The sequence below is a fragment of the Streptomyces ficellus genome, assembly GCF_009739905.1.
GTDB lineage: Bacteria > Actinomycetota > Actinomycetes > Streptomycetales > Streptomycetaceae > Streptomyces > Streptomyces ficellus_A.
In genome coordinates this window covers 4,545,132-4,771,567 of sequence record NZ_CP034279.1, presented here as the reverse complement: position 1 = coordinate 4,771,567, position 226,436 = coordinate 4,545,132, and the positions used below count along the sequence as shown (strand labels likewise).

The window sequence follows — 226,436 nt, the reverse complement described above, 5'->3', positions numbered from 1 at the left end:
CGTCGATCCTGGAGTCGCTGCCCGCCGGGACCAGGGCGCGGGTGTGGCTCGACGTCCCGTACGCGGCCGACCGCCTGGAGCTGAGGACCGAGGCGGACGCGACCGTCACCTGGCTGGTCCGGGAGGAGGGCGCCCCCGCCGCGGTGGACGCGGTGCGCGCCGCCGGGCTGACGGGCACGGCGCCCTACGCCTGGATCGCCGGCGAGTCCGGCTCGGTCAAGGCGCTGCGCCGCCACCTGGTGAACGAGCGCGGGATCGACCGCCGCCGGGTCACCTTCGTCGGCTACTGGCGCAAGGGCCTGAGCGAGGACGCCCTGCGGGAGGCCCCCGACACGGCCGCGGACGAGGCGTAGACCGGGACGCGGGCCGGGCGCCGGCCCGTCGCGGGCCGGGCCCTGGGCCGGGCGTACGGGGCTCCGGCGGGCGCAGGAACCACCCGCCGGCGGAGCCCCGCCCCAGCCGGCCCCCAACCGGTCCCAACCGGCCACCCCGCGCACCACATGCACCGCGCACCGCGCGCCGCGCATGCACCGGGCGCACCGCGGTCACGGCGCCGGCTCCCAACGGGCCCTCGGGAGCCCCAAGTTCCTTTCCGGCCACAACTTAGGTTAGGCTAACCTCACTCACGGCGTCGCCCTCGCCCCACTCCCCTGTCCCCAGAGGGCCGACCAAGTCCCCGTACCCGGGAGGACCCCGCATGCGCTCGCACCTGCTCAATGACGTAACCGCCGAGCAGTACCGGCGTTCCGTCACCGAAGGAGTCGAGCGGGTGGCGAACCGGCTCGCCTCCACCCGACAGCCGTTCACCGGCGTCACTCCCGACGAACTGGCCCCGCTCGTCTCGGCGGTGGACCTCGACAAGCCGCTCGGCGACGCGTCCGCCGCCCTCGATGAGCTGGAGCAGGTCTACCTGCGCGACGCCGTGTACTTCCACCACCCCCGCTACCTGGGCCACCTCAACTGCCCGGTCGTCATCCCGGCCGTCCTCGGCGAGGCGGTCCTCTCGGCCGTCAACTCCTCGCTCGACACGTGGGACCAGAGCGCGGGCGGCACGCTCATCGAGCGCAAGCTGATCGACTGGACCACCGGCCGCATCGGCCTCGGCCCGGCCGCCGACGGGGTGTTCACCAGCGGGGGCACGCAGTCCAACCTCCAGGCGCTGCTCCTCGCCCGCGAGGAGGCCAAGACGGACGACCTGGCGAAGCTGCGCATCTTCTCCTCCGAGTGCAGCCACTTCAGCGTCCAGAAGTCGGCCAAACTCCTGGGCCTGCCCCCGCAGTCCGTCATCTCGGTGCCCACCGACCGCGACAAGCGCATGCAGTCCGTCGCCCTCGCGGCCGAGCTGGAGCTGTGCGCCGCCCAGGGCCTGACGCCCATGGCGATCGTCGCCACCGCCGGCACGACCGACTTCGGCTCCATCGACCCGCTCCCGGAGATCGCCGAGCTCGCCGCCCAGTACGGCGCCTGGATGCACGTCGACGCCGCGTACGGCTGCGGCCTGCTCGCCTCGCCCACCCGACGCCACCTCCTCGACGGCATCGAGCGCGCCGACTCGGTCACGGTCGACTACCACAAGTCGTTCTTCCAGCCGGTCAGTTCCTCCGCCGTCCTGGTCCGGGACGGGGCGACCCTGCGCCACGCCACTTACCACGCCGACTACCTCAACCCCCGGCGCACGGTGGAGGAGCGGATCCCCAACCAGGTCGACAAGTCGCTCCAGACCACCCGCCGCTTCGACGCGCTCAAGCTGTGGATGACGCTGCGCGTCATGGGCGCTGACGGGGTCGGGCAGCTCTTCGACGAGGTGTGCGACCTCGCCTCGGCCGGCTGGGACGCCCTCGCCGCCGACCCGCGCTACGACATCGTCGTCCAGCCGTCCCTGTCGACCCTGGTCTTCCGCTACATCCCGGCCGCCGTCACCTCGCCCGCCGAGATCGACCGCGCCAACCTCTACGCTCGCAAGGCCCTGTTCGCCTCGGGCGAGGCCGTCGTCGCCGGTACGAAGGTCGACGGCCGCCAGTACCTCAAGTTCACCCTGCTCAACCCCGAGACGACCGTGCACGACATCACCGCCGTCCTCGACCTGATCGCCGGCCACGCCGAGCAGTACCTTGGAGAGAACCTTGTCCACGCCTCGTGACATCCACGATTTCATCGGTATCGGACTGGGTCCGTTCAACCTCGGCCTGGCCTGCCTCACCGAGCCCATCGACGAGCTGACGGGCGTCTTCCTGGAGTCCAAGCCGCACTTCGAGTGGCACGCCGGGATGTTCCTGGAGGGCGCGCACCTCCAGACGCCGTTCATGTCGGACCTCGTCACCCTCGCCGACCCGACGTCGCCGTACTCCTTCCTCCAGTACCTCAAGGAGAACGGCCGGCTCTACTCGTTCTACATCCGCGAGAACTTCTACCCGCTGCGGACCGAGTACAACGACTACTGCCGCTGGGCCGCCGGCAAGCTGACCAGCATCCGCTTCTCCACCACGGTCGAGACGGTCGAGTACGACGACGCGGACGAGCTGTACACGGTCCGCACCACCACCGGAGAAACGTTCCGCTCCCGTCGCCTCGTGCTGGGCACCGGCACCCCGCCGTACATCCCGGAGGCCTGCCAGGGCCTGGAGGGCGACTTCATCCACAACTCGCGCTACCTGCCGAACAAGGAAGCGCTCCAGAAGAAGAAGACGATCACGCTGGTCGGCAGCGGCCAGAGCGCGGCGGAGATCTACTACGACCTGCTGAGCGAGATCGACGTCCACGGCTACCGGCTGAACTGGGTCACCCGCTCCCCCCGGTTCTTCCCGCTGGAGTACACCAAGCTCACGCTGGAGATGACCTCGCCGGAGTACGTGGACTACTTCCACGCCCTGCCCGAGGCCACCCGCTACCGCCTGGAGACGCAGCAGAAGGGCCTGTTCAAGGGCATCGACGGCGAGCTGATCGACGCGATCTTCGACCTGCTGTACCAGAAGAACCTCGGCGGCCCGGTCCCCACCCGGCTGCTCACCAACGTCTCGCTCGGCAGCGCGTCGTACGAGAACGGCACGTACACGCTCGGGCTGCGCCAGGAGGAGCAGGGCAAGGACTTCGAGATCGAGACCGACGGCCTGATCCTCGCCACCGGCTACAAGTACGTCACGCCCGCGTTCCTGAACCCCGTGAAGGACCGCATCCGCTGGGACGGCCAGGGCCGCTTCGACGTGGCCCGCAACTACTCCATCGACACCACCGGCAACGGCATCTTCCTCCAGAACGCCGGGGTGCACACCCACTCGATCACCAGCCCCGACCTGGGCATGGGCGCCTATCGCAACGCGTACATCATCGGCGAGCTGCTGGGCTCCGAGTACTACCCCGTCGAGAAGTCGATCGCTTTCCAGGAGTTCGCGGTATGAGCACCACCCTGTCCCTCGGGACCTTCACCTTCCGCCCCCTCGACCCCCTCAGTGACGGCGAGCTGGTCCACGGGTGGGTGACCCACCCCAAGGCCGGGTTCTGGATGATGCAGAACCACTCCGTCGCGGACGTCGAGCGCGAGTACATGGCCATCGCCGCCAACGAGCACCACGACGCCTTCATCGGCATGCGCGACGGCGAGCCCGCGTTCCTCATGGAGCGGTACGACCCGTCGAAGGTCGAGCTGGTCGGGCTGTACGAGGCCAGGCCCGGCGACGTCGGCATGCACTTCCTGGTCGCCCCGACCGACACGCCCGTCCACGGCTTCACCCGCGCCGTGATCACCGCCGTGATGGAGGAGCTGTTCCGCGACCCGGCGACCGAGCGGGTCGTCGTCGAGCCCGACGTGCGCAACGCCGCCGTCCACGCGCTGAACGAGGCCGTCGGTTTCGAGATAGTCGAGAAGATAGCCAAGCCGGAGAAGGACGCCTACCTGAGCGTCTGCACCCGTGAGCAGTTCCGCGCGGCGATCGGGGCCGCCCGATGAGCCCCGCGAGCGCCGCCAACCCTGTGGACCCCGCGAACCCCGTCGCCCACCTCACACCCGAGCGCTGGGCGCACGCCAACCGCCTGCTCGTCCGCAAGGCCCTGGCCGAGTTCACCCACGAGCGGCTGCTCACCCCCGAGCCCCTCGGCGACAACCGCTACCGGGTGCTCAGCGACGACGGCACGACCGAGTACCGCTTCACCGCCGACCGGTACGCCCTCGACCACTGGCAGGTCGACGCCGACTCCATCAGCCGCCACCAGGGTGACCAGGAACTGCCGCTGGACGCCCTGCGGTTCGTCATCGAGCTGCGCGGCTCCCTCGGCCTGAGCGACGAGATCCTCCCGGTCTACCTGGAGGAGATCTCCTCCACCCTCTCCGGTACGGCGTACAAGTCGGCCAAGCCGCAGGTCCCCGCCGCCGAGCTGGCGAAGGCGGACTTCCAGGCCGTCGAGACGGGCATGACCGAGGGCCACCCGTGTTTCGTCGCCAACAACGGGCGCCTCGGTTTCGGCATCGACGAGTACCACGCCTACGCGCCGGAGGCGGCGAACCCCGTCCAGCTGATCTGGCTGGCCGCCCACCGCGACCGCACCACGTTCACCGCCGGTGCGGGCATCGACTACGAGGCGTTCGTCCGCGCCGAGCTGGGTGACGCCACCGTCGACGGCTTCGCCCGCACGCTCGCCGACCGGGGCCTGGACCTCGCGGACTATCTGCTCGTGCCGGTCCACCCCTGGCAGTGGTGGAACAAGCTGTCGGTCACCTTCGCCGCCGAGATCGCCCAGCAGCGCCTGGTCCTCCTCGGCGAGGGCGACGACCGCTATCTGGCGCAGCAGTCGATCCGCACGTTCTTCAACACGAACGACCCGGCCAAGCACTACGTCAAGACGGCCATCTCGGTCCTCAACATGGGCTTCATGCGCGGCCTTTCCGCCGCGTACATGGAGGCCACCCCGGCCATCAACGACTGGCTGGCGAACCTGATCGCCGGCGACGACGTCCTGAAGGCCGCCCGCTTCTCGATCATCCGCGAGCGCGCGGCGGTCGGCTACCGGCACCTGGAGTACGAGGCCGCCACCGACCGGTACTCCCCGTACCGCAAGATGCTGGCCGCGCTGTGGCGCGAGAGCCCGGTGCCGACGGTCGAGGAGGGGCAGCGCCTGGCCACCATGGCGTCGCTGCTGCACACCGACCACGAGGGCGCGTCGTTCGCGGGCGCGCTGATCGCCGAGTCGGGACTCGCGCCCACCGAGTGGCTGCGCCGCTACCTGGACGCGTACCTGCTGCCGATCCTGCACACCTTCTACGCCTACGACCTGGTGTGGATGCCGCACGGCGAGAACGTGATCCTGGTGATCGAGGACGGTGCCGTCCAGCGCGCGATCTTCAAGGACATCGCCGAGGAGATCGCGGTGATGGACCCGGACGCGGTGCTGCCGCCCGCGGTGGAGCGCATCCGGGTCGACGTTCCCGAGGACACCAAGCTGCTGTCGGTGTTCACGGACGTCTTCGACTGCTTCTTCCGTTTCCTGGGCGCGACGCTCGCCGCCGAGGGCGTGCTCGCCGAGGACGACTTCTGGCGGACGGTCGCCGCGTGCGTCACGGCGTACCAGGAGTCCAAGCCGGAGCTGGCGGACAAGTTCAAGCAGTACGACATGTTCGCGGACGAGTTCGCGCTGTCGTGCCTGAACCGGCTCCAGCTGCGCAACAACAAGCAGATGGTCGACCTGTCCGACCCGTCCGGCGCGCTGCAGTTCGTCGGCACGCTGGTCAACCCCATCGCGCGCTTCGCGTGATCCCGGGCCGGCCGGGGCGCTGAGCGGAGTACGGTCCTCCGCCCGGCGCCCCGGCTTTTCCGTTTCCGGCCCGTTCCCCTACTCCGTGCGCCAGGGCACCTGCGGCGAGCGGTAGAAGCCGACGCCGAGTGCCTCCAGGCGCGGCCCCTGGCCCGCGAGCCGCTCCTTGTACGTCTCCCAGTCGTGGGTGGCGGCCGGGGACCAGCCGAGTTCGGCCGCGCCGAGGAGCCGCGGGAACGCCATCGTGTCGATGTGCGCGCTCGTGACGACGGTCTCGGTCCACAGCGGCGCCTCGACGCCCTTGACGGCGCTCGCCGGGACGCCCGGGAAGTACGCGCCCGGGTCCCAGTCGTAGGACCGGCGGACGTCGACGTACCCGGCCCAGGACAGGCCGAGCGGGGTGCTCTTGTCGTACTTCATGTCGAGGTAGAGCCGGTCGGCGGGCGACAGGACCAGCCCGGTGCCGTTGCGGGCCGCGTTCGCCACCCGCTCCTTCTCCGCGCCGCTGGTGCGGTCCAGGCCCCAGTACTGCGCGAGGGCACCCTTCGCGGGCTTCGCGCCGGTGAGCTGGTGCCATCCGATGACGGTCTTGCCGTACTTCGCCACGGTGGCCTGCGCCCGGTCCATGAAGGCGACGTAGTCCTCGTGGCTGGTGGAGTGCGCCTCGTCGCCACCGATGTGGAGGTACCGGCCGGGGGTGAGGGCGGCCAGTTCGCGGACGACGTCGTCGACGAAGTCGTAGGTGACGTCCTTGTTCACGCACAGGCTGCTGAAGCCGACCTCGGTGCCCGTGTAGAGGGGCGGGGCGACGCCGTCGCAGTTGAGTTCCGCGTACGAGGCGAGGGCGGCGTTGGTGTGGCCGGGCATGTCGATCTCGGGCACGACCTCCAGGTGGCGGGAGGCGGCATAGGCGACGAGGTCCCGGTACTGGGCCTTGGTGTAGTACCCGCCGGGCCCGCCGCCGACCTGGGTGGAGCCGCCGTGGACGGCCAGGCGCGGCCAGGAGTCGATCGCGAGGCGCCAGCCCTGGTCGTCGCTCAGGTGCAGGTGCAGCGTGTTGACCTTGTAGAGCGCGAGCTGGTCGATGTAGCGCTTGACCTGCGGCACGGTGAAGAAGTGCCGGGAGACGTCGAGCATCGCGCCCCGGTAGGCGTAGCGGGGCGTGTCGGTGATCGCGCCGCCCGCGACCTTCCAGGGGCCGGGCTGCCGGGTGTCCCTCTCCACGGAGGCCGGGAGCTGCTGGCGCAGCGTCTGCACGCCGTGGAACAGCCCGGCCGGTTTCCGGGCGGTGATGGTGACGCCCCGGCGCCCGGACTCCAGCCGGTAGCCCTCGTCGCCGAGGGCCGTCTCCCGGCCGTTCAGCCGCAGCCGGATGCCGCCGGGGCCGCGGTCGTCGTCCACGACGGGCAGCGCGTATCCGGTCGACGGCCGCAGCACGTCCGCGAGGTACGCCCCGACGCGGCGGGCCTCGCGCGCGTCGTCGTCCACGTGGATGCGGGTGCGGGTGCCGAGCGTGTAGGGGCCGCCGCCGGGGCGTACGGAGGCGGGGGCGGGCACGATGTCGCCGAGCGGCCGGACTGCGGGCGCGGGCGCGCTCTCCGCGGGCGTGCCGCGCGCGGGGGCGGCTCCGGCCGCGCCGGTTCCGGCGGCCCCGGCGGCCACGACGAGCAGCAGCGAACCGAGAAGACGGAAGCGGCGGAGGCGGGGGAACGTTCTGCGCTGTCTCACAAGGCGGTCCCTTCGACGGGCGTCGCGACTGTGGGCGGGTGCGAGCGAACGGTCACCATGCGTACCGCGCGCCCCGGGGCCGGTCAAGGTGTAGACCATTTCCGGGCGACTCGATCACCGGGCGCCCGGCCCGCAGTGCCAGAATCCTCGGCATGACGGAAATCATCCAGAAGGACGGGACCTGGAGTTTCGACGGGGACGTCATACGCATCGTGCCGGGCGGAGACAAGAGCGTGGGGCTGCTGCGCCAGACGCTCGGCGAGATCGCCGTCCCCCTGAGGGCACTGGCGGGCATCTCCTTCGAGGCGGGGAAGAAGACCGGGCGGCTGAGGCTGCGGCTGCGGGACGGCGCGGATCCGCTGCTCCAGCTCACCGGGGGAAAGCCGGCCGACGGCTCGGACCCGTACGTCCTGGTCGTGGCGAACGACCGCAGCGGGGTCGCGGAGTACTTCGTGGACGAGGTGCGCCGCGCCATGCTGCTGGAGCAGGTCGAGACCGGGCCGGTGGACGCGTACCTGCTGCCCGGGCCCTCGCTGCCGATCACCGTGGGCGCGGGGGACGCCACGGTCACGTTCGACGGGGAGCGGATCCGCCTGGAGTGGAACTGGAAGACCGAGGAGTCGAAGGCGTCCGGGGGCGCCCGCACCCTCGCGCTGACCGGGGTGCGGGCGGTGGAGTGGCTGCCGGCCGCCGGGCTGGAGAACGGCTACCTGCGGTTCCGGGTGGACGGGGCGGGTCAGTCGGCCGCTCCCCCGGCGCCCAAGTACGATCCGCACGCCGTGGAGCTGTGGGGCTTCCGCAAGGACCCGCTGATGGCGCTGCTGGGCGCCGCCGTGGTGGCCCGGCTGCCGCACCCGAACGCGGCGCCGCCGGACGCCGCCCCGCCCGCCCTGGAGGCGGCCGCGCCCGCCGCCGTTCCCGCCGCCGTTCCCGCCGCTCCCGACCACGACGTCCTGCTGCGGCGGCTGCGGGAGCTGGGCGAGCTGCACCGGGCGGGGGTGCTCACGGACGAGGAGTTCACGCTCGCGAAACAGGCCGTTCTCAAGCAACTCTGACCAAAACGGACTCACTCCTGCCCGGAATCGGGCAGGATTGTTGCCATCCGCATGCCCGTCCTTCAATATCGACGGGTGCTCGAACACCGCTCGTCGCACGACGACCTCATCGACCACCTGGTCCGCAGCACCGCGCTCCAGCGCGGTGAGGCCGCCCGGGTGGTCCTCGACGTGCTGGCGTACTTCGACGAGACGACGGAGGAGTTCGTCCGCCGCCGCCACCGGGAGCTGCAGTCTGGTGGCGAGGTGAACGCCACGATCTTCGAGCGCATCGCGGCCGAACTGCCGCACCGCGCCGTGGCGCCGCCGGAGCTCTCGCTCCGGCAGCTGCGCCGCATGGTCTACGGCTGAACGCCACCGGGCCGGGCACACACCCGCAACACTTTCGGAGGGGCAACACTTTATGTGCGGAATCGTCGGTTACATCGGCAAGCGTGACGTGGCTCCGCTGCTGCTGGAGGGTCTGGCGCGGCTGGAGTACCGGGGGTACGACTCGGCGGGCATGGTGATCACCAGCCCCAAGTCGTCCGGCCTGAAGATGGTCAAGGCCAAGGGTCGCGTCCGTGACCTGGAGGCCCGCGTCCCCAAGCGCTTCACCGGCACCACCGGCATCGCCCACACCCGCTGGGCCACCCACGGCGCCCCGAGCGACGTGAACTCCCACCCGCACATGGACCCGGAGAACAAGGTCGCCGTCGTCCACAACGGCATCGTCGACAACGCCGCCGAGCTGCGCGCCAAGCTCGAGGCGGAGGGCGTGGTCTTCGCCTCCGAGACCGACACCGAGGTCCTCACCCACCTGATCGCCCGCTCCGCGGCCGAGACGCTGGAGGAGAAGGTCCGCGAGGCGCTCAAGGTCGTCGAGGGCACCTACGGCATCGCCGTCATGCACGCCGACTTCAACGACCGCATCGTCGTCGCCCGCAACGGCTCGCCGGTCGTCCTCGGCATCGGCGAGAAGGAGATGCTCGTCGCCTCCGACGTCGCCGCGCTGATCGCCCACACCCGCCAGATCGTCACCCTCGACGACGGCGAGATGGCCACCCTCAAGGCCGACGACTTCCGCACGTACACCACCTCGGGCACGCTGACCACCGCCACGCCCGAGACCGTGGAGTGGGAGGCCGCCTCGTACGACATGGGCGGTCACGACACGTACATGCACAAGGAGATCTCGGAGCAGGCCGACGCGGTGGACCGCGTCCTGCGCGGCCGCATCGACGAGAAGTTCTCCACCGTCCACCTGGGCGGCCTCAACCTGGACGCCCGCGAGGCCCGTGGCATCCGCCGCGTGAAGATCCTCGGCTGCGGCACCTCGTACCACGCCGGCATGATCGGCGCCTCGCTGATCGAGGGCCTCGCCCGCATCCCGGCCGACTCCGAGCCGGCCTCCGAGTTCCGCTACCGCAACCCGGTCGTGGACCCCGACACCCTGTACATCGCCGTCTCCCAGTCCGGTGAGACGTACGACGTGCTGGCCGCCGTCCAGGAGCTCAAGCGCAAGGGCGCCCGCGTCCTCGGCGTCGTCAACGTGGTGGGCTCCGCGATCGCCCGCGAGGCCGACGGCGGCGTGTACGTGCACGCCGGCCCCGAGGTCTGCGTCGTGTCGACCAAGTGCTTCACCAACACGGTCGTCGCCTTCGCGCTGCTCGCCCTGCACCTGGGCCGCATCCGCGACCTGTCCGTCGCCGACGGCAAGCGGATCATCGAGGGCCTGCGCAAGCTGCCCGGGCAGATCCAGGAGATCCTCGCCGCCGAGGAGGACATCAAGAAGCTCGCCGCCGAGTACGCGGACGCCAAGTCGATGATGTTCATCGGCCGTGTCCGGGGCTACCCGGTCGCCCTGGAGGCCTCCCTGAAGCTCAAGGAGATCTCCTACATCCACGCCGAGGCGTACCCGGCCTCCGAGCTGAAGCACGGCCCGCTGGCGCTCATCGAGCCCGCGATGCCGACCGTCGCGATCGTCCCGAACGACTCCCTGCTGGAGAAGAACCGGGCCGCGATGGAGGAGATCAAGGCCCGCAGCGGCAGGATCCTCGCGGTCGCGCACCAGGAGCAGGAGAAGGCCGACCACACGATCCTGGTCCCGAAGAACGAGGACGAGCTGGACCCGATCCTCATGGGCATCCCGCTCCAGCTCCTCGCCTACCACACGGCCCTCGCGCTGGGCCGGGACATCGACAAGCCGCGCAACCTGGCGAAGTCCGTCACGGTGGAGTAGGACCCGGACGAGCTGGTCCCGGACGGAGCGGTCCCGGACGAGCAGGTCCCGGACGCGGGCGACCCCCGGCGCGTGCCACCAACGCGCCGGGGGTCGCCCTTTCCGTACGGCCGGTGCCGCCCTCAGGGCGTGCCCTCCGCCCTGGCACCGGCCCCGTGGCCGCTTCAGCCGGTGGCCGTCACACCCCGGCCGGCGGCGCGCCCCTTGAAGGCGGGCCAGGCGGCGAGCGACGCGGTCGCCCCGTACCAGGCCGCGAGACCGGCCACCGCCGCGGCCCAGCCGCCGATCCGCCCGAGGACGGAGGCGTCCGCGAAGGCGCCGATGCCGGAGAGCAGCAGGGAGAGGGTCAGCAGGCCGTACACGCCCTGGCCGAGCAGTCCGGTGCCCGAGGCGGCCGCGGTGAGGCTGAGCGCCAGCATCGCCCACAGGACCATGAAGAGCCCGGCGGCCTCGGTGGAGACCCCGGAGCCCACGCCCGTGCCCCAGGCGAACCAGAAGGCGCCGAGACCGGCGAAGGCGGTGCCGGTCCGCCCGTCGCCCGCGCGCAGTTCGAGGAGTCCGGCGACGAACAGGGCGACCCCGCCGACCCAGGTCGCGAGGGCCGCGGCGTCGGAGGCCGCGACGTTGTCGATCACACCAGTGCTGCCGATGCCGAACGCGAGCAGCGTCAGGCCGAGTGCGAGGTGGCCGAGAGTGGAGGTGGTGCTCCCCGCAGAGACGTCGTTGTCCACGGCGGGCTCCCTTCATGCTCATGTGCAGTTGTGCTGCTTCCCAGCCATCTGGATATACCCTTCACAAGCGCACGAACCACCTCTTGGTGCGGCTGAATTTCGCCCGGCGCAAGGGGAATTGACGCCGTATCACCGGCGGAGCACGGCGTGGTTACGGGATGACGACGACGGGCCGCTGCGCGCGCCGCGCCAGCCGTCCGGCCACCGAGCCGAAGATGCGGCCGACGATGCCGTGCGTGGAGCCGACGACGATGGCGTCGGCCGAGTACTCGCGGCCGACCTCCTCCAGCTCGTGGCAGATGTCACCGCCGCGCTCGACCAGGATCCACGGCACCTCGGAGAGGTAGTCCGCGCAGGCCAGCTCCAGGCCCAGCACCTCGGTGCGGTGGTCCGGCACGTCGACGAAGACGGGCGGCTCGCAGCCGGCCCAGACGGTGGTGGGCAGCCGGTTCGCCACGTGCACGATGATCAGGCCGGAGCCGGACCGCCGGGCCATGCCGATGGCGTACGCCAGCGCCCGCTCGCTGGAGGTCGAGCCGTCGAAGCCGACGACCACCCCGTGCTGGAAGGCGGGATCGCAGTGGTGGCGCGTCTGGTCCGCCGCGAGGGGGTCGACCGGGGAGTCGGCGACCTGCCTGCGGTCCGCGGGTTCAGGGATTTCGTGACCGGCCATCGGTGTCTCGGCGAAGAGGGTCCTCTTGAGAAGGAGCAGGGATCCAACGCTTGGCGGAGGAGCTGTGTCCGGGAATCATCTTCCCAACCCCATACCCCCAAGGGTACGGCGGCACTCCTCCGCTGCCCAGTGCCCGCCACCCTGCCGCGGCGGTCACACGGCGTTCCAGGGAGCATGCACGAGCCCGTGCCGTATGGCAATGCCGGATGCCCCTTACAGGCGTCTGCGCCCGTCTCGTCCCCCGGCCCGCGCGCCGGGGGTCATGGGTGGGAGCCCGCGGCAACCTTCCTCCAGCCGTGCCGAAGGGGTCGCCAAGGACGGGCCGTGTGTGGTGCCCTATTAATAAGGAGAAACCATGCCGACCGGCCGGTACTCCCTCCGGCCGCGACGGGCAGTGACCGGGGCGGCCGGCCGTCGTTGGCCAACGGTCCGACCGGTCATACCGCGGCCCGCGGCGAGCACCACGCGGTCCGCGGTCCGCAGCCCCCAGGGAGTTCCCGTGCCCGCACACCAGTCCGCCCCCGCCCCGTCGTCCGCGTCCGAGTCGGCGAGCGACGTGGTCCGCTGGGCCGCCTTCAGCTGCGCGCTGGTCCCCGTGGTCCTGCTGGTGTACGGCACGTCCTTCGGCGGCGCGGCGGGCACCGCGGTGGGGCTGGCCGCCGTGACGGCCGCGTGCCGGGTGCTGCTGCGCCGCTCCGAGCGGGTGGCCCTGGAGCGGGTGGCCTGCGGGCGGGCGACGACCGGGCGGGCGACGGCCGGGCGGGCGGCCCCGGCGGGCGTGGCGCCGCGCGGCGGCCGGCACTCGCGGCCGGGCGCCGGGACGCACCGCGGAAGCCGTCACACGGCGGGGTGCGCGTCCGGAGACTGACCCGTTCGCACATCCGCACCCATATGTTTTCAGCCAACTTCGGCCGAGTGGCGATTCCTTGCCAGAATGGCCTGCCAACCCCCTTGTCACCAGGCGAGAAAGGGCTGCGAGGGGCTTTTGCACCCTACGTGGTTGGGCCATGCGCGTGATGCGCACTTCCCTGCGGGCCCCGCGAGTGGAACGCTTCGTGATCGAATGCTTCGCGCCAAGTTGCCTTGTCGACATAGTGCCGGATGCGGAACTTGTCACTCCGGCACAACGGGACGCAGTAGATTCGATCATGACTATCGAAGACTGGGGACTCGTGCAAAACCGAGGGGAAACGTGCAGGAGCGACAGGACCTAGGAGACGCGAACACCGAGGGGGGCTTAGCGTCATGAGCCAGGACTCCGCCGCACCGGAGACCGGACGCAAACTGTCCGGACGGCGCCGCCGTGAGGTCGTCGCAGTGCTGCTGTTCAGCGGCGGCCCCATCTTCGAGAGTTCTATTCCGCTTTCGGTGTTCGGGATTGACCGCCAGGACGCCGGAGTACCGCGCTACAGGCTGCTCGTCTGCGCGGGTGAGGACGGACCGCTGCGGACCACCGGCGGACTCGAACTCACCGCGCCGTACGGGCTGGAGGCCATCAGCAGGGCCGGCACCGTCGTCGTACCGGCCTGGCGGTCGATCACCTCGCCGCCACCGGCCGAGGCGCTCGACGCGCTGCGCCGCGCACACGAGGAGGGCGCCCGCATCGTCGGCCTGTGCACCGGCGCGTTCGTGCTCGCCGCCGCCGGATTACTGGACGGGCGGCCCGCCACCACGCACTGGATGTACGCGCCGACGCTCGCCAAGCGCTACCCGTCGGTCCACGTGGACCCGCGGGAGCTGTTCGTCGACGACGGCGACGTCCTCACCTCCGCGGGGACGGCGGCCGGAATCGACCTCTGTCTGCACATCGTGCGCACGGACCACGGCACCGAGGCGGCCGGGGCGCTCGCCCGCCGGCTCGTGGTGCCGCCCCGGCGCAGTGGCGGGCAGGAGCGCTACCTCGACCGGTCGCTGCCGGAGGAGATCGGCGCCGACCCGCTCGCCGAGGTCGTCGCCTGGGCGCTGGAGCACCTCCACGAGCAGTTCGACGTGGAGACGCTGGCGGCCCGCGCGTACATGAGCAGGCGGACCTTCGACCGCCGCTTCCGGTCACTGACGGGCTCCGCCCCGCTCCAGTGGCTGATCACGCAGCGGGTGCTCCAGGCGCAGCGGCTGCTGGAGACGTCCGACTACTCGGTCGACGAGGTGGCCGGCCGCTGCGGGTTCCGCTCGCCGGTCGCGCTGCGCGGGCACTTCCGCCGCCAGCTGGGCTCCTCGCCGGCCGCGTACCGGGCCGCCTACCGGGCCAGGCGCCCGCAGGGTGACCCGGCCGGTCCGTCGGGCCCGGGCGGGCCGGCGGCCGTGGTGGACCCGGTGCTGCCGTCGCAGCTGACGTCGGCCGCGCGGCGGGCCGCCGCCGCGTCCGCCCCGGTGGGCCCGACGGCCACCGCCGCCGGGTTGGAGCACGGCAAGCCGCACGCGGACGCCTTCAGCGGCCGGGCGGCCCTGCCGGGCCAGCGCAGCGCGCCGTAGGCGCACACGGTCGACCCCGGAGGGGCGGCCGCTCGGGAGGTACGAGACGCACCTCCCGAGCGGCCGCCCCTCTAAGGTAGGACGCATGAACGATCGCATGGTGTGGATCGACTGCGAGATGACCGGGCTCTCGCTGACGGACGACGCACTCATCGAGGTGGCCGCGCTGGTCACCGACTCGGAACTGAACGTACTCGGTCAAGGCGTGGACATCGTGATCCGCCCGCCGGACGGGGCGCTGGAGACGATGCCGGACGTGGTGCGCCAGATGCACACCTCCTCCGGCCTCCTCGACGAGCTCGCCGGCGGCACCACGCTCGCCGACGCCGAGGAGCAGGTCCTCGCGTACGTGCGTGAACACGTCAAGGAGCCGGGCAAGGCCCCGCTGTGCGGGAACTCGGTCTCCACCGACCGCGGCTTCCTGCTGCGTGACATGCCGACGCTGGAGGACTACCTCCACTACCGGATCGTCGATGTCTCCTCGGTCAAGGAGCTGGCTCGCCGCTGGTACCCGAGGGCGTACTTCAACAGTCCGGAGAAGGCCGGCAACCACCGGGCGCTCGCCGACATCCGCGAGTCCATCGCCGAACTGCGCTACTACCGCGAGGCGGTCTTCGTCCCGCAGCCCGGCCCCGACTCCGACACCGCCAGGCGCATCGCCGCGCGCCACGTCCTGCCCGGGTAACGGCCCCGCGCACCGGGCCGCGGCCGGGCCGCGACCCGGCCGCCCGAAAGGCGGGAGCGAGCACCCTCTCGGACCCTGTACACTTTTTCTCGGCCGGTCGGGAAAAAGACCGGTCGTGGTGGGTATAGCTCAGCTGGTAGAGCACCTGGTTGTGGTCCAGGATGTCGCGGGTTCGAGTCCCGTTACTCACCCTGAATGATCAAGGGCTGACCTGTGAAAACGGGTCGGCCCTTGATCGTTTCGTGGCGTCGCTGCCGGGCGGCACGCCGTACGACGATCAGCCTCGCGCCTCTCCGAGGGCAGCCCGGAGCCAGTCCAGCCCGTTCTGCCCCACCAACTCGTCGGCCAGGCGCCTGGCCGACTCGGTGACGAGGCGGCCTCGGCTGTTGTCGATCCACCGCTGGGCATTGCCGTAGCCCTGCTCCTTGTACTCGATGCCCTGGAGCAGGCACTCCAGCTTGTCGGCGTCGCGGGCGCATACCGCCTCGGGGGATTCCTTCGCCTCGTACTCGGCGACGAGGTCCCGCACCGCCGACGCCAGAAGCTCCGGCATGCCGGCGGTCTGGTCCTTCGTGACCGCCTGGGGGTCGGCCGCGGGGCCGTACTTCTTCCCCAGATGGTTCACATCCCCCGTACGGGTTTCCTGGGAGTCGTGCCACACCGCCATGAGGGCCGCCTTGGCCGGGTCGGCGCCTTCGAGCTTCGCGATGATCGAGGCAATCAGCGACGTGCGCCAAGCGTGCTCCGCCACACTCTCGGGGTCACGCACGCCCGCCATCCACCAGCCGGTTCGGCGCGTGTGCTTGAGCGTCCCCGCCTCGTACAGGAAGCGCGCCACCGCGGACAGGTCTTCAGCCACCGTCCGTCTCCTCTCACGCCTCGGCGAGGCGGATCGCGTACCGGATGCCTTCGAGCTCCCGGCGAGATCGCGGCGAGAGCTCTCGGCCATCCAACAGCATCGGCAGACAGGAACGCAGGGCCATGGCAGGTGCCGACTTCCCGCCCAACAGGTGGGGACGGGCTGTCAGCAGCGCCCACATGGTGTGGACGTTCAGATCGAAGAAGCCGTGCTCGGGCGTCAGACCGCGCACCAGGTGGCGCAGGAGCCGATTGCCACTCCAAGGACCCGGCGGCGGCTTGGCGATGAAGTCGTCGCTCAGTTCCATGTGGGGAGTCTCGCCGACCCAGTACGCCCAGTAGTTCAGGTTGGCCACCTCGCTGACGTCGTCGTCGAGCAGGGAGCCGATGAAGTGCCCCATGCGGTCGCGGTCTCCCTGGCGTGCGGCCACAGCCGCGACTGAGCGGTTGTTCAGCCAGCCGGTCAGCCAGTCGCCGGGCCGTTCGCTTCGCTGCTGGTGCCCCAACCAGCCGGAGGTGTCGGTCGCCGTGTCGTAGCCGGCCAGGTACAGGGCCTGGCGCCGCAGCAGGAAGCGCTCCGGGCCACGGGAGCACTCGGCGGTGCGCCGCATCTGTTCGAAGAACCGGCGGCGATCGGTGACGGGCATCTGCGGGGCGCTCGGGACGGGTCCTCGTCGCGGTCGGGGTGGTGCGGGCAGGTCGCGGAGGAGTGTCGGGGCGACTCCGTTGAGCGGCCAGGTGAGCACCTCGACCAGCTCTCGTTGCATGACCCACGCCCCGAGTGGGCTGTCCTCGAGCGCCAGGTCCTCGTCGAGCACGCGGGACAGGAGGACGTCGGCTTCCAGGGCCCGTTCGAGGATGAGCAGCAGGGGTGGCGCGGCGCCGAGCCGTAACAAGCGGTGCCGCTGAACGTGCATCTGGCCGGTAGGCACAGCCGTGAGAGAACGCCGGCCGGACTCCCACCCGGCGATGGTGTCGACGGAGACTCGCAGCTGCTCGGCAAGGGAGTCCTGCGTGTGGCCCATCTGCTCTCGGATCAACCGGAACGTGAACCCCGAGACCGGACCGCCGCGGCCACGGGTGGCGGTCCCCTGACTGGTGGTCGGGGTCATTCGCTGACTACCGAGCATGGCGCTCCCCTTTGCCCGTGACGGCACACGCGAACCGGTACCCGCGGTCGGTTCAGCCCGGCGCCGTCGCTCTCTACCGTCATAACAGTGACGAGCAGCAACTCAGCGTAGTGGAAGGAGCTTCGACGTGGACGTCGCCGCAGGACACGCGGGAGCAGCGGCGGAGCCGAAGCCACGGGGTCTGAACCTGTGCTGGTCGCCTCTCCCCTCGCAGCCGACCCGCTGCTGCACCCTCGCACCGGAACACCCGGACGACCACTTCCACGAGTATTCCGGTGCCGGGTGGCCCCGGAAGGCCAACAACGTCCGCCTCACCACCCGTCCACAACCACCCACCCAGGAGGTACAGATGAGCGACACCGTGAACGACGGCGGTAAGCACGGCGGCGAGCCGTCCGACAAGCCGTGGACCCCGCCGCCCGCCCCGCCGTCCCCCGACGGCTCCGGCCCGCAGAAGTGCACCGACACCGAGGGGAGCTGAGGTGACCCCAAGCCGCCCCGGCGGGCACGCCGGGCTCGTGGAAAACCTCTACGAGTACGGCCTGCTCGACGAGACATGGCGCGCCGTCTGGCACGCCGTCCCCCGTGAACCCTTCATCCCCCGGACGGCATGGCGGCAGGGACCGGCCAGGTGCGAGCCGCTCACCAACGAGGCGGACCGGCTCGCCCTCATCCACGCCGATGAACCGGTCGTCATCCAGGTCGACGACGGCGAACCCGGAGGCCCCGGCGTCGCCACGTCGTCCAACAGCCAGCCCAGCATGGTCGCCCGGATGCTGCGCCTGCTGCTCGTCGACGGCGGACACCGCGTGCTGGAGATCGGTACCGCGTCCGGGTACGTCGCCGCGCTGCTCTCCCGCCGGCTCGGCGACTCGGCGGTGTACAGCGTGGAGATCGACCCGGGCCTGGCCCATCACGCGGCCGCCACCCTTCGGGCCGCCGGGTACACGCCGAACCTCGCCTGCGCGGACGGTGCGTGGGGGTGGCCCGACGAGGCCCCGTTCGACCGTATCGTCGCCACGTGCGCGTTGCGTACGGTGCCGCACCAGCTGGTGCGGCAACTCGAACCGGGAGGCGTCCTGGTGGCGCCGGTGGCCCGTGCGTTCTGGAGCGGTGCCCTGGTACAGCTCACCGCCGACGGCACGGGCCAGGCTTCAGGCCGGTTCCAGGGTGGCGCGGCGTACATGCCAATGCGTGCGCACCGCCCGGCGCCGCCTCCGCCGGTCGACCAGACGTCCCGCCGGTCGGTCAGGGCCCGGGTCGACCCGCGCGAGCTGCTGACGCTCGGCTTCGCGCTCTACGCCGGCGCGCGTCTGCCGGGCGTGCGCATGGTCCACGCCGACCGGGCGGACGGCGCGCAGGTGTGGCTCCAGGACGAGGACGGGTCTGCTGCGACGGCCGTTTCAGGTGAGGACGCGTACGAGTACGGTGCCCGCGGCCTGTGGGACGAGGTGCAGCGGGTACGTGACGAATACGTCGCCCTCGGCGCACCCGGAGCGCGGGACTTCGGGCTGACGGTCAGCGACCGGGGCCAACAGGTCTGGCTCCACGACCCCGAGCGGGTCATCGAGCCGGCGCCGCTGTCCGAACCCGTCCGCTGATCCGGGAGCGGCTCTCCGTCGGGTCCGGCGGCCTCACGTCGAGGCGCGGACCACCAGCTCCGTCGGCAGGACGGTCCGGCAGGGGGCCGGGGACGTGCCGGTGATCTCCTGGAGCAGGGCGCGGGCCATGCGGCGGCCCATCTCCTCGATCGGCTGGCGCACGCTGGTGAGCGGCGGGTCCATGAGGCGGGCCACCGGCGAGTCGTCGACGCCGATGAGCGCCACGTCGTCCGGGACGCGCCGCCCCGATTCGCGCAGGACGCCGAGGGCGCCCGCCGCCATGACGTCCGAGGCGGCGAACACGCCGTCCACGTCGGGGCAGCGCTCCAGCAGGGCGCGCATGGCGTGGCGGCCGCCCTCCTCGGTGAAGTCCGCGAGGGCGACCAGCCGGTCGTCGGCGGGGAGATCGGCCGCGTCGACGCCCCGGCGGTAGCCGTCGAGGCGGCAGCGTGCCGCGTACATGTCCAGCGGGCCGGTGATGGTCGCGATCCGGCGGCGGCCCCGCCCGGCGAGGTGGCCGACGGCGGCGCGGCCCGCGCCGACGTTGTCGGAGTCGACGTACGCCACGCGCTCACCGGCGGAGCGGCGGCCGTTGAGGACGGCGGGCAGGCCCAGCTCGCGCGCCAGGTCCGGCAGCGGGTCGTCGGCGTGGACGGAGACGAACAGCACGCCGTCCACCCGCTGGGCGGACAGGTATTGGGCGAACCGCTGCCGTTCCCTGCCGGACCGGATGAGGGTGAGGAGCAACTGCGTGTCCGCGTCGGCCAGTTCCGTGCTGACGCCCCGGATGATGTCGAGGAAGTACGGCTCGGCGAACAGGCGGGCCTCGGTCTCCGGGACCACCAGGGCGACGGCGTCCGTGCGGGCACCCGCCAGCGCCCGGGCGGCGCGGTCGGGGACGTACCCCAGTTCGGCGATGGCCCGGCCGACCGCCTCCTTCGCCCGGTCACTGACCCGCGGGGAGCCGTTGATCACCCGTGACACCGTGCCGCGCCCCACGCCCGCCCGGGCCGCGACCTCCTCCAGCGTGGGCCTGCCGGTCCGCCGTCCGCTCACCGCCGTCGGTCTCCCCTCGCACGCCGGAGCCCCGCAGGGGGCCATGACTGCCGTCAACCTAGAGGGTGGCCCCGCGCGGGGGCCAGGGGCGACGACGACGTCCTCAGGTCAGCGCCCCGGTGACCACCTCCGCCGCCCGCGCGATCAGCGCGTTGTCGTAACCGGCGTCCTCCGTGCCCCGGTTCGACATGATCGCCATGACGATCGGCGCGGCGCCGGGCCGCCACACCACGGCGATGTCGTTGCGGACGCCGTAGACGCCGCCTCCGCCGGTCTTGTCGCCGACCACCCAGCCCTTGGGCACGCCGGCCCTGATCAGCTCGTCCCCGGTGGTGTTGGTGCGCAGCCAGCGGGTGAGCTGGGCGCGTTCGTCCTTGCCGAGGGCGTCGCCGAGGACGAACGCCCGCAGGTCGCCCGCCCATGCGCGGGGAGTCGTGGTGTCCGACTCGGCGCCCGGCGACCACTGGTTCAGCTCCGGCTCGCGGCGCTCCACGCGGGTGACGGTGTCGCCCGTCGCGCGGAGGGCGGCCGCGAGGCCCGGCGGCCCGCCGATCGCGTCGAACAGGAGGTTGGCCGCGGTGTTGTCGCTGTGGCGCACGGCGGCGTCGCACAGGGCGCGCAGGGTCATCCCGGTGCGGACGTGCTTCTCCGTGACGGGAGAGTGCTCGACCAGGTCGTCCTCGGCGTACGTGATCACCTCGTCCATGCCGCCCGGGGAGTGCTCGCGCAGGACGGCGGCCGCGGCGAAGGCCTTGAAGGTGGAGGCGTAGGCGAAGCGCTCGTCGGCACGGTGGGCGACCTCCCGGCCGGTGCCGGTGTCGACGGCGTACACGCCCAGACGCGCGCCGTACTCGCGCTCCAGCTTCTCCAGGGCGGCGGTGTACGGCCGTACGGCCGGGGCCGCCCGCGTCGCCGTCGCGGACGGAGCCGGGGCGGCCGCGGTGCCGCCGGGACCGCCGGGGCCGCACGCGACGAGCGGAAGGGCGGCGAGCGGGAGGGCGACGAGCCCGGTGAGCCCGCGGAGAACGGCACGGCGTGCACGGGTGTACTGCATGGTGAACCTCCAGACAGCCCTGTGGTGGGGGCGCAGAGGGGATGGGTGGCGCTCCCGGCCGTGGCCCGGTGTCCCGGCCGTGGCCCGGTGTCCCGGCCGTGGCCCGGGAGCGGGCTCATCCTCGTCGCCGGCGGCCCTGCGATCCAATGCGCCCACGGGCCGCTCCATGCCGGTTCGGCATGGATGCCGCATAGACTCGGCGCCGTGGATCTGGTGGGAGCGTGCAGGGCGTTCGTCAGTGTGACCGAGCGCGGCAGCTTCACGGTCGGAGCGGCCGCGGCCCGGATGTCGCAGTCGGTGGCCAGCCGGCGCGTCGCGGCTCTGGAGGAGCACTTCGGCGAGCGCCTGTTCGAGCGGACGTCCCGCCGGGTCGCCCTCAGCCCGTTCGGCAGGGACCTGCTCCCGGCCGCGCGGAGGCTGGTGCGGGCGGCCGACGTGCTGCTGCACGAGGCGGAGACGGCCAGGCTCAGGCCGTGGCGCCTCGCGGTGCCCGGCACCTGCTCCACCGCCGCTCTCGCCCGCCTGGTCGCCGAGGCGCGGGGGCACGACATGGTCCTTGACCTCCGGCTCGCCCCGCCGGCCGAGCGGCTGGAGCTGCTGCACGGGGAGCACGTCCGCGCGGCGCTGGTCGCCGTGCCCGCCGACGAGGCGATGTGGTCCGTGCCGCTCGGGCTCGCCGGTGCCGCGGCGGCCGCCGGGACCCGGCGGGTCTTCCTGGAGACGCTGCGGGCGGGCCGGGGACACCCCGGCCCCGCGCGCCGGGTGTGGATCCAGCCGGAGGACGACGTGCCGCACATCCGCGACCCGCTCACCCGGCTGCGTGACGCGCTCGGCCTGCTCCCGGCGCAGCTCGCCGTCGCCACCGACCTGACGACCGCCGCGGCCGACGTCCTCAGCACCTCCGACCTGCTGCTGTGCTCCGCAGCGCAGGCCGGGGAACTGGCCCTCGACTGGCGGCCCATCGGCGAGATCGCCCTCAGCCGCGGGTACGCGCTCGCCGCGGCGGGCGACGGCGATCCACGGCTCGTGCGGGAGCGGCTGGGCGGGGCCATCGCCCGCTGCCTCGGCCCGGACGGCCGCACCGGCGCCGCCGACGGGGCGGAGGGGGCGTGAACACCGAGGCGTTGCTCAGCGACATCCGCCGGGAGCTGCTCGACGGCGGACTGCGCGGCTGCCTGCTCGTACGCGACCTGCACACCGGGGAGGAGCTGGGGATCGAGCCGGACACCCAGCTGCCCGCCGCGTCCCTGGTCAAGATCCCGCTCGCGCTGGCGACGGCGGAACGCATCCGGCGCGGCGAACTCGACGGGGCGACGGCGATCGACGTACAGCCCGGACGGATCACCACGCCGGGCCCCACCGGACTGAGCCGGTTCCGGCACCCCGCCCGGGTCGCCGTCGACGACCTGCTCTACCTGAGCACCAGCGTCAGTGACGGGACCGCCGCCGACGCGCTGTTCGGACTGACCCCTCCCGCCCGGGTGTCCGGCCTCCTCCAGGAGCTGGGGCTGACCGGCATCACCGTGCGGCACGGGATGCGCGAGCTCACCGAGACGCCGGCGGAACGGCTCGGCGCCGACCAGGCGCACCTGGCGCACGCGCTCGCCATCGAGGCGGGCACCAGCGGCCGCGGGCACCGGGTGCCTCAGCTCGACACCACCCGCGCCAGTACCGGCAGCGCACGCGCCTGGACCGGTCTGCTCCAGGCCCTGTGGACGCCGTCCGCGATCCACCCGGACGTGGCCGCGCGGGTGCGCGACCTGATGGGCCACCACCTGCTCCGCCAGCGCCTCGCCCCCGACTTCCAGTCCGACGCCACCCGTTGGGCGTCCAAGACCGGCACCCTGCTCAACCTCCGCCATGAGATCGGTGTCGTCGAGCACGCCGACGGCCAGACGTTCGCCGTCGCCGTCCTCACGGAGTCACTCGTTCCGGCCAGTTCCCAGCCCGGCGCCGACATCCTCATGGCCCGGGCCGCCCGCAGGCTGCGCGACCACCTCCGGCAGCTCTGACGCGCGGGGCGTCCTCGGCACGTCGCGACGCCGGTTGCGTACAGAATCGCCTCATGAATCGCCTCATGCGTGGTTTTGCCCGCCGGTTCCCGAGACGGGCCCTGCCGCTCGCGGCCGCCGTGGTGCTCGGCGCCGTACCGGCGGCCGGCTGCGGCCGGAGCGGTGACGACCCGGCCGGCCGGACCGTCCTGACGGTGGGTCTCTTCGGATCGTTCGGGTACGAGGAGGCCGGCCTGTACGACGCGTACATGAGGCTCCACCAGGACGTCGTCATCACCCAGACGTCCATCCAGCGCAACGAGAACTACTACCCGCAGCTCCTCACCCACCTCGTCAGTGACAGCGGCCTCGCCGACGTCCAGGCCGTCGAGGCCATCAATATCGCGGAGGTGACCGCCACCCAGGCGGACCGGCTCGTGGACCTGGGCCGGGCGCCCGGGGTGCGCCGGGCGGACTTCCTGCCGTGGAAGTGGGCGCAGGCCACGACACGCGACGGCCGCACGGTCGGCCTCGGCACCGACATCGGGCCGCAGGCCGTCTGCTACCGCAAGGACCTGTTCGCCCGGGCCGGGCTGCCCACCGGCCGGGACGCGGTGGGCCGGCTGTGGGCGGGCGACTGGCGCGCGTACCTGGAGACGGGCAGGCGGTACCGCGACCGGGCACCGGCGGGCACGTCCTTCACCGACTCGGCGTCCGGGGTGCTGTCGGCCGTCACGGGCAGCAGCGCGCGGCGGTTCTACGACGAGGACGGCACCGTCGTGTACAAGACCAGCCCTGCCGTGCGCGAGGCGTGGGACATCGCCGCCGCGTTCGCCACCGAGGGCCTGACGGCGAGGCTCCAGCAGTTCACGCCCGCCTGGGACCAGGCCTTCGCGAACGGCACCTTCGCCACCGTCTCCTGCCCGGCCTGGATGCTCGGTTACATCGAGGACAAGGCGGGCCCGGCGGGTGAGGACCTGTGGGACGTGGCCGCCGCGCCCCGGCCGGCGAACTGGGGCGGCTCCTTCCTCGTCGTACCGAAGTCCGGGAAGCGCCGGGCACAGGCGGTGAGGCTGGCGGCCTGGCTGACGGCGCCCGCGCAGCAGGCGACGCTGTTCCGGCGGCGCGGCAGCTTCCCGAGCGCGTCCGCCGCCCACGCCCTCCCGGCGGTCGCCGGCGCCCGGCACCCCTACTTCGGTGACGCCCCGACCGGCCGGATCTACACCCGTGCCGCCCGGGGCGTGCCGGTGACGGTCCTCGGCCCGAAGGACCTGGTCATCGCGCAGAACCTGGCCGACATCGGCATGCTCCAGGTCGACCAGAAGGGCCGGCGGCCCGAGGACGGCTGGGACGCGGCGGTCAGGACCATCGACAACGCACTGGACCTGTGAGCCATGACCGGCGACACCACTACGACACCCCTGCCGGACGACACCCCCGCACGCGCGCGTGCCACCGCCCCCGCTCCCCCTCCCGCCCCGGCCTCCCCGCCCGTCCCCCGCGCGGGCGGCGCCCCCGGGCGACGGCGGACGCGACGGCGGACGCGACGGGGCGCGCGAGGGGGCGCTCGATGGGGGCCGTACGCCCACATCGCCCCGTTCTTCGTCCTGTTCGGCGCGTTCGGGCTCTTCCCGCTCCTCTTCACCGGCTGGGCGTCCCTGCACCGGGTGGAGCTGACGGCGCCCACCGACATGGAGTGGGTGGGGCTGCGGAACTACGCGCGGCTGCTGACCGACGAGTTCTTCCTGAACGCGCTCCGGAACACGGTGACCATCGGGATCCTCTCCACCGTGCCCCAGTTGCTGATGGCGCTGGGGATCGCGCACCTGCTCCACCACCGGCTGCGCGGCTCGACGTTCTTCCGGGTCGTCGTCCTCACCCCGTACGCCACGTCGGTGGCCGCCGCGACCCTGGTGTTCGTCCTGCTCTTCGGGCGGGACTTCGGCTTCGTCAACTGGGTGCTGGGCGTCGTGGGCGCCGGGCCGGTCGACTGGCAGAACGGCCGGTGGACCTCGCGGATCGCCGTGTCCACGATCGTCGTCTGGCGGTGGACGGGCTACAACGCGCTGATCTACCTGGCCGCCCTCCAGGCGGTGCCGGACGAGCTGTACGAGTCGGCGGCGCTGGACGGCGCCTCGCGGTGGCGGCAGTTCGTCCACGTCACCGTGCCCTCGCTGCGGCCGACGATCCTGTTCACCGTCGTCGTGTCCACCATCGGCGCCACCCAGTTGTTCGGTGAGCCGCTGCTGTTCAACGGCAGCGCGGGCGCCACGGGCGGCTCGGAGCACCAGTTCCAGACCTTGGGGCTGTACCTGTACGAGCAGGGCTGGGTGGACCTGCACCTGGGCCGCGCCTCGGCGATCGCGTGGGCGATGTTCCTGATTTTGCTGCTCCTCGGGGCGGCCGTCGCCTTGGTGGGCGCGTACCGGAGGAGGCGGACGCCGTGAGGGCACGCGCGGGCTGGATGACGTACGCGGTGCTGGTCGTCGTCACCGTACTGTCGCTGTTCCCGCTCGTCTGGACGGCGATCGCCGCGTCCGGCACGGGCGGCCGGCTGGCGCGGACGCCACCACCGGTGTGGTTCGGCGGCGACCTGGTGGAGAACGTCCGCGTCGCCTGGACCGACGCCCACATGGGTGTGGCGCTGCTCAACACGTTCGTCGTGGCGAGCACGGTCGCGGCGGGCACGGTGCTGTTCTCCACGCTCGCCGGTTTCGCGTTCGCCAAGCTGCGCTTCCGGTTCCGGAACGCGCTCCTGCTGCTGGTGATCGGCACGATGACGGTGCCCCCGCAGCTGAGCGTGGTGCCGCTGTTCATGCTGGTCGCCGAACTGTCGTGGGTCGACCGGCTCCAGTCGGTGGTCCTGCCGGCGCTGGTGAGCGGCTTCGGGGTGTTCTTCATGCGCCAGTACCTGGTGCGGGCGCTGCCCACGGAGCTGATCGAGGCGGCCCGGGCGGACGGCGCGGGCGGCCTGCGGGTGGTGTGGCACGTCGTGTTCCCGGCCGCCCGGCCCGCGATGGCGGTCCTGGCGATGCTGACGTTCGTCATGGCCTGGAACGACTTCTTCTGGCCCGTCATCGCCCTGACCCAGAGCAACCCGACGGTCCAGGTGGCGCTCACCGGCCTCGGGCGCGGCTACGTCCCGGACCAGGCGGTCATCATGGCGGGCGCCCTGCTGGGGACCCTGCCGCTGCTGCTGGTCTTCGTGGTCTTCGGCCGGCAGATCGTGGGCGGCATCATGCAGGGCGCCGTGAAGGGATGAGCCGGAAGGGGCGGGCGTGCCGGAAGGGTGCGCTCCGGCCGGGTGGGGGGCGGGCCCGGCCGGAGCGCTGGGGGGGTGGGTCGGGCGGCTACTGGTAGGCGGCGAACGCCTTGGTGAAGGCCAGCGGCTGCTGGAGGATCGAGCTGCACGTGGCGTCCGCGTGGTTCACGGCGCCGGCCGCGCACTGCTTGTCGCGGGTGGAGGACCACATCGACAGCCAGGCCAGGCCCTTGGACGTGGCGAAGTCGACGAGCTGGGTGGCATCGTCGACCTTGAAGATCTCGGTGGTGACGTCGTTGACGCCGATCATTGGGGTGACGGCGACGGTCTTCCAGGCCGCCGCGTCCGACAGTCCCAGTACGCCCTTGATCTGGGCCTGGGTGGCGGTCGCGGCCTGGATGGCGTACTCGCCCATGTCACCGCTGTACGCGGGGCCGTAGTCCATCGCCATGATGTTGACGGCGCCGATCTTCACGCCGTTCTTCCCGGCGTCGGCGAGCAGGTCCACGCCCGGCTGGGTCAGCCCCTCGGGCATGACGGGCAGGGTGAAGGAGACGTCCAGGCCCGGGTGGGACTTCTGGAGCTGCGCGACGGCCTGGGCGCGGCGGGTGTTGGCGGCGGTGTCGGGGAGGGCCGCGCCCTCCACGTCGAAGTCGACCTTGGTGAGCTTGTACTGGTCGACGACCTTGCCGTACGCCGCCGCGAGGTCGCCGGCGGTGGCGCAGTTGAGGGCCAGCTCGCGGCCGGCGGCGCCGCCGAACGACACGCGGACGTCGCCGCCCCTGGCGCGCAGGGCGCCTATCTGCGCGGCGACCTTGTCGTCCGCGAGGCCGGTGACGCCGCCCCAGAGCGGGGCGCAGGAGCCGCCGGAGGTGATGAAGGCGAGGTTGAACTCCTTCACCCCGGTCTTGGTGGCGGTGTCGAGCAGGTCGTACGCCGGGTACAGCGAGGTGTCGACGTAGGGGGCGAACTTCGCGCCGGTGGCCGTGGGGCCGCCGGGGGTCGCGGTGGGCGCGGGGCCGGTGGGGGCCGGCTTGGTGGGCGCGGGCTTGGTGGGCGCGGGCGCGGACGGGGTGGGTGTGGGCTGCTCGGTGGGACGGCCGCTGGGCTGCGGCGTGGTGCCGCCGTCGGCGGAGCAGGCGGCCGCGTCGATCAGGCACCCGGCCGGGTCGCCGGCCTCGCCGGTGGCGCTGGTGACGAAGCCGACCGTGACGGAGGCGCCGGGGGCGAGCTGCTTGTTCCAGCTCGTGGGCTTCACGGTGACGTGCTGCCCCTTCACCGTGTGGTCGCCGTTCCACAGGGAGCCGATCCGGGTGCCGGCGGGCAGGTCGAACTCGAGCGTCCAGTCCGACCGCGCCTGGTCCGTCTCGTTGGTGATGACGTACTGACCGGTGTACCCGCCGTCCCAGGAGCTGGTCCTGGTGTACGCGGCGCCGACGGCGGCGGCCTGGGCGGTACCGGTGAACGCGAACGCGGCACCGCCGGCCACCGCGGCCGCCACGACCGCGCCGATCGCCTTGCTCCTGGCGCTCGCCCTGCGACGGTGCGCGGCCCTGCCGCCCGCGCTTCCCGTGTTGCCCGTGTTGCCGGTGCTGCCCATCGCGTGCCTGCCTCTGTGTTACTGGGGGGGGTTGGTGGTGCGGGCAGCACGCTAGCGAGCCAGAAACGGACAAATGTTCTCTACGGGACGGGTGTTGAGGAACTTAGGCTCCGCTTAAGGAAGCCATGGGAGCGGATTAATGCTGGGCGCGGCGGCGTCGGCTCACGCCGCGCCTCCGCCGCCGCCCCTCGACCCGGTGGGCGCGCCCGTCCAGCCCGATCCAGACGCGGACCTCCGTGCCGCCGAGGACGGAACGCCCGATGCGGACGTCGCCGCCGGTGGACTCGGCGACCCGCCGGACGATGTCCAGTCCGAGCCCGGTCGAGCCGTCCCGCGCCCCGCTGTTGCCGCGTACGAGGGCGGCCTCCGGGTCCTCGATGCCGGGTCCCGCGTCCGAGACGAGGACGATGACGGCGTCGTCGCCGTTGTGGACGTCGACCGAGAAGGCGGTGCCCTCCGGGGTGTGCCGAAAGACGTTGCCGAGCAGCGCGTCCAGGGAGGCGACCAGCTCCGGGCGGGCCACCGGGATGCGCACCGGCCGGTCGACGCCCGCGAGGCGCACCTTGCGGCCCTCGTCCTCGGCGAGCGCGGACCAGAAGGCCATGCGTTCCCGGACGACTTCGGAGGCGTCGCACCCGGCGCCGGGCCCGGCGGCCTGGGTCTGCGGCTTGGCCTCCCTGGCGGTGCGGATGATGGTGTCGACCTCCCGCTCCAGCTGCTCGACCGCCGCCCGGGTCTGCTCGGCGGCGGGCCCTTCGCCGAGCGAGGCGGCGTTCAGGCGCAGCACCGTCAGGGGGGTGCGCAGCCGGTGGGAGAGGTCCGCGGCCAGCTCGCGCTCGTTGGCGAGGAGCTGGACGACCTGGTCGGCCATCGAGTTGAACGCGACGGCGGCGGACTTCAGTTCGGTGGGCCCCTCCTCGGGCACCCGGGCGCCGAGCCTGCCCTCGCCCAGGTCGTGGGCGGCGTGCGCGAGCCGCTGGGCGGGCTGCACCAGGCGGACGCCGAGCCGGTCGGCGACGGCGACCGAGCCGACGACCAGGGCGAGGCCCACACCGGCGAGGACCAGCCAGGCGGTGGCGATGCCGTTGGTGACCTCGCCCTCGGGGACGTACACCTCGACGATGGCGATCTGACCGGTACTGATGGCGGTCGGCTGGAGGAGGGCGTAGCCGCCGGGGACCTCGGCGGTGGAGGCGCGCGGGGTGCGGCGCACGGTGTCCAGGTCGTCCTCGGTGGCCCGGCCGGCGCCGATCTCCATGGCCCGGGCGCCCGGTTCGCCGGACGCGGGCATGTGCACGGCCAGCCGCCCCGCGGCGCCCGCCTGGGTGGAGGCGACGGCCCGGTCGAGCTGGCCCCGGTCGGTGGTGATGGACAGGGAGGTGCCGATGGCCGCGGCCTGCCGTTCGGCGTTGGTGAACGCCCGGTCGCGGGCCATCTCCTTGATGACGAGCCCGAGCGGCACGGCGAACGCCAGCACGACCATCACCGTGACGGCCAGCGCCACCTTGACGAGCGCCCACCTCACCGCGCCCGGCCCTCCGTCCGTGTCCCGCTGCCCGGGCCGGCGGCGGTCACTGGGGCGGCTCCAGCTTGACGCCGACGCCCCGGAGGGTGTGCAGGTAGCGGGGTTTGGCGGCCGTCTCGCCCAGCTTCCTCCGCAGCCACGACAGGTGGACGTCGATGGTCTGGTCGTCGCCGTACGACTGCTGCCACACCTCGGCCAGCAGTTCCTTGCGCGGGACGACCACTCCCGGGCGGCCGGCGAGGAACGCCAGCAGGTCGAACTCCCGGCGCGTCAGGTCCAGTCGCACTCCGTCCAGTTCGGCCTGGCGCCGCAGCGGGTCGACGGTGAGCCCGCCGACCTGGAGGAGGCTGCTGGGCGGGGCCTCGCCGGCGGCCGCGCGGGCGCGGCGCAGCACGGCGGCCATCCGGGCGGACAGGTGCTCGACGGAGAACGGCTTGGTGAGGTAGTCGTCGGCGCCGTCGTTGAGGAGCCGGACGATCTCGGCCTCGTCGTCCCGCGCCGTGGCGATGATCACGGGTACGTCGGTGATGCCGCGCAGCATCTTCAGCGCCTCGGAGCCGTCCAGATCAGGCAGTCCGAGGTCCAGGATGACGACGTCGAACCGGAAATGGGCGACCTCGCGCAGCGCCTCCAGTGCCGTTCCGACGCTCCGTACGGTGTGGGAGGCCTCGGTCAGGTGCCGGATGAGGGCGGAGCGCACGAACTGGTCGTCCTCGACCACGAGCACACTTGCCATGGGCGGCACCGTACGCCATAAGGCGGAATGAGGGGGACCGGTGTTGACCTCTGGGGCGGGTGGTGCAGGATGGCCCGGATGCGTAGAGGACTCGTACACGCCATGGCGTGGTCGCTCGCCACGGGCGCGGCGGTCACCCTCTCGTGGTGGGGCGTGCACACGGTGATGGCCGGGACGGCGTACGACCCGCCGCGCGCCCTGCCGATCACCGCGGACCGCCCGGCGGCGGCGAGCGCGACACCCCGGGCCTCGTCCACGCACCGCCCGGAGCGCTCCCCCGCGCCGAGTCCCTCACCGTCCCGGGCCTCCTCCTCACCCCCGGCCGCGAGCCGCAAGCCGCCCGCCGACCCGCCGCGCACTCCCCCGTCGCCGCCCGCGAGCACACCGCCCGCGAGCGGCGGTGAGGTGAAGAGCTACACGGTCGACGGCGGCCGGGTGGCGTTCGACGTCGGGGCGTCGTCGGCGGAGCTGGTCTCGGCGACCCCGGCGCCCGGCTGGCAGATGCAGGTGTGGAAGCAGCCGACGTACATCCGTGTCACGTTCAGCCGCGAGGGCGAGGAGAACGACGTGTTCTGCACCTGGCACGACCACCCGCCGATGGTGCAGCTCGACGAACGCCGGACGTGACGCGCGTCCGGCCCCGGCCCGCGGGTCCGGTCATTCGAACACGGAGGCGGGCGGCAGGGGTGAGTCCTTGGCGCGCGCGTCGGCGACGGCGGCCGCCCCGCCGGTGAAGTCGGTCAGCCCCCTGCCGTGCTCCACCCGCCCCGGGTGCGGGTCGGTCGCGACCCGGCGGGTCAGCTCGGCGACCGGGAGCGGTACGCCGGAGGCGAGGAGGACCGCGTTGCCGAAGCGGCGTCCGCGCAGCACGGCCGGGTCGGCGGCCAGCGCGAGTTCGGGGAAGACGGCGGCGGCGGTGGCGATCTGTCCGCGCAGGTGGGCCAGGGGCGGGCCGTCGGCGAGGTTGGCGGCGTAGTGCCCGCCGGGGGCGAGGACGCGCCGCACCTCGGTGAGGAACTCCGTGCTGGTGAGGTGGGCGGGGGTGCGGGCGCCGCTGAAGACGTCGGCGACGACCAGGTCGGCCCAGCCGTCCGGCACCTTGCCGAGTCCGGCGCGGGCGTCCGCGGTGCGCACCCGTATGCGGGCCGCCGGGTCGAGCGGCAGCGCGCGGCGCACCAGCTCGACGAGGGGCGCGTCGACCTCGACGACCTGCTGGGTGGAGCGGGGCCGGGTGGCGGCGACGTACCGGGCGAGGGTGAGGGCGCCGCCGCCGAGGTGCACCGCCTTCAGGGGCCGCCCCGGCGGTGCGACGAGGTCGATGACATGGCCGAGCCGCCGCTGGTACGCGAAGCCGAGCCGGGCCGGGTCGTCGAGGTCCACGTGCGACTGGGGCGCCCCGTCGATGAGCAGCGTCCAGGCCCGTGGGTGCTCCGGGTCGGGTATCAGCTCGGCGACCCCGCCGGCCACGGACTCGGTCACCGCCTCGGCCGCCGGACCCCGTGCACGCCGTTTGTTCCTCGCCATCCGCCCATTATCGGCCGTGGTGCGGGGCGGGGGCGTCCGGCGGGGGTCACCGGCAGTTGTCGGCGGCCTCGATCAGGCGGGCGGCCTCGCCGAGCGCCTCGCGCAGGACGACGGGGTCGGTGACCGGGTTGGCGTCGGCCGGGGGCAGCAGCCAGCCGGCCGCGGGGTTCTCCGGCTGCGCGCCGGGAAGGAGCGGGATCCGCAGGCCGCGCCCGGAGGTCTGGGTGCAGGCGCTGCCCGGCATGTCCCAGCCGTCCGCGGTGCCCGGCGGCACGAGGAAGCCGAGGGTGTCGCACGAACCGTCGTGCAGTACGGGCCCGACGGCGGGGGCGCCGCCGCGCCGCAGGATGTCGACCGCCTCGAGGCCCTGCCGGGCCGGCACGGTCACCAGGTCGCACGGCTCGCCCTCTCCGGGCGGGACGCTCGCGTCCGGTACGGGCCAGTGCTGCGCGGTGGCCCCAGACGCACCACCGGACTGCGGATTCACCTGCATGCCGACCTCCAACAAGGGATCCCCTCCTCGCTCGAGTCCCCGTGCGGAGACACATGGCGTCTCTCCACATGGTTCAACGCCGCCACGCGTCAACGGCTACGGCGGCACGCCGCCGCAAAGGATGGCATTTCATGGCGGATCGTGGGTGAGATATCCGATTTGTAGCCAAACCCTGTGTGTCCAGTCCGTCACAGCAGGTACGTTCTTGCTCCGCCGGAACGACGGCGGAGCGGGACGCGGGAGAGGGCTCGGCCATGGCGACGTCACGGACGGTTCCCAATCTCGCCTTCCGCCACCTGCGCGGGCAGCGCTCCCCCGGCGAGTTCGCGGCGGCGGTGCGCCGGGCGGCCCGGGAGATCGGCGAACAGGTCGCCTGCGACGCCCGCTACATCGGGCGCGTGGAGTCGGGCGAGATCCGCTGCCCCAACTACGCGTACGAGCGGGTGTTCCTGCACATGTTCCCCGGGCTGTCCCTGACGGATCTGGGGTTCGCCGCCCGGGAGCAGGTGCGCGGCCGGGCGGCGCGTGCCGCGGCGGCCGGCGCGCCGGCGCCACTGATCACCACCCGGAACGATGAGGAGAGCGACGTGCTGCGTCGCGCATTCATGACGAGCGGCACCGCCACCCTGGCGGCCGCCTCGCTCGGTCTCGGCGGCGTCGTCCCCGCGCCCCGCGCCGGCGGCAGGTTCGGCGAGACCGAGGTGGCCGCCGTGGAGGAGGCGGTACGCCGCATCCGGCTGCTCGACGACCGGCACGGCGCGGACCGGCTGTACCGGATGGCCGCCGAACCGCTGCGCGGTGCGTACGCGCTGCTCGACGCCGGGACGGCGGCCCGCCGGTCCACGGCCGACCGGATGCACGCGGGCGCCGGCGAACTGGCGCTCTCGGTGGGCTGGCTGGCGCACGACTCGGGCAGCCCGGACGACGCCCGCTCGCTCTACGCGGAAGCCCTGGCCACCGCGCGCGTGGCGGGCGACGCCGCCCTGGAGGCGCACGCGTTCTCCAACACGTCGTTCCTGGCCAGGGACGCGGGCCGGTACCGCGAGGCGGTACGGGCGGCGCAGGCCGGGCAGAGCGCGGGACGGCACCTGCGCTCGCCCCGGCTGCTGGCGCTGCTGGCGCTGCGGGAGGCGGGCGGCCGGGCGGGCCTCGGCGACCGGGTGGCGTGCGAGGAGGCCCTGGGGCGGGCGCACACGCTGTTCGGGCGCGGAAGGAGCGACGCCGACCCGGAGTGGATGTCGTTCTTCGGCGAGCCCGAGCTGGAGGCGCTGGAGGCCCAGTGCTGGTCCGCCCTGGGCGACTGGCCGCGCGCCACCCGCCACGCCCGCCGCGCGGTCGCCCTCCAGGACCCGCACTTCACCCGCAACCTGGCGCTGTACCGCGCCCAGCTGGCGGCCGACCTGGCCCGCGGCGGCTCCCCGGAGGAGGCGGCGGCCACCGGGGAGCAGGTGCTGGACCTGCTGGAGGACGTCCACTCCAGCCGCGTCCGCGCGATGCTCACCGACACGGCCCGCCTGCTCGTCCCGTACGCCGACGGCGCGACGGTGTCGGCCTTCCTGGAGCGGAGCGCCGCCCTGGCGCCGGCCTGAGAACCTCATGGGCGCCGGGCCGGGCTACCCCTCCAGGTGCCCCGTGTCGTTCCAGCGCTCCAGCGCGGGGGCGCCGTAGGCCCAGCCGAGGGCGGAGAGGCTCGTGGGGTCGAGGCGGATGCGGGCCGCGAACGAGACGGGCTCGCCCAGCCAGCGGGCGGCGATGGAGCGCAGGATGTGGCCGTGCGCGAAGACCAGGACGTCCCGGTCGGCGGAGCGCGCCCAGGCGACGACCTGGTCCGCGCGGTCCGAGAGCTGGGCCAGGGTCTCGCCGTCGGGCACGCCGTCGCGCCAGATGAACCAGTCCGGCCGGCTCGCCTTGATCTCGGGCGGCGTCATGCCCTCGTACGCGCCGTAGTCCCACTCCATCAGCGCGTCCCAGCGCTCCGCGCGGTCGCCGAAGCCGGCGAGTTCGCAGGTCTTACGCGCGCGGGAGAGCGGGCTCGTGCGGATCTCGACGCCGTCCAGACCGTCCCAGGGCCCGCGGTGGAGCCGCTCGCCGAGCAGCTTCGCGCCCCGGCGGCCCTCCTCGAGCAGCGGTATGTCCGTCCGGCCGGTGTGCCTGCCCAGCAGCGACCATTCGGTCTGGCCGTGCCGGGCGAGCAGGATCCGCGGTGCCATGAGGGGCTCTCCTGAGGTCTCGCCTTGGGTGTCCTCCCATCATCGCCCAAGGGCGCGCGGGGCGACCAAGCGGGCGGTCCCGGCCCCGGTTGTCAGTGGCGGATGCGAGACTTCCGCGGGTGAGCGATTCCCTGGGCAGCGGACCCGTCCCGCGTCCGCAGACGACACTGCGACAGCAGCTCGCCGAGCTGCGCGGCCCGGCCGCCGCGCCGCATCCGCTGGATGCCCGTGCGCTGGCGGCGCTGGCCGCCAATCCGGGCTGCCGGCGCCGGGCGCTGCTGGACGGCGCCGGGGTCGACAAGGCGGCGCTGGCGTCCGCGCTCGGCTCGCCCTCGGGGTTCGGCCAGTCGCAGTTCGCGTTCATGCGGGGCAACGCGTTCGAGGCGAAGGTGAAGGCCGACGGCGGGCTGGAGCTGATGCGGCTGCTGGGCGTGGCCAAGCCGGACGGGGTGCGGGTGCCGGACCTGGCGGCGGCCGGGCCGCAGGGCCGCGCGGCGCGCACGGCGCTGGAGCTGCGCGAGGCGACCGCCGCCGGGGCGTGGTCGCTGCTCGACCACCCGATGCTGGCCCTGGACGTGGCCGGTTCGCCCGCCTACCTGGAGCCGGACGCGGTGGTGGTGGCGCCGGACGGGCGGTGGACGGTCGTCGAGATCAAGTCGTTCCCGATGATCGACGGGTCGGCGGACGCGGCGAAGGTCGGCGCGGCGGCCCGGCAGGCGGCGGTGTACGTGCTGGCGCTGGAGCGGGTGGCGGCGGTGACCGGGGGCGCGTCGGTGGGGCATTCGGTGTTGCTGGTGTGCCCGAAGGACTTCTCCAACCAGCCCACCGGTTCGGTCGTCGACGTCCGCAAGCAGTTGTCCGTGACCCGGCGCCAGCTGGCCCGGCTCACCCGGATCGAGGACATCGCGGCGGGGTTGCCCGAGGGGGTGTCCTTCGACGTGGAGGCGTGTTCCCCGGAGCGGCTCGCCGCCTCGGTGGAGGCGGTTCCGCACGCGTACGCGCCGGAGTGCCTGTCCGCGTGCGAGCTGGCGTTCCACTGCCGCGGCCGGGCCCGGGAGGCGGGCGCGGTGGAGGCGCTGGGCCGTTCGGTGCGCGGCGAGCTGGGCGGGCTGACGACGGTCGGCGCGGTGCTCGCGGCGGCGCGGGGCGAGTCGGGGGACCCGGACGATCCGGCGGTGGCCGCGCTGCGGCGGGCGGCGGAGCTGCGGGCGGAGTCGCTGGAGGCGGTGGGCGCATGTCGCTGATCTCCACGCTCGCCCGGCTGGAGGCCGTGGAGTCGGGGCGCGCCCAGCCGCTGGCCACGGTGCGGCACCGGCACGTGTCGGACCGGCCGCTCGTCCTCGTACCGCTGACGACCGCCGGTGAGGCGGGCGCGCCGCTGGGGGCGCTGGTCGGGACGGACCCGGAGGAGCCGCGGCTGCTGGTGGTGCCGCAGCCGCGCGACCGGGACATGCGGTTCGCGTTCCTGGCCGACCTGGCGGAGGCGGTCCTGCCGCACCTCGAGGGGTACGCCGACGACGTCGAGGCCGCCGAGCGCAGCGAGACCGATCCGGAGACCGGGAAGAAGGTCAAGGTCGAGGTGGAGCTGTGCGCGGACGCGCCGCAGCTGGTCGTGCCGAGCCGCGCGGGCGTCGAGTACGTCCGGCTGCTGGGCCGCTCCACGCGGTTCCGGCGCACCGCCGAACAGGACCCGGAGACGCCGTTCCCGGCGCCGCCGCGCGTCCCGCTGCTGGGGCGGTGGCTGACGCACTACGGGGAGCGGGCCCGGGTGCCCGGGTCGTCGCTGCTGCTGGCGGCGACGGACCTGCTGAACCGGCACTGGGCGACGGGCCAGTCGTCGCTGGAGGACCAGCACCTGGGGGCGCTGCTCGCCTGGATCGACGCGCCGGAGGGCGGGTCGGGGGCGGAGGCGGCGCTGCGGGCCGAGCTGGCCCGGGACCGGGACGGTCAGCTGCTGTGCCCGCCCGCCGGGCCGGCGACCGACCCGGCGTTCGACAACCGGCTGCTGGCGCCCGCGATCGAGCGGTACGACCGGGCGCGGCAGGCCCTGGCGTCGGCCGAGGACGGGGAGGCCGCCGACGAGCGGCTGGGCGAGCTGCACCGGGCGGAGCGGGAGGTGCGGCGGCTGGTCCTCACCCAGCTGCGGCCCACCTGGCAGGCCGTGTGGCGGGCGCTCGACCTGGTGCGCGGGCTTCCGGCGGGCGCGCGGGTGGCGGACCGGTGGACCCGGGACCGCTGGTCGTTCACCGGTCACCGCGACCGGGTCCGGGCGGGCGAGCCGCCGCAGCCCCGCCGGGACGACGCCGTGACGGCGGCGAACAAGCTGGCCGCGCGGGAGAGCGCCCAGACGCAGGCGGAGGCGCAGGAGGCGCTGGACGACCCCCTGGTGATGGCGGGACGGCGGCTGACGGGTGAGGCGTTCGTGGCCGAGGTGGTCGACGTGACGATGGCCTGGTCGGAGTCGAAGCGGCCGTCGCCCCGGCCCCTGCTGACGGTGCGCACGGACGACCGGCCGCATCTGGGCGAGTCCGTGAAGGTGTACCGGTCGCTGGACGGCAAGCCGCAGACGGCACAGTTCGTGCGGTACGAGGAGGACGGGTCGGCCGTACTGCGTCTGCTGGACCGGATGGGCCGCGGCAAGGAGCCGGCCGCGGGGTCGGTGCCGGAGAAGGGCGACCGGCTGGTGTGGACGCTGTTCGAGCACGACCAGCGGGTGGGCCCCAAGCTGCCGGACCCGGAGGAGACGCCGTGGACGCACGGTGGCCCGCCGCGCGCCGACGCCGCCGAGAGCCCCGACCCCGTGACCCCGGAGGACCTGCTGTGACGTCCACCGCCTTCGACCCGTCCGCCGAGGCCGCCGGGGCGACCCGCCGCATCCTCGACGACACGCTGCACGGCGACGCGCGGGGCGTCGTGGTGGACTCGCCGCCCGGCGCGGGCAAGTCCACGCTGGTGGTGCGCGCCGCGCTGGAGCTCGCGGCGGCCGGCCGGCCCCTGATGGTCGTCGCGCAGACCAACGCCCAGGTCGACGACCTGGTCCTGCGCCTCGCCGAGAAGGAGCCCGACCTGCCGGTGGGCCGGCTGCACAGCAACGACGCCGACCCGTACGACAAGGCGCTCGACGACCTCGCGGGCGTACGGAAGTCGGCCAGGGCGGCGGACCTCGCGGGGCTGGACGTGGTGATCTCCACGGCCGCGAAGTGGGCGCATGTGAAGGGCGTCGAGCCGTGGGGGCACGCCATCGTCGACGAGGCGTACCAGATGCGGTCGGACGCGCTGCTGGCGGTGGCGGGGCTGTTCGAGCGGGCGCTGTTCGTGGGTGACCCGGGGCAGCTGGACCCGTTCTCGGTGGTCGGCGCGGACCAGTGGGCCGGGTTGTCGTACGACCCGTCGGCGAGCGCGGTGTCGACGCTGCTGGCGCACAACCCGGACCTGCCGCAGCACCGGCTGCCGGTCTCGTGGCGGCTCCCGGCGTCGGCGGCGCCCCTCGTCTCGGACGCCTTCTACCCGTACACGCCGTTCCGCAGCGGGACCGGCCCGGGTGACCGGCGGCTGTCCTTCGGGGTGCCGTCGGACGGTTCGGGCCCGGACCGGGTGCTGGACGAGGCGGCCGCGTCGGGCTGGGGCCTGCTGGAGCTGCCGGCCCGGCACACACCGCGCACGGACCCGGAGGCGGTACGGGCGGTGGCGCTGGTCGTGCGGCGGCTGCTGGACCGCGGCGGGGCGGCCGTCTCGGAGCGGTCGGCGGACCCGGTGCCGCTCACCCCGGACCGGATCGCGGTCGGCACCGCCCACCGCGACCAGGCGGCGGCGGTGCGGGCCGCGCTCGCGGAGCTGGGCGTCGCGGGCGTCACGGTCGACACGGCGAACCGCCTCCAGGGGCGGGAGTACGACGTGACGGTCGTCCTCCACCCCCTGTCGGGCCGCCCCGACGCGACGGCCTTCCACCTGGAGACGGGCCGCCTCTGCGTCCTGGCCTCCCGCCACCGCCACGCCTGCGTCGTCGTCTGCCGCGCGGGCGTCGCCGACCTCCTGGACGAACACCCCTCCACGGAACCGGTCCAGCTCGGCGTCACGGTGAAGTTCCCGGACGGCTGGGAAGCCAACCACGCGGTCCTGTCGCACCTGTCGGAACACCGGGTGAGGTGGTCGCCGTAGGGCGTACTTGCGCCGGGCGGGAGAATGGAAGGTGGTCCATCACGACGGGGGCGTCCCCGCGGGTGGGGGAAGCGCGTCGTGCGAAGAGGAGACGTTCATGGCGGAGACCGAGCGGAGCGAGCAGCGGCGGCTCAGGCCGGCGCCCCTGCTCTTCGAGCCTGCGGAGGCCGCCTCCGACCCCGAGCACTTCTTCGACCTGGAGTCGATGGAGGACCCCCGGGAGCTGCTCGCCCGGTCCACCGAGCTGGCGCTGGCGTTCCGCGCGGCGACCGACCGGGCGGTGGAGTTCCAGGCGGTGGCGGCCGCGCAGCTCGCCGATCCGCGGCGGTTCGACCGGCTGACGGCGGCGGACGTGGCCGAGCGCGCCGAGTGGACCGAGGACTACGCCAAGAAGATGATCGAGTTCGGTCGTGACCTGCTCCGCGGCGGCGGCCGCCCTGGCGAGGACTAGCCAACCCACGTACCCGGTAGTTCCCGGCCAGCCGGGTGGCATATGACGGGGGCGGGCGCAAGATACTCCTTGCCGCCCCACCCTGTCCCGGTTTTTCTCAACTCCCCGAAACCGCCCCGTCACCGCCGGTACATCTGGTTGCCATGAGCGCATGGCTGCGAAACGAATCGCCCCTCGATCACGCCACCGAGGTCACGGCGGCCGGAGCCGACTGGCTGACGTCGGCGGCGGCCTACCCGCGTTCCACCCTCGCCCTGTGGGAGGCGCGCCCGACCGCGCCGGCGGTGCTGCCGTGCGGCGCGGCCTTCGACGTGGTGAGCGTGGAGTCGGTCTTCGGGCGCCGCATGCTCGACCGGCTGTGGGGCGAGGGCCCCGGTTCGGGCCCGGTCGCCGTCCACCGGGGGCGGATGCTGCTGTTCACCGCGCCGGGCACGGCCCACCGGCTGCCGTCGCTGCTCCGCTGGGAGGAGTGGGGCGGCGCTGTGCCGCCGCTGCTCTGCCACGGCACCGGGGACGCGGTGACCGTCCCGCCGCTGGTTCCCGGGGGCACGGAGGGCACGGGCGTACCGCGCTGGCTGGTGGCGCCGGACACCCGGCATCCGTGGCTGCCGGGGCCGGAGGTCGTCCTGTGGGCGTGTGTGCGGGCGGCACGGGCGGGGGCGGCCGCGGGGGTGCGGGTTTCGATTTTTCCTCCCGCCGATCAGGGTGCTAAGGTCTACGACGTCAGCAGGCGCCGCTAGCTCAGTTGGTTAGAGCAGCTGACTCTTAATCAGCGGGTCCGGGGTTCGAGTCCCTGGCGGCGCACAGACGGGAAAAGCCCCTCGCGAGAGCGAGGGGCTTTTTCGTTGCCGCAGGGCCCGGACCGGGGAGCCGTCACGGCACCGAGACCCGTACGGTCCAGGTGCCCGTCGGCGTCCGGTCGGCGACCTCGACGCGGGCGTCCTCCCCCGGCACCGTGAAGGTCTCCCCCACGCGCAGGGGGGCGTCGGCCAGCGGCGGGTAGACGGACCGGTCGAAGCAGGCGTCGGTGGACGGGTGGGTGTCGATGACCTCCACGGGGCCGGCGCCGGACACGGCGTCCGTGCGCACCCGGTAGATCAGCACGCCCTCGGTGCAGGTGCCCCGGTCGTTGCCGGTCGCCCCGCGCGCCTCGATCGCCAGGGCGGTGTTGCTGCCGGTCCGGACGACGGCCAGGCGGGTGCCGACCGAGGCACCCCGCTCGGGCGCGGCGGCGAGGGGTTCCAGCGTGAACCGGCTGCTGCCCGGTTCACCCACGCAGTGGACCTGGCGCCGGTCGAGCCAGCCCAGCTTCCACTTGTGCCAGCCGAAGAGTTCCGGGGCCAGGGCGAACTGGCTGCCCATCACGTCCCAGTCACCCACATGGGTGTCCCAGTCGCCCTTGCCGTCCATCGGCCGGTGGTAGAGGTCCGGCAGGTCGAACACGTGGCCGGTCTCGTGGGCGAGGACGTTGCGGTCCGGCGGGTGCCGTTCGAAGACGGTGACCACGCGCTTGATCGGGGTGCCGTCGGCGTGGAGCGGGGTGTTGAAGTTGACGACCTTGGTGGCGTCGGAGTCGACACCGGGCGCGTCCGGGTCGGCCACCAGGTAGACGATGTCGTACCGCGAGAAGTCGACCACCGGGTCCGCGGCGGCGAGCGCGTCCTTGAGGTAGGCGGCGCGCCGCTCCGGCTCCCAGTCGCGCCGTATGGCGTACGCGGTGGAGGGGTGCGGCATCCGGATCCAGTCGCGGCGCGGGTGGGGCCGCAGGCTGAACTTGCCGTAGGAGGCCCGCTGGAAGAAGTGGCTGGTGGCGGGGAAGTAGTCGGCGGCGAGGGCATCGGGGGCGGTCAGCGGCCGGGAGTCCGGGAACGACAGGAACACCATCAGGGCGTCGAGCCGCCGGGTGGGCTTGGGGTAGGCGCCGTTCCAGGTGTCGAGGCCGAGTGAGTGATGCGCGTCGGTGCGCGGGAGGGCGCATGGGCCCGCCGCGGGCGCGGCGCTCGCGGGACCGGCGACGAGTCCGGTGGCGGCGAGCGCGACGAGGGCGAAGAGGCCCGCGGCGGTGGTGCGCAGGCGCCGGCGTTCCACTCCGTCGGGTGTCTGCTGACCCTCCACGTCGACCTCCGGTGCGGCATACGGGACGTCCCACCACCCTGTGCTGATTTGTGGCGTTACGCCCTGTTCCGCTGCCCCACTCGGGTGAGCGGCCGACGCGCCGCACCGGTCCGGGAAGTTCACCGACAGTCACAACCGGTCACGGCAGAACGGCGCCGCGCCACACCCGTGCAGAAACGATCGGCCGCATGAGCGGGGCGAGTTCCTCACAACAACCCCACCCGTCTCACGCGGTGGCGGCGCTGGAACGGCCGCCGCGAGAGCCTCTATGATCGGCACACTTTCCAGGCCGACCCATCCCGACCACATCTGTGCGTCACAACTGCCTTGCGGGAGCGAGCCGTGAACGGAACCTCCGAAGGACCGGGAGCTGCGGCAGTCTCACCGACCGGAACCGCCCCGCGGCCGGTCACAGAGAGTGATGAAACTGTCGAGGAACCGCGCCCCTGGGCCGCCGTCGCTCGCGTCCCGGCGAAGACGCCCGACGGGCCCGCCGCGGACGACTACCGTGCCGCCTTCAACGCCGCCCACATCGCCATGGCGGTCGTGGACCCCGAGGGGCACGTGGTGACCGCGAACGAGGCCCTGGCCACCCTCCTCGGCACGGACACCGCGTCCCTGCGCGAGCAGGCCGCCGCCGACCTCGTGGACCTCGCGTCCGACAGCCGCACCTGGCACGCGTACCACGAGGTGCTGCGCGGCCGCCGCTCCAGATTCCGGTGCACGCGCCGCCTGAAACATCCCGACGGGCGCTCCCTGTGGGCCGAGGTGACCGTCGCGCCGGTCACGGCCGGCCGGGGCGTACTGCTGTCGATCGCGGACATCAGCGACCGTCGCCAGCTCCAGGCCCGGCTGCGGCACCTCCAGATGCACGACCCGGTGACCCGGCTGCCCAACCGCACCCTGTTCTTCGAGCGCCTGACCTCCGCGCTGGAGAACTCCTCGTACGACGACGGCGGCACCGGCCGCATCGGCCTGTGCTACCTGGACCTCGACGGCTTCAAGGCGGTCAACGACACCCTCGGGCACCGCGTCGGCGACCGGCTGCTGGCCGCGGTGGCCGCCCGGCTCACCGAGTGCGCCGACGGCGACGGCCACACCCGCGGCGGCGGGCACCTCGTGGCCCGGCTCGGCGGCGACGAGTTCGCGATCCTCGTCGAGGACTCCACCGGCACCGAACAGCTCGCCGACCTCGCCCGCTCCGTACTGGCTTCCGTTCAGCGGCCGTTCGACCTCGCCGGACAGCGGCTGTCGGTCTCGGCCTCCATCGGGGTCGTCGAACGGACCGCCGCCGGCACCACCGTCAACGGGCTGATGCAGGCCGCCGACACCACGCTGTACTGGGCCAAGGCCGACGGCAAGGCGCGCTGGACGCTCTTCGACCCCGAGCGCAACGCCCACCGGATGACCCGGCAGGCGCTCTCCTCCACCCTCCGCCCGGCGATCGAGCGGGGCGAGTTCGCCCTGGAGTACCAGCCACTGGTGGGGATGTCGGACGGCACCGTGCGGGGCGTGGAGGCGCTGGTCCGCTGGAACCACCCGCAGTTCGGCTGCCTGGCGCCGAATCGGTTCATCGGAATTGCTGAAGAGGACGGGTCGATCGTCCAGCTCGGCCGCTGGGTGCTGCGCACCGCGTGCCTCCAGGCCCGGCGGTGGGAGCTCGACCACCCCGGCGAGCGCCCGCTGTTCGTGAGCGTGAACGTCGCCGTACGCCAGGTGTGGGACTCCGACCTGGTCGCGGACGTGGCCGAGATCCTCGCCGAGACCGGGCTCGCCCCGCACCTGCTCCAGCTGGAGCTGACCGAGTCGGCGGTGATGGGCTCGGCCGGACGCCCGCTCCAGGCCCTCCAGGCGCTCAGCGACATGGGCGTACGGATCGCCATCGACGACTTCGGCACCGGCTACTCCAACCTCGCCTACCTCAGCCGCCTCCCCGTGTCGGTCCTGAAACTGGACGGGTCCTTCGTCCGGGGCTTCCAGGACGAGGAGCACCCGAACCCGGCCGACGAGGTGATCGTCGAGGCCCTGGTGCAGCTGGCGCACCGGCTGGGGCTGACCGTCACCGCCGAGTGCGTGGAGACGTCCGGCCAGGCGGCCCGGCTGCGCCGCATCGGCTGCGACACGGGCCAGGGCTGGCTCTACTCCCGCGCGGTCGCCGCGGAACGGATCGCCGAACTGATCGGGATCAGCCCGGACTGACCCGCCGGCTCACGGTCACTGCACTGCGGACGAAGTCCCGTACCACCTGCGGCACTTCCCCCTCACGCACCCAGGCGACGCCCACCTGGCTGTGGCTCACCCCGCGCACCGGCCGGTAGACCACGTCGGGCCGCTGGTAGAAGCGGGCGGTGGCCTCCGGGGTGAGGCTGATGCCGTAGCCGTTCGCTATGGCGTTGAGCCACTCGTCCGGGTTCCCGGCCACCGCGCCGACCGTCACCGGGTGCCCCTCGCGCGCGTCGACGGCCAGCCAGTAGTCCCGCCACCAGCCGGAGGCGTCCGGGGTGGCGACGAACGGTTCGTCGAGGACCTCGTGGAAGTCGATCACCTCGCGGTCCGCCAGCCGGTGCGCGGCCGGCAGCGCGAGGCAGCGGTCCTCGGTGAGCAGCACCTCCACGCCCACCCGCTCCTGGCCCGGGAACGGCAGCCGCAGCAGCGCCACGTCCGCCGCGCCGCCCGCGAGTCCGGCCGTCGGGTCGTCCCAGCCGGTCTGGAGCATGCGCACCCGCCAGCCGGGGCGGCGGCGGGCGAACTCGGCGATGATGTGCTGGGTCAGCTCGTTGGCCGCCGAGGCCACGAACCCCACCCGCAGCACCCGGGCGGCCCGTGCGGCCGCCACCTTCGTGGCGCTCAGCGCGGTGCCCCAGGCGTCGAGTACGGCGGGCACGGCCGCGGCCAGCGCGGCACCCGCCGCGGTGAGGGTCATGCCGTTTCGGGAACGTACGAACAGCTCGACGCCCAGCTGCGCCTCCAGTTGCTTCACCTGCTTGGTCAGTGCGGGCTGCGAGATGAACAACCGCTCGGCCGCGCGCGTGAGATGGCCCTCTTCGGCGACGGCGGCGAAGTACCGCAACAGCCGGGTGTCGATGTCCATGCCACAAGGTTATGGATGCGGCTATTGGACCGGGGCAGCCGGACGGCGGGAACCTGATCGCACAACGAGCCACCGGCCGGGGAGAGTCCAGATGAGCAGTCCCAACATCGAGTTGATCAGGCGCTTCTGGGCCGGGTACGCCACCGGCGACCTCGACGCGGTGCTGTGGCCGGACGCGGTGTGGCACGTGCCGGGCGACCACCCGCTGGCGGGCAGCCACCGCGGGGCGGACGGGATCACGACGTACCTCGAGGGCCTGGCGACGGGCGACCTGACGGCGGACGTCCGGTACACGGGGGCCGACGAGACCCATGTGGTGGAGGTCCACCACTGTGAGAGCCACCGGGGGGACGGCACGGACATCGCCATGGACTGGGTGCTGGTCTTCCGTATCGACCGGGGACGCATCGCGGAGATCCGGCACTTTCCGGCGGACCAGGCGGCGGTCGACGAGTTCTTCAACGTCCTGGTGGGCGGCTAGCACCCACGGCCCGAGCCCGGCGACGTACCCGGGGTGGGGCCGTGCCCTCACCCACCGCCCGCCTGCAGTCGGCGTACAACCGGGCGGGGCCGTGCAGGGTCGCCCCCGCAGGGGCTGGCGGCGTTACCGGGGCTCCCTTACTCCTGACCCGAGGCCGCCGGCCCCGAGGAGGCGAGCCCGGAGGGGCCCCGCCCCACCCCCACCGGGGGTCACCGGCACGAGGCACCGCCCCGGTCCGTTGTGCCCACCCTCCCCCAAGCTCTCGGCTTCGCTCGAGCAGGGGGGACCCCCATCGCCCCAGCGGGACGACTGCCTACAACGAGACCGGCGGGGACGATTGCCCACAACGGGTGGACGGGGGCGCGAAGGGCTCAGAGGCCGTCCGGGAGGGCGTAGGCGTCGGCTATGAGTTCGTAGGAGCGCAGGCGGGCTTCCGCGCCGTGGACGTTGGCGGTGATCATGAGCTCGTCCGCGCCCGTGCGCTTCTGGAGGGCGTCCAGGCCGTCCCGGACCGCGTCGGGCGTGCCGTGCACGATGGTGGCGAGCCAGCCGTCGGTGAAGTCGCGCTCGGCGGCGCTGAACGCGTACGCCTCCGCCTCCTCCGGCGTCGGGATCAGGCCGGGCCGGCCGGTGCGCAGCCGGAGCATCGACAGCGCGCCGGTCAGGACCTGCCGCCGCGCCTCGCGCTCGTCGTCCGCGGCGAGGGCGGCGACCCCGATCACCGCGTAGGGCGCGTCCAGCGTCGCGGAGGGCCGGAAGGAGTCGCGGTACAGCTCCAACGCCGGGACGGTGTTGCGCGCCGAGAAGTGGTGGGCGAAGGCGAACGGGAGCCCCAGCATGCCCGCCAGCCGCGCGCTGAACCCGGACGATCCCAGCAGCCACACCGGCGGGCGCCCGGCCGGGCCCTGCACGGGGCCGGGTACGGCGTGGATCCGGGCGTACGGGTGCCCGTCCGGGAAGTCGTCGTCGAGGAACCGGACGAGTTCGGCGAGCTGCTCGGGGAACTCGTCGGCGCCCTCGCTGAGCCGCTCGGTGCGGCGCAGCGCGGCGGCGGTGGCGCCGTCGGTGCCGGGCGCCCGGCCGAGGCCCAGGTCGATCCGGCCCGGTGCCATGGCTTCGAGGGTGCCGAACTGTTCGGCGATGACGAGGGGCGCGTGGTTGGGGAGCATGACGCCGCCCGAGCCGAGCCGGATGCGGGAGGTGTGGGCGGCGAGGTGGGCGAGGATGACGGCCGGGGAGGAGGAGGCGACGCCGGGCATGGAGTGGTGTTCGGCCACCCAGTGGCGGTGGTAGCCGCGCCGCTCGGCGAGCTGGGCGAGGGTGACGCTGGTCGACAGGGCCTGGCCGGCGGTCCGGCCGCTGCCCACGGTCACCAGGTCCAGTACGGACAGGGGCACGGGCGCGGTCCCGTACGTCACCCCGCGAACCGCGTCCGTGCCTCGTATCGCGTCGTCACTCACCGGTGGATCCTCCTGCGCAGGTAATACGTACACCCGGCTAACAGGAGGACCTCTCCGCTTATTCCTTCCGGGCGAACAGCGCGCCCAGCTCCGCCGACCACGCCCCCCGCCGCTCCGCGAGCCGCAGGCCCTCCCAGACGGTCACCTGGTTCGCGGTGAGCACCGGCTTGCCGACCGCCGCCTCCAGCTCCGGCAGGCACCCCACCGTGTGCAGGGCCGTGTCCGGCACGAGGACCGCCTCCGCGGCGGGGTGGTCGGCCGCCCGGACGAACTCCACCACCCGCTCCGGCGCCCAGGTCGCGACCTCGGCCGCGGTGATCACGCCGGCCGCCCGGGAGGCGACCACCTCGACACCGGCGTCCTTCAGGAAGCGGGCGAACAGTTCCGTGACGTCCTCGGGGTACGTGGCCGCCACCGCGACCCGCCCGGCGCCCACCTCGCGTACCGCGTGGACGAAGCCGAACGACGTGCTGGAGGCGGGGAGCCCGGCCGCCAGGGCGAGGGCGCGGATCTGCTCGTGGGCGCCCTCCCAGCCGTACACGAACGATCCGCTGGTGCACGCCCACACCACCGACTCCGCGCCGGACAGGCGCAGCTCCTCCACGCCGGCCGAGAGCCGGTCGGGCGCGCCCATCTCGAGCAGCGCGTCGAGCCGGTGGGCGTCCTCGCCGATGTCGGTGTGGACGAGCGGCACGTTGACGCCGGTGAGCAGCGCCTCGATGCGGGGGTAGTCGTCCTCGCCGGAGTGCCCGGGGTAGAGCAGGCCCACCGTCGTCATGTCACGCCCTCCTGTCCTTCGGGTTCCACCGCCACGTCAGGTGACACCGCCGCCGGGCCCGGGGCGGGCCGGTCCATCAGCAGCGCCTGGTACGGGCCCACGGCACGCGCGCCGATCCGGCGCAGCGCCGCCCACACGGTGACCTGGTTCGCGGACAGCACCGGCATCCTCAGCTCCGCCTCCAGCTGCGGGATCACGTCGTACGTGGGCAGGTTCGTGCAGGAGATGAACAGCGCGTCGGCCGCGCCGGTCACCGCCCGCCGCGCCATGTCGGCCACCGCGCGGTAGGGCACCTTCCAGATGTGTCTGGTCAGCCCGAGGAAGGCCCGCCCCGTGACGGCTGCCCCGGCTTCCCGGAGATAGTCCTCCAGGGCGCGGGTGACGGACTCGGTGTAGGGGGTGACGAGCGCGACCCGGCGTGCGCCCAGCTCGGCCAGGGCCTCCAGGAGCGCCCCGGAGGTGGTCACCGAGGCGACGTCACCCGCCCGGGTCATCGCGGCGCTCATGGCCCGCTCCCCCGCGAGGCCGCCGACGAAGCTGCCGGAGGCGCAGGCGTAGGCGACGACCTCCGGCTCGGCTGCCGACAGGGCCCGTACGGCGTCGGTGAGCGTCTCGTGCTCGCTGACCAGCCGGGCGAGGTCGAGCGAGACCTCGACGGGGACGTACGGCGTGCGGGTCAGGCGCAGCGACACGTCACCGGGCACCCAGCGCCACAGCTCACGGTCGAGTGCGAAGTCGAACGGGGCGACGACGCCGACGCCGTGCTGGGGCGCCGGTCCGCCGAGGAAGGAGACGTCCATCGCGAGCCCCCCAGCGTCGTGTTGACGAAGGTAGGGCGGGGTGCGACCGTGGTCAATCGATGTCGCTGCCCACACTTCTCGTCCTCCGGGCGGATCCTCCGCCCCGTCTCGGCCGGCTGACCGGACGGGTCCGGGTCCGGTACGCCGACGAGAGCGCCCTCGCCGCCGAGCTGCCGTCCGCCGACGTGCTGCTGGTGTGGGACTTCACGTCCGACGCGGTGCGCGCGGCGTGGCCGGGCGAGGGGCGCAGGCCGGGCTGGGTGCACACGCCGAGCGCGGGCGTGGACCGGCTGCTGTGTCCGGAGCTGGTGGCGTCGGACACGGTGGTGACGAACGCGCGGGGCGTGTTCGAGGAGCCGATCGCCGAGTACGTGGCGGGGCTGGTGCTGGCCATGGCGAAGGATCTGCCGGGCACGCTGGAGCTGCAGCGGGAGCGGCGCTGGCGGCACCGCGAGGTGCTGCCGGTGGCGGGCAGCCGGGCGGTGGTGGTGGGGGCGGGCCCGATCGGCCGGGCGGTCGCCTCGACGCTGCGGGCGCTGGGGGTGCGGACGGCGGTCGTGGGGCGGACGGCGCGGCCCCGGATCCACGGGGTGGACGAGCTGGACCTGCTGCTGACGCGGGCGGACTGGGTGGTGTGCGCGGCGCCGCTGACGGAGTCGACGCGGGGGATGTTCGACGCGCGGCGCTTCGGGCTGATGCAGCCGTCGGCGCGGTTCGTCAACGTGGGGCGCGGGCAGCTGGTGGTGGAGGACGACCTGATGACGGCGGTCGCCAAGCGGTGGATCGCGGGGGCGGCGCTGGACGTGTTCGCGGAGGAGCCGCTGCCACCGGACAGCGCGTTGTGGGACGTGCCGGGGCTGATCGTCTCGCCGCACATGAGCGGGGACACGGTGGGCTGGCGGGACCGGCTGGGGGCGCAGTTCGTGGACATGTTCGAGCTGTGGGAGGCCGGGCGGCCGCTGCCGAACGTGGTGGACAAGAAACGTGGGTACGTACCCGTGCATGACTGAGCCGACGACGTTCCTCACGGACCTGACCGCTCGCCAGCTCCTCGACGGTTACGCGCGGGGCGACTTCTCCCCGGTGGACGCGGTGCGCGCGGCGCTGGACCGGGTCGAGGCGGTGGAGCCGCTGGTGAACGCGTTCGTGCGGGTCGACGCCGAGGAGGCGCTGGCGGGCGCGGCGGCGTCGGCGGAGCGGTGGCGGCGCGGGGAGACGCGGGGCCCGCTGGACGGGGTTCCGGTGACGGTGAAGGACGTGCTGCTCCAGGCGGGCGGCCCGACGCTGCGCGGCTCGCGGACGGTGCGCCGGGACGGCCCGTGGGACGAGGACGCGCCGCCGGTGGCGCGGATGCGGGCCGCGGGGGCGGTGTTCCTGGGGAAGACGACGACGCCGGAGTTCGGCTGGAAGGGCGTCACGGATTCGCCGCTGTCGGGGGTCACCCGCAATCCGCACGACCCGTCGCGGACGGCGGGTGGTTCCAGTGGGGGCAGTGCGGCGGCGGTGGCGCTGGGGGCCGGGGCGCTGTCGCTGGGGACGGACGGGGGCGGGTCGATCCGCATTCCGGCGTCGTTCTGCGGGGTGTTCGGGATGAAGCCGACGTACGGGCGGGTGCCGGTCTATCCGTCGAGTCCGTTCGGCACGCTGTCGCACACGGGTCCGATGACCCGGGACGCGGCGGACGCGGCACTGCTGCTGGACGTGATCAGTGGTGACGACTGGCGGGACTGGTCGCACCTGGGCCCGGCGCGGCCGGTGGGCGCCGCGTATCAGGAGGGCGTGAAGGGAATGCGGGTCGCGTACTCGCCGTCCCTGGGCGGGCAGGTGGCGGTGCAGCCGGACGTGGCGGCGCTGGTGCGGGCGGCGGTGGAGCGGCTGGCGGCGATGGGCGCGTACGTGGAGGAGGCGGATCCGGACGTCACGGATCCGGTGGACGCCTTCCACACGCTGTGGTTCAGCGGGGCGGCGCGGCTGGTGCAGCGTCTGGGGCCGGAGCAGCGGGAGTTGCTGGACCCGGGGCTGCGGGAGGTGGCGGAGCGGGGCGCGCGGTACAGCGCGCTGGAGTACCTGGCGGCGGTGGACGCGCGGACGGCGCTGGGCCGGCGGATGGGCCGGTTCCACTCCACGTACGACGTGCTGGTGACGCCGACGCTGCCGCTGACCGCGTTCGACGCGGGGGTGGAGGCGCCGGGCGGGTCGCGCCGGTGGACGTCGTGGACGCCGTTCACGTACCCCTTCAACCTGACGCAGCAGCCTGCCGCGTCCGTCCCGGTGGGGGTGGACGGCGAGGGCCTGCCGGTGGGGCTCCAGCTGGTCGCCGCCCGGCACCGGGACGAGGCGGTGCTGCGGGCGGCGCACGCGCTGTACGCGTGCGGGGCGGCGGGCGCCCCGCAGCCGTAGGGCGGGTCCCCAGGTCAGGCGCGGCGGAAGCTGAGCGTCTCGCCGAGCGCGCCGGCGCGCCACAGGTCGTGGCAGGCCTCGGCCATGCGGTCGAGGCCGTCGACCACCGTGCCCCACACGATGCCGGGGACCCAGCCGGTGTCGCCGTTGAGGAGCAGGTTGTTGCGCTCGTAGAAGAGGGCGAGGTCGACGGTGACGGGCCGGCGGGCGAGGTCGTCGCGTCCGTACCCGTACGCCGCCGTCCCCAACTCGGTCCCCTGGAAGGTGAAATAGCACAGATCGCCCGGTATCGGGGTCACGGTGGGGTTCTCCAGCGGGGGTTCCCGGTCGGCGAACGCGGGGAAGAGGGCGTAGATCTCATTACGGGCGTACTTCGCGTGGTAGACATCTCCCCCGAGCGGCAGCGCCTCCCACACCGCGTCGCAGGTCAACGGGGCCCGGTCGGCCAGCAGTTTCGCGGTGCACCGCACCCCGCGCTTGTCCAGGGACACGGTCAGGTATCGGTCGGCCATCCTGGAGACATACCCAGCCGGGAACCGGGTAGCGGCGCGCCCATGGCTCGAACAGTTCGTCGATTCAGAACAGGTCCCCTACGGCGGCGCACCCTGCTGCTCGGCTCCGCCGCGGCTGCCACGGGCGCCGTCGCGGCCTCCGGTTGCAGCCGGGTCGCCTCCGGCAACGCGCTCGACCGGCTCAGATCCCAGGGCACCGTCCGGCTCGGCATCGCGGGCGAAGTGCCCTACGGATACGTCGACGAGGAGGGGGAGTTCACCGGTGAGGCACCGGAACTGGCCAAGGTGGTCTTCCAGCGCCTCGGCGTCGGAAGGGTCCAGCCCGTCGCCACCGACTTCGCCTCCCTGATACCCGGCCTGAACTCCCAGCAGTTCGACGTCGTCTCGGCCGGGATGTACATCAACAAGGAGCGCTGCGAACAGGTCATCTTCTCCGACCCCGAGTACCAGATGCTCGACTCCTTCATCGTCCGCAAGGGCAACCCCAAGAACCTCCGCTCGTACGAGGACGTCGTGCGCACCGGGGCCAGGTTCGCCACCGGCACCGGGTACGCGGAGATCGACTACGCCGTGGCGGCCGGGTACCCCGAGAAGGACATCGTCATTCTCCAGGATCAGGTCGCCGGGCTGAACGCGGTCGAGTCCGGCCGCGTCGACGTCTTCGCCGGCACCGCCCTGACCACGCGTGAGGTGGTGAAGAAGAGCAGCCGGGCCGAGGCCACCGCCCCCTTCGCCGCGGTCGTCGACGGCAAGAAGAAGATCGACGGCGGCGGCTTCGCGTTCCGCCCCACCGACACCGAGCTGCGCGACGCCTTCAACACCGAGATCCACAAGATGAAGAGGAGCGGCGAGCTGTTCCGCGTCCTGCGGCCCTTCGGCTTCACGGAGGCCGAGATGACCACCCTCACCGCCGAGGAGCTGTGCCGATGACCGCCGGACTCTGGCAGAACTGGGTACTGCCCGGCATCTGGATCACCCTCCAGCTCCTGGTTTACAGCGCGGCGCTGGCCGCCGTGGTCGCCTTCGGCGTCGGCATGGCCCGCACCCACCGCTCCCTGTTCGTCCGCTTCCTGGCGGGCGCGTACACGGAGATCTTCCGCGGCACGTCGGCGCTGATCCTCATGTTCTGGCTGTTCTTCGTAGTGCCGCCGCTGCTGGGCTGGCAGCTGGTGCCGATGTGGGCCGCGGTGCTCGCGCTGGGCCTGTCGTACGGGGCGTACGGCGCCGAGATCGTCCGCGGCGCCCTCAACTCCGTACCGAAGGCGCAGACGGAGGCGGGCGTGGCGCTCAGCTTCACGCCGTGGCAGCGGATGCGGCTCGTGGTGCTGCCGCAGGCGGTGCCCGAGATGATCCCGAGCTTCTGCAACCTTCTCGTCGAGCTGCTCAAGGGCACGGCGCTGGTGTCGCTGCTCGGGGTGGGCGACGTGTCCTTCGCCGCGTATCTGGTGCGCCTGGCCACCCAGGAGAGCGCGCAGATCTACTCCGTCATCCTGGTGATCTACTTCGTGATCGCGTTCGTCATCACCCGCTCCATGAAGGCCCTCGAACGGAAGACCAAGGCGAACCTGGGGGTGGCGGTCCGATGAACTGGGACTGGTCCGCGGTCGCGGACTTCATGCCGCGCTTCTGGGACGGGCTGCTGGTCACCCTCCAGGTGCTGGTGCTCGGCTCGCTGATCTCGTTCTCGCTGGGGCTGGTGTGGGCGGCGGCCTTCCGGGCGCCGAGCCGCTTCGTGCGGTGGCCGGTGCACGTGGTGACCGAGTTCATCCGCACCACGCCGCTGCTGGTACAGCTGTTCTTCCTGTTCTTCGTGCTGCCGGAGTGGGGCGTGCAGTTCTCGGCGCTGACCACCGGCACGCTCGCCATCGGCCTGCACTACTCGACGTACACGGCGCAGGTCTACCGGGCCGGCATCGACGCCGTACCGGCCGGCCAGTGGGAGGCGGCCACCGCCCTGAGCCTGCCGGCCCACCGGACCTGGTTCGCGGTGATCCTGCCGCAGGCCCTGCGCCGCATCGCGCCGGCGCTCGGCAACTACGTCATCGCCATGCTGAAGGACACGCCGCTGCTGGCCGGAATCAGCGTGCTGGAACTGCTCCAGCAGTCCCGGCTGGAGAGCGCCTCCACCTTCCAGTACACCGAGCCGCTCACGGTCGTGGGTGTCGCCTTCGTCCTGATCGCCTATCCGGCTTCCCTCTTCGTACGTTCCCTGGAGCGCCGCCTTGTCAAGTGAACTGATCCGTTTCGAGAACGTGTCCAAGCGCTTCGGCGAGAACACCGTCCTGGACGACCTGTGCTTCGCGGTCGAGGAGGGCAAGCACGTCACGCTCATCGGGCCGTCCGGCTCGGGCAAGACGACGATCCTGCGGATGCTGATGACGCTGGAGCGCCCGGACTCGGGCGTCATCCAGGTCAACGGCGGCCGGCTGTACCCGGCCGACGAGAAGCAGCGGCGCGAGCTGCGCAAGAAGATCGGCATGGTCTTCCAGCAGTTCAACCTGTTCCCCAACATGTCCGTGCTGCGCAACATCACCGAGGCGCCGGTACGGGTCCTGGGCCTGGACAAGGACGAGGCCGAGCAACGCGCCCGTGAACTGCTGGACCTGGTGGGACTGGCCGAGAAGTGCGACGCCAGACCCGCCCAGCTCTCCGGCGGCCAGCAGCAGCGGGTGGCGATCGCCCGCGCGCTGGCGATGCGCCCGCGGGTGCTGCTGCTGGACGAGGTGACGAGCGCGCTCGACCCGGAGCTGGTGGCCGGAGTGCTGGACCTGCTGCGCGACATCGCGCGCAGCACGGACATCACCATGCTGTGCGTGACGCACGAGATGAACTTCGCCCGGGACATCTCCGACGAGGTCTTCATGTTCGATTCCGGCAAGGTCATCGAGTCCGGCACGCCGGAGAAAATCTTCTCCGAACCGGAGCATGAACGCACCCGCGACTTCCTCGGCGCGGTGCTCTGACCTCTCCCTACTGACCGGAAGTTTGCCGCTGGCATATGTCTCGGTGTCCCGCCCCTGCCCAGGCGCACGGGGCGGGACAGTTTCTTGCCAACAGGAGCCCACGAAACGGCTCTTGGCGGCTATCGTGGTACGGAAGCTTGCGGTCACAACCTGGTAGGGGGAAACCGTGGCGCTGAAGCCCGAGCCGACCGCGCCGTTCCATTCGGTGCAGTACGCCCTGCGTGTTCTCGAAACGATCTCCAGGCACGGCGGCGGGGTGACCGACGTCCAGATCGCACGCGAGACGGGGCTTCCGGCCGGTCATCTGACACCGCTGCTGCTCATGCTGCGCCGTGAGGGCTATGTCGAGCAGGTCAGCGACGGCGCCTATGTCGTGGGTGACTCCCTGGTGCTGCTGGGCTCGGGCGCCACCCGGCACGAGGCCCTGCAGAGCAAGCTCCAGGACACCCTCACCGAGCTGCGCGACTCGGTCGGTGCCGCCGTCTACATCAGCCGGTACATCGACGGCGAAGTGAAGATCACGCAGATGGCGGACGGCCCGCACACGCCCAAGGTCAACGAGTGGGTGGACTTCCGGTCGGCGGCCCACGCCAGCGCGGTCGGCAAGTGCCTGCTGACCCAGCTCGACCAGAACGGCCGCCGCGACCACCTCTCCCGCCACAAGATCGCCCGCCTGACCTCGCGGACGATCACCAGCGAGAAGGTGCTGTTCTCCAAGCTGGACAGCCAGCCGCCGACCGTCCCGGTGCTCGACCTCCAGGAGTACGCGGTGGGCACGGTCTGCGCGGCCGTACCGCTGACGGCCGGATCCGCGGTCGGCTGCCTCGCCCTGTCGCTCCCCATCGAGCACGCCCACCGGCTGCGCTCGGCGGCGGACGCCCTGAACCGCAGAGCCGCACCCGTGGTGCTGTCGCTGGCGCTCTAAACCTTCCGGGCCCGCTCTGTGAGCCGGATCACTCTCCAGTGGTCAGGGGCACCCCTCGGACCAGGTAGTATTAACTCTGTCAGCAGGCGCCGCTAGCTCAGTTGGTTAGAGCAGCTGACTCTTAATCAGCGGGTCCGGGGTTCGAGTCCCTGGCGGCGCACAGACGGAAGAAGCCCCTCGCGGAAGCGGGGGGCTTCTTCGTGCTCACGCGCGCAGGAAGGCCAGGACGGCGAGGACACGGCGGTGGGTGTCGTCGGCGGGCGGCAGGTCCAGCTTTCCGAGGATGTTCCCGATGTGCTTGCCGACCGCCGCCTCGGTCACCGTCAGCCGCCGGGCGATCGCCCCGTTGGAGTGGCCCTCCGCCACCAGGCCCAGCACCTCGCGCTCCCGCGGGGTCAGCGCCGCCAGCGGATCGCGGTGGCGGCGCAACAGCTGGCGCACCACCTCGGGGTCGACGACCGTGCCCCCGGCCGCCACCCGGGTCAGGGCGTCGAGGAACTCCTCGACCTGGCCGATCCGGTCCTTGAGCAGATAGCCCACCCCGGTGCCGTCGCCCGACTCCAGCAGCTCGGCGGCGTACGCCCGCTGGACGTACTGGCTGAGGACCAGCACGGGCAGGGCCGGGCGCTCGGCGCGCAGGGCCACGGCGGCGCGCAGCCCTTCGTCACGGAAGCCGGGCGGCATACGGACGTCGGTGACGACGACGTCCGGGTCGTGCTCGGCGACCGCGCCCTGCATGGCGGCCGCGTCGCCCACCGCCGCGACGACCTCGTGGCCGAACCGGCCGAGGAGGCCGGTCAGCCCCTCGCGCAGCAGCACGCTGTCCTCGGCCAGGACTATCCGCAGAGGGCTTGGCAAGGGATCTCCACTCGCAGCACGGTCGGCCCGCCGTTCGGGCTGATGATCGTCAGTCTGCCATCGAGGACGGCGATCCGGTCGGCCAAGCCGGTCAGGCCGGTGCCGCCCGGGGTCCCCCCGCGTCCGGCGGTCGCGGCGGCGGGGTCGGCGCCGCCCCTGCCGTCGTCCTCCACCTCCATCCGCAGCAGCCCGTCGGCGTGCCGGGCGGTGAGGCGGGCGCGGGCCGCGCCGCTGTGCTTGCCGACGTTGGCGAGGGCCTCGCAGGCGGCGAAGTACGCGGCGCTCTCCACGGGCGGCGGCAGGCGGGGCAGGTCGATGCCGGTGTCCACGGGTACGGCCGACCGGTCGGCGGCGTCGGTGAGGGCGGCGCCCAGCCCGAAGTCGGTGAGGACCTGCGGGTGGATGCCGTGGATGAGTTCGCGCAGCTCGGTGAGGACCCGGCCGGCCTCGTCGTGCGCCCGGGCGAGCTGGTCGGCGAGCGGACCGGGCGGGGCGTCCAGGCGGGCGAGGCCGAGGGTCATGGTGAGGGCGACCAGCCGCTGCTGGGCCCCGTCGTGCAGGTCGCGCTCGATCCGGCGGCGCTCCGCCTCGAACGCGGCGACCAGACGGGCGCGGGAGCGGGTGACCTCGCCTATGCGGAGCCGCAGCTCGGTGTCACGCGGCGCGAGGAGGAGCCGGGTCAGGGCGGCCCGGGCGCCGGCGAGGGCGCCCAGCGGATACAGCAGCGCGGGCAGCAGGAGCAGCCCGCACACGGCGGCCGCGAACGCGGCGGGGTAGGAGGCGAGGAGCGGGCCCTTCAGCACCCGCACCTCGTGGCCGTCCAGCGCGAGCAGCAGGGGCGTGGCCAGCAGGGCGAGCGGCGCGCCGAGCGCCACGGCGACGGCGAGCAGCTCCAGCGGCCACAGGACGAGGCCGTGCAGCAGCGCGTACGCCAGCTCCCGCCAGGTGGCCTGCTCCCGCACCCGGACCCGCAGCCAGGCGGTCAGCCCGGGCGCGTCGGGTATCCGGTGCGGGTCGGCGGCCGGGTCGGCGTCGACGAGCCGCAACCGCCGCCGCTCGACGCCCCCGAGGGCGACGCCGGTCAGCAGCAGCAGCGGTACGCCGACGAGCAGCAGGGAGAAGGCGGCCAGGACCAGGAGGAGGGCCAGCACGGTCGCGCCGACGAGCGCACCGCTCGCCAGGTAGCCGGCCGACCGCCAGGGCCAGCCGCCGCGCAGGTAGTCACCCCTGGTCAGGGCCTGCCAGGGCGTACGGGGATCCATGGGGACCACGGTAGGCGCCGGGCTCTCGGCGCCACCATGGCCCCAGCGGGTGTACGCGGGGTAGGGCAGGCCCCACCCGTGGGCGGCGGCTGTCGCCCGTCACCCCGTCAGAACTGCACGTCGGAGCAGGCGTAGAAGGCGTTCGTCGTGTCCGCGACCGTCCAGACGGCCAGAATCAGGTGCTTGCCGGTCTTGCCGGCCGGGATGGTGCCCTGGTGCGAGAGCGTGGCCGGCGGCTGCTGGGCGTTGTAGGGGACGGTCAGGAACGGCTGGGGGTCCAGGGCGGCGCGGGTGAGTGGTGCGTTGCGGTTCCAGCCGTTCTTGGTGATGTAGTACTTGAAGTCGGTGGTGCGGTGCCGGGCGGTGAACTGCCAGCGGAAGGTGTAGCCCTGGCCTCCGGTCACCCTGGTGGCGGGCCAGTTCCCGCCGCGCGGGTCGTCGAGCTGGGCGAACTGCCCGTTGCCGCCGGCGCAGATCCTGCCGTCGGCCGGCCCGCCGGACGGGAAGCCCTTGGGCCCCTCGACCGACTGCGGCTCCCACTGGATGTTGCCGCAGTTGGTCACGGTGCCGTTGGCGCAGAGTTTCTGACGGCTGATGGGCGAGTCGGTGTAGCCGTGGCTGCTGGCGCTGCCGGTGGCCAGGAGGGAGACCCCTGCCACGCCGAGGGCAACCACGGCCGTGCCTATCTTGTGTCGCATGCTGTCGCTCCAGACAGAACGTGGGGGAGTTCGGTGGGCCGTGCTGCACGCGTGCGTGTGGTGCTGCTGGTGCGGGTGACACCAGAGGCGGGGATCCGGTCTAGACCAAGTCCCAATGTATTAACGCCGCTTGAACATGTCCATACCAATCACGGACCTTCGACCGGACCACTCCGGCCCGTGTAGAAGGCCACCGTGAGGTCCTTGACCAGCGCCTTGCGGTCGTAGTCGTCCAGCTCGACCAGACCACGCGTGGTCAGCCGGTGGACCATGTCGTCCACCGCGTCCACCACCGACGTCAGGACCGTGTCCCGGTGCTCGGCGTCGATCGCGGCGACCCGGCGCCGCTGCATCGCGGCCGCGATCTCCGGCGCGTACTCGATCCGGGTGGGCTGCGCCGAGAAGACGTCGACGCCCACCGGGACGCACTCCGCCGACAACATCCGCGTCAGCGCCTCCCCCACCGCCTCCGCGTCCCGCAGGGTCGGGGCGTCCTGGTGGAAGGCGTCGGCCGGCAGCTGCGACAGCACCCGGGCCATCGCCGACTCCACCTGCTCGCGCAGGTACCGCTCGTGGTCCGCCACGCCGAGCGCCGCCCGCACCGTGTCCCGGATCCGCCACACCACCAGCACCACGACCCGCAGCGCGGTGCCGTTCGCGTCGACGGCCGGGAGCGGCTCGCTGCGCCAGTGCCGCAGCCGCACGTCCACCCGGCGGCGCAGCAGCAGCGGGCTCACCCACATCAGCCCCGTGCGCCGCACACTGCCCCGGTAGTCCCCGAAGAGGGTGAGGACCCACGCGTACCCGACCCGTCCCCGCGCCAGCCCGCCGAAGGCGAACAGCACCACCAGCACGCCCAGCGCCAGCACCGCCCAGATCCCGAGCGGGATGCCGTGGTACGGGCGTTCCGGCAGGCCCAGCATGCCGGTCACCGGCGCGGGCACCACACCGGCCCACCACACCAGCGCCGCACACCCCGCCAGCCCGGCCGCCCCGGCCGCCACCCCGGCCCACCCGGGCAGCACCGGTCCGGGCCGCTCGACCAGCCCGGGGTCGGCCGCCGCCACGGGCCGCCGCGCCGGACCGGGCACCCGCGCCGCCCGCGTGGCGCCCGACGGCCCCGCGGACACCGTGCGTACCGCATGTCCCGCCTGTCCCGCACGCGAAACGGCGACGCCGCCCCCGACCAGGCCCGTGCCCAGACCCGTGCCCGTGCCCAGACCCGTACCCGTGCCCTCCGCGCCTCCGCCCGTCACCCCGCCCGGAGCCGCGTCCACGGCGGCCGTGCCGTCCACGGCGTCCGCAGCGCCGGACGCCGCCACGGCCGCCGAGGGCTCCCCCACCACCGTGACCGGCCCGGTCGCGGCCGCCCCGGGGGCCGCCGTGTCGTCGTCCCGGAACAGCAGGTGCACCGGGATCGGGCCCGTGGTCTCGTTCCGGATGACCGGAACCCGCCGACCGGTCACCGCCCCGCCGCCCTCCGGTGTCGCCGTACTCAACCCTGCCTCCTCGTGGTCGGTCATCGGAACAGTCGCCGCCAGGTCTCCGGACCCGGGTAGCCGTTGGCGGCGGCGCCGCGCCAGCCCTGGGCGCGCTGGAACGCCTCGACGTTGCGCCGGTCGGCCTCGGTCCAGCGCGGCCCGGGACCCGAGCGGTAGTGGGCGCCGAAGCCGCGCTTCACCAACTGGCGCCCCAGCCGCTCGACGTGCGGGCCCGACCGGCCGGGCCGGAAGTGCGCGGCGCCGGGGAACGGCGGCGTCACGGCGGAGGTGCCGCCGGCGGCAGGGATGTCCCGACCCTGGCCGCCGGCCAGCAGCCGCCAGGTGTGCGGCCCGGGCAGCCCGTCCGCCTCGCGCCCGGTCCAGCCCTGCGCCCGCTGGAAGGCCTGCGTCGCCCTCCGGTCCGCCTCCGTCCAGCGCGGCCCGGGACCGGAGCGGTAGAACCGCCGGCCGCCCCGCTCGACGAGCATCCGCCCGAGCCGGGTGACGTGGCCGTTGTTCGCGCCGGGCCCGAAGGACGCCGCGCCGGGGTAGGCGACGGACGTGCCCGGGCCGCCGGGGCTGCCGGGCGTACTCCCGCTCAGGCCCTTGTAGCGGTAGGCGACATAGCGGCTGGAGTTGTTCCAGTACGCCATCGGGGTGGCCTGCCGGCGGGCGTGCGGCTTGGCCTGTTCGTAGGCCGTGTAGGAGGTGCGGGTGTAGTCGGTCCAGCCGCCGAAGATGGTCACGTGCGAGCCCCGGTTGGGGTCGGCGGGGTTGTGGAAGAGCAGGATGTCGCCGGGCTCGAGGTCGGAGCGGTCCAGCCGGGTGCCGAACCGGGCCAGTGAGCCGGTCCATTCGTTGCCGGTGAGGTCCCAGGCCATCGACACGAAGCCCGAGCAGTCCTGGCGGTACCCGTCCGTCCAGTACTTCTCCATGGAGTACGGGACCTTCGCGGCGACCCACCGCTTGGCGCGGTTGATGATCTCGGCGCGGCTGGACCGGCGCAGGGCGGGCACGGACACGGCGCCGCCCGTGGGTCCCGCGTGCGGGCGTCCGTGCAGGGGCCCGGCGCCGCCCTGCGGGGTGCCGGCGTCCGGGTCGCCCCGGTCACGGCCGGGGTCGGAGAGGCCCATGGGACCGGTGTGGCCGGCCGGGCCCGCCGGGTGGGCGAGGGCCGTCGCGCCGCCGGTTCCGGCCCCGGCACCGGCCCCGAGGGCCACCCCGGCGGCGGTGAACACGACCAGGGCGCGGCGGGCGCCGTGCGCGGCGGGATGGCCGCCCGCGATCACGGCCGGACGGAGGGCCGCCTCGCGGCGCTGCCGGGCGCAGCCGGTGCAGGGACAGTCGGCGGCGGGCTCGTACTCCTCGAATACCGGGACGGCGGCCATGCGGTTCCCCTCCGGGTTCTTCCGGGCTTGCGTACGGGCGCCAGTGTCGCAACTGTCCTGACAAGTCGCATTTTGACGGCCGAAAGGCAAAAAACAGCTGGACGACAGGCCGGAGAGCCGCCCAATGGTCAGCCCGGCGGACCGGCGGCGGGTCCGGACCACCCCCGGACATCGGGTAGAGTTACGCAGGTCAGCAGGCGCCGCTAGCTCAGTTGGTTAGAGCAGCTGACTCTTAATCAGCGGGTCCGGGGTTCGAGTCCCTGGCGGCGCACGCGAGGCCGAGGCCCTCTCACCACGGGTGAGGGGGCCTCCGTCGTGCCGTCACTCCCGAGAGCTCAGGCGAACCACGCGTATACCCCGTTACCAGTCCGTTTCATCCTTGGGATCGAGCGGAGTGGCCGTAGACCCTATCCTGGAGCCAATGCCCCGCAATGGGGCATGAGGTTCGTGCAGTTGGCGGCAGTTCCGGGAGAGGCCCCGGTTGCGGGGACCGCGGGGTGGGGGCCCGTTCACACGCGGGGTGCCGTGACAGGCATCATGCAACCGGAAGGTCGTCTTTCCCTGTCTACGGGGATGGTGGCCTGCCACCTATGCGTCAGGACACGCCGGCCCAGGGGGACCGCGCGCTCCCGGCGGGAAACGACACGACCAATCACGCAGCCATCATGCGTGCGGGGGGATGACTCATGACGTCGACGCCGACCGGCGCCCGGCAGGACAACGACCCATCCCGGACCACTCAGCTCCGGGTTCCCCCGCAGCTCCGGACCGGCGGGGCCCGGCGGCGGGCCGCCGAGAAGCCGCTGCCGCGCTACGACTACGAGCACTACAGCAGGCTCGCCGGCCCCCTCACCCAGCCGGACCCGAACAAGCCGTACAAGGTGCAGTACCGCTCGCTCCTGTCGCAGGAGCCGCACCGCATCCGGGTCGCGCTGATGCTCGCCGCCGCGCCGGTGCTCTCGCTGGTGCTGCTGTTCTGGCTGCTCCAGCCCGAGCACTGGACCGAGCGGGACTACCCGGCCTTCGACTGGCTGCCCGCGCTCGACGTCGTGATGCTGGTCTCGATCGGCCTGATCGAGTTCTTCCGCTGCATGAACGTCGTGTCGAACGCACACGCGACGCTGGTCGCCCGCGACCCGGTCCCGGTGGTGCCGGAGTCCGGCACCCGCGTCGCCTTCCTCACCTCCTTCGTCCCGGGCAAGGAGCCCCTGGAGATGGTGACGAAGACGCTGGAGGCCGCCGTGAAGATCCGGCACCGCGGGCTGATGCACGTCTGGCTCCTCGACGAGGGCGACGACCCCGACGTCAAGGCCGTCTGTGAGCGTCTGGGCGTGCGCCACTTCTCCCGCAAGGGCATCGCGAAGTGGAACCGGCCGACCGGCGCCCACCGTGCCAAGACCAAGCACGGCAACTACAACGCCTGGCTGGACGCGCACGGCGACAACTACGACTTCTTCGCCTCCGTCGACACCGACCACGTGCCGCTGCCGAACTACCTGGAGCGCATGCTGGGCTTCTTCCGGGACCCGGACATCGGCTTCGTCATCGGCCCGCAGGTCTACGGCAACTACGACAACTTCGTCACCAAGGCCGCCGAGTCGCAGCAGTTCCTGTTCCACGCGCTGATCCAGCGCGCCGGCAACCGCTACGGCTCGCCGATGTTCGTCGGCACGTCGAACGCCGTGCGCATCTCGGCGCTCAAGCAGATCGGCGGCCTGTACGACTCGATCACCGAGGACATGGCGACCGGCTTCGAGATCCACCGCCACAAGAACCCGGCGACGGGCAACAAGTGGCGCTCGGTCTACACCCCGGACGTGCTCGCCGTCGGTGAGGGCCCCAGCGCCTGGACGGACTTCTTCACCCAGCAGATGCGCTGGTCGCGCGGTACGTACGAGACGATCCTCAAGCAGTACTGGAAGGGCTGGTACTCGCTGCCGCCGAGCAAGCTCTTCAACTACACGATGATGATCATCTTCTACCCGATGTCCGCCCTGAACTGGATCCTCGCGGCCCTCAGTTGCGCGCTGTTCCTGGGGCTGGGCGCCTCGGGTGTGAACATCGACCCGACCGTGTGGCTGATGCTCTACGGCAACGCCTCCGCCCTCCAGATCGGCCTGTACGTCTGGAACCGCCGGCACAACGTGTCCCCGCACGAGCCGGAGGGCTCCGGCGGTGTGGCCGGCATGGTGATGTCCGCGCTGTCGGCGCCGCTCTACGCCAAGGCGCTGATCGACTCCGCCCTGCGCCGCAAGAGCAAGTTCGTGGTCACCCCCAAGGGCGACTCCGCCAGCCCCGACCGGTGGTTCGGAACGTTCCGCTACCACTGGTACTTCATCGGGATCTTCGGCGCCTCGGTCGCCGCGGGCTTCGTCTTCGGGCACTCCCACCCCGCGATGATCATCTGGGCGACGTTCGCGACGCTGATCACCGCGACGCCGATCTTCGTCTGGCGGCACATGCTGCGCCAGGAGAAGAAGAGCCCCGCCCGCCACGCCGGCGGGCAGGGCCCGCAGCCGCCCGCACCGGCCGGGGACCCCGCGCCGCAGGCCAAGCCGAGCTGGGCCGAGCAGAACGACACCATGCAGATCGCCCTTGGGGGACGTAACAAATGAGCAGCCTGCCCGTCCGGCCGAACCACCGGAGGAACCGCGCCCGTCGCATCCTGATAGGCACGGCGGTGGTTGCTGTGGTCGCCGGGTTCAACGGGCCGGCCCTGTACCGGTACGGCTCGGAGAAGTACCACGACTACACGATCAACAAGCCGGAGTACAAGGCCGCCAACGGCCACTGGGACTACCTCGACGTCCCCTCCGAGTTCCGGATCAACACCATCCACGCGGCGCTGCTGCACACCGGCAAGGTGCTGCTCGTCGCGGGCTCCGGGAACAACCAGAAGAACTTCGACGCGAACAAGTTCGAGTCGGTGCTGTGGGACCCGAAGACGAACGACTTCAAGAAGATCCCCACCCCCAAGGACATGTTCTGCGCCGGGCACACCCAGCTGCCCGACGGGAAGCTCCTCATCGCCGGCGGCACCAAGCGGTACGAGAAGCTCCAGGGCGACGTCACCAAGGCCGGCGGCCTGATGATCGTCCACAACGAGGACCCGGACAAGCCGATCACCCTGCCCGCCGGGACGAAGTTCACCGGCAAGGCGAACGGCAAGACGTTCGTCTCCAAGGACCCGATCCTCGTGGAGAAGGCCGAGAAGGTCTTCGACAAGGAGACCGGCCGCTTCCTGCGCACCCAGCCCGGTCTCGGCCGGATCTACGTCGAGGCCGAGGAGTCGGGCAAGGAGTTCGAGACCGGCACCGAGGACAACTACAAGGTCGGGGGCCTCAAGGGCACCGACGCGCGCAACGTCTACGGCATGGCGCAGAAGCTCGCCCTGGACAAGAAGGACTTCCAGGGCATCAAGGACGCCTTCGAGTTCGACCCGGTCGCCGAGAAGTACATCAAGGTCGACCCGATGAACGAGGCGCGCTGGTACCCCACGCTCACCACGCTCAAGGACGGCAAGGTCCTCGCCCTGTCCGGCCTGGACGAGATCGGCCAGATCGTCCCCGGCAAGGACGAGATCTACGACCCGAAGAAGAAGACCTGGGAGTACACCGGGATCGAGCGCCGCTTCCCGACCTACCCGGCGATCTTCCTGATGGACAACGGAAAGCTGTTCTACTCCGGCTCCAACGCCGGGTACGGGCCCGCCGACGTCGGCCGTGACCCGGGCGTCTGGGACCTGGAGAAGAACAAGTTCGACAAGATCCCCGGCCTGAGCGACGCGGACAAGATGGAGACGTCCGCCACGGTCATGCTGCCGCCCGCCCAGGACCAGCGGTTCATGGTCATCGGCGGCGGCGGGGTCGGCGAGTCGGAGAAGTCCAGCGAGAAGTCCCGGCTGGTCGACCTCAAGGACCCGAATCCCCGCTTCAAGGACGGCGCATCCCTCGACAAGGGCACCCGCTACCCGAGCGCCTCGCTGATGCCCGACGACACCGTCCTGGTCACCGGCGGCTCGGAGGACTACCGGGGCCGCAGCGACTCCAACGTCCTTCAGGCGCGCACGTACGACCCCAAGAGCGGGACGTACACCCGGGTCGCCGACCCGCAGGTCGGGCGCAACTACCACTCCGGCTCGGTGCTGCTGCCCGACGGCCGGGTGATGATCTTCGGTTCGGACTCGCTCTTCGCGGACGCGGCGAACACCAAGCCCGGCGTCTTCGAGCAGCGCATCGAGATCTACACCCCGCCCTACCTCTTCCGGGACGCCAAGCCCAAGGTCACCGGCGGTCCGGCGAAGATCGAGCGCGGTGACAGCGGGGTCTTCAAGACCCCGGACGCCGCGAAGATCAAGACGGCCAAGCTGATGCGGCCCAGCGCCGTCACCCACGTCACCGACGTCGACCAGCGCTCGATCGCCCTGGAGATGAAGAAGACGGCCGGCGGCATCGAGGTCACCGTGCCGGAGAACCGCGCCCTGGTCCCGTCCGGCTGGTACATGCTCTTCGTCACCGACGACAAGGGCACCCCGTCCGAGGCGGTGTGGGTCGAGGTCCCGTAGGACCGGCCGAAGTACGACGACGAGGAGGGGCGCCCCCGGCGGGGGCGCCCCTCCTCGTCGTCGTGGCTCCTACTTGGTGTTGCGGGCCAGGTCCAGGGCGTACTCCGGGTACCAGTCGCCCGCCTTCGGGCCGCCCTTGCAGTCGCCGTCCGACTCACCCGGGCGCTTGATCCACAGGTACGCGTCGACCAGCGGGTCGCCCGTCTCGGTGGTGGGCGTCTCACCGAGGGCGCGGCCCGGCGGGTTGCACCAGTTCTCGGCCGGGTCGCCGCCGGTGTACGGGCCGTTGCCGTTGCGGCTGGTGTCGATGACGAACGGCTTGCCGCCGATCTTCGCCGAAACCTTCTTGCCGTACTCCTTGCTGGCCGCGGTCGTCTGGAAGTTCGCCACGTTCACCGCGAAGCCGTCGGCCTGCTCGACGCCCGCCCACTTCAGCGGCTCGAAGATCGAGTCCGGCTTGCCCCAGCCGGCGTTGCCCGCGTCCAGGTACACCTTGGTGTGCGGGAGCTGCTTGAGCCGCTTCACCGCGCCCTTGAGCAGGTCGTACCGCTCCTCGTGGTACTGGTCCTCGGTGCAGCCGTCGACCATGTGCATCACCGCGTCCGGCTCCACGATCACCGTGGCCCGCCGGTCGCCGATGCCCTTGGCGACCTTCTCCAGCCAGGCCCGGTACGCGTCGCCGTCGGCGGCGCCGCCCGCGGAGTGCTGGCCGCAGTCGCGGTGCGGGATGTTGTAGAGGACCAGCACGGCGTCCCGGTCGGCCTTCGTGGCGGCCTCGGTCAGGCCCCGGGCGTCCTCCTCGGGCTGCTCGGTGCCCACCCACTCGCCCACCGGCTGGGAGGCGATCTTCTTGATCAGCTCGGCGTCCGCCGTCTTGCCGTCGCGCTGGTAGCTGGCGACCTGCTGGGCCGCCTTGCTGCCGGGGTTGACCCAGAACGGGTCCTGAGCCTTGGGCTGCTGGCCCATGCTGGGCGCGGCCGCCGGCGACGTGCCGCCGGCGTCGGGAGAGGTGCAGCCCGCCAGCAGCAGCAGCGCCACCGCGCCCACCGCCCCCGTCGCGACCGCCCCGACGCGGGCACGCCCGGTGCAACTGCCGTACATCCACTCCCCCTTGGGTGCACTCTGTACGGGGCCACCCCCCAGGTGCCCCCTCCCGGACAACCCGGTCGAATCCATCCTGACACACGGGCCGGCGGGGCCATGAGGGCGGCCGGGCCGGTGCGACCTGGGGCGGGGCGCCCCGGGGCGGGCCATCAGCCGGCGCCCGTCAGGTACGCGGAGACGACCACGTTGGCCGTGTAGGTGCCCGAGGCGCGGTCGAAGGTGCCGCCGCAGGTGATCAGGCGCAGTTCGGCGCGGCCCGGCTCCCGCTGCCCGTACGCCTTCTTCGGGTCGAACTCGTCACGGTCGAACACCCGCACGTCGTCGATGGTGAACCGGGCGACCGAGCCGTCCGCCCGGGTCACCTCGATCCGCTCGCCGGGGCGGGCGGAGCTCAGGCCGTAGAAGACGGCGGGTCTCGTCTCGGTGTCGACATGGCCGACGAAGAGCGCGGCGCCGTCCGCGCCGGGCTTCGTCCCGTCGCCGAACCAGCCGACGGTGTGCGCCTGCTCGTACGGCGGCGGGTCGATCGCGCCCGCGTCGTCCAGGCCGCGCGGGGTGACCGGGGCGGTGATCCCGAGCGACGGGAGCTCCACGCGCTCGGGCGCGGCGGGCGCCATGGGCGGCCGGGCCGGGGGCAGCGGGACCCCCAGGGGGCGGCCGACAGCGGCGACGTCTCCGGTGGTGGGGGCGGACAGGCCGCCGGGGCCGGCGGTGATGTCCTTGCCCCACAGCCACAGGCCCAGCAGCAACAGGGCCCAGGCCACGCCGGTGAGCAGCCGGCCGTGTCCGGCGGGGTGCGGTGCCGACGACACGGTCAGTCCGCGCGGGTGCGGCGACGGCGGCGGGTGCTGCGGAAGGCGACGGCGACCGCGGCGACGCCCGCCAGCACGAGGCCGGTCACGGTGTGCGAGGTGCTGGGCCCCTGCTCCTCGGCGCCGTCCCGGTGCGCGCCGGCGGCCAGCGCCGCGGTGCCTCCGCCGCCCGCCCGGACCGGGGCGACGGGGGTGGCCGTCGCGTGGTGGGCGACGTGGAGGGTGCCGGCGTCGTCGTGGTCGCGCCCGTCGCAGTGGACGGTGAGCGGGTAGGTGCCGGAGTCCAGGCGGGACTTGACGGTGGTGTCGCCGTACAGCGGCCCGCCCTTGCCCTCGTGGCCGGACAGCTCGGCGTCGGCGACGAACGCCTCGGACCGGACGGTGCCGTGCGTGCCGGGGCAGCCGTGGACCTGGACGTCCACGTCCTCGCCCGGCGCGGCGGTGGACGGGACGACCAGGACGGTGACCTTCTGCCGGTGCTTCGCGCCGTCCTGGCGCTCCTCGCCGTCACCGGCGTACGCGGTCCCCGCGGCCAGGACGACGGCGGTGGCCGCCCCTGCGGCACGCAGGGCGAACAGAGCTGAACGCATCGTGAACCTCCTGCCTGAAGATTCACCCCGTTCGGCGCATCCCGCATCCGCAGGGCGGCGGCCTTCACCCGGTCGGGCGGCGCTGACCTGGGCCGACGCGACCGGAGGACGGTCAGACGCGATCGACCAGATCGGCGATCGAGTCGACGACGGTGGACGGGCGGAAGGGGTAGCGGTCCACGTCGGCGGGGGTGGTGAGCCCGGTCAGGACGAGGAACGTCTCCATACCCGCTTCCAGGCCGGCCAGCACGTCGGTGTCCATCCGGTCGCCGATCATGGCGCTGGTCTCGGAGTGGGCGCCGATGGCGTTCAGCCCGGTGCGCATCATCAGCGGGTTCGGCTTGCCCGCGAAGTAGGGGTCCTTGCCGGTGGCCTTGGTGATCAGTGCGGCGACCGAGCCGGTGGCGGGCAGCGGGCCCTCGGTGGAGGGGCCGGTCTCGTCGGGGTTGGTGCAGATGAACCTGGCCCCGCCGTTGATCAGCCGGATCGCCTTGGTGAGGGACTCGAAGCTGTAGGTGCGGGTCTCGCCGAGGACGACGTAGTCCGGGTCGTGGTCGGTGAGGATGTAGCCGATGTCGTGCAGGGCGGTGGTGAGCCCCGCCTCGCCGATGACGTACGCGGTGCCGCCGGGCCGCTGGTCGTCCAGGAACTGGGCGGTCGCCAGGGCGGACGTCCAGATGTTCTCCACCGGCACGTCCAGACCCATGCGGGCCAGCCGGGCGTGGAGGTCGCGGGCGGTGTAGATGGAGTTGTTGGTGAGGACCAGGAAGGGCCTCTCCGCTTCCCGCAGCTTCTTGATGAAGGCGTCGGCGCCGGGGATGGGGACGCCCTCGTGGATGAGGACGCCGTCCATGTCGGTGAGCCAGGATTCGATCGGCTTGCGCTCTGCCATGGGGCGGGACTCCTGCCGTACTGATACGTGCGTGGGTGCTGGGGCGCCGCGACGGCACTGTGGCGACGCCCCCAGCGTAGTCAGCCGGTGGTGATCCTGACGTCGTCGATCGTCCAGTACCAGTTGTTGGACCCGGTGTAGCGGAAGCGGAAGCTCACGCTGGAGGCGCCGGCGGGGACGGCGAGGGTCAGCGACTGGGGCTGGGAGACCACGTCGGCGGTGTAGCTCTTGACGAGGGTGGGGGTGCCGCCGTTGAAGGAGGCGAGGACCTCGGCCTTCTGGCCGCCCTCCTGGCGGTAGAGGGTGGTGAAGCCGAGCGTCACCCGGGCCTTGCCGGCGACGGCGTACGCCGGGGTGACCAGGGTGGAGTCGTAGGTGCCGGAGAAGGACCGGTCCGCCCACTCGTCGGAGTCGGCGACCGCGAAGACGCCACGTGCCCGGACGTTGAGCTCGCGGTGCTGGCCCGCCTGGGTGCGGGACCAGAACTCGTCGGTGGCGAAGGCCCAGCCGCGCCACTCGGTGGTGCCGCCGGTGCCCATGGCGTGGTTGACGACGGACCAGCCGCTGGGCGGGGTGTGGGTGAAGCCGAGGACCCCGGCCGGGATGCCGGTCTCGTCGACGCGCGGGGTGAGGGCGGACTGGAGGGTGTCGAACGGGTCGGTGGAGCGCTGCTGGAGGGGCTTGCCGTCCAGGCCCCATGACGGGTCGGGGGTGATGCCGAGCTGGTGGAAGACGGTGGCGGCGACGTCGACGAGCCGGGTGTCGAGGGGGCGGGCGCCGGCCGCGATGCCGGGGCCGGTGGCGAGGACGAAGGTGCGCCGCTCCTCGATGGAGGTGCCGCCGTGGCCGCCCGCGTCGAGGTGGCCGTGGTCGGTGGCGACGATGACGGTCCAGCGTTCGGTGGCGTACGAGGGGCGGGCCCTGATCGCGGCGAGCATCCGGCCGAGCTGGGCGTCCTGGACGGCGATGGCATCGAGGTACTTCTGGCCGGTGCCGTTCGCGTGGGCGACGACGTCGGTGTTGCCGAGGTACACGAACAGGACGTCCGGGTTCTGGTGGCGCAGGACCGTCTCGGTCTCGGCGGTGATGGTGGCGTCGTGAGCGACGTAGCCGTCGCGGTCGCCGTCGAGGACGAGTTTGGCGTCGGCGCCGGGGGTGACGGTGCCCTGGGTGTCCAGCGGCTTCCAGTCGACGGCGGCGTACGTGGACAGGGCGGGCCGCACCTGGGCGAGGCGGGCGAGGAAGCCGGGGTAGGTGCCGTAGTTCCGGCCGGCGAAGGTGTTGTCCCGGACTCCGTGCTTGTCGGGCCAGACGCCGGTGGAGATGGTCGACCAGCCGGGGCCGGAGGAGGTGGCGGCCATGGGGTTCGCGTACAGCAGGGACAGGCCGTAGGTGCCGTCCCGCATCATGCCCTTCAGGTGCGGGGCGTCGGCGGCGGCGATCCGGTCGTGGCGCAGGCCGTCCATCCCGACGACGAGCACCTTGTCCTTGCTGGTGCCGTCGGGGAGCGTGGGCGCGGCGGCGCGGGCGGCGGGCGCGGTGGTGAGCGCGGTGGCCGCCGCCGTCGCGGCACCGGCGGCGAGGACGGTGCGGCGGGATATGCCGTCGATCGGCATGGGGTTCCTCCGTCTGGGACGTCTCGGGGTCGGCTGCACGTCAACGCCCCCGGTCTTCCGGGGGCGTTGGTCCGTACCCGTTATCGTTCCGCTACCTGTGGCGGGGCACCAGGTACGTGCGGTGAACTCTCAGCTGCCCGTGGCGGACTTCCACGCGTCGATGTACGACGTCAGGTTCTTGTCGATGTCCGCCCAGTCCGGCTCGAAGACGTCGACGCCTTCCATCAGCTTGGCGAGCGCGACGGCGTTGGCGTCGGTGGGCTTGATGTCCTCGCGGGCGGGGAAGCCGCCGCCGACGGCGCTGACCTGGCGCTGGGCCTGCTCGCCGAGCATGAAGTCGAGGAGCTTCCTGCCGTTGCCGGCGTGCGGGGCGTCCTTGACGAGCCCGGCGGCGTAGGGGAGGGCGAAGGTGGTGGGCTTCCCGCCCCGCTTCGCCGGGAACCAGATGCCGAGGTTGGGCATCGACTTGGCCTGCGCGAAGTTCATCTGGACGTCGCCGTTGGCGACGAGGATCTCGCCCTTGTCGACCTTGGGGGCGAGCTTGGAGGTGGAGGAGGACGGGCCGACGTTGTTGGCCTGGAGCTTCTTCAGGTACGCCATGGCGGGCTCCTGGCCGCCGAAGTCGTGCATGGCCTTGATGACGACGGCGGTGCCGTCACCGGCGACGCCGGGCGTGGAGTACTGGAGCTTGTTCTCGAACTCCGGGTCGAGCAGCTCCTCCCACGTGGTGGGGGCCTTGGGCAGTTCCTTGGTGTTGTGGATGAACCCGAAGTAGTTGTTGACCACGGAGGTCCAGCTGCCGTCGGCGGCCTTGTCGGCGCCGTTCACCCGGTCCGAGCCCTTCGGCGCGTAGGGCTGGAGGAGCCCCTTGGAGCCGGCCTGCTGGATGAACGGCGGGAGGGTGACGAGGACGTCGGCCTGGGTGTTGCGCTTCTCGCGGGCGGCGCGCTGCACCATCTCGCCGGAGCCGCCCTCGACGTACTTCACCTCGATGCCGGTCTGCTTCTCGAAGTCCTCGAAGACCCGGTCGTACCAGCCGTCGCCCTTCTCGCCCTTGAGGCCGTCGGCGCTGTAGACGGTGAGGACCTTCTCGTCGGACGCGGCGGAGGTGCCGGTGCAGGCGGTGAGGCCGGTGGTGAGGAGGAGGGCGCCGGTGAGGGCGGCGAGCGGTTTGGTGTACGTGAGCATGACGTCGGTCTCTCCTGGCGCTAGCGGTAGGTGGCTCGGGTGCGGAGGCGGGAGGCGGCGAGCAGGACGAGCAGCGTCGTCGCCATCAGGACGACGGCGATCGCCGAACCGGTGAACAGGGACCCGCGGTCGGTGGCGGTGAAGACCAGCACCGGGAGCGGCATCCAGTCCGGCGGGTAGAGCATCATCGTGGCGCTCAGCTCCCCCATGGACAGGGCGAAGCAGAGCCCGGCGGCCGCGTTCAGCGACGGCAGCAGGAGCGGCAGCTTGACCCGCAGGAGTACGCGGGCGGGCCCGGCGCCGAGTCCGGCGGCGGCCTGCTCGTACACCGGGTCCAGGCGCTGGACGGCCGCCGAGACGGACTGGTACGCGAACGCGGTGACGAGGACGGTGTGGGCGAGGATCACGATCCAGCGGGTGCCGTTGAGGAGGAACGGCGGCTGGGAGAACGCCACCAGGACCGCGAGCCCGACGACCACGGACGGCACGGCGACCGGCAGCACGAACAGGGCGTCCAGGACCCTGCGTCCACGCCTGCCCAGCGACGCGGCGGCGAGCGCGGCCCACGCCCCGGTGACCAGCGCGAGCACGCTCGCCGTGACGGCGGTGACCAGGCTGGTGGTGAGCGCCTGGAGCGACTCGCCGCGCACGGCCGCGGCGTAGTGCCCGGTGGTCGGACCGGAGGGGAGGGCGCCGGACCAGTTCGTCGAGAACGACGCGGCGGCGATCACGATCAGGGGCAGGGCGAAGAGGGGGACGAACAGGACGGCGAAGACGGCCCAGGCGGCCCACCTGCCCCTAGCGCTGTGCACCAACACGACGGCTCACCACCCGGTACAGGGCGTACAGCCCCACGGAGATCGCGATGTTGACGACCGCGACGACGCACGCGGCCGGATAGTCGGACTCGAGGATCGCCTTGCCGTAGACGAGCGTCGGCAGGGTCGTCACGCCCTTGGCGCCGGTGAACAGCACGATGCCGAACTCGTTGAGGCACATGACGAGGACGAGGCTCCCGCCCGCCGCGAGGGCGGGCAGCGCCTCGGGGAGGATCACCCGCCGCACGATCCGCGCGGGGCGGGCGCCCAGCGAGGACGCCGCCTCCAGCTGGGCGGTGTCGATCTGCGAGAACGCGGCGAGCAGCGGGCGCATCACGAAGGGCGTGAAGTACGTGATCTCCGCCAGCAGTACGCCCCACGGCGTCGTCAGGAACCGGAACGGCCCCTCGGCGGCCCCGGTGACGTCCGTCCACACGCCGTTGGCCACGCCGACCGTTCCGTAGAGGAAGAGGAGGGCGAGCGTGATGAGGAAGGAGGGGAAGGAGAGGAACACATCGATGAACCTGGCCACCGCCCGGCCGCCGGGGAACGGCACGAACGCGACGACGAGGGCGAGCGTGAAGCCCAGCACCAGGCAGCCGGCGGTCGCCCCGGCGGCCAGCCACACGGTGGTGGTCAGCGCCTCCCGGAACGCCTGCGACGCGAACACGTCCGCGTACGCCCCCGGCGCCAGCGACTCCCGCACGACGAGCCCGAGCGGGTACAGGAACGCGAGGGCCAGGACCCCGACGGGCGGCAGCGCCCACACCCAGCGGGGCAGGCCGCGCCGGGCGCCGGACGTGGCGGGCGCCCCGGCCACCCGGGGCAGAGCCGTGTCAGACATGGGCGGCCGCCCGTGCTCCGGCCCCGGCGGGCAGCAGCACCGCGTCGTCGGGGGCGAAGTGCAGGACCACCTCGGCGCCCAGCGGCGGCGGGTCGCGCAGTTCGCGGAGGTCGGCCATCAGGCGGTGGCCGTCGGCGTCCACGTACAGCCGGTGCGTGGCGCCCCGCCACTGGACCTCGGCGAGCGTGCCGCGCAGCGCGTTGGGTCCTTCGCCCAGCCCGACGAGGTGCGGGCGGACGCACAGGGTGGCGGTCGCGTCCGGGGCGCCGTTGGCCACCGGCACGTCCAGCGCACGGCCGGCGAAGGTCACCCGGCCGCCGGCGACCGTCACCGGCAGGAGGTTGGCGTTGCCGACGAACGACGCCGTGAACTCCGTACGGGGGCGGCGGTACAGCTCGCGCGGGGTGCCGCAGTCCCGCAGCCGCGCCCGGTCCATGACGGCGATCCGGTCGGCGAGCGTGAGCGCCTCGACCTGGTCGTGGGTGACGTACAGGATGGTCACGCCGGGCAGTTCGCGGTGCAGCCGGGCCAGTTCGGCGAGCATCCCGGAGCGCAGCTGCGCGTCGAGCGCCGACAGCGGCTCGTCGAGGAGGAGGACGTCCGGCCGGATGGCGAGGGCCCGCGCGATGGCGACGCGCTGCTGCTGGCCGCCGGAGAGTTCGCGCGGGTGGCGCCGGGCGTAGGCGGCCATGCCGGTGAGCTCCAGCGCCTCGGTGACCCGGCCGGGTATCTCGCCCTTCGGCACCTTGTGGGCCCGCAGCCCGAACGCCACGTTGTCCTCGACCCGCATGTGCGGGAACAGGGCGTAGCTCTGGACGACCATCCCGATGCCGCGCCGGTGCGGCGGCAGCGCGGTGACGTCCCGGCCGCCGAGGAACACCCGTCCGGACAGCGGGCGCACGAACCCGGCGACGGCGCGCAGGGCCGTGGTCTTGCCGGAGCCGGACGGCCCGAGCAGCGCCATGACCTCGCCGGGCTCGACCGTCAGGTCGAGGGAGTCGAGGACGACGTTCCCGCCGTACGCGACGGTGACCCCGTCGAAGCGGATGCCGCCGGTCACGCTTCCACCCGGGCGAGCAGGTCCGGCAGTTCGGCGACCGAGCCGAGGACGTGCGTGGCACCCGCCGCGTGGAGGGCGTCGGCGCCGTGCGCCCCGGTCAGCACCCCGGCGACGACCCGCGCCCCGGCGCGTACGCCGCTGAGCACGTCGTACGCGGTGTCGCCGGCGACCGCGACGCCCTGGACGCCGTCGGCGGCGCCCGTGCGCAGGAGGGCGGTGAGGACCATGTCGGGGAAGGGGCGGCCGCGGCCGCGGGCGGTGTCGGCCGGGCACAGGGTCAGGTCGGCGAGGTCGCGCCAGCCGAGTGCGTCGAGGAGGGCGTCCTGGGTGACGCGGGCGAACCCGGTGGTCAGGACGACCGTGCGGCCCTGGCCGCGCAGGTGGGCGACGGCGTCGGCGGCGCCGGGCACGGGGGCGACCCGGCCGGCGGCGACGAGCGTCGCGTACGCCTCCTCGAAGGCGGTGTTGGCGCGCCGGGCGCGTGACTCGTCGCCGAAGAGGTGGCGGAAGACGGAGATCTTGGACTCGCCCATGGTGGCGCGGACGTGGTCGAGCATCCGCTCGTCCGGTTCGGTGCCCAGGGCGCGGGCGGCGGCGACGAAGGCCTCCTCGACGAGGCCGCCGTCGGCGACGGTCGTGCCGGCCATGTCGAGGACGACGAGGTTCAGGTGGGTCGTCATGGTCACCAGTCCAGTTCGTTCGCGGTCGTCTCCGCGATGGCGGGCGAGCACGTCATGCCGCGACCGCCGGGGCCCGTCACCAGCCACACGCGGTCGCGCACCCGCTGGCGGTGGACGACGCGGGTGGTGTCGGTGCACTGCGCGTACACCCCGGCCCAGCGGCGCCGGACGGGCGGCAGGGGGCGGCCGAGGAGGGACTCGACGACCCGGGTGAGGTGCTCGTAGGGGTCTTCGAGGGTGTCGAAGGCGAAGGGGTGCTCGTACTCGTGGGTGTCGCCGATGGTGAGGCCGCCGTCGAGGCGCTGCACCATCAGCAGTTGCATCCGGTGCGCGGCGGCGACCGGCTCCTGCGGCTGGCCGGTGTCCAGGGCGGCGGAGTCGTAGGCCGGGTAGTAGCGGAAGCTGTCGGCGTCGGCGACGGAGGTGGTCAGCGGCTCGCCGAGCGGGCCGGTCTGCATCATCTGGAGGCGGACACGGCGTACCGGGACCTCTCCGGCGACCTCGCGGACGAGCCCGCCCAGCCAGGCGCCGGTGCACAGCACCACGGCGTCGCCGGTGTGGACGTCCCCGTGGTCGTCCCGGACGGCGTCGTCGCCCACGACGTCGCGGACCTCGCGCCCGGGCAGGAAGGTGTACCGGCCGGACGCCCGGAGGGCTTCGCGCAGGGCGAGCTGGGCGGTGCGGGGCTCGACGGCCGCGTCGCGCTCGCACCACAGGGCGGCCCGGAAGTCGCCGCGCAGCGCCGGGTTCATGGCGCGGGCGTCGTCCGCGGTGACCAGCCGGAAGCCGCGGGCGGCGGCGTCGGGGCGGGCGGCCGCGGCCTCGGCGACGGCCAGTTCCAGGTCGGTGCGGACGGGGGTGAGCGAGCCGATGGGCCGGAAGCCCAGCCCGGGGACGCGCGCGCCGACGCCCTCCCACAGCTCGCGGGCGCGCAGGGCCGTCTCCAGTTCCTCGCCCCCGGCCCGGCCACTGACCCAGATCTGGCCGAAGTTGCGGAGGGAGGCCCCGCGGGCCTCGCTCTCGCGCTCGATCTGTACGACCTCGTGGCCGCGTTCCACTGCCTGCCAGGCGTGCATGGTGCCCACCACGCCGGCTCCTACGACGATGATTCTCACGCCGGAAACGGTCGTGGCGGTGGGTGGCGCGGCCGGGTCGGGCCGGCGACGGGGAGGTGAACGACCCCTCAAGCTTGGACCAGACCCGTTACCGTTCCGTGATCTACCGTGGGGCGCCGAGACGGGTCGTGAAGCTGAACCGGTCACCCCGGTAGAGGGTGCGCACCCGTTCCAGCGGCCGGCCCTCCGTGTCCCGGGAGACACGGTGGAGCAGCAGCATGGGCAGGGCGGGCGGGGTGCCGATGAGCAGGGCCTCGCGCGGGGTGGCGAGCACGGTCTCGATGCGCTCGTCGGCGTCGCCGAAGCGGATGCCGAGCCGCTCGCGGAGGTAGGCGTAGAACGACGAGTCGGGCGCGAAGTCGGTGTCCAGGCGCGGGACGCGGGCCTCCGTGACGTACGTGCTCTCCAGGCCGACCCGGTCGTCGTCGGCGAGCAGCACGCGCTCCATGTGCCACACGGGTTCGCCGGCGTCGGCACCGAGGTCGGCGGCGAGCGCGGCGGGGCAGGGGAACCGGTCGAGGCCGACGAGGGTGCGGCCGGGGCGGCGGCCCTGGCGGCGTACGCCCTCGGTGTAGCTGGCGAGCGACAGCGGCTGCTCCAGCTTGGGCCCGGCGACGACCGTGCCGCGCCCCCGGCGGCGCAGCCGTCCCTCGAGCAGCAGCTCGCGCAGGGCCTGGCGGACCGTCTCGCGGGAGACCGCGTAGCGCACGGCCAGGTCGCGCTCGGCGGGCAGCGCCTGGCCCTCGCCCAGCTCCTCGACGAGCGCGGCGACGTGCGCCTTGACGGCGTAGTACTTGGGGATGCGGCCGTGCTCCGGAATCCCGGAGCGCACGGGCGCGCCGGGTGCCTGGCCGTTCGGGTAGTCCACGTGTTCCACGGAGCGGATGGTGGCAGACGTACGTGAACGCCAGGGGTGCCGGCCGGTCGGCCCCGCCGGTCAGCCCCGCCGGCGCCTCAGGCGGCCCGCCAGGGACAGGACGCCGGTGCCGAGGAGGAAGGCGACGGCCGCGGCCCCGGCCACGATCAGGACGTTGCGGCCGGTCCTGGGCAGTTCCTCGGCGAACTCGCTGGGGGGCTCCCCGTCCGCGAGGGCGAAGCGGTAGTCGGCGGACTCCCCCACCCAATCGCCGTCACCGCCCCGCCGCTGGACGACGGCGGCGTTGGCGGTGATCGTGTCCGGCCGGGCGTCCGACGTGAATGCCAGGCGCACCGGCACGGTGACGGTCCGGCCGGGCGGCACGGTGAACCCGCGGAAGGCGCCGGCGCCGCTGCCGTCGTCGAGGACGCCCACGAGCTCGTTCTCGTCGGTTTCCTCGACGGTCACGGGGTACTGGCGGGCGCCGGCGCCGGCGCCCCCGGCCTCGTAGAACTCCAGCTGGACCTGGCCCGGCCGGAGGGCACGGGTGCGGTCGGTGAAGACGATCACGGGGTGGATGTTGGCGCAGGGCTCGCCGGTGGTGTTGGTCAGCTCCACCTCCCAGGTGTGGAAGCCGCCACCGGGACGGTAGGCGGAGGGGCCGCCGGTGATGCGGGTCCGGATGGGGAACTCGGCGGCGGCCGTCTTGCCGCAGCTGGGCTGCCGCCCGGGCGCGGCCGCCTCGAACCCGGCGGCCCCGTCGGCGGTGGCCGGCGGAGCGCCCGCCACGAGGAGTACGGGTACGGCGAGGGCGACGGCTACGGAGGCGGCCACGGAAGCGGGGGCGCCGGCGGCGGTGAGGGTGCGCAGTCGCATGGGGAACCTCTGGCGGCGGGAGGACAGTCGTGCCCCGAGAACGTCCCACGCTCCCCCGCCGACACACCGGCCTGCCGCCGAAGTCCCGCCGTACGGCCCGCCGGAAGCGCCCGAACGGCCGAACGACCGCCGTACGCCACTGTCAGGGCTGCCGGGCGGGTACGGCCCGCCGGCCCGCGGTCGGCGACGCGCCGGGGTGGGGCCGCGCAGGGTCGCCCCCGCAGGGGCCGGCCGCGCCACCGGGGCTCCCGTCCCCGTAACCCGAGGTACCGCCCCGGGCCCACCGAGCCGCGGGCGGGGGCGCGCCACCCCGGCCCACCGGCCCACCGAGCCGCGGGCGGCGGGCGTACCGCCCAGGACTGGCCCCCGGCGGGGCGTCAGCGGCCGAAGACCGGGGCCAGGATCAGCTGGGCGGCGCCTTCGGCGACCATGTGGGGGGAGCCGTCGGCGAGGGTGACCGGGACCGGGGGGCGGCCCATGCGCTGGGCGCGTTCCTCGAGGACGGCGCGCACGCCGTGGACGAACGGCTCGGCCGCGCCGGTGACGACCCGGCCGCCGAGCAGGACGCGGTCGATGTCGAGCAGCTGGACGAGGTTGGCGGCGCCGGCGCCCAGCACCCTCGCGGCCGAGGCGTGGTCGCCCCGCGCGACGGCGGCCAGGCACAGCGCCTCCAGGCAGCCGCGCCCGCCGCATCCGCAGACGGGGCCGTCCAGCTGGACGGTCTGGTGCCCGAACTCGCCCGCGCCGGTGCGGGCGCCCCGGTGGACGGCGCCGCCGAGGACGAGGCCCGCGCCCAGGCCCGTACCGAGATGGAGGTAGGCGAACGAGTCGGCGCCGGAGCCGCCTCCCCCGCCGCTCCGGCCGGAACCGCTGCGGCCGAACCCGCCGCGGCCGAACGCGGTCCCGCTCAGGGCGAGGTTCAGCGCCGCCGCGTTCGTGTCCTTGTCGAGCACCACGGGCAGCCCGAGCCGCCGTGCGAGCGCGTCGCGCAGCGGGAAGCCGTCCCACTCGGGGAAGCCGGTCACCCGGTGGGTCACGCCCTTGGCGTGGTCGAGCGGGCCGGGCATGGCGACGCCGACGCCGAGGAGCGGCCGCGAGGTGAGCGCGGCGACCTCGCCGGCGGCGACCTCCATGACCACTTCGGCGCCCGACCCCAGGTCCAGCGGCACGACGGCCGAGGTGACGACGACGCCCGACAGGTCGACGAGGACCGCGGTGAGCTCGTCGCGGTCCAGGTGCAGGCCGACGGCGTGGGCGGCGCCGGGGACGAGCCGCAGCACCGTGCGGGGCTTGCCGCCCGTGGAGGCGCGCCGCCCGGCGTCGGCGGCGAGGCCCTCCTCGCGCAGCCGGGCGGTGATCTTGCTGACGGCCTGCGGGGTGAGCCCGGTGTGCTCGGCGAGCTCCAGCCGGCTGGCCCCGTCCTCGCCCGCCGTGCGCAGCAGGTCGAGCACCAGGGCGGCGTTGTGGCTGCGGAGGGCGGGCAGGTTCACACCCGTGTCGCTGTTCACCCTCCCATTGTCGCGCCCGCTTGCACTTTGGCAACAGCGTTGCTTAAGTGGCGGGCATGACTGGACCGCTCCGCGTCGGACTCGTCGGCTACGGCCTGGCGGGGTCCGTCTTCCACGCCCCGCTGATCGCCGCGACCGACGGGCTGGTCCTCGACACCGTCGTCACGTCCGACCCCGGGCGCCGGCGGCAGGCCCGCGAGGCGTTCGGGGACGTCCGCTGCGCCGCGACGGCCGACGAGCTGTGGGCGCGGCCGGACGAGCTGGACCTCGTCGTGATCGCCTCCCCCAACAAGACGCACGTGCCGCTGGCCACCGCCGCCCTGGAGGCCGGGCTGCCGGTGGTCGTGGACAAGCCGGTCGCCGGGACGGCGGCGGAGGCGCGCGGGCTCGCGGCCCTCGCCGAGGAGCGCGGCCTGCTGCTGTCCGTCTTCCAGAACCGCCGCTGGGACAACGACTTCCTGACCCTCCGCTCCCTGATCGCGCGCGGCGAGCTGGGCGACGTCCAGCGCTTCGAGTCCCGCTTCGAGCGGTGGCGGCCCCAGCCGAAGGGCGGCTGGCGCGAGTCGGGGGCGCCGGAGGAGATCGGTGGCCTGCTGTACGACCTGGGCAGCCACGTCGTCGACCAGGCGCTGGTGCTGTTCGGCCCGGCGAGGCGGGTGTACGCCGAGGCGGACGTGCGCCGCGAGGGCGCCGAGGCGGACGACGACACGTTCCTCGCGATCACCCACGCCAACGGCGTCCGCTCGCACCTGTACGTCAGCGCCACCGCCGCCCAGCTGGGCCCGCGCTTCCGGGTGCTGGGCTCACGCGCCGGGTACGTGAAGTACGGCCTCGACCCGCAGGAGGCCGCGCTGCGCGAGGGCGCCCGGCCGGGCCCCGGGTGGGGCACCGAACCGGAGTCGACCTGGGGCCGGGTCGGCGCGGGCGAGTCGCCCCTCACCGGCGGCGGCACCCCGGTCGCGTCCCTCCCCGGCGACTACCCCGCCTATTACGCCGCCGTCGCCCGCGCCCTGCGCGACGGCACGCCCCCGCCGGTCACCGCCCACGAGGCGGCCGACGCGCTGGACGTCCTGGAGGCGGCGCGCCGGTCGGCCCGCGACGGTGCGGCGGTGACCCTGTGACCGGCGCACCGCACGTCACGGAGCCGGACGTGGGCGAACTGGAGGACCAGCAGGCCCGCCTCGTACTCCCCCGTTTCACGTACGACGACGCCTGGACGCTGGGCACGCTCCTGGTGGAGCTCGCCCGCGAGCGGCGCGCGCCGGTCGCCATCGACATCCGGCGCGGCGCCCAGCAGGTGTTCCACGCCGCCCTGCCCGGTTCGAGCGCGGACAACGACGACTGGATCGACCGCAAGCGCCGGGTCGTCGAGCGGTACGCGGAGAGCTCGCTGCTCGTCGGCACCCGCTTCCGCGCCCGGGGCAAGTCCTTCGACACGGACTCCCGTCTGGACCCCGCCGTCTACGCGGCGCACGGCGGCTCCTTCCCGGTGTCGGTGGCCGGCGCGGGCGTGGTCGGCTCGGTGACCGTGTCGGGCCTGCCCCAACTGGCGGACCACGCCCTGGTGGTGGAGGCCCTGGAGCGCTTCCTCGGCGGACGGGACGGCTGAGCGGGCGGCGGGACCAGCCTCATCAGGCCGTACAGGTTCACCTGGCGGTCATCCTCACCGGGAGGCTCTCCAGCCCGTTGACCACGATGGAGCGCAGCGGCACCGCGGGGCCGGTCCGCTCGATGCGGCCGACGGAGTCGAGCAGTTCGCCGAACAGGATCCGCATCTCGGTGCGGGTCATCATCGCGCCCAGGCAGAAGTGCTCCCCGGCGCCCAGCGCCATGTGACGGTTGGGGCGGCGGGTGATGTCGAAGACGTCGGGCCCGGTGAAGTGGCGCTCGTCCCGGTTGGCCGACGGGGTCCACAGCACGACCCGGTCGCCCGCCTCCAGCAGGCGGCCGTGCAGCGTCACGGGCTCGGTCACCGTACGCATGATGTGGGTGGCGCTGGAGGTCCAGCGCAGCACCTCCTCCACCGCCGTGGGCATCAGCCCGCGGTCGGCGCGCAGCCGCTCCCAGTCGGCCGGGTGGTCCAGGAAGGTCGCCATGCCGCCGGACACCGCGAGCCGGACGTTCTCGGTGCCGCCGACCAGCAGGTTGTCGCAGTTGAGGAGGATGTCCTCCTCGCTGAGCAGTTCGCCGTCCACCTCGCCGTTGACGAGCGCGCTGACCAGGTCGTCCTCGGGCCGGTCCATCCGCCGGTACATCAGCTCGACGAAGTACGCCATGATCTCCTGGTGCGCGATGCTGCGGACCTCCGGGTCGCCCGCGCCGAACGCCTTGCTGGTGAGCGTGAAGAGCATCTCCTGCTCGTGCTCGGGCACGCCCATCAGCCGGCAGATGACGTACAGCGGGAGGCGCGCCGCGACGTCGGTGACGAAGTCGCACTCGCCCAGCGCGGTCGCCCGCGCCACGACCTGGCGGACCGCGCCGCGCATCGCGTCCTCCAGCGCGCGCACCGAGCGGGTGGTGAACCAGTCGGCGACCAGGGACCGCAGCGCCTTGTGCCGCGGCGGGTCGGTGAGCGCGAGCGTGCGGCCGCCGCCGGGGTCCTCGCCGTGGGCGAGGGGGCGCAGCAGGATGCCCTCGGCGGAGCTGAAGACCCGGGCGTCGTTGTAGACGGTGCGGATGTCGTCGTAGCGGGTGACCGACCAGAACGCCGGGTAGGCGGTCGCCTCGTGACGGCGCACCGGGTCGTTGTCGCGCATCCAGCGCCAGGTGGGGTACGGGTCGCCGGTGGCGTACAGCTCGGGGTCGAGGAGGTCGGCGAGGTCGGTGGTCTCCGGGGCCAGCACGCTCATGAGGGGTCTCCTTCGGGCAGCGGCAGGGTGTGGACGAGGTCGGCGAGCCGCTTGGCGAGCTCCTCGGCGGTGGCGCCGGGGACGGCGTCGGGCCGGTGGTTGACGGCGAGGCGCAGCCGGCCGCCGGGCAGCGGCCAGAACTCGGTCTGGACCTCCAGCGGGATGTCCAGGTAGGGCGGGCGCAGGTGCGTGGTGGTCAGGCCGGTCAGCGGGAGTGCGGGCACGGCGTTGTCCTGGAGGACCAGGAGCGTCTGGAAGAGCGGGGGCCGCCCGGTGCGGGGCGGGTTGAGCGTGCGTACCAGGTCGTGGAAGGCCACGTCCTGGGCGCGGAAGGCGCGTTCGGTGATCCGGCCGGCCGCGGCGACGGCGGCCGGGCCCCCGTCGAGGACGTCCCCGCGCAGCCGGAGGCACGCCATCTCGATGTGGCAGCCGACGGCCTCGTCGAGCCGGCCGTCGGAGCGCTGCGCGACCGGTGTGCCGACGGCGAAGTCCCGCCGGCCGGTCACCTCCGCCAGGACCTGTCCGTAGCAGGCCAGCAGGACGGCGTACCGGGTGACGCCCGCGCGGGCGGCGGCCGCGTCGACCCGGGCGGCGGCGTCCGCGTCGAGGAGCCGCTCCACGCGGCGCGGAGGCGCCCCGTCGTCCGCGCGGTCGGGCCCGGCGGGCCACACCAGCTCGGGCACGCCGGCGAGTTCGGCCTCCAGCGCCTCCCGCTGGCGTGCCAGGTCCACCCGGGCGAGCCGGTCCTGGCGCAGCCGGGCGGTCTCGGCGACGGAGGGCGCGGCGGGCGCGGTGGCGGCGGGGCGGCCGGGCAGCGCCGCGTCGTACGCCTCGGCGAGGTGCGCGGCCAGGACGGACTCCGACCAGCCGTCGAAGGCGATGTGGTGCACGACGCAGCCGAGGACCCAGGAGCCGCCGGGCTCCAGCGGCACCAGCGCCGTACGCCACACCTCGCCCTCGGCGAGCTCCAGCGGGGTGCCGAGGGCTTCGCACAGCGCCGCGGTGGCGGCGTCCGCGTCCGGAGCGGCGTCCATGATCTCCAGGGCGGGCGCGGGGACGTCCACCGGCCGGGCGTGGGGCCGGGGAGCGGCGCGGTACGCCGTCCGCAGGACCTCGTGGCGCTCGTGCACGGCCTCGACGGCGGTGTCGAGGGCGTCCAGGTCGAGGTCCCCGTCGACGCGGAACAGGAGCAGGCAGTGGGCGGAGCGGTCCTCGGGCTTCAGGAGGTGGTTGGTCAGGTAGCCGGTCTGCATGGGGCTGAGCGGTACGTCGTCGCCGTCCGCGGCGGCCGGGTGCGGGCTGTCGCCCGTGAGCGCCAGCCACCGGCCGAGGTCCCGGGCGGTGGGGTGTTCGTAGAGCCGGGACAGCGGGACGGGGCGCCCCAGTTGCGCCGCGAGCCGGGCGCACACCCGGCCCGCGGCCAGTGAGGTGCCGCCGAGATCGGTGAACGCGGTGCCGGGCGGTACGGAGGCCACGCCCAGCACCGCCGCGAACACGGCCGCAGCCAGCTCGGCGAGCGGCTCCTCGGCGTCACCGGCCAGGTCCGGGAGGACGCCCGGGCCCTCCGGGTCCGCGGCCGGGGCGGCGGCGGGGGCGGCGGCGGGTGCCAGCGCCAGCAGGGCCCGTTCGTCGAGCTTGCCGTTGGCCGTGACGGGGAAGGCCGGTACGGCGACCAGGGCGCCGGGCCGCTGGTAGTGCACGAGCCCCGCCCGCAGGACGTCCTCCGCCCCCGGTGGGAGGCCCTCCGGCCCGGCGGGGACGCAGAAGGCCAGCAGGCCGTCCGCGGTGCCGCTCGCGTCCCGGGTGGCGACCACGCGGCAGGCGCGCACGGCGGGCAGCAGCGCCTCGATCTGCCGTTCCACCTCGGCCGGTTCGATCCGGTGGCCGCGGATCTTGACCTGCCGGTCGGCGCGGCCGAGGTAGTGCAGGACGCCGTCCTCGTCGAGCCGGCCGAGGTCACCGGTGCGGTAGACCCGTACCGGCCGGCCGTCCACCGTGATGCGGGGGAACGCGGCCTCGGTGAGGGCGGGTTCGCCGAGGTAGCGCAGGGCGAGCCCGTCGCCGGCCACGCAGATCTCGCCGTCGACGAGGTGGACGGCCGTCCCGGGGACCGGGCGGCCCACCGGGATGCCGCCGGGCAGGTCGCAGTCCGCCCCGGTGACGCGGTGCGTGGTGGCGAAGACGGTGCTCTCGACGGGCCCGTAACCGTTGAGGAGGGCGATGCCGGGGTGGTGGCGCAGGAAGGCGCGGACGTGCGGGACGGAAAGCCGCTCGCCGCCGGTCATCACCTGGCGCAGGCCCCGGAAGGCGTCCGGGTCCTCGTCCACGATCATGTTGAACAGGCTGCTGGTCAGCCAGACCGTGTCGGCGCCGCGGCCGGTGACCGCCTCGCGGAGCGCCTGCGCCGACAGGTAGGGCTCGTCGACGACGAGGCAGGTCCCGCCGCCGAGCAGCGCGCCCCACAGCTCCAGCGAGAAGGCGTCCCAGGGCAGTGCGGCGGCCAGCGGGATCACCGTGGCGGGGGTGAAGTCCGCGAAGGTGCCGGGGCGTACGAGGCGGGCGGTGGCGCGGTGGGGCGTGAGGACGCCCTTGGGGCGGCCGGTGGTCCCGGAGGTGAAGAACACGCAGGCGGGCGCGTCGGCGGGGACGTCGGCGGGCCGGAACCCGGCGGGCGGTCCGGCGTCCCGCCCGCACGCCGCGGGCGACCAGGCCGGCAGCCCGGTGTGCCGGGTGTCCGGGTCGTCGGTGACGATCAGCCGGGCGTCGAGCTGCCGGGTCACCTCCTGGATGCGCGGCTCGGGCCAGGCCGGGTCGAGCAGGGCGTACGCGGCGCCGCACTTCAGCACGGCCAGCACCGCGGTGACCAGCGCGGCGCCGCGCGGCAGCAGGACCGGGACCAGGTCGCCGCGGCCCACCCCCCGGGCGGTCAGGGCGGCGGCCCAGGCGTCGGCGGTCCGGTCGAGCTCGGCGTAGCTCACCTTCCGCGTGCCGTGCACCACGGCGGTGGCGTCCGGGCGGGCCGCGGCCCAGCGGCTGACGGCGCTGTGCAGGGTCTCCTCGGGTGCGGTGTTCATGCCCGCTCCCCGAGGGCGCCGCGCAGCGCGTGGCCGAACCGGTCGATCTCGTCGAGGGTGTTGTAGTAGTGCGCCGAGACGCGCACAGCGGTGTCGACGCCCCGTTCCGCCATGTAGAGCGGGGTGTGGTGGCCGACGATCTTCCAGGCGTTGACGTGCTGTTCGGCGAGGCGGGCCACGATCGTCTCGGCGGGGACGGCGGGGTGCCGGAAGGAGAGGATGCCGGACTGCCGGGCGCCGGGTGCGACGAGGTCGAGTCCGGGGACCTCCTCCAGGGTGGCGCGCAGGGCCTGGAAGACGTCCTTGTGGTCGAAGGGCGTGCCCTCCTCGAACAGGGTGAGGGCGGTGTTGAAGCCGGCCACGGCGGCGGTGGAGCGCTCGGCGAGCTCCAGGGACCGGGCGCTGTCGTCGTGGACGCGGTAGCCGGTGGCCGAGTCGATCCGCGCCACGTGCAGGTCGTGGAAGTCGGTGGCCAGCGCGGCCCGCAGCTCGGGGGCGACGTAGGCGAAGGCGGTGGAGCGCGGGCCGCGCAGGAACTTCCGGCCGGCGCCGGTGAGCAGCTGGCAGCCGATGCGGGTCACGTCGACCGGGATCTGGCCGATGGACTGGCAGGCGTCGACGGCGTAGAAGCAGCGGTACGGGGCGAGGATGCGCCCGATCTCCTCGACCGGGTTGACGATGCCGCAGCCGGAGGGGATGTGTGTCACCGACACGAGGGCGACGTCGTCGGCGATGTTGGCGGCCATCCAGTCGAGGTCGAGGTCGCCGCCCGGCAGGGTGGGGACGACCTCGATCCGGCAGCCGGTGCGGTCGCGCAGGTTGAACAGCGAGATGAGGTTGCCCGCGTACTCGTAGGGCGTGACCCAGACCCGGTCGCCCGGGCCGAGTCCGAGCCGGGGCACCACGGCGCACCAGGCGCGGGTGGCGCTGTCGAAGAGGGCCACGTCCCCGACCGGGGCGCCGAGCACGCGGGCGAGCCGGCGGTAGACCTCGTCGTTGACGATCCCGTCGAGGTGGCCCTCGGTCTCGTAGCAGCCGGTGGCCGCCTCACGGTCGAGGACGTCGGCCATGGTGCGCCGCACGCCGTCGGGGACGAGTCCCGCCCCGGCCGTGTTCAGGTGTACCAGCCGGCCGGTCATCGTGTTTCCCATCCTTCTCCACCCGCTGTCGTCGTGTGCCTGTGCTCGTGGCTGTGCGTGGTCGTGCTGGGGGTCGGCGTGTGCGGCTAGTAGCCCGCGCCGACGGTGTGGCCGTCGCCCTGGTGCCGCTCGGCGATGTCGGCGAGCGCGGTGAGCACCATCGGGGGGTGCTCGGCCAGCCGGTGCAGCAGGTGCAGCCACCAGTTCTCGCCGTACGTGGCGTAGATCCGGCACTGGTAGCCGGCCTCGCGGTAGGTGCGCAGCAGCGCGGGGCGTACGCCGTGGAGCATCTCGATCTCCTCGACGCGGTCGAGCAGCCCGCTCGTCCTGGCGGTGCCGAGGACGGTGGCGTCCTGGGTGGCCAGGCTGAGCCGGGCGCCGCGGTCCAGCAGCTGCGCGGCGAGGGTCAGGTAGCGCTCGTCGAGGGCCGGGCCGCGGCCGAGGGCGATGTCGGCGGGCGCGGTGAAGGCGCCCTTGACCAGGCGGATCTTGCGGCCGTCGACGGGGATCGTGTCGATGTCGGCCGGGGTGCGGTGCAGGTACGCCTGGAGGGTGATGCCGAGGTTGGGGTGCTCGTCCGCGAGGTCGCGGTAGGTGCCGAGGACGTCGTCCACGGCGGGCGCCCGCTCCATGCTGAGGACGACGTCGCAGCCGCGGCCCGCCGCCGCCCCGGTGATCCGCGCGGTGTTCCTGGTGGCGAGGTCGCGGGAGGAGGAGAGGCCCAGGTTGGACAGGTCGAAGCCGAGCTGCTCGGGCACCGGCTCGTGGGCGAGGACCGTGAGGTACTCGTCGACGACCCGTTCGATCTCGGCGGGGTCGGAGTTCTCCTCGCCGACGAACTCCACGGCGATCCGGTACGCCTTGCCGCGCAGGACGTCCAGGTGGTCGAGGAACTCGTCACGCCCCGCCGCCAGCACGTAGCGGCGGGCGGCCGGCGAGAGCACGTCCTGGAGGACCGAGCCGGGGGTGGTGAACGCGGTGCGGCAGCGTTCGTCGGCGGCGAGGATGCGCAGCCCCTGGCCGGCGGCCTCGTGCAGGGCGCGCTGGGACAACATCGGCTTCATGAGGACAGCACCTTCGCCTTCTCGTCGTCGTGGGAGGGCCGCTCCGTGCCGGACAGGACGAAGTCGGCGGGGTCGGCCGGCCGGCCGGCCCGTGCGGCGAGGACCATCAGCTGGGCGAAGCTGGGGCCCGCCGCGGCCGGGTCGCCGCCCAGCCGGCGCCAGGTCCGGTACTTGGCGGCGTAGCTGATCACGGTCTCCTTGTCGCGGCGGCCGCGCGGCCGGGTGAAGGCGCCCGCCCACAGGCCGTCCCAGGCCGCGTAGGCGGCGTCGCCGAGGAGCACCTGGTGCGCCCGGCCCAGGTTCCAGAACGGGATGCCGGCGTTCATGTGGTGCACCAGGTGGTAGCGGTCGTTGTGACGGCTGATCAGGAAGCGCTCCAGGAAGACGCCGTGCCGGTTGCGGGTCAGCAGGACCTGCTTGTTCTCGCTCTCGGGCATGGGGTAGTGCTCGGAGAGCTCGGCCAGCCAGCCGATGGCGACGTTGGTGGTGAACAGCGGCACGAACCAGAAGAGCAGCAGCTCCGGCAGGACGCCGAACCAGGCGCAGGCGCCGAAGATGGCGGTCCACTGGGCGAGGAACACGGCCTGCTCGGTGCGGAGCGGGACGGGCACCGACACGGTGATCTGCGAGCTGTCGCAGAAGACCCGTTCGCGGGCGATGTAGCCGAGGTAGGTGAGGGTGCGCAGGCCGAGCGCGGAGGCGATGACCTCCTTCAGGAAGAAGTGCCGGTCGGAGCGCTCGGTGTCGTACAGGCCGCACTCGATGTGGAAGCTGAAGTCGGGGTCGTTCTGCGCGTCGCCCAGGTTGCGGTGGTGGTTGCCGACGTGGGAGCTGCGGTAGGGGCCGTACAGGTGCCACACCAGGTAGCCGGAGAGGACCGAACCGCCCACCAGGTTCAGGGCGGTGTTCCTCGCGAGGACCTTGTGGCTGGACTCGTGCAGGAAGTGGGCGAGGAAGCGCTGTACGGAGCCGATGACGACGAGCGCCACCGGGTAGAACCAGTAGGAGACGCCCACGCACAGTGCCACGGACGCGGCGATGAGCGCGTACTCGAAGAGGATCGCCAGCGGGGCGTGGTGGTTGTCCAGGGTCCGGAGGTCTCTGAGTTCTCTGCGGATGCCCGGAGCGAGCCGGTCGAAGTTCAGTTGCTCGAATGTGGACATGAGGGTGCCTCGTGTTCGGTCAAGGAGCGTGGGCCGGCGCGGGGCGCGGCGGCACGCTCAGTGCGCGGGGGCGAAGCCGAGCGCCCGGCCGTAGAGCCGCAGCTCGGCCGTGAGCGAGTCGGCGATGGTGGCGGTGCGCCGGAAGCCGTGACCCTCGCCGGGGAAGGTCAGGTAGCGGTACGGGGCCGAGCGGTCGTCGGCCGCCTCGAGGAGCCGCTCCGCCTGGGCGGGCGGGCAGACGGTGTCGTCCAGGCCCTGGAGGAGGACGAAGGGGGCACGGATGTGTTCCGCGCCGTACAGCGGGGACTGTTTGACGTACCGGTCCTCGGCGTCGGGCCAGGGGCCGATCAGGGTGTCGAGGTAGCGGGACTCGAAGTCGTGGGTCTCGTCGCGCCAGCTCACCGGGTCGAGCACCGGGTAGTAGATGCCGGCCGCCCGGTAGAGGTCCGGTTCCGCGGCGAGGGAGGCGGCGGCCGTCCAGCCGCCCGCGCTGCCGCCCCGGACGGCGATCCGCCCGGCGTCGGCGAGGCCGTCGGCGACCAGCCCCCGGGCGACGGTGGCGCAGTCGTCGACGTCGGTCAGGCCCCAGGTGCCGCGCAGCCGTTCGCGGTAGGCCCGGCCGTAGCCGGTGGAGCCGCCGTACTGGACGTCGACGACGCCGATGCCGCGGCTGGTGAAGTAGCCGATCTCCTGGTTGAGCACCATGTGCGTGCGGCTGGTGGGGCCGCCGTGCACGAAGACCAGCCAGGGCGGCAGTTCACCGCCGGGGCCGGTGACCTCCGGGTGGTACGGGGGGTAGACGTGGGCGTGCACCGGTTCGCCGTCGTCGCCGGTGTAGGTGCGGCGGTAAGGGGTGGTGGCGTAGGCGTCGAGGCGGGCTCCGGTGGGTGCCCGGACCACGTCGACGGTGCCGGTGGCGGGGTCGGCCAGGACGACGGTGCGCCGCCGGGTGGGCGAGGAGCAGACGGCGGCGATGCGGTGGCCGTCCGTCGCGGCGAAGTGCCATTCGGTGGCCGGGTCGTCGAAGTCGGTGAGCGTGCCGTCGGCGGCGAGGACGCCGAGCCTGCGCTCGCCGACCCCGTGGACCACCGCGAGGCGGCCGTCCAGCAGCGGCAGGCACCAGCGCAGGCCGATCCGCCACAGCGCCTCGCCGAACTCCTCCGCGCGGGGGCACAGGTTGCGGGGGTGCCCGTCGCGGCCGATGGCGTGGACGTTCCACCAGCCGTCGGGGTCGCTGACGGCGTACAGGGTGCCCGAGCCGTCGGCGGCCCAGTCGGCCTGGGTGACCGATTCCCCGGCGCCGCCCATGAACGGCGTCGCCTGGCCCAGGGTGCCGTCCGGGCGGATGTCGGCGACCATCAGGTCGGTGGTGTCCCAGGGCATGTCGGGGTGGTCCCAGCCGAGCCAGGCCACCCGGTCGCCGCCGGGCTCGACGCGCGGGCCGGTCATGAAGTGGTGGGTGGCGGCCAGCACCCGGACGCGCGTGGGGTCGCCGGCCGCGCTGCCGTCCAGCGGCAGCGCCACGAGGTGGCGCGCGGCCGTGCGGGCGGTGGTGTCGGTGACCGTCTCGCGCAGGCACCACACCTCGTCGCCGCGCACCGCGAAGTCGGCGTACCGCAGTTCGCCGGCCCAGGAGCCGGGCGGGCTCAGCGGGACGGGGTCGGTGCCGGGCCGCCAGCGGTGGACCCGCTGGTCGGGGCCGTGGCTGAAGACGATGCCGTCCTCGGCGCGGCCGGACAGGGCGAGCCAGGGGCGTCCGCCGTACTCGATGACCCGGGTGCGGACGTCCCAGCCCGCGCCGGCGGGCAGCACCTCCCTGATCCCGCCGGCGGTGGCGGTCATCAGCCCGCTGCGGCCGTCCTCGCCGGGGAGCACCTCGGTCCAGCACACGTCCGGGCCGAGGAAGCCCGTCCATTCGAGCAGCGCGTCGCCGCGGGCGGCGTCCTTTGCCGTCACGGGTGAGTCCCAGGTGCCGTACGGCAGTGTGCGGGGGGCGTCGGTCATGCCGGGCCGTCCTGCGCGTAGGAGATCCGGGGGATGCCCGGCTCGCCGCTGTCGAGCGTGTATCCGGGGACGGCCGGGTCGTCGCTGACCCAGAAGTGCCCGTCGAGGTCGGACCAGTCGGACAGGCCGGCGAGCTGCGCCGCGTACGCGATGGCCCGCGGCGGCTCCAGGAAGCAGCCCAGCATCCGTGCCGCGCCCCGCTCGGTCGCGGTGGTGAGGGCGGTGAGGGCGGGCAGGATGCCGCCGAAGCGCATCAGTTTGACGTTGAGGCCGCCGGCCGTCCGGACGGCGAACTCCGCGTCCGCCGGGGTGGCGATGCCCTCGTCGAGCAGGACCGCGGTGCCGGGCAGGGCGGCGCGGATCTCGGGCAGCAGGGCCGGGTCGCGCACCGGGTCCTCCAGTACGGCGGGGGCGAGCGCGGTCACCAGGGGCCGCAGGCGTTCCCAGTCCTGCCGGTCCCAGCCGCGGTTGGCGTCCAGGATCAGGGGGGCGTCGACACCGGCGAGCGAGCGGAGGACGTCCTCGTCGTCCGGGCCGCCCAGCTTGATCTTGAGGGGGCGTCCGTCGCGGGGGATGTCCTCGCCGATGGGCACGGTGTGCAGCAGGCGGACGCGGCCGGGTTCGGGCAGCCCGAGCAGTCGCCACACCGGTACGCCGGCCAGCCGGGCGGCGCGGTCCAGGAACGCCATCTCCACCAGCATGCGGGCGGGTGCGCTGACGCCGTCGGCGTGCGCCTTGTCCAGGCGGGCGCGCAGCGTGGCGACCGGGTCGGGGCCGGGGGCGGCGGCGGCGAGGGTGCGGGCGAGCGCGTCCGCCTCGGCGGCGATGGCGGGGCCGTCCTGGCCGTAGCCGCTGTCGGCGGCGATCTCGCCCTCGCCGGTGGTGGTGCCGTCCGGGGACAGCAGCCGGAGCCGGACGATGTCGACCGTCTCGATGGTCATGTGGGAGATCTGGAACGAGCTGGTGAGCGGCCGCGGTTCGACGGTGACGGACACCGCGGGCTCGGGCGGTTCGACGGTGAAGGTCACCGAGTCGACGAGCCGGCGGGCCAGGGCGCGGGCCTCGGCCGCGGTCGGCGCGCCGACGACGACGGCGCCCACGCGGTCGGCGCCGCAGCGGTAGCCGGGCACCACGTCGCCGGGGGCGACGTGCAGTTCGGCGTGGAGGACGGCGGGGTGGGCGCGGACCTCGTCCCAGCCGTCGACGGCGGTGACCCGGCCGGGCGGCGGGGCGAAGTAGCGGGTGGCGGCGGCGCGGGTGGCGGCGGGCAGCGTCACGGGCCGGCCGAGGACGTCGTCGTAGACCGTGCCGTACAGCTCCAGGCCGGGGAGGGCGTACGGGAGCATCCGGTGGATCCAGCCGCCGCCGACGCGGGCGTGGACCTCGCCGAGGACGATCCCGTCGGCGGTGAGCCACAGTTCGACGTGGAAGAGCCCGAAGGACAGGTCCAGCGCGGTGAGCGCCCGGGTGACGGTGTCCTCGACGAGCAGGCGGGTGTCGTCGGGGAGGCCGGCGGGCAGGACGTGCCCGATCTCCACGAAGTAGGGGGGTTCCAGCTTCTCCTTGGCGGTGACGGCGAGGACGTGCGGGCGGCCGTCCACGAAGACGCCCTCGACGCTGTACTCGGCCCCCTCGACGAACTCCTCGACCAGGAACGGTGCTCCGCGGTCCGGAAGCTCGGCGAGCGCGCCGGCCAACTCGTCGACGGCGGTGACCTTGCGTACGCCCGCACTGTCGATCCCGTCGCGCGGCTTGACGACCCAGGGGCCGGCCGAGCCGGCGAGGAAGGCGCGCGCCTCGGCCTCGCCGGCGCACAGCCGGACGGCGGGCTGGCGGAACCCGGCGGCGGCCAGGGCGGCGCGGCAGGCGTCCTTGGTGCGGATGCGGCGGACGGCCTCGGGCGGGTTGCCGGGCAGGCCGAGGGCGTGCGCGGTGGCGGCGACCGCCTCCTGGGCCATCTCGCGGACGCCGAAGACGACGGCGGGCCGCTCCCCGGCCACGGCGCGGGCGGACGCCCAGCCGGCGGTTCCGGCCGGGTCGCCGAAGTCGACGGCGCTCGTGGTGCCGGCCGCCGCCGTGACGGCGGGGGTGGCGGCCAGCGTGCCGGCGGTGTTGGTGACGTGGGTGCGCAGTCCGCGGGCGTGTGCCTGTTCCAGGGCCTGTACGGCGACGTCGACGCTGAGCGTCATCGCTCCGCCGCCGCCGATCAGGAGCAGTTCGGGTGCGGGGCTCATGCGGCACACCCCATGTCGTCGCGCAGCCGGTAGATGCGGTCCTTGAGCTGCTGGATGCGGGCCGCGTCCCGCTCGAGGGCCTCGGCGGACCGGTTGTGCAGGTGCACGGCGGCGGTGGCGGTGTAGAGGTCGACGGTGGGCCGGACGCGCTTGCCCGGGGCGAGTTTGGGGACGAAGGTGTGGACCGACTCCAGGGCCTCGATCTCCGCGACGACGTCCTGGTCGATGCTCTCGACGACGCCGTCGCGGTCGGTGGCCAGGAGGATCCAGGTCGCCTCGGTGAGCTTGCGGTAGGTGCGGTTGGCGTAGCGGTCGAGGAAGTCCCGCGGGCGGGTGAACGCGAGGGCGGTGACGTCGGCCTGGTTGGCGCCGAGGCAGATGTCGTGGAAGTCGGGCAGCAGGCCGCCGCTGAGCCGGGCGCCGACCTCGACGAGGACCGGCCCCTCCGGGGTGACGATGACCTCGGCGTGGGTGGGCCCGTACTGGATGCCGAGCGCGTCGAGCGCCTCGTGCATGTAGGCGATGATCTCGGTCGCGGGGCTGGTGCCGGGCGGGGTGATCGAGTCGCGGTCGTAGATGCGATGGGTGCCCTTGAGCTTCTTGTGGTACTGCCAGATGCAGCAGGCGTACCGCTCGCCGTCATAGGAGACGAAGTCGACCATGTACTCCTCGCCGTCCAGGAAGGACTGGATGAGGACCTCGTCGTTGTGCTCGCCGAAGATGTTGACGGTGCCGAGGACCGCGTCGGCGGCCTTGCGGACCTCTTCGGCGTCCCGGCAGATGGCGACGCCGTCGGTCGCGGCGGAGGACAGCGGCTTGACGACGACGGGGTACCGGCCGCGCTCCTCGGCCCAGGCGACGAGGTCTTCGGTGCTGCCGCTCTTGATCTGGTCGGCGCAGCGCACCCCCGCGCGGCGCAGCGCCTCGATCATCTCGTACTTGTCGCGGCGGGCCGCGGAGAGCGCGGTGCCGTTGCCCGGCAGGCCGAGCCGTTCGGACAGCTCGTCGGCGAGGGGCACGCCCGGCTCCTGGCCTGCGACCACGCAGAACGGTGCGAACTCGGCGAGCCGCTCGGCGGTCTCGGCGGGGGTTCCGTAGGGGATCACCGCCCGGTAGGCGCTGAGGTCGGGCAGCCGCATGGAGGTCATCAGCTCGGGTGTGCTCTGTACGTGCACCACGTCCACACCGAGCTTGGCAAATGCGGGCGGCAAATGGTTGCCGGTCGTGTACGCGTCCACCAGCACCGCCACTGGGGGTACTTGCGAGCTCCTCATGTACTCCACCTTGCGTTCGGGGACACCTCCGGAGCCGTTGCCGGCGACGGCGGTTTCCAGGAATTGGCAAGAGGTTGCCACACGTGTTGCCCGAATGGCAATATGCCTGGTGCATCGTCCACAGATCCCGTCACCGCAGAGGGGAACGGCCTTGACCGTCGAAGCACCGGCCCGCCCGGGCCTGTCGCGTGGGACCGCACTGACCCTCGCCGTCGCAGGCGCCCTCACGGTCGCCAACATCTACTTCCCGCAGCCCCTGCTGGACGCCATCGCCTCGGGGCTCGGGGTTTCGGACTCGGCCGCGGGCCTGGTCGCCACCGCCGCACAGATCGGGTACGCCTTCGGCATCAGCCTGGTGGTGCCCCTCGCGGACGTGGCCCGGCTGCGCCGCCTGGTCACCGTGCTGCTGGCGCTGACCACGGCCGGACTGCTGGTCGCCGCGGCGGCCCCGAACCTGGCCACGCTCACCGTCGCCACCGTCGCCCTGTCGACCACCACGGTCGTCCCGCAGATCCTGATGCCGACCGCCGCGTCCATGGCCGGGCCCGCCCACAGCGGCCGGGCGGTGGGGATGATCGGGATCGGCCTCACCCTGGGCTCCACCCTGTCGCGCACGCTCTCCGGCGCGGTGGTCGGCCTGAGCGGGGACTGGCGCACCGCCTACCTGGTCGCCGCCGCGCTCACCGGCGCCCTCGCCCTCGTCGTACCGCGGCTGCTGCCCGAGCGGACCGGCCGCGGCGGGGACGTCTCGTACCGGAAGCTGATCGGGTCGATGCCGGGCCTGCTGGTCGCGCACGCCGAGCTGCGCCTGTCGGCGTACCTGGGCGGGACCGTCTTCGCCGCCTTCAGCGCCTTCTGGGCGACGCTCGCCTTCCACCTGGCCGGGCCCGCGTTCGGCAAGGGCGTGGCCTGGGCGGGCCTGTTCGGCCTGTTCAGCCTGCCGGCGGCGCTGCTGTCCTACTCGGCGGGACGGCTGAGCGACCAGCGGGGCCCGCTGTACGTCAACACGCTCGCGCTGGGCTGCGTCGGCGTCGCCTTCCTGCTGATGGGCACGGTGGGCACCACTTCGATGGCCGCCCTCGTCATCGGCTGCAACCTGCTGGTGTACGGGGGAAGCTGCTGGCAGATCGCCAACCAGGTGCGCATCTTCCGGCTGGACGAGCGGATCCGCGCCCGCCTCAACACCCTGTTCATGCTGGCGAGTTTCGCGGGCGGCGCGGTCGGCACCCTGACCGGGACCCTGCTGTACGAGGCGTACGGCTGGACCGGCATGGTCCTCGGCTGCGGCGGCTTCCTCGCCCTCGCGGCGGCGGGCCTGCTCCGCGCGCGCCACCTCGACTGACCACCCCACCGCCCCGCACCCGGCGACACACCCGGGGCAGGGCCGTGCCCCTCCCACCCACGACCCGCAGTCGGCGACGTACCCGGGGCGGGGCCGTGCAGGGTCGCCCCCGCAGGGGCTGGCGGCGTTACCGGGGCTCCCCTACCCGTAACCCGAGGCCGCCGGCCCCGAGGAGGCGAGCCCGGAGGGGCCACGCCCCACACCCACCGGGGGTCACCGGCCCGAGGCACCGCCCCAGGGCGAACCGAGAACAGGCACCGCCCCGGTCCCGTTGTGCCCACCCGTCCCGCCCCAGCGGGACGACTGCCCACAACGCGACCGGCGGGATGGTTGCCCACAACGGGACCGGAAAAGGGCCCGGGGCGGAACGTCGGCGTTGCAGGCCGAATACCGGCCGTCAGGCCGAGGGGGCGGACCCGTGCGCCTGGGCGAGCGTCTCGGCGAGCAGGCGCCAGATGTCGGCGGCCAGGTCGATGTTCGACGCGGCCTGCGCCTCCTCGGCGAGCGCCCGCATCCTGCGCAGCCCCTCCTGCTGCTCGCCCTCGATGATCAGCAGCCGGCTGTCGAGGACGTCCAGGCGGACCCGGTTGCGGTAGGTCATGTGGGGGTCGTGGCCGCGCACCCGGTCCAGGAGCGTGCGCGCGTCGGCGAACCGGCCGGCCCGGAAGGCGATGTCCGCCCGCAGCGAGAGCACCTCCTGCTCCAGCGCGGGGACGCCCACGAAGGCGAGCCCGGCCTCGGCCTGCTCGACGTACTGCTCGGCGGCGTCCAGCTCCGGCGGGGCCTTCAGCAGGTGCAGCCGGGCGGCCGCGACCCGCAGCCGCGTCCACAGGGAGAGGTCCTCCGCGCTGCTGAAGCGGTCGAGCGCCTGCTCCAGGAGCGACTGGGCGGCCTCGAGGTCGCCCTGGCGCACCCGGACGGCGGCGGCGGTCCACCGCGCCTCGGCCCACAGGCTGTCGGACCGGTCCCCGGTCAGTTCGGTCAGCTCGTCCGCGTGAGCGCGCGCTTCGGAGAGCCTGCCCGCCTCGGCCTCGGCCGAGACGAGGGCCAGGAGACTGCCCGCCAGGTCCTGGACCGTCAGGTCGTTGTCGCGGGCCAGCTGGTGGGCGGTCCCGGCGGCCTCCACCGCGAGCGCGATCTCGCCGCAGGCCCGCAGACAGCGGGCCAGCTGGGTGAAGCCCCGGGCGCGCAGCGCGGGGAGACCCAGGGTGTCACCGACAGTGACGAGTTCTTCGAGGTGGGCGCGTTCCCTGGCGTGCTGGTTGTGGCCGCGGCGCCACTGCGCCACGAGCCACAGGGCCTGCCAGCGCAGCATCGGGTCCTGGGCGCCGCCGGTCGACAGCGAGCGTTCCAGGGCCTCGATGGTGTCGTCGGAGTGGTCCGAGGTGGCGATGGCGAGTGCTTGCGCGAGCGAATCGGTGGCGCCCGGCTCCTCGAAGGCGGCGACCTTCACCCCGAGCTGCGCCGCCAGGTATTCCACGGCGCGGGCGGTGGGCTGCCGGGCGCCGGACTCGAGCCGGGACAGATAGCCGGTCGACATCCCGTCGCCGGCGAGCGCGGCCTGGGACAGGCCCCGCTCGGTGCGCAGCTGCTTGAGCCGACGTCCGAAGAAAGGTTGTTCCAGCACGTGATCAACCCCAGTGGTCGTACAGGCATGGCAAGGAGCGGAGGGGGCTTCTGACGGCGCCCCGGACAGGGCGCACGTTGCCGCAATGAGTCCAGAGGCTAGCCGGGGAATGGTCGCCCGGGCAAATCTTGCCCACAGTCTGTCCCGGCATTGGCGGAGAACGACCCCCTGCTGTCCGGTACAGGCTTGCCAATCTCTTGGCAACTCCTTGCCAAGACCAGAGTGACTGCTCTAACTTCTCAGGCAACGGGGCGGCCGCGGCTGCTCAACGGTTCTGACCATCCGTTCTGCCAAGGAGAAGTTGTGCGGTCCTTCCTGCGTCTCACTCGTGTCCGTCTCGCGGCGGGCGCCTTCGCCTTCGTCGCTCTGTTCGCGGTCGTCGCCGGCCCGGCGAGCGACATCGGCTGGCCCACCCCCGCTCCCCGGCCGGCCGCGGTACTCCAGGCCGAGGGCGACATCGGCTGGCCGGTCCCCCCGGCCGGCGCGTAACTCCCCCGCCGCACCGGCCCCTTCTCGTACATCGCACCCCGCACAGAGAGTGATGGACCCGATGGCTCCCGACTCGCCCCCGGCCCGCCCGGTCAAGACCGCAGTGATCGTGGACGGGTACTCGACCGGCACGTTCCTGCCCCCGGCCTTCGCCCGGCTCGGCATCGACGTGGTGCACGTCCACAGCACCGCCGAACCCATGTCGACCATGCTCCAGCCGGACCTCGGTGCCTACCGGGAGCACTTCCACTGCCCCGACGAGGAGGCCTTCGAGCGGACCGTCGAGGCTTTGGCCGCGCTCGGCCCGGTGGCCGTGCTCGCCGGCCAGGAGCCCGGAGTCCCGCTCGCCGACGCGCTCAGCGAGCGCCTCGGGCTGGCCAGCAACGGCACCGCGCTCTCCGCGGCCCGCCGCGACAAGTACGAGATGATCGAGGCGCTGCGCCGCGCCGGGGTGCGCTGCGCGGACCAGTACAAGAGCCCCGACCCGCAGGCCCTCGCCGACTGGGCCGAGCGGGCGGGCTCGTACCCCGTGGTCGTCAAGCCGCTCAGCTCCGCGTCGACCGACCACGTCTACCGCTGCCACGACGCCGCCGAGGTCCTGGCGGCCGCCCGGGCCGTGCTCGGCTCCACGGACATCTTCGACCGGCCCAACACCGAGGCGCTCGTCCAGTCGTTCCTGGAGGGCACCGAGTACATCGTCGACACCGTCGGCGTCGACGGCGAGCGGTACGTGTGCGGGGTCTGGGAGTACGAGAAGCGGCTCCTGCCCGGCGGCAAGAACGTGTACGACCTCGACGTCCTGCTCGAACCGGACGCCGCGCCGGTGCCCGAACTGATCGCGTACGTCGACACCGTGCTGGAGGCGCTCGGCATCCGGCACGGACCGGCCCACGCCGAGGTCATCATGACCCCGGAAGGCCCCGCGCTCGTCGAGATCGGCGCCCGCCTCAACGGCAACATGAACCCCGGTTTCCACGACCTCTGCCTGGGCGCCAACCAGGCCGACCTCACCGCCCTCGCCTACGCCCGCCCCTGGGAGTTCACCAACCGCTACGCCGGCCTGGTCTACACCCCGCGCGCCGCGGCGGCCGTGCACAGCACCCGTACGGAACTCGACGGCGTGGTCACGGCGGTGGACCAGGACGCGGTCGACCGCATCGCGGCGCTGCCCAGCGTGCACCTGGTCGGCGTCAAGCTCTCGCCCGGCAAACGGATCAGCCCCACGGCCGACCTGCTCACCAGCCCGATGCGGATCTTCCTGACCGCACCGGACCTGGCGACCGTCCACGCGGACCGCGACACCATCCAGACCCTGAAGGACGAGGTGTACGTCGTGACCACGGAAGACCGCCGCCCCAGCGTGCTGCTGCTGGGCACCGACAAGTACGTCATGCAGGCCTGCGTACGCGACGGCGTCGACGCCGTCGTCGTCTGGGGCGCCGCCGGGTACGACCACGGCCTCGCCGAGGTCCCCGAGGAGCTGCGGGTCCTGCTGGTCGACGACCACAAGAGCCCCGAGACCATCCTGATGGCCCTGCACCGGGCCGGGCTGGGCGACCACCGGTTCGACGCCGTCCTCACCTCCGACGAGTGGGCGCTGGTCACCGCGGGCGTCCTCGCGACACAACTCGGCTGCCGGGCCCTCGACCCGGTGACCGCCGTGTACTTCCGGGACAAGTCGCTGCAGAAGCGGAAGGTCGCCGAGGCCGGCGTCCCCACGGCCCGGGTCACCGTCGTCGACGACGTGCACGACGTCTCGGACGTCCCCTGGGAGTACGACAGGGCCGTGCTCAAGCCGGTCGCCGGCGCCGCCACCGCGCGCACCGCCGTCGTCGACGGCCCGGAGGCGCTCCAGGCCCTCAGCCGCCGCTACCGCGCCGACCACACCGCCCAGCGCACCTTCGTCCTGGAGGAGTACGTCGGCGGCGACGAGTGGATCGCCGACGGCTTCCTCCACGACGGCGAGCTGCGCTTCCTGGCCGTCGGCCGGTACGGCGCCCCCTGCCTGACCATGATCGACGAGCAGACCCCGCTGTGGATGCGGCACTTCGACCCCAAGGACGAGACCTGGGCGTACGACCTGGCGGAGCCGGTGGTGCGCCGCTGCCTGGAGGCGCTCGGACTGCGCGACGGCGTCTTCCACATGGAGCTGTTCCACGACCCGCAGACGGGCCGGCTCACCTTCAGCGAGTGCGCCGCCCGCCGCGGCGGGGCCCTCATCCACGAGCAGGTGCAGGCGAAGTTCGGCATCCACCTGGGCGAGGCCGCGCTGCGATGCGCCATCGGCCGGGACCCGGGCGCCGACGTCGAGCACCGCCCCGAGCTGTTCGGCACCAGCTACCTCAAGGGCCGTGCCGGGACGCTCCTGTCCTGCCCGGCACCGGCCGAGCTGCGGGCCCTGCCGGGCGTGGAGTTCGCCCGGGTGGAGTTCCCCGCGGGCGGCACGTTCCTCGGCGACATCGACAACACCAACCACCGCATGGGCCAGGTCCTGGTGTCCGCGTCGACCGAGGAGGAGCTGGAGGAACGCTTCGCCGCCGTCCGCGCCTGGTTCGACGAGCGCCTGGTCGTGGCGCCGCAGGGCGTCACCGGCCGCGAACTGCGGGCCTGGAACCGTGAGCAGCGGCCCGAGGCGGACTTCCGGGACACCCTGTGGCAGTGACCACGGGCCCGCGGAACGACGCCCCCGCCGGCCGGCCCGGACCGCTGGCGCGGCTCCTGCCGGAGCGCGGACCGCAGCGCACGCTGGCCGGGGCGACGTTCGTCAACGCCCTCGGCAGCGGGATGTTCATGTCCTCCAGCGCCCTGTACTTCACCAGGGTCGTCGGACTGCCCATGTCCCAGGTGGCGTTCGGCCTGTTCGCCGGGGCGATGGTCGGCCTGGCCGCCGGGATCCTCGGCGGCCGGATCGCCGACCGCCGGGGCGCCCGCGAGACGCAGATCGCGGTCATGCTCGCGGGCACCGCCTTCATGGGCTGCTTCCTGCTGGTCGACGCCTTCTGGTCGTTCGTCCTGATCTCGGTCCTCACCGGTGTCGTCTTCGCCGCCGACAAGTCCAGCCGGGCCCCCCTGGTACGCGCCTTCGGCGGCGGCGACCCGGCCCGCTTCCGGGCCTACCTGCGGGCCGCCACCAACCTGGGCATCTCGCTGGGCGCGCTGGCCGCCGGAGTCGCCATCCAGCTCGACACGGCACCGGCGTACCTGACCCTGGTCGCCGGGCGGGCCCTGGCCTTCGCCGGCTGCGCCCTCGCCCTGCTGCGGCTGCCCCGGCCGGCCCGGATCCCCGCACCGCCGCTCAGCGGACGCTGGGACGCCCTGCGGGACCGGCCCTACCTGGTGGCCACCGTCCTCAACTCCCTGATGTCGCTGCACTTCGCGGTGCCGACGTTCCTGCTGCCGCTGTGGATCGTGGACCACACCGAGGCGCCCCGCTGGATGGTCTCCGGGGTGCTGGTCCTCAACACCGTCCTGGTCATCACCCTCCAGGTGGCCGTCAGCAAGAACGTCTCCGACCCCGAGTCGGCGGGCAGCCGGATGCGCTGGGCCGGCGGCGCCGTCTGCGCGGGCCTGGTCCTGATGATGGCCGCCGGCGACGTGCCCGGCTGGGCGGCCGCCGCGCTCCTCCTGACGGCCACGGCCGTCTACACGCTCGGCGAGCTCTGGCACGCGGCGTCCGCCATGGAGTACTCCTTCGGGCTCGCCGCCCCGCACGCCCAGGGCCAGTACTCCGGCGTCTTCGGCCTCGGCGGCGGCCTCGCCGAGGCGCTCGCCCCCGCGGTCCTCGGCAGCCTCGCCCTCGGGCTCGGCCGCCCCGGCTGGTTCCTGCTGGGCGGGCTGTTCCTCCTCGTGGGGCTGGTCAGCCGCCCGCTCGTCTCGTGGGCCGTCCGCACCTCGCCGGCGCCCCGGGCGTACGAGAAGACCCCCGCCGCGTAACTCCCCCTCCCGCACCCCCCACGCACCTCCCGTACGGGCGTCCGCCCGCAGAGATCGGAGATCACCATGTCCACGCCCACGCTCAGCACGATCGACAGCGAGCTCGTCGAGATCGTCGCCGGTGTCCGGCTCGACCACGACGAGATCGTCGCGGCCTACCACCAGTACCTGGAGCGCCTGCCGGACGCCCCCTCGGGCAAGCCGGAGGACCGCCTGCGCCGCCTGGGCCTCACCCACCGCGCCGGCGCCGGCGACCCGTGGCGCGACGCCGGCACCGGCCAGTTCAACCAGGAGACCGGCGAGAAGAACTTCGAGGAGAACGAGTTCGCGTTCTTCAACGAGGCGCTCAAGGACACCTACTTCCACGAGCTCTACCAGCAGCTGCCGTTCCGCCCCGGCCGCATGCGCCTGGTCACCCTGCACCCCGGCGAGATCTACCACATGCACACCGACCACTCCCGCGTCGCGCACGTGGCGATCCAGACCAACGAGGACAGCCGCCTGCTCTTCCGCAGCGGCCACACCTACCACGTGCCCACCGACGGCCGGGTGCACATCCTCAACACCCTCCGCCACCACTCCGCGTACAACGCCGGTGGCACGGACCGCATCCACCTCACGATGACGCTGGCCGACTGACCCCGCCGCCACGCGTACCGACCGCCACCGAAGGAGTTGACGATGCCATCGCCGTCCGCCGCCCCCCTCGGCCACACCCCGGCCGACAGCGGGAGCCAGGAGTTCCGGCAGTGGGCCGACGAGGTCCGCGCCGCCGCCACCGACCGTCCGCTGGGCGTCGGAGGGCCCCGTCCCGTCCCCGCCGGACGGACCGGCGTGGTGCGCCTGCCCCTCGACGCCGGACTGCGGGCGGCGGTCGGCGCCACGGCCCGGCAGCACGCGGTCACCCCCCTGACCGTCGGCCTCGCCGCGCTGGCCGTGACCCTGACCCGGCGGACCGGAACACCGCACGCCCTGGCCACGGCCCTGCACGTGCCGGTCGTGCTCGCGGTACGGGACGACCTGACCCGCGCCGAACTGCTGGCCGGGACGGACCTGGCGCTGGAGCGGTCCATCGCCCTGTGGAACGACGGAGCCGACGCGCAGGCGCCGGCCGTGCCGGAGCCGCTGGTCGAGTTCCGGCTCGGCACGCCCGCCGCCACGCTCCGCGGCGCCCGCGAGGTCGCCGTCGCCCTGTGGGACGGTGACGGCTCGCCGGACGGCGCGCAACTCGTGGCGCTGTACAACGCCGACCGGTACACCGAGGCGTGCCTCACCGGTCTGCTCGGTCAGCTGCGCACGGTGCTCGCCGCGCTGACCGGCGAGGAGCCGCCCCTGACCGCCGGCGCGCTGCCGCTGCTGGACGCGGCGGGGCGCCGGGAGCTGCTCGCCCTCGGGCTCGGCGACCCGCTGCCCGACGGCGCCGGTGAACCGGTGCACACCCGGGTCGCCGCGCTGGCGGCCGACGGCCCCGACCAGGTGGCCGTCGTCTGCGGCGACGACCGGGTCACCCGCGGGGAACTCGACACCTGGGCCGGACGCGTCGCCGCGCGGCTGGTCGCGGCCGGTGTCCGCCCCGGCGACCGGGTCGGCGTCCTCGCCGGGCGCTCCACGGCCATGGTGGCCGCGGTGCTCGGCACCGTACGGACCGGTGCCGCCTACGTACCGGTCGACCCGGCGAACCCCGACGAGCGCGTCACGGCGGTGCTCGCCGACGCGCGGGTCTCCGCCGTGGTGGTGACCGCCGGCGCCGAGGAGCGCGTGGCGCCGCTCGGGGTGGCCGTCGTCACCGCCGACGCCTCCGCGGTTCGCCACGAGGGCGAGGTGCTCCCGCCGGTGGAGCCGGCCCCCGGCGACGCCGCGTACCTGATCTACACCTCCGGAAGCACCGGTGCCCCCAAGGGCGTGGTGGTCGAGCACGGCCAGCTGGCCGCCTCCACCCTGGCCCGCCGTCAGGTCTATCCCGGCGCGCCCGTCTTCCTGCTGCTCTCCCCGCTGGCCTTCGACTCCTCGGTCGCCGGGCTGTGGGGCACCCTCACCGCCGGGGGCCGCCTGGTCGTGGCCGGCCCGGACGAGTTCCGCGACCCCGAGGCGCTGCTGCGGCTCGTGGAGCGGCACACGGTCACGCACCTGCTGTGCGTGCCGTCCCTGTACGACACGCTGCTGGCCGCCGCCGAGCGCCTGGGCCCGCACCGGCTCGCCTCGCTGACCACCGTCATCACGGCCGGGGAGGCGCTCCCGGAGGCCCTGCCGCGGCGCCACTTCGCCTCGCTCGGCGCCACGCTGGTGAACGAGTACGGGCCCACCGAGGCCACCGTGTGGGCGAGCTACCGGCGCTTCCGGGCGGCCGGTCCGGTCGACATCGGCGGACCCGTCCCGGGCACCCGGCTGTACGTCCTGGACGACGCGGGCCGCCTGGTGCCGCCCGGCATCACCGGCGAACTCCACATCGGCGGCGCCGGTGTCGCCCGCGGCTACTTCCAGAACCCCGGCGCCACCGCCCGCGCCTTCGTCGCCGACCCGTTCGCGGGCGGGGACGCCCGGATGTACCGCACCGGTGACCTGGTGCGCTGGAACCGGTCCGGTGGCCTGGACTTCCTCGGGCGCCGGGACAACCAGGTGAAGATCCGCGGCCACCGCGTCGAGACGGGCGCCGTCGAGGCGGCGCTGCGCGCCTGCCCCGGTGTGCGCGAGGCCGTCGTCGTACCGGACGCCGCGGGGACCCGGCTCACCGGCTTCGTGGTCACCGACGCGCCGGACGAGCTGCCCGCCGTACGGGAGCGGCTGGCCCGCACGCTGCCCGAGGCCGCGGTGCCGGCCCGCCTGCACGCGCTGGCCTCCTTCCCGGTCACCGTCAACGGCAAGGCGGACCGCGCGGCGCTGGCGGAGCTCGCCGAACGGCGCGAGGAGCCCGCCCCGCGGGAGGCGGCCGCGCCCGGCCCGGCCGGCGACCCCGTCGCGGGCGTGCGGGCGGCGTGGGCCGAGGTGCTGGAGACCTCGGCGGCCGTACCGGGCGACGTCAACTTCTTCGACCTGGGCGGCCATTCGCTGCTCATCATCCGGCTCCAGGACGCCCTGGGCCGCCACACCGGCGTACGGCCCTCCGTGGTCGACCTCTTCCGCTGCTCCACGGTGGACGCCCAGGCCGGGCTGGTCCGGGCCGGCGCCGGAGCGGACGCGGGGGCGGCGGGCACGGACGCCCGGGCCGAGCAGGCCCGCCGTGAGCGCCTCGCCCGCGCCCGCCGTCGCCGCGTACAGCAGGGAGCGACCCGATGACCGGTTCCGTACCTCCCGAGGACGCGCCGCGCGACCGCTCGCTGGACATCGCCGTCACCGGCATGGCCGGGCGGTTCCCGGGCGCGGCCGACATCCCCACGTGGTGGCGGGCGCTGCTCCGCGGCGAGGTCCTCACCACCCGGTCCGGCCGCGACACCCTGCTGGCCGCCGGAGAGCCGGCGGCAGTGGTGGACGACCCGGACTACGTTCCCGTACGCGGCCTGCTCGCGGACGCCGACCGGTTCGAGCACGGGCTGTTCGGCATCAGCCGTCGCGAGGCCGAACTCATGGACCCGCAGCACCGGCTGATGCTGGAGGCGGCCTGGTCGGCGCTGGAGGACGCGGGCTGCGACCCCACCACCGAGACCCGCGTCACCGGCGTGTACGCGTCGGCGAGCAGCAGCGCGTACCTGCGCGCCATGCTCACCTCGAACACCCTGGACGCGGCGGGCGTCGAGGAGGCGCTGCGCGCCACCGAGCCCGACTACATGGCGACCAGGATCGCCTACCGCCTCGGCCTGACCGGCCCCGCCCTCTCCGTGCTGACCGCCTGCTCCTCGTCCCTGGTGGCGGTGCACCTCGCCGTCCAGGCCCTGCTGAACGGCGAGTGCGAGCAGGCCGTGGTCGTCGCGGCGGCCGTCGACTTCCCGCAGGCCGGACACGTCCACCTGCCGGGCGGCATCCTCTCCGCGTCGGGCGAGTGCCGGCCCTTCGACGCGGCGGCGGACGGCGCGCTGGCCGGTTCGGGCGTGGTGGCCGTCGTCCTGCGCCCCCGCGCGGACGCCGTCGACGACGGCCCGGACCCCTACGGGGTGATCATCGGGACGGCCGTCAACAACGACGGCTCGGCGAAGGCCGGTTACCAGGCGCCGTCCGCGGCCGGGCAGGAGGCCGTCATCAGCGCGGCCCTCGCCGCCGCGGACGTCACGGCCGACTCGCTCGGGTACCTGGAGGCGCACGCCACCGGCACCCGCGTCGGCGACCCGATCGAGTGGTCGGCCGCGTCGGCCGTGCTGCGGCGCCTCGGCGCCCGGCCGGGGCAGATCGCGGTGGGCGCGGTGAAGGCCAACATGGGCCACCTCGACGCGGCGTCGGGCCTCGCCTCGCTCGTCAAGACCCTGCTGGTGGTCCGCGAGGGCAAGGTGCCGCCGGTGGCCGGGTTCCGCAGCCTCAACCCGCTGCTGGAGACGGAGGGTTCACCGCTGCGCGTCCCGACCGCGTGCGCGGACTGGGACGACGCCTCCGGACCGCGCCGGGCGGGCGTCAGCTCCTTCGGCATCGGCGGTACGAACGCCCACGTCGTCGTCGAGCAGTACAAGGCCGCGCCCGCCACGCCCGGCACGCCCGGCACGGATCCGGGTGCCGGGGCGGAGGACCGGGTGCTGATGCTGTCGGCCGTGAGCCCGGACGCTCTGCGGGCCACCGCGGACCGCCTCGCGGACCGGCTCCCGGGCCTCACGGACGTGACACCGGCCGACGTCGCCCACACCCTGGCGTCGGGCCGGGCCCGCCTGCCGTACCGGGCCGCCGTCGCCGGGCGCACCCACGAGGAGCTGGCCGGCCGCCTGCGCACCGCCCCGGCGCGGGCCGCCGCCGCCGCGCCGGTGGTGCTCCTGCTGCCGGGTCAGGGCAGCCAGTCCCCGGGCATGGCCCTGCCGTTCCGGGACGCGCTGCCCGGCTTCACCGCCGCCCTGGACGAGTGCCTGGGGCACCTGGAGCCCGCCCTCGCGGACCGGGTGCGGACCGCCCTGCACGACCCCGGGTTCCCGGCCGCGGAGCTGGCCCGTACGGAGCTGGCCCAACCCGCCCTGTTCTGCGTCGAGTACGCGGCCGCCACCGCCCTCGGCACCCTCGGCGTCCGTCCCGTCGCCCTCGCCGGGCACAGCCTCGGCGAGATCACCGCCGCCGCCCTGTCCGGCGTCCTGACCCTCGCCGGCGCGGCCGCGCTGGTCACCGCGCGGGGCCGGGCCATGCGGGACTGCCCGCCCGGCGCCATGGTGTCCCTCGCCATGGGTGAGGAGCGGGCCCTGGATCTGGCGGACGGCTTCGCGGCCGACAGCGGCCACCGGCTGGAGCTGGCCGCGGTCAACACCGCCGAGAGCTGTGTGCTGGCAGGCCCGGAGGCCGCCGTGGACGCCTTCACGGCGTGGCTCGGCGACCGCGGGACGGCGCGCCGGCTGCGGACCAGCCACGCCTTCCACACCTCGATGATCGACCCGGCCGTGACCCGGCTGCGGGAGGTCGCGGCGGGTCTCGACATGGGCCGCGCCGGCCTGCCGTACCTGTCCAACGCCACCGGGGACCTGCTGGCCGCCGGCAGCGCCGTCGCGCCGGGGGCCTTCGCCGAACAGGCGCGCGGGGCCGTGCGGTTCGCGGCGGGCCTGGCCGCGATCGCGGAGGCGTACCCGGGGGCCGTGGCGGTCGAGGCGGGCCCGGGCAAGGCCCTGAGCGCGATGGCCGAGGCCGCGGGGCTGACCGCGGTGCCGCTGAGCGCCGGCCGGTCGGACCGCCCGGCGGAGGAGACGCTGCTGGCCCTGGCGGGGCTGTGGACCATGGGCCTGCCCGTGGACCCGGCCGCCCTCGCCGGTGACGGCCGCCCGGCGCACCTGCCCGGTCACGCCTTCACCGGCCCGCGCCTGCTGGCCCCGGCGGCGGCCGTCCGCACGCCGGTGACGTCCCGGGACCCGGCCGCCTCCGCCCCCGCTCCCGCCCCCGTCGCCGGGGAGGCGGAACCGGTGACGGCCCGGCGGACCCCCGCCGAGTCGGTGGCGGCCCTGTGGACGGACCTGCTGGGCAGCCCCGGCCTGTCGGCCGAGTCCGACTTCTACGACCTCGGCGGCGACTCGCTGCAACTGGTCCGGCTCGCCCGCCGGATCGGCGACGACCTCGGGGTCCGCGTGCCCGTCCGCGAGCTCATGACCGGCACCACGCTGGGCCGGCACACGGCGCTGGTGGAGTCCCTGCTGGCGGCGGGAGACCGGCGATGACGACCCGGACGACGACCTGGCTGAAGTGCGCGACCCCGCGCCCCGAGGCGGGACACCGGCTGATCTGCTTCCCCCACGCGGGCGGCTCGGCCTCCTTCTTCCACCCGTGGGCCGCCGGTCTCCCCTCGTACGAGGTCCACGCCGTCTGCTATCCGGGGCGCGCGGCCCGCTTCGGCGAGCCGCTGCCCACCGAACTGCCCGCCTTGGCCGCCGACATCGCGGAGGCGGTGCGGCCGCTGCTCGACGGCCGGCCCGTGGCCCTCCTCGGCCACAGCATGGGCGCGGTGGTCGCCTACGAGACGGCCCGCCTGCTGGAGGCGGACGGCCACCGCGTCGGCCACCTCTTCGCCTCCGGGGCCCGCGCCCCGCAGATCCCGCACCCCGAAGGGCCGCGGGCGGCGGACCTGGACGACGACACCGTCGCCGACGCCCTGGTGGCCCTGGGCGGCACGGACGCCGAACTGCTGGCCGACCCGGAGGTGCGGGAGCTGATCCTGCCGTACGTGTGCGGGGACTACCGGATGTTCGACTCCTACGTCCACCGTCCCGGCCCGGCCCTGCGCTGCGACGTCACCGCGATCGCCGGCGACGGCGACCCGCAGGTGGCGCCCGCGCAGGCGGCAGCCTGGGCGGCGGTGACCCGCGGCCGGTTCACCCATCACACCGTCCCCGGCGACCACTTCTATCTGACGCCGCACCCGCCGTACCTCCTCGTCGAAGCGGCCCTGTCCCAGGGAGCGGTGCAGCGTGTGGGCTAGCCTCCTGCCGGTCTCGCGCAACGGGCGCGTCGTCGCCGCCGCCTCCGGCGTGGACGCGGTCGCGGTCGGCATGTTCCTCGCCGCCGCCACGCTCTACTTCGTCGGTGTCGTCGGCATCCCGGCGGTGGCGGTGGGCGGCGCGCTCACCGCGGCCAACGTGCTGGGCCTGCTCAGCCCGGCGCCCTTCGGAGCGCTGGCCGGCCGGATCGGCGCGCTGCCCGTCTACGTCGGGCTGACGCTGGTGCGGGCGGCGGGATTCGTGGCCTACGCGTTCGTGGACACCTACGCCGGGTACTTCGCCGTCACCTGCCTCGTCACGGCGGCCACCCGGGCGGCGATGCCGCTGCTCCAGGTCATCGTCGGGGAACTCGAACCCGACGACCTGCGCACCCGCACCATGGCCTCGCTGCGTGCCGTGAGCAACATCGGGATGACCGCCGGTTTCCTGCTGGCGGCCGTCGTCCAGGCGGCCGGCTCGGCGGCCGCGTTCCTCGCCCTGTTCGTGTTCAACGGTGCCGCGTTCGTGGTGGTGGCCCTGCTGATCGGCCGTGCGGGCCGGCGGGCCGCCCCGCACGCGCCGTCCCGCCCGGCGGACCCGGCCGACCCCGCCCCGGCCGACCCCGCCCCGGCCGCGGGCCCCGGCCCCTCGCCCTGGCGCGACCGCCGCTTCGTGACGGCCGCGCTCGCCAACTCCGTGCTCCTGCTGAACGATTCGATCCTGTTCGTCCTGGTGCCGCTGTGGATGACCGAGCAGGCCGGGCTGCCCGGCGGCGCGAGTTCCGTCGTCCTCGCCGTCAACACCGTCCTCACCGTGGTCCTCCAGGTGTACGTCGCCCGCTTCGCGCGCGGCGTCACCGCGGCCGTGCGGCTGCTGAGGCTGGCGGCCGTGCCGCTGGTGCTGTCCTGCCTGCTGTTCGCCTCGGCCGACGGCCGGGGCGTGGCGGTGGCGCTGGTGGTCGTGGTGCTCGCGGTGGTGGCGCTCACCGTCGGCGAGAACCTGCACGCGGTGGCGGCGTGGGAGCTGTCGTACGAGATGGCGCACCCGCGGTCCCGACCGCAGTACCTGTCGCTGTTCAGCATGGGCATGAGCGCCCAGCTGATCGTGGGGCCGTTCCTGATGACGGCGTTCGTCCTGCCGGCGGGCCCCGCCGGCTGGTTGCTGCTCGCCCTGCTGTTCGTGGCCGCCACGGCCGCGTTCTCCCTCTCCGCCCGCCGCTCCCCCTCGTCCGCGGCGCCGGTCCCCCCGGCCTCCGCGGTCCCCGCGGCCGCCGCCTCCTGACTCCCGAAAGGCTCTTCTCATGGCAGACCTGGACCCGGCCCGCGCGTCGGACCACTACCTGATGTTCGCCATCGGCCCGCGGCTGGACTACGCCGCCCGGCTGCGCGAGCTGGACGAGTCGGCGCGGATCTCGGTGATCTGCCGGCCCCAGCACCTGGCCCGGATCACCGAGTCCGGTCACTACCGGCGCGTGCTGGCCGTGCGCCAGGACGCCCCCGTCGACGAGGTCGTCGCCCTGGCGCGGACCGTCCACGCGCTGGAGCCGGTCACCCGGATCACCACCTTCTGGGAGCACGACCAGGACCGGGCGGCGGCCGTCGGCGCGGCGCTCGGGATCGCCACCCACAGCCCCGCCACGGTGCGTCTGGTGCAGGACAAGCACGCGATGCGCGAGCGGCTGCGGGAGACGGGGGTGGAGGACACGGCGGCGGGCCGCGCGTACGACGAGGCGGACCTGCTGGCGTTCGGCGAGAAGGCGGGGTACCCGTTCATCGTCAAGCCCACGGCGGGCACCGCGAGTTTCGGCGTCACCCTGGTCCACTCCCCTGCGGAGGCGGCCGCCGCCTACCGCACGGCCGCCGGCGACTTCCCCGGCATCGCCCGGCTCGGCGTGCTGGCGGAGCAGTACCACGAGGGGCCGCAGTACAGCGTGGAGGCGTTCTCGGAGGCGGCCGAGCACGTGGTCGTCGCCGTCACCCGCAAGTACTCGGACCCCAAGAACATGGTGGAGCTGGGCCACGTGCTGCCGGCCCCGCTGGACGCGGACGCCCAGGAGGCGATCGGCGGCCATGTGCGGCGCGTGCTGGACGCCCTGGGCGTGGAGTTCGGTCCCACGCACACCGAGGTCGTGCTGACCGCCGACGGGCCGCGGGTCATCGAGACCCACCTGCGCGTGGGCGGCGACGAGATCTTCAACCTGGTCAAGGACGCGGTGGGCGTCGACATGATCGACTTCCAGGCCCGGCAGGCCTACGGGGACAAGGTCCTGCCCGACATCCGCGCGATCCTGGAGGCGGACCGCGAGCCCCGCTGCGAGGCGATCTGGTACACCGCCCCGGAGGCCACGGGCACGTTCGTCGGCCTCGGGGACGGGACGGACGCCGCCGACCTCGACCCGGGCGTCACGCTGCTCCTGGAGCCGGGCGAGGAGCTCACGGGCGACGGCTCGTTCGCCCGCGTCGCCCGCGCCCGCGCGTCGGCCCCGGACGCCGCGGAAGCGCTCGCCCTGGCGCAGGCCAGCGTCAACGGCCTGTCCTTCCTCTTCCGCGTCACGTCCCCGGAGCAGCACACGGTCTGACGTCCTGGCCGCCGGTGCTGAGGGCGGGCCCACCCCGCCCGCGCCAAGGCGCAGCGCACGGCCCACGGCCCGCACCCTCGTGAGGGGTGCGGGCCGTGGCGCGTCACGCGTCCTTCAGCTCCTGCCGCTGCCGCCCGAGCCCCTCGACCTCCAGCTCGACGACGTCCCCGGCCCTCAGGTACGGCTTCGGCTCGGCCTGCCCCATGGCGACGCCGGCCGGCGTACCGGTGTTGATGACGTCGCCCGGGTGGAGCGTCATGAACTGGCTGACGTAGCGGACCACCTCCCCCACGGGGAAGATCTGGTCGGACGTGGAGCCGTTCTGCTTCAGCTCGCCGTTGACCCAGAGTTTCAGCGACAGCGCCTGCGGGTCGGGCACCTCGTCGGCCGTCACGAGCCAGGGGCCGAGGGGGTTGAACGTCTCGCAGTTCTTGCCCTTGTCCCACGTGCCGCCGCGCTCGATCTGGAACTCGCGCTCGGAGACGTCGTGGGCGACCGCGTACCCGGCGACGTGCGCCAGCGCGGCCTCCGCGGACTCCAGGTAGCGGGCGGTGCGCCCGATGACCACCGCCAGCTCGACCTCCCAGTCGGTCTTGCGGCTGCCGCGCGGTACGAGGACGGTGTCGTCCGGCCCGACGACCGTGTCGGCCGCCTTGAGGAAGACGACCGGCTCGGCCGGGGTGGCCTGGCCCGTCTCGGCGGCGTGGTCGTGGTAGTTCAGCCCGATGCACACGACCTTGCCGATCCGCCCGACCGGCGGCCCGGTCCGCAGGCCCGTCGGGTCCAGCGCGGGCAGCACCCCGGCGCCGGCGGCGGCCCGGACGCGGTCCAGCGCCGACGCGTCGGACAGCAGGGCCCCGTCGATGTCCGTGACGATCGCGGACAGGTCGCGCAGGGTCCCGTCCTGGTCCAGCAACGCGGGACGTTCGGCCCCCGGTGCGCCGACGCGCAGCAGCTTCATGGTCTTCTCCCTGTGGTCGAGGTAGGCCCCGGCCGATGGAGTGCGGCCATCGGAGGATTGGTCGATCCTCCAAGACAACCGTTCACCCCGCAAGACCCCGTTCACACCGTGGACGGCTCGCGGGAGGGCTCCCGGGACGGCTCGCGGTACAGGTACGCCCGCTCCGCGGCGGTCCACGCCGTGCTGGTGACCACGTACAGCGCGGCGGCGAGCGGGACGACCGCGACGGTGATCAGCGTCGCGAAGGACAGCAGCGGCATCACCCTGCCCAGGCCCTCGCCGAGCCCCCCGGCCATGCCCTCACCCAGCTCGGCCATCTGGCCCCGGGTGCGCCGGTAGGTGTAGGTGGCGAGGGCGGCGACGATCGCGAACAGCGCCAGGTACACCAGACCGGCGTCCCCGAACGGCCCGCCGTCCGCGAGGGCGCCCGTCCAGCGGCCGCCGAGCGGCGCGGCGAGCAGGGTGTGCCCGGACAGGCTGCCGCCCGAGAAGAGGTGGTACATCAGGAGGAACGCGGGCGCCTGGAGGAGGCTCGGCAGGCAGCCGGCGAGCGGCGACACCTTCTCCTCGGCGTGCAGCTCCAGTACGGCCCGCTGGAGCCGCTCCGGGTCCTTGCCGTGCTTTTTGCGCAGCTCGGCGACGCGCGGGGCCAGCCGCGTGCGCGCCTTCTGTCCGCGCGCGGCCGCCCGGGACAGCGGGTGGACGGCGAGCCGGACGAGCATGGTGAACACGACGATGGCGGCGGCGGTGGCGGAGCCGTGGAACAGGGGCTGGAGCAGGCCGGCGAGCTGCTCGACCAGCGAGGCGAAAACGGACATGGGAAGAGCCCTCCGAGGGTCTCGTCGTACCGGGAAAGGTGGATCTCGGCAGGACGGAACCGCGGGGGAACCGAAAGAAGAGGGGACCCCTACGCGGCCGTCGGAAGGAGACGGCCGGGTGCCCGGGGTCGCCGGCGCCCGGAGGCGTCGGGGTCGCGCTGCGGCAGGAACGCGGTGCGCTGCTCACGGTCGCGGATGGCCGTGCGCACCCGCGTCGGTGGCACGGCGGGGACGCTGCGCGCGGCGATGACGGCGCACGCGACCAGCTCGGAGCCGACGGCGGCGAGCGCGACGGCCGCGGAGAGGGCGCCGCCCTCGGCGTACAGGCCCTCGGAGAACAGGAACAGCAGGAATCCGAGGAGACCGCAGCGCGCGAGCCGCGCGACGAGTCCGTTCACGATCCCCCCTCTCCCGTCCCTAATGACGCGGCCGCGTCGACAGGAGCTTCCCCCACACGACGAGCCGGTACCTCGAACTGTACTCGGGCGTGCAAGTCGTGAGCGTCACGTAGTGGCCGGGCTCGTCGTATCCCCTCGGTACGGGGGCGATGGCGGCGGTGTCCCGGGGCGAGGTGCGCGGCAGCGTCGCGTCGACCGCGTAGGTGTGGACGCCGTCGCGGGTCTCCACCACGATCTCGTCGCCCCTGCGGAGCCGGTCGATGTGGCGGAAGGGCTCACCGTGGGTGTTGCGGTGCCCGGCGAGGGCGAGGTTCCCGGCCTCGCCGGGCCGCGCGGTGCCGGGGTAGTGCCCGACGTACCCCTGGTCGAGGACGCCGCGTCTGGCGACGCCGTGCGCGACGGGCACGGTGAGCCGCAGGGCGGGGATGCGGAGGATCGCGTACGCCGGGCCGCGCGGGGACAGCGAGGGCTCCGGGCGCTCCCCGCCGGCGGACGGGCGCTCCACGTCCGCCCCGCTGCCGGGCCGGGTGCCTTCCGGTACGGGCGCGAGGTCCGGCGGTACGGGGGACGGCTCCGCACCCGCGCCCGCGCCGGGTGGCGGCGGCTTGGCCCACTCCCGCTCCAGAGCGTGGACCTGCCTCTGGGCGCCGGCGCGGGCCTGCTGGTTGGTCCACCAGAGCTGGTGGGCGACGAGCAGCAGCAACACCACCCCGGCCGTGACGGCGCCCTCGCCCGCCACCCACACCCCCCGGGCGAGCGCCCCGCGCCACCCGCGCCGCCGCCGACGTACCACCACCGGTATCCGCTCGCGCACGGCGGCACCATAGGTGCTCCCCCGTGAACCCACCAGAGTCCTTGCGCACAGCAGTACGGTGTCCCCCATGCGCCCCGACACGCCTGCCGATCACATCACCGAAGCCGAGCGTCTGCTGCGCACCGCGGAGCGGTACCCCGAGGACCGCGAACCGCTGCTCCTCCAGGCGGCCGCCCACCTGGAGCTGGCCGGCGACCGCGCACGCGCGACGACGCTGTACGACGACCTCCTGGCCGCGACGCCGCCCCCGGAGAACCCGCACCTGATCAAGGCCCTGAAGGCCGCCAACCTGTGGGAGTACGGCCACGAGGCCGAGGCGCGGGTCATCATCGACGGCCTCCGCGCGACGCCGGTCACCGACGGCGCGGCCTGGGAGATCGTCGCGGAGACCCTGGAGGCCCACGACGAGCTGGAGACCGCCGAGGCCACCTTCAGCACGGCCGTCACCGCCCTCGTCCCGTCCCCCGAGGACGAGGTGCCCTACGCGCACCAGTCGCTGCTCATGGGCCGCCACCGGGTGCGCCGCCTGCTGGCGCTGCGCCACGACGACTGGGACGTCCTGGCGGACCGCCTCCACACGGGCGCCGTCCCGCTGGACGAGCTGCACGACCCGAAGCGCCTGTGGTCGCTCGGCTCCTCCGACCCGGCCGAGCTGCGGGCGGAGATCACCCGGCTGCGCAGTGAGCTCGGCTCGTACCGCACGGCCCTGTCCCGCCCGTTCCCGGTGGCGGTCCTGCTCTGGCCGGCCGGCGAGCTGGACGAGCTCCTCGCGGCCTACCCGGAGCTGGAGTCGGAGTACCCCACGCATGAGGCCCACCTCACGGACCTGGAGGCCTCGCTGCGCGAACTCTCCGCCGCGGGCACCCCCAACCTGGGCATCGTCCAGGGCACGGTCCCGTCGTACGAGGCGTTCGCGGCCTCCGAGTACACGTCGCCGTCCAACGCGGCGCTCCTCCCCCAGTACGCCACCACCCTCGCCGCCCGCGGCCGCGCCACCCCCTGGCCCCCGCCCCGCACGTCCCCCTGCTGGTGCGGCTCGGGCACGAAGTACGCGGCGTGCCACGGGACGGCACGCATCTGACGCCGGATCGGACCGTTTCCCTCCTCTTCACCGTTCACGTGCAGTATTTTCACAATCAACCACTGCCGTCAGCCTGTGCGCGAGGGAGACGTGTGCCCATGAGCAACGCCTACCAGCAGCCGTCCGCCGCCCGCCCCCTGTACCGCGTGAAGCGCGTCTGGGCGGGCGGCGCGCTGCTCCTGATCATCGGCACGGGCTGCGGGGCCCTCGGCTCCGAGGACGCCCCCAAGGCCACCACCAAGGCCGCCTCCGCCGTCACGGTCACCACCACGGCCACCGCCACCGCCACGGCCACCCCCTCCGCCGCCCCGGCCCCCACGGTCACCGTCACCGAAACGGTCACGGCGACGACCACGGTCACCCGCCAGGCCCCCGCCCCGGCGGCCGCCCCCGACTCGAACGACGACAGCGGTGGCGGCGACGACAGCGGCGGCGACGTCTACTACGCCAACTGCGCCGCCGCCCGTGCCGCCGGCGCCGCCCCCGTCCACCGCGGCGACCCCGGCTACGCCAGCCACCTCGACCGCGACAACGACGGCGTGGGCTGCGACAACGGGTGAGCGGGGTCTAGTCGTCGGAGTCGGCCAACCGCCAATCGATGGCCTGCTGGGAGCCGCCCCACCCGCTGGGTCGCTCCCAGATGGCCGCGATGCCCAGTGTGGCCAGGTAGTCGGCGTACTCCCCTATGTCGTGCGTGAACAGCGCCACGAGGTGCGGAGCCTCCGGGTGCCCCTTCCTCTCGTAGTAGAAGTGCCGGTACTCGTACAGCTGGCCGACCGCCTCACGGACGGCCCGGTACGCCGCCCGAGGCTTCACCGTCTTGCCCTCGACCAGCCACTCGCGTTGGGGAAAACGGGGGTGTCGTAGGACGACGTCACGCGGGTGCATGTTCTTCGTGATCGCGACGTACCCGCAGGCGGCCGCGTGCTGCGCGAACCTCAGGAGCAACGCCTCATGCTCCTTGGTCCGCTCCTGCCTGCCGCCCTGGACGTCGACGTAGTAGCTGTCGCTGCTCTTCGCCTGGAAGTCGGCCAGCGGGTCCTCGGCGTGGCCGTGCTCGGCAAACTCGATGATCGGTTCCGTGGCCGTCGGCGACTGGAGCCAGAAGCGGTCCACCACGGCTGCGTCCCGCAGGAGTTGCACCGCCTCCCCCAAGTCCTTCACCAGGTCGTCGTCCGAGGGCAGGCTCTCCACCAGGTACCGCCGCGCCGCCACGTTGGCCTTCTCGTAGGAACGGGGCCGCCAGTGCTGGGTGCCCACCAGCAGGTCCATCGTGTCCTGCCACTCGTCGGCCAACTCCGGCCGTAGGGCTCCCCGCAACGTCTGCGCCTGGACGGTCAGATAGCGATGCAGCTTGCCGCCCTTGCCGTACACCTTGCTCAGCTTGGTCACGCCCTGCTGCAAGGTCAGGGTGACCGAGTGACGTGGGTAGTCGAAAATGTAGGCCAGGTAGAGGCCGTCGTGCGGGTTCTCGTTGATGGTGCGGTCGAAGACCCCGATCCAGGGTGTCAGGCTCGCCTTCCCCTGCCCGCCGTAGCCTATGGCGGAGCAACCCGTGGGCCAGGGCAGGTCCGTTCGCTTCTCCACTTCCCACAACGCGGCGTGTCCAGGGAGATCGCTGGACGCCATGCCGTCGGGCTCGTAGGTCTGCGCTATGCGTATCAGCAGGTCACGGAGAGACATTCACAAAAGTTAGCCCGACATGATCAGGTTCAGCCATGAAATTGATTAGTAGCGACCGACTTCGTCATGTCGCGTGGGCTCAGTTGGCCGTTGCGGACCGGGGTGTCCGCGCACCTTGGTAGAACGGCTCCAGCGATCACGTCCACCGGGAGCGAGCCATGCCTCAGATCGGCAGCGATTCCTCGGCCTTGTCAGCGGGTCTGTACGAGCAGCTCATCACGCTGCGCCTCGAACAGCGGCTTGCGGAGAGCGCCGAACACGGGTGGCGACAGATCAGCGACGTCATTGGGCCAGAGTCCGTGCCCCACGTCTTGGCGAGACACGTCGCCAGCACAGTGCGACACGTGCTCCAGGGGCTGGCCGCCGAAGAGCGGGTCCACGCGGCAAACCACATCCTGGAGTCCATCAGCACACTGGAGGGTGCCCGGGAGTGGGTTGACCTCGTCGCGGACGGGCCACGTGCACTCCTCGCGCTGGCACGTGAAGAGGCGCCGGGCGTCTACGCGCTCCGGCCAGCGACACCTCTCTCCGATACCGCGCTCATCACCAACGCACCGGAAGATCCCAGCCTCGGTTTCGAACTCCGTACCGAGATCGCCACCGCCGACCGCGTCGACCTTCTCTGCGCCTTCGTGAAGTGGCACGGGCTACGCATCATCGAACAGTCCTTGAAGGCCGCGCGTGAACGCGGCGTACCCATACGAGTCATCACCACGACCTACATCGGAGCCACCGAGCGCCGCGCCCTAGACCGCCTCGTCGAGGAGTTCCATGCCGAGGTCAAGGTCAACTATGAGACGCGCTCTACTCGGCTCCACGCCAAGGCGTGGTTGTTCCGCCGCGGCACCGGCTACGACACGGCGTACGTCGGTAGCTCCAACCTCTCCAAAGCAGCCCTGCTGGACGGGCTGGAGTGGAACGTCCGTCTCTCATCGGTGGCGACCCCAGACGTCCTCCGCAAGTTCGAGGGCACCTTCGACGCGTACTGGAGCGACCCTTCTTTCGAACCGTACGACCCACAGCGGGATGGGAGCCGCCTTGAGGAAGCGCTCACGATCGCCGGTGGGTCGTCCACGGCCTCTGCGACCCGACGCATCACGCTGTCCGGTCTAGAAGTACGGCCCTACCCCCACCAGCGCGACATGCTGGAGCGGCTGGCCGCCGAGCGAGTGGTGCACCACCGTCACCGCAACCTCCTCGTGGCCGCGACCGGCACGGGCAAGACGGTGATGGCGGCGCTGGATTACAAACAATTGCGGAGGCAGCACGGACGAGATCTACGATTGCTCTTCGTGGCGCACCGTAAAGAAATCTTGCGCCAATCGATGCGCACGTACCAAGACGTACTGAACGATGCCAACTTCGGCGAATCCTTCCACAGCGGCGAGATCCCGGAACGTTGGACGCACGTATTCGCCAGCGTGCAATCGCTTAAGGATCGCGTACTGGACAAACTGCCGCCCACCCATTTCGACGTCATCGTGATCGACGAGTTCCATCACGGCACGTCCCCGACCTACAAGAAGATCGTGAGCCACTTCGCACCCAAGGAGCTGCTTGCCCTGACGGCGACGCCGGAGCGTACGGACGGCAGGAGCATCCAGGACGAGTACTTCGACGGCCGGATCGCCGCGGAGATGCGACTGTGGGAGGCCCTGGAGAACGACCTGCTCAGCCCATTTCACTACTTCGGCATCAGTGACAACACCGATCTGCGCGCCGTGCGGTGGAAGCGCGGAGGCTATGACACCACCCAACTGGATAACGTGCTCACCGGCAACGACGCCCGGGCCCGATTGGTCGCGAAGTCGGTACAGGAGAAGATCGCCGATCCGTTCACTATGCGAGCGCTGGGCTTCTGCGTGACCGTCGCACACGCCCACTTCATGGCGGAGGCCTTTCGTGCCGCCGGGCTGCGTGCGGTCGCGATCTCCGGCGAAACACCCGCCGCGCAACGCCAGCAGGCCTTGGCCGATCTCAAGGCCGGCACCCTTCAAACGATCTTCTCGGTCGACCTCTTCAATGAGGGCCTCGACGTTCCGGACGTGGACACGCTCCTCCTGCTACGCCCCACCTCCAGCGCCATCGTATTCCTCCAGCAACTGGGGCGGGGACTGCGTCGCAGCGAGGGTAAAGCCGTGCTGACCGTCTTGGATTTCATCGGACAGCACCGCAAGGAATTCCGATTCGAGAATCAGTTCCGCGCGCTGACCAACCTCACCCGCAAGCGACTCCTGGCCAACATTGAGCATGACTTCCCGCAACTGCCTTCTGGTTGCCAGATCCTTCTGGAGGAGAAGGCAAAGAAGACAATCATCGCGAACATCAAGGAACACATCGGCGTCAACGTCACGGCGCTGGCGCGCGAGGTGGCGGACTACGCCCTCCCGCGACTCGGCAGTTACCTGACGGAAAGCGGCCGGGAGCTCAAGGAGCTCTATCGAGGTAACGGCAACTCTTGGACAGGGCTCCTCCGACGGTCCGGTCTACTGCGCTCGGACCCACCCCAGGACGAGGCGGCGCTGCTGAGGCGCATCCCCTCGTTCCTCCACGTCGACGACCCACTCCGTGTCGCCGCCTACATCCGCCTACTTGAGGACGGCGCACCAGCGTACGAGACACTCGATGAACGGGGCCAGGCCTACGCCCGCATGCTGTTCTTCCAGCTCTGGCCGCTGGGCGGCAGCACCCGTAAGGGCTTCGCGAGTTACGACGAGGGCTTCGCCACACTCGTGGACCAGCAGGCCTTCCGGGATGAGCTCCGTCAGGTGCTGGCTTACAACCTGGACCGCACAGAACACATTCCCATCTCGCTGACGTCCGCTCACCTCGATCTGCCGCTGACCGTCCACGCCTCGTATAGCCGTGAGGAGATCCTCCCCGCACTGGGCCAGTCCTTCATTGGCGGGTTCATGCCGGGAGACTTTCGTGAGGGCGTGAAGTGGTGTGAGTCCATCAAGACGGATGCCCTGCTCATCACGTTGGAGAAGGACGAGAAGGACTTCTCTCCCCAGACGCGCTACCGCGACTACGCCTTGAGTGAGCAACTCTTCCACTGGGAATCCCAGAACCAGACCTCCGACACGTCACCCACTGGCTTGCGTTATCAGTGTCACGCCGTCGAAGGAAGCCAGGTCCTGCTTTTCGCCCGCCGCTACAAGACCACGGACATAGGCGGTGCTCAGCCATGGATGCTGCTCGGCCCGGCCTCCTACGTCGAGCACCGGGGTAGCAAGCCCATGGCGATCACCTGGCGACTCCACTACGACATCCCGGTCGACGTCTACTCCTACGCGGCGATCGCGGCGAGTTAGGCGTACACCACCTCAGCCTCGAAATGTGTCTGCGCGCGGTCCAACGCCTCGTCGGGGTCGCGGCCATGGGCCCGGAGCCAGTGCAGGAGGTCCGCGATCACGTCGATCGCCGCCTCCTCCGCCTGCGCGAGGCTGATCAGGCTGCCGGCGGCGGGCTCCCGGGGCAAGTCAACCGCACCGTACAACGCGAGCAGCGCCTCGGCTCTGGTCACCCGGGCTCCGCCGATGTGCCCTTCGGGTGTGTCGAGGCCCGTCGCGAGCTCACACCAGGTCACCTTACGGTCGTCGCGGATGTGCACCCCCCAGCGATCGGTCACCGCATCGACGAGGGCCATCCCTCGACCGCTCTCGGCGTGGTGATCCGTCTGAAGCAGGGTGGGCAGTGCTCGAGTGTCGGGGTCGTGCACCTCGATGCGCAGGAACGTCCCGCTCATGGACACGGCCAGCGTCGTGGGTGTTCCCACCCCCACGTGCCTGATGACGTTGGTGACCAATTCGCTCGCGCAGAGTTGCGCGACGTCGGCCCGCTCACTGAGCCCCCATAGTCGCAGATGTGATCGAATACCCCGTCTCACTTCGGCCACCTTCTCCGCCTCCGCGAGGAACAGAATCTCCCAGGCCTGGCGTGAGACCCCGTACCGACAAACGTCCACAGTGAAGGCCCCTTTCGGGTAGCGGTTCGACGCGTCAGCGCGCTGGCTTCAGCGTTGCAGTGGAACTCTCAAAATGGAACTCTCATTGAGGCTCGTGATGACCTCTCTGGAGTGCGCGGCTGGTACAAGCGCCCCCCGCGTGCGCCACCTTGCTGCTGACTCCCGGAGGCGTGCACCCTCAGGGAGATCGATAAGAAGGGCGAACAGCATGCCGGTCGGACCCACCACACGCCGTCGCCAACTAGGCGTCGAGCTCCGCCGTCTTCGCGAGAACTCAGGCTTGACCCTTGAGGAGGCGGGCTCGCGCGTCGGCATCTCCAAGGCCACGCTGAGTCGCTACGAAACCAAGGAAGGCACGGTCAAATGGCCAGCCGTTGACGCACTTTGCCGGGAGTACGGAGCCCTCGACGAAGAGCGAGCAGCGCTCGTCGAACTCGCCAAAGGTGCCAAGATCCAGGGCTGGTGGCGCTCACTCGCCGACTCCATCCCAGAGTCGATGAACCTCATGCTCACACTCGAGGACGAGGTGGTTCGCGAAGACCACTACGCCAGCATGTACGTACCGGGCCTCCTTCAAACCCGTGCCTACGCCGAGGCTGTGCACCGCGCCTCCGAAATGCGCTGCGACGAGGCTGAGGTACAGCACATGGTCGACATCCGTATGAAGCGGCAGGAGCTGCTCCACCGCGAGGACCCCCCGCACATCTGGGCCGTGATCGACGAGGCAGTGATACGGCGCCGCGTGGGCGGCCGCGAAACCATGCGTGAGCAGCTGAGGCACCTCTCCGAGATCGTCACACTGCCGCACATCACCCTTCAGGTCCTGCCCTTCGCCACCGGCGCGCACGCCGCTGCGGTCGGTAGCTTCGTCATCCTCGGCGGCCCTTCCCCCGAACTGGACGTCGTCTACGCGGATCTGCTTGGCGGCGGCCTGTTCATGGAGAAGCCGAAAGAACTGGAGCGCTATAAATTGGCGTTCGACTACCTCCGCGCACAGGCGCTCGACCTCCCGGCCTCGGCGGAGTTCATACAGCGCGTGTGCGAGGAGCATTGATGACGGACGAGCCCGACCTCCGGTGGTTCACTTCGTCGTACAGCGGCGGTAGCGGTACCGAGTGCGTCGAATGCGCGGAGGCAGCGCCTCTGGTGCTGGTTCGCGACTCCAAGCAGCGCGGTGGCCCCATCCTGGCCGTACCGGACCGCACCTGGCGATCCTTCATCGGCTGGGTCGGGGCCAGCTAGCTTCAGGGGCCGGGCACCGGTCGCGCTCAAGTCAAGGTGGCGGAGCCGGCCTTCCTCCGAGCCACCGTGCCGAACTCGACCTGGCGGCAGATAGCCAGTTGACGAGCGCCGAGCGGGTGGCGACAGGAAGGCGTGTCCCGCGACTGGGCAAACCGTATGCGAGATGAATGGAGTCGAGCATGACCACGGTGATCGACCTGCGGAACTACGGTCGCGACGGCCTCCCGGAAGGCTTCCGGCAAATGCTGATCGACGTGCACGCCGACGCATACGCCGACGCGATGGACAACGAGTTCCACCAGCGGTTTCCCTGGTTCGTCGACCACTGGTCCCGGATGGAGGGCTTCACCTGTGTCGTCGCCTTCGACGGGGACGAGCCGACCGGCTTCGCGTACGGCGCCCCGCTGCGGCCGGGTCGTGAATGGTGGCGTTCCACCCCCTTCGAGCCTGGTAGCGGGTGCACATCGACGTATGCCGTCTCCGAGGTCATGGTGCGCCCGCAGTGGCGGAAACAGGGCATCTCCCATCGACTGCACGAGGCCTTGCTCAAGGACCGCGGCGAGGAACTCGCCGTACTACTGGTCGACGTGACCCACCCAAAGGTGCAGGAGCTCTACGAGTCATGGGGCTACGAGAAGGCGGGCGAGCAGCAGCCCTTCGCCGATTCACCCATGTACGCGGTGATGGTGAGGAGACTCCACCCCTGAGCACGTCCGCCTCGCCTGCGCTGCGGTCGCCGGGCGGCACGGTCGGCTAGCCGAACGAAATCTCCGGTGAGCTCTCCGGCCCGGTGGTGTGTCCACGCTGCGCGGCAACCCGGCCGACGGCTGAGGCTGTTGTCGTCAGTCCGCCCGTTGAAGAGCCTCCACAACCCAGGCGCTCCTGGATGACCGCGTGGCCTCCGCCTCCGCCACCAGCTCCTCCCGGTCGCACAGCCCCCGCTCGACGACCTCCGCGAGGAGCGCGGCGAGCGCGGCCTGGTTGGGCAGGTAGGGGACCGTGTCCAGGACCGCTCGGGGGAGGGGGGCGCAGGCGAGGGCGGTTACGGGGACGCGGGGGGCGGGGCGGAGGGTGGGGTGGACGCGGACGTAGGCGTGGCCGCGGGGGGCGGCGGAGCGGGGGGTGACGAGGACGTCGGTCTTCGGGGCGGGGACGGACGTGACGCCGTAGAGGGTGAGCGCGGCCGGGCCGGTGAGGAGGGCGTCGGGGCCCGCGTACAGGAGGGCGCCGCGGAGGCGTTGGCGTGGGGTGGGGTCGGACCTCTGGAGCGCGACCACCCGGGGCAGGAGGCGGCGCCACGGGCCGGGCGGGCGGGAGTGGGCGGCGATCACCGAGGAGGCGCAGCCCAGGTCCATGAGCTGGTGGACGGTGGCGATCCCGTCCTGGGCGACGACCAGCGGGTCGGCGGCGAGGACGTGCGGCGGGGTGGAGGTCGGCATGCGCGGTTCGTGCCCGGGCGGGGTGGCGCCCTATCGGCGGGGCGGCATGCCGTTACGGGATGGTGGCAGGAAGGCTTCTGCACCCGGGCACCCGGGCACCCCGGCACCCGGCCCGGGCGCACCGCGCTGGGCAGCACGGGTGCGACCGGCCGCTCGTCCGTGTCGCCGTGAGGCGGCGCCCGTTGTAGGTCTACGGCAAGGCATCACCGAGTGACAGGCGGTTCGCATCGTGGTCCGGCACCCCCTCACCTCGCCGCGGACTCGTCCGCTGCGGTGGCTGCTGATCGGTCTCCTGTGCTCCTTCGCCGGGGCGCTGCTGGTGACGGGGGTGACGCTCCTGCTGCCCGACGGGGCCCCGGCTCCCCTGTCGGACCTCGGCCGCACCGGCGTGGTGCTCGCCGTCACCGGGGCGCTCTGCGCGGTGGTGTACCTCCGGGCCCGCCGTGGGCGGCAGCGCCCGCCGCGTTAGCCTCGGGGCAAGGCAGGAACAGGCGTACGGGAAGGCAGGGCAGCGGAGATGGCGAGGGTTCCGGCATCGGTGGTGGCGGCGAGCGGGCTGGTCGGGGGGTACGCCGTGGCGCGGTGGACCAAGAAGCGGCCGCTCGGCGGCGTGGCCCTGGCCGCGGCGGGCGCCGTGGCGGCGCGCGAGTGGAAGCAGCGCAGCGGCGGCAAGGCGGCCGCGGCGCTGACCACGGCGTACGTGGCGGCGTTCGCGGGGTCGCACCCGCTGGCCAAGAAGGTCGGGGCGTGGCCCGCGGTGTTCTCGGTGGCCGGCGGCATGGCGGCCGCGTCCTGGGCGGTCGGCCGCAAGAGCGGTTGAACGTCGGCGCCGTGACGCACGTATAGAACAGCACCTCCCCACAGTGGCTGGGCGGGTGACCGGTCGGGCAGGGGCCGGTCCCCGCCCGGCACTCCCCCCACGGGCGAGCGGCGGGCGAGCGGGGCGGGCGCCGTGCGGCGGCCGCGCGGGGCGGGTCAGCCGCGCGGGGCGGGTCAGCCGCCCAGGGCGTGGGAGACCGTGTAGATCGCCAGCCCCGCGAGCGCGCCGACCACCGTGCCGTTGATGCGGATGAACTGGAGGTCACGGCCGATGTGGGCCTCGATCTTCTTCGACGTCTGGTCCGCGTCCCAGCTCGCGACCGTGTCGCTGATCAGCGAGGTGATCTCGGCCCGGTACGTCGTGATGACGTACACCGCCGCGTCCTCGACCCAGCCGTCCACCTTCGCCTGGAGGCGGGTGTCGGTGGCCAGCCGGCTGCCGAGCGAGATCAGGGACGCGCGGGCGCGCAGCCGGAGCTCGCTGCGCTCGTCCTCCGCCGCCGAGATGATCATGGCGCGTACGGAGGACCACGCCGAGGCGATGATGTCCTGCACCTCCGGCCGGGCCACCAGGTCCGACTTCAGGCGCTCCACCCGCCCCCGGGTGTCCGTGTCGCCCTGGAGGTCGGCCGAGAAGTCGGTCAGGAACCGGTCCAGTGCCCCGCGCGCCGGGTGGGCCGGCATGTCCCGCATCTCGGTGACGAACCGCAGCAGCTCCCGGTACACGCGCTCGCCGACCTTCCGGTCCACGAAGCGGGGCGTCCAGCCGGGCGCGCCGCCCTGCACCGCGTCCATGATCGAGTCGCCGTGCAGGACGAGCCAGTCGTGGGCGCGGTTGCAGATGAGGTCGACCGCCCCGTGGTGCGCCCCGTCGGCGACGATCCGCTCCAGCGCCTTGCCGATCCCGGGGGCGACCTCCGCGGCCTCGGCGCGCCGGGTGATGGCCTCGCCCACGACCGCCTGGACGTCCGCGTCCCGCAGCACGGTGAGCGCGCCGCGCAGCGCCGTGGACAGCTCGGCCGTCACCCGGTCGGCGTGCGCGGGCTCCGCCAGCCAGGCGCCGAGCCGGCCGCCGATGCCGAGGGCGCCCAGCCGGGCGCGTACGACGCTCTCGGAGAGGAAGTTCTCCCCGACGAAGGAGCCGAGCGAGGCGCCCAGCTGGTCCTTCTTGCTGGGGATGATCGCCGTGTGCGGGATCGGGAGCCCCATCGGGCGGCGGAACAGCGCCGTCACCGCGAACCAGTCCGCCAGCGCGCCGACCATGCCCGCCTCGGCCGCCGCCGCCACGTAGCCGGGCCAGCCGGTGACGCCGGAGTTCCGCGCCCAGGTGGCCAGGACGTAGATCACGGCCACCAGGAGCAGCAGGGCGGTCGCCGTGAGCTTCATCCGGCGCACGCCCTGCCGCTTCTCCTCGTCCGCGGCCGTGTACGAGAAGGCGACCAGCGGCGACTTCGTTTGGTTCATCCGGCTCCACCCGTCCACGCGCACGCGTACCTATGTCCCTACCTCAGGTACTCCCCAACCGCACGACGAGTTCCCCGATCACGGGTGCGATACGCCGGGGGCGGTACGGCGACCGCCCCCGGAGCCGGTACGGCGCTCGCCCCGGAGCCGGTACGGCGCCCGTCGGTACGGGTACGGTGCCTCGTCGGTACGGGCACGGCAGCCGGCCGACGCGCGGGCACGGCCACCCGCCCGAGCACGGGCGCGGGCACGGCAGCCGGCCGACGCGGGCACGGCGGCCGGCCCTGACGGTCGGCCCCGCGGCCGGGACGGACCAGCCGCCCCGCCCGTCACTTCCCCAGTTGCTTGCGCGCCCGCTTGCGCTCCTTGCGGCGTACGTCCACCCCGCCCATCAGCGCGAACCCGGTGATGCGCACGCGCGGCGAGCCGGGTGTGCCCTCGCCCGCGCCCCGGTCGTCGAAGCCGCCCATGAAGCCGAAGCCGGAGACCTCGACGTGCAGCTCGGGCGGGACGACCACCTGGATGCCGCCCATGACGGCGAAGCAGCGGATGACGATCTCGCGGTCCTCGAAGTCCGCCTCGCGCAGGTCGATGTCACCGCCGCCCTGGAGGACGCCCGCGGTGAAGTTGCGGGCGACGCTCCACCTGCCGCGCCGGCCGAACCCGCTCCAGAAGGCGAACGCGCCCTTCGACGTGGCGGGCCTGCCGACCCGGGCCGGCCAGGCGGGGTCACCGGCCGCCGGGGCGGCGGCGGGCTCCGGGAGGTCGCGGACGAGCGGGACCAACTCGCCCTGCGTACGCGCCTTGTACGCCAGGTCGAGCCGCTCCTCGAACTCGGTCATGTCGAGGCGGCCCTCCGCGACCGCTTCCCGCAGCCGCTCCGCGATGCGCTCACGGTCGGCGTCCGAGGCCCGCATCTCGGGCAGTTCGCTCGTCATACGAACAGCCTAGTGCGGGGCGCCGTCACAAGCCCGTCGGCCCGCCGCCCGGAAGTGCCGCCGGACGCCCGCCGAGCCCCACGCGGGGACCCCACGCGGGGACCAGACGCGGGGAACCCTCGCAGGGCGGCACCCTCACCCGCCCGTCGACCGTTCCGCGTACATCCTCGCGATCACCGTCTCGATGTCCGGCTCCCGCACCGACAGGTCCATCAGCGGGTACTCCGCCGCGATCCGGGCCACCAGCGGCGCGGCCGACCGCGCGGCGGGGAAGGCCAGCCACTGCCGCGGCCCCTCGACCCGCACCACCCGGGCGCCGTCCGCGGTGATGGGCGGCAGTTCGCGCTCCAGGTCCACCACCAGCGTCCGCTCGCTCTCGCCCACCTCGTGCAGCCCGGCCAGCGGCCCGTCGTACATCAGCCGCCCGTGGTCGATGACCATCACGCGCTTGCACAGCTGCTCGATGTCGGTCAGGTCGTGCGTGGTCAGGAGCACCGTCGTGCCGCGTTCGGCGTTCAGGTCCCGGAGGAAGTCGCGCACCTTCGCCTTGGAGATGACGTCCAGGCCGATCGTCGGCTCGTCCAGGTAGAGGACCTCCGGGTCGTGCAGCAGCGCCGCCGCGATGTCGCCGCGCATCCGCTGCCCCAGCGACAGCTGACGGACCGGCACCTCCAGCAGCGCGCCCAGGTCGAGCAGTTCGACGCACCGCTCCAGGTTCTCGCGGAACCGGGCCTCCGGGATCCGGTACATGCGGTGCACCAGGCGGTAGGAGTCGCGCAGCGGAAGGTCCCACCACAGCGTCGTACGCTGCCCGAACACCACCCCGATGCGGCGCGCCAGCCGGGTCCTGTCCCGGGAGGGGTCGATGCCCGCGACCCGCAGCCGGCCGCCGCTGGGGGTGAGGATGCCCGTCAGCATCTTGATGGTGGTCGACTTCCCGGCGCCGTTGGGCCCGATGTAGCCGACCATCTCTCCGCGCGGGATGCGGAAGCTGATCCCGTCCACGGCCCTGACCTGGTGCCGCTCGCGCCGGAGGCGGCCCGCCTTGCGCCGTACGTCGAAGACCTTCTCGACGCCGTCCAGCTCGATGAAGTCGCTCTCGCCCGCTCCCCCGCCCGCGTGCGCCTCCCCGCGGTCCGGCAGATCCGCGCCCGCGGCCCCGGCCGCCGCCTCCAGGGCCGCCGTCCCGGCCGCCGCCGCCTCCGTCTCCGTCTCCGTCTCCGTACGCCGCTCCACGTCCATGAATGCCTCAGCTCCCCGTGCTCCGGTACGAACGGATTCCCACGCGCCACACCAACCCCGCCATCGCCACGAACAGCCCCGCCACCAGCGGTGACGCGAACGCCGCCCAGTCCGGGAGCCCCGCGGGCGCCTCGCGCCCCAGGACGTACAGCGCCGGGACCCAGTTCACGAACGCGAGCGGCACGACGTACACCACTCCGCGCACCAGGTCCTGGGCGAAGATCACGGGCGGGTACTGGAGCAGGGTGTTGCCGCCGTAGGTGAACGCGTTGGCGACCTCCGAGCCGTCCTGCGCCCACATCTGGAACGCCCCGCCCGCCACCATCACCGCCGAGTAGATGAGCCAGCCGCTCACCACCATCACCGGGACGAGCGCCACCTTCAGGGGCGTCCACGCCACATCCAGCAGCACCAGGGACCACACCAGCACCGCCAGCCCCTGCACCACCCGCCCCAGGCGCCGCGGTGCGAACCGGTCCGCCGCCACCTGGGCCAGCACCGGTACCGGCCGCACCAGCAGCGTGTCGAGCGTCCCGTCCCGCACCCGGCGCCCCAGCCGCTGCACCTGGCCGAGCGCCAGGTCCGCCAGCCCGAAGGCGGTGCCGGTCGCCCCGTACAGGAAGGCCACCTCGGCGAACGAGAAGCCGCCCAGGGACCGCACCTGACTGAACATCAGCAGGATGACCACGAAGTCGAAGGCGGTGGCGGCGAAGTTCGACAGCAGCGTCATCGCGAAGGAGAAGCGGTACGTCATCGTCGACCGGACCCACATCGCGGCGATCAGCCCGTACGCGCGCAGCCCCGCGCCCGTGTCAGCCACCCTGGACCACCACCCTGCGGGTCGCCGCCGCCTGGACGGCCCGCCCCGCCAGGAGCAGCACCACCGCCCAGCCGGCCTGGAACGCGTACGCCTCCATCAGGTCCCACCCCGTCCGTTTCTCCAGGAACACGTCCGCCGGGACCTGGAGCAGCGAAGCCCAGGGCAGCAGCCGCGCCACCTCGCCCAGCGCCCCGGGGAAGACGGTCAGCGGCAGCAGCATCCCGGAGAAGAACGTGCCCGACAGCCAGGCGACCTGCACCGCCCCGGCGCCGTCCATCAGCCAGAACGCGCTCAGCGCGACCAGGAACCAGACGGCGAAGCTCACCACCACGCCCAGCGCCACCGACACCAGGAAGGCGAGCCAGGTCAGGGGGTGCTCGGGCAGGGCGAGGTCGAAGGCGAGCGCGCCGACGGCCATCGGCACCACGCCGCGCCCCAGCAGCTGGAAGCCCGACCGCCCCAGGGAGACGGAGAGCCACCACAGCTGGAGGTCGGCCGGGCGGTAGAGGTCGACGGCGATGTCGCCCGTCTTGATGCGCTCCATCAGCTCGTCCTCGAAGCCGCCGCCCATCAGCCCGCAGGTGGCGAGCAGGGCCTGTCCGACCCACACGAAGGCGAGCGCCTCGGCCATGTCGTAGCCGCCGAGCCCGGGCCGCTCGTCCCACAGGGCCATGTAGGTGTACGCGAGGATGAAGCCGAAGACGGTGTTGGTGAACACCCCCGCGGCGGTCGCCATCCGGTACGTCGCGTAACGCCGGAACCCGCCCGCCGCCACGGCCGCGTACAGCCGCATCTCCGCGCCCCCTCCCCTGCTCCACCCGCGCCGGTGCCGTGCGCATACCGCGCGCGTGCCGGGACCGGCACGCGCCAAAGCTGAGGAGCCTAGTGCGTCCCGATCGGTGCCCGCGAGCGGTTTTCGGCTGCCGTTGCCGGGGTTGGGCGGGTACGCCGTGCACTATGAAGGGACTGCACAAATCACCCATATACGACTAAACAGGCCGGAGATCATGAGCGACGAGCCACCGCAGCCAGGCTGGGAGCCCCGCGACCCGACCGTCACCGGGCCACCCCGCAAAGCCTCCTCCCGACCCGCCAAGCGGAAGAAGCGCACCGGCTGGCGGCGGCTCCTGCCCACCTGGCGGATGGTCCTCGGCGGCTTCCTCCTCGCCGCCCTGCTGCTGGTCGGCGGCTTCTTCGCCGGCTACCACCTCGTCGACATCCCGGCCGCCAACGCCGCCGCCACGGCCCAGTCGAACGTGTTCCTCTACGAGGACGGCACCCCACTCGCCCAGAAGGGTGACGTCAACCGGGAGAACGTACGGCTCTCGCAGGTGCCGGAGACCGTCCAGCACGCCGTACTCGCCGCCGAGGACCGCGACTTCTACTCCCAGCCGGGCGTCGACCCCGACGCCATGCTCCGGGCCGCCTGGAACACGCTCACCGGCAAGGGCACCCAGGGCGGCTCCACCATCACCCAGCAGTTCGTCAAGAACTACTACCTCGGCCAGGAACGCACCCTGGTCCGGAAGGTGAAGGAGTTCTTCATCTCGATCAAACTCGACCGGGAGAAGACCAAGGACGACATCTTCCAGGGGTACCTCAACACCAGCTTCTACGGCCGCAACGCCTACGGCATCCAGGCCGCCGCCCGCGCCTACTACGGGCGGGACGCGCAGGACCTGACGACCGCTCAGGGCGCCTACCTCGCCACCCTGCTCAACGCCCCCAGCGCCTACGACGTCGGCGGGCGCCCCGAGAACCGCGCCAAGGCGATCGGGCGCTGGAACTACGTACTGGACGCCATGGTCAAGGAGAAGTGGCTCAGCCCCTCCGCCCGCGCCGCCACCACCTTCCCCGACCCCGAGGAGGTCACGGCCACGACCGGCCTGTCCGGCCAGCGCGGCTACATCGTCCAGGCCGTCGAGAACTACCTCACCGACCGCCACGTCATCGACAAGAAGACCCTCGCCCAGGGCGGCTACCGCATCACCACCACCCTCGAGCAGGACAAGCAGGAGTCCCTCGCCCAGGCCGTGGACCAACAGGTCACGCAGCGCCTCGACGACGGCAACGAGACGGACCGCTACGTACGGGTCGGCGGCGTGTCCATCGACCCCGCCACCAGCAAGGTCGTCGCCATGTACGGCGGCGTCGACTACACCCGGCAGTTCGTCAACAACGCCACCCGCCGCGACTACCAGGTCGGCTCCACGTTCAAACCGTTCGTGTTCGCCGCCGCCGTCCACCACTCCTCGCTCACCCAGGGCGGCAAGCGCATCACCCCCAACACCCGGTACGACGGCACCAACAAACGCCAGGTGCAAGGCTGGACCGGCAGCCCCTACTCCCCGGGCAACGAGGACGACGTGGACTACGGCAGCATCACCGTACGCACCGCCACCGACAAGTCGGTCAACGCCGTCTACGCACAGCTGGCCGTGGACGTCGGCCCGGCGAAGGTCGAACAGACCGCCATCGACCTCGGCCTGCCCGCCGACACGCCCGACCTCAACCCCTCCCCCTCCATCGCCCTCGGCCCCGCCACCGCCAGCGTGCTGGACATGGCCCAGGCGTACGCGACCCTCGCCAACCACGGCAAGCACCGCCCCTACGCCCTGGTCGCCAAGATCGAGAAGGACGGCAGGGAACTGCCCCTGCCCGCCACCAAGAGCGAGCAGGTCATCGACCGGGAGGCCGCCGACACGACGACGGCCGTGCTGCGCGGCGTCGTCGAGGGCGGCACCGGCACCGCCGCGCAGGCGGCGGGGCGCCCGGCCGCCGGCAAGACCGGGACCGCCGAGGACGACAAGGCGGCCTGGTTCGCCGGCTACACCCCCGACCTGGCGACCGTCATCACGGTGATGGGCCAGGACCCGAAGACGGGCGCGCAGAAACCCCTCTACGGAGCGCTGGGACTGGAGCGCATGAACGGAGGCGGCGCACCCGCGGAGATCTGGGGCCAGTACACGAGGGCGGCGCTGGAGGGCAGCACGGTGCGGGACTTCGACCTCGTGCTCGCGAAGGGCGTGGAGAAGGAACTGGAGGAACCGGACCCCTCGGCCTCCGGCTCGGGCGACCCCGAGGATCCGGACGGCGGCGACGCGGACGGCGGCGACCCGGACAGCACGCGGGAAGGCCGGGGACGGGACGGCGGCGACGAGTACGACGGCTACCGCGGCCCGGGCGGCGCCCCGGGAACGTCCGGTGCGCAAGGCCCGCCCGGTACGCCGGCGACCGGCGGCGGCGCGGCGCCGAACCCCGGCCCGCCCCCGGTCGCGGACGGCTTCGTGGACGTCGGCCCCGGGGGCCAGGCGGGCCCCGCCGAGCCGGCCGGACCCGCCGACCCGGTGATGCCCCTCGGCCCTCCCGGCGGGCCGCCGGTCCGCTAGGGCGTGTTTCGAAAGTCCCGTCTGGCCGGGAACGCCTGGCACGCACCCTCGCGGCGTTGTCGGCCGTCGGCGCAGCCCGCTGCGCTCTCCGACCTCCGCCTTGCGATCGCACGCACCAGACGCCCCCGGCCCCGCCCTCCGGGCGGACGACGCTACTTTCGAAACACGCCCTAGGCCGCACCCGGGCAGAGCGCCCGCCACACGACACCGGCCCGGACCACCCGCGCTGACACGCGGGCGGTCCGGGCCGGTCGTACGAGCGGGATCAGTGACCCGAGGTGGCCTTCAGGCCGACCACGGCCACCAGCAGCAGGCAGACGAAGAAGATCCGCGCCGCGGTCGCCGGTTCGCCGAGCGCCACCATGCCGACCACCGCCGCACCGGCCGCGCCGATGCCGACCCACACGCCGTACGCGGTACCGATGGGGAGGGTCTTCGCGGCCTGGGCCAGCAGGGCCATGCTGGCGACGATCCCGGCGCCCGTGAGCAGGCTGGGCCACAGCCGCGTGAAGCCGTCCGTGAACTTCATCCCGATCGACCAGCCCACTTCCAGCAGACCGGCGACGATCAACAGAACCCAGGCCATGACGGCACCTCCGAGACGCTTCGACGTACGAACCAGGGGTGCGTCGTCTTTGCGTAACCCGGTACGGCGCGTCTCGTCGGGGTCCCACCCACGCTAGCAAAACGGCGGCACGAAGGCCTGGTGACCTCCGCCACCAGGCCTTTCCGTGCCTACCGACCGCCTGCCCACCTTCGGCGTGCGCGTACGTACCGCGCGTACCGCCTACAGGTACAGACCGGTCGAGTCCTCGGAGCCGCCGAAACGGTCCGCCGCGACCGCGTGCAGGTCGCGCTCCCGCATCAGGACGTACGCCACGCCCCGCACCTCGACCTCGGCGCGGTCCTCGGGGTCGTACAGCACCCGGTCACCGGTCTCCACGGTCCGCACGTTCTGCCCGACCGCGACGACCTCGGCCCAGGCGAGCCGGCGGCCGACCGCGGCGGTCGCGGGGATCAGGATGCCGCCGCCCGAGCGCCGCTCGCCCTCCTGGGCGTCGGTCCGGACCAGCACGCGGTCGTGCAGCATACGGATGGGCAGCTTGTCGTGGGTGTTCTCGCTCACCCCATGAAACTACCTGGCCCCGCGCGCCACGTACGCCAAGGGGCCGGGTCAGTCCCGGCGCCTGCGGGCGCTCATCGCCAGCAGCCCGACCACACCGACGGCGAGCAGCGCCACCGGCACCACCCGCTCCAGCCTCGGCGCGCCGTCCTCCGAGACGAACCGTCCCTTCACGTCCGTCACGACGCGGTTCACGGTGACGAAGGCGCGCCCGGCGGTCTGGTCGACCGTGGACGCCATCCTGGCCTTCGCGTCCCCGATGATCGTCTTCGGGTGCATGCGCACGCCGATCTCGTCGAGAGTGACGGCGAGCTGCTCGCGTCGGCGGACGATGTCCGCCTCGATCTGCGCAGGGGTCCTGGCTTCCGACACCGCGCTGCCTCCGTAGGTCCGTCCAAATCCGTGATGGACAGTCTGTCAGCTCGGGCGCCCGGTGACTGTCCCAGACCCCCATTAGGCTCTGAACACGTACGACGATCCCCCCATGGACAGCCCCCGAGGAGCCAGGAAGCCATGAGCGAGCGACTGCAGCCCGGCGACACCGCCCCCGCCTTCACCCTGCCCGACGCGGACGGCAAGGACGTGTCGCTCGCGGACTACCGGGGCCGGAAGGTCATCGTCTACTTCTACCCGGCCGCGCTGACGCCCGGCTGCACCAAGCAGGCGTGCGACTTCACCGACAACCTCGACGTGCTGGCGTCCGCCGGTTACGACGTGGTCGGCGTGTCGCCGGACAAGCCGGAGAAGCTGGCGAGGTTCCGCGAGAAGGAGAGCCTGAAGGTCACGCTGGTCGGTGACCCCGCCAAGGAGGTCCTGACGGCGTACGGCGCCTTCGGCGAGAAGAAGCTGTACGGCAAGACGGTGACGGGCGTGATCCGCTCGACGGTCGTGGTGGACGAGGAGGGCAAGGTCGAGCGGGCGCTGTACAACGTGAAGGCGACCGGCCACGTCGCCAAGATCATCAAGGATCTCGGCATCTGAGACCGCCCGGTGCGGGCCGACGGGCCCGCCGGCACGACCCGATGGACCCGCCGGCACGACCCGCCGGACCCCTCGCCGTGTGACCGAAGTCCCTTTCACCGGGGACTTCGGTTTGCGAAAGCGATGCCTGAGCAGATGTTCCCCTTGGATTTACACCGAAGTCCAGGAAAGGAACCCTGCCCATGGCGGCCAAGGCCGATCCCGCGGCGGTCAGGCGCCACCGCATCCTGTTCCGCACGATCCAGCAGCGGAGGAACCCCAAGCTCCGGCGGTGCGACATCACCGTCACCGACCAGGCGGCGGTGAAGCGGGCCGTGAAGGCGGCCTCGCTCGGCAACGCCATGGAGTGGTTCGACTTCGGCATCTACAGCTATCTGGCCGTCACCATCGGCCATGTCTTCTTCCCCGCCGGGAACGACACCGCGCAGCTGCTGTCGTCCTTCGCGACCTTCGCCGTCGCCTTCCTGATCCGGCCGGTGGGCGGCATGGTCTTCGGCCCGATGGGCGACCGGATCGGCCGCAAGAAGGTCCTCGCACTGACGATGATCATGATGGCGGTGGGGACGTTCGCGATCGGGCTGATCCCCTCGTACGCGTCGATCGGCTTCTGGGCCCCGGTACTGCTGATCTTCTTCCGGCTGGTGCAGGGCTTCTCGACGGGCGGCGAGTACGGCGGCGCGTCGACCTTCATCGCCGAGTACGCCCCGGACAAGCGGCGCGGGTTCTTCGGCAGCTTCCTGGAGTTCGGCACGCTCGCCGGATACGTGGGCGCCGCCGGCCTGGTCACGGTGCTCACCGCGGTGCTGGGCGACGCCTCGATGGAGGCCTGGGGCTGGCGCATCCCGTTCCTGGTGGCCGGCCCGCTGGGCCTGGTGGGGCTCTACCTGCGGATGCGGCTGGACGAGACGCCCGCCTTCCAGAAGCTGGAGGCGGAGAGCGCCTCCGCGTCCGAGGCGGCCGACCCGGTGGAGACGTCCGCCAAGGGCGACCTCGCCACGATCTTCCGCCAGTACTGGCCGACGCTGATCCTGTGCATCGCGCTGGTCGGCGCGTACAACGTCACGGACTACATGCTGCTGTCGTACATGCCGACGTACCTGTCGGACGAGCTCGGCTACAGCGCGACGCACGGCCTGCTGATCCTGCTGGGCGTCATGGCGTTCCTGATGCTGATCATCAATCAGGTGGGCCGCCTCAGCGACCGCTTCGGCCGCAAGCCGCTGCTGATGGCGGGCATGCTGGGGTTCCTGTTCCTGTCGGCGCCGGCGTTCTGGCTGATCGGACTGGGCGGCGTCCTCGCCATCACGGCGGGCATGCTGATGCTCGGCCTGTCGCTGGTGTGCCTGCTGGGCACCATGTCGGCGGCGCTACCGGCGCTCTTCCCGACGCAGGTGCGCTACGGCTCGCTGTCGGTGGGCTACAACCTCTCCGCCTCCCTCTTCGGCGGCACCACCCCACTGGTCATCACGGCCCTCATCAGCCTCACCGGCAGCACCCTCATGCCCGCGTACTACGCGATGGCCGCGGCCCTGGTGGGCGTCATCGCGGTCGCCTGCATGAAGGAGACGGCCCGTCAGCCCCTGGAGGGCTCGCCCCCGTCGGTCTGCACCAAGGAGGAGGCCGCCGAACTGGTCCAGGCCCAGGCGCCCGAGCCCCGGTTCTGACCTGAGAAGCCAGCGAACCGATTGTCGGACGTGACCGTCCGACAATCGGTTCGTTACTCCGTACGAGGCCACGAACACGCGGCCGAGGATGGGGTGGACACAGGATGCCGGTCAGCCCGTACACCCGCGAGCGCCTCGCCGAGGCGGCAGGTTCTTCACGGACTCTCTCCGAAGCGCTGAGGAAGCTCGGGGTGGACCCGAAAAGCTCGTCGCGGTCCTATATCCAGAGGCGGATGAAGAAGTTCGGCATAGACACGTCACATTTCGAGCGGGAAGGGATCCGCTGGACCAGGGAGATCCTCGCACCCGCCGTGGCCGCCTCGACCAACATGAACCAGGTGCTCCGCCACTTGGGGCTTGATGTGGTCGGCGGCTGGCACACACACATCACCCGCCGAGTCCGCGAATTGGGCATCGACACATCGCACTTCGCCCCACCGGCGCGCACCGAGAACACGCGGGGCCATCGACGTCGCCGGTCCGCCGAGGAAATCCTCGTGGAGGACCTCTCCCCTCACGCCTCACGCACACCGAACGAACGACTGAAGAGGGCCATGCTCGAGTCCGGGTGCATCGAACGCTGTGCGCTTTGTGGGATCACACCCACGTGGCAAGGACATCCCTTGCGCCTCGAGGTCGATCACATGGACGGTGACTGGCGTAACAACCGCATGGAGAACGTGCGGTTTCTCTGCCCCAACTGTCACTCCACCACCGACACGTATCGAGGTCGAGGCAAAGCCCGGCGAGCCACCGCCCCTCCTTCCCAGCCGTCACGGTGCGATGCCGGTGACATCCGATGAGCGATGCACAGCGGTACACCCGCGAGCGGCTTGCCGAGGCCGCCAAGCGTTGTGATGACATCGGCGAGGTCATCTTGTTCCTTGGCACCCGTCCGTACGGTCACCTGCGCCGCTACCTGCTCAGGCGTTTTGCCCACTTCGGCATCGATGTATCGCACTTTCGGTGGGACGGGAATCGCCGGAGTGATCCACGACCCGACCGCGGGGAGCTCAGCGAAGCCGTGACCGCAGCCGTCTCTCTCGCCGAGATCCTGCGTCGACTCGGCCGGCCGGACAACGGACACCAACGGGCGCTGCTGAAACAGTGGATGACCGAGGATGCCATTCCCACGGAGCACCTTCTGGGGCAGCGGCATCAGCAAGGCAAACCACCGGCAACGCCGCCCAAAAGGGCGGCGGATGTGCTGACGAAGCACAACCGCGAACGGCGCACGAAGACCACTCTCCTGCGACGAGCCCTGTCCGAGACAGGTGTTCCCGAGCGGTGCGGTCGGTGCGGCACGGGCCCCATCTGGCGCGGACAGCCCATGACACTGGAGGTCGACCACATCAACGGTGACTGGAGCGATGATCGCGCCGAAAACCTCCGACTGCTGTGTCCCAACTGCCATGCGATTAGGAGCACGTGGTGCCGAGGCGGCGCGCGCCGGAAATGATCCAGTACCCGTTCGCCGCAGCCGACTGCTCCCGGTACCATGGCTGGCGACTGGCGGCGGTGGTGCAATGGCGACACAGCAGACTTAGGATCTGTGGCCCCTGACCGGGCTTGAGGGTTCGAATCCCTTCCGCCGCACGGCACATGGCCCGCGAATCGAAGGATCGGTTCGCGGGCTGTTGCGTTGGTTTCTGGCGTCAGCCCACCAGCTCCCGCACCACCGGCACCAACGCCCTGAAGGCGTGGCCGCGGTGGCTGATGGCGTTCTTCTCCGCCGCCGTCAGTTCCGCGCAGGTGCGGGTGTCGCCGTCGGGCTGGAGGATCGGGTCGTAGCCGAAGCCGCCCGTGCCCGAGGGGGCGGTGCGCAGGGTGCCGCGGAGGTGGCCCTCCACCACGCGTTCCGTCCCGTCCGGCAGGGCGAGGGCGGCGGCGCAGGCGAAGTGGGCGCCGCGGTGGGCGGGGGCGATGTCGGAGAGCTGGGCGAGCAGGAGCCGCAGGTTCGCCTCGTCGTCTCCGTGCCGGCCCGCCCAGCGTGCCGAGAAGATGCCGGGCGCGCCGCCGAGGACGTCGACGCAGAGGCCGGAGTCGTCGGCGACGGCGGGCAGGCCGGTGGCTCGCGCGAGGGTGTGGGCCTTGAGGAGGGCGTTCTCGGCGAAGGTGACGCCGGTTTCCTTGACGTCGGGGATCTCTGGGTAGGCGTCCGCGCCGACGAGCTCGTGGTGGAGCCCTGCGTCGGCGAGGATCGCGTGCAGTTCGGTGATCTTCCCGGCGTTGCGGGTGGCGAGGATCAGGCACGTCATGTTCCCAGTATCTACGGGGTGCAGACCTTGCCGATCTCGGTGGCGGCGTCGGTGACGGGCTTGGTGTCGGGGGTGGTGTCGCCGTTCTGGACGGCGGTGCGGACGGAGGCGACGCCCTTGCCGAGGTCGTCGACGGCCTTGGACAGGTCGGCGTTGTCGGTCTTGTCCTTGAGGCTGGCGAGTTCCTTGTCGATCTCGTCGAGGGACTCGGTGAGCTGCGTGGGGTCGTTCGCGGCGCTGGAGGCGGCCTGGCTGAGCTTGTCGACGCTGGTGGCGATGGCGTCGGCGGCCTGGACGCAGTCCATGGCCTTGTCGAGGGCGCCGCAGCCGACCGCTCCGGTGAGGGCGAGCACGGCGGTGGCGGCGGCGAGGGCGGCGGTACGACGTCGGCGCATGGAACGGGTCCTCCCGGAGGGCTGCGGACGGGCGTACGGTTCGGCCCGTACGCCCGTATCGGTAGTGACGCCCTCCGGGCGCCCGTGGTTGCTACGGCGTGACGCCGAGGGCGTCGCGCTGGAGTGCGGCGAGGTCGGCGCATCCGCCGGTGGCGAGGTCGAGGAGGGCGTTGAGTTCCTTGCGGTCGAAGGGCTCGGCCTCGGCGGTGCCCTGGACCTCGACGAAGCGGCCGTCGCCGGTGCAGACGACGTTCATGTCGGTCTCGGCGCGTACGTCCTCCTCGTAGCGGAGGTCGAGCAGCGGGGTGCCGTCGACGATGCCGACGGACACGGCGGCGACGGTGCCGGTGAGGGGTTTGCGGCCGGCCTTGATGAGCTTCTTGCCCTGGGCCCAGGCGACGGCGTCGGCGAGGGCGACGTAGGCGCCGGTGATGGCGGCGGTGCGGGTGCCGCCGTCGGCCTGGAGGACGTCGCAGTCGAGGACGATGGTGTTCTCGCCGAGGGCCTTGTAGTCGATGACGGCGCGCAGGGAGCGGCCGATGAGGCGGCTGATCTCGTGGGTCCGGCCGCCGATCTTGCCGCGGACGGACTCGCGGTCGCCGCGGGTGTTGGTGGAGCGGGGCAGCATCGAGTACTCGGCGGTGACCCAGCCTTCGCCGCTGCCCTTGCGCCAGCGGGGGACGCCTTCGGTGACGGAGGCGGTGCAGAAGACCTTGGTGTCGCCGAAGGAGATGAGGACGGAGCCCTCGGCGTGCTTGCTCCATCCGCGTTCGATGGTGACCGGGCGGAGCTGTTCGGGGGTGCGGCCGTCGATTCGAGACATGGCAGGAGCCTAGTCGCCGATGCGTGAGGGGCCCGTTCCGGTACCGGAACGGGCCCCTCACGGGTGAGCGGTGAGCGGTCGGCTCACATCATGTCCTCGATCTCGGCGGCGATCGGGTCGGCGTCGGTGCCGATGACGACCTGGATCGCGGTGCCCATCTTGACGACGCCGTGGGCGCCGGCGGCCTTGAGCGCGGCCTCGTCGACCAGGCCGGGGTCGTTGACCTCGGTGCGCAGGCGGGTGATGCAGCCCTCGACCTCTTCGATGTTGTCGATGCCGCCGAGCCCGGCGACGATCTTCTCAGCCTTGCTGGCCATGTCTTTCTCCCTGCGTCCAAGAGCCGTTTCGGAGCACTGAGCGCTGCTCGGCCCACCTAGGTCTTTCGTCACGGTAACGCACGGTTGGCCCATCTTCGCGGGCGCATTACCCGGTTGTACCGAAGGATGACGATCACCAACGTCCACGATATCGCAACTGGTCTACACCAGTCTTCCAGGAGGACGCCGATGAGCTCCGACAGCCCGGCCGCGTCCACGCCCGTACCGCGGCGGAAGCGGTGGACCGGCGCGTTCCAGGGGCTGCAAAAGATGGGCCGCAGCCTCCAGCTGCCGATCGCGGTCCTGCCCGCGGCGGGAATCCTGAACCGGCTCGGCCAGCCGGACGTCTTCGGTGCGGACGGCGCGGGCTGGGACGATGTCGCGAAGGTGATGGCGGGGGCGGGCGGCGCGCTGCTGGACGCGGAGCTGGGCCTGCCTCTCCTCTTCTGCGTGGGCGTCGCGATCGGCATGGCCAAGAAGGCGGACGGCTCCACGGCGCTGGCCGCCGTGGTCGGGTTCCTGGTGTACCGGGGCGTGCTGCGCGCCTTTCCCGACGGCTGCCCGGCCGACACCAAGGACGTCGACGGCGGCTGCCTCGGCCCGGACGACACCTTCGCGGAGTACTCGTTCCAGAACCCGGGCGTCTTCGGCGGCATCGTCATGGGCCTGCTGACGGCCTACTTCTGGCAGCGGTTCCACCGCACGAAGCTGGTCGACTGGCTGGGCTTCTTCAACGGCCGGCGGCTCGTCCCCATCATCATGTCGTTCGTGGCGATCGCGTTCGCCGCGCTGTGCCTGTGGGTGTGGCCGCCGATCGGCGACGCGCTGGAGAGCTTCAGCGACTGGCTGGTGGGGCTGGGCGCCTGGGGTTCGGGCATCTTCGGCGTGGCCAATCGCGCGCTGCTGGTGATCGGCCTCCACCAGTTCCTCAACGTGCCGATCTGGTTCCAGTTCGGCTCGTACACCAAGCCGGACGGCACGGTGGTGCACGGCGACATCACCATGTTCCTGCAGGGTGACCCTGAGGCGGGGCAGTTCACCACCGGCTTCTTCCCGATCATGATGTTCGCGCTGCCCGCGGCCGCGCTCGCCATCACGCACTGCGCCAGGCCGCACCGCCGCAAGGAGGTGGGCGGCCTGATGCTGTCGGTGGCCCTCACCTCCTTCGTCACCGGGATCACGGAGCCGATCGAGTACTCGTTCCTCTTCATCGCGCCCGCGCTGTACGTGGTCCACGCCCTGCTGACCGGGGTGTCGATGGCCGTGACCTGGGCGCTCGGCGTCAAGGACGGCTTCAGCTTCTCCGCGGGTCTGATCGACTACGTGATCAACTGGGGCCTGGCGACGAAGCCGTGGCTGATCATTCCCATCGGGCTCGGCTTCGCGGTGGTCTATTACGTGGTCTTCCGCTTCGCGATCACCAAATTCAACCTCCTCACACCGGGCCGCGAACCCGACGAAGAGGAGACGGACAGCACCAAGCCGTAGCCGCCCGATCACGCCGGAGGGGCCCCGATCGCGGGGCCCCTCCGGCGTTATCAAATCGCAAGTTCCTTATCTAACCCTCACCGTGCTAAAACAGGTCTACACCACTCAGTGGTGTAGACCACGCGGTGTCGCGCCGCGTTTACGGAGACGCCGCCGTCCCCCATTAGATCAATGTCCCCGGGCGGCGCCTTGCCCACCTGGAGGAACGTGATGTCCACCGCCCCCGCCCCCGCGGCGGAGAAGAAGAAGGGCGCCGGCGTGATGGCCGTCATGCAGCGCATCGGCCGCAGCCTCATGCTGCCGGTCGCGGTGCTGCCGGCCGCCGCGCTGCTGGTCCGCTTCGGCCAGCCCGACATGTTGGGCCGGGAGTCGTTCCCGACGTTCATCACCAAGATCGCGGGCTATATGGCCGCGGGCGGTGGCGCCCTACTGGACAACATGGCGCTGCTCTTCGCCGTCGGTATCGCGATCGGCTTCGCGAAGAAGTCCGACGGTTCCACCGCGCTGTCCGCGGTCGTCGGCTACCTCGTCTTCAAGAGCGTGCTGGGCACCTTCACCGACAGCAGCCTCCCCAAGAAGGAGGCGATCGTCGACGGCAAGATCGTCATGGTCGAGCAGGCGGTCGACGCCAAGGTGCTCGGCGGCGTGGTCATAGGCCTCATCGTGGCGCTGCTCTACCAGCGCTTCTACCGCACCAAGCTGCCCGACTGGCTGGGCTTCTTCGGCGGCCGCCGCCTGGTCCCGATCCTGTCCGCCTTCGCCGGCCTGATCGCGGGCATCCTCTTCGGCCTGATCTGGCCCTGGCTCGGTGCGGGCCTGCACCACTTCGGTGAGTGGCTCGTCGGCTCCGGCGCCGTGGGCGCGGGCATCTTCGGTGTCGCCAACCGCGCGCTGATCCCGGTCGGCATGCACCACCTGCTGAACTCCTTCCCCTGGCTCCAGGCCGGCGAGTACAACGGCAAGAGCGGTGACATCGCCCGGTTCCTCGCCGGCGACCCGACCGCCGGACAGTTCATGACCGGCTTCTTCCCGATCATGATGTTCGCCCTCCCCGCGGCCTGCCTCGCGATCGTCCACTGCGCCCGCCCCGAGCGCCGCAAGGTCGTCGGCGGCATGATGTTCTCCCTCGCGCTGACGTCCTTCGTCACCGGTGTCACCGAGCCGATCGAGTTCACGTTCATGTTCATCGCGCCGGTGCTGTACGCGGTCCACGCGGTGCTGACCGGTGTCTCCATGGCACTGACCTGGGCGCTCGGCATGAAGGACGGCTTCGGCTTCTCGGCCGGCGCCATCGACTTCCTGCTGAACCTGGGCATCGCGTCCAACCCGTGGGGCCTGGCCCTGGTGGGCCTGTGCTTCGCGGCGGTCTACTACGTGGTCTTCCGCTTCGCGATCACCAAGTTCAACCTCCCCACGCCGGGCCGCGAGTCCGACGAGGAGCTGGCCGAGCTGCAGAAGGCCGAAGCCAAGTAGGCACGCCCACGACAAAGGCCCCCGGTCACCCGGGGGCCTTTCTCACACCTCGTACACGGCGCCCGCGTACGCCAGCTCCGACGGGCCGTCGTACACCGCCCGCGCGTCCGCCAGGTTCCGCTCCCCGTCCGTCCACGGCGGGACGTGCGTCAGCACCAGCCGACCCGCACCCGCCCGCGCCGCGTGCGCGCCGGCCTCACGGCCGTTCAGGTGCAGCCCGGGGATGTCCTCCTTGCCGTACGTGAACGACGCCTCGCACAGGAACAGATCGGCCCCCGCGGCGAGCGCGTCCAACTCCTCGCAGACACCCGTGTCACCCGAGTACACCAGGGACTTCCCCGCGTGCTCCACCCTGATCGCGTACGCCTCGACCGGGTGGCACACCTTCTCGGTACGCACCCGGAACGGCCCGAGGTCGAACGACCCGGACGACAGCGTCCGGAAGTCGAACACCTCGCTCATCGCCTTCTCCGACGGCGTGTCCGCGTACGCCGTCGTCAGGCGCTGCTCGGCGCCGTCCGGCGCGTACACGGGGATGGCCGGGCAGCGGCCGCCCTCGTGACGGTAGTAGCGCGCGACGAAGTACCCGCACATGTCGATGCAGTGATCGGCGTGCAGGTGACTGAGGAAGATCGCGTCGAGGTCGTACAGACCGATGTGGCGCTGCAGCTCGCCCAGGGCGCCGTTGCCCATGTCGAGGAGCAGCCGGAAGCCGTCGGCCTCTACGAGGTAGCTCGAACAGGCCGATTCCGCGGACGGGAACGACCCCGAGCAGCCGACGACGGTGAGCTTCATGGAGCGTGAACCTCCGTGGAAGGGAGCCGGGCAGGCGCTGACAGGGGAGGTCGTGCGGTTTACCGAGCGTAAGGCGCCACGCGCCGCGTCGCTCCTTCGCAGTGGCCCCTTGTGGTCGAACTCACCCGCGCTGTCACCGGTTCGGGCGGGTAGCGTCCGGTCCATGGACACGTCCTGGTGGCCGGCGCTCGTCGCCGTGGTGGTGCTCGCGCTCGTCGCGACGGTGTCCGACGCGACCGGCCGCCGGCGCCCCGGGGGGCGTACGCGGCCACCCGCCCGGCCGGGCGGCCCGCGTGCGCCGCGGCCGCGGCCGGGCGAGATCTGGTGGGCGGACGTCCCCTACGAGGACGGCCCCGGCTCCAAGGACCGCCCCTGCCTCGTCCTGGCGGTACGGGGCGACACGGCGCTCGTCGCGAAGATCACCAGCCGCTACCGGGACGACCGGCCGGGCGTGATCGCCCTGCGCCCCGACGCGGTCGGCGACGCGCGCGGGCGCCCGAGCTTCCTGGAGACGGACGAACTGCGGGACGTCCCGCTCCGCGGCTTCCGCCGCCGGGCGAGCCGGGTGGACCCCCTGGTCTGGGACCGGGTACGGCACCTGGCCGCGTAGCCGGCGACGTACCCGGGGCGGGGCCGTGCCCCCCACCCCACCGCCCGCACCCGGCGACGTACCCGGGGCGGGGCCGTGCAGGGTCGCCCCCGCAGGGGCTGGCGGCGCTACCGGGGCCCCCTACCCAGTAACCCAAGGCCGCCGGCCCCGAGGAGGCGAGCCCGGAGGGGCCACGCCCCCCACCCACCGGGGGTCACCGCACCCAAGGCACCGCCCCAGGGCGAACCGGGACAGGGCACCGCCCCAGTCCCGTTGTGCCCACCCGTCCCGCCCTGCGGAACGACTGCCCACAACGGGGGGTGGACGCGCGGCGTCAGGCCCAGAGCTGGCCCTGGAGGGTTTCGATGGCGGCTTCGGTCGTCGGGGCCGTGTAGACGCCGGTCGAGAGGTACTTCCAGCCGCCGTCGGCGACGACGAACACGATGTCCGCGCTCTCGCCCGCCTTGACCGCCTTCTTCCCCACCCCGATCGCCGCGTGCAGCGCCGCGCCCGTCGAGACGCCCGCGAAGATGCCCTCCTGCTGGAGCAGTTCCCGGGTGCGGGTGACCGCGTCGGCCGAGCCGACCGAGAAGCGGGTGGTGAGCACGGAGGCGTCGTACAGCTCGGGGACGAAGCCCTCGTCGAGGTTGCGCAGCCCGTACACCAGGTCGTCGTACCGCGGTTCGGCGGCGACGATCCGGACGTCCGGCTTGTGCTCGCGCAGGTACCGGCCGACGCCCATGAGCGTGCCGGTGGTGCCGAGCCCCGCCACGAAGTGCGTGACGGACGGCAGGTCGGCGAGGATCTCCGGGCCGGTCGTGGCGTAGTGGGCGCCCGCGTTGTCGGGGTTGCCGTACTGGTAGAGCATCACCCAGTCGGGGTGCTCGGCGGCGAGCTCCTTGGCGACGCGTACGGCCGTGTTGGAGCCGCCGGCGGCCGGGGAGGGGATGATCTCGGCGCCCCACATGGTGAGGAGCTCGCGCCGCTCCTGGGAGGTGTTCTCGGGCATCACGCACACGATGCGGTAGCCCTTGAGGCGGGCCGCCATGGCGAGCGAGATGCCGGTGTTGCCGCTGGTCGGCTCCAGGATGGTGCAGCCGGGCGTGAGCCGGCCGTCCTTCTCCGCCTGCTCGATCATGTGCAGGGCGGGCCGGTCCTTGACCGAGCCGGTGGGGTTGCGGTCCTCCAGTTTGGCCCAGATGCGGACGTCCGCCGAGGGGGACAGGCGCGGCAGCCGGACCAGCGGGGTGTTGCCGACGGCGGCGAGGGGCGAGTCGTAGCGCATCAGCGCATTCCGCCGGCGACGGCCGGGAGGATCGTGACGTTGTCGCCGTCGGACAGCTTGGTGTTGATGCCCTCGAGGAAGCGGACGTCCTCGTCGTTGAGGTAGACGTTCACGAAGCGGCGCAGCTCGCCGCCGTCGACGATCCGCTCCTGGATGCCGGGGTGCCGGGTCTCGAGGTCGGCGAAGAGGTCGGCGAGGGTGTTCCCGCTGCCCTCGACGGCCTTGGCGCCGCCGGTGTGGGTGCGGAGGATGGTCGGGATGCGGACCTCGATGGCCATGGCGTGGGCTCCTGTCGGAAGAACGTGGGCGGGCGCGGCGGCGCGTTGCGGCCGCGCGCACAGGTGGTGGTGCCGGGGTGGTGCCAGGTCGTACGGGACGTGCCGGTGGTGGCGCTCAAGCGGCGGCGGGGCGCGGACACATCGCGCTGGCGAGGCGGCACAGGTCGACGTGCAGCCGCGCCACGAGCAGCACGGTGCCCGGCGTCTGTTCGCTCACGTCGAGGGGAACCATGCGGTCATCGTATCGATTCCCGGTCCGCCATTCGGAGTGTGATCCCGCATGCTGGACCCATTCCGACCATCATGCGGGACGCTTCCCGGAACGGGGGCTCAGTAGGCCTCGACGACCTGCACCTCTTCCTCGGTGATCTCGCCGTCGACGATGCGGTACGACCGGAACTGGAACGGTCCGGCGTCGTCGGCGTCGGCGGTGGAGACCAGGACGTAGTGCGCGCCGGGCTCGTTGGCGTACGAGACGTCGGTGCGGGAGGGGTACGCCTCGGTGGCGGTGTGCGAGTGGTAGATGACGACGGGTTCCTCGTCGCGGTCGTCCATCTCGCGGTACAGCTTCAGCAGGTCGCCCGAGTCGAACTCGTAGAACGTGGGCGAGCGGGCGGCGTTGAGCATCGGGATGAAGCGCTCGGGGCGTCCGGAGCCGGCCGGGCCCGCGACCACGCCGCAGGCCTCGTCCGGGTGGTCCTCGCGCGCGTGCGCGACGATCTGGTCGTACAGAGCCCGTGTGATGGTCAGCATGGGCTCAGGATAAGCAGAGGGGCCCGCCCGTACCGAGGGATGGTACGGGCGGGCCCACATGCTGGACGAGCGACGGACGGCTACCGCTTGAAGGAGGCGTTCTCCGGGTTCCGGGACTTCAGGACCAGGTAGGAGACACCGAGCAGCAGGGCCCACAGCGGGGCGCAGTACAGGGAGACCCGCGCGCCCTCGTCGATGCCCATCATCACGATGACCATGCCGATGAACAGCAGCGCGAACCAGCTGGTGAAGGGCGCTCCGGGGGCCTTGAACTCCGACTCGGGGGCCTCACCGCGGGCGACGGCGCGCCGGTAGCGGATCTGGGAGACCAGGATCATGATCCAGGCCCACATGCCGGAGATGGTGGCGAAGGAGACGACGTACTCGAAGGCCTTGCCGGGGGCGACGTAGTTGATCCAGACGCCGACGAGCATCAGCGCGGCCGAGAAGGTGAGGCCGACGAGGGGGGTGCCGGACTTGGTCAACTTGGTGAAGACCTTGGGGCCCTGGCCGTTGAGCGCGAGGTCGCGCAGCATGCGGCCGGTGGAGTACATGCCCGAGTTGCAGGAGGACAGGGCGGCGGTGAGGACCACGAAGTTGACGATGGCGGCGCCGATGCCGAGGCCCATCTGCTCGAAGGCGGCGACGAACGGTGAGACGCCGGGCTGGAAGTGCGTCCACGGCACGACCGACAGGATCATGATCAGCGCGCCGACGTAGAAGACGGCGATGCGCCACGGGACGGTGTTGATGGCCTTCGGCAGGGTGACCTTGGGGTCCTTGGACTCGCCGGCGGTGACGCCGACCAGTTCGACCGCGAGGAAGGCGAACATCACGATCTGGAGGGTCATCAGCGTGCCGCCGATGCCCTTGGGGAAGAAGCCGCCCTCGGACCAGAGCATGGTCATGGACGCGGTCTCGCCGGCGTCGGAGAAGCCGATGGTGAGGATGCCGGCGCAGATCAGGATCATGCCGAGGATGGCGGTGACCTTGATCATCGAGAACCAGAACTCCAGCTCGCCGAAGAGCTTCACGGAGATGAGGTTGGCGCCGTACAGGATGACGGTGAAGATCAGGGCGGACACCCACTGCGGGATGTCCCACCAGTACGTCATGTACGTGGCGGCCGCGGTGACCTCGGTGATGCCGGTGACGACCCAGAAGAGCCAGTACGTCCAGCCGGTGACGAAGCCGGCGAAGGGACCGATGAACTCACGGGCGTACTCGGCGAAGGAGCCCGAGACGGGCCGGTACATGAGCAGCTCGCCCAGCGCCCGCATGATGAAGAAGATGACCAGGCCGGCGATGGCGTACGCCAGGATGAGGCTCGGGCCGGCCTTGGCGATGGCCTTGCCCGCGCCGAGGAAGAGCCCGGTGCCGATGGCTCCGCCGATCGCGATCATCTGGATCTGCCGGGCGCCGAGGCCCCGCTGATAGCCCTCACCCTCGGCGGATGCGGCCCCCGCGGCCCCACTGCCGTCGTGCTGCTGGTCGACCTGCACTGAGGTCATGGTTGGTGCGCCTTTCTCCACGCTGATCCGCGTCGCTCGCGCCGCACGGCGCTGAGGCGCGGATCAGGTCCTGATCCCCCCGGATATGGATGGAGTGCCACCGGCGGTCTGCCGGTCGTGGCGCACCCGGGAACAGGGGTGGCGTCCCCGGGCGATCGTGAAGATTTATCACGCTCGTCAGAGTGATCGACGAGCGCGCCTGTGGCGCACCACACAGGGAAAACCGGACAAGCCGCCTATAGGCCCACGAGCCGGGGCGGGCGGGTCATCCGATCGGTAATCCGATCGTTATGCGGATTTGAGTGTCCGCTGAGCGAACGAAGGTCACATGAGGGTTTCGACGAGCGTCTCCTGGAGGGCGCCCAGCCACAGGTAGGCCATGACCATCGGCTTGCGCGGGTCGGCGTCGGGCAGCCGGTACAGCGCCTCGTTCTCGTCGTCGTCCCTGACCTCCAGCCGGGTGCCGATGGTCAGCCGCAGGTCGTTGAGCGCGCCGAGCCAGTGGCGGGCCTCGTCGGCCGTCAGCTTCAGCACCGCGCCGCCCTCGCCCGCCGCGTCCAGCCCGTCCAGGCTGCGGACGACGGCGAGCGCGTCCTCGCGCTTGCGGGCGCGCAGGTCGTTCTCGGTGTAGCGGCGGAACTCGGCGGACGCGGCGCGCAGCTGCTCGTCGCCGTCGTCGTACGCGTTGGGGAAGAGGCGGGCCAGCGCCGGGTCGGCGGGCGGCTCGCTGGGGCCCTCGCGGAACAGCGCGGCCAGCGGGTCCTCGCCCTTGGGCGGGACGTCGCCGGGGCCGATCAGCTCCAGGAGCTGGACGGCCAGCGAGCGGAGGATGGAGATCTCGACCTCGTCGAGCGGGACGGCCGCGCCGCCGCCGGGCAGCGCCTCGAAGTGCCCGCTCATCCGTTGCGGTCCTGGGAGAGGGTCGCCCACAGCCCGTATCCGTGCATCGCCTGCACGTCCCGCTCCATCTCCTCGCGGGTGCCGGCCGAGACGACGGCCCGGCCCTTGTGGTGCACGTCGAGCATCAGCTTGTGCGCCTTGTCCTTGGAGTAGCCGAAGTACGCCTGGAAGACGTAGGTGACATAGCTCATGAGGTTGACCGGATCGTTGTGGACGATCGTCACCCAGGGCACGTCGGGTTCGGTGACGGCGAAACCCTCTTCGGCCACTTCGGTGCGTTCGATCTCTGCGGGAGCAACACTCACTTAGCCAATGCTGCCACTGAGGGTGGGGGGTCGCACAAACGGGGCCCGGACCGGCCCCGGTCACGACCCCTCCGGCAGCGGGCACCGGGAAATCGTCACTCTGACGAGTATTCGGGGTAGCATCGTCGTATGAATGCTGCGGATCTCGGGCTGCCGGTGGACGTGCCGTCTACCGCGCTCTTCACCGACCAGTACGAGCTGACCATGTTGCAGGCGGCCCTGCGCGGCGGCACCGCCGACCGGCGGTCGGTCTTCGAGGTGTTCACCCGCCGGCTGCCCGAGGGGCGGCGTTATGGCGTGGTGGCCGGCACCGGCCGCGTGCTGGACGCCGTGGAGAACTTCCGCTTCGACGGGGCCGTCATCGGCTTCCTCCGGGAGCACGGCATCGTCGACGAGCCGACGCTGGCCTGGCTGGCGGACTACCGCTTCGGCGGCGACATCTGGGGCTACCCCGAGGGCGAGGTGTACTTCCCCGGCTCCCCGATCCTCCGGGTCGAGGGCTCCTTCGCCGAGTGCGTCCTGCTGGAGACGGTGATCCTGTCAATCCTCAACCACGACTCGGCGATTGCGGCGGCCGCCTCCCGGATGTCCGCCGCGGCCGGTGACCGGCGGCTGATCGAGATGGGTGCCCGGCGCACGCACGAGCTGTCGGCGGTCGCGGCGGCCCGCGCCGCGTTCGTGGGCGGCTTCTCCTCCACCTCCGACCTGGCGGCGGGCTTCCGGTACGGCATCCCCACGGTCGGCACCTCCGCGCACGCGTTCACCCTGCTGCACGACACCGAGCGGGACGCCTTCCGCGCACAGGTCGACTCCCTCGGCCGCGGTACGACGCTGCTCGTCGACACGTACGACGTGGCCGAGGCGGTGCGTACGGCCGTGGAGATCGCCGGCCCGGAGCTGGGCGCGGTGCGGATCGACTCCGGCGACCTGCTGCTGGTCGCGCACCGGGTGCGCCAGCAGCTGGACGAGCTGGGGGCGCGCGACACGAAGATCGTCGTGACCTCGGACCTGGACGAGTACGCGATCGCCTCGCTGGCGGCGGCGCCGGTCGACGCGTACGGGGTGGGGACGCAGCTGGTCACCGGCAGCGGTCACCCGACGTGCTCGATGGTCTACAAGCTGGTCGCCCGCGCCGAGTCGGCCGACCCGGGGGCGCCGCTGCGGTCGGTGGCGAAGAAGTCGCTGGGCGGGAAGATGTCCGTGGGCGGCCGCAAGTGGGCGGCGCGGCGGCTGGACGCGTACGGGGTGGCCGAGGCGGAGGTCGTCGGCACCGGACCGGTGCCCGCGGAGCTCGCGGACCGGCAGCTGCTGATGGAGCTGGTGAAGGGCGGCGACGTCGTGGCGCGTGAACCGCTGGAGGCGGCGCGCGAGCGGCACATGGCGGCGCTCACGGGGCTGCCGATGTCGGCGATCCAGCTGTCCCGGGGCGAGGCCGTCATCCCGACGGAATACGTCTGAGCGCCGGGCGGGGGCCGGGGCGTGACGCCCCCTCCCGCCGGGCGGGACAAGTCTCTAGGCTCGAACCCGTCCCCGGCGCCCCCGCCCGGCCCGCCGACCCCGACCCCGACCCCGCCCCCGACCGTCCGGCCGCTCGACACATCCCCACCGAAGGACTACCGCCATGCACCGCGCACTGATCGTCGTCGACGTCCAGAACGACTTCTGCGAGGGCGGCAGCCTCGCGGTGGCGGGGGGAGCGGACGTCGCCGCCGCCATCACGGACCTGGTCGGCGAGGCCGCCGGGGCCGTGTACCAGCACGTGGTCGCCACCCGTGACCACCACATCGACCCGGGCGGCCACTTCTCCGACGAGCCGGACTACGTCGACTCCTGGCCGCGGCACTGCGTGGCCGGTACGGAAGGGGTGGGCTTCCACCCGAACTTCGCGCCGGCGGTGGCGTCGGGCGCGATCGACGCGGTCTTCGACAAGGGCGCGTACGCGGCGGCGTACAGCGGCTTCGAGGGCACCGACGAGAACGAGGTCCGGCTGGCCGACTGGCTGCGGGAACGGCAGGTCACGGAGGTGGACGTGGTGGGCATCGCCACCGACCACTGCGTACGCGCCACCGCACTGGACGCGGCACGCGAGGGCTTCCGCACCCAGGTGCTTCTGGACCTCACGGCCGGCGTCGCGGAAACGACCACCGAACGTGCCCTCGCGGACCTGCGGGCCGCCGGCGTCGAACTGACCGGCAAGCCGGTCGTCTGACGGCGGCCCCGTCGCCCGGGCCGCGCTAGCCGGGCACCTGACCGCGCTGGCGAGGCGCCTGCCGACCGTGCGCCGCCGATCGCCGGTCGCACGACCGCGCAGCGAGCCAAGTGGCGCGCCGACCGCACGCGCCGGTCGCCCGGCCGCGCCGGCCGCTGGCCCTCCGGCCGCGCCCGCCGGAGGCCGGGGCTGCACGACCGCAGGCCGCCGGAGGCCCGGCAACCAGACCACAGCGCCCCCGCACAGCAGCCGCACGACCGCACAGGCGAGCCGCCCGGCCGCGCCGCCCGCCGGCCGCACGCGCCGCCGGTGCGCGAACGAGCAGCCCGCACGGCCACGCCCGCCAAAGGCCGGGGCTGGGCGACCACAGGCGGCGCGGCCGTGCCGTCGGACCGGGGCCGGTCTACGAGGCCGCAGGCCCGCCGGGGGCCGGAGCCCACCGGGCCGGGCCTACAGAACCCTCGCGGAGCCGCGCCCCGGCGCCGCTGTCCCGCGCGGGCGGGCGGCGGGTGGTGAGGGGTGGGCCGGGCTGCCGGGCGACTGGCGCGCGGCGGGCGCTGCGGCCTGGTGGCCCCGGCGTGCGGTGGGTACGCGGCCCTGTAGACCTCCACCGCGCCCCCGGGGCGCGCCGCCCCGGCACGCGCTCGCCGTACGCGGGGCGGTCCCGCCGGGCTACGACGCCGAGGGGGCGCCCCACGCCCTCGACTGGGGGAGCAGGGCGCGGATGGGGTGCCAGAGTTCGGTGTGGGACTCCGGGGCCGTTCGCCAGAGCAGGCCGTCGGGGTGGTGGAGCACCGCGGTGATCTCGTCCGGGGTGGGCGGGTGGGTGTTGCCGCGCAGGTAGACCGCGCGCAGTCCGAGGTTCCGCAGCCTGGTCAGGGCGCGGGCGCGGTTGGCCGCGTGGACGAGGACGCGGACCGTGGAGCCGTCGCCGACCGGGTTGGGCAGGCTGAGCGCCACCACGACCTTGCCGCCGGGCAACTTGGTGAAACCTCCACCGGGCATACGAACCACTCCCCCGTGAGATGGTGTGTCAATAAGAACGGGCCACCACGCACCTAAACAGAATCGGCCGCCGCCCGCTAGGGGGCGACGGCCGATCATGCTTTGACCTGCGAAGACGAGGTTTACTTCGTCGACGGGCCGACCTGGACCGTGATCGTCTGGCCGTTCTTCGGCTGCTTGACGATCGCGATCTTGGTGTTGGTGTCAGTTACCTGGACGCCCGCACGCGGGTTCGACTCGAACCAGTAGGTGCCCTTGCGGTCGTCGAAGGCGGAGACGCCGCGCTGCGACGCGATCTTGGACGGGACGCCCGCCTTGTGCAGCGTGATCCCGGTGGTGCGGTAGAGGCTGAACGGCGAGTCGTACGCCTGGATGCGGTTGCGCATCAGGGTGCCGTCCTTCCAGTGGGTGGGCGCCGGGTGGGCGTCGACCGGCAGGATCAGGCCCTTGCCCGGGTGGGTGGCGGTGTTGTTGTCCTTCTGGGAGGTGTCCCACTGCCAGACCAGCAGACCGGTCTGGTAGGGGTAGTGCTCCACCCAGGAGTCCTTCGGGGCCGCGAAGCCGAAGTTGTACGGGCCGACCTTCAGGGTCGCGTCGTACGAGACGTACTGGCGGTTCTCGGCGATGTAGTACTGCTCGTACTCGTTGGTGAAGGACTCACCGATCCGCGAGAAGCCCTTGCCGGTCCAGCCGTTGTCGTCACCCTCGGCGTTGTCCGTGAAGACCGGCGCGCCGTCGGCCGTCAGGGCGATGTTGTCGGCGGTGAAGCCCTTGCCGCCCGCGCCGCCGTCGGTCTGGTAGCGGAAGCGGAGGTCGACCTTCTTGCCGGCGTAGGCGTCCAGCGGGAAGGCCAGCTTCTGCCAGGCGCCGGAGACGCCGGTCAGCGACGGGGCGCCGCTGGCGTCGGCCGGGATGGCCTTGCCACCGGCGGTGCCGGCCAGGGCCGTCCACTGCTTGCCGCCGTCCGTCGACACCTCGGTGTAGAGGTAGTCGTAGTCCTGCTCGATGTCCCACCAGCCGTCGAGCGTCAGCTCGGCCTTGGTCTTGCCGGTGAGGTCGACGGAGCGGGTGAGGGTGTTCTTGAGGTCGTCACCCATGTCGCTCCACCACTGCTTGGAGCCCTGGGCGGGCTTCACGACCGCGGTGGTGACCTTCTTCTTCGGCAGCTCGACGACCAGCGCCTGCGGGTTCTTGGTGTTGTACTCCGAGACACCCAGCGTGTGCTTGGACTTGGTCGCCGCCTTGGCCTTCTCGTAGTTCAGCCAGCCGAGCTGGAGCTTGTCCCACGAGGTCATGTCGCCGGGCAGGTCGCCGATCTCGTTCTTGCCCGTGCCGAGCCAGGAGCCGGACGACATCAGGGACCAGAAGCCGGTCGAGTTCTCCGCGCCCGCCGCGCCGGAGGTGTCGTACAGGTCCGGCAGGCCGAGGTCGTGGCCGTACTCGTGGGCGAAGACGCCGAGGCCGCCGTTCTCCGGCTGCATCGTGTAGTCGCCGACCCAGATGCCGGTGCTGCCGATCTGCGTGCCGCCGGCCTTGTTCTGCGCCGGGCCGGTCTTGCCGGCGTCGGTGCCGTACGCGTACCAGCGGTGGGCCCACAGGGCGTCGCCGCCCTGGACGCCGCCGCCCGCGGACTCGTCCTCACCGGCGTGGACGATCTGGAAGTGGTCGATGTAGCCGTCGGCCTCGTTGAAGTTGCCGTCGGCGTCGAAGTCGTAGCGGTCCCACTGGTCGTACTGGGCCAGCTGCGCCTTGATCTGGGCGTCGGTCTTGCCGGCCGCCTTCTGCTGCGCGGTCCAGGCGGTCACACCGTCGCGGACGGCGTCCCACACGTTGGAGCAGTTGCTGTTGCCGCAGTAGTTCGAGCCGTAGCGGGCCTCGTTGTACTCGACCTTGACCCAGTCGGAGACGGCGCCGTCGACCGAGTAGCGGCCCGACGAGGTCTTCTCGTAGTAGGTCTTCAGGGACTGCTTCTGCTGGCCGGTCTTCTTGTCCTTGCCGGTGCCGAAGTACAGGTCCTGGAAGTGCTTCTGGTTGTAGTCCTTCTGCCAGGCCGTCGAGTTGTCCTTCGAGCGGTCCGGCTCGGCTATCTGGTTGTGCAGCGGGCCGGGCGTGCCGCCGAACTTCGGCTTCGGCTCGGTGGTGTCGTCGTCCGCACGGTCGACGAGCGTGGTGTTGTCCACCTTGTCGCCGAACTCGACCAGGATCGTAAAGATCTTGTCGGTCTTCTCACGGCCGAGCTCGACGTACTTCTTGTCGTCGAGCTTGACGACCTTGGAGGCACCCCTGCGCTCCACCTTGAGGTCGCCGGACAGCACCTGCTCCAGCGCGGCTTCGCGCTGTTGGGCCTGCTGCCTGCTGAACGGGCCGTCGAGGTCGTGGTCGACCTTGGCGGCGTGGTCGTGCCCGGGGGCCCCGTGCCCCGCGTCCTGCGCACCGGGCGCCGGATCGTGGCGCTCGATGCCGTTGGTGGGGCGGTTGTCGGCCTGGGCCGTCGTGAAGGCGGATGCCGTCGCGGCGGTGGCGGCCAGCGCCACGATCACCGCGGACGCTCTGAACGCCCGTCGTCTGCTGGTCACTTGATCTTGTCCTCCCCGCGCCCGCGAACCGCGGATGGGGGGTCGAGTGTTATCCGCGTGCGGTGTCGCGCCACAAGTGACGACATTCGACCGGAGAATGACGCGAAAAGACAGATCTTGACTTGCACAGGCCAAGTGCTCTATGTGAACAGGCCGATCCGCATTGCGAACAGCGCGTGAACGCCCGCGGGCGGGCGATCCGGGCAGGTCACGGGCCAGGTCACGGCACCGACGGGCCCACGTCCACGGTGACCGACGAACCGTGCGCCGGCTGGGCCGCGATGGAGATCCGGGTGTTGGTGTCGGTGGTCCGCACCCCGCCGAACTCGTTCTCGGCGTACCAGTACACACCCTTGTGGTCGTCGAAGGCCGGATTGCCCGCATGTGGCGCGACGTGCCGTGCCACCCCCCGCTTGTGCAGGGTGAAACCCGGCACCGGGTACCGGCTGAACGCCGCGTCGTACGGGGTGATCTTGTTCGACATCAGGCTGCCGTCCGACCAGGTCATCGGCCGCGGATGCGCGTCCACCGGCAACAGCAGGCCCTGGCCCGGGTGGTCGGTGACGTTGTTGTCGCGCTGCGAGGTGTCCCACTGCCAGATCATCAGGCCCGGCCGGTAGGCGTAGTGCTCCACCCAGTCGTCCCGGGACGCCTGGAACCCGAAGTGGTACGGACCCGTCTCCAGCGTCCTGTCGTACGACACGTACTGCCGGTTCTCCGCGATGTAGTACTGCGGGTGGACACCGGTGACCGACTCCCCCACCCGCGCGAACCCGCGCGCCGTCCACCCGCCGTCCCCGGCCCCCTTAGCCCCTTCGGCCCCTTCGGCGTCGTCCGCGAACAGCGTGACACCGTCCGCCCGCACCGTGACGTTGTCCGCCGCGAACCCCTTGCCGGCCACCCCGCCGTCCGTCTTGTAGCGGAAGCGGAGCACGATCCGCTTCCCCGCGTAGGCGTCCAGCGGATACACCAGCGTGCGGTACGCGCCCGACACCCCGGTCAGCGCCGGCTTGCCACCCCCGTCCCGGGTGATGGCCTCCCCGTCCGCCGTGCCGTCGAGCGCCTTCCAGCTCTCCCCACCGTCGGTGGAGACCTGCGCGTACAGGTAGTCGTAGTCCTTCTCGATGTCCCACCAGCCGTCCAGCCGCAGCGAGGCGGAGGAGCGGCCGGACAGGTCGACCGCACGGGCCAGCGTGTGCGACAGCCCGTCCCCGTAGTCGCTCCACCACTGACCCGCACCGCCGGCCGGCTTCACCACCGGCGTGGTCACCGTCTTCTCCGGCAGCTCCACCACCAGCCCCTGCGGCAGGTCCGTGTGGTAGGCCGAGACGCCCAGCGTGTGCCGGGACGCCGTCGCCGCCTTCGCCCGCTCGTAGTCGAGCCAGCCCAGCTGGAGCTTGTCCCAGGCCGTCATGTCCCCCGGCAGGTCGCCGATCGCCTCCCCGCCCGTCCCCAGCCACGAACCGGACGACATCAGCGACCAGAAACCGACCGAGTTCTCCACCCCCGCCACGTTGTTGGTGTCGTACAGGTCCGGCAGCCCCAGGTCGTGCGCGTACTCGTGGGCGAACACGCCCAGCCCGCCGTTCTCGGGCTGCATCGTGTAGTCACCCACCCAGACCCCCGTGTCCCCGACGGCCACCCCGCCCGCCCGGAAACCCGCCGGCCCGGTGTCCCCGTCGTCCCGGCCGTACGCGTACCCCCGGTGCGCCCACAGCGCGTCGGGCCCCTGCGCGCCGCCGCCCGCCGAACCGTCCTCGCCCGCGTGCACGATCTGGAAGTGGTCGACGTAGCCGTCGGGCTCGTCGAAGTTCCCGTCGTTGTCGTGGTCGGTGCGGTCCCACTCGTCGAACCGCGCCACCTGCTCCTTGATCTGGCCGTCCGTCCTGCCCCGGGCCCGCTGGTCGGCGACCCAGGCGGCCACGCCGTCGAAGACCAGGTCCTCCACGTTGGGGCAGTTGTTGCCGCCGCAGTAGTTGGAGCCGTACCGCGCCTCGTTGTACTCGACCTTGACCCAGTCCGAGACCTCGCCCTCCACCGAGTAGCGGCCGGAGGACGCCTTCTCGTAGTACGTCCTCAGCGACTCCACCCCCTCGCCCGTGCCGAAGTACAGCCGCTGGAAGTGCGCACGGTCGTAGTCGGGCCGCCAGTCCGTCGAGTTGTCCCGCGTACGGTCCGGCTCGGGGATCCGGTTGTGCAGCGGGCCCGGCGTACCGCCGTACTTGACCACCGGCGGCTTCGGGCCGCCCGGGCCGTCCGGGTCGTGCATCGTCTCGTCGTCGACCCTGTCCCCGAACTCGACCAGGATGGTGAAGATCTTGTCCGTGCGCTCCCGGCCCAGCTCCACGTACTTGCGGTCGGCGAGCCTGACGACCTTGGAACCGCCGCGCCGCTCCACCCGCGCCCGCCCGCTCAGCACCTCCTCCAGCGCCGCCTCGCGCCGGAGCCGCTCGCGGGCGCTGAACGGCCCGTCGACGACGTGCCCGTCGTGCTTCCCCACGGCCGCGCCGTGCGCGGTGTCCTCGCGGACCGGAGCGGTGGTGGCGGGAACGGCGGCCGTGGCGGTGGTGGTGGGAACGCCGGCCGTCGACCCCGCCAGGACGGCCAGTACGGCGACGGCGCTCAGCGCGCCCCTGATCGTGTTCACGTGGAACGGTCCTCCCCTGTGGATCGCGTCAACGGGCGCCGGTTTCAGGCCATATGGCATAGACCATGACTCTGTGCGCCCCCCATGCACCGGTACCGTGGGTTAGGTCACGCTTACTACCGGTTCCTCTCGGGCATCCACCGTCGTAGAGTCGTCAATCAGTGCGACCGAGTTCGTGACCCCCATCCGGTGCTCAAACGCTTCGAGGACGGAACCCGCCATGCCGCGTCCGACCGCCGCACAGCTCGCCTACGGTTCGGCCACCGTCGTCTTCGCGACCGTCGCCATGTTGCTGCTGTCCCGCACCACCACCGCACTGGGAGTCGCGCTGATCGGGGTCGCCGCCCTCGCGCTCGGCCTGCTGGTCGCCATGACCCTTCCGGTGCCGTCCGCGCGCCGCGCGGCGTACCAGAACCCGCGCCCGGCCTTCCCGGCCGAGCGCAGGGAGCACTCACTGCGTCGTTGAGACGACGACGGTCTTGGCCGCCTTGTCGTGCAGGCCCTGCTTGTAGGGCTTGTCGACCATGATCAGGATCAGCAGCAGCAGCGGCCACAAGCAGGCGCAGCAGATCAGTCCGGGCAGCCACAGCACGATGGCGCGGATGAGCGCGGCGTTCGTGTTCGGCACGCTGCCGTCGTTGAGCATCGCCACCCGCATGCCCAGCAGACGCATGCCCAGCGTCTGTCCCCGGTTCTTGTTCACCATCAGGGTGTCGTAGCCGATGTACGCCACGATGGTGATGAGCTGGAAGACCCACTGATTGCCGTTGTTCGTCGTCCAGACGTCCTCCCAGTCGCCCTGGTCGGTCACCCGGTCGTAGATGTTGAACGGCAGCGCGATCAGCGCGAGCGGGATCGCGACGACGATCCAGTCGATGATCCGGGCCAGGACGCGCCGGCCGGTGTCGGCGAGCGGCGGCATCCCCGCGAGCGGATCGGCCCCGCCGTAGCCGTACGGCCCACCGCCATAGGGACCGCCCCCGGGGCCACCCGGACCACCGCCGTAGGGACCGCCCCCGGGACCGCCGGGACCGCCGCCGTAGGGACCGCCCCCGCCGTAGGGGCCCTCTCCCCCGTACGGACCGCCGCCGCCCGCCGACCCGTCCGACGGAGGGGGCGGCGGCGCGGGAGGCGGCTGGGAGCCGTCGTCCTGCGGCTTCTTGCGGAACGGGTCGTCCTCGGGCGGCTGCTGACCGGGCGTCGGCGGTTCGTGGCTCATGGGGGCAGTGCATCCCGCCCGGCCCGGCCCCGCAAAAGATCACCGGCCGTTCGGGCTACACCCCCGGCCGCCTCCCGGCCTCCTAGGGAGCCGCGACGAAGGTGTGGGCCACCTTGTCGTGCCAGCACTGGCGCCACGGGCGGTCGACCAGGCACCACAGCGCGTTGACGACGCCGACGACCAGGACGCCGAGTACCCCGTAGAGCAGCCAGCGGCGCAGGGCCGCGCCGAACGGCGGGGGCTCGTGCGACTCGATGTCCCGCACCTCCAGCCCCATCAGCTTCTTGCCGAGCGTGCGCCCCCACTTGGCGGTCGGCACCGCCTCGTACAGCACCCCCAGCACCAGCAGCGCGGCGAGCACGATGCCCAGGCAGGTCGACGTGGTGCCGTCCAGCAGCCAGACCGTGACCGTCTCGCCCGACTGCCTGGCCTGCTCGATCTTGCCGTTGATGTGGTCGAGCGCCTTGGAGACGAACGGCACGGCGACGGCGGCGACGGCCGCCCCGAGGACCAGGGTGTCGATCAGGCGGGCGACGAAACGCTTGCCCAGGGCGGCCGGGCGGGCGGCGGCCTGCGCCTGGGCCGCCGCCAGGAACGGGTCGTCGACCGGCGGCTTCCAGGGCAGCATGGGCTGCTGCGACCGGTCCTGCGGAGCCGCGGCCTGGGGCGGCTGCTGGACGTGCGCCTCCGGCTGGGCGGGCCGGGCCAGTTGGTGCACCTGCTGCGCCCAGGACGCGGCGCCGCCACCGGGGCCGTGCGTGACGGGAGTGGCGGGGGCGGCAGCGGCGACCGGCGCGGGCTGCGACTGCGACTGCGACTGAGGCTGGGGCTGCGGCTGCGGCTGCTGCTGCTGCTGCTGCGCGGGGGCGGCCGGCTGGGGCTGCGCGGGGAGCGGGTGGGGCGTGCCCGGGGCGGCGTCCGGCTTGAGCGCCCGGATGGTCATGGTGCCGTCGGCGGGCTGCTGGGCCTCCGGCTTCGCCTGCGGCTTGACCGCCCGGATGGTGACGGTGCCCTCGGGCGCGGCCGCCTTCGCGGGCTCCGGTTCCACGCTCCGTACGCCCGGCAGGGCGCCGCCGGTCGGGTCGGGGGCGGGGCTGCGCGGGTCCTGGCCGGACTCGGCGCCCCAGGAGACCCGGCGGTCGCGGTCGCCGCCGAACCCGGTCTGGCGGGAGGCGTCGGCCTGCCACACGGACGCGGGTTCCGGCTCCGCCTGTGCCCCCGCGTCCGGCCCCTCCTCGTCGAAGAAGACCGGGCCGGTCTCCTCCACCGAGGGCGTGGGGGCGGCGGGCGCCGCCGGGGCGGGCGGGGTCGGCATCGCCTCGCCGTCCTTGGGCGCGGGGCGGCTCGTGCCCGGCACCCAGGCGGCTCCGTTCCAGAACCGGATATATCCGGGGATGGACGGATCGGGGTAGTAGCCAGGCGTGGGGCTGCCGTCGCCGGTTGCCGGGGTTGGGGCGCTCATCACCGTGGTCCCGTATCTCTTCGAGGCCTCAATTCAAGGCACCACATCTACCAGACCGCCGAGCGCGCCCGGACCGGTCCGTCCACAACGACCACGATCCGGTCACACCTGTGTTACGGGGCGCCACTGAAATCACCCGCCCGAAGTCGCGTAATCACGGGCGGGGAAGGGCCTCTCACCGTTCGGGCCCCGCTCCAGGGCCCGTACCGGAGAGAAGGGAGCCGCACCATGCGGCAGCACACCGTCGTCGAACGCGAACTGGAACTCACCCTGGTCCTGTCACCCGAGCGGCAGGTCCCGGTGCCCGCCCGGCTGACCTACCGCACGGACGACCCGTACGCCGTGCACATCACCTTCCACGTGGGCTCCGAGCACCCCGTGCACTGGACCTTCGCCCGCGAGCTGCTGGTCGAGGGGGTGTTCCGTCCCTGCGGCCACGGCGACGTGCGGATCTGGCCCACCACGCTCGACGGCCACCCGGTCGTGCTGATGGCGCTGTCCTCGCCGGACGGCGACGCGCTGCTGGAGGTCCCCGCCCCGCAGGTGTCGGCCTGGCTGGAGCGGGCGCTGCGCGTGGTGCCGCCCGGTTCGGAGGCGGAGCAGCTCGGCCTGGACGACGGGCTGGCCGAGCTGCTCGCGTGAGCGGGCGGACCGCGTCAGCCGGTCACGTACGTGTGGGTGATGAATTCGATCGAGTGGCCGTCGGGGTCGTCGATGTACACCCCGCGGCCACCGTAGCGGTGGTTGATCCGCTGCGGCTCGCGGTGGTACGGATCGGCCCAGTACGGCAGTGCGCGCTCCTGGATCCGGCCGAGGATCTCGTCGAACTCGTCCTCGCCGACCAGGAAGGCGAGGTGCTGCGACACGATGCGGGGCGCGTCGTCGTCGAGGTAGTCGAGGGTGACGCCGCCCTCCAGCGGGACGCTCGCGAAGGGGCCGAAGGGCTTCGGTTCCGGCGCGCCGATCAGCTCCGTGAGGAAGCGGGCGGCGGCGAACCGGTCGCGGCTGCGGACGATGGTGTGGTCAAGGCGTGCGGGCACGGCTCCTCCTGGCGTCGATGCGTTCACGCTACGTCCCCGCCCGGCCACGAACCATCGGCCGTCCGTCCTACGCCCGAAGCCTCAGAACAGCTTGCCCGGGTTGAGGATGCCCAGCGGGTCGAAGGTCCGCTTGATGCCGCGCTGCAACTCCACGCCCACCGGCCCCAGTTCCCGGGCGAGCCATTCCTTCTTCAGTACGCCGACGCCGTGTTCGCCGGTGATGGTGCCGCCGAGTTCCAGACCGAGCGCCATGATCTCGTCGAACGACTCGCGGGCGCGCCGCGACTCGTCGGGGTCGGTGTGGTCGAAGCAGACGACGGGGTGGGTGTTGCCGTCGCCGGCGTGGGCGCAGACGCCGATCGTCAGGTCGTACTTCGCCGCGACGGCGGCCGTGCGGTCGATCATCTCGCCGAGCCGGGAGCGCGGTACGCACACGTCGTCGATCATGGTGGCGGACTTGACGGCCTCCAGGGCGGTCAGCGACATCCGGCGGGCCTTCAGCAGCAGCTCCGACTCGGCCGCGTCCTCGGCCGGTACGACCTGGGTGGCCCCGGCGGCGGTGCACAGCTCGCCCACGGCGGCCAGGTCGGCGGCGGGGTCGGGGGTGTCGAACGCGGCGAGCAGCAGGGCCTCGGTGGTCTCGGGCAGGCCCATGCGGCCGAGCCGGTTGACCGCCCGTACCGTCGTACGGTCCATGAGCTCCAGCAGCGACGGGGTGTGCCCGCGCTCCATGATCGCGCACACGGCGTCGCACGCGGCGGCCGCCGACGGGAACTCGGCCGCCAGCACCAGCTGTCGCGGCGGCTGCGGCCGGAGCGCCAGCACGGCCCGTACGACGACGCCGAGGGTGCCCTCGGAGCCCACGAACAGCCGGGTCAGGTCGTACCCGGCGACGCCCTTGGCGGTGCGGCGGCCGGTCGACAGCAGGCGGCCGTCGGCGAGGACGACGTCGAGGCCCAGGACGTACTCGGCCGTCACGCCGTACTTCACACAGCACAGCCCGCCGGAGGCCGTGCCGATGTTCCCGCCGATGGTGCACATCTCCCAGCTGGAGGGGTCCGGCGGGTAGTACAGCCCGTGCTCGCCGACCGCGCGCGACAGGACCGCGTTGACGACGCCGGGCTCCACCACCGCGATCCGGTCCACCGGGCTGATCTCCAGGATCCGGTCCATCCGGACCAGCGACAGCACGATGCAGCCGTCGGACGCGTTCGCCGCCCCCGACAGGCCCGTGCGGGCGCCCTGCGGGACCACCGGCACGCGCAGCTCCGTCGCCGTGCGCATCACGTGCTGGACCTGCTCCACACTGCTCGGCAGGACGACCACGGCGGGCGTGCCGGCCTCGCAGAAGCTCGCCATGTCATGGGCGTACGACACGACGACGTCCGGGTCCGTGTGGATCGCCTCGGCCGGCAGACCGGCCCTCAACCGTGTGATGACGTCGTCCATGATCCCAGCCTGGCACCCGGGGCCATCGGTGTGAACCCGTCGGGCGATCCACTTCGGGTGCGCCGGGGCGCTCGTCGTATTGACGCACAGTTGGCCGCATGAAGACGGAACGGGTCCCCCAGATCGTCCTCGGTGCGGGCGCGGGTCTGGTGCTGGCCGGCGCGGCCGCGCTCTTCGCGTTCGGCGGGTCCGGCGACGCCCCGGCGCCCGCGCCCGGCGCCGCCTCCCGGGCGCAGGCGGCGGCCCGGGCGGGCGCCCAGGCGTCGCTGCCCGAGCTGGCCGCGCTGATCGGTGACCGCGAGAAGTGGCTGCGCGCCCATCCCGGCGACGACGCCTCGTGGGCGGAGCTGGGCGGGGCGTACGTGGAGCGGGGGGCGCGCGGCGGCGACACCGCGTCGTACGTACAGGCGGAGAAGGCGCTGAAGCGGTCGCTGGCCGTCCTGCCCGCCGGTGAGGGCAACGTCGACGCCCAGCTCGGCATGGGCGCCCTCGCCAACGCGCGCGGGGACTTCGCGGCGGCCCGGAAGTGGGGCGAGGCGGTACGCGCCGGGGCGCCGCGCCGCTGGCAGGCGTACCCCGTCCTGATCGACGCCTACAGCGGGCTCGGCGACTACGTGTCGGCCGGCCGGGCCGCGGAACGGCTGCGGGCCCTGCGGGCGGGCGCGCCCTCGCTGTCGCGCGCGTCGCTGGTGTACCGGGACAAGGGCTGGCGCGAGGACGCCTCGGCGCTGGCGCACGACGCGGTCGCCCTGGCCGCCACGCCGGCGGAGAAGGCCGCCTGCCTGGCGCGCCTCGGGGACCTCGCGTGGGAGCGCGGTGAGCCCGCGGAGGCGCTCGCCGCCTACGAACCGGCGTTGCGGCTCGACCCCGGCCACGCCCCGTCGCTGGCCGGGCGGGCCCGGGCCCGGGCGGCGCTCGGCCGGGAGGAGGAGGCGCTACGGGACTACGCGGCCGCACTGGAGAGGCTGCCGCTGCCCCAGTACGCCCTGGAGGCGGGCGAGTTGTACGAGTCCCTGGACCTCGACGGGGACGCCCGGACGCACTACGAGCTGGCGCGCGTACGGGCCACGCGGGCGGCCGCGCACGGGGTGAACGGCGCGCTGGTCCTGGCCCGGTACGAGGCGGACCACGGCGACCCGGACGCCGCCGTGCAGCGGCTGCGCGCCGAGTGGGCCAGGGGGCACCGCTCGGTGCACGTCGCCGACGCCCTCGGCTGGGCGCTGTACCGGGCCGGCGAGCCCGAGGAGGCGCTCCCCTACGCCCGGCGGGCGACGGAACAGGGCCTGCGCAGCGCGCTGTTCGCGTACCACCGGGGCCAGATCGAGCGGGCACTGGGCGAGTACGGGCCGGCCCGCCGGCACATCGCCGAGGCGCTGCGGGTGAATCCGCACTTCTCGCCCCTGCTGGCCCCGAAGGCCCGCCGCGCCCTGACCACCCTCGGCGAGCCCCGATAGGCCCCTGTCCGGCGCCCGGCCACCCGGCCCCCCGTCCCGGGCGACCGAGCGCCAAGTCTGCGCCGACGTATCGAGGCAGGGCCGAGCCCGAGCCACCGTCCCGCAGTGGCGTCCGACCGGGGTGGGAAGGGGGAAGTACAGCGATACGTGCTCAGGCCGCGGCTTCGAGCGAGTCTGGGCTGCCGGTGAGGGTTTGAAGCCGGGCGGCGATGCCGTCCGGGCCGAGGTGGGCCAGGGCCCACAGGGAGGTGACGCGCCGGGCGGAGGCCCAGATCCCGGCGGCGGGGGGCAGGAACGGGGCGACGGCGACGCCGCGGGTGGTGAACGGGGCAGGGTCGAGGTACGTCATCCCGCCGGTCCCGCACAGGTACGTGTCGGCGCCGACTGCGGCTGTGAGGTCGGCGAGCCGCTGGGACCGTTCCGGCCGGGCGGGCAGCCCGCTCGCGGTCTGGACGCGTCCGTTCCAGCCGAGGAGGTCCAGCAGGACGCGAGTGGAGATCTCGGCGACGGCGGCGGTCCGGCCGGTGTCGAACGCGGCCCAGACCGGCTCCAGAGCCTGCTGGAGAACCGCCCAGTGGTGGCTGGTCCGGTATTCCTGCCGGATCATCGCCTCGGTCCGTCGCCGGGCCGAGGCGGGGTCTGCGATCAGAGCGTCCCGGATGGCGGTCTGGCAGCCCTTGGGCAGGTGGGTGGGAATGGACAGCCACCGGGTCCGGTCCGGGTCTGTCAGGGCCCCGAGGCGGGTGCGGTGCTGGTAGTCGCGGCGGTTGAACCGGACGTCGTCGAGGACGATCCAGGTGTCTGCCGCGAACAGCTTCGCCAGGGTGGTCAGCCTCGGGAAGAGGTTGGGCTGGTGGATCGCGCACAACCCGCCGGAGGCGAGCTGGTCAGGAGATGAGGCGGCTGGTGAAGCCGTCGCGGATGAGGGACTCGTATCCGGCATGCACGTCCTCCGGGACATCCTGGGCGATGGCGAAGCCCTGCTTCGGATACTCGATCACCCGCTGGAGATCACCGACGAGCATGTCCACCACGAGCTTCTCGTCGCCGATGGACTTGAAGTAGTCGTCCAGCTCCAGCGGCTCCGACGTGCACACGATCTCGACGTCGGGCCACAGCTTGCGGGCGGTGGCGAAGGACCGCCTCTCCATATAGGGCTTGGAGACCAGCATCACCGTCGCGGGGACGATGCCGGTCGCGGCCAGCAGGTCTCGGGTGAGGGTGATGTTCTGGCCGGTGTTCGCGGCGTTCGGCTCGACGAGGATCGCCTCGTCGGGGACGCCGAGGTCGAGCGCGTGCTCGCGGAAGTGGACGGCCTCGCCGCGGGGGAAGCGGGCCTTCGTGGTGGCGCTGTTGCCGCCGGTGAACACCAGGGTGGGGAACAGGCCGCGGTGATAGAGGTCGGCGGCGGCCGCGGCGACGCCGAGGTCGTGGCTGCCCAGGCCGATCGCCACGTCGACGGACCGGACCTGGTGCTGCATCTGGTGGTAGTCCCAGATCAGCTTGGTTTGGCGCCACTGGTCCTCGGTGATGGTCTGCTGGTTGTCGCCCACGCTGGTCTCCCTGGTCACCGGCTGGAGGGGCCGGACGGCCCCGTGCTCATGGCCTTGATGTTCTCGATGCTGGCCAGCTGGTGGGACAGCCCGAAGCGGGCGGCCATGGTCGCGGCCTTGTCGAGGACGTGAAGGCCATCATCGCGGGTCGCGGGGTCGCTCAGCAGGATGTGTCCGTGGGCGGTGTCCAGGCGGACCTTCTGCATGGGGGCGTCAGTGGTGGAGGTGCCACGGGCGACGGTGATGAACTGCAGGGCGGAGGAGAGGTCGCCGGCGCCACGGTGGGCCAGGGCGATTTTCTGGTGGGCCACCGACCAGTCCTCCGGCTCGGCGAGGTCCTCGAAGTCGCGGGTCGCGGCCAGCATCACGCGGGTTGCATAGTCGTGCTGGCCGTCCTTGCTCAGCGCGGTCCCCACCCACAGCCGGGACCTGGCCCGGTCGCGGCGGGAGAGCCGGTCGTCGACCGCGAGGTGCTCGTACTGGCGGGCGGCACTCTCCAGTTTCCCGGACATCTCGGCGACCACGGCGAGGGACAGGTCGAGCTGGGCGATCCGGCGGGGAATGTCGAGCTGGGTGAACAGCGACTTGGCGGTGACATAGGAACGCTGGGCGGACAGGGGGCCGACCACGCTGCCCTGGTCGCGCTGGAGATCGCCGAGGAGGGCGGTCGAGCGGGCGAAGAGGTACAGGCCGCGGTCATCGAGCCTGAGCGGGGTGAACCGGCTGGTCCACCTGCTGATGAGGCTCTCGGCGAAGGTGAAGTCCTGCCTCGACAGGGCGACCACGGCCCGGTCGAGGTCGTCGGTCCACGATTCGTACTCCCAGGCCAGTGGCCCGGCCGGTGTCACCCGCCGCCCTGATGCCTCCGCCCCGGGGCGTCCAGCCTCGGAGAGGAAGGTCTCGAACCGCAGATGGGTGGCCGCGTCCGCGCGGGCCAGGGCCGTGTCGAGGATCGCCTGGGTGTCCGGGCGGGGCTCGGTCAGCGCTTGGAGCTTTTCCCACTTGGAGACGGTCCGCACGCCGACGCCGAGGTGTTCGGCGAACGCGCGGACGCTCAGCCGCAGCGCGAGCCGGAGTGCCTTGGCTTCCAGGCCGGTCCAATGGTGCACGGTCGCCACACGTCGCTCCCTTCCCGCCGTCATCGAAGCACGTCGGGCCGGGGCGGGGGACGCAAGTGCAACGGAAGTACAACAGACGGTCATTCCCAGGCGGTTGGGGCCTGGCCCAGGCTGACCGGTGACAGCAGTTGCCGGACTTGCCTGGATGGTTGCGAACGATGGAGCCCCTCACCGAGCATCGCGGCGTCAGCGGCCCGGTCGTCTATGGCTTCCTGAGGCTGGTGCGGGTCTCCGCCGCCCGCCAGGACGCCCTGCACGACGCTCTGGCTGAGTACTGCCGCCGGCACGAGCTCGCCCTGCACGGGGTCTTCACCGAACGGAGGGCGGGCACCGAGCGGTCGGCCGTGTTCACCGGCCTGCTGGACGCCCTGGACCTGCGCGGCACCTACGGCGTCGTCCTGCCCGCTCTCTCGCACCTGGGGCCGAAGACGATAGCCACCCCCCGGCAGGCCCGGGTCATCGCCTCCGGCGCCCGGCTGCTGCTGGTCCGCGGCCCCCGCACCCCCCGCCCGGCTCCCCTCGGCCCGGGGCCCCGTCCGAACGGGGCCGCCGCCGCAGTCCCGCCCCCGCCCTGGACCACGACACGTGAGGCCCCCATGCCTGTAGCGACTCAGACGTTCTTCGACCACCGGCCCGAATCGGTCAAAGCGGCACGTGACTTCACCACCAGGACGCTGAGGGACTGGGGCCTGGACGACACCGGCGACATCCGCCTGGTCGTCTCGGAACTCGCCACCAACGCGCTCTCCCACGGCAGCGAACGCCACCGCGGCTTCCTCGTCCGCCTGGAGGCCCAGACCGACGGCGTCCGCCTGGAAGTCCACGACAGCCGCGACGCTCTCCAGCCCCTGCCCGACCCCGCCGAACCGGACCCGGCGGCCGAGACCGGCCGAGGACTGGTGATCGCCGCCGCCCTCGCCGCCCGCTGGGGCGTCACCCCCCGCCAGCCGAGCGGGAAGATCGTCTGGTCTCACTTCCCCACCGCCTTGCCGGCCACCCCGGTCCAAGTCAGTCAGGAGGTCCGGACATGCTGACCCACACCGCCCCCACCACCGGCCCGGACACCGGGCTGCTGGCCTCGCTGGGCGCCTGGACCTGACCCGGCACCACCCCGGACGGACAGCAGGTCGCCCACCTCCTGCTGGCCCACCGGCTCGGCCGCACCAGCCACGACCCCCTCGACGCGATCGAGGCCCGCTTGCGGCACCTCGTCGAGACCCTCGGCGGTCTCGCCCGGGTCGAGCCCGCCACCCTCGGAACCCTGGTGACCGTCGGCTCCCACACCCTGCTGCGGTTCCCCGGCGCCCACTGGGGCCTGCAACTGCCCGCCCACCCGCAGTGGACCCGCCTCGTCCACGACCACGGGCGGGCCACCCTGATCCTCGGACCGGACCCGATCGCCCAGTCCGCCGACGCACCCCGCGTCGACGCCTATATCGACGCCGCCCTCGCCCGGGGCCGGCTGCTGTTCGGCTTCGCCTGCCGCACCTCCCGCACTGCCTGAACCACCCAGCCCCCCCATGCACCACCCAACTCACCTTCCGGAGAGGGAACTGCCATGGAAATCTTCGAGCGCGCCAGGCTGGACGCCTACTTCACCAAGATCGCCACCAACTTCGCCCCCGACGAGAAGATTGCGACCTTCCTCATCACCCACCTGCTGCCCGAGCGGCCCTCCTTCGTCCGCGCCGTCGCGGCGACGACCACCCTGAAGGCGGTACTGCCCAAGCCGAAGTCCATCGACGTCTCCGCCCGGCGCGAGGTCGAGCACACCACCGCCGTCGACACGCTGACCCGCGAACTGTTCACCGACCCCGACGCCGCCCTGGACTACCTCGAGTCCCGGGCCGCCGGGGAGACGACCTGCCTGCTGGACGTCGGCGGCTACTTCGCCCCCACCCTCGAGACGGTCCACAGCCGCTTCACCGGACGGCTCGCAGGGGTGATCGAGGACACCGAGAACGGCCACCGCCGCTACGAGGACCTCGACAAGCTGCCCTGCCCCGTCATCTCGGTCGCCCGGTCTCCGCTGAAGGATCCCGAGGACTTCCTCGTCGGCCAGTCCGTCGTCTTCTCCACCGAGGCCGTCATGCGCGGACGCGGCGACATCCTCCACGGCCGTCCTACCCTCGTGATCGGCTTCGGCAAGCTCGGCTCCTCCATCGCCCGGCTCCTGCACGCCAAGGGAATTCAGGTCACCGTCTTCGACATCGATCCCGTCCGCCGAACCCAGGCTCTCTCCCAGGGCTTCGCCGTCGCCCGCGACCGGGAGGCCGCCCTGACCGGCGCCGGCCTCGTCCTCTGCGCGACCGGAGCGGTCTCCCTGCGAGGCGAGGACTTCCCCCACCTCCGCAACGGCACCTACATCGCCACCGTCACCTCCAGCGAGGACGAGCTCGACCTCGCCGGCCTGCCCGACGTCTACACCCGCACGCAGGTCGGCGACCACGTCACCCGCTACCAGACCACCGGCCATTACTTCTATCTGGCGAACGGCGGCAACGCCGTCAACTTCATCCACGGCGCCAGCGTTGGGCCGTTCATCTTCCTGGTCCAGGCCGAGATCCTCGCCGCGATCAGGATGCTCACCCGCGAAGACCTCGTCCCCGGCATCCACGAGGTCCCCGCGGCCGACCGCGCCGCCATCGCGGCGAACTGGCTCAACTACTTCAACAGGTGATCACCATGGCCATCACGGCAGACCACATCCGCACCACGCTCGCCGACTACCTCGCCCAGCGCCCCGAGGCCAAGACCGAGCTCGGCGTCGTCCTCGGACTCCTGGACGACGGCGACGACCTCACCAGCCGCAAGACCTTGCCCGGTCATGTCACTGCAGGCGCGATCCTCGTCGACCCCGACAGCCGCATCCTGCACATTCTCCACAACGCCACCCAGAAGTGGCTGCTGCCTGGGGGGCACCTCGAGGCCTCTGACGGCACCCTTCTCCAGGCCGCCGGCCGTGAGCTCACCGAGGAGACCGGGATCCCGCCCCACGTGATCACCCCGCACAGCCAGACCCCCCTCCACATCGACATCCACCCCATCGACGCCAACCCCGCCAAGGACGAGTCCGCCCACCACCACTTCGACTTCCGGTACCTCTTCCGCACCACCGCCGACATCGGCGAACTCCAGACCGAAGAGGTCTCAGACGCCGTCTGGCGCGAGATCGACAACATCAGCGACGACGCCCTCCGCCAGCGGATTGCCCAGGTTCTGCGCTGACGCCCCCCACGGCGCGGGGACGGCCATCTCCACCATCAGGTCGTGTCGCGGCCCAGGCCCTGCGGTCCAGGCGAGCCCGATGGAACGCATGGGCAGGGCAACAGGGAAGTGCCGAGCCCGACCCACCGTCCCGCAGTCGGCGACGCACCGGGGTGGGGCCGTGCAGGGTCGCCCCCGCAGGGGCTGGCGGCTCTGGTTCGGCTCCCTCGCCCGTAACCCGAGGCCGCCGGCCCCGAGGAGGCGAGCCCGGAGGGGCCACGCCCCACACCCACCGGGGGTCACCGCACCCAAGGCACCGCCCCAGGGCGAACCGGGACAGGGCACCGCCCCGGCCCCGTTGTGCCCACCCGTCCCGCACTGCGGGACGATTGCCCACAACGGGGGGAGCCGGTCAGAGGTTGCCGCGCTTCTCCTGCTCGCGCTCGATCGCTTCGAAGAGCGCCTTGAAGTTGCCCTTGCCGAAGCCCATCGATCCGTGGCGCTCGATCATCTCGAAGAAGACGGTCGGGCGGTCCTGGACCGGCTTGGTGAAGATCTGGAGCAGGTAGCCGTCCTCGTCGCGGTCGACGAGGATCTTCAGCTCGCGCAGGGTCTCGACGGGCACCCGCGTCTCGCCGGCCCACTCGCCGAGGGTGTCGTAGTACGAGTCGGGGGTGTCGAGGAACTGGACACCGGCGGCCCGCATGGTGCGGACGGTGTGCACGATGTCGTTCGTGGCGAGCGCGATGTGCTGGACGCCGGCGCCGCCGTAGAACTCCAGGTACTCGTCGATCTGCGACTTCTTCTTCGCGATCGCGGGCTCGTTGATCGGGAACTTGACCTTGAGCGTGCCGTCGGCGACGACCTTGGACATCAGCGCGGAGTACTCGGTGGCGATGTCGTCGCCCACGAACTCCTTCATGTTGGTGAAGCCCATGACCTTGTTGTAGAAGGCCACCCAGTCGTTCATCTTCCCGAGCTCGACGTTGCCGACGCAGTGGTCGATGGCCTGGAAGGTGCGCTTGGCCGGCGGCTCGACGATCGGGTTGGCGGCGACGAAGCCGGGGAGGTAGGGGCCGTCGTAGCCGGAGCGGTCGACGAGGGTGTGGCGGGTCTTGCCGTAGGTGGCGATGGCGGCGAGGACGACGGTGCCGTGCTCGTCCTTGACCTCGTACGGCTCGGTGACGCCGGTCGCGCCCTGCTCGACGGCGTAGGCGTACGCCTTGCGGGCGTCGGGGACCTCGATGGCGAGGTCGACGACGCCGTCGCCGTGCTCGGCGACGTGCTCGGCGAGGAAGCGGCCCCAGTCGGTGGAGGGCTTGATGACGGACGTGAACACGAAGCGCGCGCCGCCGTTGGCCAGGACGTAACTGGCGGTCTCGCGGCTGCCGTTCTCCGGTCCGGAGTAGGCGACCAGCTTCATGCCGAAGGCGGTGGAGTAGTAGTGCGCGGCCTGCTTGGCGTTGCCGACGGCGAAGACGACCGCGTCCATTCCCTTCACCGGGAAGGGGTCGGCCTGCCGGGCGGTGTCGGGGGTGTGGGAGATGGTCTCAGTCATGGCGGCAGGTTCTCTCCGTTCCGCAAGGTGCGCAATAGTTGTGGCAGGCGCTGGGCAATCTGTACAGCAGGCGGGCAGAGTGACCGGGCGTTCTGTACATGATGACCATCGGGAGACGGCCATGGCGATCGATCATCTGGACGGCAGGCTCATCGCCCTGCTGGCGCGGGAGCCGCGCATAGGCGTGCTGGAGGCGTCGCGGCGGCTGGGCGTGGCGCGCGGCACGGTGCAGGCGCGGCTGGACCGGCTTCAGTCGAACGGAGTCATCCGGGGCTTCGGTCCGGAGGTGGACCCGGCGGCGCTGGGCTACCCGGTGACGGCGTTCGCGACGCTGGAGATCAAGCAGGGGCAAGGGCCCGATGTGCGGGAGCACTTGGCGGGTGTGCCGGAGGTGCTGGAGCTGCACACGACGACCGGGCACGGGGACATGCTGTGCCGGCTGGTCGCCCGGTCGAACGCGGATCTCCAGCGGGTGATCGACCGGGTTGTCGGTTTTGATGGCATCGTCCGCGCCTCCACGGCGATCGTCATGGAGAACCCGGTGCCGCTGCGGATCATCCCGCTGGTGGAGCAGGCCGCGCAGGAGTAGGCCGCGCGGGAGCAGGGCGTACGCAGCGAAGGGAGGACGGCCGTGAGCTTCTGGGAGTACGTGGCCAGCCGCCACCAGCAGCTGCTCACGGACGCGTACCAGCACGTCAGCGCCGTCTTCCAATGCATGGTGATCGCCACGGCGCTGGGCGTGCTGATCGCCCTGGTGTCGTACCGCAGCGGCTGGGCGGGGAACTTGGCGATCACGTCCACGGCCACGATCCTGACGATCCCCTCGCTGGCGCTGATCGGCCTGCTGATCCCGGTGGTGGGGCTCGGGGTGCCGCCCACGGTGATCGCGCTGGTGCTGTACGGGCTGCTGCCGATCGTGCGGAACGCGATCGTGGGGCTGCGGGGGGTGGACCCGGCGCTGGTGGACGCCGCGAAGGGCATCGGGATGTCCCCGGCGGCCCGGCTGGCGCGGGTGGAGCTGCCGCTGGCGTGGCCGCCGATCCTGACGGGGATCCGGGTGTCGACGCAGATGCTGATGGGCATCGCCGCGATCGCGGCGTACGCCTCGGGGCCGGGGCTGGGCAATGAGATCTTCCGGGGGATCGCCTCGCTGGGCAGTGCCAACGCGCTCAACCAGGTGCTGGCGGGGACGGTGGGGATCGTGATCCTGGCCCTGTTGTTCGACGCCGCGTACGTCCTGCTCGGGCGGCTGACGATTCCGAGGGGGATCCGTGGGCGCGAGCATTGAGCTGGAGAACCTGTCGAAGCGGTACCCGGGCAATCCGGCCCCGGCGGTGGACAACGTCTCCATGGAGATCCGGCCGGGCGAGACGGTGATCTTCGTGGGGCCGTCGGGCTGCGGCAAGTCGACGACCCTGAAGATGATCAACCGGTTGATCGAGCCGTCGTCGGGCCGGATCCGGATCAACGACGAGGACGTGACCCGCATGGATCCGGTGAAGCTGCGCCGGAAGGTGGGGTACGCGATCCAGTCGTCCGGGCTGTTCCCGCACATGACGGTCGCCGAGAACATCGCCCTCGTACCCAAGATGACGGGCTGGTCGAAGGCGAGGGTGCGCGACCGGGTCGAGGAGATGCTGGACCTGGTGGGTCTGGACCCGCGGGAGTTCCACGGGCGCTATCCGCGCCAGTTGTCGGGCGGGCAGCAGCAGCGGGTGGGCGTGGCGCGGGCGCTGGCGGCGGATCCGCCGGTGCTGCTGATGGACGAACCGTTCGGCGCGGTGGACCCCATCACGCGCGACCACCTCCAGGACGAGCTGATCCGGCTCCAGCACGAGCTGCACAAGACGATCGTGTTCGTCACCCATGACTTCGACGAGGCGATCAAGCTGGGCGACCGGATCGTGGTGCTGCGCGAGCGTTCGCACATCGCCCAGTTCGACACGCCGGAGGCGATCCTCACCAACCCGGCGGACGACTTCGTGTCGGGGTTCGTGGGGGCGGGGGCGGCGCTGAAGCGGCTGAACCTCACGCGCGTGCGGGACGTGGAGATCGCCGACTTCCCTACGGTGTCGGTGGACGACCCGCTCCAGACGATCTTCAACCGGTTGCGGGGCGGGCTGCACAACGAGCTGCTGATGCTGGACCGGCGCGGCCGGCCGTACAAGTGGCTGCGGCGCGGTGACCTGATGCGGGCCAAGGGGTCGCTCGCGCGGGCGGGCCAGTTGGTGCACGACACGGTCACGCGGGACGCGACGCTGCACGACGCGCTGGAGGCGGTACTCCTCGACTCGGCGGGACGGGTGGCGGTGACGGGCCGGCGCGGCGAGTACATCGGGGTCGTCGACATGGAGACGCTGATGAACTCGGTGCACGAGATGCTGGAGGCGGACCGGCTGGCGGCCGTCGAGCACCAGCACGACCTGGAGGAGACGCGCCACCACCAGACCGAGGTGGAGCTGGAGGGCGGCCGGTGAACCCCCGGGTGGAGGACTCCGAGGAGGACCGGCACCAGGAGGAGGACCGGCACCGGGACGACGACGTCCGGGAGAACGAACCCGCGGCCGGACGGGGCGCGTCCGGACGGGGCGCGTCCGGACGGGGCGCGTCCGGACGGGGCGGGGCCGGGCGGCGGCCGGGCGCGGCCGGCCGGCGCGTCCCGGTGCGGAAGCTGGTCGTCATGCCGGCGGTGCTGGCCGTGCTGCTGCTGGTGACGTACCTGTGGATCTCGAACGTCCACCTGGACGTGATCGCCGAGAACGCGCTGGCGGGCGGGAACGTCCAGTTGCGGCTGTGGCAGCACGTCAAGCTCACGGCGGTGTCCACGTTCTGGGTGCTGCTGATCGCGATCCCGCTGGGGATCGCGCTGACGCGGCACGGTCTGAGCCGGGGGGCGCCGGTCGCGACGGCGGTGGCGAACGTCGGCCAGGCGACCCCTGCGATCGGGCTGCTGGCGCTGCTGGTGATCTGGCTGGGCATCGGGCCGTCGACGGCGGTCACCGGCATGGTGATCTACGCGGTGCTGCCGGTGCTGTCCAACACGATGGCCGGTCTGCGGGCCATCGATCCGCAGCTGGTGGAGGCGGCGCGGGGCATCGGCATGTCGGCGGCGGGCCGGCTGCTGCGGGTGGAGCTGCCGCTGGCCGTGCCGCTGATCCTGGCGGGTGTGCGGACGGCGCTGGTGCTCAACGTGGGTACGGCGACGCTGGCGACGTTCGTCGGTGGCGGCGGTCTCGGCGACCTGATCACGACGGGCATCCAGACGCAGCGGATGGCGGTGCTGGTGCTGGGTTCGGTCCTGACGGTGGCGCTGGCGCTGCTGGTCGACTGGCTGGCGTCGCTGGCGGAGCTGGCGATGACGCCCCGCGGGCTGGAGGCCGGGTGAAGCGGAAGCGGTACGGGCGGGGGGCGCTGGTGCCGGTGCTGGCCCTGGTGGCGGCCGGGCTGTCGGGGTGCGGGCTGAAGAGCGGTTCGCCGATGGTGGACGACGTCCGGCCCGGCTCGGTCGGCAAGGGGCTGCCGCTCGCGGGCGCGTCGCTGACGATCACGTCGAAGAACTTCAGCGAGAACATCATCCTCGGCCAGATGATCGGGCTGATCTTCAAGGCGGCGGGCGCCGAGGTGCTGGACCGGACGAACCTGCCGGGCTCGATCAGCGGCCGGGAGGCGATCATCAAGGGCGACGCGGACGCGATCTACGAGTACACGGGTACGGCGTGGATCACCTACCAGGGCAACCAGAAGCCGATCGCCGACCCGCGCGGCCAGTGGGAGGCGGTCCGGGACGTGGACGTGCGCAACGGCGTGACCTGGCTGCCGCCGTCCACGCTGGACAACACGTACACGCTGGCCATCAACAAGCGGAACAACGCCAGGTACAAGCTGCGGACGCTGTCGGACGTGGCGGAGCTGTCGCGCCGCGACCCGTCGGCGGTGACGCTGTGCGTGGAGAACGAGTTCGCCTCCCGCGAGGACGGGCTGCCGGGCATGGAGAAGGCCTACGGCATGGACATCCCGGCGGGCAACATCCGCAAGATGGACGCCGGGATCATCTACACCCAGGTGGCGAAGTCGGGCTCGTGCCTGCTGGGCGAGGCGTACACGACGGACGGCCGGATCAAGGCGATGAACCTGGACACCATGGCCGACGACAAGCACTTCTTCCCCAACTACAACGCGGCGCCCGCCCTGCACACCCCGACCTTCCAGCGGTATCCGGTGATCGCGGAGCTGCTCGACCCGCTGAGCGCGCGCCTGAACACCGCGGTGGCGCAGGAGTTGAACGCGCGGGTGGACGTGGACGGGGAGGACCCGCACACGGTGGCGAAGGAGTGGCTGGTGGAGCAGGGGTTCATCAAGCTGCCCTGACACGTGGGCGGTTGACGCAAAGAACTCGATGCAAAGAAACCCTTGCAAGCATTCCTTTGCAACTCTACGCTGAGGGCATGCCCGAGCCCGAGAAGACCGAGCCCGAGAAGCACGCTCCCCCCGGACCGCCGTCGATCCGGCAGCTCGACCCCCGCTCCCTGCGCGGCCTCGCCCACCCCCTGCGCATCCGGCTGCTCAACGCCCTGCGCCACCACGGCCCGGCCACCGCCTCCCAACTGGGCGGGCGGCTGGGCGAGTCGAGCGGCGCCACCAGCTACCACCTGCGCCAGCTCGCCTCGTACGGCTTCGTCGAGGACGACCCGGAGCGGGGCAAGGGGCGGGAGCGCTGGTGGCGGGCCGTGCACCAGGGCACCGCCTGGGACGACTCGCTCTTCGACCAGGAGGACGCCGAGACGCGCGGCGCGGTCAACGTGTTCCTGCACGAGATCGCCACCCTCCACGGCCAGGAGCTGTCCACCTGGATCGGCACGATGCGCGACTGGCCGGCGGACTGGGCGAGGAGCGCCGACCTGAGCGACTTCACCCTGCGCCTCGGCCCCGCCCAACTGCGCGAGCTCGACGAGAAGCTGCACGCCCTGATCAACGGCTACCGCGACGTCGAGCCCGCCGAGGACGCCACCCAGGTACGGCTCCACCTGCACGCCTTCCCGCAGACCGACGACTGAAGGGACGACCGACCGCCATGCATCCCGACATACACCTGCGCCTGCACGCACTGCGCGCGAGCGACTTAAGGGACCGCGCTCCCCGGCGGCCCGCCGTCCGCGACCGCCGCCCGCTGCGCACCCGGCTGGGCTGGACGCTCGTCGAGCTCGGCCTGCGGCTGGTCGCCGCTCCCCCGGCCCCGCTCCGCACCGCCCGTATCGCGTGAGCGGGCGGCGGCGGGGGCCGCTCACGGCCGTGCTGGCGGCCAACGCGATATCCACCAGCGGCAGCTCACTGACCCTCATCGGCGTCCCGTGGTTCGCGCTCCAGACCACGGGAAGCCCCGGCAAGGCGGGACTCGTCGCCTTCTGCGCCACCCTGCCCGTGGTGGTGTCGGCGATCGTCGGCGGGCCGGTCATCGACCGGATCGGGCGGCGGCGCGTCAGCGTCGCCTCGGACCTGGTCTGCGCGCTCGCGATGGCCGCGATCCCGCTCCTGCACCACGCGGGGCGGCTGGAATTCTGGGGGCTGTGCGCGCTGATGGGCGTGGCCGGACTGTGCCACGCACCCGGCCAGACCGCCCGCCACGTCCTCGTGCCGGACCTCGCCGAGCGGGCCGGGACCACCCTCGCGCGGGCGGCGAGCCTGTTCGACGCGGTGTCGCGCGGGGCGCGGATGGCGGGGGCGGCCCTCGCGGGCGTGCTGATCGCGCTGGTCGGTGCGGAGACGGTCCTGCTGCTGGACGCGGCGACGTTCGGGCTCTCCGCGCTGCTGGTCCTCGGCGGCGTACGCGGCGTGAAGGCCGCCGAGCCGCAACGCTCCGCCGTGCCCGTCTCGCCGGCGCGGTACCGGGCGGAGCTGCGCGAGGGGTACGCCTTCGTGCTGGGCTCCCGGCTGCTGCTGGGCATCACGCTGATGGTGATGGTCACCAACGGCCTGAGCCAGGGCTGGAGCGCGGTGCTCCTGCCGGTGCACGCCCAGCGGAACCTGGGCGGCGCGGCGGCGATCGGCCTGGTCTCGGCCGTGTGGGGCGGATGCGCGCTGCTGGGCGCCCTGCTCTACGCGGCGCTGGGGGACCGCTGCCGGCGGCGGACGGTGTTCACGGTCGCGTTCCTGTTGAGCGGGGCTCCGCCGTTCCTCACGGCGGCGACGACGGAGAGCGTGTGGCCGCTGGTGGTGACCGCGGCGGTCGGCGGACTGGGCTCCGGGACGCTCAACCCGATCCTGACGACGGTCCTGTACGAACGGATCCCCGACGCGCTGCGCAGCCGGGTGGCGGGGGTGACGACGGCGGGGGCGCTGCTGGCGATGCCGCTAGGCGGGGTGGGCGCGGGCTTCCTGGTGGAGCGGGCCGGGCTGGTGCCGACGCTGCTGGCGGTCGGCGGCCTCTACTTCCTGACGACGCTCACGCCCGCGCTGTTCCCCAGCTGGCGGGAGATGGACGGTCCGGCGCCCGGGCTCAGCAGCTCGGGACCTTCTTCCCCTGTTCCAGAGCGCGCAGCGACGACACCGCGTCCTTGAGGGTGGTGACGGGGACGAGCCGCAGGCCCGCCGGCTTCTCGGCCTCGGCGTCCGCGCACTCGTCCTTCGGTACGAGGAAGACGGTGGCGCCGTCGCGGTGGGCGGCCTGTGTCTTGAGGGACACCCCGCCCACGGCCCCGACCGTGCCGTCCGCGGCGACGGTCCCGGTGCCGCCGATGGTCCGGCCGCCGGTGAGGTCACCGCCCCTGCCGTCGCCCTGGACCTTGTCGATGATCCCGAGCGCGAAGAACAGCCCGGCGCTGGGGCCGCCGATGTCGGCGAGCTGGAGGTCGACCTTCACCTGCTCCGGGCTCTTGCCCAGGTAGTCGAGCGCGGCCTGTACGGCGCTGTTCTGCGACTCGCGCATCTGGCCGATGTTGCGCTCGGTGATCTCGGCGTCGGACTTGCCGGCCGGGTAGACCGAGTCGTGCGGCAGGACGGCCCGGTCGCCGCGGAACCAGTTGTCGACGACGTCCCCGAGGTCGACGGGGGTGCGGGGGCCGGTGGCCACGATGGTGGTCATGCGCAGCTCGCCCGTGGTCGCGCGGACGGGCACGCCGGAGACGGTGATCACCTGCTTGCCCTTGTGCTCCCCCAGGACGTCACTGGTCGAGCCCGGCTGCGCGAGGGTGAACGGCAGCGGCGCCAGCCCGGCGACGGCGAGCAGCGCGACGACGGGAAGGGCGCACAGGGCGAGAGCGCGGGGGCGCGAGAGCGTGGAGAGCACGGTGCCAATCTATCGGCAGCCCGCCCGCGCCCCGGCGCGGGGCGTTCGGCCGCGGCGTCAGCGCAGGGCGTCCGCGACCTCGCGGGCGGCGTCGACGACGCGGGGCCCGACCCGCTCCGGTACGGCGTCGGCGAGCATGACCACGCCGACGCTGCCCTCGACGCCGGTCACCCCGACCAGCGGGGCCGCCGCGCCGCTCGCGCCGGCCTCCAGTTCGCCGTGGGTGAGCGTGTAGCCGGGGTCGCCGAGGGCGCCCTGGCGGGCGGCGAGTATCGCGCGGCCGGCCGCGCCGCGGTCCAGCGGGTGGCGGAACCCGGCCCGGTAGGCCACGTGGTAGTCGGTCCAGGTCGGTTCGACGACGGCGACGGCGAGCGCCTCCGCCCCGTCGACCAGGGTGAGGTGGGCGGTGGCCCCGATGTCCTCGGCCAGCGAGCGCAGCGCGGGCAGCGCGGCCTCGCGCACCAGCGGGTGCACCTGGCGGCCCAGGCGCAGGACGCCGAGGCCGACGCGGGCGCGGCCGCCGAGGTCACGGCGTACCAGGGCGTGCTGTTCCAGGGTGGCGAGCAGACGGTAGACGACGGTGCGGTTGACGCCGAGTTTGTTGGACAACTCGGTGACGGTCAGCCCGTGGTCGGTGTCGGCGAGCAGCTTGAGGACGCGCAGTCCTCGGTCGAGCGTCTGGGAAGTCTCCGCGGTCACGACGCCCTCTCCTTCGGAGTGAGTGACGGCGGACACTCTCAAAGGCGGACGCGCCACCGGTCCCTTCGGCGACGCACGGAGAGGCCGCCGGCAGGCCATGGCACACCGGCTGCGCTCCGCGGCGGCGCTGCCACGGGGCGTTGCATTGCGATGGCCGGGACAGTAGCGAGGGACTCCGCTCAGCGGAAGCCCTCGTCCAGAATCCGGTCGCAGGCATGTGCGAAAGGGAATTTTCGCCCCGGTATGCGCGTCGTGCGACACGCGTCGGCCTCAGCGCATGCGGGTGGCCCACTCCTGGACCTTCTTGATCCGCTCGCGGATCTGGCCGGCCGTCGCCTCGGCGCTCGGCGGCCCGCCGCACACCCGGCGCAGCTCGGTGTGGATGACGCCGTGCGGCTTGCCGCTCTGGTGGACGTAGGCGCTCACCATCGTGTTGAGCTGCTTGCGCAGTTCGAGCAGTTCCTTGTGGGAAACGACGGGACGCCGCTCGGCCGGCAGTTCCAGCAGGTCGGCCTCCTCGGCCGGCTTCTGCTTGCTGTGCGCGATCTGCCGGGCCTGCCGCTTGCGCAGCAGCAGCTGCACCTGGTCGGGCTCCAGGAGGCCGGGGATGCCGAGGTAGTCCTGCTCCTCCGCGCTGCCGGGGTGGGCCTGCATGCCGAACTCGGCGCCGTCGTACAGGACGCGGTCGAAGACGGCGTCGGACTCCAGCGCCTCGAAGGGCAGCATGTCCTGTTCGCCGGTGTCCTCGTCCTCCTGCTTGTTGGCCTCGTCCATCTCCTTCTCGGACTCGGCGTAGGGGTCCTCCTCCCCCTCCTTCTTCGGCTTGTCGAGGGCGTGGTCGCGCTCGACCTCCATCTCGTTGGCGAAGGTCAGCAGGTTGGGGATGGTGGGAAGGAACACGGACGCGGTCTCGCCGCGCCTGCGCGAACGGACGAAACGGCCCACCGCCTGGGCGAAGAAAAGGGGCGTCGAGATCGTCGTCGCGTACACCCCGACGGCGAGGCGCGGCACGTCGACGCCTTCGGACACCATGCGGACGGCGACCATCCAGCGGTCGTCGCCCTCGCTGAACTCGTCGATGCGCTTCGAGGCGCCCGCGTCGTCGGAGAGGACGACGGTCGCCTTCGTCCCGGTGATCTCGCGGATGAGCTTGGCGTACGCGCGTGCGGAGTCCTGGTCGGAGGCGATGACGAGGCCGCCCGCGTCCGGGATGCCCTTGCGGACCTCGGTGAGGCGCTGGTCGGCGGCGCGCAGCACGTTCGGCATCCAGTCGCCGCGCGGGTCGAGGGCGGTGCGCCAGGCCTGGGAGACGGCGTCCTTGGTCATCGGTTCGCCGAGCCGGGCGGCGACCTCGTCGCCGGCCTTGGTGCGCCAGCGCATGTTGCCGCTGTAGCTGAGGAAGATCACCGGGCGGACGACCCCGTCGGTGAGGGCGTTGCCGTATCCGTACGTGTAGTCGGCGGACGAGCGCCGGATGCCGTCGTTGCCCTCCTCGTACGTGACGAAGGGGATGGGGTTGGTGTCGGACCGGAACGGCGTACCGGTGAGCGCGAGCCGCCGCGTGGCGGGCTCGAACGCCTCCAGGCACGCCTCGCCCCACGACTTGGAGTCACCGGCGTGGTGGATCTCGTCGAGGATGACGAGCGTCTTGCGCTGCTCGCTGCGGTTGCGGTGCAGCATCGGCCGTACGCCGACGCCGGCGTAGGTGACCGCGACGCCGTGGTACTCCTTGCTCAGCGGCCCGGCGCTGTAGTCCGGGTCCAGCTTGATCCCTATCCGCGCGGCGGCCGCGGCCCACTGCTTCTTCAGGTGCTCGGTCGGCGCGACGACGGTGACCTGCTGCACGACGTGGTGGTGCAGCAGCCAGGACGCGAGGGTGAGCGCGAAGGTCGTCTTGCCGGCGCCGGGCGTCGCGACCGCGAGGAAGTCCCGCGGCTGCTCCTGCACGTACCGGTCCATCGCGGCCTGCTGCCAGGCGCGCAGCTTGTTCGCGGTACCCCAGGGGGCACGGCCGGGGAAGGCGGGTGAGAGGTGATGGGAGGCGGTAGTAGTCACGGTCTCCGCTTCGGTCTCTCGGCTGTTACGTACGACAACCGGGCCACCCTACCGGTGCCCCGCCCCCACCCCCGCCGGGACGACGCCGTGACCTCGCGGAGTGCGACAGGGGTCACACCAGCAGCTCGCGCAACCCTTGGGCGATGACCTTCACCTCGTCCGCCTCACCCGTGGCGACGGCGATCACCAGCCGCTCGGCGGTGTCGATGTCCGGTCGCAACGAGACGCCGTTCATGGCCAGGAAGGTCACACAGGACAGCCAGGCCGTGCGCTTGTTCCCGTCCACGAACGGATGATTGACCGCCAGCGACTGAAGCAGCGCCGCCGCCTTGTCGAGCAGATCGGGGTACGCCTCCTCTCCGAACATCGCTGCCGACGGACGGTGAACGGCCGATTCGAGCAGGCCGGCGTCCCGGAGGACGACGACCTGATCGTCGACCGCGTACTCGGCGACGGCCAGCACGTCCTCGGACGCCAGGTAGAGGAAGGTCACTTGAGCCGCTCCATGAGTTCGTGCCACTTGGCGGCCTGTTCCCTGGCGGTCTTGCGCACCAGGGCTTCCTGAGCGGTGCGCGACAGGTAGTCGTCGACCGCCCGGAGGACTATGGCGTGCATGCTGAGGCCCTCCTCCTCGGCGCGCTGCTTCAGGGCATCGGTCTGGTCGTCGCGGAGACGCAGGTTCATGGCCATACCAGAATGGTACTACTTTGATGGGGTCAAAGTAGTACCACCGGGTCGTCGCCGCCGCATGGGCGCCGCGCGAGGGGTCCTACGGCGCCGCGACCGCCGCCTGGGGGCGGATGGGGAGGCGGTTGACGGGGCGGCCGGTGGCGGAGCGGACGGCGGAGGCGACCGCGGCCGGGGAGGTGACCACCGGGACGGCGCTCGCGGCCTTGGCGCCGAAGGGGGCGACCACGTCGCGTTCCTCGACCAGCTTGACGATGCGGATGTCCGGCGCGTCCAGCGAGGTGGGGAGCGCGTAGCCGGTGAGGTCGGGGTGGCGGACCAGGCCGCGGGCGGTGCGGAGGTTCTCGGTGAGGGCCGCGCCGACGCCCTGGGTGACGCCCGCCTCGATGCGGGTGGCGAGCTGGGCGGGGTTCAGGACGCGCCCGACGTCCTGTGCCACGGCCATCTCCACGACGCGGACCGATCCGAGTTCGATGTCGACGTCGACGACCGCGCGGATGGCGCAGAAGGCGAGGCCGACGAACGCGTCGCCCTGGCCCGCCTCGTCGAGGGGCTCGGTGGGGTGGGGGCGGCACTGGGCGGTCGCCCAGAGTTCCTTGCCCTCCAGGGCCTCCATGACGGTGGTGGACAGCACCCCGTCGTACGACGTGATCTTGCCGTCGGTGATCTGGAGCAGCTCGGTGGACATGCCGAACTTGTGCGCCAGCGGCTGGAGGAGCTGGGTGCGCACCATCTTCGCCGCGCGTTCCACCGCCCCGCCCGACACCCAGGTGTGCCGGCCGTGGGTCGCCGGGCCGGCCGGGGGCTGGTCGGTGTCGACGGAGGCGACGTGGACCTCGTCGATGCCCAGGGTGTCCTGGACGATCTGGCGGGCCAGGGTGGAGAAGCCCTGGCCGGTCTCGACGGCCGCGCAGATGACGGTGGCGATGCCGTCGTGGACCTTGACGGTGGCCGTGGAGACCTCGTCGGTGCCCTCCGCCCCCAGCATGTGGACCATGCCCAGCGCGTACCCCACGCCCCGGCGTACGGCGCCGGGCTCGCCCGCGCCCTCCGGGCCGCCGGGGAGCAGCCAGTCGTCCTCCGGGGCGTCCTTGGGCAGGGCGGGGAGGGGGAAGTCGCGGACGGCCTGGAGGAGTTCCGCGACGGGCGCCGGGCAGGTGACCGTCTGACCGGTGGGCAGGATGTCGCCGGTGGCGAGCGCGTTGCGCAGGCGCAGCTCGGCGGGGTCGACGCCCAGCCGCGCGGCGAGCTTGTCCATCTGGGCCTCGTAGGCGGCGCAGACCTGCATGGCGCCCTCGCCGCGGACGTGCCCCGAGGGCGGGTTGTTGGTGCGTACCGCCCAGCCCTCGACGAACGCGTGCGGGACGACGTACGGGCCGCAGGCGAAGGCGACGGCGGCGGCGAGCGACTCGGAGGACGCCTCGGCGTAGGCGCCGGCGTCCAGCAGGATCTGCGCCTCGACCTTGACCAGGCGGCCCTCCGCGTCCGCGTGGTGGCGGTAGCGCAGGAGGGTGGGGTGGCGGTGCGGGTGGCCGAGGAAGGACTCCTCGCGGGTGGCGGCCAGTTTGACGGGGCAGCCGGTGCGCAGGGCGAGGAGGCCGAGCGGGATCTGGAAGCCGGGGTCCTCGCGGTCGCCGGTGGCGCCGGGGACACCGGTGACGACGACCTTGACCTGTTCGGGGCTGAGCCCGAAGCACGCGGCGGCCAGGTCGCGGTCGGTGTGCGGGTCGGTGGAGGCGGTGTAGATGTCGACGCCGCCGTCCGGGCGGGGCACGGCGAGCCCGGCCTCGGCGCCGATCGGCGCGGGGTCCTGCCGGCCGATGCGGTAGAGGCCCTCCACGACGACCTCGCCGGCCGCGTCGGGGTCGCCGTAGCGCAGCGGGATGTGGCGGATCAGGTTGCCGTCCGGGTGGAGCGGCGGGGCGGCGAAGGCCTTCTCGGGGTCGGTGACGGGGTCGAGGAGTTCGTACTCGACGGCGATGGCGGCGGCGGCCAGGCGGGCGGTGTCCGGGTGGTCGGCCGCGACCGCGGCGATGGCCTCGCCGTGGTGGCGCACGAGGTCGGAGGCGAAGACGGGACGGTCGGCGACCGTGCGGCCGTACGTCGCCTCGCCGGGCACGTCCGCGTGGGTCACCACGACCCGCACGCCGGGCATCTCGGCCGCGGCCGTGGTGTCGATCGAGAGCACGCGCGCGTGCGCGTGTGGGGAGCGCAGGACGGCCGCCCACAGCAGGCCCTCGGCCCACAGGTCGGAGGCGTACGGGAAGGTGCCCTCCGTCTTGGCGCGGGCGTCGGCGGGCGGGAGGGACGCGCCGAGCCCGTGGACCGGCTGCTCCTGCGCGGGCCCTTGGGGGCCGTCGACCGCCGGGATGGCGGTGGCCGCGTCGTTGCTCACGCCATGCCTCCGTCGTGCGGGTGGGGGATCTGGTGCGGGATGCGGGCCTGTCCTGTGCCGTCGGTCCCGTCGGCGCGCCCGGCCGCGCCCGCGGCCTCGGCGGCCTCCGCGGCGGCGGCCGCCGAGGCGGCGCGTTCGGCGACGACCTCGCGGACGGCGTCGAGGACGCCGCGGTAGCCGGTGCAGCGGCAGAGGTTGCCGCAGAGTGCCTGGCGGGTCTCCAGCTCGCTCGGGGCGTGGTTGCCCTCGAGGAGGTCGTGGACCGTCATGGCCATGCCGGGGATGCAGAAGCCGCACTGGACGGCTCCGCAGGCGGCGAGGGCGCGCTGGACGTCGGAGGGTTCGCCGTCGGTGGCCAGCCCCTCGACCGTCCGCACCTCGCTGCCGGCCGCGGTGGCCGCGGGCACCAGGCAGGAGGCGACGAGCCGGCCGTCGACCTGGACGTTGCACGCCCCGCACTCGCCCTGCGAGCAGCCGTCCTTGGCGCCGGCGAGGCCGAGCCGCTCGCGCAGCACGTACAGCAGGGACTCGCCGATCCACGCGTCGGTGACGGGCCGGTCGGTGCCGTTGACGCGCAGCACGTACGAGATGTGCGGGTGCTCGTCGCTGTCCGTGACGTGCGTGGGCTGCGCGGCGGCGTCCGGAGCGGGCGCGTCGGGAACGGGGGCGTCCGGAGCGGGCGCGTCGGGAGCGGGCGCGTCCTGGGGGCCTTCGGGGGCGGGGCCCTGGAAGGCGGGGTCGTGGGCGGGGGCCTCCGGCTCCGGGGCCTCGTCCGGCTCCGGGGCGGCGGGCTGCGGCTGCGGCGTCGCCCAGGGCGCGGGGGCGCCGCCCGGGAGGGTGGCGGGCGGGTTGCCGCTCGTCCACTGCGAGGCGAGCGACGACGTGGTGAACTCGCCCGATTCGTCCGGGAGATCCCCCTGGGCGACCGGAATCGTCCACTGTCCGGTCAGCTCCGAGGGCGCGGGCGCCGCCGCCTGGAAGGTCCACTGCGCCGTGGCGTTCGGGTCGTGCGCCGCCCAGGCCTCCGGCGGCACGTAGCCGTGGCCGGGGGCCTCCAGCGGGGCACCGGTCGTCGACATGTCGGGCGGCAGCTGGACGAAGGCGGTGGCGTCGCTGTCGTACTCGCCCTGGGGCGTCGGCTGCCAGCCGCCGCCCCGCTCCTGCCCGTTGCCGTTCTCGTCGGTGGTCACGACAGCGCCCTCCCCAGTGCCCGTCGGGCCAGCGCGGCGACCGTGCGCCGCAGGTGCAGTACGGCGGGCGGCAGCGGCTCCTCGCCCGGCGGGTCCGGGATGCAGGCGGCCGCGACGTACTCGCCGAACGCCGTCAGCGCCTCGGGCGCCAGCCCGCGGTCGCCGTCCCAGTCGATCAGCGAGGCGATCCAGCGCTCCGCCTCCAGCGGCCGCAGCGGCATGGGGGCGATCGCCCCGACCGCGCAGCGCACGCCGCGCCGCGCCGGGTCCAGGACGACCGCGACGGACGCGGTGGCCCGCCCGGGGCCGGTCCGGCCGGTGGCCTTCAGGAACACCTGCGGGGCGTGCAGGAGCGGTACGCGCACGAAGCCGATCAGTTCGGCGGGGCCGAGCAGTTCGCGGCCCGCCAGCAGGTGCGTCACCGGGACCTCGCGCGTCCCGCCGGGGCCCGCGACGACCAGGTCCGCCTCCAGGGCGGCCAGCACGGGCAGGGAGTCGCCGGTGGGGGCGGCGGTGACGATGTTGCCGCCCAGGGTGCCCGCGTTGCGGATCTGGGGCGGGCCGGCCGCGCGGGCGGCGGCGGCGAGGGCGGGGATGAGCGCCGCGAAGTCGGGGCGGCCCATGCGCGCGTGGGTGAGGCCGGCGCCCAGCAGGGCGTGGCCGTCCTGGTACTGCCAGCCCCGGATCTCGTTGATGCGGCCGAGGCCGACGAGCCCGGCGGGTCGCAACTGGCCCTTGTTGACGGCGGCCATCAAGTCCGTACCGCCCGCCACGGGCACGGCGGCGGGCATGGCGCTGAGCGCCGCCACTGCCTCGCCGAGCGTGGCCGGCAGCGTCACGGACTGCGCCGCCTGCGGTGCGTGCGTGGTCAACCCAGCTGCCCCTTCCCGGTCTCCCGGCTGTCCCGGCTGTCCCGCCTGTGTTGCCGTACCGTACGTGCTCACAGCCCCGACGTGGCAACTCTGGCACATCTTCGGCGCCGGGCGACGCGAGGGTCCGCGAAGCACACATCCGCCCCGGACATCCCGTGACCTGCGAGATGAACCGGTTTGGCATGCCATCGGCGGCACGCGCGGATTGCCACTTCTCGGCGACATCGGCAACCTTGTACGACTTGTCCCGGCGGCCTTCCGGTTCCGGGCGCCGGGTACGGGCGCGGCGCGCCTTTGCGCGCGCTCACACGTTTGGGGGCGCCCCCTCGATCGGGCGGCCGGCCACTCCCGGGCGGGTCTGCCGGGGCAGCGGGCCGCCGGGTGGCCGGTAGTCGACGCCGAGGGCGTCGAGGCGCCGGTAGTGGGCCGTCATCCGGCGCTCGAAGTCCGCGAAGTCCCGCGCGGCGGGGTCGGCCGGGAGCCGGGTGGACCAGGCGACCTCGGCGAACGCGGCGAGGCGCGGGAAGACCTGGTAGTCGACGCGGGAACGGGAGTCCATGACCTCGGTCCAGACGTTCGCCTGGGTTCCGACGACGTGCGCGGCGGCGTCCGGGGCGAGCCCCGGCGGTACGGGTTCGAAGCGGTAGACGTCCTCCAGGGTGCGGACGTAGCCGATGGGGACCGGCTCGGCGGGGCCGCCGTCCTGCCGGTGGTCGAGGTAGACGTGCTGTTCGGGGCACATGACGACGTCGTGGCCCGCCTCGGCGGCGGCGATCCCGCCGGCGTATCCGCGCCACGAGGACACGACGGCGCCCGGCGGGAGGTCCGCCGCCGTCCCGCCCTCCAGGATCTCGTCCCACCCGATCAGGCGGCGGCCCCGGTCCGCGAGCCACCGGCCGAAGTGCCGGACGAACCACGCCTGGAGCCCGTCCTCGTCGGCGAGGCCCAGCTCCCGGATGCGCGCCTGGGCGGCCGGTGAGGCCCTCCACTGGTCCTTGGGGCACTCGTCGCCGCCGAGGTGGACGAAGGGCGACGTCTGTGCCGGGAACAGGTCGAGGACCTCCTCCAGGACGCCCTCGTAGAAGCGGAGCGTGCCGTCGGTGGGGGCGAGCACGTTCGGGCTGACGCCCCAGGTGTCCCAGACGGTGAGGGTGGTGGTGTCGACGACGTCGGTGTTGCCGAGTTCCGGGTACGCGGCGATGGCGGCCTGCGAGTGGCCGGGGACGTCGATCTCGGGGACGACGCGGATGTGCCGCTCGGCGGCGTAGGCGACGATCTCGCGGATGTCGTCCTGCGTGTAGTGGCCGCCGTGCGGGGTGTCGTCCCACAGCTGGGAGGCCCGGTGTCCCCGCTTGGTGCGCGCCCGCCAGGAGCCGACCTCGGTGAGCCGTGGGTACCGCTTGATCTCGATGCGCCAGCCCTGGTCGTCGGTGAGGTGCAGGTGCAGGACGTTGAGCTGGTGGGCGGCCATGAGGTCGAGGTAGCGCAGGACGTCGTCCTTGGGGAGGAAGTGCCGGGCGACGTCGAGCATGAGGCCGCGCCAGGGGAAGCGGGGCGCGTCCTCGACGACGACGGTGGGGACGCGCCACTCACGGCCGGGCGGTCCGACGGGCGCCCTGCGGTAGGCGTCGGGTCCGAGGAGTTGACGGTACGTCTGGACGGCCCGGAACACTCCGGCGGCGCTGCCGCCCTCGATGCGCTGGGCGTACCCGTCGACGACGATGCGGTAGCCCTCGGGCGGCAGCGCGGGGTCGAGGCCCAGCACGATCCGGCCGTCGGTGTCGTTCCCGTCCGGGAAGGGCAGGCCCGTGGCGGCCCCGATCGTGGCGCGGAACCAGCGGGCGACGCCCTCCGTGCCCGGGCCGGCCTCCAGTCGGGTGTCCGTGTCGAGGACGTCGTACCCGGCGGGCCGTACCCACCGGGAGGCGGACGGGGCGGGGATCAGGTCCATGGGATCCATCGGGTGGTCATCCATCGGGTCGTCAGTCCTTCACCGCGCCGCCGAGCCCGGACACCAGGCGGCGCTGTACGAGTACGAAGAAGACCAGTACCGGGACGGTCATCACCGTCGACGCGGCCATGATGCCGCCCCAGTCGTTCTCGTCCGGCTTGAAGAAGACGAGCAGGGCCATGGGGAGGGTCGACTGGGAGGTGTCGCTGATGATGAACGACTTGGCGAACAGGAAGTCGTTCCAGGTCGAGATGAACGAGAAGACGCTGGTGGCGACGAGGCCGGGGAAGACCAGCGGGAAGAGGATCTGCCACAGGAAGCGGCTCCGGCTCGCGCCGTCGAGGTACGCGGCCTCCTCCAGCGCCTCGGGGACGGCCCTGACGAAGCCGCGCAGCATCCAGATGGCGAACGGCAGGGAGAACGCGAGGTGCGGCAGGATCAGCGAGCCCAGCGTGTTGAGTTGCCCGAGGTCCCGCATGAGGAAGAACAGCGGGATGGTCAGCGCCTCGATCGGGACCATCTGGGCGACCAGGAACATCACCAGCAGCGTGGTGCGGAACCGGAAGCGGAACCGTGTGACGGCCGTGGCCGCGAGGAAGGCGATGAGGGCCGAGGCCAGCACGACGGCCCCCGCGACCAGCAGGCTGTTGAGGAAGTAGCGCCCGAAGTCCTGCTGTTCGAAGACGCGGCGGAAGGAGTCCAGGGACGGGGACAGGGTCCAGGGGCGGGCGTCGGTGGACTGGACCTCGCCGGCCGGTTTCAGGGCGGAGAGGACCATCCAGTACAGCGGGAAGGCGACGACGGCCGCGACGGTGAGGGCGGTGGCCTCGGCGGCGAGCCGCCAGGGGCGGCGCACCCGGAGCGTACGGTTCACAGTTCTTCTCCCTGGCGTCGCAGCAGGCGGAGGTACACCAGCGTGACCGCGAGCAGGATCAGCAGCATGACGACGCCGATCGCCGAGCCCAGGCTGTACTCGGAGGACGCGAAGGCCTTCTGGTAGGCGTACACGTTCAGCACGAGGTTCTGGCCGGCGATGCCGCCGCCGTTCGTCATCACGTAGATCTGGGTGAAGACCTTGAAGTCCCAGATGATCGACTGGATGGTGACGACGACGAGGATCGGCCGCAGCATCGGCGCGGTGACGGAGCGCCAGGTGCGCCAGGTGGACGCGCCGTCGAGGGCGGCGGCCTCCAGGACCTCGGAGGGGATGGCGCGCACGCCCGCGTAGACGGTGACCATCACGAAGGGGAACGAGCACCAGACGACCTCGAACAGGACGAGCGCGAAGGCGCTGTAGCGCCCGTACGTCCAGGAGAAGTCGCCCAGTCCGAACAGCTTGTTGACGGGCCCGGAGTCCGGGTCGAAGAGGAACACCCAGACGGTGGACCCGGTGACGGCGGGCGTCGCCCACGCGCCGAGCGCGGCCAGCATGAGCGCCAGGCGCGGCACGGCCCGTACGCGGGTGAGGAGCACCGCGAGGGCGCACCCGACGGCCAGGGTGGCGATGACGCACGCGGCGGCGAACAGCACCGTGGCGAGCAGGACCTGCCAGAACTGCGGGTCGCGGAAGAGGGCCCGGTAGTTGCCGAGGCCCTGGAAGGAGGTCGGTTCGCCGCCGCTGACCTGGGCCTGGGTGTACTCCAGGAACGAGATGAGGCCGAGCTGGTAGACGGGGTAGACCAGGAGGGCGCCGAGGACGGCGAGCGCGGGGGCGAGGTAGAGCCACGGGGTCCGGCCCCCGTGGGACCGCCGGGGCGGCGCGGGCGCGGGCGCCGGTCCGGTCGCGTCCCGGGTCACGGCCGGCCCGCCGCCGAGGCGAACGCGGCGTCCATCTTCCGCGCCGCGTCGCCGGACGCCGCCGCCACGTCCTTCCGGCCGCTGACGATCTCCTGGAACATCGTGGGCAGCACCTGCGAGGCGTCGATGCCGCCCCAGGCCGGGGAGGCGGGGACGAACTTCGTACCGGCCGCGAGCGTGTCGATGAACGGCTTCACGAACGGCTGCTTCCTCGCCACCTCCGCCCGCACGTCCGGGTACGTGGGCAGGAAGCCCATCGCGTCGAACAGCCGCCGCTGCCCGTCCTTGCCCGCCAGGGACTTCACCAGGTCCACCGCCAGGGTGCGGTGCGAACTGCTCTTCAGTACGCCCACGTTGTTGCCGCCCGCGAACGCCGGTGCGATGGAACCGGCCGTCACGCCGGGCAGCGGGACGACCCCGTAGGCGCCCTTCACCGCACCCGCCTCGACCGCCGCGTGGCTGAAGTCGCCGCCGATCGCCATCGCCGCCCTGCCCGAGGCGAACGCGGTGACCGTCGCGTTGCCGCCCATGGAGGCGCACTTGGCGGCCGGGCAGTTGTCGTCGCCGAAGAGCGAGGTGTACGCGGCGATGCCCCTGCGGGCGGCCGGGCTGTCGATGGCGGAGGTGTACGCGCCGTCCCGCTCGGTCGCGAGGTCGCCGCCGTTCGCCCAGACGAAGGGCAGGGCCCCGTAGGTGTAGGCGCCGCCGACCGCGATGCCGTACAGCTCCGGCTTCGCCTTGCGGATCTTCTTCGCGGTCGCGATCAGTTCGGCCTGGGACCGGGGTGGCGTGAGGCCCAGCTCCCGGAAGACGTCGGTGCGGTAGTACAGCGCCCGTACGCCGACGAAGAGCGGCGCGCCGTACACCTTGCCGTCGACCGTGACGGAGGCGCGGGCGGTGGGGTCGGTGTCCCGGGCCTCGGGCCAGGCGCCGAACTCGGCGGTGATGTCGGCGAGTCCGCCGTCCCTGACGTATCCGGCGGTGTCGGTGTTGCCGTACTCGATGACGTCGGGGGCGCTCGCGGGGTCGTTGAAGGCGGCCTTGACGCGCTGGGCTCGGGTGTCGACGGGGATGTACTCGACCTGGACGCCGGCGCCGGGGTGCCGCTTCTCGAAGGCGGCGACGGCGGCGTCGACCGTCCGCTGCTTGGGCGCGTTGTTGACCTCCTGGAAGAGCCAGACGCGCAGCGTGCCGGTCTTCTCGTCCTCCGTGGCGCCGCCGCCGGAGGTCTGCGGGGCGCACGCGGCCGCGACCGTCACGAGGAGGGCGGCGACGGGGGCGACGAGTCGGGCAGGAAGCTTCATGGCGGGTTCCCCTCCGATGGTGTTGCAGCATGCGCAACGGTCGTTTCGTGCTGCACAACACGCAGGAGGCTAGAGCCGACCCGGGGCGGCCACAAGAGGTCTCAACCACTCCGTGATCAAACGACGGAGGCCCCCGGGGTGCGTACGCGTGTACGCACCCCGGGGGCCTCCGTCCGGCGGGGCCGGACCCTACTTCTTGTCCTTGCCGCCCTTGCCCTTGTCGCCACCGGCGCCCATGGACTCGTAGATCTCCTTGCACATCGGGCAGACCGGGTACTTCTTCGGGTCACGGCCCGGCACCCAGACCTTCCCGCACAGCGCCACCACGGGAGTGCCGTCGAGGGCGCTCGCCATGATCTTGTCCTTCTGGACGTAGTGGGCGTAGCGCTCGTGGTCGCCGTCGCCGTGCGACACCTGCGGCGTCGGCTCTACGAGGGTCCCCGTACCTGCCCCGCGCTCGGGCTCAAGAGTGCTCATGAGCTCCAAGGGTACTCACGTCGGCGCCGTCCCGGGAGCGAGGCCCCACGGCCCGTGGCGCCGTCCGCGCGCCCCCGGCTGTGAAGCGCGTCACCCGCGGCGCCGGCGGCGCGCCGGCCGGGCTCCTGGCCGAAAGTCGCCGCATCACGCCCGTACCGCCCCGGCTCAGTTGAGGGAGGGGTCGTCCGGGTACGTGGCGATCATCGCGAGCTCACTGCGCTGGCGCCGGAGCACCTCGCGCCACAGGCTCTCCGGCCGCGGCGACGAGACGTCCCCCGGCTCGGAGTCGACGACGAACCAGGCGCCCTCGGCGAGCTCGTCCTCCAGCTGCCCGGGCCCCCACCCCGCGTACCCGGCGAAGATCCGCAGGCTGCCCAGCGCCGCGGCCAGCAGCTCCGGCGGCGTCTCCAGGTCCACCAGCCCGATCGCGCCGTACACCCGCCGCCAGCCCAGCGGCCCCTCGTCACCCGGGATCACGGCCAGCCCCAGCGCCGCGTCGAGCGACACGGGACCGCCCTGGAACACCACGCCGGGCTCCCCGGCCAGCGGGGCCCACCCCTCGAGGACGTCACCGACACCGACCGGCGTCGGGCGGTTGAGGACCACGCCGAGGGAACCCTCGTCGTCGTGGTCGAGCAGCAGCACCACCGCGCGGTCGAAGTTCGGGTCCGCCAGCGCGGGGGTGGCCACCAGCAGCCGCCCTGTGAGCGAGGACACCTCCGTCATGCCAGACATGATCCCGCATCCGGGCCGTCCGCGGGCGGTCGGCGGACGACTCACGGCCACCGGCGCCGAGCCGCAGCTCACACGGCCCGGAAAGTCCCTCCTGGCCGAAAGCGGACCGTAACCGTCCGCAAGGAGTGGAGGACGGAGGGTGTTGTGCCGAATTCATTACATCTGACTGGCGTCCTCGGGCTACCAAGAAGGCCACTCCACCCCCTTACCCTTTTCCCTGGCCCCCTGCCCGATCTCCCCCTAGCTCCGCCGGGGGGACCACCGGAACGCGAGATTCATGACCGGCACAGACGATGTACTGCTTGTCCACGGCGGAACCCCGCTGGAGGGCGAGATCCGCGTCCGCGGCGCGAAGAACCTCGTGCCCAAGGCCATGGTCGCCGCCCTGCTCGGCAGCGAGCCGAGCCGACTGCGCAATGTGCCCGACATCCGTGACGTCCGCGTCGTGCGCGGACTGCTCCAGCTGCACGGTGTGACCGTCCGGCCCGGCGAGGAGCCGGGCGAGCTGGTCCTGGACCCGACGCACGTCGAGTCCGCCAACGTCGCCGACATCGACGCCCACGCGGGCTCGTCGCGCATCCCGATCCTGTTCTGCGGTCCGCTGCTGCACCGCCTCGGCCACGCCTTCATCCCGGGCCTGGGCGGCTGCGACATCGGCGGCCGGCCGATCGACTTCCACTTCGACGTGCTGCGCCAGTTCGGCGCGACGATCGAGAAGCGCGCGGACGGCCAGTACCTGGAGGCCCCGCAGCGGCTGCGCGGCACGAAGATCCGGCTGCCGTACCCCTCGGTCGGCTCGACGGAGCAGGTGCTGCTGACGGCCGTGCTGGCGGAGGGCGTCACGGAGCTGTCGAACGCGGCGGTGGAGCCGGAGATCGAGGACCTGATCTGCGTCCTGCAGAAGATGGGCGCGATCATCTCCATGGACACCGACCGGACGATCCGGATCACCGGTGTCGACAAGCTCGGCGGCTACACCCACCGCGCCCTCCCGGACCGCCTGGAGGCGGCCTCCTGGGCGAGCGCGGCGCTGGCGACCGAAGGCAACATCTACGTGCGCGGCGCGCAGCAGCGTTCGATGATGACGTTCCTCAACACCTTCCGGAAGGTGGGTGGCGCCTTCGAGATCGACGACGAGGGCATCCGCTTCTGGCACCCGGGCGGCGCGCTCAACGCGATCGCCCTGGAGACGGACGTGCACCCCGGTTTCCAGACCGACTGGCAGCAGCCGCTGGTGGTGGCCCTGACGCAGGCCGCGGGCCTGTCCATCGTCCACGAGACGGTGTACGAGTCGCGGCTCGGCTTCACCTCCGCGCTCAACCAGATGGGTGCGCACATCCAGCTGTACCGGGAGTGCCTGGGCGGCTCGGACTGCCGTTTCGGCCAGCGCAACTTCCTGCACTCGGCGGTCGTGTCCGGCCCGACGAAGCTGCAGGGCGCGGACCTGGTCATCCCCGACCTCCGCGGCGGTTTCTCGTACCTGATCGCCGCCCTGGCGGCGCAGGGCACGTCGCGCGTGCACGGCATCGACCTGATCAACCGCGGCTACGAGAACTTCATGGAGAAGCTCGTGGAGCTCGGCGCCAAGGTCGAACTGCCGGGCAGCGCGATCGTCTGACGCCCCGTAGCCCCTCCGGCGGCCCCTCGCTCCACGCGGGGGGCCGCCGGCCGTCTCCGGGCCCGTACAGGGCGCTCGCGGGCCGGTCCCGGGCCGCCCGGGGGCCCCAGGGGCGGCGGCGGGCCGCGTACGGGCCCGCAGCCGCCCGTACGGCGGCGCACGGCCGCTGGACGCGACAGGGCGGTCACCCCACCTGGGGTGACCGCCCTGTCGGCGCCTTGAGGACTTACTTGCCCTTGGCGGCTTCCTTGAGCTTGGAGCCCGCGGAGACCTTCACGCTGTAGCCGGCCGGGATGTTGATCGGGTCGCCGGTCTGCGGGTTACGAGCGGTGCGAGCGGCACGGTGGGTGCGCTCGAAGGTCAGGAAGCCGGGGATGGTGACCTTCTCGTCGCCCTTGGCGACGACCTCGCCGACGGTCTCGGCGAGCGCGGCCAGCACGGCGTCGGCGTCCTTGCGGGTCACCTCGGCGCGGTCGGCCAGGGCGGCCACCAGCTCACTGCGGTTCATGTTGTACTCCCGTGTTCTTCTTGCTGTTGAGGCGTGCCACGCGGCGCGGAGCCGCATATTGGGCACAGCGAAGCCGATGCTGCCAGGGCCCTCGGACAGTCCCCGGACCCGGGTCTGCTGTCAGACCCTCGCGCCCGAATACGCATCCTGCCCCCACCAGCGGCGGGAAAGCCAATCCGGCACCCTCCGGAGTCACACGAAAAGCGCCACAGCCCCGCCGTGGTGACGTTGAGTCGACTGGGCCGGGACTCCCCGGAGCCGAACCGCCACCCTAAAGGCGGGTTTACGGCTCCGGGACCCGCGACGCGCCGGAGATCAGGCGGACGTGGGCGCTGTCACACCGGCGCCCGCGGCCTTGGCGGCGTCCCGCACCGCGCCCGCGACGGCGCCCGCGACCTTGTCGTTGAAGACCGACGGGATGATGTAGTTCGGGTTCAGCTCGTCCTCGGTGACGACGTCCGCGAGGGCGCTGGCCGCCGCCAGCATCATCTCCGTGTTGACGGTGCGGGACTGCGCGTCGAGCAGGCCGCGGAAGACGCCCGGGAAGACCAGCACGTTGTTGATCTGGTTGGGGAAGTCGGATCGTCCGGTGGCCACAACTGCCGCCGTCTGGCGGGCGATTGCCGGCTCGACCTCGGGGTCGGGGTTCGCGAGCGCGAACACGATCGCGCCCTCCGCCATGGCCGCGACGTCCTCGCCGGAGAGCACGTTCGGGGCGGAGACGCCGATGAAGACGTCGGCGTCCCGGACGGCCTCCTTGAGGGTGCCGGTGACGCCCTCCGGGTTGGTGTTGTCGGCGATCCAGCGCAGCGGCGACCCGGGGTCGGCGGAGACCAGGTCCTCGCGGCCCGCGTGGACGACGCCGTGGATGTCGGCGACCACGGCGTGCTTGACGCCCGCGGCGATGAGGAGCTTGAGGATGGCCGTACCGGCGGCTCCCGCGCCGGACATGACGACCCGTACGTCTCCGACGGCCTTGCCCACCACGCGGAGCGCGTTGGTCAGGGCGGCCAGGACGACGATCGCGGTGCCGTGCTGGTCGTCGTGGAAGACCGGGATGTCGAGGGCCTCGCGCAGCCGTGCCTCGATCTCGAAGCAGCGGGGCGCGGAGATGTCCTCCAGGTTGATGCCGGCGAAGCCGGGGGCGATCGCCTTGACGATCTCGACGATGGCGTCGGTGTCCTGGGTGTCCAGGCAGATCGGCCAGGCGTCGATGCCGGCGAACCGCTTGAACAGGGCGGCCTTGCCCTCCATGACGGGCAGCGCGGCCTTGGGGCCGATGTTGCCGAGGCCCAGGACGGCGGAGCCGTCCGTCACGACTGCGACGGAGTTGCGCTTGATGGTGAGGCGGCGGGCGTCCTCGGGGTTCTCGGCGATGGCCATGCAGACCCGCGCCACGCCGGGCGTGTAGACCATGGACAGGTCGTCACGGTTGCGGATGGGGTGCTTGGACGCCATCTCGATCTTGCCGCCGAGGTGCATCAGGAACGTACGGTCGGAGACCTTGCCCAGGGTGACACCCTCGATGCCGCGCAGTTTGCCGACGATCTCGTCGGCGTGCGCGGTGGAGCTGGCGGCGATGGTGACGTCGATCCGCAGCTTCTCGTGACCGGAGGCGGTCACGTCGAGACCGGTGACCGAGCCGCCGGAGGATTCCACAGCCGTGGTGAGCTGGGAGACCGCGGTTCCGCTCGCGGGCACCTCCAGCCTGACCGTCATCGAGTACGAGACGCTGGGCGCCGTTGCCATGGCCGTGTTCCTCTGCTTTCCCTGGTTCGTTGCCGCTCGCGCCCGGCGGGTGGCCGGGGCGGAGCCCTCCGATGGTCGCACCTACCTGCGAGTAGCAGGTAATAGCGGTCGTTTCGGTCGCACAGTTTTCGGAAACTGTTTTCCACCATGCGAGAGAGCCCACCATACGAGAGAGCGGGGGCTCGGCGGAAGCCCCAACGGACAAACGACAGCAGGCCCGCGCCATCGGACGATGACACGGACCTGCTGTGTAGGGCTTGAGTGGCACCGACCCGCCATGCTCGCCTCGCGGCAAGTGGTCGCTCGTAGCGACGAAGGTTGGGCCCGGGGGCTTGGATCGGGCCGGTGCCACACCCAGGCTAACAAAGAGCCCCGGTAAGTGATTCCCCCCTCGCCGATCCGTTCCCCGATCAGTCCCGGAGCAGGTCCGGGACGCCCTGCGCGTCCGGATCGTCACGGCGGCCCGACACCACCGTCAGCGCCTGCGTCGCACGGGTGAGGGCCACGTACAGCACCCGCAGGCCGGCCGGGGACTCGTCGGCGATCTCGGCCGGGGAGACCACGACCGTCGCGTCGTACTCCAGCCCCTTCGCCTCCAGGCTGCCCAGGGCCACCACCCGGTCGCCCAGGTCCGACAGCCGGCGCGCCGCCTGCTCGCGCCGGTTCATCGCGACGACCACGCCGACCGTGCCGTCCACCCGGTCGAGCAGGCGCCGCACCTCCTCCCGTACGACCTCGAACAGGTCCTTCTCGCCGACGGCCGTGAAGCGCGGCTCCACGCCCGTGGAGCGGACCGCCCGGGGCGCCTCCATGCCGGGCATGGCCAGGGCCAGCACCTTGGCGGCGAGTTCGGCGATCTCGGCCGGGTTGCGGTAGTTCACCGTCAGCTCGAAGCGCCGGCGCGGCCGGGTGCCCAGCGCCTCGTCCCGCGCCTCGGCCGCCTCGTCCGGCACCGACCAGGACGACTGGGCCGGGTCGCCCACCACCGTCCAGGTGGCGTGCCGCCCGCGCCGGCCGACCATCCGCCACTGCATGGGCGTCAGGTCCTGCGCCTCGTCGACGATGACGTGGGCGTACTCGGTGCGCTCCTGCGCCAGCCGCTCCGCCCGCTCGCGCTGCGACTCCTCCCGTACCGGCATCAGCTCCTCCAGCCCGGTCAGCTGGTCCAGCGGGTCGAGCTCCCGCTTCCGGCGCGGGCGCGCCGGGGCGCCGAGGAGGGTCTGGAGCTCGTCCAGCAGGGCCACGTCGTGCACGGACAGCTCCTCGCGCCGCAGCGAGCGGGCCAGCCGCCGCACCTCGCCCGGGTTGAGCACCCGGCGCGCCCAGCGGCCCAGCCGCTTCTCGTCGGCCATGGCGGTGAGCACCTGGCGCGGCGTGAGCTCGGGCCACCAGGCGTTCAGGAACTCGATGAAGCTGTCCTCGGTGGTGACGTCCTCGTCGAAGGAGGAGCGCAGCTCGGCGGCCAGCTCCGGGTCGCCGGGGTGGCGGGAGGCCGCGCCGGACTTGGCGTACAGGGCGTCCAGCAGCAGTTTGCGCGCCCTCGGGCGCAGCAGGTTGACCGGCGCCGTGCCGCCGAGTGCGGCGTTGCGGACCCGGGCCAGCTCCTGGCCCTCCAGCTCCAGGCGCCGCCCGAAGGCCACCACCCGCAGCCGCTCGGGCGTGTCCCGGCCCTCCAGCGCGCCCCGCACCGCCTTGCGCAGCACCTTCAGCATCCGGGAGGAGCCCTTGACACGGGCCACCGCCGGCTCGTCGTACGCCGTGGCCTCCGCCCCGTCGACGAGGCTGCCGACCGCGCGGATCGCGACCTGGCCCTCCTCGCCCAGGGACGGCAGGACGCCCTCGGTGTAGGCGACGAGCAGCGGGGTCGGCGAGACGATCAGGATCCCGCCCGCGTATCTGCGCCGGTCCTGGTAGAGCAGGTAGGCGGCGCGGTGCAGCGCGACGGCGGTCTTCCCGGTGCCGGGGCCGCCCTCGACGTACGTCACGGAGGCGGCGGGCGCGCGGATGACCAGGTCCTGCTCGGCCTGGATGGAGGAGACGATGTCGCGCATGCTGTGGCTGCGCGCCTGCCCGAGCGCGGCCATCAGGGCGCCGTCGCCGATCACGGCCAGGTCCTCGCCGCCTAGCCGGACGGTCAGCTCGGGGCGCATCAGGTCGTCCTCGACGCCCAGCACCTTGCGGCCGCGGGAGCGGATGACCCGGCGGCGCACCACCCGGCCGGGCTCGACCGGCGTGGAGCGGTAGAACGGCGCGGCGGCCGGGGCGCGCCAGTCGATGACGAGCGGCGCGTAGTCGGAGTCGAGGACGCCGATGCGGCCGATGTGGAGGGTCTCGCCGATGTCGGCCGTGCCGTCCGGCCGTACGGCGTCGTCGGCGGGCTCCACGGAGGTGTACGCGCCGTCGGGGCCCTTCTTGCCGTCCTTGCCGTACAGCAGGTCGATGCGGCCGAAGAGGAAGTCCTCGTACTCGTTGTTGAGCCGGTTGAGGTGGACGCCGGCGCGGAAGACCTGGGCGTCCCGCTCGGCGAGCGCGCCGGGCGTGCCGACCTGGCCGCGCTGGGCGGCGTCGTTCATCAGGAACTCCGCCTCGTGGATCTTCTCCTCGAGGCGGCGGTACACCTGGTCGAGGTGGTCCTGCTCGATACCGATCTCCCGGTCCCAGACCGAGTCCCGGGCCGGCTCCCGGGCGGATGCCGGGATCGGCTCCGGGAGCGGTTCCTGGAGCGTATCGACACCACGGTCGGCTTCCTGCGCGGCCACCGAGGCCCCCTTCTGACGTGCTGGGCAGCCGTCGAGCCTACGCCACGGAAGGGGGAGGTGTCAGGCGGTGGCCGCGGGGACCTCCACCAGGCGCTCCCCGTCGAACGTCCGGACCTCGAAGTGGTCGATGTCCTTCCGGTTCATGGCGGCGCCTCCGTGGACGTACAGCGGGTTCTTGCCCGTCTCGTGCGTGCTGTCCGGGATGCCGTAGCCCCACTTCGGGACGGCCCAGGACGTGACGACCTCCTCCTCGCCGCTCTTGGAGACGGCGATCAGGTTGCACTTGAGCGGCCCCTTGACGTTCTTGAGCTCCAGGACCGTGTGGGTGCCCCAGGCCTTCTTCTCCATGCCGACGGTCGCGCTCACCTTGGTGCCCGCGTCGGTGTGCTGGACCTTCTCCTCCATGTGGTTGAAGAAGGCGTCCTCGGCGGGGCTGGTCGGGTGCGGGTCGATGGCCTGGTTGGTCCGGTTGGCGGGGTCGTCGCCGGAGGTGGCGACGAACGCGGCCGCCGGACCGGCGATGATCAGCGCGGCAGCCGCCGCGACCAGGAATCGGCTGCGGCGGCGGCGCTGGGCTCGTTTCACGGCCACCTCGTCGACGAGGCGGTCGAGCATCGGCGCCGGTGGTCCGCCGCCGCGCGCCCCCGGCCGCTCGGGCATCGGGAGCACGACCGGCCGCGCCGCCGGGCCCGGGGCCTCGGCGAGCATGGCCAGCATCGGCTCCATCCCGGAGAACTCCTCCAGGTGGTGGGCGCACAGGTCGCAGCCCGCCAGATGCGCCTCGAAGGCGGTGGCTTCGGCATCGTCCAGAATGCCGAGCACGTACGCGCCGACTGTGTCGTGCACCGACTCGTTCCCCTGTGGAGCGTGGTGCGACGTCATGCCGAGATCCCCCTCTCCTCGAGCGCGAGCTTCATGGAACGCAGTGCGTAGAAAACCCGGGACCGCACGGTCCCGCTGGGTATGCCGAGGATTTCGGCAGCCTCGTTGACCGTACGCCCCTTGAAATAGGTCTCGACCAAGACTTCCCGGTGAGCCGGGGTCAAATCGTCGAGCGCATCAGAGAGCGTCATCAGCCACAACGCCTTGTCGATCTCGTCCTCCGCGGGCATGACCTCGAGCGGCGACGGATCGACCTCCTGCGGCCGGGCCTGCCGGCTTCGGTGGCCGTCGATGACGATGCGCCGGGCGACCGTCACCAGCCAGGGTCGGACAGAGCCGGTAGCCCGATTGAGCTGACCGGCGTTCTTCCAGGCACGGATGAGCGTCTCCTGTACGACGTCCTCGGCGCGCTGGCGGTCACCGGCGACGAGGCGGAGTACATAGGCGAGCAGGGGCCCGGCATGTTCACGGTAGAGGGCCCGCATCAACTCTTCGTCCGGGACGTCCGGTTGGGTGCGGGCAGGCACCGCTCGATGCCGGGCGCGATGCGTCCCCCGACGGTCATCGGCCACGGCGGCATCCTTGCGCACCTGGAACCTCCCGGTCGAGACCTTGATCTGACTCGTTGTCCCCCATCACTACGTGGGGCGGGTGGGGGTTGTCTCAACGCGCGGAGATTTTTTTCTCAGGAAGTTTCGGAACTAGCCGTGCGTGCGCGCCCGGTGGCGTGCCACGCGCTCCCGGTTGCCGCAGATCTCGCTGGAGCACCAGCGGCGCCGGCGCCCCCGGGATGTGTCGAGATACACACGCCGGCAGCCCTCTCCGGAGCACTGGCGCAGGGCGGCGCGGGTGACGGGGTCGGTGAGCAGGTCGACGGCGTCGCGGGCCACGGCGGCGAGGAGGGCGGCGCAGCCGGGCGGGCCGGCCAGCGCCCGGACGAGCCGGCCCTCCGCACCGGGGACGGCCCGGGGCGCGGGCGGCGGGGCCGCGGCGAGCGCGTTGAGGTGGTCGAGACGGGGGCCCGCGCACCGCTCTCGGCCCGCGAGCTGCTCCCGCACCAAGTGGTCGATGTCCCGCGCGAGTTCGCCGAACCGTTCCGCCCACCGACCGTCGACCCCGTCGAGCGGGGTGCCCGCCGGTACGAGCCCGGCGGTGACCAGCCAGCACGCGAGCCGCCCTGCGTCGGACGGCGGCTCGGCCATCAGGTCCAGGCAGAGCCGCCCGGAGTGGAACCGCCATGCCACCATGCGCCCCAGAGTGCCCGCCCAGGAGCGGCCGCGGAACCCCGCCTGCCGGGGCGGCGGGAGGCGGGTCGGGCCGGGCCCGTCGGGTACGGGCCGGCCACGTACGGGCGGGCCGGGCGCGGCGCGACGTCCGCCGCGTACCGCGTGCCGTCCGCCGCGTGCAGCGCCTGCGGTCACCCGTCCGCGTACTTGGCGTCGGCGCCCGGGTCCAGGGCGAGACGGTAGCCGCGCTTGACGACGGTCTGGATGAGCTTGGGCGCGCCCAGGGCCGAGCGGAGGCGGGCCATCGCGGTCTCCACGGCGTGCTCGTCGCGGCCCGCGCCGGGCAGGGCGCGCAGCAGGTCGGCGCGGGAGACGACCCAGCCGGGGCGGCGGGCCAGAGAGTGGAGCAGGGACATGCCCGCGGGCGGCACGGGCCGCAGGTCGCCGTCGACCAGGACGGCGTGGCCCCGGATCTCGATGCGGCGCCCCGCGACCGGGAGCGTACGGGCCCGCGCGGGCAGCTCCTGGCACAACAGCTGGACCAGCGGGCCGAGCCGGAACCGGGCCGGCTGGACGGTCTCGATGCCGTGCGCCTGGAGCGGCAGGGCGGTGACCGGCCCGACGCAGGCGGCCAGCACGTCGCCGCGCAGCGCGTCGAGCAGTCCGGGCAGCAGGCCCCGGTCCTGGGCGCGGGACAGCAGCGAGGCGCCGGCCGGGGCGCTGGTGAAGGTCACCGCGTCCAGCGACCGGGCGACCGTCGCGTCGATGAGCCGGTCCAGGGGCGCGAGGTCCTCGGGCGGCATCCACCGGTAGACGGGAACGACCACCACCTCGGCGCCCGCCGCCCGCAGGGCCTCCACGAACCCCGGCAGCGGCTCGCCGTGCAGCTGGAGCGCGATGCGGCGCCCCGTCACGTCCTGCCCGAGGAGCCGGTCGAGGACTTCGGCCATGGAGTCGGAGGCGGGCGACCACTCCTCGGTGAGCCCGGCGGCCCGTACCGCGCCCTTGACCTTGGGGCCCCGGGCGAGGACCTGGGCGCCGCGCAGCCGGCTCCGGAGCTCCTCCCCGTACCCCCAGCCGTCGGCCGCCTCCAGCCAGCCGCGGAAGCCGATCGCGGTGGTGGCGACCACGATGTCCGGGGCGTGGCCCACGAGGGCCTTGGTGGCGTGGAGGAGCTCGGTGTCGTCGGCGAGCGGCACGATGCGCAGTGCCGGGGCGTGCTGGACCGCTCCCCCGCGGCGTTCCAGCAGCGCGCCCAGCTCGTCGGCGCGGCGGGCGGCGGTGACGCCGACGGTGAAGCCGGCCAGCGGGCCGTGGGAACCATCCTGTTGCTCGTGCATGACACCAGAGACTCGCAAGGCTCCGTGTCGGTCTCGGTTCGCCGGGGTTTCTCCCCCGTTACGTACGGCGCCGTGGAGTGCCACCTCCGTCACACCTCGGAGTAGCCGAGCCGTCGCCTCGTGGGGACCTCCACCGGGCGGCGAAGGTATACCGCCCAGGTGACGGTCAGACAGGCGGCGTAGAAGAGCAGGAAGGCCACGAAGGCGGCGGTGCCGGTGCCGGCGGTCGCGAAGGACTGGCGGAAGGCCAGGTTGATGGCGAGTCCGCCGATGGCGCCGACCGCGCCGATCAGTCCGATCGCGGCGCCCGAGAGCCGCCTGCCGTACGCCTCGGCCTCCTCGCCCTCGAGCCCGGAGGCGTGGGCCTTGGCGCGGAAGATGGCCGGGATCATCTTGAACGTGGAGCCGTTGCCGAGGCCGCTCAGGACGAACAGGGCGACGAAGCCGGTGAGGAAGACGGCCAGGGACTCGACGAGCGAGGCGTAGAGGACCACGCCGGTCGCGGCGGCCATGGCGGCGAAGGTGCCCAGCGTGATGCGGGCGCCGCCGTGCCGGTCGGCCAGCGAGCCGCCGAGCGGCCGGATCAGGGAGCCGAGCAGCGGGCCGATGAAGGTGAGGGAGGCGGCCTGGAGCGGGGTGCGGCCGAACTGGGTCTGGAGGACGAGGCCGAAGGCGAAGCTGTAGCCGATGAACGAGCCGAAGGTGCCGATGTAGAGGAACGCCATGACCCAGGTGTGGGCGTCCTTGACGGCTTCCCGGACGGCGCCGGTGTCGTTCCGCACGGGTGCCAGGTTGTCCATGTACAGCGCGGCGCACAGGGCGGCGACGACGATCAGCGGGAGGTAGAGGCCGAGGACGAGCCGTGGGTGGGCGGCGCCGGCCGTGCCGATGACGAGCAGGCCCACGAGCTGGACGACGGGGACGCCGATGTTGCCGCCGCCCGCGTTGAGGCCGAGGGCCCAGCCCTTCTTGTGGAGGGGGAAGAAGGCGTTGATGTTGGTCATCGACGAGGCGAAGTTGCCACCGCCGACGCCGGTGAGCGCGGCGACCAGCAGGAAGGTGCCGTACGACGTGCCCGGCTCCATCACGGTGTACGCGGCGCCCGTGGGCAGCAGCAGCAACAGCGCGCTGAACACCGTCCAGTTGCGGCCGCCGAAGCGGGCGACGGCGAAGGTGTACGGCACGCGGATCACGGCGCCGACCACCGTCGCCACGGCGATGAGGGAGAACTTGCCGGCCGGGTCGATGCCGTACTCCGGTCCCATGAACAGGACCATCACGGACCACAGGGACCAGATGGAGAAGCCGATGTGCTCGGAGAGGACGGAGAAGAGCAGGTTGCGCCTGGCGATCCGTTCCCCCTTCTCCCGCCAGAAGGTCTCGTTCTCGGGTTCCCACTGCTCGATCCACCGGCCGCTCACGGCGTACCTCCACTGCTGCTGTCAGGTCCTGACGTAGCCGAAATCCCGTCATGACCGACGCTAGGGAGGATGCGTTTCAGCCCGGTCATGGGACATGACCGGGCTGAAACCTTGCTCTCACCCGCCGGGCGGGCGTGCTGTGAGCACGCGGCTAGCCGCGGGCCTTCTTCTTGGCTCCGTTCGGCCAGAGCCTGGGCTTCCGCTTGGCGGCGACGTCCTCCAGCCAGCCCACGGACATGATCATCAGGCCGATGAGCGGGAAGACCGCGATCAGCATGAGCACGGTGTACGCGCTCTCCAGGGCGCCCGCGTAGGTCGGCCAGACACCCGGGATCTTCCACAGCAGGTCGATGATCGGGATGGTGGCCATGATCAGCAGGTTGTGCCAGAGGTAGATGGTCACGGCCCGGTTGTTGGCCAGGGTGACCACCGTGTCCCAGGCGGCCAGCTTCCCCGGCAGTTCCTTCCAGGACGGCGAGTACTGGAGCAGGATCACGCAGAAGCCGAACGACCAGGTGGCCTGGGCGAGCGGGATGTCGTTGAGGTCCCAGCCGTCCGGGCCGAGGTGCCCGGACGCCCACCACAGCCCGAAGGACATGATCAGCGCGGACACGGAGACCGTGATGTAGCGGGGCACCTTCTGGAACAGGCCCTCGTTGTGCGCGAAGCCCAGCACCCAGCAGGAGCCGTAGCAGGCGAAGTCGGTGATCGCGTTGCCGGTCTCACCGGGGATCTTGATCAGGCCGGAGCCGACGATCGCGGTGAGGCCGAGCGGCGCGAGCAGCGTCACCCACGGCACCTTGCGGAACGCCCACAGCAGCAGCGGCGAGGCGATCACGAACCAGAGGTAGGCGCGGATGTACCAGAGCGGGCCCGCGGCCTGCACCGCCCAGGTGTCCTCCAGCAGCCCGGACTGGCTGCCGCTGTGCCAGGGGTAGGGCGGGGCGCCGATCGGGAAGATGTAGGTGGCCAGCTTGGCGAACCACCACAGGCCTTCTTCCTTCAGCGGCTTCCAGCCGAAGTAGAACATGATCGGTACGACGGTGAGCGAGAACGCCCACATGGGCGGCAGCAGCCGTCGGACACGCCCCCGGATCACGCCCCACGCGGGCCGCGACAGCGAGCGCGCCATCAGTGACCCGGCGAGCGCGAACATCACGCCCATGGACGGGAACAGGACCGTGAGCCAGGCCCAGCCGAAGATGTGATAGACGATCACGCGGAGCAGGGCGATGGCGCGCAGCAGGTCCAGGTAGCGGTCGCGGCCGGGCCGCGAGGCCGCCGGGGCGGGACCGCCCGCCACCTCCGCCTTGTGCCGTGCGCGCGGCACTCCGCCGGTGGTCTCCAGCGCGGTCGTCGTGCCGGTGTCGCCGGGGGCGGTGAGGGTGCCGGTGCCGCCGCCGTCGCCGCCGTTGCCGCGCGGGGCGGGGGCGTGCGCGGCGGGGGCGTCGAAGGGGCGGTCGAACGGGTCGGCGAAGGCGCCGTCGAACGGGTCGGTGCCGCCGGGCGCCCGGTCGGCGGGGCGGGCGCCGGGCGGGTCCGGCTCGTACGCCGCCGGGGCGGGGCCGCGGCCGTGACCGCCGTACGGGCCGGAGCCCCCCTGGCCGTAGGAGTCGTGGCTGGAGGGGGCCTGGCCGTACGGGTCCCGCCCGTAGGAGGAGTCCTGACCGTACGGGTCCTGGCCGTAGGGGGTGTCCTGGCCGTAGGGGGCCGCGTCCTGGGACTGCGGGCCGGTGGCCGGGAAGTCGCCCGGGCGGGGCGCGTCGCCGGCCGGCGGCGGGGTGCCGAACCAGTCGGAGCCCTCGCCGCCGGGGCGGCCGGTCGGGGTCGTCATGCGACGGGCCTCCGATCCTCACCGCTGCGCCGCTGGGTCGGTATGGAGCCGGGCGCCTCGACGACACCCGTCCGGCGCAGCTTCTGCCAGCGCAGCCGGCCGCCGGTGAGGGCGGTGATCCAGGACTGGAGCAGCACCACGTACATCAACTGCCGGTACAGCAGTTGCTGGAGCGGCAGGGATATGAGGTGGACCATCCGCTCCCGGTCGAGCCGGAAGGCGTACGCGGCGCACACCGCCTGGATGGCGAGCACGCCGAGCCAGGCCACGACCGTCTGGCCGGTGGGGCCGAAGATCAGGCCGTACAGCAGGAACACGTCGATGAGCGGCGCCAGCAGCGGGAACAGCACCATGAACAGCGACACCAGCGGCAGGCCGACCCGGCCGAAGCGGCCGGACGGGCCGCGCTCGATGATCGCGCGGCGGTGCTTCCAGATGGCCTGCATCGTGCCGTAGGACCAGCGGTAGCGCTGGGACCACAGCTGCTGCACGGACTCCGGCGCCTCGGTCCAGGCGCGGGCCTTCTCGGCGTAGACCACGCGCCAGCCGTCGCGGTGCATGGCCATGGTGATGTCGGTGTCCTCGGCGAGGGTGTCCTCGCTCATGCCGCCGACCCGGTCCAGGGCCTCGCGGCGGAACGCGCCGACGGCGCCCGGGATGGTGGGCATGCAGCCCAGCAGGTCGTACATGCGGCGGTCGAGGTTGAAGCCCATCACGTACTCGATGTGCTGCCAGGCCCCGATGAGCGAGTCGCGGTTGCCGACCTTGGCGTTGCCCGCGACCGCGCCGACGCGCGGGTCGCCGAACGGCTGGACCAGCTCGCGGACGGTGGACGGCTCGAAGACCGTGTCGCCGTCCATCATCACGATGATGTCGTAGCGGGCGTTGCGGATGCCGTTGTTGAGCGCCTCGGGCTTGCCGGAGTTGACCTGGCGCACCACGCGGACGTTGGGCAGCCACATGTTCTCGACGATGTCGGCGGTCCCGTCCGAGGAGCCGTCGTCGATGACGATGACCTCGATGGGATGGTCGCTGGCCATCAGCGAGCGCACCGTGTTCTCGATGCACTCCTTCTCGTTGTACGCCGGGACCAGCACCGTCACCGGTTCGGTGACGGTCGGGCCCCAGCGGAAGCCGCGCCGGCGGACCTTGCGGGCGTGCGCGAACGACAGGAGCAGCATCAGGCCGAAGCGGCCGATGACCAGGACACCGATGATGGCGAGGCCGCCGACCAGGACCGAGGTGGTGCTCTCGGACACGGCGACCGCGCCGACCCAGGCCCTGCCCTTCCACAGCTCCAGGCCGGTGACCGGGGTGTGGGCGCTGGGCGCGCCGAGCGCCTCGGTGAGGACCGTGAAGTCGTACCCCCGCTTCTGCATCTGCGGCAGGAAGCGGTCGAGGGCCTCGACGGTCTGGGAGCGGTCGCCACCGGAGTCGTGCATCAGCACGATCGCGCCCTGGGTGCCCTTGGGCGTGGAGCGCTTGATGATCGCGTCGGCGCCGGGGCGCTTCCAGTCCTCGGAGTCGGTGTTGTTGAAGGCGGTGATGTAGCCGCGCTCGCCGATGTACTGCGTGACCGGCCACGCCTCGTTGTCCAGGGCGCTGGAGAAGGAGGAGTACGGCGGGCGGAAGAGCGAGGTGCGCACGCCGGCGGCACCGGCGATGGCGAGCTGGTTCTGCGACAGCTCCCAGTCGATGCGGTTCTTGGTCTGGAAGGACAGGTCGGGGTGGTTGAAGGTGTGCAGGCCGACCTCGTGGCCCTCCTTCACCATCCGCTCGACCAGGTCGGGGTGGCGCGAGGCCATGGTGCCGGTGACGAAGAAGACGCCGTGGGCGTCGTACTCCTTCAGCTTGTCCAGGACGCGGGGCGTCCAGACCGGGTCCGGGCCGTCGTCGAAGGTCAGGACGAGCTTCTTGTCCGGGACGCTGAGGGCCTTGGGGGCGTTCTTGTCACGGGCGTCGATGACCGGTCCGCCCTTGAGGATGTGCTCGGGGACCTGGTCGTAGGAGACCGGGGGGCGTACGCGGTGGTCGGCGAGGATCTCGCTGTGGACGTAGCCGCGCAGCATCAGCATCGCGAGGAGCGCGACCAGGAAGAGGGACGGCAGCAGATAGCGCATGGGCAGCCTGCGTCTGCGGCTGCGCCTCTGCTTCTGGGCGCGCCGCTTGCCGGGGGAACTCATTTACTGTGCGCCTTCCGCGGCCATCTGCTGGCCGCCGCTGTCTCCGACCTGCGGGTCGGTGGGTTCGTCCGTCGGTGTCGTCGGGGCCGTGTCCGTGGGGTCCGGGTCCACGGGGTCCGGCGGGACGACGGGCGGCGGCTGCGGGGTGGTGCCGCCGTCGGTGGGCCGGCCGGGGGTGGGCTTGACGTCGGGCTTGTCGTCGTCGACGACCGTGCCGCCGTCGGTGCCCGTGCCGGGGGGCGTGGCGCCCGGCGCCGACGAGGTGCCGGGGCGGGGGGTGGCGGGCACGCCTTCCGGGCCGCCGTCGGCGGGCCGCGGGATCACCGCGCCCGTCGAGTCGGTGGGCGCGGGGGCGCCGGGTACGGCGCCGGGGGTGTCGTTCTTGGGCGCCTCGCTGGTGCTGGGCGCGGGCTCGACCTGGACGGTCTCGGTCTTCTTCTCGTCGGCGGGCCCGGGTATGAGCAGCCAGGGGGCGGCGGAGTTGCCGCCGATCACGGAGACGACGAGCGTGATGGCGTACACCGCGCACGCGGTCGCCAGCACCCAGCCGAGCCGGCGGAACTTCTTGCTGCGGCGGCCGCTCTCGTCGACGAACACGGGGCCGTCGGAGGGCTCCGCGTCCACCGGGGCTGCGGGCGACGCGGGCGCGGTGCCGTCCGCCGGGACGGACGCCGCCACGGCGGGGAGCTCGGCGGTCCCGAAGTCCGGGCCCGCGGCGTGCGGGTCGGCGAGGTCCGGGGCGGCGAGGTCCGGGGCGTGGCCCTCGGGCCGGTAGGCGATCGTCTCGTCCATGGCGGCGTCGCCGTCGCTCGCGTAGCCGTGGCCGGTGGCGTCGGCCGGGTACCCGGTGCCGTCGGCGAGGTAGCCGTGGCCGTCGGGCTGGTAGCCGTCGTGGGTCGGGTAGCCGTGACCGTCCGCCGCGTAGGCGGAGGTGCCGGCCGGGTGCCCGGCGGTACCGCTCTGGTGACCGAAACCGTCGTCCGGCGAAAGTCCGGCGCCGCCGTCGGTGCGGCGCCCGAACGCGTCGAACGCGGTCAGACTGTCCACCTGAACGGTGCTGTCGAGTGGCTCGTTCTGGTGCCCATCCCAGGCACTTCCACGCCAATTGTCCACTGTTGTACGCACATCCCCCACTGAACGGACCAAGGGTGCGCACACGGACCATCTGGGTACTCGCACCGGACCGGGCCCCCACCCTGCCGGAGCGCCCCCACCACACTGCACCCGGACCATGAATGTAGCGCACGGCTGTGACAAGAGGGCTTATCGTTCATTGATTCGGGCACATGTGCGTCAAATCACCCTCGGGAAGCCACGCTCCGGCAGGCCGCTCCAGCCATCCCTCACAACGGGACATTTCAGCCGCCGCCCGGCGCAGCGCGGTGACGCCCGGATGGGTCAGCCCTTTGCGCCACACCAGCGAGACCGGCGAGAGCGGCACCGGGTCGACGAGGGGCCGCAGCACGCACCCGGGCATGACCGGGAAGTCCACGGCGGCCAGGACGGGCGTACGGGTCCGGGCCATCACCCGCCGGAACTCCTCCGCCCCGATCGCCACCGGCGCCGGCGGGGCGATCCTGATGCCGCGCCCGGCGAAGAGCCGCTCGGCCAGGTCGGTCCACTCCCGGGTGGCCGGGTTCCCCGCACCCGCGTACACGGACTCCCCGGCGAGCGCGGCCAGCTCCACCACGGGCCGGTCCGCCAGCGGGTGGTCGTCCGGCAGGAGCACCGCCATCGGCTCGTACCGCACGGGCTGCGCAGACAGCCGGGCGCGCTCGGCGGGCGCGAGCCCGGCGAACCGCCCGAAGGACACGTCGAGCCGTCCGGCGGCGATCTCGGCGGCCGCGCCGGTCAGCCCGCGCTCGTAGCGGGCCATCAGCTCGCACTCGGGAGCCAGTTCGCGCGCCCGCGCCAGCACCCGGCCGCTGATCATGCCGTCGGTGTTGAGGTCCACCAGCAACGGCCGCGCGCCGTCGGCGAAGGCGGCGCCCAGCTCGTCGTACGCCGCCAGCACGCCGTGCGCGTACGGCAGCAGCCGCTCCCCGTCCGCCGTCAGCGCCACCTGCCGCGTGGTGCGGGTGAACAGCTCGGCGCCCAGCTCCCGCTCCAGGCGGCGGATGTCCCGGCTGAGCGCCTGCTGGGCGACGTACAGCCGGGCGGCCGCGCGGGTGAAGTGCAGTTCGCCGGCGACGGCCACGAAGGCGCGGAGAAGCCGCGGTTCTATGTCGGGGACCACCCGCCGAATTTACAACGCGGGTGCGTCAATGGGCTCCCGACAGGTGTTGGACCGGCGGCGGACCGCCCGACCAGGCTGGGGGCATGCCGCAGACGAAGAACGCCCCGCTGCTCGCCCTGACCCCCGAGGCCCTGGTCCTGGCCCCCTCCTACCGGGAGCCGGGCCGGGGCACGGAACGCCGCACGAGGCCGCCCGGACGCCGGCCACCCGGCCGGGGCCCGCGGGCGTTCGCCTCCTACCGCCGCCTGTTCACGGTGCCCGGCACCCGCGCCTTCACCGCCGGGAACCTGATCGCCCGGCTCCCCATGGGCATGTTCAGCGTGAGCGCGGTCGTCATGATCGCCGGCGGGTACGGTTCCTACGCCCTCGCCGGGGCCGTCACGGCCACCGGGCTCGCCGCCACCGCGCTGGTGGCACCGTTCACGGCACGGCTGGTCGACCGGTACGGGCAGGCGCGCGTCGCCGTGCCCGCCACCGTGATCGCCGTCCTCGGCTCGCTCGCCCTGCTGCTGTGCGTCCACCACCACGCGCCCGCGTGGACCCTGTTCGCCGCGTACGCCGCGACCGCGACCACCCCCAACACGGGCGGCATGTCCCGCGCGCGCTGGGCGCACCTGTACCGGCACGACCCAGCCGCCGTCCACACCGCCAACGCCTTCGAGCAGGCCGTCGACGAGCTGTGCTTCATGCTCGGCCCGGTGCTCGCCGCGTTCCTGTGCGCCGCCCTGTTCCCGGAGGCCGGCACCCTGGCCGGCGCGGTCCTGCTGCTCGCCGGGGTGCTCGTCCTCGCCGCGCAGCGCGCCACCGAGCCGCCCGTCTCGCCGCGCACCGGCCGGGCGCGCTCACCGCTGCGCACGGCCGGGGTGCCCGCCCTGCTGGCGGTCTTCCTGGCGACCGGCGCGGTCTTCGGCTCGATGGAGGTCGTCACCCTCGCGTACGTGGACGGCCCCGCGGCCGGGGCGCTGCTGGCGCTCCAGGCGGCCGGGTCGTGCGCGGCGGGCCTGGTGTACGGCTCGGTGCGGCCGGCCCGGGACGTGGGGCGCCGGCTGCTGGGCTGCCTCGCCGCGATGGCCGCCCTGATGTCGCTGCCGCTGCTCGCGGCGGGCGGTACCGGTTCGCTCCTCGCGCTGGGGGGCGGCCTGCTGCTGGCCGGGATGGCGACCGCGCCGACGATGGTGACGGGGATGACGCTGGTCCAGCGCCTGACCCCGCCGGGGCAACTGAACGAGGGCATGACGCTCGCGGTCACCGCCCTGCTGGGCGGCATCGCGGCGGGTTCGGCGACCGGCGGCTGGGCGGCTGAGCACATCGGCTCCGTCGCGGGGTACGGCGTGCCGGTCGCCGCGGCGGCCGCCGCCCTGCTGCTGGCCCTCGTGGGCGTGGTCGGGCAATTCCCCCGAACGGCCCCGCGCGGGACCGGGCACGCGGGATGATTCCGGCCTGGCGATCGCCTGCCCCGACGCCCGCCCGAACAGGAGAACCGTGTCCGACACCACCGCACCCGTCCCTCCGCCCGCCCCGGCCATGCCACCCGCCCCACCGGACCCCGCCGGCCGCAGGAAGCGGAGCCTTTCCGCCCTGAAGGTGGCCGCCGGCGCCCTCGCGGTGGCCTCGCTCGTCACCACGGCGGTCTTCACCGTCCTCATATGGGCCCAGCACCCGGACACCGTCGGCGAGTACGAGGAGCAGCGCCGGCTCCTCACCTGCGCGAGCGCCCACACGGATCCCAAGACGTGGGGCGAGGACACCGACGGCCTGGACTGCCACAAGCTCTACGACATGCCGAAGAAGGCGTGGGACGACACTTACGGGGTGAACCACCCCAGCAACCGCCCCTCCGACGACTCCTCCGGCGACTCCTCCGACGAGAGCGACAGCAGTGACGGCAGCAGTGACAGCGGGGTCGACACCTCCGGCATGACGTACGACGAGTGCATGGAGAACGACGACACCACCCTGGCCGACTGCCAGGCCATCTCCGAGTCCTCCTGAGGCCGGAGAGAGGCATGAAAAAACCCCTGACCTGCGACTTTCGACGCAGGTCAGGGGCTACATGGGGTGACGGGTCCGGGGGCACGCCCCCGGAGGTACCGCTCGTGGAGATGGCGGGAATCGAACCCGCGTCCAACGGTGCAGAATCAGGGCTTCTCCGTGTGCAGTCCGCTGCGATTTTCTCGGCCCCGGAGATCACGCGGACAAGTCTCCGACGGGCTCAGTCACTGTTTGATTTCCCTCTACACCCCGTGACCGGGCCTAGAGGTTTAGTTCCCTAGCTGATGCCAGGATCCGGGTCGGGAACAGCCCCGGGCTGACACTTCGCAAGCTCGCTACTTAGGCAGCGAGGGCGAAGGAATCGCGCTTGGTATTGGCGATTATTTTTTGCGACATATGGTTTACGAGATCATTGCCGCTTCCTCGACACGCTTCCCCTGCTTCGACATCCGCTGTCGAAACCGATCATCCCCATGTTGATTTTTCAAACCGTGCCCCCGAGGGGGCGTGCCCCCGCTGTGAGGGGCAGGTGCCATCGTACGTGACCAACGCCCGAGGGTGCCAGCCTATTCCCGGCGGCGGACCCGGTCCCGTCAGGCCCGTTCCCGGCGCTTGACCGCCGAGATCACCCGCTCCGCCTCACGGCGGTCCTGCTTCTCCCGCAGCGTCTGCCGCTTGTCGTACTCCTTCTTGCCCTTCGCCAGCGCGATCTCGACCTTCGCCCGGCCGTCCTTGAAGTACAGGGACAGGGGCACGATGGTGTGACCCGTCTCCTGGGACTTCGACTCCAGCTTGTCGATCTCGACCCGGTGCATCAGCAGCTTCCGCTTGCGCCGGGCGCTGTGGTTGGTCCACGTCCCCTGCGCGTACTCCGGCACGTGCACGTTGTGGAGCCAGGCCTCGTTGCCGTCGATCTGGACGAACCCGTCCACCAGGGAGGCCCGCCCCTGGCGCAGCGACTTCACCTCGGTACCGGTCAGCACCAGCCCGCACTCGTAGGTGTCGATGATGGTGTAGTCGTGCCGCGCCTTCTTGTTCTGCGCGATCAGTTTGCGCCCGGTGTTCTTTTCCTTAGCCATAGTGCCGCCATTTTCGCACTACGAACCGCCCCCGAGGCCACTCAATACCGTGCGGGCCCGCTCCTCGGCACGGTCGGCGGCCACCAGGTCGGGGGTGATGCCCCGGCCGTCGACGCCGTGCCCGGCGGGGGTGCGGTAGTGGCCCACGGTCAGCTCGGCGACCGATCCGTCGGGCAGCCGGCTCGGCATCTGCACGGAGCCCTTGCCGAAGGTCCTGCTGCCGACGGTCACCGCCCGGCCGCGGTCCTTCAGGGCCCCGGCGAGCAGCTCGGCCGCGCTCATCGTGCCGCCGTCCACCAGCGCCACCAGCGGCCTGCCGGTGTCGCCGCCCGGCCGCGCGTGCAGCGCCCGTTCCTCGCCGTGCACGTCGTAGGTGGCGACGAGGCCGCCGTCCAGGAACGCGGAGGCCGCGGTGACGGCCTCGGTGACCAGGCCGCCGCTGTTGCCCCGCAGGTCGAGCAGGACGCCCGCGTCCCGGGGGGCGGCGCGGACCGCGTCCCGCACCCGCTGCCCGGTGCCCTTGGTGAACGCCGCGACCGTGATCCGCAAGGAACCGTCGGCCAGCCGCTGCACGGTCACATCCTCCGTGGCGAGCCTGGCCCGGCGCAGCGTCTCGTTCCACGCGCGCGTGCCGCGCTGCACGCCGACGGCGACCGGTGAGCCGGCCGGCGCGCCGTCCCCCCGCAGCAGGGCGACGACCTCCGCGGCGGAACGGCCGTCCACCGGGCGGCCGTCGACGGTGCGGATCCGGTCGCCGGCCCTGAGACCCGCCCGGTCCGCCGGGCCGCCGTCCTGGACGCGCGCCACCTCGATCCGGCCGCCGGCGGCACGGCGGGCGGACAGGCCGACGCCCGTGTACCGCCCGTCGAGGGCCTGCTCGAACTCCTCGTACTCACGCCGGTCGTAGACGGCGCCCCAGCGGTCGCCGCTGCGGCTGACGACCTCCCGGGCCGCCTTGGTGCCGGACTTGCCGTCCGCCACGGCCTCGGCCGCCGCGCGGGCCAGCTCCCGCTGGTCGACCCGGCCGCGTCCCTCACCTGCCTGGTGCGCGGCGGCCGGGGAGCCGCCCGGCCCGGGCGGCTTCCGCTCGTCCTGCGGAAGGCAGTTGGTCACCGCGGCGGCCACGAGGACGGAGGCGAAGACGAATGTCAGGGCCGCCCCGCGGCTGCGAGCACCGCGGGGCCGGGTACAGAACTCGGGGCCCAGCATGGCGCCCACTCTAGGACAAGGAAATGGCGCCGTACGGTTGTTGGCGGCGCGGCGCCAAGGGCGATCGTCACACCTTCAGGTACTTGCGCAGCGCGATGGCGGCCGCCAGGGAGGGCATCAGCAGGCCGATGACCACGACGAGCGGCAGGACCGTGATCACCGCGTCCCAGCCGATGAAGTTGACCAACGGCATGCTCTGGGCGAGGTTCAGCCCGGCGTCGATCATGAAGTACCGCCCGACCAGCAGCATTCCGCAGGCCACGACGCCGCCCAGCAGGCCGGCGACCGCGGCTTCCATGATGAACGGCATCTGGATGTAGAAGCTGGACGCGCCGACCAGCCGCATGATGCCGGTCTCCCGGCGCCGGCTGAACGCGGACACGCGCACGGTGTTGACGATCAGCATCAGCGCGATGACGAGCATCAGGGCCATGACGCACAGTGCCGCCACGTTCATGCCGCGCATCATCTGGAAGAGGTTCTCCAGCGTCTGCCGCTGGTCCTGCACGGAGTGCACACCGGCCCGCCCGGCGAACGCGGTCGCCACGACCTTGTACTTCTCCGGGTCCTTCAGCTTGACCCGGTACGACTCCTGCATCTGGTCCGGCGTGATGATGCTGGCGATGGCGGTGTCGCCGTACTGCTCCTTGTAGTGCTTGTACGCCTCGTCCGCCGTCTCGTGGTGGACCTTCTCGACGATGGTGTCCAGCTTGGCGAGGTCGGCCTCGATCTCCTTCTTCTGCTGGGCGGTGACCGCGCCCTTGTCGCACGTTCCGCCCGCGGCGGCGTCGTTCTTGTTGCAGAGGTAGATCGTGACGTTGACCTTGTCGTACCAGAAGTCCTTCATCACGCTGACCTGCTCGCGCATGAGCAGCGCGCCGCCGAAGAGGGCGAGGGACAGGGCCACGGAGACGATGACGGCGAAGGTCATCGTGAGGTTGCGACGGAGGCCGACACCGATCTCCGACAGTACGAACTGGGCGCGCATCGCGTGCGTTCAGCCTTTCCTTGCTGCTGCGGGGTGCTGCTGGTGCTGCTGCTCAGTGCTGGTAGCCGTAGACGCCGCGCGCCTGGTCGCGTACGAGACGGCCCTTCTCCAGCTCGATGACCCGCTTGCGCATCTGGTCGACGATGTTCTGGTCGTGCGTCGCCATGATGACGGTGGTGCCGGTGCGGTTGATCCGGTCCAGGAGCTTCATGATGCCGACGGAGGTCTGCGGGTCCAGGTTGCCGGTCGGTTCGTCGGCGATCAGCAGCATCGGGCGGTTGACGAACGCGCGGGCGATGGCGACGCGCTGCTGCTCACCGCCGGACAGCTCGCCGGGCATCCGGTCCTCCTTGCCGCCGAGGCCGACGAGGTCGAGGACCTGGGGCACGGCCTTGCGGATCTCGCCGCGCGGCTTGCCGATGACCTCCTGCGCGAACGCCACGTTCTGCGCGACGGTCTTGTTGGGCAGGAGGCGGAAGTCCTGGAAGACGGTCCCGAGCTGGCGGCGCATGTGCGGCACCTTCCAGTTGGACAGCCGGGCGAGGTCCTTGCCCAGGACGTGCACCGTGCCGTGGCTGGTGCGCTCCTCGCGCAGGACCAGCCGCAGGAAGGTGGACTTTCCGGAGCCGGAGGACCCGACCAGGAAGACGAACTCGCCCTTCTCGATCTCGAGCGAGACGTCCCTCAGCGCGGGGCGGTTCTGCTTCGGGTAGGTCTTGGAGACGTTGTCGAATCGGATCACGGGTGCACCACGGTCGGCAGGGAGTAGGTGTGCGTGACCATACGCGACTGGGCATGCCGCGTGCAGTCGCCGTCCGGCCTTGCGCCTTTTGTCCGGGTGGGGTGGCGGCCGGCAGGGGGCGGAATCCGGCGGGCCGCGCCTAAACTCCGCGAAGCTGGCACAGTGGTAGGGGGAACGGATGCGTTTCCCTGAGCGTTGTGCGGAGAGAACTGTGTGCACACTCCGCGTCGGTGCACGGTCCGTGTCTGCGGCTCCGCCGCGCGGGAGGAGGAGAGCGCATGACCTATGACCGACTGGTGTGCGCCAACTGCGCGGCGCCCGTCAACGAGGGTCGCTGCCCCGTCTGCCGGGCCAATCGTGAGCGCCTCCAGCAGGAGGGCCCCTTCAACGGGCTGAACCCGGTGGCCCTGCTGGCGCTCCTGGCGATCCTGGTCGCGGCGCTGGCCCTGCTGGCGCACCAGACCGCGTAGAGCCCCGGACTCCCGGACCCCCGCCGTGACGCCGGAAAGGGCCCGGGCGGCCGATCTCGGCCCGCCCGGGCCCTTCCGTCGTTCTACGCCGTCTTAGGCGACCGTACGGCCACCGCCGACGAGGCGCGGCAGCATGCGGAAGCCGATGCCGCCGGCGATCATCGTCGCGGCGCCGATGAGCAGGAACGAGGTCTCGGCGGCGCCGGTCTCGGCGAGTTCCTCCTTGGCCTTGCCCTGCTCGACCGGCTTGGAGCCGGCGGAGTCGGTGTCGGTGTTGTCGGCGCACTCGGCACCGTCGAGGTCGACGGTGCAGCCGCCGGCGTTCTCGCCACCGGTGGTGGAGCCACCGGTCGCCGAGGAGCCGCCCTGGTCGCCACCGGTGCTGCCACCGGTCGCGGTGGAGCCGCCGTTGCCGCCCGTGGCGCCACCGTTGCCGCCGGTGGACCCGTTGCCGCCGCCGGAGGTGCCGTTGCTGCCGCCCGTGGTGCCCGGCTCGCCGGTGGTGGCGCCGGTGGTGCCGGGCTCGCCGGTGGTGGCGCCGGTCGTACCGGGCTCACCCGTGGTGGCACCCGTGGTACCGGGCTCACCCGTGGTGGCACCGGTCGTGCCCGGCTCGCCCGTGGTGGCACCCGTGGTGCCCGGCTCACCGGTGGTGGCGCCGGTCGTACCGGGCTCACCCGTGGTGGCGCCGGTGGTGCCCGGCTCGCCCGTGGTGGCACCCGTGGTACCGGGCTCACCCGTGGTGGCGCCGGTCGTGCCCGGCTCGCCCGTGGTGGCGCCGGTCGTACCGGGCTCGCCCGTGGTGGCACCCGTGGTGCCCGGCTCACCAGTGGTACCGCCGCTGTCGACACCACCCGGGTCGCCGTCGCCGCCGATACCGAGGCCGGCCTCGATGCCGCCCTCGTTCACATCGGCCTGCACGCCGATGCCGGCGACGTTGACGTCTATGCCGACCGCCGAGGCGGCGCCCGCCGCCGTCAGGGACGCTCCGGCTGCGATCACCGCACCGGCTGCGATCCGCGCTACGCGGACCCGCGTCTTCTTGGTCATCTGCCTGCTACCCCCAGTAGCTGTTTCGTCAGTGGAGCAGCGCTCGGGGCAGCGGACGCTGGGGACGTGCTCACGTGCCCCCGATCACACGCGCCCCAGTCATGCGCATGCCGCGCGTCAGCTTTCCCAGTTTTCGTACAAGCGTCAAGGCGGTTGCGCGTGCGATGCCCGAAATGATCGGGCTTGCCGGGGAAGCAACGATGCAACTGTGACGTAAAAGGCGAACACTGGTTCAGGAAAGGCCAGTTTCCTTGTCGACAAAGCGAGCCGAAGGCCAACCAGTCGCTTGCGCCAGCGAATTGACCACCCGTGAAGCGAACGGCGCCGGACCGCCCGCTTCAGGGGCTGTCCGGCGCCGTTACCCGCGTGTTCCGGGGTGCCGCGAGGAGTGCTTCGCCCGCTACTTCTCCTGCTGCTTCCGCCAGCGGATGCCCGCCTCCAGGAAGCCGTCGATCTCGCCGTCGAGCACGGACTGCGGATTGCCGACCTCGAACTCCGTACGGAGGTCCTTGACCATCTGGTAGGGGTGCAGGACGTAGGAACGCATCTGGTTGCCCCAGGAGTTGCCGCCGTCGCCCTTGAGGGCGTCCATCTTGGCCTGCTCCTCCTGGCGGCGGCGCTCCAGCAGCTTCGCCTGGAGGACGTTCATCGCGCTCGCCTTGTTCTGGATCTGGGAGCGCTCGTTCTGGCAGGAGACGACGATGCCGGTGGGCACGTGCGTGATGCGCACGGCCGAGTCGGTGGTGTTGACACCCTGGCCGCCGGGGCCGGAGGCGCGGTAGACGTCCACGCGCAGCTCCGACTCGTCGATCTCGACGTGGTCGGACTGCTCGACGACGGGCAGCACCTCGACGCCGGCGAAGGACGTCTGGCGGCGGCCCTGGTTGTCGAACGGGGAGATGCGCACCAGCCGGTGCGTGCCCTGCTCGACGGAGAGCGTGCCGTAGGCGTACGGGGCCTTGACGACGAAGGTGGTCGACTTGATGCCGGCCTCCTCCGCGTACGACGTCTCGTAGACCTCCGTCGAGTACCCGTGGCGCTCGGCCCAGCGCAGGTACATGCGCTGGAGGCGCTCGGCGAAGTCGGAGGCGTCGACGCCACCGGCCTCCGCGCGGATGTTGACCAGCGCCTCGCGCTCGTCGTACTCGCCGGAGAGGAGGGTGCGGACCTCCATCTCGTCCAGCGCCTTGCGGACGGAGACGAGCTCCGCCTCGGCCTCGGCGCGGGTGTCCGAGTCGTCCATCTCCTCGGCGAGCTCGAAGAGGACGGCGAGGTCGTCGATGCGACCGCGGAGCGCCTCGGTCTTCCGGACCTCCGCCTGGAGGTGCGAAAGCTTGCTCGTGATCTTCTGCGCCGCCTCCGGGTCGTCCCACAGGGACGGGGCCGCGGCCTGCTCCTCGAGCACGGCGATGTCTGCCCTCAACCTGTCGAGGTCGAGGACGGCCTCGATCGACCCCATGGTCGTGGAGAGGGACTTCAGCTCTTCGGATACATCGACGACTGCCACGACACCAGCGTAACGGCTGTGTGCGACAGCCCGGCCCCCCAGGAGGGGCCCGGGGCCGCACCTACGGCTGGGAGGGGGCCGACTGCTTGGAGTCCTGGGGCGGGGCGCCGGGGTCGTCCTCGCTGGTCGCCATGTAGCCGCCGACGCCGGCGGCGGTCACCAGGGCGAGGGCCGCGATACCGAGGGTGATGCGGCGCTTGCGGACCGCTCCGGACTTGTGGCGGGCGGAACCGGGGCGGCGCCCGCCGGCGGGGCGGGGGGCCCGGGCGGTGCCGTGGGGGCCGCCGGAGAGCTCGTCGGGCGCCGGGACGCGCATCGAGGTGTGGGTGTCCCGGTTGGAGTCGGTGGACGAGCCCGGGACGAGCGGCACGGCGGCCCGGCGCGGGGCGCTCGGGGCCGTGGGGTACGGGTCCTCCTCGTACGGCTCCGGGGCGGACTCGGCGTCCGGCTCGTCGACGTCGAGCGGCGGCATGCCGGCGACGAGCGGCAGCAGGTCGTGCAGGCGGGCGGCCAGCTCGGAGGCGCGCAGGCGGGACGCCGGGGCCTTGGCGAGGCACTGCACGATCAGCTGCCACAGCTCGTCCGGGATGCCGGGCAGCGGAACGACCGTCTCGGTGACGTGCCGGCGCAGGACGGCGCCCGGGTGGCCGCCGCCGAACGGCGTGAAGCCCGCCAGCAGCTCGTACAGCACCGTGGCCAGCGCGTAGATGTCGACGGCCGCGCGGGGCGGGAGCCCCTCGACGATCTCCGGGGCCACGTAGTCGGGCGTGCCGATGACGCGGGTGGACTTGGTGCGGCCGGGGGTGTCGATCAGCTTGGCGACGCCGAAGTCGGTCAGGAGGGCGGGGTGGGCGCCGCCGGGGCCGAGCGGGCCCTCCATGTCGAGCAGGATGTTCTCCGGCTTGACGTCCCGGTGGACGACTCCGGCGGCGTGCGCGGCGGCCAGGGCGTCGGCGACGTCGGCGACGATCGAGACGGCCGCCGCGGGGGCGAGCCGGCGTTCCCGGTCCAGCCTGGTGCGCAGGTCGGTGCCGCGCACCAGGTCCATGACCAGGGCGAGGTCGTTGCCGTCGACGACCAGGTCGCGGACGGACACCACGCGCGCGTGGTCCAGCCCGAGCAGGGCGGTGCGCTCCTGGACGAAGCGTCCGACGAGTTCCTGGTCGGACGCCAGGTCCTCGCGCAACAGCTTGATGGCGACCGGGCCCTCCGGGCCGTCACCGAGCCACACCGTTCCCGCACTGCCCCGCCCCAGGATCTGGTGGGCCGTGTACCGGCTGCCGATTTTCCGTGCCAAGACTGCTCCCTCAGCGGCTGGCGTTCCCGACAAAGTTACGCGGGCTCAGGCGCCGGTATTCACCTCCGGAGGGAAATCACCCTCCGGAAGTCGACAAATCGGCAGAGTTACTGCCCGGCGGGGGTGTTGCCGGAGCCGCCGGAGCTGCTGCCGAGGTTCGAGATCCAGTCGGACACCGTCGACACGCCGTCGCTGATGGCCTGCCAGTAGCTCTTGCCCTCGGCGACCCAGCTCTGGAGCGGGGTCAGCTCCCAGATGAGCCAGCCCGCGACGACGAACAGCACGATCGTGAACAGGCAGCCCTTGAGGCAGCCCAGGCCCGGGATGCGCATCGGGTTGGCGCTGCGCTGCCGGGGCTGGCGCGGCTCGCGCGGCGGCCGCGGGGCCGGCGGCTGGGGCGCCTGCGGCTGCTGACGCTGCTGCGGCTGCTGCTGCGGCTGCTGGTGCTGCGGCGGGTAGGGCTGGTGGTGCTGCGGCGGGTACTGCGCCTGCGGAGGCGGCGGCGCGTACTGCTGACGCTGCGGCGGCCGCTGCTGCCGCGGCTGCTGGGCCTGCGGGGGGTAGGGCTGCTGCTGGTGCCGGGGCGGCTGCTGGGGCGCCTGGCGCTGCGGGCGGCGGCGCAAGGGGTCCTGGCTCGGGTCGAGGTACTGGACCTGTGTCTGCTCGTTGCGGTCCCGGGCGGCGCGCAGCTGGCTCTGCCACGGGTGCGGCTCCTCCGGCTGCGGCTGCCCGTCCGGACGCGGCGGTACGGGCGGCATGACCGCGGTCGGGTCGGCGGCGCCCGCGGGGCCTCCGCCCGGGCCGCTGGTGGGCATCACGCTGGTGGCGGCGGACGGGTCGTACTGCGCGGCGCCGCTGGGCAGCACCTGGGTCGGGTCGGCCGCGCCCGGCGCCTCGGGGACGGGCGCCGGCGCGGGGTCGGGCGCCAGCAGGGCGCCCACGCCCTCGGCCGCCTCGATCTGGGCGGGCGTGGCGTGCACGCCGATGCCCGACGCGACGGTGCGCAGGCCGCGGGCGAGGTTCTCGGCGCTGGGCCGGCGGTCGGGGTCCTTGCTGAGGCAGCGCTCGATGACCGTCCACAGCGGGCCGGGGACCGTCGAGGGGCGGCGCGGCTCCTCGCTGAGGTGGCGGTGCAGCACCTCGAGCGCGGTGCCGCCGGCGAACGGCGGGCGGCCGGTGACCAGCTCGTACAGCAGGATGCCCGCGCCGTAGACGTCCACGGCGGAGGTCTGCGGGCGGCCCTCGGCGGACTCGGGCGCCACATAGGCGGGGGTGCCGACGAATTCGTGCGTACGGGTGAGGCCGGGGCTGTCCGCGAGGCGCGCGATGCCGAAGTCGGTGAGCATCGGGTGCATCTGGCCGTCGCGCTCGGCGAGCAGCACGTTGGCGGGCTTCAGGTCGCGGTGGACGACGCCGTCGGCGTGACTGGCGGCGAGCGCGTCGGCGATCTGGGCGGTCAGGAGGGAGGCGGCGACCGGGCTGAGGGGGCCGTTCTCCCGGAGGTAGCGGTGCAGGTCCGGGCCGTCGACCAGGTCCATGACGAGGGCGAGCAGGTCACCCTCGACGACGAGGTCGCGCGTGCGCACGATGTTCGGGTGGGTGAGGCGGAGGAGGACGGAGCGTTCCCTCAGGAACCGCATCACCACGTCCGCGTCGTTCGCGAGCTCCTCCTTGAGGACCTTGATCGCGACGGTCTCGCCGGGCTGCCCCGGCACGGCCGCCTCGGCGCCCGCGGTCTCCCGCTGGCGGGCTCGCCAGACGGTGCCCGTGGCGCCGCGTCCGAGCGGCTCCTCGAGCAGGTACTTGCTGCCTACCGGCCGCACGTCATGCGCTCCCTGCGATCGTGGTCCTTGCCTGCCCGGGCCCGCCTCCGCGGTCCGCCCGGGTGTCCGACCCACTGTAGTGCCGGACGGTGCCGCACCGGCGGGTCGTCTTCCGCTCCCTTCGCCCCGCTAAGACGCGCGCGAAGGGGACACGGTTGCCAGAGTGACACGACTCGCGCCGCCGCACATGATCCCAAGGCGGGCGCAAGCAGGCGTTTTCGTGATCACGTTCGACCACTCAAGATCATTTTTTGGTGGTCCGGGGACCTGTTGTCGGTCCCAGGTGGGAGGATGCCTCCAGCACGGCGCATCGCGGGGTCGGGAGCCCCGTGGTCCGTGCCGACCTGACCGGACGACGCGTCCGTCGCGGGTGGGGGGAGATCGAGTCGGGCCATTCCCTCCCCTGCCGGGCGCGCCGCGCAGAAGGGACCGCTGACGGCGATGCAGATCCGGCTGACCGTCCTCGCGGCGCCGACCGGTGGCCAGGCCGCCGGGCGTGCCTGTGACGTGCTCGTCACCGCCCCGGCGGGGACCGCGCTGGCCGCCGTCGCCTCCGGGCTGGCGGCCGCCGTGTCGGGCGCCGACCACTCGGGCACCGTCGTGCTTCACGCGGGCGGCGAGCGGCTGGACGCCCAGCGCCGTGTCCTCGGCGAGCCGCCGCTGGTGGACGGGGCGGTCCTGTCGCTCCAGGTCCCCGGCGAGGACCACGCGCCCCTGGACGCCGGGGCGGCGCGGCTGCACGTGGTGGCCGGGCCGGACGCGGGAGGGGTCCACCTGCTGCACGCGGGCCAGATCCGCATCGGGCGCTCCGCCGACGCCGACGTCCCGCTCGACGACCCGGACGTGTCCCGCCTGCACTGCGCGGTGACCGTCTCGGACGGCGGCCGGGTCACGGTCGCCGACCTGGGCTCGACCAACGGCACCACCCTGGACGGCTCCGAGGTCGGCACCCGCCCCGTCCGCCTCACCCCGGGCGCGCTGCTGCGGCTGGGCGAGTCGTCCCTGCGGCTGACCGCGGGCCCGCCTCCCTCGGACGGCGCGCCTCTGCCGACCGCCCCCGACGGCGAGGGCCACCTCCGGGTCACCCGTACGGGCGGGGCGCCCCCGGCGCAGGACGGCCCGGCGGCCGGACCCGGCGACCCCCGGCTGCCCCGCCAGGCGACCGGCGGCCCGGCTCGGGGAGCCGCCGCACCGTCCGGCACCACGACGACGACACCCGGCTCCCCCGGCCCGTCCGCCCCCGGCGGGGTTCCCGGCACCGGGCCGGGCGGGGCCGGCCCGGAGGGCACCGCCCGCGTCACAGGCCCCCAGGCGCCGGGTACCGGCCACGGCGCCGCTCACCCCGGCGACCCCTTCGACACAAGCCCCACCCCCGGCACCGCCCCGGCAGGCGGTTCGCGGCAGGCGACTCCGGCGCGCGGGACCCCCGTGGGGCGGACCGTGAGCGGCTCGCCGCCGGGGCCGCCCTCAGGGGTGACCGTGGGGGTGGCCCCCGGTAGGGCCGCCGACCGCCCCACACAGACGCCCGTGGGCCCGGCCTCCTCCGCCTCCCCCACCTCCTCCGCGTCCGGCCGCAAGCGGGGCATAGGCGCGTGGGCGCGGCGGCTCGCGGGCGGGCGGGGCGAGGGGGCGGCCGGCGTACCGGAGGGGCCCCTTCCCGCGGCCCTCGCGGGCGGCGCCGCCCCTGAGACGTGGCCCGACCCGGCCGCCGTGCTGCTCACCGCGCTCGGCCCGGGACCGCGCCTGTGGGAGCGGGGCCCCGGACACCCGGAGGCCCTGGCCGTGCGCCTCGGCACCGCCGACCGGGCCGACCTCGCCGCCGTGCCCGTCACGGTGGGGCTCCGTGAGGCCGGGTCGCTCGGGCTCGCCGGGCCGCGGGCGCGGCTGCTCGGGCTGACCCGTTCCGTCGTGGCGCAGCTCGCCGCGCTGCACGCGCCTTCGGACCTGGAGATCGTGCTGATCAGCGGCGCGGGCCGGAAGCGCGAGTGGAGCTGGCTCGGCTGGCTGCCGCACGTGCGCCCGGCCCACGGGCAGGACTGCCGGCTGCTGCTCGCGTACGACCGGGAGCAGGCCACCGCCCGGACCGCCGAGCTGACCCGCCGGCTGGACGACGGGCCGCTCGGGCCGGGCTGGGCGAGCGCCGACCGCAGGGCCGTCGAGGACGCCGCCGGGCGGCACGCCGCGGAGTACGGGACGTACACGGTCGTGATCGTCGACGGCGACCCCGGCTCGGCAGCGCTGCGCGAGACGACCGCGCGGCTCGCGGGTGCGGGCGCGGCGGCGGGCATCCACCTCGTCTGCCTGGCCGAGACCCCGGCGGCCTCACCGCTCTCCCCCGTCATCGACACGTACGAGACGGCGTGCGCCGCGTCGCTGGCGTTCCGGGAGTGCGGTGCCGCCGCGCTGCTGTCCGGTGACGTGGCGACCGCGCTGCGCCTGATGCGGACGGCCGGCGGGCAGCCCGCCGGGCACGGCACGGTCGGCACGGTGGACGCGGTGTCCGCCGCCTGGGCCGAGCGGTTCGCGCGGGCGCTCGCCCCGCTGCGGGCCGAGCGGGACGAGCCCGGCACGGCCACCGCCGGCGCCTGGCCCCCGGGCACCGGCCCGCGCGCCCGGTCCGCCTCCGTACCGCTGCCCCCGTCCTCCCGGCTGCTGGACGAGCTGGGCCTTGCCCGGGCGACGCCCGCGTCCCTGATGGCCCGGTGGGCCTCGGCCCCGGACGGCACCGCGGTGCTGGGCGCCGGCCCGCGCGGGCCCCTGGTGGTGGACCTGACCACGGAGGGCCCCCACCTGCTGGTCGAGGGCCCCGCCGGCAGCGGCCGCACCGAGCTGCTGCGTACCGTTGCCGCGTCCCTGGCCGCCGCGTCGCGCCCCGACCGGCTGGGCCTGCTGCTGGTCGACGGCGCCGGGGGTGAGCGCGGCGACGGGCTCGCGCCCTGCACGGAGTTGCCGCACACCACCGAGCACCTGGTGGCCAGCGACCCGGTGCGGATGCGGGAGTTCGCCCAGGCGCTCGCGTCGGAGCTGAAGCGCCGTGCCGAGGTGCTGGGCGGCCTGGAGTTCACCGAGTGGCACACCCGGCGGGAGGTCGCGGACCGCATGGTCGGCCCGCGCCGACCCCTGGAGCAGAGCCGCCCGGCGGACCACCCGGGCCAGGCCCGGCCCGCGGACGGCACCCCGCCCTCCGTGCCCGCCCGCCCCATCGACGAGGTCCCGCCTCCCCTGCCCCGGCTGGTCGTCCTGGTCGACGACTACGACGCGCTGATCGCGCCCGCGCTCGGCAGTCCGGGGCGCCCCGCGGCCGGGTCGGTCGTGCGGGCGCTGGAGGCCGTGGCCCGGGACGGTCACCGGCTGGGCGTGCACCTGGTGGCGGCGTCCGCCCGGCCGGAGCGCACGGCCGACACGGAGCTGGCGCACCGGGCGCGGCTTCGGGTGGTGCTGGACGCCCCGCCCGCGGCGCCCGGGCCGGAGGTCCCGGCGCCGGGGCGCGGCCGGCTGGGGCACCCGGACGGCCGGGTGACCCCGTTCCAGGGCGGCCGGGTCACCGGCCGCATCCCGCGTACGGCGACGCAGCGGCCCACGGTGGTGCCGCTGGAGTGGGAGCGCATGGGCGACCCGCCGGCCCGGCGGCCGGTGCGGGAGCTGGGCAACGGCCCGACGGACCTGGCGCTGCTGGCGAGTGCGCTGGAGCGGGCGGCCCGTTCCGTGGAGGCGGCCCCGCTGCCCCGGCTCGTACCAACTCGGCAGGCCTGAGGAGGGATTGACGCCACGTCACGACACCATCACGATCCCCCGCCGGACACCGAGGGCGGTATTGCGGCACCCGTGGGCCGGGCGTAGACCTGACGGACGGGACGCGTACGCGCACGGAAGAGACGGGGCAGTGATGCGCACAACTCTTCGGACACGCAGAGCACGCAGGGCCGCGGTGGTGATGGCGGCGGTGGGCGCGCTCGCCCTCGCCGGGTGCGGCGACGGGGACGACGGCGGCAAGGACGGCGGCTCCGGGCCGGGCAAGGACCCGGGCACCGGGGCGGCGAGCGTCGAACTGCCGAAGCTGGACGGCCAGAAGGTCCAGGTCGTGGCCGTGTG

Annotated in this window: 204 protein-coding genes, 5 tRNA genes, 1 other RNA gene, 1 pseudogene and 1 riboswitch (2 of these 212 cut by a window edge); of the genes and pseudogenes, 91 read left to right on the top strand and 120 right to left on the bottom strand. The window is 72.7% G+C overall.

Going from position 1 to position 226,436, the window contains the following annotated elements; translation table 11 throughout:
* The 5 genes from EIZ62_RS21365 to EIZ62_RS21345 form a co-directional block, all read left to right on the top strand.
* Positions 1-353, top strand: partial view of a siderophore-interacting protein gene (locus tag EIZ62_RS21365; protein ID WP_156694248.1) — the 3' end only. The gene continues 493 nt to the left of window position 1, outside the view; only the last 353 of its 846 coding nucleotides appear in the window; its start codon lies off the left edge, out of view; its stop codon occupies positions 351-353.
* 344 nt (positions 354-697) lie between these two features.
* Positions 698-2,140: a pyridoxal phosphate-dependent decarboxylase family protein gene (locus EIZ62_RS21360; RefSeq protein ID WP_156694247.1), complete on the top strand. Its 1,443-nt coding sequence runs from the start codon at positions 698-700 to the stop codon at positions 2,138-2,140.
* Positions 2,124-3,395, top strand: coding sequence for a lysine N(6)-hydroxylase/L-ornithine N(5)-oxygenase family protein (locus EIZ62_RS21355; protein WP_156694246.1), 1,272 nt, complete (start codon positions 2,124-2,126; stop codon positions 3,393-3,395). The genes EIZ62_RS21360 and EIZ62_RS21355 overlap by 17 nt, the downstream gene beginning before the upstream one ends.
* Positions 3,392-3,943 carry a GNAT family N-acetyltransferase gene (locus EIZ62_RS21350; protein WP_156694245.1) on the top strand — a complete coding sequence of 184 codons (552 nt, stop codon included), beginning with the start codon at positions 3,392-3,394 and terminating at the stop codon, positions 3,941-3,943. The genes EIZ62_RS21355 and EIZ62_RS21350 overlap by 4 nt, the downstream gene beginning before the upstream one ends.
* Positions 3,940-5,742, top strand: a complete 1,803-nt coding sequence (locus tag EIZ62_RS21345; RefSeq protein WP_156694244.1) for an IucA/IucC family protein — start codon at positions 3,940-3,942, stop codon at positions 5,740-5,742. The genes EIZ62_RS21350 and EIZ62_RS21345 overlap by 4 nt, the downstream gene beginning before the upstream one ends.
* Before the next feature lie 78 nt (positions 5,743-5,820).
* Here EIZ62_RS21345 and EIZ62_RS21340 read toward each other — a convergent pair whose 3' ends face one another.
* Positions 5,821-7,470 (bottom strand): beta-N-acetylhexosaminidase, encoded by a 1,650-nt coding sequence (locus EIZ62_RS21340; RefSeq protein ID WP_244375875.1) that lies wholly within the window; start codon positions 7,468-7,470, stop codon positions 5,821-5,823.
* Positions 7,471-7,622: 152 nt separating this feature from the next.
* Between EIZ62_RS21340 and EIZ62_RS21335 the strand changes: the two genes are divergently transcribed.
* The 3 genes from EIZ62_RS21335 to glmS all read left to right on the top strand — a co-directional run bounded on the left by EIZ62_RS21335 (position 7,623) and on the right by glmS (position 10,746).
* The gene (locus tag EIZ62_RS21335; protein WP_156694242.1) at positions 7,623-8,525 is read left to right on the top strand and encodes a DUF4429 domain-containing protein; all 903 of its coding nucleotides are present in this window, start codon (positions 7,623-7,625) and stop codon (positions 8,523-8,525) included.
* A 75-nt stretch (positions 8,526-8,600) separates the two neighbouring features.
* Positions 8,601-8,876 carry a hypothetical protein gene (locus EIZ62_RS21330; RefSeq protein WP_156694241.1) on the top strand — a complete coding sequence of 92 codons (276 nt, stop codon included), beginning with the start codon at positions 8,601-8,603 and terminating at the stop codon, positions 8,874-8,876.
* Positions 8,877-8,928: 52 nt separating this feature from the next.
* Positions 8,929-10,746, top strand: coding sequence for a glutamine--fructose-6-phosphate transaminase (isomerizing) (glmS, locus tag EIZ62_RS21325; protein ID WP_156694240.1), 1,818 nt, complete (start codon positions 8,929-8,931; stop codon positions 10,744-10,746).
* Between the two features lie 164 nt (positions 10,747-10,910).
* Here the strand turns inward: glmS and EIZ62_RS21320 are convergent, their stop codons facing one another.
* Both EIZ62_RS21320 and EIZ62_RS21315 read right to left on the bottom strand, forming a co-directional pair.
* Positions 10,911-11,477 carry a GPR1/FUN34/YaaH family transporter gene (locus EIZ62_RS21320; RefSeq protein WP_156694239.1) on the bottom strand — a complete coding sequence of 189 codons (567 nt, stop codon included), beginning with the start codon at positions 11,475-11,477 and terminating at the stop codon, positions 10,911-10,913.
* Between the two features lie 151 nt (positions 11,478-11,628).
* Entirely contained in the window at positions 11,629-12,150 is a 522-nt protein-coding gene (locus tag EIZ62_RS21315; RefSeq protein ID WP_156694238.1) for a universal stress protein, read from the bottom strand.
* 499 nt (positions 12,151-12,649) lie between these two features.
* Between EIZ62_RS21315 and EIZ62_RS21310 the strand changes: the two genes are divergently transcribed.
* The 4 genes from EIZ62_RS21310 (at position 12,650) to EIZ62_RS21295 (ending at position 15,498) form a co-directional block, all read left to right on the top strand.
* On the top strand, positions 12,650-13,018 hold the full coding sequence (locus EIZ62_RS21310; RefSeq protein ID WP_156694237.1) for a hypothetical protein: 369 nt from the start codon (positions 12,650-12,652) through the stop codon (positions 13,016-13,018).
* 377 nt (positions 13,019-13,395) lie between these two features.
* Entirely contained in the window at positions 13,396-14,622 is a 1,227-nt protein-coding gene (locus EIZ62_RS21305; protein WP_156694236.1) for a helix-turn-helix domain-containing protein, read from the top strand.
* Positions 14,623-14,707: 85 nt separating this feature from the next.
* The gene (gene orn, locus EIZ62_RS21300; RefSeq protein ID WP_156694235.1) at positions 14,708-15,307 is read left to right on the top strand and encodes an oligoribonuclease; all 600 of its coding nucleotides are present in this window, start codon (positions 14,708-14,710) and stop codon (positions 15,305-15,307) included.
* Between the two features lie 118 nt (positions 15,308-15,425).
* Positions 15,426-15,498, top strand: a tRNA-His gene (locus tag EIZ62_RS21295).
* Between the two features lie 86 nt (positions 15,499-15,584).
* Here EIZ62_RS21295 and EIZ62_RS21290 read toward each other — a convergent pair.
* Together EIZ62_RS21290 and EIZ62_RS21285 are read right to left on the bottom strand one after the other, a co-directional pair.
* Positions 15,585-16,166, bottom strand: coding sequence for an HD domain-containing protein (locus tag EIZ62_RS21290; protein WP_156694234.1), 582 nt, complete (start codon positions 16,164-16,166; stop codon positions 15,585-15,587).
* A 13-nt stretch (positions 16,167-16,179) separates the two neighbouring features.
* Positions 16,180-17,277: a helix-turn-helix domain-containing protein gene (locus EIZ62_RS21285; RefSeq protein ID WP_244375873.1), complete on the bottom strand. Its 1,098-nt coding sequence runs from the start codon at positions 17,275-17,277 to the stop codon at positions 16,180-16,182.
* Positions 17,278-17,644: 367 nt separating this feature from the next.
* Between EIZ62_RS21285 and EIZ62_RS32765 the strand changes: the two genes are divergently transcribed.
* Both EIZ62_RS32765 and EIZ62_RS21280 read left to right on the top strand, forming a co-directional pair.
* Positions 17,645-17,776 carry a hypothetical protein gene (locus EIZ62_RS32765; protein WP_280117749.1) on the top strand — a complete coding sequence of 44 codons (132 nt, stop codon included), beginning with the start codon at positions 17,645-17,647 and terminating at the stop codon, positions 17,774-17,776.
* Between the two features lies 1 nt (position 17,777).
* The gene (locus EIZ62_RS21280) at positions 17,778-18,896 is read left to right on the top strand and encodes a methyltransferase domain-containing protein (RefSeq protein ID WP_156694232.1); all 1,119 of its coding nucleotides are present in this window, start codon (positions 17,778-17,780) and stop codon (positions 18,894-18,896) included.
* A 33-nt stretch (positions 18,897-18,929) separates the two neighbouring features.
* Here the strand turns inward: EIZ62_RS21280 and EIZ62_RS21275 are convergent, their stop codons facing one another.
* Together EIZ62_RS21275 and bla are read right to left on the bottom strand one after the other, a co-directional pair.
* Entirely contained in the window at positions 18,930-19,997 is a 1,068-nt protein-coding gene (locus EIZ62_RS21275) for a LacI family DNA-binding transcriptional regulator (RefSeq protein ID WP_156694231.1), read from the bottom strand.
* Between the two features lie 58 nt (positions 19,998-20,055).
* Positions 20,056-21,006 carry a class A beta-lactamase gene (bla, locus tag EIZ62_RS21270; RefSeq protein WP_156694230.1) on the bottom strand — a complete coding sequence of 317 codons (951 nt, stop codon included), beginning with the start codon at positions 21,004-21,006 and terminating at the stop codon, positions 20,056-20,058.
* Positions 21,007-21,210: 204 nt separating this feature from the next.
* On the opposite strand from bla, the gene EIZ62_RS21265 reads away from it, so the two are divergent.
* Genes EIZ62_RS21265 through EIZ62_RS21245 form a run of 5 tightly spaced genes read left to right on the top strand, consistent with a single transcriptional unit; the run spans position 21,211 to position 26,259 of the window.
* Positions 21,211-22,119 carry a LysR family transcriptional regulator gene (locus tag EIZ62_RS21265; protein WP_244375869.1) on the top strand — a complete coding sequence of 303 codons (909 nt, stop codon included), beginning with the start codon at positions 21,211-21,213 and terminating at the stop codon, positions 22,117-22,119.
* Positions 22,116-23,018, top strand: a complete 903-nt coding sequence (locus tag EIZ62_RS21260; RefSeq protein ID WP_156694228.1) for a serine hydrolase — start codon at positions 22,116-22,118, stop codon at positions 23,016-23,018. The genes EIZ62_RS21265 and EIZ62_RS21260 overlap by 4 nt, the downstream gene beginning before the upstream one ends.
* A gap of 53 nt (positions 23,019-23,071) precedes the next feature.
* Positions 23,072-24,388, top strand: a complete 1,317-nt coding sequence (locus tag EIZ62_RS21255; protein WP_208827995.1) for an ABC transporter substrate-binding protein — start codon at positions 23,072-23,074, stop codon at positions 24,386-24,388.
* A 3-nt stretch (positions 24,389-24,391) separates the two neighbouring features.
* Complete coding sequence (locus EIZ62_RS21250) at positions 24,392-25,444, top strand: carbohydrate ABC transporter permease (RefSeq protein ID WP_156694227.1); 1,053 nt, start codon at positions 24,392-24,394, stop codon at positions 25,442-25,444.
* Between the two features lie 17 nt (positions 25,445-25,461).
* Positions 25,462-26,259 (top strand): carbohydrate ABC transporter permease, encoded by a 798-nt coding sequence (locus EIZ62_RS21245; protein ID WP_156696527.1) that lies wholly within the window; start codon positions 25,462-25,464, stop codon positions 26,257-26,259.
* A gap of 88 nt (positions 26,260-26,347) precedes the next feature.
* On the opposite strand, the gene EIZ62_RS21240 is transcribed toward EIZ62_RS21245, so the two are convergent.
* The 3 genes from EIZ62_RS21240 to EIZ62_RS21230 form a co-directional block, all read right to left on the bottom strand.
* Complete coding sequence (locus EIZ62_RS21240; RefSeq protein ID WP_156694226.1) at positions 26,348-27,859, bottom strand: glycoside hydrolase family 18 protein; 1,512 nt, start codon at positions 27,857-27,859, stop codon at positions 26,348-26,350.
* A gap of 136 nt (positions 27,860-27,995) precedes the next feature.
* Complete coding sequence (locus tag EIZ62_RS21235; RefSeq protein WP_156694225.1) at positions 27,996-29,384, bottom strand: sensor histidine kinase; 1,389 nt, start codon at positions 29,382-29,384, stop codon at positions 27,996-27,998.
* Positions 29,385-29,430: 46 nt separating this feature from the next.
* Positions 29,431-30,120, bottom strand: a complete 690-nt coding sequence (locus EIZ62_RS21230; RefSeq protein ID WP_156694224.1) for a response regulator transcription factor — start codon at positions 30,118-30,120, stop codon at positions 29,431-29,433.
* A gap of 69 nt (positions 30,121-30,189) precedes the next feature.
* Between EIZ62_RS21230 and EIZ62_RS21225 the strand changes: the two genes are divergently transcribed.
* Complete coding sequence (locus EIZ62_RS21225) at positions 30,190-30,747, top strand: hypothetical protein (protein WP_156694223.1); 558 nt, start codon at positions 30,190-30,192, stop codon at positions 30,745-30,747.
* Between the two features lie 30 nt (positions 30,748-30,777).
* Here EIZ62_RS21225 and EIZ62_RS21220 read toward each other — a convergent pair whose 3' ends face one another.
* Positions 30,778-31,644: a spermidine synthase gene (locus EIZ62_RS21220; protein ID WP_156694222.1), complete on the bottom strand. Its 867-nt coding sequence runs from the start codon at positions 31,642-31,644 to the stop codon at positions 30,778-30,780.
* A gap of 46 nt (positions 31,645-31,690) precedes the next feature.
* Positions 31,691-32,137, bottom strand: a complete 447-nt coding sequence (locus EIZ62_RS21215) for a hypothetical protein (RefSeq protein WP_156694221.1) — start codon at positions 32,135-32,137, stop codon at positions 31,691-31,693.
* 254 nt (positions 32,138-32,391) lie between these two features.
* Here EIZ62_RS21215 and EIZ62_RS21210 point away from each other — a divergent pair, with 254 nt between their 5' ends.
* Positions 32,392-33,726, top strand: a complete 1,335-nt coding sequence (locus tag EIZ62_RS21210) for an NsdA family TPR-like regulatory protein (protein ID WP_156694220.1) — start codon at positions 32,392-32,394, stop codon at positions 33,724-33,726.
* A 24-nt stretch (positions 33,727-33,750) separates the two neighbouring features.
* Here EIZ62_RS21210 and EIZ62_RS21205 read toward each other — a convergent pair whose 3' ends face one another.
* On the bottom strand, positions 33,751-34,347 hold the full coding sequence (locus tag EIZ62_RS21205) for a histidine phosphatase family protein (RefSeq protein ID WP_156694219.1): 597 nt from the start codon (positions 34,345-34,347) through the stop codon (positions 33,751-33,753).
* A gap of 119 nt (positions 34,348-34,466) precedes the next feature.
* Between EIZ62_RS21205 and EIZ62_RS21200 the strand changes: the two genes are divergently transcribed.
* The 6 genes from EIZ62_RS21200 (at position 34,467) to EIZ62_RS21175 (ending at position 39,760) form a co-directional block, all read left to right on the top strand.
* The gene (locus EIZ62_RS21200; protein ID WP_156694218.1) at positions 34,467-35,591 is read left to right on the top strand and encodes a hypothetical protein; all 1,125 of its coding nucleotides are present in this window, start codon (positions 34,467-34,469) and stop codon (positions 35,589-35,591) included.
* A complete protein-coding gene (locus EIZ62_RS21195; protein WP_156694217.1) occupies positions 35,582-37,171 on the top strand; it encodes a hypothetical protein in 1,590 nt (529 codons plus the stop codon). Before EIZ62_RS21200 ends, EIZ62_RS21195 begins: the two co-directional genes overlap by 10 nt.
* Positions 37,168-38,505: an AAA domain-containing protein gene (locus EIZ62_RS21190; RefSeq protein ID WP_156694216.1), complete on the top strand. Its 1,338-nt coding sequence runs from the start codon at positions 37,168-37,170 to the stop codon at positions 38,503-38,505. Before EIZ62_RS21195 ends, EIZ62_RS21190 begins: the two co-directional genes overlap by 4 nt.
* A gap of 97 nt (positions 38,506-38,602) precedes the next feature.
* Entirely contained in the window at positions 38,603-38,956 is a 354-nt protein-coding gene (locus EIZ62_RS21185; protein WP_156694215.1) for a hypothetical protein, read from the top strand.
* Between the two features lie 143 nt (positions 38,957-39,099).
* Positions 39,100-39,696: a bifunctional DNA primase/polymerase gene (locus EIZ62_RS21180; RefSeq protein WP_156694214.1), complete on the top strand. Its 597-nt coding sequence runs from the start codon at positions 39,100-39,102 to the stop codon at positions 39,694-39,696.
* Positions 39,687-39,760 (top strand) — tRNA-Lys (locus EIZ62_RS21175). Before EIZ62_RS21180 ends, EIZ62_RS21175 begins: the two co-directional genes overlap by 10 nt.
* A gap of 69 nt (positions 39,761-39,829) precedes the next feature.
* Here EIZ62_RS21175 and EIZ62_RS21170 read toward each other — a convergent pair.
* Complete coding sequence (locus EIZ62_RS21170) at positions 39,830-41,071, bottom strand: M6 family metalloprotease domain-containing protein (protein WP_156694213.1); 1,242 nt, start codon at positions 41,069-41,071, stop codon at positions 39,830-39,832.
* 342 nt (positions 41,072-41,413) lie between these two features.
* Here EIZ62_RS21170 and EIZ62_RS21165 point away from each other — a divergent pair, with 342 nt between their 5' ends.
* Complete coding sequence (locus tag EIZ62_RS21165) at positions 41,414-43,270, top strand: putative bifunctional diguanylate cyclase/phosphodiesterase (protein ID WP_156694212.1); 1,857 nt, start codon at positions 41,414-41,416, stop codon at positions 43,268-43,270.
* Here the strand turns inward: EIZ62_RS21165 and EIZ62_RS21160 are convergent.
* The gene (locus EIZ62_RS21160) at positions 43,257-44,162 is read right to left on the bottom strand and encodes a LysR family transcriptional regulator (RefSeq protein ID WP_156694211.1); all 906 of its coding nucleotides are present in this window, start codon (positions 44,160-44,162) and stop codon (positions 43,257-43,259) included. The two genes, EIZ62_RS21165 and EIZ62_RS21160, sit on opposite strands and share 14 nt — an antisense overlap.
* 91 nt (positions 44,163-44,253) lie before the next feature.
* On the opposite strand from EIZ62_RS21160, the gene EIZ62_RS21155 reads away from it, so the two are divergent.
* Positions 44,254-44,643, top strand: coding sequence for a nuclear transport factor 2 family protein (locus tag EIZ62_RS21155; protein ID WP_167536405.1), 390 nt, complete (start codon positions 44,254-44,256; stop codon positions 44,641-44,643).
* 371 nt (positions 44,644-45,014) lie between these two features.
* Here EIZ62_RS21155 and EIZ62_RS21150 read toward each other — a convergent pair whose 3' ends face one another.
* From EIZ62_RS21150 to EIZ62_RS21140, 3 genes are read right to left on the bottom strand one after another with little or no spacing between them, the layout of a single operon-like run.
* The gene (locus EIZ62_RS21150; protein ID WP_156694209.1) at positions 45,015-46,103 is read right to left on the bottom strand and encodes an LLM class flavin-dependent oxidoreductase; all 1,089 of its coding nucleotides are present in this window, start codon (positions 46,101-46,103) and stop codon (positions 45,015-45,017) included.
* Between the two features lie 58 nt (positions 46,104-46,161).
* On the bottom strand, positions 46,162-46,881 hold the full coding sequence (locus EIZ62_RS21145) for a maleate cis-trans isomerase family protein (protein ID WP_156694208.1): 720 nt from the start codon (positions 46,879-46,881) through the stop codon (positions 46,162-46,164).
* The gene (locus EIZ62_RS21140; RefSeq protein ID WP_156694207.1) at positions 46,878-47,681 is read right to left on the bottom strand and encodes a maleate cis-trans isomerase family protein; all 804 of its coding nucleotides are present in this window, start codon (positions 47,679-47,681) and stop codon (positions 46,878-46,880) included. Before EIZ62_RS21140 ends, EIZ62_RS21145 begins: the two co-directional genes overlap by 4 nt.
* A gap of 59 nt (positions 47,682-47,740) precedes the next feature.
* Between EIZ62_RS21140 and EIZ62_RS21135 the strand changes: the two genes are divergently transcribed.
* The gene (locus EIZ62_RS21135; RefSeq protein ID WP_156694206.1) at positions 47,741-48,691 is read left to right on the top strand and encodes a D-2-hydroxyacid dehydrogenase; all 951 of its coding nucleotides are present in this window, start codon (positions 47,741-47,743) and stop codon (positions 48,689-48,691) included.
* Positions 48,684-50,081, top strand: coding sequence for an amidase (locus EIZ62_RS21130; RefSeq protein ID WP_156694205.1), 1,398 nt, complete (start codon positions 48,684-48,686; stop codon positions 50,079-50,081). The genes EIZ62_RS21135 and EIZ62_RS21130 overlap by 8 nt, the downstream gene beginning before the upstream one ends.
* A gap of 14 nt (positions 50,082-50,095) precedes the next feature.
* Here EIZ62_RS21130 and EIZ62_RS21125 read toward each other — a convergent pair whose 3' ends face one another.
* Positions 50,096-50,593: a DUF3830 family protein gene (locus EIZ62_RS21125; RefSeq protein WP_156694204.1), complete on the bottom strand. Its 498-nt coding sequence runs from the start codon at positions 50,591-50,593 to the stop codon at positions 50,096-50,098.
* A gap of 42 nt (positions 50,594-50,635) precedes the next feature.
* Between EIZ62_RS21125 and ehuB the strand changes: the two genes are divergently transcribed.
* The 6 genes from ehuB to EIZ62_RS21095 all read left to right on the top strand — a co-directional run bounded on the left by ehuB (position 50,636) and on the right by EIZ62_RS21095 (position 54,641).
* A complete protein-coding gene (gene ehuB / locus EIZ62_RS21120) occupies positions 50,636-51,523 on the top strand; it encodes an ectoine/hydroxyectoine ABC transporter substrate-binding protein EhuB (protein WP_167536404.1) in 888 nt (295 codons plus the stop codon).
* The gene (gene ehuC, locus EIZ62_RS21115; protein ID WP_156694203.1) at positions 51,520-52,179 is read left to right on the top strand and encodes an ectoine/hydroxyectoine ABC transporter permease subunit EhuC; all 660 of its coding nucleotides are present in this window, start codon (positions 51,520-51,522) and stop codon (positions 52,177-52,179) included. The genes ehuB and ehuC overlap by 4 nt, the downstream gene beginning before the upstream one ends.
* Positions 52,176-52,826 (top strand): ectoine/hydroxyectoine ABC transporter permease subunit EhuD, encoded by a 651-nt coding sequence (ehuD, locus tag EIZ62_RS21110; RefSeq protein ID WP_156694202.1) that lies wholly within the window; start codon positions 52,176-52,178, stop codon positions 52,824-52,826. Before ehuC ends, ehuD begins: the two co-directional genes overlap by 4 nt.
* Entirely contained in the window at positions 52,816-53,556 is a 741-nt protein-coding gene (gene ehuA / locus EIZ62_RS21105; protein ID WP_244375867.1) for an ectoine/hydroxyectoine ABC transporter ATP-binding protein EhuA, read from the top strand. The genes ehuD and ehuA overlap by 11 nt, the downstream gene beginning before the upstream one ends.
* A gap of 166 nt (positions 53,557-53,722) precedes the next feature.
* Entirely contained in the window at positions 53,723-54,481 is a 759-nt protein-coding gene (locus EIZ62_RS21100) for an IclR family transcriptional regulator (RefSeq protein ID WP_156694200.1), read from the top strand.
* 86 nt (positions 54,482-54,567) lie between these two features.
* A tRNA-Lys gene (locus EIZ62_RS21095) sits at positions 54,568-54,641 on the top strand.
* A gap of 44 nt (positions 54,642-54,685) precedes the next feature.
* Here EIZ62_RS21095 and EIZ62_RS21090 read toward each other — a convergent pair.
* The 5 genes and pseudogenes from EIZ62_RS21090 to EIZ62_RS32530 form a co-directional block, all read right to left on the bottom strand.
* On the bottom strand, positions 54,686-55,339 hold the full coding sequence (locus EIZ62_RS21090; RefSeq protein ID WP_156694199.1) for a response regulator: 654 nt from the start codon (positions 55,337-55,339) through the stop codon (positions 54,686-54,688).
* On the bottom strand, positions 55,318-56,601 hold the full coding sequence (locus EIZ62_RS21085; RefSeq protein ID WP_156694198.1) for a sensor histidine kinase: 1,284 nt from the start codon (positions 56,599-56,601) through the stop codon (positions 55,318-55,320). Before EIZ62_RS21085 ends, EIZ62_RS21090 begins: the two co-directional genes overlap by 22 nt.
* A gap of 107 nt (positions 56,602-56,708) precedes the next feature.
* The gene (locus tag EIZ62_RS21080; RefSeq protein ID WP_156694197.1) at positions 56,709-57,299 is read right to left on the bottom strand and encodes a lytic polysaccharide monooxygenase auxiliary activity family 9 protein; all 591 of its coding nucleotides are present in this window, start codon (positions 57,297-57,299) and stop codon (positions 56,709-56,711) included.
* Positions 57,300-57,448: 149 nt separating this feature from the next.
* A pseudogene (locus EIZ62_RS32535) lies at positions 57,449-58,762 on the bottom strand (SPFH domain-containing protein); the annotation flags it as partial.
* Positions 58,763-58,818: 56 nt separating this feature from the next.
* Positions 58,819-60,168 carry a peptidoglycan-binding protein gene (locus EIZ62_RS32530; RefSeq protein WP_244375865.1) on the bottom strand — a complete coding sequence of 450 codons (1,350 nt, stop codon included), beginning with the start codon at positions 60,166-60,168 and terminating at the stop codon, positions 58,819-58,821.
* Between the two features lie 197 nt (positions 60,169-60,365).
* Between EIZ62_RS32530 and EIZ62_RS21070 the strand changes: the two genes are divergently transcribed.
* From EIZ62_RS21070 to glxA, 3 genes are all read left to right on the top strand, one after another.
* A tRNA-Lys gene (locus EIZ62_RS21070) sits at positions 60,366-60,439 on the top strand.
* A 415-nt stretch (positions 60,440-60,854) separates the two neighbouring features.
* Positions 60,855-62,783, top strand: coding sequence for a glycosyltransferase family 2 protein (locus EIZ62_RS21065; protein ID WP_156694196.1), 1,929 nt, complete (start codon positions 60,855-60,857; stop codon positions 62,781-62,783).
* Positions 62,780-64,732, top strand: coding sequence for a radical copper oxidase GlxA (glxA, locus tag EIZ62_RS21060; RefSeq protein WP_156694195.1), 1,953 nt, complete (start codon positions 62,780-62,782; stop codon positions 64,730-64,732). The genes EIZ62_RS21065 and glxA overlap by 4 nt, the downstream gene beginning before the upstream one ends.
* A gap of 69 nt (positions 64,733-64,801) precedes the next feature.
* On the opposite strand, the gene EIZ62_RS21055 is transcribed toward glxA, so the two are convergent.
* From EIZ62_RS21055 to EIZ62_RS20990, 14 genes are all read right to left on the bottom strand, one after another.
* Complete coding sequence (locus EIZ62_RS21055) at positions 64,802-65,833, bottom strand: glycoside hydrolase family 6 protein (RefSeq protein WP_156694194.1); 1,032 nt, start codon at positions 65,831-65,833, stop codon at positions 64,802-64,804.
* A 152-nt stretch (positions 65,834-65,985) separates the two neighbouring features.
* Positions 65,986-66,654, bottom strand: coding sequence for a class F sortase (locus EIZ62_RS21050; RefSeq protein WP_156694193.1), 669 nt, complete (start codon positions 66,652-66,654; stop codon positions 65,986-65,988).
* Positions 66,651-67,238 (bottom strand): hypothetical protein, encoded by a 588-nt coding sequence (locus EIZ62_RS21045; RefSeq protein ID WP_156694192.1) that lies wholly within the window; start codon positions 67,236-67,238, stop codon positions 66,651-66,653. The genes EIZ62_RS21050 and EIZ62_RS21045 overlap by 4 nt, the downstream gene beginning before the upstream one ends.
* A 112-nt stretch (positions 67,239-67,350) precedes the next feature.
* Positions 67,351-68,130, bottom strand: coding sequence for an HAD-IIA family hydrolase (locus tag EIZ62_RS21040; protein ID WP_156694191.1), 780 nt, complete (start codon positions 68,128-68,130; stop codon positions 67,351-67,353).
* A gap of 80 nt (positions 68,131-68,210) precedes the next feature.
* Complete coding sequence (locus tag EIZ62_RS21035) at positions 68,211-69,746, bottom strand: alkaline phosphatase family protein (RefSeq protein ID WP_156694190.1); 1,536 nt, start codon at positions 69,744-69,746, stop codon at positions 68,211-68,213.
* A gap of 129 nt (positions 69,747-69,875) precedes the next feature.
* Positions 69,876-70,934 (bottom strand): 2-aminoethylphosphonate ABC transporter substrate-binding protein, encoded by a 1,059-nt coding sequence (locus EIZ62_RS21030; protein WP_156694189.1) that lies wholly within the window; start codon positions 70,932-70,934, stop codon positions 69,876-69,878.
* A 20-nt stretch (positions 70,935-70,954) separates the two neighbouring features.
* Entirely contained in the window at positions 70,955-71,752 is a 798-nt protein-coding gene (locus EIZ62_RS21025; RefSeq protein ID WP_156694188.1) for an ABC transporter permease, read from the bottom strand.
* Positions 71,733-72,596: a 2-aminoethylphosphonate ABC transporter permease subunit gene (locus EIZ62_RS21020; protein ID WP_156694187.1), complete on the bottom strand. Its 864-nt coding sequence runs from the start codon at positions 72,594-72,596 to the stop codon at positions 71,733-71,735. The genes EIZ62_RS21025 and EIZ62_RS21020 overlap by 20 nt, the downstream gene beginning before the upstream one ends.
* Positions 72,589-73,656, bottom strand: coding sequence for an ABC transporter ATP-binding protein (locus EIZ62_RS21015; protein WP_156694186.1), 1,068 nt, complete (start codon positions 73,654-73,656; stop codon positions 72,589-72,591). Before EIZ62_RS21015 ends, EIZ62_RS21020 begins: the two co-directional genes overlap by 8 nt.
* On the bottom strand, positions 73,653-74,336 hold the full coding sequence (locus EIZ62_RS21010; protein WP_208827993.1) for a phosphonatase-like hydrolase: 684 nt from the start codon (positions 74,334-74,336) through the stop codon (positions 73,653-73,655). Before EIZ62_RS21010 ends, EIZ62_RS21015 begins: the two co-directional genes overlap by 4 nt.
* Before the next feature lie 2 nt (positions 74,337-74,338).
* Entirely contained in the window at positions 74,339-75,451 is a 1,113-nt protein-coding gene (locus EIZ62_RS21005) for a TIGR03364 family FAD-dependent oxidoreductase (protein ID WP_156694184.1), read from the bottom strand.
* 103 nt (positions 75,452-75,554) lie between these two features.
* Positions 75,555-76,319 carry a GntR family transcriptional regulator gene (locus EIZ62_RS21000; RefSeq protein WP_156696524.1) on the bottom strand — a complete coding sequence of 255 codons (765 nt, stop codon included), beginning with the start codon at positions 76,317-76,319 and terminating at the stop codon, positions 75,555-75,557.
* A 69-nt stretch (positions 76,320-76,388) separates the two neighbouring features.
* Entirely contained in the window at positions 76,389-77,183 is a 795-nt protein-coding gene (locus tag EIZ62_RS20995; protein WP_156694183.1) for a hypothetical protein, read from the bottom strand.
* A gap of 377 nt (positions 77,184-77,560) precedes the next feature.
* Complete coding sequence (locus EIZ62_RS20990) at positions 77,561-78,691, bottom strand: ROK family transcriptional regulator (RefSeq protein ID WP_244375863.1); 1,131 nt, start codon at positions 78,689-78,691, stop codon at positions 77,561-77,563.
* 56 nt (positions 78,692-78,747) lie between these two features.
* Here EIZ62_RS20990 and EIZ62_RS20985 point away from each other — a divergent pair, with 56 nt between their 5' ends.
* Both EIZ62_RS20985 and EIZ62_RS20980 read left to right on the top strand, forming a co-directional pair.
* Entirely contained in the window at positions 78,748-79,812 is a 1,065-nt protein-coding gene (locus EIZ62_RS20985) for a Gfo/Idh/MocA family oxidoreductase (protein WP_156694182.1), read from the top strand.
* Positions 79,809-80,300 (top strand): heme-degrading domain-containing protein, encoded by a 492-nt coding sequence (locus EIZ62_RS20980; RefSeq protein ID WP_156694181.1) that lies wholly within the window; start codon positions 79,809-79,811, stop codon positions 80,298-80,300. Before EIZ62_RS20985 ends, EIZ62_RS20980 begins: the two co-directional genes overlap by 4 nt.
* Positions 80,301-80,337: 37 nt before the next feature.
* Here the strand turns inward: EIZ62_RS20980 and EIZ62_RS20975 are convergent, their stop codons facing one another.
* The 8 genes from EIZ62_RS20975 to EIZ62_RS20940 all read right to left on the bottom strand — a co-directional run bounded on the left by EIZ62_RS20975 (position 80,338) and on the right by EIZ62_RS20940 (position 93,492).
* A complete protein-coding gene (locus EIZ62_RS20975) occupies positions 80,338-81,540 on the bottom strand; it encodes a cytochrome P450 (protein ID WP_156694180.1) in 1,203 nt (400 codons plus the stop codon).
* On the bottom strand, positions 81,537-84,614 hold the full coding sequence (locus tag EIZ62_RS20970; protein WP_156694179.1) for an AMP-binding protein: 3,078 nt from the start codon (positions 84,612-84,614) through the stop codon (positions 81,537-81,539). Before EIZ62_RS20970 ends, EIZ62_RS20975 begins: the two co-directional genes overlap by 4 nt.
* Complete coding sequence (locus tag EIZ62_RS20965) at positions 84,611-85,753, bottom strand: aminotransferase class V-fold PLP-dependent enzyme (protein ID WP_167536403.1); 1,143 nt, start codon at positions 85,751-85,753, stop codon at positions 84,611-84,613. Before EIZ62_RS20965 ends, EIZ62_RS20970 begins: the two co-directional genes overlap by 4 nt.
* 86 nt (positions 85,754-85,839) lie before the next feature.
* The gene (locus EIZ62_RS20960) at positions 85,840-86,817 is read right to left on the bottom strand and encodes a proline dehydrogenase family protein (RefSeq protein ID WP_156694177.1); all 978 of its coding nucleotides are present in this window, start codon (positions 86,815-86,817) and stop codon (positions 85,840-85,842) included.
* Positions 86,814-87,980, bottom strand: coding sequence for a fatty acid desaturase family protein (locus EIZ62_RS20955; RefSeq protein ID WP_156694176.1), 1,167 nt, complete (start codon positions 87,978-87,980; stop codon positions 86,814-86,816). Before EIZ62_RS20955 ends, EIZ62_RS20960 begins: the two co-directional genes overlap by 4 nt.
* Before the next feature lie 57 nt (positions 87,981-88,037).
* Positions 88,038-89,984: an alpha/beta hydrolase family protein gene (locus EIZ62_RS20950; RefSeq protein ID WP_156694175.1), complete on the bottom strand. Its 1,947-nt coding sequence runs from the start codon at positions 89,982-89,984 to the stop codon at positions 88,038-88,040.
* Positions 89,981-92,218: an ATP-grasp domain-containing protein gene (locus tag EIZ62_RS20945; RefSeq protein WP_156694174.1), complete on the bottom strand. Its 2,238-nt coding sequence runs from the start codon at positions 92,216-92,218 to the stop codon at positions 89,981-89,983. The genes EIZ62_RS20950 and EIZ62_RS20945 overlap by 4 nt, the downstream gene beginning before the upstream one ends.
* Positions 92,215-93,492, bottom strand: a complete 1,278-nt coding sequence (locus EIZ62_RS20940) for an ATP-grasp domain-containing protein (protein ID WP_156694173.1) — start codon at positions 93,490-93,492, stop codon at positions 92,215-92,217. Before EIZ62_RS20940 ends, EIZ62_RS20945 begins: the two co-directional genes overlap by 4 nt.
* Before the next feature lie 151 nt (positions 93,493-93,643).
* Here EIZ62_RS20940 and EIZ62_RS20935 point away from each other — a divergent pair, with 151 nt between their 5' ends.
* A complete protein-coding gene (locus EIZ62_RS20935; protein ID WP_244375861.1) occupies positions 93,644-94,834 on the top strand; it encodes an MFS transporter in 1,191 nt (396 codons plus the stop codon).
* A 397-nt stretch (positions 94,835-95,231) separates the two neighbouring features.
* Here the strand turns inward: EIZ62_RS20935 and EIZ62_RS20930 are convergent, their stop codons facing one another.
* Positions 95,232-96,461, bottom strand: a complete 1,230-nt coding sequence (locus EIZ62_RS20930) for a helix-turn-helix domain-containing protein (RefSeq protein WP_156694171.1) — start codon at positions 96,459-96,461, stop codon at positions 95,232-95,234.
* A gap of 303 nt (positions 96,462-96,764) precedes the next feature.
* Here EIZ62_RS20930 and EIZ62_RS20925 point away from each other — a divergent pair, with 303 nt between their 5' ends.
* The 9 genes from EIZ62_RS20925 to EIZ62_RS20885 all read left to right on the top strand — a co-directional run bounded on the left by EIZ62_RS20925 (position 96,765) and on the right by EIZ62_RS20885 (position 110,477).
* Positions 96,765-96,950, top strand: a complete 186-nt coding sequence (locus EIZ62_RS20925; RefSeq protein ID WP_156694170.1) for a hypothetical protein — start codon at positions 96,765-96,767, stop codon at positions 96,948-96,950.
* A gap of 61 nt (positions 96,951-97,011) precedes the next feature.
* Positions 97,012-99,612: an ATP-grasp domain-containing protein gene (locus tag EIZ62_RS20920; RefSeq protein WP_244375859.1), complete on the top strand. Its 2,601-nt coding sequence runs from the start codon at positions 97,012-97,014 to the stop codon at positions 99,610-99,612.
* Positions 99,609-100,883: an MFS transporter gene (locus EIZ62_RS20915; RefSeq protein WP_156694168.1), complete on the top strand. Its 1,275-nt coding sequence runs from the start codon at positions 99,609-99,611 to the stop codon at positions 100,881-100,883. The genes EIZ62_RS20920 and EIZ62_RS20915 overlap by 4 nt, the downstream gene beginning before the upstream one ends.
* Before the next feature lie 66 nt (positions 100,884-100,949).
* On the top strand, positions 100,950-101,522 hold the full coding sequence (locus tag EIZ62_RS20910) for an aspartyl/asparaginyl beta-hydroxylase domain-containing protein (protein WP_156694167.1): 573 nt from the start codon (positions 100,950-100,952) through the stop codon (positions 101,520-101,522).
* 42 nt (positions 101,523-101,564) lie between these two features.
* On the top strand, positions 101,565-104,156 hold the full coding sequence (locus tag EIZ62_RS20905) for an amino acid adenylation domain-containing protein (protein WP_244375857.1): 2,592 nt from the start codon (positions 101,565-101,567) through the stop codon (positions 104,154-104,156).
* Complete coding sequence (locus tag EIZ62_RS20900; RefSeq protein WP_156694166.1) at positions 104,153-107,143, top strand: type I polyketide synthase; 2,991 nt, start codon at positions 104,153-104,155, stop codon at positions 107,141-107,143. Before EIZ62_RS20905 ends, EIZ62_RS20900 begins: the two co-directional genes overlap by 4 nt.
* Positions 107,140-107,901: a thioesterase II family protein gene (locus EIZ62_RS20895; RefSeq protein ID WP_156694165.1), complete on the top strand. Its 762-nt coding sequence runs from the start codon at positions 107,140-107,142 to the stop codon at positions 107,899-107,901. The genes EIZ62_RS20900 and EIZ62_RS20895 overlap by 4 nt, the downstream gene beginning before the upstream one ends.
* Entirely contained in the window at positions 107,891-109,180 is a 1,290-nt protein-coding gene (locus tag EIZ62_RS20890) for an MFS transporter (RefSeq protein ID WP_156694164.1), read from the top strand. The genes EIZ62_RS20895 and EIZ62_RS20890 overlap by 11 nt, the downstream gene beginning before the upstream one ends.
* A gap of 19 nt (positions 109,181-109,199) precedes the next feature.
* Positions 109,200-110,477 carry an ATP-grasp domain-containing protein gene (locus EIZ62_RS20885; RefSeq protein WP_156694163.1) on the top strand — a complete coding sequence of 426 codons (1,278 nt, stop codon included), beginning with the start codon at positions 109,200-109,202 and terminating at the stop codon, positions 110,475-110,477.
* A 103-nt stretch (positions 110,478-110,580) separates the two neighbouring features.
* Here EIZ62_RS20885 and EIZ62_RS20880 read toward each other — a convergent pair whose 3' ends face one another.
* The 4 genes from EIZ62_RS20880 to EIZ62_RS20865 form a co-directional block, all read right to left on the bottom strand.
* Positions 110,581-111,438, bottom strand: coding sequence for a fumarylacetoacetate hydrolase family protein (locus EIZ62_RS20880; RefSeq protein ID WP_156694162.1), 858 nt, complete (start codon positions 111,436-111,438; stop codon positions 110,581-110,583).
* 101 nt (positions 111,439-111,539) lie between these two features.
* Complete coding sequence (locus EIZ62_RS20875; RefSeq protein WP_156694161.1) at positions 111,540-112,256, bottom strand: YidC/Oxa1 family membrane protein insertase; 717 nt, start codon at positions 112,254-112,256, stop codon at positions 111,540-111,542.
* An 89-nt stretch (positions 112,257-112,345) separates the two neighbouring features.
* Positions 112,346-112,657 (bottom strand): DUF6412 domain-containing protein, encoded by a 312-nt coding sequence (locus EIZ62_RS20870; protein ID WP_156694160.1) that lies wholly within the window; start codon positions 112,655-112,657, stop codon positions 112,346-112,348.
* 16 nt (positions 112,658-112,673) lie between these two features.
* Entirely contained in the window at positions 112,674-113,468 is a 795-nt protein-coding gene (locus EIZ62_RS20865; protein ID WP_244375855.1) for a class E sortase, read from the bottom strand.
* Between the two features lie 67 nt (positions 113,469-113,535).
* On the opposite strand from EIZ62_RS20865, the gene EIZ62_RS20860 reads away from it, so the two are divergent.
* Both EIZ62_RS20860 and EIZ62_RS20855 read left to right on the top strand, forming a co-directional pair.
* The gene (locus EIZ62_RS20860) at positions 113,536-114,549 is read left to right on the top strand and encodes an SEC-C domain-containing protein (RefSeq protein ID WP_156694158.1); all 1,014 of its coding nucleotides are present in this window, start codon (positions 113,536-113,538) and stop codon (positions 114,547-114,549) included.
* A 98-nt stretch (positions 114,550-114,647) separates the two neighbouring features.
* Positions 114,648-115,109, top strand: coding sequence for an excalibur calcium-binding domain-containing protein (locus EIZ62_RS20855; protein ID WP_156694157.1), 462 nt, complete (start codon positions 114,648-114,650; stop codon positions 115,107-115,109).
* Positions 115,110-115,116: 7 nt separating this feature from the next.
* Here EIZ62_RS20855 and EIZ62_RS20850 read toward each other — a convergent pair whose 3' ends face one another.
* Entirely contained in the window at positions 115,117-116,232 is a 1,116-nt protein-coding gene (locus tag EIZ62_RS20850; RefSeq protein WP_156694156.1) for an MrcB family domain-containing protein, read from the bottom strand.
* 158 nt (positions 116,233-116,390) lie between these two features.
* On the opposite strand from EIZ62_RS20850, the gene EIZ62_RS20845 reads away from it, so the two are divergent.
* Positions 116,391-119,546, top strand: coding sequence for a DEAD/DEAH box helicase (locus tag EIZ62_RS20845; RefSeq protein ID WP_156694155.1), 3,156 nt, complete (start codon positions 116,391-116,393; stop codon positions 119,544-119,546).
* Here EIZ62_RS20845 and EIZ62_RS20840 read toward each other — a convergent pair.
* Positions 119,543-120,199: an ATP-binding protein gene (locus tag EIZ62_RS20840; protein ID WP_156694154.1), complete on the bottom strand. Its 657-nt coding sequence runs from the start codon at positions 120,197-120,199 to the stop codon at positions 119,543-119,545. The genes EIZ62_RS20845 and EIZ62_RS20840 overlap by 4 nt on opposite strands.
* A 208-nt stretch (positions 120,200-120,407) precedes the next feature.
* Here EIZ62_RS20840 and EIZ62_RS20835 point away from each other — a divergent pair, with 208 nt between their 5' ends.
* From EIZ62_RS20835 to EIZ62_RS20825, 3 genes are all read left to right on the top strand, one after another.
* Entirely contained in the window at positions 120,408-121,253 is an 846-nt protein-coding gene (locus EIZ62_RS20835; RefSeq protein ID WP_156694153.1) for a helix-turn-helix domain-containing protein, read from the top strand.
* On the top strand, positions 121,253-121,441 hold the full coding sequence (locus EIZ62_RS20830; protein WP_156694152.1) for a DUF397 domain-containing protein: 189 nt from the start codon (positions 121,253-121,255) through the stop codon (positions 121,439-121,441). Before EIZ62_RS20835 ends, EIZ62_RS20830 begins: the two co-directional genes overlap by 1 nt.
* A 179-nt stretch (positions 121,442-121,620) precedes the next feature.
* Positions 121,621-122,148, top strand: a complete 528-nt coding sequence (locus tag EIZ62_RS20825; RefSeq protein WP_156694151.1) for a GNAT family N-acetyltransferase — start codon at positions 121,621-121,623, stop codon at positions 122,146-122,148.
* A gap of 135 nt (positions 122,149-122,283) precedes the next feature.
* Here the strand turns inward: EIZ62_RS20825 and EIZ62_RS20820 are convergent, their stop codons facing one another.
* On the bottom strand, positions 122,284-122,880 hold the full coding sequence (locus tag EIZ62_RS20820) for a hypothetical protein (protein WP_156694150.1): 597 nt from the start codon (positions 122,878-122,880) through the stop codon (positions 122,284-122,286).
* Between the two features lie 229 nt (positions 122,881-123,109).
* Between EIZ62_RS20820 and EIZ62_RS20815 the strand changes: the two genes are divergently transcribed.
* Together EIZ62_RS20815 and EIZ62_RS20810 are read left to right on the top strand one after the other, a co-directional pair.
* On the top strand, positions 123,110-123,349 hold the full coding sequence (locus EIZ62_RS20815; protein WP_156694149.1) for a hypothetical protein: 240 nt from the start codon (positions 123,110-123,112) through the stop codon (positions 123,347-123,349).
* Between the two features lie 48 nt (positions 123,350-123,397).
* Entirely contained in the window at positions 123,398-123,700 is a 303-nt protein-coding gene (locus tag EIZ62_RS20810) for a hypothetical protein (protein WP_156694148.1), read from the top strand.
* Between the two features lie 173 nt (positions 123,701-123,873).
* On the opposite strand, the gene EIZ62_RS20805 is transcribed toward EIZ62_RS20810, so the two are convergent.
* The 5 genes from EIZ62_RS20805 to EIZ62_RS20785 form a co-directional block, all read right to left on the bottom strand.
* Positions 123,874-125,163, bottom strand: a complete 1,290-nt coding sequence (locus EIZ62_RS20805; RefSeq protein ID WP_156694147.1) for a DUF445 domain-containing protein — start codon at positions 125,161-125,163, stop codon at positions 123,874-123,876.
* 329 nt (positions 125,164-125,492) lie between these two features.
* A complete protein-coding gene (locus tag EIZ62_RS20800) occupies positions 125,493-126,101 on the bottom strand; it encodes a DUF1707 SHOCT-like domain-containing protein (RefSeq protein WP_156694146.1) in 609 nt (202 codons plus the stop codon).
* A 135-nt stretch (positions 126,102-126,236) separates the two neighbouring features.
* The gene (locus EIZ62_RS20795; RefSeq protein ID WP_244375853.1) at positions 126,237-127,343 is read right to left on the bottom strand and encodes an ABC transporter ATP-binding protein; all 1,107 of its coding nucleotides are present in this window, start codon (positions 127,341-127,343) and stop codon (positions 126,237-126,239) included.
* Positions 127,344-127,350: 7 nt separating this feature from the next.
* The gene (locus EIZ62_RS20790; RefSeq protein WP_156696520.1) at positions 127,351-128,115 is read right to left on the bottom strand and encodes an ABC transporter permease; all 765 of its coding nucleotides are present in this window, start codon (positions 128,113-128,115) and stop codon (positions 127,351-127,353) included.
* Between the two features lie 40 nt (positions 128,116-128,155).
* On the bottom strand, positions 128,156-128,956 hold the full coding sequence (locus EIZ62_RS20785; protein WP_156694145.1) for an ABC transporter permease: 801 nt from the start codon (positions 128,954-128,956) through the stop codon (positions 128,156-128,158).
* A 214-nt stretch (positions 128,957-129,170) separates the two neighbouring features.
* On the opposite strand from EIZ62_RS20785, the gene EIZ62_RS20780 reads away from it, so the two are divergent.
* Positions 129,171-131,552, top strand: a complete 2,382-nt coding sequence (locus tag EIZ62_RS20780; protein ID WP_156694144.1) for a transglycosylase domain-containing protein — start codon at positions 129,171-129,173, stop codon at positions 131,550-131,552.
* Between the two features lie 265 nt (positions 131,553-131,817).
* Here the strand turns inward: EIZ62_RS20780 and EIZ62_RS20775 are convergent, their stop codons facing one another.
* The 3 genes from EIZ62_RS20775 to EIZ62_RS20765 all read right to left on the bottom strand — a co-directional run bounded on the left by EIZ62_RS20775 (position 131,818) and on the right by EIZ62_RS20765 (position 133,047).
* Positions 131,818-132,138 (bottom strand): DMT family transporter, encoded by a 321-nt coding sequence (locus EIZ62_RS20775; RefSeq protein ID WP_156694143.1) that lies wholly within the window; start codon positions 132,136-132,138, stop codon positions 131,818-131,820.
* A gap of 37 nt (positions 132,139-132,175) precedes the next feature.
* Positions 132,176-132,244: riboswitch (guanidine-III (ykkC-III) riboswitch) on the bottom strand.
* A 95-nt stretch (positions 132,245-132,339) separates the two neighbouring features.
* Complete coding sequence (locus tag EIZ62_RS20770) at positions 132,340-132,678, bottom strand: GroES family chaperonin (protein WP_156694142.1); 339 nt, start codon at positions 132,676-132,678, stop codon at positions 132,340-132,342.
* 48 nt (positions 132,679-132,726) lie between these two features.
* On the bottom strand, positions 132,727-133,047 hold the full coding sequence (locus EIZ62_RS20765; protein WP_156694141.1) for a DUF3618 domain-containing protein: 321 nt from the start codon (positions 133,045-133,047) through the stop codon (positions 132,727-132,729).
* 141 nt (positions 133,048-133,188) lie between these two features.
* Between EIZ62_RS20765 and bcp the strand changes: the two genes are divergently transcribed.
* From bcp to EIZ62_RS20740, 5 genes are all read left to right on the top strand, one after another.
* A complete protein-coding gene (gene bcp, locus EIZ62_RS20760; RefSeq protein WP_156694140.1) occupies positions 133,189-133,656 on the top strand; it encodes a thioredoxin-dependent thiol peroxidase in 468 nt (155 codons plus the stop codon).
* A 182-nt stretch (positions 133,657-133,838) separates the two neighbouring features.
* A complete protein-coding gene (gene proP, locus EIZ62_RS20755) occupies positions 133,839-135,320 on the top strand; it encodes a glycine betaine/L-proline transporter ProP (protein WP_156694139.1) in 1,482 nt (493 codons plus the stop codon).
* 104 nt (positions 135,321-135,424) lie between these two features.
* On the top strand, positions 135,425-136,123 hold the full coding sequence (locus tag EIZ62_RS20750; RefSeq protein WP_156694138.1) for an HNH endonuclease signature motif containing protein: 699 nt from the start codon (positions 135,425-135,427) through the stop codon (positions 136,121-136,123).
* Positions 136,120-136,779 carry an HNH endonuclease signature motif containing protein gene (locus EIZ62_RS20745; RefSeq protein WP_156694137.1) on the top strand — a complete coding sequence of 220 codons (660 nt, stop codon included), beginning with the start codon at positions 136,120-136,122 and terminating at the stop codon, positions 136,777-136,779. Before EIZ62_RS20750 ends, EIZ62_RS20745 begins: the two co-directional genes overlap by 4 nt.
* 53 nt (positions 136,780-136,832) lie before the next feature.
* Positions 136,833-136,916, top strand: a tRNA-Leu gene (locus EIZ62_RS20740).
* Positions 136,917-136,975: 59 nt separating this feature from the next.
* Here the strand turns inward: EIZ62_RS20740 and rdgB are convergent.
* The 4 genes from rdgB to EIZ62_RS20720 form a co-directional block, all read right to left on the bottom strand.
* On the bottom strand, positions 136,976-137,578 hold the full coding sequence (rdgB, locus tag EIZ62_RS20735) for an RdgB/HAM1 family non-canonical purine NTP pyrophosphatase (RefSeq protein ID WP_156694136.1): 603 nt from the start codon (positions 137,576-137,578) through the stop codon (positions 136,976-136,978).
* A gap of 11 nt (positions 137,579-137,589) precedes the next feature.
* Entirely contained in the window at positions 137,590-137,973 is a 384-nt protein-coding gene (locus tag EIZ62_RS20730) for a hypothetical protein (protein WP_156694135.1), read from the bottom strand.
* Positions 137,974-138,064: 91 nt separating this feature from the next.
* Positions 138,065-138,796, bottom strand: a complete 732-nt coding sequence (gene rph / locus EIZ62_RS20725) for a ribonuclease PH (RefSeq protein ID WP_156694134.1) — start codon at positions 138,794-138,796, stop codon at positions 138,065-138,067.
* Positions 138,797-138,879: 83 nt separating this feature from the next.
* The gene (locus EIZ62_RS20720) at positions 138,880-139,113 is read right to left on the bottom strand and encodes a PTS sugar transporter subunit IIB (RefSeq protein WP_107417711.1); all 234 of its coding nucleotides are present in this window, start codon (positions 139,111-139,113) and stop codon (positions 138,880-138,882) included.
* Between the two features lie 189 nt (positions 139,114-139,302).
* On the opposite strand from EIZ62_RS20720, the gene EIZ62_RS20715 reads away from it, so the two are divergent.
* Both EIZ62_RS20715 and EIZ62_RS20710 read left to right on the top strand, forming a co-directional pair.
* Positions 139,303-140,601, top strand: a complete 1,299-nt coding sequence (locus EIZ62_RS20715; protein WP_156694133.1) for a PTS transporter subunit EIIC — start codon at positions 139,303-139,305, stop codon at positions 140,599-140,601.
* A 210-nt stretch (positions 140,602-140,811) separates the two neighbouring features.
* Positions 140,812-142,074, top strand: a complete 1,263-nt coding sequence (locus EIZ62_RS20710; protein ID WP_156694132.1) for a PTS transporter subunit EIIC — start codon at positions 140,812-140,814, stop codon at positions 142,072-142,074.
* Between the two features lie 42 nt (positions 142,075-142,116).
* Here EIZ62_RS20710 and EIZ62_RS20705 read toward each other — a convergent pair whose 3' ends face one another.
* Positions 142,117-142,869 carry an MBL fold metallo-hydrolase gene (locus EIZ62_RS20705; RefSeq protein ID WP_156694131.1) on the bottom strand — a complete coding sequence of 251 codons (753 nt, stop codon included), beginning with the start codon at positions 142,867-142,869 and terminating at the stop codon, positions 142,117-142,119.
* Positions 142,870-143,032: 163 nt separating this feature from the next.
* Here EIZ62_RS20705 and EIZ62_RS20700 point away from each other — a divergent pair, with 163 nt between their 5' ends.
* Positions 143,033-143,479 carry a type II toxin-antitoxin system PemK/MazF family toxin gene (locus EIZ62_RS20700; RefSeq protein ID WP_156694130.1) on the top strand — a complete coding sequence of 149 codons (447 nt, stop codon included), beginning with the start codon at positions 143,033-143,035 and terminating at the stop codon, positions 143,477-143,479.
* 313 nt (positions 143,480-143,792) lie between these two features.
* On the opposite strand, the gene EIZ62_RS20695 is transcribed toward EIZ62_RS20700, so the two are convergent.
* The 7 genes from EIZ62_RS20695 to clpS all read right to left on the bottom strand — a co-directional run bounded on the left by EIZ62_RS20695 (position 143,793) and on the right by clpS (position 148,490).
* Complete coding sequence (locus EIZ62_RS20695) at positions 143,793-144,743, bottom strand: PLP-dependent cysteine synthase family protein (RefSeq protein ID WP_156694129.1); 951 nt, start codon at positions 144,741-144,743, stop codon at positions 143,793-143,795.
* A complete protein-coding gene (locus EIZ62_RS20690) occupies positions 144,743-145,021 on the bottom strand; it encodes a MoaD/ThiS family protein (protein WP_156694128.1) in 279 nt (92 codons plus the stop codon). The genes EIZ62_RS20695 and EIZ62_RS20690 overlap by 1 nt, the downstream gene beginning before the upstream one ends.
* Positions 145,022-145,136: 115 nt before the next feature.
* Positions 145,137-145,253 (bottom strand): putative leader peptide, encoded by a 117-nt coding sequence (locus tag EIZ62_RS32855; protein WP_341873963.1) that lies wholly within the window; start codon positions 145,251-145,253, stop codon positions 145,137-145,139.
* Positions 145,254-145,351: 98 nt separating this feature from the next.
* Complete coding sequence (locus EIZ62_RS20685) at positions 145,352-145,774, bottom strand: M67 family metallopeptidase (protein WP_156694127.1); 423 nt, start codon at positions 145,772-145,774, stop codon at positions 145,352-145,354.
* A gap of 80 nt (positions 145,775-145,854) precedes the next feature.
* On the bottom strand, positions 145,855-147,285 hold the full coding sequence (locus EIZ62_RS20680) for an amino acid permease (protein ID WP_156694126.1): 1,431 nt from the start codon (positions 147,283-147,285) through the stop codon (positions 145,855-145,857).
* 324 nt (positions 147,286-147,609) lie between these two features.
* On the bottom strand, positions 147,610-148,185 hold the full coding sequence (locus EIZ62_RS20675) for a DUF2017 domain-containing protein (protein WP_156694125.1): 576 nt from the start codon (positions 148,183-148,185) through the stop codon (positions 147,610-147,612).
* Positions 148,182-148,490: an ATP-dependent Clp protease adapter ClpS gene (gene clpS, locus EIZ62_RS20670; RefSeq protein WP_156694124.1), complete on the bottom strand. Its 309-nt coding sequence runs from the start codon at positions 148,488-148,490 to the stop codon at positions 148,182-148,184. The genes EIZ62_RS20675 and clpS overlap by 4 nt, the downstream gene beginning before the upstream one ends.
* A 129-nt stretch (positions 148,491-148,619) precedes the next feature.
* Between clpS and EIZ62_RS20665 the strand changes: the two genes are divergently transcribed.
* Together EIZ62_RS20665 and EIZ62_RS20660 are read left to right on the top strand one after the other, a co-directional pair.
* Positions 148,620-149,948, top strand: a complete 1,329-nt coding sequence (locus tag EIZ62_RS20665) for a nicotinate phosphoribosyltransferase (protein ID WP_156694123.1) — start codon at positions 148,620-148,622, stop codon at positions 149,946-149,948.
* A gap of 163 nt (positions 149,949-150,111) precedes the next feature.
* Positions 150,112-150,699: an isochorismatase family protein gene (locus tag EIZ62_RS20660; protein ID WP_156694122.1), complete on the top strand. Its 588-nt coding sequence runs from the start codon at positions 150,112-150,114 to the stop codon at positions 150,697-150,699.
* A gap of 672 nt (positions 150,700-151,371) precedes the next feature.
* Here the strand turns inward: EIZ62_RS20660 and EIZ62_RS20655 are convergent.
* The 3 genes from EIZ62_RS20655 to EIZ62_RS20645 all read right to left on the bottom strand — a co-directional run bounded on the left by EIZ62_RS20655 (position 151,372) and on the right by EIZ62_RS20645 (position 156,927).
* Complete coding sequence (locus tag EIZ62_RS20655; RefSeq protein WP_156694121.1) at positions 151,372-151,704, bottom strand: hypothetical protein; 333 nt, start codon at positions 151,702-151,704, stop codon at positions 151,372-151,374.
* A 122-nt stretch (positions 151,705-151,826) separates the two neighbouring features.
* Positions 151,827-154,280, bottom strand: coding sequence for an immune inhibitor A domain-containing protein (locus EIZ62_RS20650; protein ID WP_156694120.1), 2,454 nt, complete (start codon positions 154,278-154,280; stop codon positions 151,827-151,829).
* A gap of 220 nt (positions 154,281-154,500) precedes the next feature.
* Positions 154,501-156,927 carry an immune inhibitor A domain-containing protein gene (locus EIZ62_RS20645; protein WP_156694119.1) on the bottom strand — a complete coding sequence of 809 codons (2,427 nt, stop codon included), beginning with the start codon at positions 156,925-156,927 and terminating at the stop codon, positions 154,501-154,503.
* 220 nt (positions 156,928-157,147) lie between these two features.
* On the opposite strand from EIZ62_RS20645, the gene EIZ62_RS20640 reads away from it, so the two are divergent.
* A complete protein-coding gene (locus EIZ62_RS20640; protein ID WP_156694118.1) occupies positions 157,148-157,393 on the top strand; it encodes a hypothetical protein in 246 nt (81 codons plus the stop codon).
* On the opposite strand, the gene EIZ62_RS20635 is transcribed toward EIZ62_RS20640, so the two are convergent.
* Together EIZ62_RS20635 and EIZ62_RS20630 are read right to left on the bottom strand one after the other, a co-directional pair.
* Entirely contained in the window at positions 157,379-158,146 is a 768-nt protein-coding gene (locus tag EIZ62_RS20635) for an RDD family protein (protein ID WP_156694117.1), read from the bottom strand. The genes EIZ62_RS20640 and EIZ62_RS20635 overlap by 15 nt on opposite strands.
* Before the next feature lie 82 nt (positions 158,147-158,228).
* Positions 158,229-159,608 carry an RDD family protein gene (locus EIZ62_RS20630; RefSeq protein WP_156694116.1) on the bottom strand — a complete coding sequence of 460 codons (1,380 nt, stop codon included), beginning with the start codon at positions 159,606-159,608 and terminating at the stop codon, positions 158,229-158,231.
* A 228-nt stretch (positions 159,609-159,836) separates the two neighbouring features.
* Here EIZ62_RS20630 and EIZ62_RS20625 point away from each other — a divergent pair, with 228 nt between their 5' ends.
* Positions 159,837-160,250 carry an SsgA family sporulation/cell division regulator gene (locus tag EIZ62_RS20625; protein ID WP_156694115.1) on the top strand — a complete coding sequence of 138 codons (414 nt, stop codon included), beginning with the start codon at positions 159,837-159,839 and terminating at the stop codon, positions 160,248-160,250.
* Positions 160,251-160,264: 14 nt separating this feature from the next.
* Here EIZ62_RS20625 and EIZ62_RS20620 read toward each other — a convergent pair whose 3' ends face one another.
* The gene (locus EIZ62_RS20620) at positions 160,265-160,648 is read right to left on the bottom strand and encodes a VOC family protein (protein WP_156694114.1); all 384 of its coding nucleotides are present in this window, start codon (positions 160,646-160,648) and stop codon (positions 160,265-160,267) included.
* 81 nt (positions 160,649-160,729) lie between these two features.
* Positions 160,730-162,097: an FAD-binding oxidoreductase gene (locus EIZ62_RS20615; RefSeq protein ID WP_156694113.1), complete on the bottom strand. Its 1,368-nt coding sequence runs from the start codon at positions 162,095-162,097 to the stop codon at positions 160,730-160,732.
* Between the two features lie 98 nt (positions 162,098-162,195).
* Here EIZ62_RS20615 and EIZ62_RS20610 point away from each other — a divergent pair, with 98 nt between their 5' ends.
* Positions 162,196-163,551, top strand: coding sequence for a tetratricopeptide repeat protein (locus EIZ62_RS20610; RefSeq protein ID WP_156694112.1), 1,356 nt, complete (start codon positions 162,196-162,198; stop codon positions 163,549-163,551).
* Positions 163,552-163,702: 151 nt separating this feature from the next.
* Here EIZ62_RS20610 and EIZ62_RS20605 read toward each other — a convergent pair whose 3' ends face one another.
* The 3 genes from EIZ62_RS20605 to EIZ62_RS20595 are packed head-to-tail and all read right to left on the bottom strand — an operon-like array spanning position 163,703 to position 166,222.
* Positions 163,703-164,419 (bottom strand): WbqC family protein, encoded by a 717-nt coding sequence (locus EIZ62_RS20605; protein WP_244375851.1) that lies wholly within the window; start codon positions 164,417-164,419, stop codon positions 163,703-163,705.
* A gap of 19 nt (positions 164,420-164,438) precedes the next feature.
* Positions 164,439-165,104, bottom strand: a complete 666-nt coding sequence (locus EIZ62_RS20600; protein ID WP_156694110.1) for a YdcF family protein — start codon at positions 165,102-165,104, stop codon at positions 164,439-164,441.
* A 14-nt stretch (positions 165,105-165,118) separates the two neighbouring features.
* The gene (locus tag EIZ62_RS20595) at positions 165,119-166,222 is read right to left on the bottom strand and encodes a helix-turn-helix domain-containing protein (RefSeq protein WP_156694109.1); all 1,104 of its coding nucleotides are present in this window, start codon (positions 166,220-166,222) and stop codon (positions 165,119-165,121) included.
* Positions 166,223-166,380: 158 nt separating this feature from the next.
* Between EIZ62_RS20595 and EIZ62_RS32850 the strand changes: the two genes are divergently transcribed.
* From EIZ62_RS32850 to EIZ62_RS20575, 4 genes are all read left to right on the top strand, one after another.
* Positions 166,381-167,256 carry an ATP-binding protein gene (locus tag EIZ62_RS32850; RefSeq protein ID WP_341873962.1) on the top strand — a complete coding sequence of 292 codons (876 nt, stop codon included), beginning with the start codon at positions 166,381-166,383 and terminating at the stop codon, positions 167,254-167,256.
* Between the two features lie 164 nt (positions 167,257-167,420).
* Positions 167,421-167,726, top strand: a complete 306-nt coding sequence (locus tag EIZ62_RS20585) for a hypothetical protein (RefSeq protein WP_156694108.1) — start codon at positions 167,421-167,423, stop codon at positions 167,724-167,726.
* Between the two features lie 54 nt (positions 167,727-167,780).
* Complete coding sequence (locus EIZ62_RS20580; RefSeq protein ID WP_156694107.1) at positions 167,781-168,902, top strand: adenosylhomocysteinase; 1,122 nt, start codon at positions 167,781-167,783, stop codon at positions 168,900-168,902.
* Between the two features lie 5 nt (positions 168,903-168,907).
* Positions 168,908-169,450 (top strand): NUDIX hydrolase, encoded by a 543-nt coding sequence (locus EIZ62_RS20575; RefSeq protein WP_156694106.1) that lies wholly within the window; start codon positions 168,908-168,910, stop codon positions 169,448-169,450.
* Between the two features lie 391 nt (positions 169,451-169,841).
* Here EIZ62_RS20575 and hppD read toward each other — a convergent pair whose 3' ends face one another.
* Positions 169,842-170,987: a 4-hydroxyphenylpyruvate dioxygenase gene (hppD, locus tag EIZ62_RS20570; RefSeq protein WP_156694105.1), complete on the bottom strand. Its 1,146-nt coding sequence runs from the start codon at positions 170,985-170,987 to the stop codon at positions 169,842-169,844.
* 121 nt (positions 170,988-171,108) lie between these two features.
* Between hppD and EIZ62_RS20565 the strand changes: the two genes are divergently transcribed.
* The 7 genes from EIZ62_RS20565 (at position 171,109) to EIZ62_RS20535 (ending at position 177,542) form a co-directional block, all read left to right on the top strand.
* Positions 171,109-171,576 carry an Lrp/AsnC family transcriptional regulator gene (locus EIZ62_RS20565; RefSeq protein ID WP_156694104.1) on the top strand — a complete coding sequence of 156 codons (468 nt, stop codon included), beginning with the start codon at positions 171,109-171,111 and terminating at the stop codon, positions 171,574-171,576.
* Positions 171,577-171,618: 42 nt separating this feature from the next.
* A complete protein-coding gene (locus tag EIZ62_RS20560; protein ID WP_156694103.1) occupies positions 171,619-172,275 on the top strand; it encodes an ABC transporter permease in 657 nt (218 codons plus the stop codon).
* Positions 172,259-173,464 (top strand): betaine/proline/choline family ABC transporter ATP-binding protein, encoded by a 1,206-nt coding sequence (locus EIZ62_RS20555; RefSeq protein ID WP_156694102.1) that lies wholly within the window; start codon positions 172,259-172,261, stop codon positions 173,462-173,464. Before EIZ62_RS20560 ends, EIZ62_RS20555 begins: the two co-directional genes overlap by 17 nt.
* Positions 173,461-174,372, top strand: coding sequence for an ABC transporter permease (locus EIZ62_RS20550; RefSeq protein WP_244375848.1), 912 nt, complete (start codon positions 173,461-173,463; stop codon positions 174,370-174,372). The genes EIZ62_RS20555 and EIZ62_RS20550 overlap by 4 nt, the downstream gene beginning before the upstream one ends.
* 92 nt (positions 174,373-174,464) lie before the next feature.
* Positions 174,465-175,355, top strand: coding sequence for a glycine betaine ABC transporter substrate-binding protein (locus EIZ62_RS20545; protein WP_156696517.1), 891 nt, complete (start codon positions 174,465-174,467; stop codon positions 175,353-175,355).
* 77 nt (positions 175,356-175,432) lie between these two features.
* Complete coding sequence (locus EIZ62_RS20540) at positions 175,433-176,041, top strand: winged helix-turn-helix domain-containing protein (protein WP_156694101.1); 609 nt, start codon at positions 175,433-175,435, stop codon at positions 176,039-176,041.
* A 235-nt stretch (positions 176,042-176,276) separates the two neighbouring features.
* On the top strand, positions 176,277-177,542 hold the full coding sequence (locus EIZ62_RS20535; RefSeq protein ID WP_244375846.1) for an MFS transporter: 1,266 nt from the start codon (positions 176,277-176,279) through the stop codon (positions 177,540-177,542).
* Here EIZ62_RS20535 and EIZ62_RS20530 read toward each other — a convergent pair.
* The 14 genes from EIZ62_RS20530 to EIZ62_RS20465 all read right to left on the bottom strand — a co-directional run bounded on the left by EIZ62_RS20530 (position 177,481) and on the right by EIZ62_RS20465 (position 192,422).
* Positions 177,481-178,269, bottom strand: coding sequence for a S16 family serine protease (locus EIZ62_RS20530; RefSeq protein WP_156694099.1), 789 nt, complete (start codon positions 178,267-178,269; stop codon positions 177,481-177,483). The two genes, EIZ62_RS20535 and EIZ62_RS20530, sit on opposite strands and share 62 nt — an antisense overlap.
* 57 nt (positions 178,270-178,326) lie before the next feature.
* Positions 178,327-178,968, bottom strand: coding sequence for an IclR family transcriptional regulator (locus tag EIZ62_RS20525; RefSeq protein WP_156694098.1), 642 nt, complete (start codon positions 178,966-178,968; stop codon positions 178,327-178,329).
* Between the two features lie 270 nt (positions 178,969-179,238).
* Positions 179,239-181,023: a DEAD/DEAH box helicase gene (locus tag EIZ62_RS20520; protein ID WP_156694097.1), complete on the bottom strand. Its 1,785-nt coding sequence runs from the start codon at positions 181,021-181,023 to the stop codon at positions 179,239-179,241.
* 112 nt (positions 181,024-181,135) lie between these two features.
* Complete coding sequence (locus EIZ62_RS20515) at positions 181,136-181,516, bottom strand: type II toxin-antitoxin system death-on-curing family toxin (RefSeq protein WP_156694096.1); 381 nt, start codon at positions 181,514-181,516, stop codon at positions 181,136-181,138.
* Positions 181,513-181,713, bottom strand: coding sequence for a ribbon-helix-helix protein, CopG family (locus EIZ62_RS20510; RefSeq protein ID WP_156694095.1), 201 nt, complete (start codon positions 181,711-181,713; stop codon positions 181,513-181,515). Before EIZ62_RS20510 ends, EIZ62_RS20515 begins: the two co-directional genes overlap by 4 nt.
* 79 nt (positions 181,714-181,792) lie before the next feature.
* Positions 181,793-184,105, bottom strand: a complete 2,313-nt coding sequence (locus tag EIZ62_RS20505) for a xanthine dehydrogenase family protein molybdopterin-binding subunit (protein ID WP_156694094.1) — start codon at positions 184,103-184,105, stop codon at positions 181,793-181,795.
* A complete protein-coding gene (locus tag EIZ62_RS20500) occupies positions 184,102-185,295 on the bottom strand; it encodes a (2Fe-2S)-binding protein (RefSeq protein ID WP_156694093.1) in 1,194 nt (397 codons plus the stop codon). The genes EIZ62_RS20505 and EIZ62_RS20500 overlap by 4 nt, the downstream gene beginning before the upstream one ends.
* Entirely contained in the window at positions 185,292-186,167 is an 876-nt protein-coding gene (locus EIZ62_RS20495) for an FAD binding domain-containing protein (RefSeq protein ID WP_156694092.1), read from the bottom strand. The genes EIZ62_RS20500 and EIZ62_RS20495 overlap by 4 nt, the downstream gene beginning before the upstream one ends.
* 304 nt (positions 186,168-186,471) lie before the next feature.
* Positions 186,472-188,142, bottom strand: coding sequence for a beta-N-acetylhexosaminidase (locus EIZ62_RS20490; protein ID WP_244375844.1), 1,671 nt, complete (start codon positions 188,140-188,142; stop codon positions 186,472-186,474).
* Positions 188,143-188,149: 7 nt separating this feature from the next.
* Positions 188,150-188,992 (bottom strand): carbohydrate ABC transporter permease, encoded by an 843-nt coding sequence (locus EIZ62_RS20485; protein WP_156694091.1) that lies wholly within the window; start codon positions 188,990-188,992, stop codon positions 188,150-188,152.
* Positions 188,989-189,915: a carbohydrate ABC transporter permease gene (locus tag EIZ62_RS20480; RefSeq protein ID WP_156694090.1), complete on the bottom strand. Its 927-nt coding sequence runs from the start codon at positions 189,913-189,915 to the stop codon at positions 188,989-188,991. Before EIZ62_RS20480 ends, EIZ62_RS20485 begins: the two co-directional genes overlap by 4 nt.
* Positions 189,912-191,219: an extracellular solute-binding protein gene (locus tag EIZ62_RS20475; protein ID WP_156694089.1), complete on the bottom strand. Its 1,308-nt coding sequence runs from the start codon at positions 191,217-191,219 to the stop codon at positions 189,912-189,914. The genes EIZ62_RS20480 and EIZ62_RS20475 overlap by 4 nt, the downstream gene beginning before the upstream one ends.
* A gap of 189 nt (positions 191,220-191,408) precedes the next feature.
* Positions 191,409-191,696, bottom strand: coding sequence for a DUF3039 domain-containing protein (locus EIZ62_RS20470; RefSeq protein ID WP_156694088.1), 288 nt, complete (start codon positions 191,694-191,696; stop codon positions 191,409-191,411).
* A 165-nt stretch (positions 191,697-191,861) separates the two neighbouring features.
* Positions 191,862-192,422 carry a YqgE/AlgH family protein gene (locus tag EIZ62_RS20465; RefSeq protein WP_156694087.1) on the bottom strand — a complete coding sequence of 187 codons (561 nt, stop codon included), beginning with the start codon at positions 192,420-192,422 and terminating at the stop codon, positions 191,862-191,864.
* A gap of 286 nt (positions 192,423-192,708) precedes the next feature.
* Between EIZ62_RS20465 and murA the strand changes: the two genes are divergently transcribed.
* Entirely contained in the window at positions 192,709-194,049 is a 1,341-nt protein-coding gene (gene murA, locus EIZ62_RS20460) for a UDP-N-acetylglucosamine 1-carboxyvinyltransferase (protein ID WP_126886772.1), read from the top strand.
* A 226-nt stretch (positions 194,050-194,275) separates the two neighbouring features.
* On the opposite strand, the gene EIZ62_RS20455 is transcribed toward murA, so the two are convergent.
* The 12 genes from EIZ62_RS20455 to EIZ62_RS20400 form a co-directional block, all read right to left on the bottom strand.
* Complete coding sequence (locus tag EIZ62_RS20455) at positions 194,276-194,557, bottom strand: HU family DNA-binding protein (RefSeq protein ID WP_017237029.1); 282 nt, start codon at positions 194,555-194,557, stop codon at positions 194,276-194,278.
* Between the two features lie 315 nt (positions 194,558-194,872).
* Entirely contained in the window at positions 194,873-196,306 is a 1,434-nt protein-coding gene (locus tag EIZ62_RS20450) for an NAD-dependent malic enzyme (RefSeq protein ID WP_156694086.1), read from the bottom strand.
* Positions 196,307-196,716: 410 nt separating this feature from the next.
* Positions 196,717-199,005 carry a HelD family protein gene (locus EIZ62_RS20445; protein WP_156696515.1) on the bottom strand — a complete coding sequence of 763 codons (2,289 nt, stop codon included), beginning with the start codon at positions 199,003-199,005 and terminating at the stop codon, positions 196,717-196,719.
* Between the two features lie 120 nt (positions 199,006-199,125).
* Positions 199,126-199,947 carry an anti-sigma factor family protein gene (locus tag EIZ62_RS20440; RefSeq protein ID WP_156694085.1) on the bottom strand — a complete coding sequence of 274 codons (822 nt, stop codon included), beginning with the start codon at positions 199,945-199,947 and terminating at the stop codon, positions 199,126-199,128.
* Complete coding sequence (locus EIZ62_RS20435) at positions 199,944-200,537, bottom strand: sigma-70 family RNA polymerase sigma factor (protein ID WP_064072166.1); 594 nt, start codon at positions 200,535-200,537, stop codon at positions 199,944-199,946. Before EIZ62_RS20435 ends, EIZ62_RS20440 begins: the two co-directional genes overlap by 4 nt.
* 111 nt (positions 200,538-200,648) lie before the next feature.
* Positions 200,649-201,194, bottom strand: coding sequence for a CGNR zinc finger domain-containing protein (locus EIZ62_RS20430; protein ID WP_156694084.1), 546 nt, complete (start codon positions 201,192-201,194; stop codon positions 200,649-200,651).
* A 170-nt stretch (positions 201,195-201,364) separates the two neighbouring features.
* Entirely contained in the window at positions 201,365-202,513 is a 1,149-nt protein-coding gene (locus EIZ62_RS20425) for a uroporphyrinogen-III synthase (protein ID WP_156694083.1), read from the bottom strand.
* Positions 202,514-202,602: 89 nt separating this feature from the next.
* Positions 202,603-203,934, bottom strand: coding sequence for a nitrate/nitrite transporter (locus EIZ62_RS20420; protein WP_156694082.1), 1,332 nt, complete (start codon positions 203,932-203,934; stop codon positions 202,603-202,605).
* A gap of 151 nt (positions 203,935-204,085) precedes the next feature.
* Positions 204,086-205,264 (bottom strand): acyltransferase family protein, encoded by a 1,179-nt coding sequence (locus EIZ62_RS20415; protein WP_156696514.1) that lies wholly within the window; start codon positions 205,262-205,264, stop codon positions 204,086-204,088.
* 500 nt (positions 205,265-205,764) lie between these two features.
* Positions 205,765-207,951 carry a bifunctional polysaccharide deacetylase/glycosyltransferase family 2 protein gene (locus EIZ62_RS20410; protein ID WP_156694081.1) on the bottom strand — a complete coding sequence of 729 codons (2,187 nt, stop codon included), beginning with the start codon at positions 207,949-207,951 and terminating at the stop codon, positions 205,765-205,767.
* Complete coding sequence (locus tag EIZ62_RS32520; RefSeq protein WP_244375842.1) at positions 207,952-208,998, bottom strand: hypothetical protein; 1,047 nt, start codon at positions 208,996-208,998, stop codon at positions 207,952-207,954.
* Positions 208,999-209,221: 223 nt separating this feature from the next.
* Positions 209,222-210,187, bottom strand: a complete 966-nt coding sequence (locus tag EIZ62_RS20400) for a LysR family transcriptional regulator (RefSeq protein ID WP_156694080.1) — start codon at positions 210,185-210,187, stop codon at positions 209,222-209,224.
* 83 nt (positions 210,188-210,270) lie between these two features.
* Here EIZ62_RS20400 and EIZ62_RS20395 point away from each other — a divergent pair, with 83 nt between their 5' ends.
* The gene (locus EIZ62_RS20395; protein ID WP_156694079.1) at positions 210,271-211,620 is read left to right on the top strand and encodes an MFS transporter; all 1,350 of its coding nucleotides are present in this window, start codon (positions 210,271-210,273) and stop codon (positions 211,618-211,620) included.
* 49 nt (positions 211,621-211,669) lie between these two features.
* A complete protein-coding gene (locus tag EIZ62_RS20390) occupies positions 211,670-212,179 on the top strand; it encodes a hypothetical protein (RefSeq protein WP_156694078.1) in 510 nt (169 codons plus the stop codon).
* Positions 212,180-212,281: 102 nt separating this feature from the next.
* Here the strand turns inward: EIZ62_RS20390 and ssrA are convergent.
* The 5 genes from ssrA to ftsE form a co-directional block, all read right to left on the bottom strand.
* Positions 212,282-212,652, bottom strand: a transfer-messenger RNA (tmRNA) gene (gene ssrA, locus EIZ62_RS20385).
* 120 nt (positions 212,653-212,772) lie between these two features.
* Positions 212,773-213,258 carry an SsrA-binding protein SmpB gene (gene smpB / locus EIZ62_RS20380; protein ID WP_156694077.1) on the bottom strand — a complete coding sequence of 162 codons (486 nt, stop codon included), beginning with the start codon at positions 213,256-213,258 and terminating at the stop codon, positions 212,773-212,775.
* Positions 213,259-213,276: 18 nt separating this feature from the next.
* Positions 213,277-214,467 (bottom strand): S41 family peptidase, encoded by a 1,191-nt coding sequence (locus tag EIZ62_RS20375; RefSeq protein WP_156694076.1) that lies wholly within the window; start codon positions 214,465-214,467, stop codon positions 213,277-213,279.
* A 67-nt stretch (positions 214,468-214,534) separates the two neighbouring features.
* Entirely contained in the window at positions 214,535-215,455 is a 921-nt protein-coding gene (gene ftsX, locus EIZ62_RS20370; protein WP_156694075.1) for a permease-like cell division protein FtsX, read from the bottom strand.
* Between the two features lie 52 nt (positions 215,456-215,507).
* A complete protein-coding gene (gene ftsE, locus EIZ62_RS20365) occupies positions 215,508-216,197 on the bottom strand; it encodes a cell division ATP-binding protein FtsE (RefSeq protein WP_156694074.1) in 690 nt (229 codons plus the stop codon).
* 278 nt (positions 216,198-216,475) lie between these two features.
* On the opposite strand from ftsE, the gene EIZ62_RS20360 reads away from it, so the two are divergent.
* A complete protein-coding gene (locus EIZ62_RS20360) occupies positions 216,476-216,667 on the top strand; it encodes a hypothetical protein (RefSeq protein WP_156694073.1) in 192 nt (63 codons plus the stop codon).
* A 93-nt stretch (positions 216,668-216,760) separates the two neighbouring features.
* On the opposite strand, the gene EIZ62_RS20355 is transcribed toward EIZ62_RS20360, so the two are convergent.
* From EIZ62_RS20355 to EIZ62_RS20340, 4 genes are all read right to left on the bottom strand, one after another.
* Positions 216,761-217,717 carry a hypothetical protein gene (locus EIZ62_RS20355; protein WP_156694072.1) on the bottom strand — a complete coding sequence of 319 codons (957 nt, stop codon included), beginning with the start codon at positions 217,715-217,717 and terminating at the stop codon, positions 216,761-216,763.
* Positions 217,718-218,117: 400 nt separating this feature from the next.
* Positions 218,118-219,224 carry a peptide chain release factor 2 gene (gene prfB / locus EIZ62_RS20350; protein ID WP_156694071.1) on the bottom strand — a complete coding sequence of 369 codons (1,107 nt, stop codon included), beginning with the start codon at positions 219,222-219,224 and terminating at the stop codon, positions 218,118-218,120.
* Positions 219,225-219,285: 61 nt separating this feature from the next.
* Positions 219,286-220,521 carry a serine/threonine-protein kinase gene (locus EIZ62_RS20345; RefSeq protein WP_156694070.1) on the bottom strand — a complete coding sequence of 412 codons (1,236 nt, stop codon included), beginning with the start codon at positions 220,519-220,521 and terminating at the stop codon, positions 219,286-219,288.
* Positions 220,522-220,628: 107 nt separating this feature from the next.
* The gene (locus EIZ62_RS20340; protein WP_156694069.1) at positions 220,629-222,344 is read right to left on the bottom strand and encodes a serine/threonine-protein kinase; all 1,716 of its coding nucleotides are present in this window, start codon (positions 222,342-222,344) and stop codon (positions 220,629-220,631) included.
* A gap of 441 nt (positions 222,345-222,785) precedes the next feature.
* Between EIZ62_RS20340 and EIZ62_RS20335 the strand changes: the two genes are divergently transcribed.
* Together EIZ62_RS20335 and EIZ62_RS20330 are read left to right on the top strand one after the other, a co-directional pair.
* Positions 222,786-226,097 carry an FHA domain-containing protein gene (locus EIZ62_RS20335; RefSeq protein ID WP_156694068.1) on the top strand — a complete coding sequence of 1,104 codons (3,312 nt, stop codon included), beginning with the start codon at positions 222,786-222,788 and terminating at the stop codon, positions 226,095-226,097.
* A 133-nt stretch (positions 226,098-226,230) separates the two neighbouring features.
* Positions 226,231-226,436 carry the 5' portion of an ABC transporter substrate-binding protein gene (locus EIZ62_RS20330; protein ID WP_156694067.1) on the top strand. 1,177 nt of this gene lie beyond the right edge of the window, so 206 of the gene's 1,383 nt are visible here — the first part of the coding sequence; the start codon lies at positions 226,231-226,233; its stop codon lies beyond the right edge, outside the window.

Coding starts and splice junctions, on each gene's coding strand:
- EIZ62_RS20440 (WP_156694085.1), bottom strand. CDS start 199,947: ATGACGTCGCACCACGCTCCACAGGGGAACGAGTCGGTGCACGACACA.
- ftsX (WP_156694075.1), bottom strand. CDS start 215,455: ATGCGCGCCCAGTTCGTACTGTCGGAGATCGGTGTCGGCCTCCGTCGC.
- EIZ62_RS21140 (WP_156694207.1), bottom strand. CDS start 47,681: ATGGACGTCTCCTTCCTCGGCGGACCGGCGCCCCAGCACGGCGTCGGC.
- EIZ62_RS20780 (WP_156694144.1), top strand. CDS start 129,171: ATGAGCGACGAGCCACCGCAGCCAGGCTGGGAGCCCCGCGACCCGACC.
- EIZ62_RS20540 (WP_156694101.1), top strand. CDS start 175,433: ATGCCCGAGCCCGAGAAGACCGAGCCCGAGAAGCACGCTCCCCCCGGA.
- EIZ62_RS32850 (WP_341873962.1), top strand. CDS start 166,381: ATGGAGCCCCTCACCGAGCATCGCGGCGTCAGCGGCCCGGTCGTCTAT.
- EIZ62_RS21035 (WP_156694190.1), bottom strand. CDS start 69,746: ATGCCGATCGACGGCATATCCCGCCGCACCGTCCTCGCCGCCGGTGCC.
- EIZ62_RS20835 (WP_156694153.1), top strand. CDS start 120,408: ATGCCGGTCGGACCCACCACACGCCGTCGCCAACTAGGCGTCGAGCTC.
- EIZ62_RS21180 (WP_156694214.1), top strand. CDS start 39,100: ATGAGCGCATGGCTGCGAAACGAATCGCCCCTCGATCACGCCACCGAG.
- EIZ62_RS20810 (WP_156694148.1), top strand. CDS start 123,398: ATGGCGAGGGTTCCGGCATCGGTGGTGGCGGCGAGCGGGCTGGTCGGG.
- EIZ62_RS21080 (WP_156694197.1), bottom strand. CDS start 57,299: ATGCGACACAAGATAGGCACGGCCGTGGTTGCCCTCGGCGTGGCAGGG.
- hppD (WP_156694105.1), bottom strand. CDS start 170,987: ATGACTGAGACCATCTCCCACACCCCCGACACCGCCCGGCAGGCCGAC.
- EIZ62_RS20955 (WP_156694176.1), bottom strand. CDS start 87,980: ATGTCCACATTCGAGCAACTGAACTTCGACCGGCTCGCTCCGGGCATC.
- EIZ62_RS20805 (WP_156694147.1), bottom strand. CDS start 125,163: ATGAACCAAACGAAGTCGCCGCTGGTCGCCTTCTCGTACACGGCCGCG.
- EIZ62_RS21345 (WP_156694244.1), top strand. CDS start 3,940: ATGAGCCCCGCGAGCGCCGCCAACCCTGTGGACCCCGCGAACCCCGTC.
- glxA (WP_156694195.1), top strand. CDS start 62,780: ATGAGCAGCCTGCCCGTCCGGCCGAACCACCGGAGGAACCGCGCCCGT.
- EIZ62_RS21130 (WP_156694205.1), top strand. CDS start 48,684: ATGACTGAGCCGACGACGTTCCTCACGGACCTGACCGCTCGCCAGCTC.
- EIZ62_RS20615 (WP_156694113.1), bottom strand. CDS start 162,097: ATGGACGACGTCATCACACGGTTGAGGGCCGGTCTGCCGGCCGAGGCG.
- EIZ62_RS20790 (WP_156696520.1), bottom strand. CDS start 128,115: ATGTGGGTCCGGTCGACGATGACGTACCGCTTCTCCTTCGCGATGACG.
- EIZ62_RS21215 (WP_156694221.1), bottom strand. CDS start 32,137: ATGCAGGTGAATCCGCAGTCCGGTGGTGCGTCTGGGGCCACCGCGCAG.
- ehuD (WP_156694202.1), top strand. CDS start 52,176: ATGAACTGGGACTGGTCCGCGGTCGCGGACTTCATGCCGCGCTTCTGG.
- EIZ62_RS20825 (WP_156694151.1), top strand. CDS start 121,621: ATGACCACGGTGATCGACCTGCGGAACTACGGTCGCGACGGCCTCCCG.
- EIZ62_RS20855 (WP_156694157.1), top strand. CDS start 114,648: ATGAGCAACGCCTACCAGCAGCCGTCCGCCGCCCGCCCCCTGTACCGC.
- EIZ62_RS20410 (WP_156694081.1), bottom strand. CDS start 207,951: ATGAGTTCCCCCGGCAAGCGGCGCGCCCAGAAGCAGAGGCGCAGCCGC.
- EIZ62_RS20665 (WP_156694123.1), top strand. CDS start 148,620: ATGAATGCTGCGGATCTCGGGCTGCCGGTGGACGTGCCGTCTACCGCG.
- EIZ62_RS20705 (WP_156694131.1), bottom strand. CDS start 142,869: ATGAAGCTCACCGTCGTCGGCTGCTCGGGGTCGTTCCCGTCCGCGGAA.
- EIZ62_RS20830 (WP_156694152.1), top strand. CDS start 121,253: ATGACGGACGAGCCCGACCTCCGGTGGTTCACTTCGTCGTACAGCGGC.
- EIZ62_RS21135 (WP_156694206.1), top strand. CDS start 47,741: ATGTCGCTGCCCACACTTCTCGTCCTCCGGGCGGATCCTCCGCCCCGT.
- EIZ62_RS20885 (WP_156694163.1), top strand. CDS start 109,200: ATGGCAGACCTGGACCCGGCCCGCGCGTCGGACCACTACCTGATGTTC.
- EIZ62_RS21020 (WP_156694187.1), bottom strand. CDS start 72,596: ATGTCTGACACGGCTCTGCCCCGGGTGGCCGGGGCGCCCGCCACGTCC.
- EIZ62_RS20465 (WP_156694087.1), bottom strand. CDS start 192,422: ATGACGGAGGTGTCCTCGCTCACAGGGCGGCTGCTGGTGGCCACCCCC.
- EIZ62_RS20580 (WP_156694107.1), top strand. CDS start 167,781: ATGGAAATCTTCGAGCGCGCCAGGCTGGACGCCTACTTCACCAAGATC.
- EIZ62_RS21155 (WP_167536405.1), top strand. CDS start 44,254: ATGAGCAGTCCCAACATCGAGTTGATCAGGCGCTTCTGGGCCGGGTAC.
- smpB (WP_156694077.1), bottom strand. CDS start 213,258: ATGGCTAAGGAAAAGAACACCGGGCGCAAACTGATCGCGCAGAACAAG.
- EIZ62_RS21160 (WP_156694211.1), bottom strand. CDS start 44,162: ATGGACATCGACACCCGGCTGTTGCGGTACTTCGCCGCCGTCGCCGAA.
- glmS (WP_156694240.1), top strand. CDS start 8,929: ATGTGCGGAATCGTCGGTTACATCGGCAAGCGTGACGTGGCTCCGCTG.
- EIZ62_RS20700 (WP_156694130.1), top strand. CDS start 143,033: ATGGACACGTCCTGGTGGCCGGCGCTCGTCGCCGTGGTGGTGCTCGCG.
- EIZ62_RS20940 (WP_156694173.1), bottom strand. CDS start 93,492: ATGAGGAGCTCGCAAGTACCCCCAGTGGCGGTGCTGGTGGACGCGTAC.
- rph (WP_156694134.1), bottom strand. CDS start 138,796: ATGTCTCGAATCGACGGCCGCACCCCCGAACAGCTCCGCCCGGTCACC.
- EIZ62_RS20690 (WP_156694128.1), bottom strand. CDS start 145,021: ATGGCCATCGAGGTCCGCATCCCGACCATCCTCCGCACCCACACCGGC.
- EIZ62_RS21230 (WP_156694224.1), bottom strand. CDS start 30,120: ATGGCAAGTGTGCTCGTGGTCGAGGACGACCAGTTCGTGCGCTCCGCC.
- EIZ62_RS20965 (WP_167536403.1), bottom strand. CDS start 85,753: ATGACCGGCCGGCTGGTACACCTGAACACGGCCGGGGCGGGACTCGTC.
- EIZ62_RS20775 (WP_156694143.1), bottom strand. CDS start 132,138: ATGGCCTGGGTTCTGTTGATCGTCGCCGGTCTGCTGGAAGTGGGCTGG.
- EIZ62_RS21360 (WP_156694247.1), top strand. CDS start 698: ATGCGCTCGCACCTGCTCAATGACGTAACCGCCGAGCAGTACCGGCGT.
- EIZ62_RS20660 (WP_156694122.1), top strand. CDS start 150,112: ATGCACCGCGCACTGATCGTCGTCGACGTCCAGAACGACTTCTGCGAG.
- EIZ62_RS20995 (WP_156694183.1), bottom strand. CDS start 77,183: ATGCGACTGCGCACCCTCACCGCCGCCGGCGCCCCCGCTTCCGTGGCC.
- EIZ62_RS20360 (WP_156694073.1), top strand. CDS start 216,476: ATGACCTATGACCGACTGGTGTGCGCCAACTGCGCGGCGCCCGTCAAC.
- EIZ62_RS20640 (WP_156694118.1), top strand. CDS start 157,148: ATGCCGCGTCCGACCGCCGCACAGCTCGCCTACGGTTCGGCCACCGTC.
- EIZ62_RS21185 (WP_156694215.1), top strand. CDS start 38,603: ATGGCGGAGACCGAGCGGAGCGAGCAGCGGCGGCTCAGGCCGGCGCCC.
- EIZ62_RS32530 (WP_244375865.1), bottom strand. CDS start 60,168: ATGGCCGCCGTCCCGGTATTCGAGGAGTACGAGCCCGCCGCCGACTGT.
- EIZ62_RS20730 (WP_156694135.1), bottom strand. CDS start 137,973: ATGCGCCGACGTCGTACCGCCGCCCTCGCCGCCGCCACCGCCGTGCTC.
- EIZ62_RS20985 (WP_156694182.1), top strand. CDS start 78,748: ATGACTGGACCGCTCCGCGTCGGACTCGTCGGCTACGGCCTGGCGGGG.
- EIZ62_RS20710 (WP_156694132.1), top strand. CDS start 140,812: ATGTCCACCGCCCCCGCCCCCGCGGCGGAGAAGAAGAAGGGCGCCGGC.
- EIZ62_RS20335 (WP_156694068.1), top strand. CDS start 222,786: ATGCAGATCCGGCTGACCGTCCTCGCGGCGCCGACCGGTGGCCAGGCC.
- EIZ62_RS20475 (WP_156694089.1), bottom strand. CDS start 191,219: ATGAAGCTTCCTGCCCGACTCGTCGCCCCCGTCGCCGCCCTCCTCGTG.
- EIZ62_RS20910 (WP_156694167.1), top strand. CDS start 100,950: ATGTCCACGCCCACGCTCAGCACGATCGACAGCGAGCTCGTCGAGATC.
- EIZ62_RS20455 (WP_017237029.1), bottom strand. CDS start 194,557: ATGAACCGCAGTGAGCTGGTGGCCGCCCTGGCCGACCGCGCCGAGGTG.
- rdgB (WP_156694136.1), bottom strand. CDS start 137,578: ATGACGTGCCTGATCCTCGCCACCCGCAACGCCGGGAAGATCACCGAA.
- EIZ62_RS20960 (WP_156694177.1), bottom strand. CDS start 86,817: ATGAAGCCGATGTTGTCCCAGCGCGCCCTGCACGAGGCCGCCGGCCAG.
- EIZ62_RS20680 (WP_156694126.1), bottom strand. CDS start 147,285: ATGACCTCAGTGCAGGTCGACCAGCAGCACGACGGCAGTGGGGCCGCG.
- EIZ62_RS20610 (WP_156694112.1), top strand. CDS start 162,196: ATGAAGACGGAACGGGTCCCCCAGATCGTCCTCGGTGCGGGCGCGGGT.
- EIZ62_RS21335 (WP_156694242.1), top strand. CDS start 7,623: ATGACGGAAATCATCCAGAAGGACGGGACCTGGAGTTTCGACGGGGAC.
- EIZ62_RS20720 (WP_107417711.1), bottom strand. CDS start 139,113: ATGGCCAGCAAGGCTGAGAAGATCGTCGCCGGGCTCGGCGGCATCGAC.
- EIZ62_RS21225 (WP_156694223.1), top strand. CDS start 30,190: ATGGCCCGGATGCGTAGAGGACTCGTACACGCCATGGCGTGGTCGCTC.
- EIZ62_RS20355 (WP_156694072.1), bottom strand. CDS start 217,717: ATGACCAAGAAGACGCGGGTCCGCGTAGCGCGGATCGCAGCCGGTGCG.
- EIZ62_RS20850 (WP_156694156.1), bottom strand. CDS start 116,232: ATGTCTCTCCGTGACCTGCTGATACGCATAGCGCAGACCTACGAGCCC.
- EIZ62_RS20430 (WP_156694084.1), bottom strand. CDS start 201,194: ATGGTGGCATGGCGGTTCCACTCCGGGCGGCTCTGCCTGGACCTGATG.
- EIZ62_RS20750 (WP_156694138.1), top strand. CDS start 135,425: ATGCCGGTCAGCCCGTACACCCGCGAGCGCCTCGCCGAGGCGGCAGGT.
- proP (WP_156694139.1), top strand. CDS start 133,839: ATGGCGGCCAAGGCCGATCCCGCGGCGGTCAGGCGCCACCGCATCCTG.
- EIZ62_RS21045 (WP_156694192.1), bottom strand. CDS start 67,238: ATGCGTTCAGCTCTGTTCGCCCTGCGTGCCGCAGGGGCGGCCACCGCC.
- EIZ62_RS21315 (WP_156694238.1), bottom strand. CDS start 12,150: ATGGCCGGTCACGAAATCCCTGAACCCGCGGACCGCAGGCAGGTCGCC.
- EIZ62_RS20375 (WP_156694076.1), bottom strand. CDS start 214,467: ATGCTGGGCCCCGAGTTCTGTACCCGGCCCCGCGGTGCTCGCAGCCGC.
- EIZ62_RS20860 (WP_156694158.1), top strand. CDS start 113,536: ATGCGCCCCGACACGCCTGCCGATCACATCACCGAAGCCGAGCGTCTG.
- EIZ62_RS20425 (WP_156694083.1), bottom strand. CDS start 202,513: ATGCACGAGCAACAGGATGGTTCCCACGGCCCGCTGGCCGGCTTCACC.
- EIZ62_RS21065 (WP_156694196.1), top strand. CDS start 60,855: ATGACGTCGACGCCGACCGGCGCCCGGCAGGACAACGACCCATCCCGG.
- EIZ62_RS20845 (WP_156694155.1), top strand. CDS start 116,391: ATGCCTCAGATCGGCAGCGATTCCTCGGCCTTGTCAGCGGGTCTGTAC.
- bla (WP_156694230.1), bottom strand. CDS start 21,006: ATGCAGTACACCCGTGCACGCCGTGCCGTTCTCCGCGGGCTCACCGGG.
- EIZ62_RS21245 (WP_156696527.1), top strand. CDS start 25,462: ATGACGTACGCGGTGCTGGTCGTCGTCACCGTACTGTCGCTGTTCCCG.
- EIZ62_RS20945 (WP_156694174.1), bottom strand. CDS start 92,218: ATGAGCCCCGCACCCGAACTGCTCCTGATCGGCGGCGGCGGAGCGATG.
- EIZ62_RS20575 (WP_156694106.1), top strand. CDS start 168,908: ATGGCCATCACGGCAGACCACATCCGCACCACGCTCGCCGACTACCTC.
- EIZ62_RS21195 (WP_156694217.1), top strand. CDS start 35,582: ATGTCGCTGATCTCCACGCTCGCCCGGCTGGAGGCCGTGGAGTCGGGG.
- EIZ62_RS20625 (WP_156694115.1), top strand. CDS start 159,837: ATGCGGCAGCACACCGTCGTCGAACGCGAACTGGAACTCACCCTGGTC.
- EIZ62_RS20490 (WP_244375844.1), bottom strand. CDS start 188,142: ATGGATGACCACCCGATGGATCCCATGGACCTGATCCCCGCCCCGTCC.
- EIZ62_RS21220 (WP_156694222.1), bottom strand. CDS start 31,644: ATGGCGAGGAACAAACGGCGTGCACGGGGTCCGGCGGCCGAGGCGGTG.
- EIZ62_RS21285 (WP_244375873.1), bottom strand. CDS start 17,277: ATGACCCCGACCACCAGTCAGGGGACCGCCACCCGTGGCCGCGGCGGT.
- EIZ62_RS21125 (WP_156694204.1), bottom strand. CDS start 50,593: ATGGCCGACCGATACCTGACCGTGTCCCTGGACAAGCGCGGGGTGCGG.
- EIZ62_RS21055 (WP_156694194.1), bottom strand. CDS start 65,833: ATGTACGGCAGTTGCACCGGGCGTGCCCGCGTCGGGGCGGTCGCGACG.
- EIZ62_RS20785 (WP_156694145.1), bottom strand. CDS start 128,956: ATGCGGCTGTACGCGGCCGTGGCGGCGGGCGGGTTCCGGCGTTACGCG.
- EIZ62_RS21240 (WP_156694226.1), bottom strand. CDS start 27,859: ATGGGCAGCACCGGCAACACGGGCAACACGGGAAGCGCGGGCGGCAGG.
- bcp (WP_156694140.1), top strand. CDS start 133,189: ATGAGCGAGCGACTGCAGCCCGGCGACACCGCCCCCGCCTTCACCCTG.
- EIZ62_RS20565 (WP_156694104.1), top strand. CDS start 171,109: ATGGCGATCGATCATCTGGACGGCAGGCTCATCGCCCTGCTGGCGCGG.
- EIZ62_RS21210 (WP_156694220.1), top strand. CDS start 32,392: ATGGCGACGTCACGGACGGTTCCCAATCTCGCCTTCCGCCACCTGCGC.
- EIZ62_RS32855 (WP_341873963.1), bottom strand. CDS start 145,253: ATGGTTCCCCTCGACGTGAGCGAACAGACGCCGGGCACCGTGCTGCTC.
- EIZ62_RS21350 (WP_156694245.1), top strand. CDS start 3,392: ATGAGCACCACCCTGTCCCTCGGGACCTTCACCTTCCGCCCCCTCGAC.
- EIZ62_RS20970 (WP_156694179.1), bottom strand. CDS start 84,614: ATGAACACCGCACCCGAGGAGACCCTGCACAGCGCCGTCAGCCGCTGG.
- EIZ62_RS20470 (WP_156694088.1), bottom strand. CDS start 191,696: ATGAGCACTCTTGAGCCCGAGCGCGGGGCAGGTACGGGGACCCTCGTA.
- ehuC (WP_156694203.1), top strand. CDS start 51,520: ATGACCGCCGGACTCTGGCAGAACTGGGTACTGCCCGGCATCTGGATC.
- murA (WP_126886772.1), top strand. CDS start 192,709: ATGACCGGCACAGACGATGTACTGCTTGTCCACGGCGGAACCCCGCTG.
- EIZ62_RS20450 (WP_156694086.1), bottom strand. CDS start 196,306: ATGGCAACGGCGCCCAGCGTCTCGTACTCGATGACGGTCAGGCTGGAG.
- EIZ62_RS20795 (WP_244375853.1), bottom strand. CDS start 127,343: ATGGACGTGGAGCGGCGTACGGAGACGGAGACGGAGACGGAGGCGGCG.
- EIZ62_RS20655 (WP_156694121.1), bottom strand. CDS start 151,704: ATGCCCGGTGGAGGTTTCACCAAGTTGCCCGGCGGCAAGGTCGTGGTG.
- EIZ62_RS21085 (WP_156694198.1), bottom strand. CDS start 56,601: ATGGATCCCCGTACGCCCTGGCAGGCCCTGACCAGGGGTGACTACCTG.
- EIZ62_RS20685 (WP_156694127.1), bottom strand. CDS start 145,774: ATGCTGACCATCACACGGGCTCTGTACGACCAGATCGTCGCGCACGCG.
- EIZ62_RS21255 (WP_208827995.1), top strand. CDS start 23,072: ATGAATCGCCTCATGCGTGGTTTTGCCCGCCGGTTCCCGAGACGGGCC.
- ehuB (WP_167536404.1), top strand. CDS start 50,636: ATGGCTCGAACAGTTCGTCGATTCAGAACAGGTCCCCTACGGCGGCGC.
- EIZ62_RS20875 (WP_156694161.1), bottom strand. CDS start 112,256: ATGTCCGTTTTCGCCTCGCTGGTCGAGCAGCTCGCCGGCCTGCTCCAG.
- EIZ62_RS20635 (WP_156694117.1), bottom strand. CDS start 158,146: ATGAGCCACGAACCGCCGACGCCCGGTCAGCAGCCGCCCGAGGACGAC.
- EIZ62_RS20895 (WP_156694165.1), top strand. CDS start 107,140: ATGACGACCCGGACGACGACCTGGCTGAAGTGCGCGACCCCGCGCCCC.
- EIZ62_RS20745 (WP_156694137.1), top strand. CDS start 136,120: ATGAGCGATGCACAGCGGTACACCCGCGAGCGGCTTGCCGAGGCCGCC.
- EIZ62_RS20800 (WP_156694146.1), bottom strand. CDS start 126,101: ATGACGAGCGAACTGCCCGAGATGCGGGCCTCGGACGCCGACCGTGAG.
- EIZ62_RS20695 (WP_156694129.1), bottom strand. CDS start 144,743: ATGCGCTACGACTCGCCCCTCGCCGCCGTCGGCAACACCCCGCTGGTC.
- orn (WP_156694235.1), top strand. CDS start 14,708: ATGAACGATCGCATGGTGTGGATCGACTGCGAGATGACCGGGCTCTCG.
- EIZ62_RS20630 (WP_156694116.1), bottom strand. CDS start 159,608: ATGAGCGCCCCAACCCCGGCAACCGGCGACGGCAGCCCCACGCCTGGC.
- EIZ62_RS20975 (WP_156694180.1), bottom strand. CDS start 81,540: ATGAGCGTGCTGGCCCCGGAGACCACCGACCTCGCCGACCTCCTCGAC.
- EIZ62_RS20900 (WP_156694166.1), top strand. CDS start 104,153: ATGACCGGTTCCGTACCTCCCGAGGACGCGCCGCGCGACCGCTCGCTG.
- EIZ62_RS21145 (WP_156694208.1), bottom strand. CDS start 46,881: ATGACGACGGTGGGCCTGCTCTACCCCGGGCACTCCGGCGAGGACGAC.
- EIZ62_RS21030 (WP_156694189.1), bottom strand. CDS start 70,934: ATGCTCACGTACACCAAACCGCTCGCCGCCCTCACCGGCGCCCTCCTC.
- EIZ62_RS21305 (WP_156694236.1), top strand. CDS start 13,396: ATGAGCCAGGACTCCGCCGCACCGGAGACCGGACGCAAACTGTCCGGA.
- EIZ62_RS20395 (WP_156694079.1), top strand. CDS start 210,271: ATGCCGCAGACGAAGAACGCCCCGCTGCTCGCCCTGACCCCCGAGGCC.
- EIZ62_RS20675 (WP_156694125.1), bottom strand. CDS start 148,185: ATGAGCGGGCACTTCGAGGCGCTGCCCGGCGGCGGCGCGGCCGTCCCG.
- EIZ62_RS21040 (WP_156694191.1), bottom strand. CDS start 68,130: ATGGCAGAGCGCAAGCCGATCGAATCCTGGCTCACCGACATGGACGGC.
- EIZ62_RS20880 (WP_156694162.1), bottom strand. CDS start 111,438: ATGAAGCTGCTGCGCGTCGGCGCACCGGGGGCCGAACGTCCCGCGTTG.
- EIZ62_RS20510 (WP_156694095.1), bottom strand. CDS start 181,713: ATGGCCATGAACCTGCGTCTCCGCGACGACCAGACCGATGCCCTGAAG.
- EIZ62_RS20820 (WP_156694150.1), bottom strand. CDS start 122,880: ATGCCGACCTCCACCCCGCCGCACGTCCTCGCCGCCGACCCGCTGGTC.
- EIZ62_RS21010 (WP_208827993.1), bottom strand. CDS start 74,336: ATGACGACCCACCTGAACCTCGTCGTCCTCGACATGGCCGGCACGACC.
- EIZ62_RS20715 (WP_156694133.1), top strand. CDS start 139,303: ATGAGCTCCGACAGCCCGGCCGCGTCCACGCCCGTACCGCGGCGGAAG.
- EIZ62_RS21205 (WP_156694219.1), bottom strand. CDS start 34,347: ATGGCACCGCGGATCCTGCTCGCCCGGCACGGCCAGACCGAATGGTCG.
- EIZ62_RS21275 (WP_156694231.1), bottom strand. CDS start 19,997: ATGGCCCCCTGCGGGGCTCCGGCGTGCGAGGGGAGACCGACGGCGGTG.
- EIZ62_RS21250 (WP_156694227.1), top strand. CDS start 24,392: ATGACCGGCGACACCACTACGACACCCCTGCCGGACGACACCCCCGCA.
- EIZ62_RS20950 (WP_156694175.1), bottom strand. CDS start 89,984: ATGACCGACGCCCCCCGCACACTGCCGTACGGCACCTGGGACTCACCC.
- EIZ62_RS20905 (WP_244375857.1), top strand. CDS start 101,565: ATGCCATCGCCGTCCGCCGCCCCCCTCGGCCACACCCCGGCCGACAGC.
- EIZ62_RS20920 (WP_244375859.1), top strand. CDS start 97,012: ATGGCTCCCGACTCGCCCCCGGCCCGCCCGGTCAAGACCGCAGTGATC.
- EIZ62_RS20545 (WP_156696517.1), top strand. CDS start 174,465: ATGGTGGACGACGTCCGGCCCGGCTCGGTCGGCAAGGGGCTGCCGCTC.
- EIZ62_RS32765 (WP_280117749.1), top strand. CDS start 17,645: ATGAGCGACACCGTGAACGACGGCGGTAAGCACGGCGGCGAGCCGTCC.